The organism is Pseudomonas sp. ATCC 43928, from assembly GCF_005938665.2.
Classification (GTDB): domain Bacteria; phylum Pseudomonadota; class Gammaproteobacteria; order Pseudomonadales; family Pseudomonadaceae; genus Aquipseudomonas.
The window spans coordinates 1-230,686 of the sequence record NZ_CP041753.1 but is presented as its reverse complement, the minus strand read 5'-3'; the positions used below and the strand labels follow the sequence as shown (position 1 = coordinate 230,686).

202 protein-coding genes and 2 pseudogenes (1 of these 204 cut by a window edge) are annotated in these 230,686 nt (G+C 59.9%); 123 read left to right on the top strand and 81 right to left on the bottom strand.

Features of this window, described 5'->3' with window-relative positions; all coding sequences use genetic code 11:
* The 23 genes from yidC to FFH90_RS00925 all read left to right on the top strand — a co-directional run.
* On the top strand, positions 1-1,180 hold the 3' portion of the coding sequence (yidC, locus tag FFH90_RS01040; protein ID WP_019580342.1) for a membrane protein insertase YidC. Its footprint begins 506 nt before the window's first position; only the last 1,180 of its 1,686 coding nucleotides appear in the window; its start codon lies beyond the left edge, outside the window; the stop codon is at positions 1,178-1,180.
* A 79-nt stretch (positions 1,181-1,259) separates the two neighbouring features.
* Positions 1,260-2,630, top strand: coding sequence for a tRNA uridine-5-carboxymethylaminomethyl(34) synthesis GTPase MnmE (gene mnmE, locus FFH90_RS01035; protein ID WP_018927324.1), 1,371 nt, complete (start codon positions 1,260-1,262; stop codon positions 2,628-2,630).
* Between the two features lie 550 nt (positions 2,631-3,180).
* Positions 3,181-5,079, top strand: coding sequence for a tRNA uridine-5-carboxymethylaminomethyl(34) synthesis enzyme MnmG (gene mnmG, locus FFH90_RS01025; protein WP_111453114.1), 1,899 nt, complete (start codon positions 3,181-3,183; stop codon positions 5,077-5,079).
* Complete coding sequence (gene rsmG, locus FFH90_RS01020; RefSeq protein WP_007934329.1) at positions 5,076-5,720, top strand: 16S rRNA (guanine(527)-N(7))-methyltransferase RsmG; 645 nt, start codon at positions 5,076-5,078, stop codon at positions 5,718-5,720. The genes mnmG and rsmG overlap by 4 nt, the downstream gene beginning before the upstream one ends.
* An 18-nt stretch (positions 5,721-5,738) precedes the next feature.
* Positions 5,739-6,536 (top strand): ParA family protein, encoded by a 798-nt coding sequence (locus FFH90_RS01015; protein WP_007934331.1) that lies wholly within the window; start codon positions 5,739-5,741, stop codon positions 6,534-6,536.
* A 9-nt stretch (positions 6,537-6,545) separates the two neighbouring features.
* On the top strand, positions 6,546-7,418 hold the full coding sequence (locus FFH90_RS01010; protein ID WP_138866564.1) for a ParB/RepB/Spo0J family partition protein: 873 nt from the start codon (positions 6,546-6,548) through the stop codon (positions 7,416-7,418).
* A 148-nt stretch (positions 7,419-7,566) separates the two neighbouring features.
* Positions 7,567-7,974, top strand: coding sequence for a F0F1 ATP synthase subunit I (locus FFH90_RS01005; protein ID WP_007934335.1), 408 nt, complete (start codon positions 7,567-7,569; stop codon positions 7,972-7,974).
* A 16-nt stretch (positions 7,975-7,990) separates the two neighbouring features.
* Positions 7,991-8,860 carry a F0F1 ATP synthase subunit A gene (gene atpB, locus FFH90_RS01000; RefSeq protein ID WP_007934337.1) on the top strand — a complete coding sequence of 290 codons (870 nt, stop codon included), beginning with the start codon at positions 7,991-7,993 and terminating at the stop codon, positions 8,858-8,860.
* A 133-nt stretch (positions 8,861-8,993) separates the two neighbouring features.
* Positions 8,994-9,251 carry a F0F1 ATP synthase subunit C gene (gene atpE / locus FFH90_RS00995; RefSeq protein WP_003097235.1) on the top strand — a complete coding sequence of 86 codons (258 nt, stop codon included), beginning with the start codon at positions 8,994-8,996 and terminating at the stop codon, positions 9,249-9,251.
* Between the two features lie 58 nt (positions 9,252-9,309).
* A complete protein-coding gene (locus tag FFH90_RS00990) occupies positions 9,310-9,780 on the top strand; it encodes a F0F1 ATP synthase subunit B (protein WP_007969903.1) in 471 nt (156 codons plus the stop codon).
* 12 nt (positions 9,781-9,792) lie between these two features.
* Positions 9,793-10,329, top strand: coding sequence for a F0F1 ATP synthase subunit delta (locus FFH90_RS00985; protein WP_007969904.1), 537 nt, complete (start codon positions 9,793-9,795; stop codon positions 10,327-10,329).
* 21 nt (positions 10,330-10,350) lie between these two features.
* Positions 10,351-11,895, top strand: a complete 1,545-nt coding sequence (gene atpA, locus FFH90_RS00980) for a F0F1 ATP synthase subunit alpha (RefSeq protein WP_007969905.1) — start codon at positions 10,351-10,353, stop codon at positions 11,893-11,895.
* 50 nt (positions 11,896-11,945) lie between these two features.
* Positions 11,946-12,806, top strand: coding sequence for a F0F1 ATP synthase subunit gamma (gene atpG, locus FFH90_RS00975; RefSeq protein ID WP_007934344.1), 861 nt, complete (start codon positions 11,946-11,948; stop codon positions 12,804-12,806).
* Positions 12,807-12,833: 27 nt separating this feature from the next.
* The gene (atpD, locus tag FFH90_RS00970; RefSeq protein ID WP_007969907.1) at positions 12,834-14,210 is read left to right on the top strand and encodes a F0F1 ATP synthase subunit beta; all 1,377 of its coding nucleotides are present in this window, start codon (positions 12,834-12,836) and stop codon (positions 14,208-14,210) included.
* A gap of 45 nt (positions 14,211-14,255) precedes the next feature.
* Entirely contained in the window at positions 14,256-14,681 is a 426-nt protein-coding gene (locus tag FFH90_RS00965) for a F0F1 ATP synthase subunit epsilon (RefSeq protein WP_007934346.1), read from the top strand.
* A 117-nt stretch (positions 14,682-14,798) separates the two neighbouring features.
* Entirely contained in the window at positions 14,799-16,166 is a 1,368-nt protein-coding gene (glmU, locus tag FFH90_RS00960; protein WP_019580347.1) for a bifunctional UDP-N-acetylglucosamine diphosphorylase/glucosamine-1-phosphate N-acetyltransferase GlmU, read from the top strand.
* 195 nt (positions 16,167-16,361) lie between these two features.
* Complete coding sequence (locus tag FFH90_RS00955) at positions 16,362-17,138, top strand: DeoR/GlpR family DNA-binding transcription regulator (RefSeq protein WP_007934349.1); 777 nt, start codon at positions 16,362-16,364, stop codon at positions 17,136-17,138.
* Between the two features lies 1 nt (position 17,139).
* On the top strand, positions 17,140-18,972 hold the full coding sequence (glmS, locus tag FFH90_RS00950; RefSeq protein WP_018927330.1) for a glutamine--fructose-6-phosphate transaminase (isomerizing): 1,833 nt from the start codon (positions 17,140-17,142) through the stop codon (positions 18,970-18,972).
* A 79-nt stretch (positions 18,973-19,051) separates the two neighbouring features.
* Complete coding sequence (locus FFH90_RS00945; RefSeq protein WP_138866563.1) at positions 19,052-19,954, top strand: LysR family transcriptional regulator; 903 nt, start codon at positions 19,052-19,054, stop codon at positions 19,952-19,954.
* 131 nt (positions 19,955-20,085) lie between these two features.
* Complete coding sequence (locus FFH90_RS00940) at positions 20,086-20,712, top strand: glutathione S-transferase family protein (RefSeq protein ID WP_018927332.1); 627 nt, start codon at positions 20,086-20,088, stop codon at positions 20,710-20,712.
* Between the two features lie 63 nt (positions 20,713-20,775).
* On the top strand, positions 20,776-22,806 hold the full coding sequence (locus FFH90_RS00935; RefSeq protein WP_138866562.1) for a pyridoxamine 5'-phosphate oxidase family protein: 2,031 nt from the start codon (positions 20,776-20,778) through the stop codon (positions 22,804-22,806).
* Positions 22,807-22,982: 176 nt separating this feature from the next.
* Positions 22,983-24,176: a DUF3142 domain-containing protein gene (locus tag FFH90_RS00930; RefSeq protein ID WP_111453109.1), complete on the top strand. Its 1,194-nt coding sequence runs from the start codon at positions 22,983-22,985 to the stop codon at positions 24,174-24,176.
* A complete protein-coding gene (locus FFH90_RS00925) occupies positions 24,163-26,295 on the top strand; it encodes a hypothetical protein (protein WP_138866561.1) in 2,133 nt (710 codons plus the stop codon). Before FFH90_RS00930 ends, FFH90_RS00925 begins: the two co-directional genes overlap by 14 nt.
* Before the next feature lie 3 nt (positions 26,296-26,298).
* On the opposite strand, the gene FFH90_RS00920 is transcribed toward FFH90_RS00925, so the two are convergent.
* Positions 26,299-26,928 (bottom strand): LysE family translocator, encoded by a 630-nt coding sequence (locus FFH90_RS00920; RefSeq protein ID WP_138866560.1) that lies wholly within the window; start codon positions 26,926-26,928, stop codon positions 26,299-26,301.
* 145 nt (positions 26,929-27,073) lie between these two features.
* Between FFH90_RS00920 and FFH90_RS00915 the strand changes: the two genes are divergently transcribed.
* The gene (locus tag FFH90_RS00915; RefSeq protein WP_138866559.1) at positions 27,074-27,547 is read left to right on the top strand and encodes an Lrp/AsnC family transcriptional regulator; all 474 of its coding nucleotides are present in this window, start codon (positions 27,074-27,076) and stop codon (positions 27,545-27,547) included.
* Between the two features lie 45 nt (positions 27,548-27,592).
* On the opposite strand, the gene lpdA is transcribed toward FFH90_RS00915, so the two are convergent.
* Positions 27,593-28,993: a dihydrolipoyl dehydrogenase gene (gene lpdA / locus FFH90_RS00910; RefSeq protein WP_018927339.1), complete on the bottom strand. Its 1,401-nt coding sequence runs from the start codon at positions 28,991-28,993 to the stop codon at positions 27,593-27,595.
* A 210-nt stretch (positions 28,994-29,203) separates the two neighbouring features.
* Here lpdA and hflK (FFH90_RS00905) point away from each other — a divergent pair, with 210 nt between their 5' ends.
* The 8 genes from hflK (FFH90_RS00905) (at position 29,204) to cfaB (ending at position 38,517) form a co-directional block, all read left to right on the top strand.
* On the top strand, positions 29,204-31,168 hold the full coding sequence (gene hflK, locus FFH90_RS00905; RefSeq protein ID WP_138866558.1) for a protease modulator HflK: 1,965 nt from the start codon (positions 29,204-29,206) through the stop codon (positions 31,166-31,168).
* Positions 31,165-32,223: a protease modulator HflC gene (gene hflC, locus FFH90_RS00900; protein ID WP_138866557.1), complete on the top strand. Its 1,059-nt coding sequence runs from the start codon at positions 31,165-31,167 to the stop codon at positions 32,221-32,223. Before hflK (FFH90_RS00905) ends, hflC begins: the two co-directional genes overlap by 4 nt.
* The gene (gene hflK, locus FFH90_RS00895) at positions 32,220-33,278 is read left to right on the top strand and encodes a protease modulator HflK (protein ID WP_138866556.1); all 1,059 of its coding nucleotides are present in this window, start codon (positions 32,220-32,222) and stop codon (positions 33,276-33,278) included. The genes hflC and hflK (FFH90_RS00895) overlap by 4 nt, the downstream gene beginning before the upstream one ends.
* Positions 33,275-35,185 (top strand): heavy metal translocating P-type ATPase, encoded by a 1,911-nt coding sequence (locus tag FFH90_RS00890; RefSeq protein ID WP_138866555.1) that lies wholly within the window; start codon positions 33,275-33,277, stop codon positions 35,183-35,185. The genes hflK (FFH90_RS00895) and FFH90_RS00890 overlap by 4 nt, the downstream gene beginning before the upstream one ends.
* A 119-nt stretch (positions 35,186-35,304) precedes the next feature.
* Positions 35,305-35,559 carry a membrane protein gene (locus FFH90_RS00885; protein WP_018927345.1) on the top strand — a complete coding sequence of 85 codons (255 nt, stop codon included), beginning with the start codon at positions 35,305-35,307 and terminating at the stop codon, positions 35,557-35,559.
* A 65-nt stretch (positions 35,560-35,624) separates the two neighbouring features.
* The gene (locus tag FFH90_RS00880) at positions 35,625-36,470 is read left to right on the top strand and encodes a DUF692 domain-containing protein (RefSeq protein WP_138866554.1); all 846 of its coding nucleotides are present in this window, start codon (positions 35,625-35,627) and stop codon (positions 36,468-36,470) included.
* On the top strand, positions 36,461-37,261 hold the full coding sequence (locus tag FFH90_RS00875; RefSeq protein WP_138866553.1) for a DNA-binding domain-containing protein: 801 nt from the start codon (positions 36,461-36,463) through the stop codon (positions 37,259-37,261). The genes FFH90_RS00880 and FFH90_RS00875 overlap by 10 nt, the downstream gene beginning before the upstream one ends.
* Positions 37,262-37,332: 71 nt before the next feature.
* Positions 37,333-38,517, top strand: coding sequence for a C17 cyclopropane fatty acid synthase CfaB (gene cfaB / locus FFH90_RS00870; RefSeq protein ID WP_111453104.1), 1,185 nt, complete (start codon positions 37,333-37,335; stop codon positions 38,515-38,517).
* Here the strand turns inward: cfaB and cls are convergent.
* Positions 38,514-39,953, bottom strand: a complete 1,440-nt coding sequence (gene cls / locus FFH90_RS00865; RefSeq protein ID WP_138866552.1) for a cardiolipin synthase — start codon at positions 39,951-39,953, stop codon at positions 38,514-38,516. The genes cfaB and cls overlap by 4 nt on opposite strands.
* Before the next feature lie 132 nt (positions 39,954-40,085).
* Between cls and FFH90_RS00855 the strand changes: the two genes are divergently transcribed.
* A complete protein-coding gene (locus tag FFH90_RS00855) occupies positions 40,086-40,607 on the top strand; it encodes a DUF3617 domain-containing protein (protein WP_019580360.1) in 522 nt (173 codons plus the stop codon).
* Positions 40,608-40,685: 78 nt separating this feature from the next.
* Here the strand turns inward: FFH90_RS00855 and FFH90_RS00850 are convergent, their stop codons facing one another.
* Genes FFH90_RS00850 through folE2 form a run of 7 tightly spaced genes read right to left on the bottom strand, consistent with a single transcriptional unit; the run spans position 40,686 to position 46,825 of the window.
* On the bottom strand, positions 40,686-41,579 hold the full coding sequence (locus tag FFH90_RS00850) for a His/Gly/Thr/Pro-type tRNA ligase C-terminal domain-containing protein (protein ID WP_138866551.1): 894 nt from the start codon (positions 41,577-41,579) through the stop codon (positions 40,686-40,688).
* A 34-nt stretch (positions 41,580-41,613) separates the two neighbouring features.
* Complete coding sequence (locus FFH90_RS00845; protein ID WP_138866550.1) at positions 41,614-42,951, bottom strand: dihydroorotase; 1,338 nt, start codon at positions 42,949-42,951, stop codon at positions 41,614-41,616.
* 2 nt (positions 42,952-42,953) lie between these two features.
* Complete coding sequence (locus tag FFH90_RS00840) at positions 42,954-43,514, bottom strand: DapH/DapD/GlmU-related protein (protein ID WP_018927353.1); 561 nt, start codon at positions 43,512-43,514, stop codon at positions 42,954-42,956.
* Positions 43,511-44,386 (bottom strand): metal ABC transporter substrate-binding protein, encoded by an 876-nt coding sequence (locus tag FFH90_RS00835; protein WP_096479338.1) that lies wholly within the window; start codon positions 44,384-44,386, stop codon positions 43,511-43,513. Before FFH90_RS00835 ends, FFH90_RS00840 begins: the two co-directional genes overlap by 4 nt.
* Positions 44,387-44,397: 11 nt before the next feature.
* The gene (locus tag FFH90_RS00830; RefSeq protein ID WP_138866549.1) at positions 44,398-45,264 is read right to left on the bottom strand and encodes a metal ABC transporter permease; all 867 of its coding nucleotides are present in this window, start codon (positions 45,262-45,264) and stop codon (positions 44,398-44,400) included.
* A complete protein-coding gene (locus FFH90_RS00825) occupies positions 45,264-45,932 on the bottom strand; it encodes a metal ABC transporter ATP-binding protein (RefSeq protein WP_111453097.1) in 669 nt (222 codons plus the stop codon). Before FFH90_RS00825 ends, FFH90_RS00830 begins: the two co-directional genes overlap by 1 nt.
* Complete coding sequence (folE2, locus tag FFH90_RS00820; protein ID WP_111453096.1) at positions 45,929-46,825, bottom strand: GTP cyclohydrolase FolE2; 897 nt, start codon at positions 46,823-46,825, stop codon at positions 45,929-45,931. The genes FFH90_RS00825 and folE2 overlap by 4 nt, the downstream gene beginning before the upstream one ends.
* Positions 46,826-46,911: 86 nt before the next feature.
* On the opposite strand from folE2, the gene FFH90_RS00815 reads away from it, so the two are divergent.
* Positions 46,912-48,120 (top strand): N-acetylmuramoyl-L-alanine amidase, encoded by a 1,209-nt coding sequence (locus FFH90_RS00815; RefSeq protein ID WP_138866548.1) that lies wholly within the window; start codon positions 46,912-46,914, stop codon positions 48,118-48,120.
* On the opposite strand, the gene FFH90_RS00810 is transcribed toward FFH90_RS00815, so the two are convergent.
* Positions 48,117-48,494, bottom strand: coding sequence for a hypothetical protein (locus FFH90_RS00810; protein WP_064621165.1), 378 nt, complete (start codon positions 48,492-48,494; stop codon positions 48,117-48,119). The two genes, FFH90_RS00815 and FFH90_RS00810, sit on opposite strands and share 4 nt — an antisense overlap.
* A gap of 143 nt (positions 48,495-48,637) precedes the next feature.
* Between FFH90_RS00810 and zigA the strand changes: the two genes are divergently transcribed.
* Both zigA and FFH90_RS00800 read left to right on the top strand, forming a co-directional pair.
* Positions 48,638-49,846: a zinc metallochaperone GTPase ZigA gene (gene zigA, locus FFH90_RS00805; protein ID WP_086945227.1), complete on the top strand. Its 1,209-nt coding sequence runs from the start codon at positions 48,638-48,640 to the stop codon at positions 49,844-49,846.
* Entirely contained in the window at positions 49,846-50,496 is a 651-nt protein-coding gene (locus tag FFH90_RS00800; protein WP_138866547.1) for a DUF1826 domain-containing protein, read from the top strand. The genes zigA and FFH90_RS00800 overlap by 1 nt, the downstream gene beginning before the upstream one ends.
* 4 nt (positions 50,497-50,500) lie before the next feature.
* Here the strand turns inward: FFH90_RS00800 and FFH90_RS00795 are convergent, their stop codons facing one another.
* Positions 50,501-50,857, bottom strand: coding sequence for an NADH:ubiquinone oxidoreductase (locus FFH90_RS00795; protein WP_138866546.1), 357 nt, complete (start codon positions 50,855-50,857; stop codon positions 50,501-50,503).
* A gap of 27 nt (positions 50,858-50,884) precedes the next feature.
* On the opposite strand from FFH90_RS00795, the gene FFH90_RS00790 reads away from it, so the two are divergent.
* Positions 50,885-51,850, top strand: a complete 966-nt coding sequence (locus tag FFH90_RS00790; protein ID WP_064621162.1) for a GTP-binding protein — start codon at positions 50,885-50,887, stop codon at positions 51,848-51,850.
* A gap of 35 nt (positions 51,851-51,885) precedes the next feature.
* Here the strand turns inward: FFH90_RS00790 and FFH90_RS00785 are convergent, their stop codons facing one another.
* Complete coding sequence (locus FFH90_RS00785) at positions 51,886-52,299, bottom strand: DUF3301 domain-containing protein (protein WP_138866545.1); 414 nt, start codon at positions 52,297-52,299, stop codon at positions 51,886-51,888.
* Positions 52,300-52,419: 120 nt separating this feature from the next.
* On the opposite strand from FFH90_RS00785, the gene pdxY reads away from it, so the two are divergent.
* Positions 52,420-53,292 (top strand): pyridoxal kinase PdxY, encoded by an 873-nt coding sequence (pdxY, locus tag FFH90_RS00780; protein WP_138866544.1) that lies wholly within the window; start codon positions 52,420-52,422, stop codon positions 53,290-53,292.
* A gap of 80 nt (positions 53,293-53,372) precedes the next feature.
* Here the strand turns inward: pdxY and FFH90_RS00775 are convergent, their stop codons facing one another.
* Positions 53,373-53,855, bottom strand: coding sequence for an acyl-CoA thioesterase (locus tag FFH90_RS00775; protein ID WP_007934430.1), 483 nt, complete (start codon positions 53,853-53,855; stop codon positions 53,373-53,375).
* Positions 53,856-54,060: 205 nt separating this feature from the next.
* Between FFH90_RS00775 and FFH90_RS00770 the strand changes: the two genes are divergently transcribed.
* Positions 54,061-55,824, top strand: coding sequence for a cation:proton antiporter (locus FFH90_RS00770; RefSeq protein WP_018927366.1), 1,764 nt, complete (start codon positions 54,061-54,063; stop codon positions 55,822-55,824).
* 165 nt (positions 55,825-55,989) lie between these two features.
* On the opposite strand, the gene FFH90_RS00765 is transcribed toward FFH90_RS00770, so the two are convergent.
* The 4 genes from FFH90_RS00765 to uvrD all read right to left on the bottom strand — a co-directional run bounded on the left by FFH90_RS00765 (position 55,990) and on the right by uvrD (position 60,302).
* Positions 55,990-56,397, bottom strand: coding sequence for an SMI1/KNR4 family protein (locus FFH90_RS00765; protein WP_007934432.1), 408 nt, complete (start codon positions 56,395-56,397; stop codon positions 55,990-55,992).
* Positions 56,398-56,531: 134 nt separating this feature from the next.
* A complete protein-coding gene (locus FFH90_RS00760; protein ID WP_138866543.1) occupies positions 56,532-57,410 on the bottom strand; it encodes a Tim44 domain-containing protein in 879 nt (292 codons plus the stop codon).
* Between the two features lie 179 nt (positions 57,411-57,589).
* A complete protein-coding gene (locus FFH90_RS00755) occupies positions 57,590-58,030 on the bottom strand; it encodes an EamA family transporter (protein WP_007934436.1) in 441 nt (146 codons plus the stop codon).
* 88 nt (positions 58,031-58,118) lie between these two features.
* On the bottom strand, positions 58,119-60,302 hold the full coding sequence (uvrD, locus tag FFH90_RS00750; protein ID WP_007934438.1) for a DNA helicase II: 2,184 nt from the start codon (positions 60,300-60,302) through the stop codon (positions 58,119-58,121).
* A gap of 259 nt (positions 60,303-60,561) precedes the next feature.
* On the opposite strand from uvrD, the gene FFH90_RS00745 reads away from it, so the two are divergent.
* From FFH90_RS00745 to FFH90_RS00735, 3 genes are all read left to right on the top strand, one after another.
* Positions 60,562-63,435 (top strand): EAL domain-containing protein, encoded by a 2,874-nt coding sequence (locus FFH90_RS00745; RefSeq protein WP_111453087.1) that lies wholly within the window; start codon positions 60,562-60,564, stop codon positions 63,433-63,435.
* 135 nt (positions 63,436-63,570) lie between these two features.
* Entirely contained in the window at positions 63,571-64,437 is an 867-nt protein-coding gene (gene hexR / locus FFH90_RS00740; protein ID WP_017850032.1) for a transcriptional regulator HexR, read from the top strand.
* 215 nt (positions 64,438-64,652) lie between these two features.
* The gene (locus FFH90_RS00735) at positions 64,653-64,865 is read left to right on the top strand and encodes a PA3496 family putative envelope integrity protein (RefSeq protein ID WP_019020903.1); all 213 of its coding nucleotides are present in this window, start codon (positions 64,653-64,655) and stop codon (positions 64,863-64,865) included.
* On the opposite strand, the gene FFH90_RS00730 is transcribed toward FFH90_RS00735, so the two are convergent.
* Positions 64,807-65,769 carry a LysR family transcriptional regulator gene (locus tag FFH90_RS00730; RefSeq protein WP_018927370.1) on the bottom strand — a complete coding sequence of 321 codons (963 nt, stop codon included), beginning with the start codon at positions 65,767-65,769 and terminating at the stop codon, positions 64,807-64,809. The genes FFH90_RS00735 and FFH90_RS00730 overlap by 59 nt on opposite strands.
* 190 nt (positions 65,770-65,959) lie before the next feature.
* Here FFH90_RS00730 and FFH90_RS00725 point away from each other — a divergent pair, with 190 nt between their 5' ends.
* On the top strand, positions 65,960-67,375 hold the full coding sequence (locus tag FFH90_RS00725; RefSeq protein WP_018927371.1) for an acetyl-CoA carboxylase biotin carboxylase subunit: 1,416 nt from the start codon (positions 65,960-65,962) through the stop codon (positions 67,373-67,375).
* A gap of 11 nt (positions 67,376-67,386) precedes the next feature.
* A complete protein-coding gene (oadA, locus tag FFH90_RS00720; RefSeq protein ID WP_138866542.1) occupies positions 67,387-69,195 on the top strand; it encodes a sodium-extruding oxaloacetate decarboxylase subunit alpha in 1,809 nt (602 codons plus the stop codon).
* A gap of 78 nt (positions 69,196-69,273) precedes the next feature.
* Here oadA and FFH90_RS00715 read toward each other — a convergent pair whose 3' ends face one another.
* From FFH90_RS00715 to FFH90_RS00705, 3 genes are all read right to left on the bottom strand, one after another.
* Positions 69,274-71,361: an autotransporter domain-containing protein gene (locus tag FFH90_RS00715; protein WP_138866541.1), complete on the bottom strand. Its 2,088-nt coding sequence runs from the start codon at positions 71,359-71,361 to the stop codon at positions 69,274-69,276.
* A 251-nt stretch (positions 71,362-71,612) separates the two neighbouring features.
* Positions 71,613-72,446, bottom strand: a complete 834-nt coding sequence (locus FFH90_RS00710; protein ID WP_086945218.1) for an amino acid ABC transporter permease — start codon at positions 72,444-72,446, stop codon at positions 71,613-71,615.
* Positions 72,443-73,264, bottom strand: coding sequence for an ABC transporter substrate-binding protein (locus tag FFH90_RS00705; RefSeq protein ID WP_064621156.1), 822 nt, complete (start codon positions 73,262-73,264; stop codon positions 72,443-72,445). The genes FFH90_RS00710 and FFH90_RS00705 overlap by 4 nt, the downstream gene beginning before the upstream one ends.
* 112 nt (positions 73,265-73,376) lie before the next feature.
* On the opposite strand from FFH90_RS00705, the gene FFH90_RS00700 reads away from it, so the two are divergent.
* Entirely contained in the window at positions 73,377-74,273 is an 897-nt protein-coding gene (locus FFH90_RS00700) for a homocysteine S-methyltransferase family protein (protein ID WP_138866824.1), read from the top strand.
* Between the two features lie 75 nt (positions 74,274-74,348).
* On the opposite strand, the gene FFH90_RS00695 is transcribed toward FFH90_RS00700, so the two are convergent.
* Both FFH90_RS00695 and FFH90_RS00690 read right to left on the bottom strand, forming a co-directional pair.
* Positions 74,349-75,020, bottom strand: coding sequence for a GNAT family N-acetyltransferase (locus FFH90_RS00695; protein ID WP_018927377.1), 672 nt, complete (start codon positions 75,018-75,020; stop codon positions 74,349-74,351).
* A 17-nt stretch (positions 75,021-75,037) separates the two neighbouring features.
* Positions 75,038-75,484, bottom strand: coding sequence for a GNAT family N-acetyltransferase (locus FFH90_RS00690; RefSeq protein ID WP_018927378.1), 447 nt, complete (start codon positions 75,482-75,484; stop codon positions 75,038-75,040).
* Between the two features lie 124 nt (positions 75,485-75,608).
* Here FFH90_RS00690 and FFH90_RS00685 point away from each other — a divergent pair, with 124 nt between their 5' ends.
* Positions 75,609-77,153 (top strand): PLP-dependent aminotransferase family protein, encoded by a 1,545-nt coding sequence (locus tag FFH90_RS00685; RefSeq protein ID WP_138866540.1) that lies wholly within the window; start codon positions 75,609-75,611, stop codon positions 77,151-77,153.
* Between the two features lie 44 nt (positions 77,154-77,197).
* Here FFH90_RS00685 and FFH90_RS00680 read toward each other — a convergent pair whose 3' ends face one another.
* The 6 genes from FFH90_RS00680 to FFH90_RS00655 all read right to left on the bottom strand — a co-directional run bounded on the left by FFH90_RS00680 (position 77,198) and on the right by FFH90_RS00655 (position 87,982).
* Complete coding sequence (locus FFH90_RS00680; protein ID WP_138866539.1) at positions 77,198-81,823, bottom strand: dermonecrotic toxin domain-containing protein; 4,626 nt, start codon at positions 81,821-81,823, stop codon at positions 77,198-77,200.
* 160 nt (positions 81,824-81,983) lie between these two features.
* The gene (locus FFH90_RS00675) at positions 81,984-83,084 is read right to left on the bottom strand and encodes a polyamine ABC transporter substrate-binding protein (protein WP_086945216.1); all 1,101 of its coding nucleotides are present in this window, start codon (positions 83,082-83,084) and stop codon (positions 81,984-81,986) included.
* Positions 83,085-83,096: 12 nt separating this feature from the next.
* On the bottom strand, positions 83,097-84,128 hold the full coding sequence (locus FFH90_RS00670; RefSeq protein ID WP_018927381.1) for a histone deacetylase family protein: 1,032 nt from the start codon (positions 84,126-84,128) through the stop codon (positions 83,097-83,099).
* Between the two features lie 166 nt (positions 84,129-84,294).
* Positions 84,295-85,287 carry an AraC family transcriptional regulator gene (locus tag FFH90_RS00665; RefSeq protein ID WP_111453077.1) on the bottom strand — a complete coding sequence of 331 codons (993 nt, stop codon included), beginning with the start codon at positions 85,285-85,287 and terminating at the stop codon, positions 84,295-84,297.
* A gap of 108 nt (positions 85,288-85,395) precedes the next feature.
* Positions 85,396-86,400: an asparaginase gene (locus tag FFH90_RS00660; RefSeq protein WP_138866538.1), complete on the bottom strand. Its 1,005-nt coding sequence runs from the start codon at positions 86,398-86,400 to the stop codon at positions 85,396-85,398.
* Between the two features lie 133 nt (positions 86,401-86,533).
* Entirely contained in the window at positions 86,534-87,982 is a 1,449-nt protein-coding gene (locus FFH90_RS00655) for a sodium:alanine symporter family protein (RefSeq protein ID WP_018927384.1), read from the bottom strand.
* Positions 87,983-88,232: 250 nt separating this feature from the next.
* Here FFH90_RS00655 and FFH90_RS00650 point away from each other — a divergent pair, with 250 nt between their 5' ends.
* Positions 88,233-88,415, top strand: coding sequence for a hypothetical protein (locus tag FFH90_RS00650; RefSeq protein ID WP_138866537.1), 183 nt, complete (start codon positions 88,233-88,235; stop codon positions 88,413-88,415).
* A gap of 56 nt (positions 88,416-88,471) precedes the next feature.
* Here the strand turns inward: FFH90_RS00650 and aspA are convergent, their stop codons facing one another.
* Positions 88,472-89,896 (bottom strand): aspartate ammonia-lyase, encoded by a 1,425-nt coding sequence (gene aspA, locus FFH90_RS00645; protein WP_007934488.1) that lies wholly within the window; start codon positions 89,894-89,896, stop codon positions 88,472-88,474.
* 180 nt (positions 89,897-90,076) lie between these two features.
* Here aspA and FFH90_RS00640 point away from each other — a divergent pair, with 180 nt between their 5' ends.
* The 5 genes from FFH90_RS00640 to FFH90_RS00620 all read left to right on the top strand — a co-directional run bounded on the left by FFH90_RS00640 (position 90,077) and on the right by FFH90_RS00620 (position 93,773).
* Complete coding sequence (locus FFH90_RS00640) at positions 90,077-90,991, top strand: LysR substrate-binding domain-containing protein (protein WP_018927385.1); 915 nt, start codon at positions 90,077-90,079, stop codon at positions 90,989-90,991.
* A gap of 224 nt (positions 90,992-91,215) precedes the next feature.
* Positions 91,216-91,707, top strand: a complete 492-nt coding sequence (gene purE / locus FFH90_RS00635; protein ID WP_003196369.1) for a 5-(carboxyamino)imidazole ribonucleotide mutase — start codon at positions 91,216-91,218, stop codon at positions 91,705-91,707.
* Positions 91,708-91,718: 11 nt separating this feature from the next.
* The gene (locus tag FFH90_RS00630) at positions 91,719-92,801 is read left to right on the top strand and encodes a 5-(carboxyamino)imidazole ribonucleotide synthase (RefSeq protein ID WP_007934491.1); all 1,083 of its coding nucleotides are present in this window, start codon (positions 91,719-91,721) and stop codon (positions 92,799-92,801) included.
* 101 nt (positions 92,802-92,902) lie between these two features.
* A complete protein-coding gene (locus FFH90_RS00625) occupies positions 92,903-93,148 on the top strand; it encodes a GlsB/YeaQ/YmgE family stress response membrane protein (protein ID WP_018927386.1) in 246 nt (81 codons plus the stop codon).
* Positions 93,149-93,236: 88 nt separating this feature from the next.
* Positions 93,237-93,773, top strand: coding sequence for a DUF3299 domain-containing protein (locus FFH90_RS00620; RefSeq protein ID WP_026286519.1), 537 nt, complete (start codon positions 93,237-93,239; stop codon positions 93,771-93,773).
* A 47-nt stretch (positions 93,774-93,820) separates the two neighbouring features.
* Here the strand turns inward: FFH90_RS00620 and FFH90_RS00615 are convergent, their stop codons facing one another.
* Positions 93,821-94,720: a D-hexose-6-phosphate mutarotase gene (locus FFH90_RS00615; RefSeq protein WP_138866536.1), complete on the bottom strand. Its 900-nt coding sequence runs from the start codon at positions 94,718-94,720 to the stop codon at positions 93,821-93,823.
* Positions 94,721-94,793: 73 nt separating this feature from the next.
* Positions 94,794-95,198: an acyl-CoA thioesterase gene (locus tag FFH90_RS00610; protein WP_007896491.1), complete on the bottom strand. Its 405-nt coding sequence runs from the start codon at positions 95,196-95,198 to the stop codon at positions 94,794-94,796.
* Between the two features lie 365 nt (positions 95,199-95,563).
* On the opposite strand from FFH90_RS00610, the gene FFH90_RS00605 reads away from it, so the two are divergent.
* From FFH90_RS00605 to FFH90_RS00570, 8 genes are all read left to right on the top strand, one after another.
* Positions 95,564-96,862 (top strand): MFS transporter, encoded by a 1,299-nt coding sequence (locus FFH90_RS00605; RefSeq protein WP_111453073.1) that lies wholly within the window; start codon positions 95,564-95,566, stop codon positions 96,860-96,862.
* A 154-nt stretch (positions 96,863-97,016) separates the two neighbouring features.
* The gene (locus FFH90_RS00600) at positions 97,017-98,018 is read left to right on the top strand and encodes a phosphate ABC transporter substrate-binding protein PstS (RefSeq protein ID WP_018927390.1); all 1,002 of its coding nucleotides are present in this window, start codon (positions 97,017-97,019) and stop codon (positions 98,016-98,018) included.
* Positions 98,019-98,507: 489 nt separating this feature from the next.
* A complete protein-coding gene (locus tag FFH90_RS00595; protein ID WP_177325193.1) occupies positions 98,508-100,541 on the top strand; it encodes an ABC transporter permease subunit in 2,034 nt (677 codons plus the stop codon).
* Between the two features lie 15 nt (positions 100,542-100,556).
* Complete coding sequence (gene pstA, locus FFH90_RS00590) at positions 100,557-102,227, top strand: phosphate ABC transporter permease PstA (protein ID WP_018927392.1); 1,671 nt, start codon at positions 100,557-100,559, stop codon at positions 102,225-102,227.
* A gap of 166 nt (positions 102,228-102,393) precedes the next feature.
* Entirely contained in the window at positions 102,394-103,227 is an 834-nt protein-coding gene (gene pstB / locus FFH90_RS00585; protein WP_008150054.1) for a phosphate ABC transporter ATP-binding protein PstB, read from the top strand.
* A gap of 71 nt (positions 103,228-103,298) precedes the next feature.
* Entirely contained in the window at positions 103,299-104,060 is a 762-nt protein-coding gene (gene phoU / locus FFH90_RS00580) for a phosphate signaling complex protein PhoU (RefSeq protein WP_007934507.1), read from the top strand.
* Between the two features lie 181 nt (positions 104,061-104,241).
* The gene (locus FFH90_RS00575; RefSeq protein WP_138866535.1) at positions 104,242-105,183 is read left to right on the top strand and encodes a response regulator; all 942 of its coding nucleotides are present in this window, start codon (positions 104,242-104,244) and stop codon (positions 105,181-105,183) included.
* Between the two features lie 200 nt (positions 105,184-105,383).
* The gene (locus FFH90_RS00570; RefSeq protein WP_018927394.1) at positions 105,384-106,304 is read left to right on the top strand and encodes a peptidoglycan DD-metalloendopeptidase family protein; all 921 of its coding nucleotides are present in this window, start codon (positions 105,384-105,386) and stop codon (positions 106,302-106,304) included.
* 66 nt (positions 106,305-106,370) lie between these two features.
* On the opposite strand, the gene FFH90_RS00565 is transcribed toward FFH90_RS00570, so the two are convergent.
* From FFH90_RS00565 to phoB, 3 genes are all read right to left on the bottom strand, one after another.
* Entirely contained in the window at positions 106,371-107,711 is a 1,341-nt protein-coding gene (locus FFH90_RS00565; protein WP_018927395.1) for a hemolysin family protein, read from the bottom strand.
* Between the two features lie 123 nt (positions 107,712-107,834).
* Positions 107,835-109,157 (bottom strand): phosphate regulon sensor histidine kinase PhoR, encoded by a 1,323-nt coding sequence (gene phoR, locus FFH90_RS00560; RefSeq protein WP_018927396.1) that lies wholly within the window; start codon positions 109,155-109,157, stop codon positions 107,835-107,837.
* Between the two features lie 39 nt (positions 109,158-109,196).
* Positions 109,197-109,886 (bottom strand): phosphate regulon transcriptional regulator PhoB, encoded by a 690-nt coding sequence (phoB, locus tag FFH90_RS00555; protein ID WP_007896474.1) that lies wholly within the window; start codon positions 109,884-109,886, stop codon positions 109,197-109,199.
* Between the two features lie 152 nt (positions 109,887-110,038).
* Between phoB and FFH90_RS00550 the strand changes: the two genes are divergently transcribed.
* On the top strand, positions 110,039-110,422 hold the full coding sequence (locus tag FFH90_RS00550; RefSeq protein WP_018927397.1) for a hypothetical protein: 384 nt from the start codon (positions 110,039-110,041) through the stop codon (positions 110,420-110,422).
* 77 nt (positions 110,423-110,499) lie between these two features.
* Here FFH90_RS00550 and ubiA read toward each other — a convergent pair whose 3' ends face one another.
* Together ubiA and FFH90_RS00540 are read right to left on the bottom strand one after the other, a co-directional pair.
* Complete coding sequence (ubiA, locus tag FFH90_RS00545; protein ID WP_018927398.1) at positions 110,500-111,390, bottom strand: 4-hydroxybenzoate octaprenyltransferase; 891 nt, start codon at positions 111,388-111,390, stop codon at positions 110,500-110,502.
* Positions 111,390-111,953 carry a chorismate lyase gene (locus tag FFH90_RS00540; RefSeq protein WP_138866534.1) on the bottom strand — a complete coding sequence of 188 codons (564 nt, stop codon included), beginning with the start codon at positions 111,951-111,953 and terminating at the stop codon, positions 111,390-111,392. The genes ubiA and FFH90_RS00540 overlap by 1 nt, the downstream gene beginning before the upstream one ends.
* A 200-nt stretch (positions 111,954-112,153) precedes the next feature.
* Here FFH90_RS00540 and FFH90_RS00535 point away from each other — a divergent pair, with 200 nt between their 5' ends.
* The 3 genes from FFH90_RS00535 to FFH90_RS00525 all read left to right on the top strand — a co-directional run bounded on the left by FFH90_RS00535 (position 112,154) and on the right by FFH90_RS00525 (position 113,956).
* Positions 112,154-112,321, top strand: a complete 168-nt coding sequence (locus tag FFH90_RS00535; protein WP_007896465.1) for a rubredoxin — start codon at positions 112,154-112,156, stop codon at positions 112,319-112,321.
* An 18-nt stretch (positions 112,322-112,339) separates the two neighbouring features.
* Positions 112,340-113,488 (top strand): NAD(P)/FAD-dependent oxidoreductase, encoded by a 1,149-nt coding sequence (locus FFH90_RS00530; protein WP_138866533.1) that lies wholly within the window; start codon positions 112,340-112,342, stop codon positions 113,486-113,488.
* Between the two features lie 192 nt (positions 113,489-113,680).
* A complete protein-coding gene (locus FFH90_RS00525; protein ID WP_003213368.1) occupies positions 113,681-113,956 on the top strand; it encodes an HU family DNA-binding protein in 276 nt (91 codons plus the stop codon).
* A gap of 203 nt (positions 113,957-114,159) precedes the next feature.
* Here the strand turns inward: FFH90_RS00525 and FFH90_RS00520 are convergent, their stop codons facing one another.
* The 16 genes and pseudogenes from FFH90_RS00520 to tssA (FFH90_RS00445) all read right to left on the bottom strand — a co-directional run bounded on the left by FFH90_RS00520 (position 114,160) and on the right by tssA (FFH90_RS00445) (position 135,219).
* Entirely contained in the window at positions 114,160-114,633 is a 474-nt protein-coding gene (locus FFH90_RS00520) for an SMI1/KNR4 family protein (RefSeq protein WP_138866532.1), read from the bottom strand.
* A 12-nt stretch (positions 114,634-114,645) separates the two neighbouring features.
* Positions 114,646-116,517 (bottom strand): annotated as a pseudogene (locus FFH90_RS00515) (RHS repeat-associated core domain-containing protein); the annotation flags it as partial.
* 20 nt (positions 116,518-116,537) lie between these two features.
* Entirely contained in the window at positions 116,538-117,686 is a 1,149-nt protein-coding gene (locus FFH90_RS00510) for an ankyrin repeat domain-containing protein (RefSeq protein ID WP_105342408.1), read from the bottom strand.
* Positions 117,679-122,052, bottom strand: coding sequence for an RHS repeat-associated core domain-containing protein (locus FFH90_RS00505; RefSeq protein WP_138866531.1), 4,374 nt, complete (start codon positions 122,050-122,052; stop codon positions 117,679-117,681). Before FFH90_RS00505 ends, FFH90_RS00510 begins: the two co-directional genes overlap by 8 nt.
* Before the next feature lie 12 nt (positions 122,053-122,064).
* On the bottom strand, positions 122,065-122,499 hold the full coding sequence (locus FFH90_RS00500; RefSeq protein WP_019650052.1) for a DcrB-related protein: 435 nt from the start codon (positions 122,497-122,499) through the stop codon (positions 122,065-122,067).
* Between the two features lie 18 nt (positions 122,500-122,517).
* Entirely contained in the window at positions 122,518-124,455 is a 1,938-nt protein-coding gene (gene tssI, locus FFH90_RS00495; RefSeq protein ID WP_138866530.1) for a type VI secretion system tip protein TssI/VgrG, read from the bottom strand.
* Positions 124,456-124,503: 48 nt separating this feature from the next.
* Positions 124,504-127,182: a type VI secretion system ATPase TssH gene (gene tssH, locus FFH90_RS00490; RefSeq protein WP_018927410.1), complete on the bottom strand. Its 2,679-nt coding sequence runs from the start codon at positions 127,180-127,182 to the stop codon at positions 124,504-124,506.
* Positions 127,175-128,227 carry a type VI secretion system baseplate subunit TssG gene (gene tssG, locus FFH90_RS00485; protein ID WP_138866529.1) on the bottom strand — a complete coding sequence of 351 codons (1,053 nt, stop codon included), beginning with the start codon at positions 128,225-128,227 and terminating at the stop codon, positions 127,175-127,177. Before tssG (FFH90_RS00485) ends, tssH (FFH90_RS00490) begins: the two co-directional genes overlap by 8 nt.
* Positions 128,191-130,050: a type VI secretion system baseplate subunit TssF gene (tssF, locus tag FFH90_RS00480; RefSeq protein ID WP_138866528.1), complete on the bottom strand. Its 1,860-nt coding sequence runs from the start codon at positions 130,048-130,050 to the stop codon at positions 128,191-128,193. Before tssF (FFH90_RS00480) ends, tssG (FFH90_RS00485) begins: the two co-directional genes overlap by 37 nt.
* A complete protein-coding gene (tssE, locus tag FFH90_RS00475) occupies positions 130,047-130,559 on the bottom strand; it encodes a type VI secretion system baseplate subunit TssE (RefSeq protein WP_138866527.1) in 513 nt (170 codons plus the stop codon). Before tssE (FFH90_RS00475) ends, tssF (FFH90_RS00480) begins: the two co-directional genes overlap by 4 nt.
* Positions 130,553-130,978 carry a hypothetical protein gene (locus FFH90_RS00470; RefSeq protein ID WP_019650056.1) on the bottom strand — a complete coding sequence of 142 codons (426 nt, stop codon included), beginning with the start codon at positions 130,976-130,978 and terminating at the stop codon, positions 130,553-130,555. The genes tssE (FFH90_RS00475) and FFH90_RS00470 overlap by 7 nt, the downstream gene beginning before the upstream one ends.
* On the bottom strand, positions 130,978-131,430 hold the full coding sequence (locus FFH90_RS00465) for a type VI secretion system amidase effector protein Tae4 (protein ID WP_018927415.1): 453 nt from the start codon (positions 131,428-131,430) through the stop codon (positions 130,978-130,980). Before FFH90_RS00465 ends, FFH90_RS00470 begins: the two co-directional genes overlap by 1 nt.
* An 82-nt stretch (positions 131,431-131,512) precedes the next feature.
* The gene (locus FFH90_RS00460; protein ID WP_018927416.1) at positions 131,513-132,001 is read right to left on the bottom strand and encodes a type VI secretion system tube protein Hcp; all 489 of its coding nucleotides are present in this window, start codon (positions 131,999-132,001) and stop codon (positions 131,513-131,515) included.
* Between the two features lie 86 nt (positions 132,002-132,087).
* Positions 132,088-133,581, bottom strand: a complete 1,494-nt coding sequence (tssC, locus tag FFH90_RS00455) for a type VI secretion system contractile sheath large subunit (RefSeq protein ID WP_018927417.1) — start codon at positions 133,579-133,581, stop codon at positions 132,088-132,090.
* A gap of 15 nt (positions 133,582-133,596) precedes the next feature.
* On the bottom strand, positions 133,597-134,106 hold the full coding sequence (gene tssB / locus FFH90_RS00450) for a type VI secretion system contractile sheath small subunit (RefSeq protein WP_007894500.1): 510 nt from the start codon (positions 134,104-134,106) through the stop codon (positions 133,597-133,599).
* An 81-nt stretch (positions 134,107-134,187) separates the two neighbouring features.
* Complete coding sequence (tssA, locus tag FFH90_RS00445; protein ID WP_064621133.1) at positions 134,188-135,219, bottom strand: type VI secretion system protein TssA; 1,032 nt, start codon at positions 135,217-135,219, stop codon at positions 134,188-134,190.
* A 404-nt stretch (positions 135,220-135,623) separates the two neighbouring features.
* Here tssA (FFH90_RS00445) and tagH (FFH90_RS00440) point away from each other — a divergent pair, with 404 nt between their 5' ends.
* The 41 genes from tagH (FFH90_RS00440) (at position 135,624) to FFH90_RS00240 (ending at position 186,182) form a co-directional block, all read left to right on the top strand.
* Positions 135,624-137,063: a type VI secretion system-associated FHA domain protein TagH gene (tagH, locus tag FFH90_RS00440; protein WP_138866526.1), complete on the top strand. Its 1,440-nt coding sequence runs from the start codon at positions 135,624-135,626 to the stop codon at positions 137,061-137,063.
* Between the two features lie 75 nt (positions 137,064-137,138).
* Positions 137,139-137,645 (top strand): type VI secretion system lipoprotein TssJ, encoded by a 507-nt coding sequence (gene tssJ / locus FFH90_RS00435; RefSeq protein ID WP_018927420.1) that lies wholly within the window; start codon positions 137,139-137,141, stop codon positions 137,643-137,645.
* A gap of 16 nt (positions 137,646-137,661) precedes the next feature.
* Positions 137,662-138,996 carry a type VI secretion system baseplate subunit TssK gene (tssK, locus tag FFH90_RS00430; RefSeq protein ID WP_138866525.1) on the top strand — a complete coding sequence of 445 codons (1,335 nt, stop codon included), beginning with the start codon at positions 137,662-137,664 and terminating at the stop codon, positions 138,994-138,996.
* Positions 138,997-139,002: 6 nt separating this feature from the next.
* Positions 139,003-140,301, top strand: coding sequence for a DotU family type VI secretion system protein (locus tag FFH90_RS00425; protein ID WP_018927422.1), 1,299 nt, complete (start codon positions 139,003-139,005; stop codon positions 140,299-140,301).
* Complete coding sequence (gene tssM / locus FFH90_RS00420; RefSeq protein ID WP_138866524.1) at positions 140,298-143,798, top strand: type VI secretion system membrane subunit TssM; 3,501 nt, start codon at positions 140,298-140,300, stop codon at positions 143,796-143,798. Before FFH90_RS00425 ends, tssM (FFH90_RS00420) begins: the two co-directional genes overlap by 4 nt.
* Positions 143,795-144,445 carry a type VI secretion system-associated protein TagF gene (tagF, locus tag FFH90_RS00415; protein WP_064621130.1) on the top strand — a complete coding sequence of 217 codons (651 nt, stop codon included), beginning with the start codon at positions 143,795-143,797 and terminating at the stop codon, positions 144,443-144,445. Before tssM (FFH90_RS00420) ends, tagF begins: the two co-directional genes overlap by 4 nt.
* A 12-nt stretch (positions 144,446-144,457) precedes the next feature.
* On the top strand, positions 144,458-145,177 hold the full coding sequence (locus tag FFH90_RS00410; RefSeq protein ID WP_168206193.1) for a PP2C family serine/threonine-protein phosphatase: 720 nt from the start codon (positions 144,458-144,460) through the stop codon (positions 145,175-145,177).
* The gene (locus tag FFH90_RS00405) at positions 145,174-148,206 is read left to right on the top strand and encodes a serine/threonine-protein kinase (RefSeq protein WP_138866523.1); all 3,033 of its coding nucleotides are present in this window, start codon (positions 145,174-145,176) and stop codon (positions 148,204-148,206) included. The genes FFH90_RS00410 and FFH90_RS00405 overlap by 4 nt, the downstream gene beginning before the upstream one ends.
* Positions 148,206-148,925 (top strand): ABC transporter ATP-binding protein, encoded by a 720-nt coding sequence (locus FFH90_RS00400; RefSeq protein ID WP_138866522.1) that lies wholly within the window; start codon positions 148,206-148,208, stop codon positions 148,923-148,925. The genes FFH90_RS00405 and FFH90_RS00400 overlap by 1 nt, the downstream gene beginning before the upstream one ends.
* Positions 148,925-150,121 carry an ABC transporter permease gene (locus FFH90_RS00395; RefSeq protein ID WP_138866521.1) on the top strand — a complete coding sequence of 399 codons (1,197 nt, stop codon included), beginning with the start codon at positions 148,925-148,927 and terminating at the stop codon, positions 150,119-150,121. Before FFH90_RS00400 ends, FFH90_RS00395 begins: the two co-directional genes overlap by 1 nt.
* A complete protein-coding gene (locus FFH90_RS00390; RefSeq protein ID WP_019650066.1) occupies positions 150,114-151,841 on the top strand; it encodes an SUMF1/EgtB/PvdO family nonheme iron enzyme in 1,728 nt (575 codons plus the stop codon). Before FFH90_RS00395 ends, FFH90_RS00390 begins: the two co-directional genes overlap by 8 nt.
* An 84-nt stretch (positions 151,842-151,925) precedes the next feature.
* Positions 151,926-152,855 carry a type VI secretion system-associated lipoprotein TagQ gene (gene tagQ / locus FFH90_RS00385; protein ID WP_019650067.1) on the top strand — a complete coding sequence of 310 codons (930 nt, stop codon included), beginning with the start codon at positions 151,926-151,928 and terminating at the stop codon, positions 152,853-152,855.
* 846 nt (positions 152,856-153,701) lie between these two features.
* Positions 153,702-155,258, top strand: a complete 1,557-nt coding sequence (gene tssA / locus FFH90_RS00380) for a type VI secretion system protein TssA (protein ID WP_019650068.1) — start codon at positions 153,702-153,704, stop codon at positions 155,256-155,258.
* Positions 155,259-155,290: 32 nt separating this feature from the next.
* Entirely contained in the window at positions 155,291-155,794 is a 504-nt protein-coding gene (tssB, locus tag FFH90_RS00375) for a type VI secretion system contractile sheath small subunit (RefSeq protein ID WP_007934526.1), read from the top strand.
* Between the two features lie 28 nt (positions 155,795-155,822).
* Complete coding sequence (gene tssC / locus FFH90_RS00370; protein ID WP_019580436.1) at positions 155,823-157,298, top strand: type VI secretion system contractile sheath large subunit; 1,476 nt, start codon at positions 155,823-155,825, stop codon at positions 157,296-157,298.
* Positions 157,299-157,310: 12 nt separating this feature from the next.
* Positions 157,311-157,718 (top strand): type VI secretion system baseplate subunit TssE, encoded by a 408-nt coding sequence (tssE, locus tag FFH90_RS00365; RefSeq protein WP_018927433.1) that lies wholly within the window; start codon positions 157,311-157,313, stop codon positions 157,716-157,718.
* 10 nt (positions 157,719-157,728) lie between these two features.
* Positions 157,729-158,241, top strand: coding sequence for a PAAR domain-containing protein (locus FFH90_RS00360; protein WP_138866520.1), 513 nt, complete (start codon positions 157,729-157,731; stop codon positions 158,239-158,241).
* Positions 158,238-159,044: a hypothetical protein gene (locus tag FFH90_RS00355; RefSeq protein ID WP_168206148.1), complete on the top strand. Its 807-nt coding sequence runs from the start codon at positions 158,238-158,240 to the stop codon at positions 159,042-159,044. The genes FFH90_RS00360 and FFH90_RS00355 overlap by 4 nt, the downstream gene beginning before the upstream one ends.
* 285 nt (positions 159,045-159,329) lie before the next feature.
* Positions 159,330-159,530 (top strand): hypothetical protein, encoded by a 201-nt coding sequence (locus FFH90_RS00345; RefSeq protein WP_019650072.1) that lies wholly within the window; start codon positions 159,330-159,332, stop codon positions 159,528-159,530.
* Between the two features lie 63 nt (positions 159,531-159,593).
* The gene (gene tssF / locus FFH90_RS00340) at positions 159,594-161,381 is read left to right on the top strand and encodes a type VI secretion system baseplate subunit TssF (protein ID WP_019650073.1); all 1,788 of its coding nucleotides are present in this window, start codon (positions 159,594-159,596) and stop codon (positions 161,379-161,381) included.
* Positions 161,345-162,352: a type VI secretion system baseplate subunit TssG gene (tssG, locus tag FFH90_RS00335; RefSeq protein ID WP_018927440.1), complete on the top strand. Its 1,008-nt coding sequence runs from the start codon at positions 161,345-161,347 to the stop codon at positions 162,350-162,352. Before tssF (FFH90_RS00340) ends, tssG (FFH90_RS00335) begins: the two co-directional genes overlap by 37 nt.
* A gap of 13 nt (positions 162,353-162,365) precedes the next feature.
* A complete protein-coding gene (tssH, locus tag FFH90_RS00330) occupies positions 162,366-165,014 on the top strand; it encodes a type VI secretion system ATPase TssH (RefSeq protein ID WP_138866519.1) in 2,649 nt (882 codons plus the stop codon).
* A gap of 10 nt (positions 165,015-165,024) precedes the next feature.
* Positions 165,025-166,542 (top strand): sigma-54-dependent Fis family transcriptional regulator, encoded by a 1,518-nt coding sequence (locus FFH90_RS00325; RefSeq protein ID WP_138866518.1) that lies wholly within the window; start codon positions 165,025-165,027, stop codon positions 166,540-166,542.
* A 93-nt stretch (positions 166,543-166,635) separates the two neighbouring features.
* Positions 166,636-166,776 (top strand): hypothetical protein, encoded by a 141-nt coding sequence (locus tag FFH90_RS00320; RefSeq protein ID WP_018927443.1) that lies wholly within the window; start codon positions 166,636-166,638, stop codon positions 166,774-166,776.
* Between the two features lie 17 nt (positions 166,777-166,793).
* On the top strand, positions 166,794-167,990 hold the full coding sequence (tagH, locus tag FFH90_RS00315; RefSeq protein ID WP_138866517.1) for a type VI secretion system-associated FHA domain protein TagH: 1,197 nt from the start codon (positions 166,794-166,796) through the stop codon (positions 167,988-167,990).
* Between the two features lie 5 nt (positions 167,991-167,995).
* Positions 167,996-168,496: a type VI secretion system lipoprotein TssJ gene (tssJ, locus tag FFH90_RS00310; protein WP_018927445.1), complete on the top strand. Its 501-nt coding sequence runs from the start codon at positions 167,996-167,998 to the stop codon at positions 168,494-168,496.
* Between the two features lie 2 nt (positions 168,497-168,498).
* Positions 168,499-169,830: a type VI secretion system baseplate subunit TssK gene (gene tssK, locus FFH90_RS00305; RefSeq protein WP_138866516.1), complete on the top strand. Its 1,332-nt coding sequence runs from the start codon at positions 168,499-168,501 to the stop codon at positions 169,828-169,830.
* A 5-nt stretch (positions 169,831-169,835) separates the two neighbouring features.
* The gene (gene icmH / locus FFH90_RS00300) at positions 169,836-170,711 is read left to right on the top strand and encodes a type IVB secretion system protein IcmH/DotU (protein WP_018927447.1); all 876 of its coding nucleotides are present in this window, start codon (positions 169,836-169,838) and stop codon (positions 170,709-170,711) included.
* 13 nt (positions 170,712-170,724) lie between these two features.
* On the top strand, positions 170,725-174,264 hold the full coding sequence (tssM, locus tag FFH90_RS00295) for a type VI secretion system membrane subunit TssM (protein WP_168206147.1): 3,540 nt from the start codon (positions 170,725-170,727) through the stop codon (positions 174,262-174,264).
* Positions 174,264-174,992 (top strand): PP2C family serine/threonine-protein phosphatase, encoded by a 729-nt coding sequence (locus FFH90_RS00290; protein ID WP_138866515.1) that lies wholly within the window; start codon positions 174,264-174,266, stop codon positions 174,990-174,992. Before tssM (FFH90_RS00295) ends, FFH90_RS00290 begins: the two co-directional genes overlap by 1 nt.
* On the top strand, positions 174,989-176,005 hold the full coding sequence (locus tag FFH90_RS00285) for a serine/threonine-protein kinase (protein ID WP_168206146.1): 1,017 nt from the start codon (positions 174,989-174,991) through the stop codon (positions 176,003-176,005). The genes FFH90_RS00290 and FFH90_RS00285 overlap by 4 nt, the downstream gene beginning before the upstream one ends.
* Before the next feature lie 28 nt (positions 176,006-176,033).
* Complete coding sequence (locus FFH90_RS00280; protein ID WP_138866514.1) at positions 176,034-178,067, top strand: type VI secretion system tip protein VgrG; 2,034 nt, start codon at positions 176,034-176,036, stop codon at positions 178,065-178,067.
* A gap of 50 nt (positions 178,068-178,117) precedes the next feature.
* Positions 178,118-180,427 (top strand): M23 family metallopeptidase, encoded by a 2,310-nt coding sequence (locus tag FFH90_RS00275; RefSeq protein WP_138866513.1) that lies wholly within the window; start codon positions 178,118-178,120, stop codon positions 180,425-180,427.
* 90 nt (positions 180,428-180,517) lie between these two features.
* Entirely contained in the window at positions 180,518-181,027 is a 510-nt protein-coding gene (locus FFH90_RS00270) for a lysozyme inhibitor LprI family protein (RefSeq protein ID WP_111453053.1), read from the top strand.
* Positions 181,028-181,106: 79 nt separating this feature from the next.
* On the top strand, positions 181,107-181,568 hold the full coding sequence (locus FFH90_RS00265) for a hypothetical protein (protein WP_111453052.1): 462 nt from the start codon (positions 181,107-181,109) through the stop codon (positions 181,566-181,568).
* Positions 181,569-181,576: 8 nt separating this feature from the next.
* Positions 181,577-182,974: a lysozyme inhibitor LprI family protein gene (locus tag FFH90_RS00260; protein ID WP_177431083.1), complete on the top strand. Its 1,398-nt coding sequence runs from the start codon at positions 181,577-181,579 to the stop codon at positions 182,972-182,974.
* Positions 182,975-183,056: 82 nt separating this feature from the next.
* Positions 183,057-183,923, top strand: a complete 867-nt coding sequence (locus FFH90_RS00255; protein ID WP_230138909.1) for a type IV pilus biogenesis/stability protein PilW — start codon at positions 183,057-183,059, stop codon at positions 183,921-183,923.
* 2 nt (positions 183,924-183,925) lie between these two features.
* Complete coding sequence (locus tag FFH90_RS00250; RefSeq protein WP_111453050.1) at positions 183,926-184,681, top strand: lysozyme inhibitor LprI family protein; 756 nt, start codon at positions 183,926-183,928, stop codon at positions 184,679-184,681.
* Positions 184,682-184,712: 31 nt separating this feature from the next.
* On the top strand, positions 184,713-185,201 hold the full coding sequence (locus tag FFH90_RS30195) for a hypothetical protein (RefSeq protein WP_225602959.1): 489 nt from the start codon (positions 184,713-184,715) through the stop codon (positions 185,199-185,201).
* A complete protein-coding gene (locus tag FFH90_RS30190) occupies positions 185,177-185,704 on the top strand; it encodes a hypothetical protein (protein WP_225602960.1) in 528 nt (175 codons plus the stop codon). Before FFH90_RS30195 ends, FFH90_RS30190 begins: the two co-directional genes overlap by 25 nt.
* 73 nt (positions 185,705-185,777) lie before the next feature.
* Positions 185,778-186,182, top strand: a complete 405-nt coding sequence (locus FFH90_RS00240) for a hypothetical protein (RefSeq protein WP_082920908.1) — start codon at positions 185,778-185,780, stop codon at positions 186,180-186,182.
* A 55-nt stretch (positions 186,183-186,237) separates the two neighbouring features.
* Here the strand turns inward: FFH90_RS00240 and FFH90_RS00235 are convergent, their stop codons facing one another.
* Positions 186,238-186,618, bottom strand: coding sequence for a DUF6124 family protein (locus FFH90_RS00235; RefSeq protein WP_138866512.1), 381 nt, complete (start codon positions 186,616-186,618; stop codon positions 186,238-186,240).
* Positions 186,619-187,207: 589 nt separating this feature from the next.
* Here FFH90_RS00235 and FFH90_RS00230 point away from each other — a divergent pair.
* Positions 187,208-187,591: a hypothetical protein gene (locus FFH90_RS00230; RefSeq protein WP_008073421.1), complete on the top strand. Its 384-nt coding sequence runs from the start codon at positions 187,208-187,210 to the stop codon at positions 187,589-187,591.
* Positions 187,592-187,877: 286 nt separating this feature from the next.
* Here FFH90_RS00230 and FFH90_RS00225 read toward each other — a convergent pair whose 3' ends face one another.
* The 6 genes from FFH90_RS00225 to exbB form a co-directional block, all read right to left on the bottom strand.
* The gene (locus tag FFH90_RS00225) at positions 187,878-189,278 is read right to left on the bottom strand and encodes an aminoacyl-tRNA deacylase and HDOD domain-containing protein (protein WP_018927474.1); all 1,401 of its coding nucleotides are present in this window, start codon (positions 189,276-189,278) and stop codon (positions 187,878-187,880) included.
* Positions 189,279-189,356: 78 nt separating this feature from the next.
* Entirely contained in the window at positions 189,357-191,432 is a 2,076-nt protein-coding gene (gene recG, locus FFH90_RS00220) for an ATP-dependent DNA helicase RecG (RefSeq protein WP_019650087.1), read from the bottom strand.
* A gap of 9 nt (positions 191,433-191,441) precedes the next feature.
* Positions 191,442-192,371 (bottom strand): hydrogen peroxide-inducible genes activator, encoded by a 930-nt coding sequence (locus FFH90_RS00215; RefSeq protein WP_008007618.1) that lies wholly within the window; start codon positions 192,369-192,371, stop codon positions 191,442-191,444.
* A gap of 188 nt (positions 192,372-192,559) precedes the next feature.
* The gene (locus tag FFH90_RS00210) at positions 192,560-193,306 is read right to left on the bottom strand and encodes an energy transducer TonB (RefSeq protein WP_018927476.1); all 747 of its coding nucleotides are present in this window, start codon (positions 193,304-193,306) and stop codon (positions 192,560-192,562) included.
* Positions 193,303-193,731, bottom strand: a complete 429-nt coding sequence (exbD, locus tag FFH90_RS00205) for a TonB system transport protein ExbD (RefSeq protein ID WP_007934588.1) — start codon at positions 193,729-193,731, stop codon at positions 193,303-193,305. The genes FFH90_RS00210 and exbD overlap by 4 nt, the downstream gene beginning before the upstream one ends.
* Positions 193,732-193,737: 6 nt before the next feature.
* The gene (gene exbB, locus FFH90_RS00200; RefSeq protein WP_064621107.1) at positions 193,738-194,688 is read right to left on the bottom strand and encodes a tonB-system energizer ExbB; all 951 of its coding nucleotides are present in this window, start codon (positions 194,686-194,688) and stop codon (positions 193,738-193,740) included.
* A 189-nt stretch (positions 194,689-194,877) separates the two neighbouring features.
* Here exbB and FFH90_RS00195 point away from each other — a divergent pair, with 189 nt between their 5' ends.
* Positions 194,878-195,735: an SDR family oxidoreductase gene (locus FFH90_RS00195; RefSeq protein ID WP_138866511.1), complete on the top strand. Its 858-nt coding sequence runs from the start codon at positions 194,878-194,880 to the stop codon at positions 195,733-195,735.
* 140 nt (positions 195,736-195,875) lie between these two features.
* Here the strand turns inward: FFH90_RS00195 and FFH90_RS00185 are convergent, their stop codons facing one another.
* The 6 genes from FFH90_RS00185 to FFH90_RS00160 all read right to left on the bottom strand — a co-directional run bounded on the left by FFH90_RS00185 (position 195,876) and on the right by FFH90_RS00160 (position 201,180).
* Complete coding sequence (locus FFH90_RS00185; RefSeq protein ID WP_138866510.1) at positions 195,876-196,616, bottom strand: hypothetical protein; 741 nt, start codon at positions 196,614-196,616, stop codon at positions 195,876-195,878.
* Between the two features lie 69 nt (positions 196,617-196,685).
* Positions 196,686-197,066 (bottom strand): RidA family protein, encoded by a 381-nt coding sequence (locus FFH90_RS00180; protein WP_003177257.1) that lies wholly within the window; start codon positions 197,064-197,066, stop codon positions 196,686-196,688.
* 24 nt (positions 197,067-197,090) lie between these two features.
* Complete coding sequence (spoT, locus tag FFH90_RS00175) at positions 197,091-199,196, bottom strand: bifunctional GTP diphosphokinase/guanosine-3',5'-bis pyrophosphate 3'-pyrophosphohydrolase (RefSeq protein WP_007934594.1); 2,106 nt, start codon at positions 199,194-199,196, stop codon at positions 197,091-197,093.
* 56 nt (positions 199,197-199,252) lie between these two features.
* A complete protein-coding gene (rpoZ, locus tag FFH90_RS00170) occupies positions 199,253-199,516 on the bottom strand; it encodes a DNA-directed RNA polymerase subunit omega (RefSeq protein WP_003177259.1) in 264 nt (87 codons plus the stop codon).
* Positions 199,517-199,683: 167 nt separating this feature from the next.
* Positions 199,684-200,304 (bottom strand): guanylate kinase, encoded by a 621-nt coding sequence (gmk, locus tag FFH90_RS00165; RefSeq protein WP_018927481.1) that lies wholly within the window; start codon positions 200,302-200,304, stop codon positions 199,684-199,686.
* A 12-nt stretch (positions 200,305-200,316) separates the two neighbouring features.
* Positions 200,317-201,180, bottom strand: coding sequence for a YicC/YloC family endoribonuclease (locus FFH90_RS00160; RefSeq protein ID WP_018927482.1), 864 nt, complete (start codon positions 201,178-201,180; stop codon positions 200,317-200,319).
* A gap of 268 nt (positions 201,181-201,448) precedes the next feature.
* Here FFH90_RS00160 and rph point away from each other — a divergent pair, with 268 nt between their 5' ends.
* Positions 201,449-202,171: a ribonuclease PH gene (gene rph / locus FFH90_RS00155; protein ID WP_007934600.1), complete on the top strand. Its 723-nt coding sequence runs from the start codon at positions 201,449-201,451 to the stop codon at positions 202,169-202,171.
* Positions 202,172-202,201: 30 nt separating this feature from the next.
* Positions 202,202-202,570 carry a DUF4870 domain-containing protein gene (locus FFH90_RS00150; protein ID WP_018927483.1) on the top strand — a complete coding sequence of 123 codons (369 nt, stop codon included), beginning with the start codon at positions 202,202-202,204 and terminating at the stop codon, positions 202,568-202,570.
* A 91-nt stretch (positions 202,571-202,661) separates the two neighbouring features.
* On the opposite strand, the gene FFH90_RS00145 is transcribed toward FFH90_RS00150, so the two are convergent.
* On the bottom strand, positions 202,662-203,441 hold the full coding sequence (locus tag FFH90_RS00145) for an exodeoxyribonuclease III (RefSeq protein ID WP_007934608.1): 780 nt from the start codon (positions 203,439-203,441) through the stop codon (positions 202,662-202,664).
* Positions 203,442-203,523: 82 nt separating this feature from the next.
* On the opposite strand from FFH90_RS00145, the gene pyrE reads away from it, so the two are divergent.
* Positions 203,524-204,168, top strand: coding sequence for an orotate phosphoribosyltransferase (gene pyrE, locus FFH90_RS00140; protein ID WP_018927484.1), 645 nt, complete (start codon positions 203,524-203,526; stop codon positions 204,166-204,168).
* A 91-nt stretch (positions 204,169-204,259) separates the two neighbouring features.
* Here pyrE and FFH90_RS00135 read toward each other — a convergent pair whose 3' ends face one another.
* The 5 genes and pseudogenes from FFH90_RS00135 to coaBC form a co-directional block, all read right to left on the bottom strand.
* Entirely contained in the window at positions 204,260-204,520 is a 261-nt protein-coding gene (locus tag FFH90_RS00135) for a hypothetical protein (protein WP_138866509.1), read from the bottom strand.
* Positions 204,521-204,716: 196 nt separating this feature from the next.
* Positions 204,717-205,622 carry an acetylglutamate kinase gene (gene argB, locus FFH90_RS00130; RefSeq protein WP_018927486.1) on the bottom strand — a complete coding sequence of 302 codons (906 nt, stop codon included), beginning with the start codon at positions 205,620-205,622 and terminating at the stop codon, positions 204,717-204,719.
* Between the two features lie 25 nt (positions 205,623-205,647).
* Positions 205,648-207,024: pseudogene (locus tag FFH90_RS00125) on the bottom strand (phosphomannomutase/phosphoglucomutase); the annotation flags it as partial.
* A gap of 342 nt (positions 207,025-207,366) precedes the next feature.
* Positions 207,367-207,822, bottom strand: a complete 456-nt coding sequence (gene dut, locus FFH90_RS00115; protein WP_018927488.1) for a dUTP diphosphatase — start codon at positions 207,820-207,822, stop codon at positions 207,367-207,369.
* A 5-nt stretch (positions 207,823-207,827) separates the two neighbouring features.
* Positions 207,828-209,036 (bottom strand): bifunctional phosphopantothenoylcysteine decarboxylase/phosphopantothenate--cysteine ligase CoaBC, encoded by a 1,209-nt coding sequence (gene coaBC, locus FFH90_RS00110; protein ID WP_019650096.1) that lies wholly within the window; start codon positions 209,034-209,036, stop codon positions 207,828-207,830.
* A 135-nt stretch (positions 209,037-209,171) separates the two neighbouring features.
* On the opposite strand from coaBC, the gene radC reads away from it, so the two are divergent.
* Positions 209,172-209,846: a DNA repair protein RadC gene (gene radC, locus FFH90_RS00105; RefSeq protein ID WP_086944350.1), complete on the top strand. Its 675-nt coding sequence runs from the start codon at positions 209,172-209,174 to the stop codon at positions 209,844-209,846.
* Positions 209,847-209,910: 64 nt separating this feature from the next.
* Here radC and FFH90_RS00100 read toward each other — a convergent pair whose 3' ends face one another.
* Positions 209,911-211,497 (bottom strand): ABC transporter substrate-binding protein, encoded by a 1,587-nt coding sequence (locus tag FFH90_RS00100; protein ID WP_018927491.1) that lies wholly within the window; start codon positions 211,495-211,497, stop codon positions 209,911-209,913.
* 446 nt (positions 211,498-211,943) lie between these two features.
* Here FFH90_RS00100 and rpmB point away from each other — a divergent pair, with 446 nt between their 5' ends.
* Complete coding sequence (rpmB, locus tag FFH90_RS00095; protein ID WP_018927492.1) at positions 211,944-212,177, top strand: 50S ribosomal protein L28; 234 nt, start codon at positions 211,944-211,946, stop codon at positions 212,175-212,177.
* 11 nt (positions 212,178-212,188) lie between these two features.
* Positions 212,189-212,344 carry a 50S ribosomal protein L33 gene (gene rpmG / locus FFH90_RS00090; protein ID WP_003177274.1) on the top strand — a complete coding sequence of 52 codons (156 nt, stop codon included), beginning with the start codon at positions 212,189-212,191 and terminating at the stop codon, positions 212,342-212,344.
* Positions 212,345-212,428: 84 nt separating this feature from the next.
* Here the strand turns inward: rpmG and FFH90_RS00085 are convergent, their stop codons facing one another.
* Positions 212,429-212,791, bottom strand: a complete 363-nt coding sequence (locus tag FFH90_RS00085) for a cupin domain-containing protein (protein ID WP_018927493.1) — start codon at positions 212,789-212,791, stop codon at positions 212,429-212,431.
* Between the two features lie 236 nt (positions 212,792-213,027).
* Here FFH90_RS00085 and FFH90_RS00080 point away from each other — a divergent pair, with 236 nt between their 5' ends.
* Positions 213,028-214,521: an aldehyde dehydrogenase gene (locus FFH90_RS00080; protein ID WP_086944351.1), complete on the top strand. Its 1,494-nt coding sequence runs from the start codon at positions 213,028-213,030 to the stop codon at positions 214,519-214,521.
* 156 nt (positions 214,522-214,677) lie between these two features.
* Entirely contained in the window at positions 214,678-215,820 is a 1,143-nt protein-coding gene (locus FFH90_RS00075) for an MFS transporter (RefSeq protein ID WP_111453045.1), read from the top strand.
* 16 nt (positions 215,821-215,836) lie between these two features.
* Here the strand turns inward: FFH90_RS00075 and FFH90_RS00070 are convergent, their stop codons facing one another.
* Together FFH90_RS00070 and FFH90_RS00065 are read right to left on the bottom strand one after the other, a co-directional pair.
* Positions 215,837-217,417: a phospholipase D family protein gene (locus FFH90_RS00070; RefSeq protein WP_111453044.1), complete on the bottom strand. Its 1,581-nt coding sequence runs from the start codon at positions 217,415-217,417 to the stop codon at positions 215,837-215,839.
* A gap of 56 nt (positions 217,418-217,473) precedes the next feature.
* The gene (locus FFH90_RS00065; RefSeq protein ID WP_018927497.1) at positions 217,474-218,895 is read right to left on the bottom strand and encodes a PLP-dependent aminotransferase family protein; all 1,422 of its coding nucleotides are present in this window, start codon (positions 218,893-218,895) and stop codon (positions 217,474-217,476) included.
* A gap of 179 nt (positions 218,896-219,074) precedes the next feature.
* Between FFH90_RS00065 and FFH90_RS00060 the strand changes: the two genes are divergently transcribed.
* Complete coding sequence (locus FFH90_RS00060) at positions 219,075-219,320, top strand: DUF1127 domain-containing protein (RefSeq protein WP_018927498.1); 246 nt, start codon at positions 219,075-219,077, stop codon at positions 219,318-219,320.
* A gap of 51 nt (positions 219,321-219,371) precedes the next feature.
* On the opposite strand, the gene FFH90_RS00055 is transcribed toward FFH90_RS00060, so the two are convergent.
* A complete protein-coding gene (locus FFH90_RS00055) occupies positions 219,372-220,685 on the bottom strand; it encodes an FAD-binding oxidoreductase (RefSeq protein WP_138866508.1) in 1,314 nt (437 codons plus the stop codon).
* 148 nt (positions 220,686-220,833) lie between these two features.
* Between FFH90_RS00055 and FFH90_RS00050 the strand changes: the two genes are divergently transcribed.
* Positions 220,834-221,187 (top strand): YkgJ family cysteine cluster protein, encoded by a 354-nt coding sequence (locus FFH90_RS00050; protein WP_007934627.1) that lies wholly within the window; start codon positions 220,834-220,836, stop codon positions 221,185-221,187.
* A gap of 3 nt (positions 221,188-221,190) precedes the next feature.
* Here the strand turns inward: FFH90_RS00050 and FFH90_RS00045 are convergent, their stop codons facing one another.
* On the bottom strand, positions 221,191-221,679 hold the full coding sequence (locus FFH90_RS00045; protein ID WP_003206849.1) for an Lrp/AsnC ligand binding domain-containing protein: 489 nt from the start codon (positions 221,677-221,679) through the stop codon (positions 221,191-221,193).
* Between the two features lie 156 nt (positions 221,680-221,835).
* Between FFH90_RS00045 and dadA the strand changes: the two genes are divergently transcribed.
* The 6 genes from dadA to FFH90_RS00015 all read left to right on the top strand — a co-directional run bounded on the left by dadA (position 221,836) and on the right by FFH90_RS00015 (position 227,978).
* Positions 221,836-223,140: a D-amino acid dehydrogenase gene (dadA, locus tag FFH90_RS00040; protein ID WP_064621369.1), complete on the top strand. Its 1,305-nt coding sequence runs from the start codon at positions 221,836-221,838 to the stop codon at positions 223,138-223,140.
* The gene (locus tag FFH90_RS00035; RefSeq protein WP_018927502.1) at positions 223,112-223,465 is read left to right on the top strand and encodes a RidA family protein; all 354 of its coding nucleotides are present in this window, start codon (positions 223,112-223,114) and stop codon (positions 223,463-223,465) included. Before dadA ends, FFH90_RS00035 begins: the two co-directional genes overlap by 29 nt.
* A 111-nt stretch (positions 223,466-223,576) precedes the next feature.
* On the top strand, positions 223,577-224,650 hold the full coding sequence (gene alr / locus FFH90_RS00030; protein ID WP_111453042.1) for an alanine racemase: 1,074 nt from the start codon (positions 223,577-223,579) through the stop codon (positions 224,648-224,650).
* Positions 224,651-224,778: 128 nt separating this feature from the next.
* Positions 224,779-225,327 (top strand): cupin domain-containing protein, encoded by a 549-nt coding sequence (locus FFH90_RS00025; RefSeq protein WP_018927504.1) that lies wholly within the window; start codon positions 224,779-224,781, stop codon positions 225,325-225,327.
* Positions 225,328-225,497: 170 nt separating this feature from the next.
* Entirely contained in the window at positions 225,498-225,926 is a 429-nt protein-coding gene (locus tag FFH90_RS00020) for a cytochrome c5 family protein (protein ID WP_081625748.1), read from the top strand.
* A gap of 129 nt (positions 225,927-226,055) precedes the next feature.
* Positions 226,056-227,978, top strand: coding sequence for an acetyl-CoA hydrolase/transferase C-terminal domain-containing protein (locus FFH90_RS00015; RefSeq protein ID WP_138866507.1), 1,923 nt, complete (start codon positions 226,056-226,058; stop codon positions 227,976-227,978).
* A gap of 68 nt (positions 227,979-228,046) precedes the next feature.
* Here FFH90_RS00015 and FFH90_RS00010 read toward each other — a convergent pair whose 3' ends face one another.
* Together FFH90_RS00010 and rep are read right to left on the bottom strand one after the other, a co-directional pair.
* Positions 228,047-228,619 carry a xanthine phosphoribosyltransferase gene (locus FFH90_RS00010; RefSeq protein ID WP_018927509.1) on the bottom strand — a complete coding sequence of 191 codons (573 nt, stop codon included), beginning with the start codon at positions 228,617-228,619 and terminating at the stop codon, positions 228,047-228,049.
* A 57-nt stretch (positions 228,620-228,676) separates the two neighbouring features.
* Positions 228,677-230,686, bottom strand: coding sequence for a DNA helicase Rep (gene rep, locus FFH90_RS00005; RefSeq protein WP_018927510.1), 2,010 nt, complete (start codon positions 230,684-230,686; stop codon positions 228,677-228,679).

Here is a 230,686-nt window from a genome sequence, read left to right as displayed (position 1 = left end):
CCAATTGGTCGTAGACCTGAAGTTCAGCAAGGACGGCGTCAACTACATCAAGCGTTTCACCCTGAAACGTGGCCTGTATGACGTAACCGTTTCCTACCTGATCGACAACCAGAGCGCTCAGCCCTGGTCCGGTGCAATGTTCGCGCAACTGAAGCGTGACGCCAGTTCCGATCCTTCTTCCAGCACTGCCACCGGCACCGCGACTTACCTGGGCGCCGCCCTGTGGACAAGTAACGAGCCGTACAAGAAAGTGTCGATGAAGGACATGGACAAGGCTCAGCTGAAAGAAACCGTCAGCGGTGGCTGGGTTGCCTGGTTGCAGCACTATTTCGTGACCGCATGGATTCCGGCCAAGGGCGAAAACAACGTCGTCCAGACCCGTAAAGACAGCAAAGGCAACTACATCATCGGCTACACCGGTCCTTCTCTGACCGCAGCGCCAGGTGCCAAAGTTGAAACCAGCGCCGTTCTGTACGCAGGTCCAAAAAGCCAGGCTGTGCTGAAACAGTTATCCCCAGGTCTGGAACTGACCGTCGACTACGGCATTCTGTGGTTCATTGCCCAGCCAATCTTCTGGTTGCTGCAACATATCCACGCACTGGTTGGTAACTGGGGCTTCTCGATCATCTTCCTGACCATGCTGATCAAGGGGATTTTCTTCCCGCTGTCGGCCGCCAGCTACAAATCCATGGCGCGCATGCGTGCAGTGGCACCGAAACTGGCCGCGCTGAAAGAGCAACATGGCGAAGACCGGCAGAAAATGTCGCAAGCCATGATGGAGCTGTACAAGAAAGAGAAGATCAATCCACTGGGTGGCTGCTTGCCAATCCTGGTGCAGATGCCGGTTTTCCTTTCGCTGTACTGGGTTCTGCTGGAAAGCGTGGAAATGCGCCAGGCGCCATTCATGCTGTGGATTACTGACCTGTCGATCAAGGATCCGTTCTTCATTCTGCCGATCATCATGGGTGCAACCATGTTCATCCAGCAGCAGTTGAACCCGACGCCTCCGGATCCGATGCAGGCCAAGGTGATGAAGCTGATGCCAATCATCTTCACCTTCTTCTTCCTGTGGTTCCCGGCCGGTCTGGTACTGTACTGGGTAGTGAACAACTGCCTGTCGATCGCCCAACAGTGGTACATCACGCGTAAGATCGAAGCAGCTACCAAAGCAACTGCCTGATTTACACTGTGGATAACCACTCAAAACGCCCCCTAGTGGGGCGTTTTGCTATCTGTCACTTTTGTCTGGATACCGGTTTATGAGCGTTCCTCGTGAAACCATCGCTGCCGTTGCCACCGCTCAAGGTCGCGGCGGTGTGGGCATCGTCCGTATTTCCGGGCCGCTGGCGAGTGTGGCGGCCAAAGCCATCAGCGGCCGCGAGCTGAAACCGCGGTTCGCCCATTACGGCCCGTTCCTCAGTGAAAACGAAGAGGTGCTGGACGAAGGCATCGCACTGTATTTCCCGGGACCGAATTCGTTCACCGGCGAAGATGTGCTGGAGCTGCAGGGCCACGGCGGACCAATCGTCCTGGATATGTTGCTCAAACGCTGCCTTGAACTGGGCTGCCGTCTGGCCCGACCGGGTGAATTCAGCGAGCGCGCCTTCCTCAATGACAAGCTTGATCTGGCTCAGGCCGAAGCCATTGCCGACCTGATCGAGGCGAGTTCTGCACAGGCAGCACGAAATGCCCTGCGTTCGTTGCAAGGGGCGTTTTCCCAACGTGTGCATAACCTTACTGAGCAATTGATAGGCCTGCGCATTTACGTCGAAGCGGCTATCGACTTCCCCGAAGAAGAAATCGACTTCCTCGCCGATGGCCACGTTCTGAGCATGCTGGACAAAGTGCGCGACGAATTATCCACAGTGCTTCGGGAAGCCGGGCAGGGGGCCTTGCTGCGTGACGGCATGACGGTAGTCATCGCCGGTCGGCCGAATGCCGGCAAGTCCAGCCTTCTGAATGCCCTGGCCGGACGTGAAGCCGCGATCGTGACCGAGATTGCCGGCACGACCCGGGACATTCTTCGCGAACATATCCACATCGATGGCATGCCGTTGCATGTGGTCGACACTGCCGGGCTGCGGGATACCGACGATCAGGTCGAGAAAATCGGCGTCGAACGAGCATTGAAAGCCATCGGCGAGGCGGATCGGGTATTGCTGGTGGTCGATGCCACGGCTCCCGAGGCCCTTGATCCATTTGCCTTGTGGCCTGAATTCCTCGAAACCCGCCCGGATCCGGCAAAAGTGACGCTGATTCGTAACAAGGCAGACCTGACGGGCGAAGCAATTGCCCTGGAAGTCAGTAACGATGGCCACGTCACGATCAGCCTCAGTGCCAGGTCCGCCGGCGAAGGCCTGGAGTTGTTGCGCGAGCATCTCAAGGCCTGCATGGGTTACGAGCAGACCTCTGAAAGCAGCTTCAGTGCTCGCAGGCGTCACCTGGAGGCACTGCGTCACGCGAGTGCGTCCCTCGAACATGGCCGCGCGCAGCTGACGTTAGCGGGTGCCGGTGAACTGCTGGCCGAAGATTTGCGGCAAGCCCAGCAGTCTTTGGGCGAAATCACCGGGGCATTCAGCTCCGATGATCTGCTGGGCAGGATCTTCTCCAGCTTCTGCATCGGTAAATAGTCCTTCTGCGTTACCCACAGACAGGCCGTTCTGGCCTGTCTGCCCCTCTTCTTCTGAAATAGTCCTCCGCTCCCGAGCAGATTTTTCTGTTCGGGCAGATTTTCCGTGGCCGGGATTTGCTCGGTCAGCCCTTTTCTGTGGATTAAGCCCTGTGAATAACTGCCGCTAAGGGCAGTTGATAACAAGGCCTCAAAACTGAAGATAACCGCCTCTGTGGATAACAGCCCCTTTCATCCACAGGCTTACACCGGTTATCCAAGGGCCTCCTCGGCACATGACCACAGGGTTTTGAATCTCTGTACACATTGAAAATAAAGGCCTGTATGAATCTATCCACAGAAAGGTGGGTCAGTAGAAATAAACATAAAAACAAAGATTTAATAAATTTCTCTCTTTTTAATTTCTATAACCCCGACTTCTCCACAGCTGGTTAAATTTTGTGCAAAGGGTTCTTTAGGAAGGGCGAAGTCCCTATACTTGCCGACCAGGTCCAAGAACCTGAGCTCAAACTATTCCGGATTACCTGACTAAAGCAGGCACGAGGTGCGTGGTGGATTTCCCTTCCCGTTTTGAAGTGATCGTCATCGGCGGCGGTCATGCCGGTACCGAGGCAGCACTTGCATCAGCACGTATGGGGGCAAAAACCCTGTTGCTGACGCATAACGTGGAAACCCTCGGTGCCATGAGCTGCAATCCCGCCATTGGTGGGATCGGTAAAAGCCATCTGGTCAAGGAAATCGATGCCCTGGGCGGCGCGATGGCCATGGCTACCGATAAAGGCGGTATTCAATTTCGCGTATTGAACAGCCGCAAAGGCCCGGCCGTGCGTGCAACTCGCGCCCAGGCAGATCGGGTGCTGTACAAGGCCGCTGTCCGCGAAGCTTTGGAAAACCAGCCGAACCTGTGGATATTTCAACAGGCCGCGGACGACCTGATCGTCGAACAGGAACAAGTGCGCGGCGTTGTCACGCAAATGGGCCTGCGTTTCTTCGCCGACTCCGTGGTGCTGACGACGGGCACCTTCCTCGGTGGACTTATCCACATCGGCATGCAGAATTATTCCGGTGGTCGCGCCGGTGATCCGCCTTCGATTGCTTTGGCACATCGTCTGCGTGAACTGCCATTGCGTGTCGGTCGCCTGAAAACCGGTACTCCGCCGCGTATCGACGGTCGGTCTGTGGATTTCTCGGTCATGACCGAGCAAGCCGGTGATACGCCGATCCCGGTCATGTCGTTCATGGGCTCCAAAGAACAGCACCCGAAACAGGTCAGCTGCTGGATCACCCACACCAACGCCCGGACCCACGAAATCATTGCCGCCAACCTCGACCGTTCGCCGATGTATTCCGATGCCGGGTTGATCGAAGGTATCGGCCCACGTTATTGCCCATCGATCGAAGACAAGATCCACCGCTTTGCCGACAAGGAAAGCCACCAGGTCTTCATCGAACCGGAAGGGTTGACCACTCACGAGCTGTACCCGAACGGGATATCCACATCCTTGCCGTTCGACGTGCAATTGCAGATCGTGCAATCGATCCGCGGCATGGAAAACGCGCACATCGTGCGTCCGGGCTACGCCATCGAGTACGACTACTTCGACCCGCGTGACCTGAAGTACAGCCTGGAAACCAAAGTCATCGCCGGTTTGTTCTTCGCCGGGCAAATCAACGGCACCACCGGCTACGAAGAAGCCGGCGCCCAGGGTTTGCTGGCTGGAGCCAACGCCGCACTGCGAGCCCAGGGCAAAGATGCCTGGTGCCCGCGTCGTGATGAAGCGTACATCGGCGTTTTGGTTGACGACCTGATTACCCTCGGTACCCAGGAACCGTATCGGATGTTCACATCCCGCGCCGAATACCGCTTGATTCTGCGCGAAGACAACGCCGACCTGCGCCTGACCGAAAAAGGTCGCGAACTGGGTCTGGTGGATGACGCGCGTTGGGCGGCTTTCTGCAAAAAACGCGAAAGCATCGATCTGGAAGAACAACGCCTGAAAAGTACCTGGGTTCGCCCGGGCACCGAGCAGGGCGATGCGATTGCCGAGAAGTTCGGCACGCCGCTGACCCACGAATACAATTTGCTCAACCTGCTGAGCCGTCCGGAAATCGACTACGCTGGTCTGATCGCCGTGACTGGCGGGGGCGCAGAAGATCCACAGGTCGCCGAACAGGTCGAAATCAAGACCAAATACGCCGGTTACATCGACCGTCAACAGGATGAAATCGCACGCCTGCGGGCCAGCGAAGACACCAAACTGCCTGTGGATATCGATTACACGAACATCTCCGGTCTCTCCAAGGAGATCCAGAGCAAGCTCGGTGCGACCCGTCCAGAGACTTTGGGCCAGGCGTCGCGTATTCCGGGCGTGACCCCAGCGGCGATTTCGCTGTTGATGATTCATTTGAAAAAACGCGGCGCGGGCCGTCAGTTGGAGCAAAGCGCTTGAGTTCGTTGGTTACCTCGCAACATGCAGAAGAGTTATCCACAGGTGCTCGCCAGCTCGGTGTCACACTGACGGAAGCCCAGCACGCTCAGCTGCTGGGTTATCTGGCCTTGTTGATCAAATGGAACAAGGCTTACAACCTGACCGCCGTGCGTGATCCGGACGAAATGGTCTCCCGTCACCTGCTCGATAGCTTGAGCGTGATGTCGTTCGTCGAAAATGGTCGCTGGCTGGACGTTGGCAGCGGCGGAGGCATGCCGGGTATTCCGTTGGCGATCCTGTTTCCTGAGTCCCAGGTGACCTGTCTGGACAGCAACGGCAAGAAAACCCGCTTCCTGACCCAGGTCAAACTCGAACTCAAACTGGATAACCTGCAAGTTATCCACAGTCGCGTCGAAGCCTTCCAGCCTGAACTGCCATTCAACGGGATCATTTCCCGGGCGTTCAGCAGCATGGAGAACTTCAGCAACTGGACTCGCCATTTGGGCGACGCCGATACACGCTGGCTGGCAATGAAGGGCGTTCATCCCGCCGATGAGCTGGTAGCATTGCCGGCAGACTTCCACCTCGATAGCGAACACGCCCTGGCCGTACCCGGTTGCCAAGGCCAACGCCATCTGCTGATACTGCGCCGCACGGCATGATTGGGAACACAAGCAAGAATGGCTAAGGTATTCGCGATAGCGAACCAAAAGGGTGGTGTGGGCAAGACCACCACCTGCATCAACCTCGCAGCTTCCCTGGTCGCTACCAAGCGTCGGGTGCTGTTGATCGATCTTGATCCACAGGGCAACGCCACCATGGGTAGCGGTGTGGATAAACACGGTCTGGAAAACTCGGTCTACGATCTGTTGATCGGTGAATGTGATCTGGCCCAGGCCATGCACTATTCCGAACACGGTGGTTACCAGTTGTTGCCGGCAAACCGCGATCTGACCGCGGCCGAAGTCGTTCTGCTGGAAATGCAGATGAAGGAAAGCCGCCTGCGCAGCGCGTTGGCGCCGATCCGTGAAAACTACGATTACATTTTGATCGACTGCCCGCCATCGCTGTCGATGCTCACGCTCAATGCGCTGGTTGCCGCCGACGGGGTCATTATCCCCATGCAGTGCGAGTACTTCGCGCTCGAAGGGTTGAGCGACCTTGTGGATAACATCAAGCGCATTGCCGAACTGCTGAACCCGAACCTGAAAGTCGAAGGCCTGTTGCGGACCATGTACGACCCGCGCCTGAGCCTGATGAACGACGTCTCGGCGCAGCTCAAGGAACACTTTGGCGATCAGCTCTACGACACCGTGATTCCGCGCAACATCCGTCTGGCCGAAGCGCCAAGCTATGGCATGCCGGCGCTGGCGTACGATAAATCATCGCGCGGCGCGATTGCCTATCTGGCATTGGCCGGTGAGATGGTTCGCCGTCAACGCAAAAATTCACGCACCGCCGCTGCCCAGGCAACTTAAGGAATCCCCATGGCCGTCAAGAAACGAGGTCTCGGACGTGGACTGGATGCACTGCTGAGTGGTCCGACTGTCAGCTCGCTGGAAGAACAAGCGGTGCAAGCCGACCAGCGTGAGCTGCAGCACCTGCCCCTGGACCTGATCCAGCGTGGCAAGTACCAGCCGCGTCGCGACATGGATACTCAGGCGCTGGAAGAGCTGGCGCAGTCGATCAAGGCTCAGGGCGTGATGCAGCCGATCGTGGTTCGCCCGATTGGCAGCGGTCGCTTCGAAATCATCGCCGGCGAACGCCGCTGGCGCGCCAGCCAGCAGGCTGGCCAGGAAACCATCCCGGCGATGGTCCGCGATGTGCCGGATGAAACCGCCATCGCCATGGCGTTGATCGAGAATATCCAGCGCGAAGACCTCAATCCGATCGAAGAAGCGGTGGCCTTGCAGCGTTTGCAGCAGGAATTCCAGCTGACTCAGCAACAAGTGGCCGAGGCTGTGGGTAAGTCCCGCGTCACCGTAGCCAACCTGTTGCGCCTGATTTCGTTGCCGGAAGTCATCAAGACCATGCTGTCTCACGGCGACCTGGAAATGGGTCATGCCCGTGCCTTGCTGGGTTTACCGGAAAACCAACAGGTTGAAGGGGCGCGACATGTTGTCGCACGGGGGCTCACTGTGCGCCAGACTGAAGCACTGGTTCGCCAGTGGTTGAGTGGCAAACCGGAGCCTGTGGAACCGGCAAAACCGGACCCGGATATCGTCCGGCTCGAGCAGCGCCTGGCCGAGCGCCTAGGCTCTGCGGTGCAGATCCGCCACGGAAAGAAGGGTAAGGGGCAGTTGGTGATCGGCTACAACTCTCTTGATGAACTTCAAGGTGTGCTCGCACACATCCGCTGAAACAATTCCTCTTGTAGCGTGAAGTCGGAAATCACTACCTGACAGTTGAATAGGGGCAGAACCGCCCCTATACTCTGCGCGCATTTTGTCGGCACAAATTATGCCAAGTTATTGAATTTCGGCAGCCGACCATTGGGGAGCAAAAGTGATGGAAAACCGCACGCCAGACCGCTTGCCTTTCCATCGATTGGCTGTTTTTCCGGTGTTAATGGCTCAACTTGTCGTTTTGCTGATTGCCGCTTTGGCGCTCTGGCGATGGTATGGAGTCGTTGCCGGGTACTCAGGACTTTGCGGAGGCCTGATAGCCTTGCTTCCCAATATTTATTTCGCTCACAGGGCATTTCGGTTTTCCGGCGCCCGAGCAGCTCAAGCCATCGTCCGGTCTTTTTATGCCGGCGAGGCGGGCAAACTGATTTTGACGGCAGTGCTGTTTGCATTGACGTTTGCAGGTGTGAAGCCATTGGCGCCGTTAGCAGTATTCGGCGTCTTCGTGCTGACCCAACTGGTCAGCTGGTTCGCTCCCCTGCTTATGAGAACAAGACTTTCGAGACCTTAGGGCGTTTGAGGCAACCATGGCAGAAACAACCGCTTCGGGCTATATCCAGCACCACTTGCAGAACCTGACCTTCGGTCAGCTACCCAACGGCGGCTGGGGCTTTGCCCACTCCGCAGCAGAAGCCAAGGAAATGGGCTTCTGGGCTTTCCACGTCGATACCCTCGGCTGGTCGGTCGCGTTGGGTCTGATCTTCGTTCTTCTTTTCCGCATGGCGGCAAAGAAGGCGACTACAGGTGTACCTGGTGCTTTGCAGAACTTCGTTGAAGTATTGGTCGAATTCGTCGATGGCAGCGTGAAAGACAGCTTCCATGGCCGTAGTCCAGTGGTTGCACCGCTGGCACTGACCATCTTCGTCTGGGTCTTCCTGATGAACGCCATCGACCTGGTACCGGTTGACTGGATTCCTCAGCTGGCCATCCTGATCTCCGGCGACCACCACATCCCGTTCCGCGCCGTGTCGACCACCGACCCGAACGCTACCTTGGCCATGGCCTTCACGGTGTTTGCGCTGATCATTTTCTACAGCATCAAGATCAAGGGCCTCGGCGGCTTCATCGGCGAGCTGACCCTGCACCCGTTCGGTAGCAAGAACATCTTTGTTCAGGCGCTGCTGATTCCGGTGAACTTCCTGCTGGAATTCGTGACCCTGATCGCCAAGCCGATCTCCCTGGCTCTGCGTCTGTTCGGCAACATGTATGCCGGTGAGCTGGTGTTCATTCTGATCGCTGTGATGTTCGGCAGCGGTCTGCTCTGGCTGAGCGGCCTGGGCGTAGTTCTGCAGTGGGCGTGGGCTGTGTTCCACATCCTGATCATCACCCTGCAGGCATTTATCTTCATGATGCTGACCATCGTCTACCTGTCGATGGCGCACGAAGAAAACCATTAAGACCAGTCTCGACTGGTCTGATGTCCCACCCGGTCAAACGGGTGGGTGCCCTAACAGGGCTATGAAACGATTTGTTTTACCGCTTTAAAATCTAAAAAACCTAAACCATACGACGTAAAAGTCGGGAGGAAAGATGGAAACTGTAGTTGGTCTAACCGCTATCGCTGTTGCACTGTTGATCGGCCTGGGCGCACTGGGTACCGCAATTGGTTTCGGCCTGCTGGGCGGCAAGTTCCTGGAAGGCGCAGCGCGTCAGCCAGAAATGGTTCCAATGCTGCAAGTTAAAATGTTCATCGTTGCCGGTCTGCTCGACGCCGTAACCATGATCGGTGTTGGTATCGCTCTGTTCTTCACCTTTGCGAACCCGTTCGTTGGTCAAATCGCTGGCTAATTACTCGGATCTTCCGGGTAATTTGGTGTGATGGACAACGTAACTGCGAGGTGTTGGCGTGAACATTAATGCGACCCTGATTGGCCAGTCCGTTGCGTTCCTGATTTTTGTACTGTTCTGCATGAAGTTCGTATGGCCTCCGGTCATCACGGCTCTGCACGAACGTCAAAAGAAGATCGCTGATGGTCTGGACGCTGCCAGCCGAGCAGCTCGCGACCTGGAGTTGGCCCAAGAGAAAGCGGGTCAGCAACTGCGCGAAGCGAAAGCTCAGGCAGCTGAAATCATCGAGCAAGCCAAGAAACGCGGTACCCAGATTGTCGACGAAGCCCGTGAACAGGCTCGCGTCGAAGCTGACCGTGTGAAGGCTCAGGCTCAGGCCGAGATCGAACAGGAACTGAACAGCGTCAAAGACGCGCTGCGCGCCCAAGTGGGTAGCCTGGCCGTTGGCGGTGCTTCGAAGATCCTGGGCAAAGCAATCGATCAAAACGCGCACGCAGAGCTGGTTAACCAACTGGCTGCTGAAATCTAAGCGAGGGCGATCATGGCAGAACTGACCACGTTGGCCCGACCTTACGCTAAGGCGGCCTTCGAGCACGCTCAGGCCCACCAGCAACTGGCCAATTGGTCAGCCATGCTCGGCCTGGCAGCAGCGGTGTCGCAAGACGACACCATGCAGCGCGTGCTCAAGGCCCCGCGACTGACGAGCGCAGAAAAGGCCGCCACGTTCATTGACGTGTGCGGCGACAAGTTTGATGTCAAGGCACAGAACTTCATTCACGTCGTTGCCGAAAACGACCGTCTCCCGCTTCTGCCGGAGATCGCCGCTCTGTTTGACCTGTACAAGGCCGAACAAGAGAAATCGGTAGACGTTGAAGTGACCAGTGCTTTTGCATTGAACCAAGAACAGCAAGACAAACTCGCCAAGGTTCTCAGTGCACGACTCAACCGGGAAGTGCGCCTGCAAGTCGAGGAAGACTCATCCCTTATTGGTGGTGTTGTCATCCGCGCCGGCGACCTGGTTATCGATGGCTCGATTCGCGGCAAAATCGCGAAACTTGCCGAAGCATTGAAATCTTGAGTTTGAAGGGGCAGCAGAGCAATGCAGCAACTCAATCCTTCCGAAATAAGTGAAATTATCAAGGGCCGCATCGACAAGCTCGATGTGACCTCCCAAGCCCGTAACGAAGGCACTGTCGTCAGCGTATCTGACGGTATCGTGCGGATTCACGGTCTGGCCGACGTTATGTACGGCGAGATGATCGAGTTTCCGGGCGGCGTCTTCGGTATGGCTCTCAACCTGGAGCAAGACTCTGTAGGTGCCGTTGTATTGGGCGCATACCAGACTCTGGCTGAAGGCATGAGCGCCAAGTGCACCGGCCGCATCCTCGAAGTTCCGGTTGGTAAGGAACTGCTGGGTCGCGTTGTCGACGCACTGGGTAACCCAGTTGACGGCAAAGGTCCGCTGAACAACACCGAGACCGACGCGGTCGAGAAAGTTGCTCCAGGCGTGATCTGGCGTAAGTCGGTAGACCAGCCTGTACAGACTGGCTACAAGGCTGTCGATGCCATGATCCCTGTCGGCCGTGGCCAGCGTGAGCTGATCATCGGTGACCGTCAGATCGGTAAAACCGCTCTGGCGATCGACGCGATCATCAACCAGAAAGACAGCGGCATTTTCTGCGTCTACGTAGCCATCGGTCAGAAGCAATCGACCATCGCCAACGTAGTTCGCAAGCTGGAAGAAAACGGTGCGCTGGCTAACACCATCATCGTTGCAGCGAGCGCTTCGGAATCTGCAGCACTGCAGTTCCTGGCACCGTACTCCGGTTGCACCATGGGCGAATACTTCCGCGACCGCGGTGAAGACGCGCTGATCGTTTATGACGATCTGTCCAAGCAAGCAGTGGCTTACCGCCAGATTTCCCTGCTGCTGCGCCGTCCACCAGGCCGTGAAGCTTACCCAGGCGACGTGTTCTATCTCCACTCCCGTCTGCTGGAGCGCGCATCCCGCGTTTCGGAAGAATACGTAGAGAAGTTCACCAACGGCGCAGTGACCGGCAAAACCGGTTCCCTGACCGCACTGCCGATCATCGAAACCCAGGCTGGCGACGTTTCCGCGTTCGTTCCGACCAACGTGATTTCCATCACCGACGGTCAGATCTTCCTGGAATCGGCCATGTTCAACTCGGGCATCCGTCCTGCAGTGAACGCCGGTGTTTCGGTATCCCGTGTGGGTGGTGCCGCTCAGACCAAGATCATCAAGAAGCTGTCCGGTGGTATCCGTACCGCTCTGGCTCAGTACCGTGAACTGGCGGCATTCGCCCAGTTCGCTTCTGACCTGGACGAAGCGACCCGTAAGCAACTTGAGCATGGTCAGCGCGTTACCGAGCTGATGAAGCAGAAGCAATACGCGCCAATGTCGATCGCCGACATGTCGCTGTCGCTGTATGCCGCTGAGCGTGGGTTCCTGACCGACGTTGAAATCGCCAAGATCGGCAGCTTCGAGCAAGCGCTGATTGCTTACTTCAACCGCGATCACGCCGACTTGATGGCGAAGATCAACGTGAAGGGTGACTTCAATGACGAAATCGATGGCGGCCTGAAAGCCGGTATCGAGAAGTTCAAGGCCACCCAAACCTGGTAAGCCGCAGCGGGAGCCTAGCGGCTCCCGCTTGCTAACCTGATAGGTGTTACATGGCAGGCGCAAAAGAGATTCGCAGTAAGATTGCGAGCATCAAAAGCACGCAAAAGATTACCAGCGCCATGGAAAAAGTGGCGGTCAGCAAAATGCGCAAGGCACAAATGCGCATGGCTGCTAGCCGTCCTTATGCGGAGCGCATCCGCCAGGTTATTGGCCATCTGGCCAACGCTAACCCGGAATATCGCCACCCGTTCATGATCGACCGTGAAGTAAAGCGCGTTGGTTATGTCGTAGTGAGCAGTGACCGTGGTCTGTGTGGTGGCTTGAACACCAACCTGTTCAAGGCTTTGGTCAAGGACATGGCGGTAAACCGCGAAAACGGCGTCGAGATCGATCTGTGTGTCGTTGGTAGCAAGGGTGCGGCTTTCTTCCGCAACTTCGGCGGTAACGTCGTTGCAGCTATCAGCCACTTGGGTGAAGAGCCGTCGATCAATGATCTGATCGGCAGCGTCAAGGTGATGCTGGATGCCTACCTGGATGGCCGTATTGACCGCCTGTCCGTGGTGTCCAACAAGTTCATCAACACCATGACACAACAGCCTACCGTGGAGCAGTTGATTCCACTGGTGGCAACCCCGGATCAAGAACTCAAGCACCACTGGGATTATCTGTACGAACCGGACGCCAAAGAGCTGCTTGACGGCTTGATGGTCCGTTACGTGGAGTCGCAGGTCTACCAGGCGGTGGTCGAGAACAACGCGGCTGAACAAGCTGCGCGGATGATCGCGATGAAGAACGCTACCGACAACGCCGGTGATTTGATCAGCGATTTGCAGCTGGTCTACAACAAGGCGCGTCAGGCTGCGATCACCCAAGAGATCTCGGAAATCGTCGGCGGCGCTGCCGCGGTTTAACGGTTCAAATATTCAGAGGATCCAGCTATGAGTAGCGGACGTATCGTTCAAATCATCGGCGCCGTTATCGACGTGGAATTCCCACGCGACAGCGTACCGAGCATCTACGACGCCTTGAAAGTTCAAGGCGCCGAAACCACTCTGGAAGTTCAGCAGCAGCTGGGCGACGGCGTGGTTCGTACCATTGCGATGGGCTCCACCGAAGGCTTGAAGCGCGGTCTGGACGTCAACAACACTGGCGCAGCCATCTCCGTACCGGTCGGTAAAGCGACCCTGGGCCGGATCATGGACGTACTGGGCAACCCGATCGACGAAGCTGGTCCGATCGGCGAAGAAGAGCGTTGGGGCATTCACCGTCCTGCGCCAACCTTCGCTGAACAAGCGGGCGGCAACGAGCTGCTGGAAACAGGCATCAAGGTTATCGACCTGGTTTGCCCGTTCGCCAAGGGCGGTAAAGTCGGTCTGTTCGGTGGTGCCGGTGTAGGCAAGACCGTAAACATGATGGAACTGATCCGTAACATCGCCATCGAGCACAGCGGTTATTCTGTGTTCGCCGGTGTGGGTGAGCGTACTCGTGAGGGTAACGACTTCTACCACGAGATGAAGGACTCCAACGTTCTGGACAAAGTGGCACTGGTTTACGGTCAGATGAACGAGCCGCCGGGAAACCGTCTGCGCGTAGCACTGACCGGCCTGACCATGGCCGAGAAGTTCCGTGACGAAGGTAACGACGTTCTGCTGTTCGTCGACAACATCTATCGTTACACCCTGGCCGGTACTGAAGTATCCGCACTGCTGGGCCGTATGCCTTCGGCAGTAGGTTACCAGCCGACCCTGGCTGAAGAGATGGGCGTGCTGCAAGAGCGCATCACTTCGACCAAGCAAGGTTCGATTACTTCGATCCAGGCGGTATACGTACCAGCGGACGACTTGACCGACCCGTCGCCAGCGACCACCTTCGCCCACTTGGACGCCACTGTCGTTCTGTCCCGTGACATCGCTTCCCTGGGTATCTACCCAGCGGTAGACCCACTGGACTCGACTTCGCGTCAGCTGGACCCGAACGTGATCGGCAACGACCACTACGAAACCGCTCGCGGTGTTCAGTACGTGCTGCAGCGTTACAAAGAACTGAAGGACATCATTGCGATCCTGGGTATGGACGAGCTGTCGGAAGCCGACAAGCAGTTGGTAAACCGTGCTCGTAAGATCCAGCGTTTCTTGTCGCAGCCGTTCTTCGTGGCTGAAGTCTTCACCGGTGCTTCGGGTAAATACGTTTCCCTGAAAGACACCATTGCTGGCTTCAAAGGCATCCTCAACGGTGACTACGACCACCTGCCAGAACAAGCGTTCTACATGGTCGGCGGCATCGAAGAAGCGATCGAGAAAGCCAAGAAACTGTAATCCCGGCGCCCGGCAACGGGCGCTAATTTAGGTTGAGGCAATCAGATGGCTATGACAGTCCATTGCGATATCGTCAGCGCGGAAGGGGAAATCTTTTCCGGCCTGGTCGAGATGGTGGTTGCGCACGGTGCACTGGGTGATCTTGGTATCGCCCTGGGTCACGCGCCGCTGATCACCAATCTCAAGCCGGGCCCGATCCGCCTGATCAAGCAGGGCGGGGAAGAGGAGGTGTATTACATCTCCGGTGGTTTCCTCGAGGTTCAGCCGAACATGGTCAAGGTTCTCGCCGACACCGTGCAACGCGCTGCCGACCTGGACGAAGCCGCAGCTTTGGAAGCCGTTAAGGCTGCCGAGAAAGCCTTGCATGAGCGAGGCGCGGAATTCGATTACGGTTCTGCTGCCGCACGTCTGGCCGAGGCTGCAGCTCAGCTGCGCACCGTCCAGCAGATCCGCAAGAAGTTCGGCCACTAATCGGCCATCGACTTGTTGCGCGATTGATTAAAAAGGGTAGCCTCGGCTACCCTTTTTTCTTTTTCGATATTCATCACCTGGTCGCAGTTGCTGACCACCCAGGATTGGTAGCCAGTCATGTCCCTTGAAATCGTTATCCTCGCTGCCGGCCAAGGCACTCGCATGCGTTCGGCCTTGCCGAAAGTCCTGCATCCGATTGCCGGTAATTCAATGCTCGGCCATGTTATCCACAGCGCCCGGCAACTTGATCCACAGCGCATCCACGTGGTGATCGGCCATGGTGCCGAAGCGGTGCGCGAGCGTCTGGCCGCCGATGACCTGAATTTCGTCCTGCAGGACCAACAGCTGGGTACCGGTCATGCGGTGGCCCAGGCTGTGCCGTTCATCGAGTCCGATACCGTGCTGATTCTCTACGGTGACGTGCCGTTGATCGAAGTCGAAACCCTGCAACGTCTGCTCAAGCAGGCTGCACCGCAGCAATTGGGTCTGCTGACTGTCGAGTTGGATGACCCGACTGGCTACGGCCGTATTGTCCGTGATGCCGCCGGCAAAGTGACTGCCATCGTCGAGCAGAAAGATGCCAACGCGGTTGAGCGTGCGATCACCGAAGGCAATACCGGCATTTTGGCGGTGCCTTCCCAGCGTTTGGGCGATTGGCTGGGCCGCCTCTCCAACAACAATGCCCAGGGCGAGTACTACCTGACCGACGTGATTGCCATGGCGGTCAGTGATGGTCTGGTGGTGGCCACCGAACAACCCCATGACGCCATGGAAGTGCAGGGCGCCAACGATCGCAAACAACTGGCCGAGCTGGAGCGTCATTATCAGCTGCGCGCCGCTCGTCGTTTGATGGCTCAAGGCGTAACCCTGCGCGACCCGACACGTTTCGATGTGCGCGGTGAGGTTACCGTTGGTCGCGATATCCTGATCGACATCAACGTGATTCTCGAGGGCAAAGTGGTCATCGAGGACGACGTGGTGATCGGCCCGAACTGCGTGATCAAGGACAGCACCCTGCGCAAAGGCGTGGTGATCAAGGCCAACAGTCATATCGAAGGCGCGATTCTCGGCGAAGGCAGCGATGCCGGCCCGTTCGCTCGTTTGCGTCCCGGCACAGTGCTGGAGGCCCGCGCACATGTGGGTAACTTTGTTGAACTGAAGAACGCTCACATGGGCGAAGGTGCCAAGGCCGGTCACTTGACGTATCTGGGCGATGCCGAGATCGGTGCGCGCACCAACATTGGCGCCGGCACCATCACCTGCAACTACGACGGTGCCAACAAGTGGAAAACCGTGCTGGGTGAAGATGTGTTCATTGGCTCCAACAACTCGTTGGTGGCGCCTGTGGATATCTCCTCCGGTGCGACCACGGCGGCCGGTTCGACCATTACCCAGAATGTGGATAACGCTCAATTGGCCGTTGGCCGGGCTCGACAGAAGAACATCGACGGCTGGAAGCGGCCTGAGAAGATCAAGAAGAGTTAAGTTATCCACAGATCAAAAGATCGCAGCCTTCGGCAGCGCCTACAGGGAATTCGTGTTCACTCTGTAGGAGCTGCCGGAGGCTGCGATCTTTTTTTGAGTTATCCACACATCTTTTTTTCTGAAGCTGGCTTGACGAAGTTTCGCCGATAGGTTTTGATTGCTTACGTTATCTTTCGAATCGAAACTTACCAAGTCATGTCAAAGCGCAACACGCCCCAACGCCGCCACAATATCCTCGCCTTGCTCAATGAGCAGGGCGAAGTCAGTGTGGACGAGTTGGCCAAACGCTTCGAAACCTCGGAAGTTACGATTCGCAAGGATCTGGCCGCGCTTGAAAGCAACGGTCTGTTGCTGCGTCGTTATGGCGGCGCGGTCACCATGCCGCAGGAGCTGGTCGCCGATATCGGCCAACCGGTTTCGAAATACAAGCAGGCCATTGCCCGCGCGGCCGTCACGCGGATTCGCGAGCATGCGCGCATTATCATCGACAGCGGTAGTACCACCGCCGCGATGATCCCGGAACTCGGCCAGCAACCGGGCCTGGTGGTGATGACCAACTCCCTGCATGTCGCCAACGCGTTGACTGAACTCGAGCACGAACCGGTGCTGTTGATGACCGGTGGTACCTGGGATCCGCATTCCGAATCCTTCCAGGGGCAGGTGGCAGAGCAGGTACTACGCTCATATGACTTCGATCAGTTATTTATTGGCGCCGATGGCATCGATCTGGTGCGCGGGACCACCACCTTCAATGAATTGCTGGGACTGAGCCGTGTCATGGCCGAGGTCGCCCGCGAAGTGATCGTGATGGTCGAAGCCGACAAGATCGGCCGCAAGATTCCCAATCTGGAGCTGCCTTGGAGCAGTGTCCATACCCTTATTACCGATGATCGCCTGCCGCTTGAGGCCCGCGATCAGATTCAGGCCCGCGGCATCAATGTGATTTGCGCCGCTGTCAGTCAGGAGAAATAGCATGTGTGGAATTGTTGGTGCAGTCGCAGAACGGAACATTACCGCCATCCTGCTCGAAGGCCTCAAGCGTCTGGAATACCGTGGTTATGACAGCGCCGGTGTGGCGGTGTACACCAACGATGAAAAACTCTTGCGCCTGCGTCGGCCGGGCAAGGTCAGCGAACTGGAACAGGCGCTGATCGAAGAGCCTCTGGTCGGCCGTCTGGGCATTGCCCACACCCGCTGGGCGACTCACGGTGCACCGTGCGAACGCAACGCTCACCCGCATTTTTCGGGCGATTTGGCGGTGGTGCACAACGGCATCATCGAGAACCACGAAGCCCTGCGCGAGCAACTCAAGGCCCTGGGCCACGTGTTCACCTCGGACACGGACACTGAAGTCATCGCTCATCTGCTCAACGAAAAACTCAAAGAGCAACCCGACCTGACCGCAGCCCTGAAAGCGACCGTCAAAGAACTGCACGGGGCTTACGGTCTGGCGGTGATCAGCGCCCGGCAACCGGATCGTCTGGTGGCGGCCCGCAGTGGCAGCCCATTGGTGATCGGTCTGGGCCTGGGTGAAAACTTTCTCGCCTCCGACCAATTGGCCCTGCGCCAGGTCACTGACCGCTTCATGTACCTGGAAGAAGGCGATATCGCCGAAATTCGCCGCGACAGCGTGCAGATCTGGGACATCAACGGCGTGCTCGTCGAGCGTGAAAGCATTCAGTACCGTGACGGTGCCGAAGCCGCTGACAAAGGCGAGTTCCGGCATTACATGCTCAAGGAAATTCACGAGCAACCGGCCGTGGTGCAACGCACGCTTGAAGGTCGCCTGAGTCAGAATCAGGTGCTGGTCCAGGCGTTTGGTTCACAAGCGGCCGAGTTGTTCGCCAAGGTGCGTAATGTACAGATCGTCGCCTGCGGCACCAGTTATCACGCCGGTATGGTTGCCCGTTACTGGCTCGAAGAACTGGCCGGCATCCCGTGCCAGGTCGAAGTCGCCAGCGAATTCCGCTATCGCAAAGTAGTGGTGCAGCCCGATACCCTGTTCGTGAGCATCTCCCAGTCAGGCGAAACCGCCGATACGTTAGCCGCGCTGCGCAATGCCAAGGAACTGGGCTTCCTTTCCAGCCTGGCAATCTGCAACGTCGGCATCAGCTCCCTGGTGCGTGAATCGGACCTGACGCTGCTGACCCAGGCCGGTCGCGAAATTGGCGTGGCCTCGACCAAAGCCTTCACCACTCAATTGGTGGGCCTGCTGTTGCTGACCCTGGCCCTGGGTCAGGTGCGCGGCACATTGGCCGCAGGCGTCGAAGCCACACTGGTGGAAGAACTGCGTCGCCTGCCGACCCGTCTGGGCGAAGCCCTGGCCATGGACAGCACTGTGGAAAAAATCGCCGAGCTGTTCGCCGAGAAGAACCACACCCTGTTCCTCGGTCGCGGTGCGCAATTCCCGGTGGCGATGGAAGGGGCGCTCAAGCTCAAGGAAATCTCCTACATCCACGCCGAAGCCTACCCGGCGGGCGAGCTGAAACATGGCCCGCTGGCGCTTGTGGATAACGACATGCCAGTGGTCACCGTGGCACCGAACAACGAGTTGCTGGAGAAGTTGAAGTCCAACCTCCAGGAAGTCCGCGCCCGCGGCGGTGAACTGATCGTCTTCGCCGACGAGCAGGCCGGCATGACCAACGGTGAAGGCACTCATGTTGTGCACATGCCGCATATCCACGACATCCTGTCGCCGATCCTCTACACGATTCCGTTGCAGTTGTTGTCGTACTACGTGGCAGTGTTGAAAGGCACTGACGTTGACCAGCCACGAAATCTGGCGAAGTCGGTGACGGTGGAATAAGTTATCCACAGGTGATCGAACCAATAAAAATCGCAGCCTACGGTTGCGATTTTTTTTACCTGAACGAAGGACATACCCGATGGACCGATTCCAGGAAATGCAGGTCTTCGCCGCTGTCGCCCAGGACCAGGGTTTCTCGGCGGCGGCGCGGCGCTTGGGGATGTCGGCGGCCAGCGTTACCCGGGCAGTGGCGGCGCTTGAGCAGCGCATTGGCACTCAGTTGCTGACGCGCACCACCCGTAGCGTGCATTTGAGCGAGGCGGGCCAGCGTTATCTGGAGGACTGTCGGAGAATTCTCGCCGAGGTGCAGGAAGCCGAGGATTCGGCCGCCGGGAGCCATGCCCAGCCCCGTGGGCAACTGACGATCACGGCACCGGTATTGTTCGGCGATTTGTTCGTCACGCCGCTCATGGTCGGTTACCTGACTCAATTTCCTGAAGTCAGCATCAACGCTGTACTGGTCGACCGGGTGGTGAGCATGGTCGAGGAGGGCATCGATGTGGCCGTGCGTATCGGTGAATTGCCTGACAGCAATCAGCACGCAATTCGAGTGGGCGAAGTGCGGCGAGTGATCTGCGCTTCCCCTGGATTCCTGACTGACCATGGTCGGCCTCGGCATCCGGCAGACTTGAGCCGCGCCCCGATCATCGCCACCTCGTCCATCGGGCAGCCCAGAAGCTGGCCGTTCCTTGAGGCGGGAGAGCCGATCAGTGTTCGTCCGGAGCCACGTCTTGTGGTCTCTGCCAATCAAGCGGCGATCACTGCCGCCGCCATGGGCCTGGGATTGACCCGAGTCCTGTCGTATCAAGTGGCGAGCAAGATCGCCACCGGTGAGCTGGAAATCGTCCTGGCTGACTTCGAACTGCCGCCATTGCCCATTCATGTGGTCTACCAGGGTGGGCGCAAGGCCCCGACGCGGGTTCGCAGTTTTGTGGACTTTGCGGTGAAGGTGCTGCGCGAACATCCTGCGCTGCACGGCTGAAGGGTTATTGCACTGGCTGAAATAATGGATTGCGTTTACTGGTTATTCTGTTGCTTTGGTTGTGGATGGAAGATAGCGCTCCATCGGCGCTGATCTTTCCTGAGCGGCGCCACCACCCAGCGGAGTCGACCATGCAAGCCATCAAACTCTACAACTTCCCCCGTTCCGGCCATGCTCACCGTGTAGAGCTGATGCTGTCGTTGTTGCAACTGCCGACCGAGCTGATCTTCGTCGATCTGGCCAAGGGCGCACATAAACAAGCGGATTTTCTTGCGCTCAACCCGTTTGGTCAGGTTCCGGTGATTGAGGATCAAGGCATGGTGCTGGCCGACTCCAACGCGATCCTGGTCTACCTTGCGCAAAAATATGGCAACGGTCGCTGGCTGCCAACCGATCCGGTCGGTGCAGCCAAGGTTCAGCGCTGGTTGTCGGTCGCCGCCGGGCCGATTGCCTTTGGCCCCGGCAGGGCAAGGCTGATCACTGTATTTGGTGCGCCTTACAACGCTGAAGAGGTGATTGCCTATTCTCACACTTGGCTCAAAGTGATCGATCAGGAACTGGGCGCAACGGCCTATCTGGCCGGTAGCGAGCCGACCATCGCCGACATCGCCGCGTACAGCTACATCGCCCATGCTCCGGAAGGCAATGTGTCGCTGGACGACTACGCCAACATCCGGGCCTGGCTGGCGCGCGTTGAAGCCTTGCCAGGGTTTGTCGGCATGCCGCGCACCATCGCCGGTTTGCAAAAAACAGCCTGATGTTCACGGCCCTATTCAGTCGGGCCGTTCTTATTGCGCAATGAGCGCAGGGGAGAAGCCGTTATGGAACGTTCACCTTGGCATGCAGGCGAGAAACAGTTGCAAGCCCACGTGGGTGTCGCGGAGCGAATGGACGCATTGGGTCGTAGGGTGATTCGCGGCGAGATGCCGGACCAGCACCGCACGTTCTATCAGCAACTGCCGTTCATGCTGTACGGCGCGGTGGATGCCGACGGCAACCCTTGGGCGAGCATTCTTGAAGGGGCGCCGGGCTTTGCGAAGTCCCCCGAGCCCGGGCTGTTGCAGATCGGCAGCCTGCCCGGTCGCGACGATCCTGCACAACTGCAAGACGGGGCGGCGATCGGTCTGCTCGGTATCGAGCTGCACACCCGACGTCGCAACCGTCTCAATGGTCGAGTCGGCGCTGTAACGGCGAGCGGCTTCGAGGTGACGGTGGAGCAATCCTTCGGCAATTGCCCGCAATACATTCAATTGCGCCAGTTTCGCTCGGTGCCATTGGCGGATCCGGAGACCCGTATCGCGCAGCATCTCAATGGTCTGGATGACGCGGCCAAAGCCATGATTGCCAGCGCCGATACCTTCTTTGTCGCCAGCTATGTGGACGTCGATGGCCAACGCTCGGTGGACGTTTCTCATCGGGGCGGCCAGGCCGGTTTCGTCCAGATAGAAGGCAATCGCCTGACCATCCCGGACTTCGCCGGCAACCTGTTCTTCAATACCTTGGGCAACCTGCTGATCAACCCTCGGGCCGGTTTGCTGTTCATCGATTTCGATTCGGGCGATTTGCTGCACCTCAGCGGTCGCACGCAAGTCATCCTTGAAGGCCCGCAGATCGAAGCCTTTCAAGGGGCTGAGCGGCTGTGGACATTCGAGGTGGAGCACGCGGTGCGTCGGCCCGCGGCACTGGCCTTGCGCTGGCGCTTTGACGGCGTGTCGCCCACCAGTCTGCTGACCGGCACCTGGACGCAGGCGAATGCACGCCTGCAAGCCCAGGCGCTGGGGAATCGCTGGCGGCCGCTGCGAGTGACGCGCATCGAGCGGGAGAGCCACAACATCCGTTCAATCTATCTGGAGCCTGCCGATGGCGCCGGGTTGCCGGTGTTTCAAGCCGGGCAACATTTGCCCTTGCGGTTCAACATCGCAGGCGATGTGCACATCCGCACGTACAGCTTGTCGAGCGCGCCATCCGATGACTTTTTCCGCATCAGCGTGAAGCGTGAAGGCCTGGTGTCCTCGCACCTGCATGAGCAGATTCGTGTCGGCGATGTGCTTGAAGCCCGCTCGCCTCAAGGGCATTTCACCGTGGCACCGAATGAGCGTCGGCCGCTGGTGCTATTGGCTGCCGGCGTGGGGATCACGCCGCTGCTGTCGATGCTGCGGGAGATGGTTTATCAAGGCCTGCGCACGCGGCGCATCCGTCCTGTGTGGTTCTTCCAGAGCTCGCGGACCTTGGCCGATCAACCGTTTCGCCCTGAGCTGGATCGCCTGCTCGACGGCCTCGGTGATGAGGTGCGGGTGCTGCGTTTGCTTAGTCAGCCGGAGGCCGATGCCCGTGAGGGTGAAGATTACGACCTGACAGGGCGCATCGACGCCGACTTGCTCAAGACCACTCTTGAGGTGGAGGACTACGACCAAGTGGATTTTGTCCTGTGCGGTCCGGGAAGTTTTACCCAGGGGCTGTACGACAGCCTGCGGGATCTGGATGTCCCTGATTCAAGGATTCATGCCGAAACCTTTGGCCCGTCGACGCTGCGTCGCAAGCCGGACCCGGACGCGGTGGTCATCGAGCAATTGCCGGCCGCTACCGTTTCGGTGCCCGTCGTGTTCCAGCGCTCTGCCAAAGAAGCGCGTTGGCAGCCGGACGGCGGCAGTTTGCTGGAGTTGGCGGAGAGCCGTGGCTTGCGCCCGGAATTCAGTTGCCGCGGCGGCTCCTGCGGGACCTGCAAAACCCGGTTGATCAGCGGAGAGGTGAATTATCCACAGCCTCCGGCGGAGGCTCCCGATGCGGGTGAGGTGCTGATTTGTTGTGCGGTGCCGGCGCAGGGTTCGCAGCCGTTGGTGTTGGATCTGTAACTGAACCAGACAACACAGAAAATCCCTCTGTGGGAGCGGGCAGTCAGGTGCTGGGTACGGTGGTTGCGAAAAGTCAGGTGATCGTTGCCCGCAAGCCAACGGCTGAGTAGGGTAGCGAGCAGAGCGACAAAGGGCCTTTGAGAGGCCCTTTTTGTATTTCTGGGATAAGGTTTCTCATGGTTTTTTTCACACGCTTGATCGTTTTGCTGGCAGCGGTGTTGCTCAACGGTTGCGAGCAACCGGACGCGCCGCCGCTCGATCAGCAACTCTATGTCTGGCAACGGCAATGGACGCCGGCCCATGACGCCGCGTTGCGCGACAGCCGCACCGATTTCTCGACCTTGCGCGTGCTGGCCTTGCAGGCATTTCCACAGTCTGGCTGGAGCCGGGCGCGGATCGATCCGGCGCTGCTCAAGCGTGATGGCCGACCGCTGATTGCGGTGGTTCGTCTGGATGGCCAACTCAACGGGCTGGACCGGGACGAGGTCACGGCACAGATCCAGCAGGTGCTCAACGATTGGCAAGGGCAGGGGCTGACCCTGTCCGGCGTGGAAATCGACCACGATGCGGGCAACGCCCGGTTACCGGCCTACCGCGAATTCCTCACCCATTTGCGTGGCGTTCTGCCGGCGTCCTTGCCACTGAGCATCACCGCATTACCGGCCTGGCTCGACAGTTCTGAATTGCCGGCGTTGCTGGCAACGGTCGACAGCAGCGTGTTGCAGGTGCACGCGGTGAGCGATCCACGGCGTGGGCTGTTCGACCCGGATCAGACACGGCAGTGGGCCAGGGCCTGGAGTCGCAACACATCGAAACCGTTTTATCTGGCGCTGCCGGCTTATGGCGTGGCGCTGTTGCCGGGGGCCGGGGGCGCGCCGGTCGTGGAAAGCGAAGTGCCCATCGAGCGAGGTGGCGAACGTCGGGAGTTGCTGGCGGACCCGCAGCAACTGAGTAAGCTCGGCACCGAGTTGCGCGCCGATCCACCGGCCCATCTGGCCGGGCTGATCTGGTTTCGCCTGCCCCTGGCCAATGATCGCAGGGCCTGGAGCCTGACGACGCTGGGCGCTGTGGCGCGCGGCGATACGCTCGACAGTCATGTGGGGCTGAAACTCTCGGCGCAGGACGGCCTCTACGACATCAGCCTCAGCAACCAAGGCAACCTCGACAGTGCCTGGCCCGAACGTCTGACGCTGGCGGTGCAGGGCTGCGAGGGCGCCGATGCGCTGGCCGGTTATGCGTTGCAACAGCGCCCGGATCTGCTTACCTTCATCCGCCTGCGTGACGGTCGAATCCCGGCCGGCGGGCAGCGCGCCATCGGTTGGGCTCGCTGCGCACACATTGATCAAGGAGGTTCGAATGTTTACCCGTAACTGGCCCCGCCATGTACTTTGCCTGAGCCTCAGCCTGCCATTGGGTTCGGCGCTGGCCTGCGGGCCGGACTTCCCCATGCGCCTGCTCGACAACCGTGGCCAGTCGCTGGCGGAACTGCCGGAAGGCAACTTCAACCTTGAGATCAGCCGCCTCGGGCATGCCATCGCGGGACTGAAAAATGTCACCGCCGCCACCAACATTCCGGGGGACGGTTACGGCGATGCGCCTGATTACACCCATCAGCGCGATACCGCTGAACAGGCCGGTCTGACGCCTGAGCAGCAAGCGCTGGTGAAACAACTGCGCAACCTGACCGATGCCCGTCAGGTTGAAGAGCAAGGCGCGAATCTGCCGGCCGAGCACAGACTCTATCTGGCTGGCGCCGTGGCGTTCAACGCCGGTGACCATGGCCTGGCCGCCGACTACTTCCAGAAAGTGCTGGCGCTGCCGGCGGAACAACGCCCGTTGCGTAGCACCTGGGCGGCGTACTCGTTGGGCCGGGCGCTGTTTGCCATGAGTTCAGAAGCAGGCGCGACCCCTGACCTGTTGGCTCAGTCCCGCAAGGCCTTCGAGCAGACCCGTCAACTGAGCATCGACGGCTTCAGCGACCCATTGGAACTGGGTGTCGCCAGCCTCGGTGAAGAGGCGCGAGTGGCCCGCACCGCGGGTGACTGGGACAACGCCATCCAACTCTACGCCACGCAGAATCTTCACGGTTCGGCGGTGGGCTACACCTCGCTGAAGCTGTTGATGGCCGATCTGGCGGCGATGCCCGACGAGCAACTGGCCGGGTTGCTCAAGGGCAAAGCGGTGCAGCAACTGGTGACGGCGTCGTTGATCAGTCGGCTGGGCTGGTCATTCGGTGATCAACCGCCGAACGAACAGAAACTGATCAAACTGCTGCAAAGCAGCACCCGTGGCAGTCTGGATAATGCCGATCGCCTGGCGGCGATGAATTATCAACAGGGCGATTACGCCAGCGCCAAAGCCTTCCTCGAACAGGCTGGTGACGGTGGCCTTGCATGGTGGTTGCGGGCGAAGCTGGCGGTGCGTGATGGCGACAAAAACGCCGCCGCAGCGGCCTATGCCAAAGCCGCCCAGGCCTTCCCGCAGAACGAATCCTGGGGCGAGCGGCGGACGCCCGACTGGGATTACGAAACGCTCCAGCCCAAGTGCCGGGTCGAGGGTGAAAGCGCGATCCTGGCCCTGCAACGCGGGGATTACCTGCAGGCCTTCGATCAGCTCTATCGCAGCCAGGGCATCTACTGGTTCGACGCGGCCACCGTGGCTGAGCGGGTGCTGACCCTCGATGAACTCAAGCAGTACGTCGACACCCAGGTGCCGGCACCGCCACCGCTCAGCCAGCAGGATCGCGACAATTATGTGCCGTTGCCGGTGGCCGCGAGCCTGCGCAATCTGCTCGGGCGGCGTTTATTGCGTGAAGAGCGTTACGATGAGGCTCCGGCTTACTTCGACAACGTCGATTTGCAGAACAAGGCCAAGGCGTACGGGCAATTGCGTCAGGAGGCGGACGCTGCCTGGTGGCCGACCAAGCGTGCTGCTGCTCTATTTAACGCAGGTTGGCTGATGCGCGAGTGGGGGATGGAAATTCTCGGCTACGAAATGGCGCCGGATTACGCCACGTTCGGCGGTAATTACAGCCTTGAGAGCAGCGAGCTCAAGGTGGGTCCATTAGTGGCTGAAGATGAAGTCCGGCGTCAGCAGGCCAGCGCTGCACAGCCCGATCAGCGTTACCACTATCGTTATGTCGCCACGGCGTTGGCCAGCCGCGCTGCTGATAATTTGCCCCATACCAGTCAGGCTTTTGCGGCCGTTCTGTGTGCGGCGGCGGGGTGGAACACCAGCCTTGAAGAAGAAAGCGCCTTCTATCAACGCTATGTGAAGGAAGGGCCGTACGTGGATTGGGCGGTGAACTTCGGTCGCCGATGTCCTTATCCGGATTTTCAGAATGCAGATAAGCGTTACGTTACCCAAGTATTGAGCCCGGTCCGCTCGGCATTGCGACCGTATAAAAAGTGGCTGCAGATGGGCAGCGTGGTGGTGTTTACCGCGATTGCGCTGGTGTTGATCAACCGACGCCAGCGCAATGCGCGATAGTCATCAAGCTTGTTGAACAAAGGTCAGCCGCACAGCAAAACCAATCAACAGGCTGCCAAACAACCACTGCTGTACCCGCTGGGCCGATGGACTGCGTTGCAGCCAACGGCCCAACGCAGCGCCGACCAGCGCGTAGGCGCTGTCGAACAGCAAGCCGACGCCGACCAGCATCATGCCCAGGGTCGCAAATTGCGCGAGCACCGGTCCGGCTTGAGGGTTGATGAACTGCGGCAGCAGCACCGAGCAAAACAGCAGCGCCTTGGGGTTGAGCAGGTTAGTCAGCAAACCGCGCTGGATCGCCTCCGACCACCGTGGTTTATCGGTCGTTGCGTCTGCACCGTTCAAGCTCGGCAGCATCGTGGTGCGCAGGCACTGAATGCCGATCCAGAGCAGGTACGCGGCGCCGGCCAGGCGCACCACGTCGAAGGTCCAGGGCGCAGTCCTGAACAGCGTCGCCAAACCCAATGCCGCCAATGCCACATGACAACCGCGCGCCACGCCCAGCCCCAATGCCGTGGCCAGCGCCGCGCCTTTGCCCTGACGAGCGCCGGTCTGCAACAGCAGAATCATGTCCGGGCCCGGCAACAGGTACACCACCGTCAATGCCATGAAAAACAGCCAGAGTTCTGTCATGTTGCCCCCCATTCGTTGTCGATTTGGTGGGGTCAGTCTACGGCCGAGGGGCAGGGCAGGTGGTTGCGTAGTCAGCTTCTAAAGCTTCGATATTTGGCATAACCTGCCAGTTTATGATGATCGAACCATCAGGATCTGCCAAAGCATGAAACTGGACGCCTACGACCGCAAAATCCTCACGGCGCTGCAACGGGACGGACGCCTGAGCAACGTACAACTGGCCGATGAGATCGGCTTGTCGGCCTCGCCCTGTTTGCGCCGGGTCCGGATGCTGGAAGAGGCCGGTGTGATTCGTGGCTATCAGGCCAACCTCGATCGAGATGAAGTGGGCCTTGGGCTGACGGTGTTTGTCGGGGTCAAGGTCGAACGGCATAACGATGAACAAGCCGAAGCGTTTCGGCTGGCCGTGACGGCATTGCCTGAGGTGATTTCGGCGTTTCTGGTGTCCGGGGAATCGGATTTTCTGCTGCAAGTGGTGGTACCGGACTTGCGCGGCTATGACCGTTTCCTCACCGGGCGATTGCTGAAATTGCCTGGCGTGAGCGACATCCGCAGCAACTTTGCAATTCACACGGTGAAGACCCCGGGAGCGTTGCCGTTGGGGCATTTGCCTGACTGAAAAAGCGAAAAGATCGCAGTCTTTGGCCGCGATCTTTTGATCGTTCTAAATCTGCGTCGCCATCCCTTCCACATTCATCGCCGCCTGGCGCAAGGCCTCGGAGCGGGTAGGGTGCGGATGGCAGGTCAGGGCGATGTCTTCGGCCGAGGCGCTGAACTCCATGGCCACGCAATATTCGCCAATCATTTCGCTGACGCTCGGGCCCACAAGGTGCACGCCGAGGACTTCGTCGGTGCGCTCATCGGCCAGTACCTTGGCGAAGCCTTCGGTTTCGTGGTTGATCTTCGCCCGGCTGTTGGCGGTGAAGGGGAATTTGCCGACCTTGTAGGCGCGACCTTCGGCCTTCAGCTGTTCTTCGGTCTTGCCGACGCTGGCCAGCTCCGGTTTGGTGTAGATCACGCTGGGGATCAGGTCGTAATTGACCTCGCCAGCCTTGCCGACGATTTGCTCGATGCAGGCCATGGCTTCGTCTTCGGCCTTGTGGGCGAGCATCGGCCCTGAGGTGACGTCACCGATCACCCAGACCCCCGCAGCCTCGGTGCGGTGGCCCTTGTTGGCGAGCATGCCGCGTTTGTCGGTGGCGAGGCCGACGTTCTCCAGCCCGAGGCCCTGGGTATAAGGACGACGACCGATAGCCACCAGCACGTAGTCGGCTTCCAGCAGTTCGGCGGTGCCACCTGCGGCCGGTTCGACACTGAGTTGAACACCGCTCGCCGAGGAGGTGGCGCTGGTGACTTTCGAACTCAACTTGAAGCGGATGCCTTGCTTGCTCAATGAGCGCTGCAGGGTTTTACCGGCTTCAGCATCCACACCCGGGCAGATCCGGTCGAGAAATTCGACGACCGTCACCTGAGCACCCAGGCGCCGCCATACCGAACCCAGTTCCAGGCCGATCACTCCAGCGCCGATCACCACCAGGTGCTTCGGTACTTCAGCCAGCGACAGTGCGCCCGTGGAGTCGAGGATGCGTTGGTTGTCGATGTCCACGCCTGGCAGGGGAGTGGGTTCGGAACCGGTGGCGATGATGATGTCTTTGGCGCTCAGCCGGGTCTTGCCACCCTGATTGTCGGTCACTGTGACGCTGCCCGGCCCGTCGATGTGGCCCCACCCCTTGATCCAGTCGACCTTGTTTTTGCGAAACAGAAACTCGATGCCCTTGGTCAACCCTGTGACGCTTTCATCCTTCTGTTTCATCATTTGAGCCAGGTTGAGCACAGGTTTGACCTCGATCCCGAGGTTGGCGAATTCCGCCCCCATGGCCGCGTCGTAGAGCTCGGAGGCATGCAGCAATGCCTTGGACGGCATGCAACCGACGTTCAGGCAGGTCCCGCCGAGGGTGGCGCGACCTTCCACGCATGCCGCTTTCAAGCCCAACTGCCCGGCGCGGATCGCTGCGTTGTAACCGCCGGGGCCGGCGCCCAGAATCACGACGTCATAGGTGCTCATGGTGCAACTCCTGGATTGAGAGGGGCGGGATCGATAAAAAGTAGTCTTCAATAAAAATTACGAACGTAATATGTGCGTTTCTCACCATTTCGGTCAAGGCTTCAGCTTGGCGACAGGTTCAGCGTTTTTAGATAGAACGATTCAGGACGAAAATTTCACCATTTTCGTTATATCGTAACGAATTGTGATGTGAGTAATGGCTGGGGTGGTATGCAAGTCGATCTCGATGGCGATGGGGCACAGATAGCAGGGCTGCCGCGCTTTCAGCAGGCGGTCGTTCAAGGACGTCGATTACGCCAATGGGCAATCGGTTTGGGGGCCTTGTCGGCCGCAGGGCTGGTGCTGGCGTTTTTTGTCGGGCTGTTTGCACCGCAGTCGCTCTGGCCCGCGTTGCTGGTCAATCAGGGCGCCGGTTTGCTGGTGCTGGTCGCCGGCCTGCAGTCGGCCTGGTGGATAACGCAGTGGCGCGCACGAGCGATGAATCCATCAGTGTTGGTGCCGGTGGCTATCACCGAAGAAGTCGTTGTCGCCGAAGGTTGGTACGAGCGGTTGCTGGACGGCATCAGTCAGCGTTGGCTGCGGTTGCTTGGGCAGATCGGTGCACCGACGCTCTGGCTTGGCGGCTGGGCGTTGTTGAGTTTGTACAGCATCGAGCAGGTCTGGAACCTCGCTTTGCCACCCGCTGCGTTGGGATTATCGGCCAGTGTCGGCGCGGCGTTGTCGTTGCTGCTGGCGTTCGGTTTGCTGGTGCTGGAGCGGCAACTGGCGCAGGAAAATGTCGCCCAATGGCCTGAAGCCGGGTCGTTGGCGCAGCTGGCGCGGGTCGCGATTATTGGCCTGGTGCTCAGCGCCTTGTGTCTGTTGTTCGGTAGCGAAACAGCCGTCTGGCCGGTGCGTCTGGCGGTGCTGATCGGCTTGTTGCCGGGGCTGGTCGCCATCGAGTTGTTGCTGCGCGCCGTGTTGTCACTGTTCAGCCCCCGTCGTGAACAGCTTGAACCGACCTTGCTGGCGCGAAGCTTCGTCGCCGATATGTTGCGCTGGCCGCCACAGCCCCTGCTCGCATTGCAGCACGAGTTGCACAATCGCTTCGGTATCGACCTGCGACAAATCTGGGCCTTCACCTACATGCGCCGGGCGTTTTTGCCGGTGCTGGCGGTGGTGGCAATCGTCGGTTGGTCGCTCACCGGCATTCATGAAATACCGCTACAGGGGCGGGGCATCTACGAACGTTTCGGCAAACCGGTGGAAGTGTTTGGGCCCGGTTTGCACGCCGGTTTGCCGTGGCCGCTGGGTCGCGTGCTGAGCGTCGAGAACGGCGTAGTCCATGAGTTGGCCACCAGCGTGGGCGAAGCATCGGCCCCGGTCGCGGCCGAACCTGCCGAAGGCCCGGCACCGGCCATTGCCAATCGCTTGTGGGACGCCAGCCATGTGAATGACAAATCCCAGGTCATCGCCAGCAGCCGTGCCGACAAGCAGAGCTTTCAGATCGTCAACATGGATGTGCGCTTCGTCTATCGCATCGGCCTGAGCGATCAGGCAGCTCTGGCCGCGACGTACAACAGCGCCGACGTGCCGACGCTGATTCGCAGCACCGCCAGCCGGATTCTGGTTCATGACTTCGCCTCAAGAACCCTCGACGGTTTGCTCGGCGAAGACAGGGTAGGGCTCTCTGAAGAAATCGGCCGCGCCGTGCAGGCGGATCTGCAAAAACTCGACAGCGGCGTGGAAATTCTCGCCACGGTGGTCGAGGCCATTCATCCGCCAGCGGGGGCTGCCAATGCTTATCACGGCGTTCAAGCAGCGCAGATTGGCGCCCAGGCATTGATCTCCCGCGAGCGCGGTGCGGCAGCGGAGGCGACCAACCAGGCGCAATTGCAGGCCAGCATCGCTCGCGATCAAGCCACGGCCAGTGCGCATGAGATCAACTCGAGCGCTCGGGCCGCCGACCTGAAATTTGCCGCCGAGCGAAAGGCGTACTCCAGCGCCGGCCAGGCTTTTGTACTGGAGCAATACCTCAGCCAACTGACCCAGGGTCTGGCTAACGCCAAGCTGCTGGTTCTCGATCACCGTCTGGGTGGCAGCAGCAATGCGCCGACCATCGACCTACGTACATTCACGCTGCCGGCTGACCCTGCGCCGTCGCGTAATACCGCTCAGCCAGGAGCCGCCCATTGAGCCAGTCGACGCCTACTCACGATCATCACGACCACGATGACCACGCCGGCCACGATCACGGCCATGGCGGGCATCACCACGGTCATCATCATCACCATCACCACCATGGTGATCCGCACGAAGCTGGCCCTTTTCCGTGGCGGCGAATGGGCTGGGCGGCGCTGCTGGTGGCCTTTGCCGTTGCGGCGGCAAGCCTTGTGCAAGTGCGCTCGGGGGAGGCCACGGTGATTACGCGCTTTGGCAATCCATCGCGGGTGTTGCTGGAGCCGGGTCTTGGCTGGCGTTGGCCGGCGCCGTTCGAGGCGGCGATTCCGGTTGATCTGCGGCTGCGTACCACCTCCAGCGGTTTGCAGGACGTGGGCACGCGCGATGGTCTGCGCATCATCGTGCAAGCCTACGTGGCCTGGCAGGTACAGGGCGACCCGGACAACGTGCAACGCTTTATGCGCGCTGTGCAGAATCAACCCGATGAAGCCGCGCGGCAGATTCGTACCTTTGTCGGCTCGGCGCTGGAAACCACTGCCAGCAGTTTCGACCTGGCCAACCTGGTGAACACCGACGCCAACCAGGTGCACATCGCCGATTTCGAAGCGCAGCTGCGTCAGCAGATCGATCAGCAGTTGCTCACCACCTATGGCGTGCGAGTGCTGCAAGTCGGTATCGAGCGTTTGACCCTGCCGTCGGTGACACTCACCGCGACGGTCGATCGCATGCGCGCCGAGCGTGAAACAATCGCCACTGAACGCACGGCCATTGGCAAACGTGAAGCGGCACAAATTCGTTCTGCGGCCGAGCGTGATGCGCGAATTGTGCAAGCCGATGCAACGGTGAAAGCTGCAGACATCGAAGCCCAATCCCGCGTCGAAGCCGCGCAGATTTACGGCCGCGCCTACGCAGGCTCACCGCAGCTCTACAATTTGCTGCGTTCGCTCGACACCCTGGGCACCATCGTCGCTCCGGGCACCAAACTGATTTTGCGCACCGATGCGGCGCCGTTCCGGGTGTTGGTTGACGGCCCACCGACCCTCGATAACAAGTCCGGGTCGCAGCCATGAGTTTGGTTCCACGTGGAACAAATGAATTGAGCAGCCCCTGGATTCAGGCGGGGCGCTTGGCTTTTCTCGCGCTTTACGCCGTGACCGTGCTGGCTGCTTTGGCGTGGGCATTTTCCAATGTGCGGCAGATCGACCCGCAGAATCGCGCCGTGGTGCTGCACTTCGGCGCGCTGGATCGCATTCAAAATGCCGGCTTACTGTTGGCGTGGCCACGACCGTTTGAGCAGGTGATCTTGTTGCCGGCAGCGGATCGGGTGATCGAGCGTCGGGTGGAAAATCTGCTGCGCACCGATGCCGCGTTGCAGGCCGACCGGGTGGCGAGCTTCGCCACACCCCTCAGCGATGCGCTCGCCGGCTCCGGTTATCTGCTGACCGGTGACGCGGGCGTGGTGCAGCTGGATGTGCGGGTGTTCTACAAAGTCACTGAGCCCTATGCCTTCGTTCTTCAGGGTGAGCATGTGTTGCCAGCTCTGGATCGACTGGTGACGCGCAGTGCCGTGGCACTCACCGCGGCGCGAGACCTGGACACCATTCTGGTGGCTCGACCGGAACTGATCGGTGCCGACAATCAGGCTGCCGAACGTCGCGAACGTCTGCGCGGCGATCTGGTGCGAGGCATCAATCAACGCTTGGCCGAACTGACGGCGACCGGGCAGGGCTTGGGTATCGAAGTGGCGCGGGTCGATGTGCAATCGAGTCTGCCCGGCCCGGCAGTGAGCGCGTTCAACGCCGTGTTAACTGCCAGCCAGCAAGCTGACAAGGCCGTGGCCAATGCGCGCACGGAAGCCGAGAAGCTGACTCAGTCCGCCAATGAACAAGCCGACCGCACGCTGCAAGTGGCTCACGCCCAGGCCAGCGAACGCCTGGCCAAAGCCTCCACCGACACCGCCACAGTATTAAGCCTGGCCAAGGCGCAACAGCAGGGCACCGACCCGCAAATGCTGCTGCGTATTTACCGTGAGCGGATGCCAAAGATTCTCGGGCAGGCCGGTTCGGTGACGACGGTCGATCCGAAAGACGATTCCCGCCTGATCATTCAGGGAGCTGCACAATGACTGCCCAAACCGCCGCCGCGCCGAGCATGTTGTCCTCGGCTGAACAACGTAGCGCCGTGCGCCAGTTGACCCTGGCCATGCTTGCGCTGGGCTTGCTTGCGCTCGGCCTGATCTGGCGCTGGTTGTTGCCGGAGCAGACCGGGGTCAGCCAATTGCTGCTGGGTTTTGCTTCGTTGCTGGTGGCCGTGCCGGTCATGCGTTCGGCGTGGTACAGCCTGCGTTATCCGAGCCTGCACGGGATCACCGATCAGTTGATTGCCCTCGCCATGCTCGGCGCTTGGGCCACTGGCGATCTGCTGACTGCGGCACTGCTGCCGATCATCATGATCTTCGGCCATGTGCTGGAAGAGCGCAGCGTGATCGGCTCACAGGAAGCGATTCATGCCCTCGGCAAACTGACCCGCAGCCATGCGCGCAAGATTCAGGCTGACGGCGCTATCGTTGAAGTCGATAACGGCACACTCAAGGCCGGCGACCTGGTGGAGGTGCGTGCGGGTGATCGCGTGCCGGCCGATGGTCGGGTGTTGTCCGGTCAGGCGAGCCTCGACACTGCATCGATCACCGGTGAGTCGGTGCCCATAGAGGCCGTTGTGGGCATGCCGGTGTTCGGCGGAGCGATCAACCTTGATGGCCTCTTGCGCATTGAAGTGACCCGCACCGGTCACGAGTCGACACTGGGTAAAGTCATCGCGTTGATGCAAAACGCCGAACGCTCCAAGCCGCCGATCACCCGTTTGCTCGAACGCTACGCCGGCAGTTACATGGTGCTGGTGTTGCTGCTGGCTGCCGTAACCTGGTTCGTCACCAACGATGCCCAGGCGATGCTTGCGGTGTTGGTGGCGGCCTGTCCTTGCGCACTGGTGTTGTCGGCACCGGCCACGGCGATTGCCGGGGTGGCGGTCGCAGCTCGGCACGGGATTCTGATTCGCAGCTCGGCGTTCCTCGAAGAATTGGCTGACCTGACGTCGTTGGTGGTCGACAAGACCGGAACCCTCACGTTCGGCACCTTGCGCCTGCAATCGATCGACAGTCCGCTGAAAGATCGCAGTCACGTACTGAAACTCGCCGCCAGCCTTGGCTCTGCCAGCAGCCACCCGGTCAGCCGCGCGTTGGCCGGGTTGGTCACTCAGGAACATTTTCTGCTGCTCTCCGACATCCGCGAGCGTCAGGGGCTGGGTGTCGTGGCGATGACGGAGCAGGGCGAAGCGGCCCTCGGTCGTCCGGAGCTGTTCGCGCAATTGGGCATCGTCACCTCAGCTGTTCCCGGCCACGATGGCCCGATTGCGGGGCTGGCACTCAACGGTGAATTTCTCGCTTGGCTGTTGCTCGCCGACAGCGTCAAACCCGAGGCGCGGTTTGCCCTGAGCGAGTTGCGTGAACTGGGCCTGGGTCGTCAGTTGTTGCTGACCGGGGATCGACAAAGCGTGGCTCATACGCTGGCCCGGGATGTGGGCATCAGCGATGTCGAAGCCCAGGCCTTGCCCGAGGACAAACTCAATCGTGTGTTGAAAGAAATCGACAGCGGTTTCCGGCCGATGGTGGTGGGAGACGGCATCAACGATTCCCTGGCGCTGAAGGCCGGTGTGGTCGGCGTGGCCATGGGCGCGGGCGGTGCGGACATCGCGCTGGCCTCGGCCGATATCGTACTGATCGGCAGCGACCTGCGCCGGCTCGGAACCTGTGTGCGCTTGAGTCGCCAATGCCGGCAGACTTTACAGGTGAACGTAATCATCGGTCTGGGCTGGACCCTGGCGATTGTCGCCTTTGCCGCATTCGGCTGGCTGGGCGCGGCCGGGGCGATGATTGCCGCGCTGTTGCACAACTTGAGTACGTTATTGGTGCTCGGTAATGCTGGGCGTTTGCTGCGTTTTCAGGAGCCTTTGCTCAAGCTCAAAGATGAGGTTTGAGCGAGGCGAAAAGTTTTTTCATCGCCTCTGTAACGCCGTCAGGGCAGCGCTCTCTAGTGCTGTGTCGGGACTGAACAACCTTCCAGCCGACACCCCTGACGATTACTGAGGATATACAAATGAACTTCAAAACCGCCACCGCCGGTGCCGCTCTCGCCTTTGCCGCTGCAACAATGTTCGCAGGTGTTGCCACTCAGGCTCAGGCCGCCGACGCTGCACAGGTTCACTGCTACGGCGTGACATCGTGCAAAGGCATGAATGACTGCAAGACAGCCGAAAACGCCTGCAAAGGTCAGGCTGTCTGCAAAGGGCATGGCTTCAAGGCAATGACTCAGGCCGAATGCATGAAGGCAGATGGAAAAGTCGGCGAATAACTGACTGCCGAATGCCGTCGCGGTGGCTCTCTTGCCACTGCGGCACTTTGCGAGGAGTCCGCAAAATGTCTGCTTCCCTTTCTTGTCTGGGCTACGGCCTGGGTTTGCGCAGTGCCTACTACCAACAGATTCTTGAACAGTCGCCAGCCGTGGACTGGTTTGAAGTGGTCTCGGAAAATTTCATGGTCCAGGGCGGCAAGGCCCTGTACTACCTGGACGCCATTGCCGAACGGTATCCCGTAGTGATGCATGGCGTATCGCTGTCTATTGGCGGTCCTCATGCCCTCGATCCGCAGTATCTGCAACAGCTGAAACTTCTGGCGGAGCGAGTTGAACCGGCATGGATCTCCGATCACTTGTGCTGGAGCCGTGGCAACGCCCATCAACTCCATGATTTGTTGCCGCTGCCCTACACCGAAGAAAGTCTTTATTACGTGGCCGGCCGAGTACGGCAGGTTCAGGACGTATTGCAGCGTCCGCTGGTGCTGGAAAACGTCTCCAGTTACGTGCGCAGCACTGGCGACGAATTCAGCGAATGGGAGTTTCTTGATGCGCTCAGCCGGTTGAGCGACTGCGAGCTGTTGCTGGACATCAACAACGTCTATGTCAGCTCCCGCAATCATGGCTTCGATCCGTGGACATTCATTCAAGGGCTGCCGGCCAAAAAGGTTCGACAGTTGCACCTGGCTGGCCACAGCGACCACGGCGATTACGTGATCGACACCCATGACCAGCCGGTGAGTGATCCGGTCTGGGCGCTCTATCAACAAACCCTGGAACACCTCGGGCCAGTCGCGACACTGCTGGAACGCGATGATCATTTCCCGCCTTTTGAAGAGCTACTTACCGAGTTGCAAAAGGCCCGTGCATTGGGTGATAGCGTGTTGACCCGGAGACTGAGATGCGCCTGAACGACTGGCAGCTGGCCTTTGAAACGTATCTGCTGGGTGAGCAGACAGCAGCCGATACCGCGCTAGGCGCGAGTCTTATGGGGGGGCCGACACTGGATGTGAGCACCGGGCTGGCGATCTATCACAACGCCTATCAGGCAAGGCTTCAGGAAGTTCTGCGCGGCGACTATCCGGTCATTTGGCATTGGCTGGGTGACGATGAATTCGAGCAGCTCGCGGCGGCTTACATTCGCCAGTGTCCGTCTGTTCATTACAGCCTGAGGTGGCTGGGTGAAGGGTTCGAGTCGTTTATTCGACAGCATTTAGTGCCAGAGCAAAGTGCAGCGCTGGGGGAGTTGGCGGCACTTGAGTGGGCATTCACGCTGGCGTTCGACGCGCCTGAAGGCGCGCCGCTGACAATACTGGACATGGCCGCCCTGAAGCCTGAAGACTGGCCGACGTTGCGGGTCAGCCCCAGCCCCTCTGTGCAATGGCTTGAGTGTGCTTTCAACAGTGTTGCGTTGTGGCGGGCAGTGAAGGATAAAACCGGGTTCCCCGGTAGTGCAGCGTTAGGGGCGCCCCAAGTATTGGTGATCTGGAGAGCGGGGCTGGTTTGTCATTACCGCAGCCTGGAACCTGCGGAGGCGGCAGCTCTAAACGGCTTGTTTCAGGGCGACTGGGATTTCGCTGAACTGTGCTCCGAATTAGCAGTCATCTGTGGTGAGGATGCACCCCTTCAGGCTGTTACATGGCTGAAACAGTGGGTTCAGGACGGTTGGTTGCAGCCTCGAATCATAGAGAGCAGCTATTAAATCGATAGCCGGCTATTTTTCAAGGATGGACTACCCTCAAATCAGACGTCTGAAAATCAGGGGGATTATCCATGCTCGCGCAACTTCCACCGGCCTTACAGAATCTGCAGTTACCGCTTCGCTTGCGACTCTGGGACGGCCATGAGTTCAACCTGGGGCCGACGCCCAGCGTCACCATTGTGGTCAAGGACCCGCACATGGTTACCCAGTTCACCCATCCGAGCCTGGACGCGCTGGGGGCGGCGTTTGTCGAAGGCAAACTGGAGCTCGAAGGCTCCATCAGCGACGTGATTCGTGTCTGCGATGAATGGAGTCAGGCGCTGATCAGCGAAGACGACGATGCGCAACCGGTGCGCCTGGTTCACGACAAGGAAACCGACGCCAAAGCCATCTCCTACCACTACGACCTTTCCAACGAGTTCTATCAGCTGTGGCTCGACAGCGACATGGCGTATTCCTGCGCCTACTTCGAGACCGGCAGTGAAACCCTTGAGCAGGCTCAACAAGCCAAGTTTCGCCACCTGTGCCGCAAGTTGCGCTTGCAGCCAGGGGAGTATCTGCTGGATGTCGGTTGCGGCTGGGGCGGGTTGGCGCGGTATGCCGCGCGGGAGTTCGGCGCGAAGGTGTTCGGGATCACGCTCAGTCAAGCGCAATTGGATTTGGCTCGTGAGCGGGTGAAAGCCGAAGGCCTGGAAGACCAGATCGAACTGCAACTGCTCGACTACCGCGATCTGCCTCAGGACGGGCGATTCGACAAGGTGGTCAGCGTCGGCATGTTCGAACACGTCGGCCACGCCAATCTGGCCGAATACTGCAAGACCTTGTTCGGCGCGGTGAAAGAGGGCGGTCTGGTGATGAACCACGGGATTACCGCCAAACACACCGACGGTCGTCCGGTCGGGCGCGGTGCTGGTGAGTTCATCGAGAAGTATGTGTTCCCCAACGGCGAACTGCCGCACCTGGCGATGATCTCGGCCGAGATCAGCGAAGCGGGGCTGGAGATTGTCGATGTCGAGAGCCTGCGCCTGCATTACGCGCGGACCCTGGACCACTGGAGCGAACGCCTGGAAGACAATCTGGAAGCCGCCGCCAAACTGGTACCGGAGCAGGCACTACGGATCTGGCGGTTGTATCTGGCGGGATGCGCCTATGCCTTCGCCAGAGGCTGGATCAACCTGCATCAAATCCTCGCGGTGAAAGCCCATCCCGATGGCAGCCATGAACTGCCGTGGACCCGCGACGACATCTACAACTAGAGAATCGGCGAAATAAGCCGGGCGATCCGCATGCCGACCTGTTGCAGGCGGTGGGTCTCCCGGCTTTCTTCTTTGGCGATTTCGTGGGCCTGGGCGAAATCGTTGTTGAGCATCTGCTCCACTTCGGCGGCAAACCCGCTGTCGACCGTCAGCAGCATCACTTCGAAATTCAGCCGGAACGAACGGTTGTCCATGTTGGCGCTGCCGATGGCGCTGATCTCGTCGTCGATCAGCACCACTTTCTGATGCAGGAAGCCGGGTTGATAACGGAACACGCGCACCCCGGCGCGTACGGCTTCGAAAGCATAAAGGCTGGAAGCGGCGTAGACGATCCGGTGATCCGGCCGCGATGGCAACAGAATCCGTACATCCACACCGCGCAGCACCGCCAGTCGCAACGCGGCGAACACCGCTTCGTCGGGGATGAAGTAAGGGCTGGTGATCCACACGCGTTCCGTCGCCGCATGGATGGCTTCGACGAAGAATAGCGAACAGGTTTCGTAGGAGTCCGCCGGGCCGCTGGCCAGTAATTGGCAGAGCACGCCGTCATCTGGATAAACGTCTGGCAGGATCAGTGGCGGCAGCGAACGGGCCGCCCAGAACCAGTCTTCGGCGAAGGACTCCTGCATGCAGGCCACCACCGGCCCGCGAACTTGCACGTGGGTATCGCGCCAGGGCGCCAGGGGTGGTTTCTCGCCCATGTACTCGTCGCCGACATTGAGCCCGCCGACAAATCCGACAAGCCCGTCGACGACTACGATCTTGCGGTGGTTGCGGAAATTCACCTGGAAGCGGTTGAGCCAGCCGCTGCGGGTGGCGAAGGCTTTGACCTCGATACCGGCATCTCGCAATGGTTGCACATACTCGTGGGGCAGGGAGTGGCTGCCGATGCGGTCGTAGAGCAAGTAAATCGCCACGCCCTCGGCGGCTTTCTTCGTCAGCAGGGTGTGCAGGCGTTGGCCGATGCGGTCATCGTGGATAATGAAAAACTGGATAAGCACCGCTTCACGGGCGTTGCTGATGGCGTCGAAAATTGCATCGAACGTGGCTTGGCCGTCGATCAGCAAGCGCACATCGTTGTTTGCCAGGCATGGCATGCGCCCCAGCTTCGGCATGGCCCGCAAAGACGCGTAAGCGCTGGAGGCACGCGCAGCCAGTGCCTCTTCTACCCAGGGGCGCCAGTTCAGTTCGGAGATGGCCTTGCGCATTTCCTCGTTGGCTTGCCGTCGGGCCTTGATGTAACCATCGAAGGTGCTGCGACCGAAGACCAGATAGGGGATCAGCGTGAGGTAGGGAATGAACAGCAGTGACAGGGCCCAGGCGATCGAGCCCTGAGCGGTCCGAACGGTCAACACGGCATGGATGGCGGCGATCGAGCCCAGTGTGTGCAACAGTGCGATCAGATAACCGAATACATGCGGTCCGAAATAATCCATGGGGCAGCCTTGCTCCTTGAAGATTCAATGCTTAACAGACCATGTTCCGGGCAGAATGTCGCTATTTAATTGGCCCATGAACCGAAGCCCGTGGCCGACGTCTAACGGCCACTAATGATCAGGAGTTACTCGATGAACGTTCGTCTGCTGGGTTTGGCCATGGCGTTTGGTTTGGCACTTCCTGTGGCCGCTCAGGCACAGATGCTGCAACCGGGCTTGTGGGAGTTGACCTCAAGCAACATGAAGGTCGATGACCAGAACATGCCCGATCTGCAATTGATCCTCGGCCAGCTACAAAACCAGATGACCCCCCAACAGCGGGCGATGCTGGAGAAACAAGGTATCACCATGGGCGGCAAAGGGATTCGGGCGTGCCTGACACCTGAGCAGGTGAAGAGCGACAACATTCCGCTGACGGACCCGCAATCGGGCTGCAAGCAGGAAATTACCGAGCGTACCGGTAACCAGTGGAAATTCCGTTTCAGCTGTCCGAAAGCGCAGGGCAGCGGAGTGGCCACTTTTATGAGTGACCGTGAGTTCACCACCAAGGTCAACGGCACCTTCAACGCCACCGGCATTCAGCAGAAGGGTAGCCTCGATACTCGCGCTGTGTGGTTGGGTCAGGATTGCGGCACAGTGAAGCCAAGGGCCTAAAAGCTTTGCGGGTAGGCTCGTTCCCACCAGGTCATATGTGATCCCTGTGGGAGCGGGCTCGCCCGCGAAGGTGTCCGCTCAGGCACCAGCAGTCTTGGGCGGGTTCAACAAATCACACACCGCCTCAATCCCTTTCTCCCCGAAATCCTCCCCGCTGCCACTGCGCATGCTGACAAACCCACCGTCCTTTTCCTTCTCTCCGACCACCAACAGGTATGGCACTTTCTGGCTGTGCTGGCGAATCTTGCGGCTGATGTTCTCGTGACGCAGATCCGAGTTGGCGCGCAGTCCGCGCCGGCGCAGCGCTTCGGTCACCGAGTGCGCATAATCGCTCTGACGCTCATCGATATTCACAACCACGACCTGGGGTGGCGCTCGCCAGGTGTCCAGTTCCTGTTGGCTGGACCAACACGTGCCATAGATTCGTTGCTGCAACGTGCCGCTGATGTGGTCCAGTGCAAAGGCCTGCAACACTTTGGTGGTGGGAACATGCGGGCCTGCCGCGAAACCCTCGAAGTCCCCCAGACGATACAGCGATAGCCTTTCGGTTGGCGTTTGCTCCTGCCGGCGGATCGAATGGTTGGTCGCCGCCAATTCGCGCATACGCGCTTCGATCACTGGCAGAGCGGCCAGGGTTAACGATCGCTGGAAAGCAAACTCATAAAAGAAGCCGTCACCCAGCGCCGATCCGGCCCGCAACTGCGTATTCGGATGCAGCTGTTTTACGGCCATGGCCAGCATCAGCGCACAGGAACGCCGGAGGATCTCCAGACCGTCGGGTTCCTGGGACGTGACGATGCTGACCCGCGCATCGCACTTGATCAGAAATCCGCAGTCCACCAGCACGCCGTCCACCCGACCCGCGAGCGCTGCATTAGCCAGGCCGAGGCTGATACTCGCGGCAACCTCAAACACGGACAGCGGTTGGTCGTACTCACGCAATGAACCATCAGGCAGGGTGATGTGGATCATGATCGGTGTTCTCGAATGTTTTCGATAACGTGCGTCAGCGCATAAACCGTAGCGGTAAGCCCTGACAGTTATCATTAAGACGTTTGTCGTGCCACGCAATTTGTCCCGACACGACCGTGGTGCTGACGCTGTGGCGAAAGCGATGCCGGGCGAAGGGCGTCCAGCCACATTGCGAAAGGATGGGTTGCCGGGAAACGGCCACGCCATCGGGCTCGTGTTTGATCAACACCAGGTCGGCCCAATACCCTTCGCGCAGGTAGCCGCGGTCGGGGATGGCAAACAGATCGGCGACCCGGTGACTGGTTTTGGCCACAAGGGTGGTGATCGGCAGGATCTCATCAGCCACCAGTTCCAACAGTGCGGGCAGGGCGTGTTGCACCAACGGCAAACCGGACGGCGCCTGGTTGTAGGGGCGCTGTTTTTCGGCCCAGGTGTGAGGTGCGTGATCGCTGCCGATCACGTCCAGCCGATTACTCAACAGCGCTTTGCGCAAGGCATCGCGGTCGGCCTGGGTCTTGATCGCCGGGTTGCATTTGATCAGGTTGCCGAGGCTCGGGTAGTCGCGGTCGTCGAACAGCAAGTGATGCAGGCAAGCCTCGGCAGTGATGCGTTTCTGTGCCAGCGGCTTGTCTTCGAACAGTGCGAGCTCACGGGCGGTGGTCAGGTGCAAAACGTGCAGACGGGTGCCGTGACGTCTGGCTAGATCGACGGCCATTGAGGAGGATCGAAAGCACGCTTCGGCATTGCGGATAAGCGGGTGAGCGGCGGGCGGAAGGTGCTCGCCGAACAGCTCTCGCAGGTTCGTCGCGTTGGCTTCAATGCTGGGTGTGTGTTCGCAGTGGGCCAACAAAAGGGTCGGCACCTCGGCGAACAACCGCTCAAGAATTCGCGGATCGTCCACCAGCATATTGCCCGTGGAGGCGCCCATGAACACTTTGACCCCGGCCACTTCGCAAGGATTGAGCGCGGCGACGGTGTCGAGATTGTCGTTGCTCACGCCGAAATGAAAACCGTAATTGGCCACTGAGTGAGTTGCCGCTCGACGCTTCTTGTCTGCCAGCGCGGCGAGGGTCAGGGTGGCCGGCGAGGTGTTGGGCATGTCCATGAAGCTGGTGATGCCGCCGGCCACCGCCGCTCGGGACTCGGTATGGAAGCTGCCCTTGTCCGGTGCTCCTGGATCACGGAAATGCACCTGGTCATCGATCATGCCTGGCAGCAGCCATTGGCCGTTTGCGTCGATTTCCACGGCGGCTTTTTCGCCTTCGATGCTGCTGGCGATCTTGACGATGCGACCGTGGCTTACCAGCAGATCACCGTCGAAATCCCTACCTTCGTTCACCAACCGGGCGTTGCGAATCAGCACGCTGCTCATGGTCAGAACTCGTTCTGCAGGGCTTTGTAGCCGCGCACCAAATCGACGTTGGTGCGCGCTACGTCTTCGGAAAACTCCGAGGCGCTGACGCTGACGGGTGGGAACTGCGACAGGTCGGTGTTGGGGCCGATGCGTGTGGTGGAGGGCACGTAGAAGGCGTCAGGCAAGTCACGACCATCGACTACCGAGTTGTGCCGCACCACGCAGCCGTCGCCCACCGCGCAGTTGAACAGCACGCTGTTGAAACCGATGAACACTCGATTACCGACCCTGCAGGGTCCGTGGACGATGGAGCGGTGGGCGATGGAGCTGAACTCGCCGATGGTCACCGCCGCGCCGGACTTGGAGTGGATCACCACGCCGTCCTGGATGTTCGAATTGGCGCCGATGGTGATTGCTTCCATCTCGCCCGAGTCGTCCACTTCATCGGCGCGAATCACCGCGTAGGGGCCGACGAAGACGTTCTCGCCGATCACCACTTTGCCGCAGATGATTGCGGTTTTATCCACGTACGCTGACTCCGCAATCAACGGCAGATCACCTGAAGGATTCTTGCGGATCATGGCTTGCTCAATGCCTCGTACAAGGTGTTGAGGTTGTATTCGAACAGCCCGGTGAAGGTGCTGGCCGGGCCGGTTGCAGCGAGGGCATCGGAGTACAACGTGCCACCGATATGCGCGCCGCTTTCATCAGCGATTTGCTTGAGCAGACGCGTGTCCTTGATGTTTTCCATGAACACCGCTTTGACCTTGGCCTGACGGATCTGTGTGATCAGCGCAGCGACTTCGGCGGCCGAAGGTTCGCGTTCTGTGGACAGACCTTGCGGCGCCATGAAGTTGATGCCGTAAGCCTGACCGAGATAGCCGAAGGCATCATGGGAGGTGACGATTTTGCGATTACCCGGCGGCAGCGAACCGAGCTTGGCTTTAGCCTCGGCGAGCAAGGCGTAGATCTTTTTCAGATAGGCCTGGCTGTTGTGTTCGTAGTCGGCTTTGTTTGCAGGGTCGGCGGCGATCAGCGCTTTGGTGATGTTGCTGATGTACAACTCGGTGTTCGCCAGGTTGTGCCAGGCGTGCGGGTCCGGGATGGTTTCGCCGTCTTCGTCCAGAGAGCGTGGGATGACACCGTGGCTGGCGCTGATGACCGGGGCTTTGGTCTCGGTGCTGGTCACCAGGCGGTCCAGCCATGGCTCGAAACCCAGCCCGTTCTTGATGATCAGTCTGGTGTTGAGCAATGCCTTTGCATCGTCCGGCGTCGGTTCATAGGTGTGGGCATCGGCGTCCGGACCGACCATGTTGGTGATCTGAATATGGTCGCCGCCAACCTGATGGGTCATGTCGGCGAGGATGCTGAAGCTGGTGACCACCTGGAGTTTTTCCGCGGCAGACAGCGACATCGACAGCATCAGACTGAACAGCACGAGTAAAGCGCGCATCGGGTTACACCTCATTGGGATGTGAGCAAAGGCGGGCGGCGCAGTAAACCGTGTACCGGACCGAACACCACGGACAGCAGATACCAACCGCCAGCCACCAGCACGATTGCCGGGCCGCTGGGCAGCGAGTAGTAGAACGACAGCAACAATCCGAGCCAGACCGAGAGGCTGCCGAGCAACGCGGCGATGATGATCAGCACCGGCAAGCGACGACTCCAGAAGCGAGAAGCAGCGGCCGGCAGCATCATCAAACCGACCACCATCAGCGCGCCGATAGCCTGGAAACCGATCACCAGGTTCAGCACCACCAACGTCAGAAATACCCCGTGAGCCAGCGGCCCGAGACGGCTGACGGTTTGCAGAAAGAGCGGGTCGAGGGTGTCCAGCAACAGTGGTTTGTAGATCAGGGCCATGGCGAGCAGGCTGAAGCCCGAGACCCAGAGCATGCCGGTCAAGGTCGGGCCATCGACCGCCAGCGCCGAACCGAATAACAGGTGCAACAGGTCCAGCCGCTTGCCGGCGATACCGAGGATCAGCACGCCGCTGGCCAGCGATATCGGGTAAATCGCGGCCAGGCTCGCGTCCTCCCGCAAGCCGGTGCGGCGGGTAATCCAGGCGGCCAGTCCGGCCATGCTCAGGCCGGCACCGAGGCCGCCAATGGTCAGCGCGGGCAGGCTCAAGCCTGCGTACCAGAAGCCCAATGCGGCGCCGGGCAAGATGCCGTGAGCCACTGCATCGCCGATCAGACTCATTCGCCGCAGAATCAGAAACACCCCAAGCGGCGCCGTGCTGCAGGCCAGAACAAGGCCACCCAGCAGTGCCCGACGCATGAATACGAATTCGTGAAACGGTTGCCAAAGGTGAGCAGCGGCGATCATCAAGCCACCTGCGTCTGAGGTTGTTGGCGAATCAGCTCGGTACTGGGACCGAGGACGCAGCCGCTGCTTTTGATCAGTAGCGCTTGTGGAATCTGTTGGCGCACGGCGGCCAAGTCATGACACACCACGACCAGGGTTCGACCGTCTGCATGCCAGGCGTGGAGGTGTTTCCAGAGCAGCGCCTGGCCGAGTTCGTCGAGCGCGGCGTGGGGTTCGTCGAGCAGCAGCAAGGGCGCTTCGGCAAGGCTCAGTCGGGCGAGTAGGGCACGTTGCAATTCGCCTCCGGAGAGGGCCATCAACGGGCGATGCTCCAGACCGGTCAGGCACCAGTCTTCCAACGCAGCCTTGAGTCGCTGGCTGCGAATTTCCGGAGTTTGCTTGCTGCCCCAGAAACCTGCGGCCACCAACTCTTGCAGGCTGATGGGGAACTGCCGGTCCAAGTGTTGTTGCTGAGGCAGGAACGAAAGGCCGCCCTTTCGTGGAACATCAATGACGACGTTGCCGGCCAGTGGCTTTTGCAGGCCGGCGATGACTTTCAGCAGGCTGCTTTTGCCCGACCCGTTGGCGCCGATGACGGCGGTCAGACTCCCCTTGGGCAGTTCGAAATCAACCGCTGGAGTGAGCGGCTGACCGGGTGCGCCCCAGCGCAAGGCTTGGCATCGGATCATGCGGCCTCCCAGTTCCAGCGGCTTTCGGCGACGGCATCGTGGGCGTGAAGGCTTTCGGCGTGGACGACTCGCACGTGAAAGGCGTTGATGCCCGGGGAGCGTTTCAATGCCAGGTTCAAGCGTCGCGCGGCATCTTCGCAGAACATCAGGTTCTGACCGTTGGCGAGGGCGAAAGCTTGTTCGTCGGCGCGTTTCACGGCGGTTTGCACAGCAGTGCCGAGAGCGGCTTCCGCGTCGTTGATCGCGGCGATTAGCGGCAGGTCATCCAGATAGTCATCCAGACGCAGCTGCAATTGTGCATTGCTGCGTTGGCTATGCGGCGTCGCGATAATGCCTTTCGTGGAACCGAGCCAAGCCAGAACGTCTGCGTGTTGCAATGGTTGATTGGCGAAGTCATCAACGAATTGCTGCTGAATCAGCTGCCTCGAAAGGGCTGCTGAGCATGGACAGGTTGAGGAATAAGGCACGTCGATTTTTAGTTCCACGTGGAACATCGCGTTTTTCAGACTCGCTTCGATGCTCACCGGATAGGTTTTCCAGCCGGACAACGGACTGACGAGCGCGGGTCTTTTGAGCAGAAGTTCGGTGTGAATTTTTAGGTAAGCGTTGTGGGAAAGTCCTTCATGAGTCTCGAGAAAACTCAGCAAGACTCGCCGCAACAACGCGGGTGAAAGGTTTTCCTGCTCAAGCATTTCCAGCGCCAGGTACAGCCGCGACATATGGATGCCACGCGCCTCTCCATCGTCGAGGCTAACGCCAGCGTCGGCTTTTGCACTCAGTCGCTGGCCATCGAATAAAACAGGAAGAGCAATGCCGCACATGCCCACCCAATCGAGTGGCAGGGCTTGGCGTGAGGCCTGCGCGGCGATATCCGGCAGAGTCAGCGCATTCATGAGCAGGTCCATCGTGGGAGTTGATTTGGCATGTTATATTATAACAATCAAATCGACGATGCCTTTTTCGTGAACGAGCTTTCATCATGCACAGACGTCACTTGCTCAACCTGATTCTGGCCGGCGCGGCCTTTGCGTTACCTTTTGGTGTGTCGGCCACGCAAATTCGCAATGCACGACTGTGGCGTTCGGACGACAAGCTGCGACTGGTGTTCGATCTGAGCGGGCCGGTGCAGTACAAAACTTTTTCCCTGAGTGCTCCGGAGCGGCTGATCATCGATCTGAGTGGCGCCAACTTCAGTGGCGACTTCAGTCAGCTGGCGCTCGACAACTCGGTGATTCGCGCGATCCGTTCCGGGCATTTCGGTCAGGGCGATACGCGGATCGTCCTCGACCTCAGCGGTCCGGTGCAGCTCAACAGCTTCCTGTTGCCACCACAGGATGGGCAGGGGCACCGATTGGTGCTCGATCTGAAGGCCATTGCTCCGCTACAGATCGCGGCGGCGCCGTCGGAAAAACGTGAGCCCATCATCGACAAGGCTCACCCCAAGCGCGACGTCATTGTGGTGGTCGACCCTGGTCACGGCGGCAAAGACCCGGGCGCGGTCGGCGCCAAAGGTGAGCGGGAGAAAGACGTGGTGCTATCGATCGCCCAGCTGTTGGCCAAGAGGCTGAAGCGTGAAAAGGGCTTCGACGTGAAACTGGTGCGTAACGATGACTTCTTCGTCCCGCTGCGCAAGCGCGTGGAGATCGCCCGCAAGCACAAGGCCGACATGTTCATCTCGGTCCATGCGGACGCCGCGCCGCGCCTCACCGCTTCAGGTGCGTCGGTGTACTGCCTGTCCGAAGGCGGCGCGACCTCGGCCACGGCGCGCTTCATGGCGCAACGGGAGAACGGCGCGGACCTGTTGGGCGCCACCAGCCTGCTCAATCTCAAGGACAAGGATCCGATGCTCGCCGGGGTGATTCTCGACATGTCGATGAACGCCACCATCGCCGCCAGTTTGCAGTTGGGCAATACGGTGCTCGGCAGCCTGGCGGGCATTACCACGCTGCATCAGAAGCGTGTGGAGCAGGCGGGATTTGCGGTGTTGAAGTCGCCGGATGTGCCGTCGATTCTGGTGGAAACCGGCTTCATCTCGAACGCCCGCGACAGCCAGCGACTGGTGACGGCGCGGCATCAGCAGGCCGTGGCGGATGGTTTATTCGAAGGCTTGCAGCGTTACTTCCAGAAGAATCCCCCAATGAACAGCTATATCGCCTGGCAGCAGGAGCAGAAAAAGGCACAGGCCTAGCAACCGGTCATCCGGCTACAGGTGAACTTCGCGCTGCTGCCCCCGGAACTGGAGAACCGATTGATGGTTGTCCAGCCAACCCGGCGGTTGTAACCGACCCAGGCTTCGCCATCGGATGCGAGGCCGGTAAAGAACGTCAGTTGCCCGTAGCGGCTGTTGGTTTGCGCCCAATGGCGTTTGCCGGCCACTTCAAAGCCGCGCAAGTAGATCGTGCTACCGACGGTGTTAACGCTGTAGGCATTGCCGTCGGCATCCACGCAGGCCAGCAGATTGGCGCTACGGGTGCATTTGGCCAGGCTTGGGATCTGTCCCCAGGCATCGACCGCGATCAGCAGCGAAAGGCTCAACAGCGAGAATCTCAGAGCGTTTCCCATGGCATTTCTCAAGGGGCGGACGGGTTAAAGCATCGTGCCCTTTGTCGTTGTGGGCAAGAGGGGGAGTGGCTTGTTTGTGTTGTTATACTATAACATAAATTAAGCCCGACATTGCGACCGGGCATCCCTGTGAGGAATACCTGATGCCCAATCGTCTCCCCGTGACCGTCCTGTCGGGCTTTCTCGGCGCCGGAAAAAGTACACTGCTGAATTACGTACTACGTAATCGCGATAATCTGCGGGTCGCGGTGATCGTCAACGACATGAGCGAAATCAACATCGATGGCAGTGAAGTTCAACGCGATGTCAGCCTGAACCGTGCCGAAGAAAAACTCGTGGAAATGAGCAACGGTTGCATTTGCTGTACGTTGCGCGAAGACCTGCTCGAAGAAGTCAGCAAACTCGCCAGGGACGGTCGTTTCGATTATCTGCTGATCGAGTCCACCGGCATTTCCGAGCCGCTGCCCGTGGCGGAAACCTTCACCTTTCGCGATGAAGAAGGGCAGAGCCTGGCCGACATTGCGCGGCTCGACACCATGGTCACCGTGGTCGACGGCATGAACTTCCTGCTCGACTACCAAGCCGCCGAAAGCCTCGCTTCCCGTGGTGAAACCCTGGGCGAGGAGGACGAGCGCTCGATCACTGACCTGTTGATCGAGCAGATCGAATTCGCCGACGTGATCCTGATCAGCAAGATCGATTTGATCAGCAGCCGCGAACGCCAGGAGCTGATCGCGATCCTCGAACGGCTCAATGCCCAGGCCGAGATCATTCCGATGGTCATGGGCGAGGTGCCACTCAAGAAGATCCTCAACACTGGGCGTTTCGACTTCGAGAAGGCCGCTCAGGCACCAGGATGGTTACAGGAATTGCGCGGTGAACACGTGCCGGAAACCGAGGAGTACGGTATTGCCTCCACGGCTTATCGGGCGCGGCGACCGTTTCATCCGCAGCGTTTTTTCAGCTTCATCGATCGCCCGTGGGTGAACGGCAAACTGCTGCGTTCCAAGGGCTTTTTCTGGCTGGCCAGCAAACACATGGATGCCGGTAGCTGGTCCCAGGCCGGTGGCTTGATGCGACACGGGTTTGCCGGGCGCTGGTGGCGTTTCGTGCCGAAAAGCCAGTGGCCGCAGGATGAAGAAAGTACCGCCGGGATCATGGAAAACTGGACGGCCGCCACCGGCGATTGCCGGCAGGAACTGGTGTTTATCGGCCAGAACATCGACTTTGCACAACTCACCGCCGAACTTGATAACTGCCTGCTGACGGATGATGAAATGGCCCTGGGCGTCGAGGGTTGGCGGCTGTTGCCCGATCCGTTCGGTCTCTGGCACGAAGAGGCGGCTGCCTGATGCTGGCGCCCAGTCTGAAGCGGCGACCGCTCATTGCTCAGGTTCAAGGTGAAACGCCAAAGGTGCTGACCGGGATTCTGGACGACGGTGTGAACCTCGCCCTCTGGCAACGCCAACTGCCGGCGCATATAGCCGATTTCGGTCGCTTGCTGTTGTCCCTGAACCAGCCGCTGGCCGAGTCGCTTTCTCTTGAAATGGCCAGTGAAGACACTGAACCCAATCTCCACGGTTTAGCCTCAGGCTTCAGCGATCTTGAAGGTTACGAAGGCTTTATCGCCGACGTTTCCTGGCTGGTCAGCGCGTTCGCCTGCCTGTTGGGCGCCCAACGCATCGGCCTGCGCCTGCGGGTTCTGGACAAAGCCATGTGCCCGCGTTTCCACGTCGATCATGTGCCGGTGCGGTTGATCACTACCTACGCAGGGGTCGGCAGCCAGTGGCTGAAAGAAGGGGCGATGGATCGCCGCCGATTAGGCGAGCCTGACGCCGAACCCCAGGATGATTCGCTGATCCAGCGTATCTCCAGCGGCGAAGTGGCGCTGCTTAAAGGAGAGAAGTGGCACGGCAACGAAGGTTTCGGTCTGGTTCACCGTTCGCCGCAGCCGGCGCCGGGCGAGCGTCGTTTGATCCTGACCCTCGACTGGCTGGGCTGACAGCTCAAGGTTTGAGCCAGGTTCCCTGGCTCTGGGCTTCGCAAAACGGCTTCAGATACGCCGCATCGGTGGCCACGCCGTAATAGTGAATATCCTGCCGGTAAGGCATATTGGCGACTTGAGCATTGCTGCATACCCCGAACGCGCCGGCGGGGCATTGGTCGACGTACTGCACCTCGACTTTCTGCCCGGCCAGATTCGGCTGGCAGAAGCCGTCGGCGAACAGTTTTTCCGGGATGTTGCGGTTCTGCTGGCAGACCTTCACGTCCAGCCGCTCAGCCGTACTATGTACCACGCAGGCCTGGGCCAGCGCTTCACCCGACGTGAGTGCCAGAAGCAACGACCATCCCATCAACCGCATCCTTTACCTCCTCAGAAAACTTCGACCATGTTGCAGAACATTCCCACCCACGTTATCGCCGGCCCGCTGGGTGCCGGCAAGACCAGCCTGATCAAGCACCTGCTGGCGCAGCGGCCGGCCGGTGAGCGCTGGGCGGTGCTGATCAACGAGTTCGGCCAGATCGGGCTGGATGCTGCGCTGCTGACCCAGGACGTCGATGGTATCGCACTGGGGGAAGTGGCCGGGGGGTGTTTGTGTTGCGTCAATGGTGCGCCGTTTCAGGTCGGCCTCGGGCGGCTGCTGCGCAAGGCACGACCGGATCGACTGTTCATCGAGCCCTCCGGGCTGGGGCATCCGGCGCAGTTGCTCAGGCAATTGAGCGAGGCGCCGTGGCAAGGCGTCCTGGCGGTGCAGCCTTGCGTGCTGGTGCTGGACGCCCAGGCGCTCGCGGCTGGAAAACCGCTGCCAGCGGCGCAACTGCAAGCCTTGGACAGTGCCGGGTTGCTGTTGCTGAACAAGGCAGAAAGCCTCGACGACAGTGATCGCCAGCGAGTTGTCGCACAGTTGCCGTCGCGTCCTTTGTACTGGACGCAGCAAGCTGTCTTGCCGCTGAGCGAGTTACCGGGCCTCAAGGCTCAGGCTGTCGCGGGTGTGGATAACTTCATCGTGCCCAAGGGGCTGGCACAGATGCCGGCCATCTGGACTGACCCTGCGCAGCCGATTTGCTTGAGTCAGGCGCAAGAGGGTGGCTGGAGCGTCGGCTGGCGCTGGCATCCGAGTCAGACATTCGATGCCGTGCTTGTCGGAAAGTGGCTTGAGAGCCTTGAATGGCTGCGGGCGAAGCTGGTTATCCACAGCGTCGAAGGTTGGGTGTCGGCCAACGCGCTGAATAACTCGTTACTGGATTGGCAACCCAGCGAATGGCGACGGGATTCGCGCATCGAGCTGATTTTCAGTGAAGTGCAGGATGTTGAGTCACTGCAAAGAGATCTGGCCGATTGCCGGTCGGTTTGAAGATCAAAAAATCGCAGGCTGCGATCTTTTGATCTTCAGGGACGCCACTTGGTGTGTTCTTGCCGCCACTGGCTCAATTCAATCACCTCGGCGCTGGGTTTTGCGACTTCGACCACCGGCGGTGTGTCGTCGAATGGCATTGGGTAGGGCGCGAGCTCGATCTGTGCGCTATGGGCGCCGAACTGAGTGATGGTGCCGTTGTGGCGGGTTTCGCCGGTCACGGTAAATTCGAAGTTATACACACGGGCCAGGCGCCGACGGCCGTTGGCGTCTTTAATGAAAGCGATCTTCTTCAAGGCTACGTTGCCGTCCAGCAGCTCGATCCGCAGCTTGGCGCAATGCTGCTGAACCCGCTCCAGTGCGCGTTCGCGCAAGCCGTGGTTGTGCCACAGCCATGCGCCACCGGTGGCGAGCAGCATCAGCACGAAGATATTTCCTAGGGTCAGCATCAACAGGGTGCTCCAACAAGATAGTGTCAGCTTAACTGCGTCTCTGGTCTGTCGTACAGGCTGCGTTTAGTCGCATACTGCGCGGCTCGAATTTCAATCGGTTTATGGAAAACTCACCGCATGAAACGTACGCCCCATCTGCTCGCCATCCAGTCCCATGTGGTGTTCGGCCACGCTGGCAACAGCGCCGCGGTTTTCCCGATGCAGCGGGTCGGGGTGAACGTCTGGCCACTCAATACCGTGCAGTTCTCCAACCACACGCAATATGGCCAGTGGGCCGGGGAAGTGCTGGCCCCGCATCAGATTCCGGAGTTGGTGGAGGGCATCGCGGCGATTGGCGAACTGGGCAACTGCGACGCCGTGTTGTCCGGCTACCTCGGCAGCGCGGCCCAGGGGCGGGCGATTCTGGCGGGAGTGGAGCGAATCAAATCGATCAATCCCAAAGCCTTGTACCTCTGCGATCCGGTGATGGGCCATCCGGAGAAGGGCTGCAGCGTTCCAGCCGAAGTCAGCGATTTCCTGTTGGAAGAGGCGGCGGCGATAGCCGACTTCATGTGCCCGAATCAGCTGGAGCTGAACAGCTTCTCGGGGCGCAAGGCGCAGTCACTGTTCGATTGCCTGGCCATGGCGCGGGCGCTGCTGGCGCGCGGTCCGAAGGCGGTGTTGGTCAAGCATCTGGACTATCCCGGCAAACTGGCGGATGGCTTCGAGATGTTGCTGGTGACCGCTGAAGGCAGCTGGCACTTGCGTCGGCCGTTGCTGGCGTTCCCGCGTCAGCCGGTGGGCGTTGGCGATCTGACTTCCGGGCTGTTCCTGGCGCGTGTGCTGCTGGGTGACAGTCTGCTGAGCGCCTTCGAATTCACCGCGGCGGCGGTGCATGAAGTGCTGCTGGAAACCCAGGCGTGTGCCAGCTATGAACTGGAACTGGTGCGGGCGCAGGACCGGATCGCCCATCCCCGGGTGCGGTTCGAGGCGGTAGCGATCAGTTTGTAATGGTGTGGCGGTAGAAAAGATCGCAGCCTTCGGCAGCTCCTGCGCGTCTGTGGGCGCTGCCCAGGCTGCGATCTTTTGCTTTAAGCGTCGCCCTTGATTTCCTGATAGCGCTTTTCCAGTTCCTGACGAATCTGCCGACGCTGCTGGGCCTGCATGTACCGACGCTTGTCTTCGCTGTTCTGCGGTTGCAGTGGCGGGACGGAGGCCGGTTTACGCTGGTCATCCACCGCGACCATGGTGAAGAAGCAGCTGTTGGTGTGGCGCACCGAGCGCTCGCGAATGTTCTCGGTCACGACCTTGATGCCCACTTCCATCGAGGTATTACCGGTGTAGTTGACCGAGGCCAGAAAGGTCACCAGCTCACCGACATGAATCGGCTCGCGGAAGATCACCTGATCCACCGACAAGGTCACTACGTAACGGCCGGCATACCGGCTGGCGCAAGCGTAGGCCACTTCATCGAGGTATTTGAGCAGGGTGCCGCCGTGGACATTGCCAGAGAAGTTGGCCATGTCGGGGGTCATCAATACCGTCATCGACAGCTGGGCGTTTCCGGGTTCCATAACGTACTCACGGGTTCAAGGCAGGGTTTGGGGGGGGCACCTCTGTGGGTGCTTGTCGGTGTTTTTCAAACCAACAGTTATCGGGACGCCGGGCGGGGAGGCGCCGTCACGCCCGAAGCGATCTGTTTCCATATATTGCACCGTCTTTGCGCCGGAAGTCGTGGTGTTACCCTTCAAAAGCCCACCCCCGAAGGAGCCACACACCATGCATGCCATCAGTTTCATTCAGGATCTGGCAGTGATCATGTTGATCGCGGGTGTGGTGACCGTGCTCTTTCATCGTCTCAAACAACCGGTGGTGCTCGGCTACATCGTCGCCGGTTTCATTATCGGCCCGCACACGCCGCCCTTCGGCCTGATCCACGACGAAGAAACCATCAAGACCCTCGCCGAGCTCGGGGTGATTTTCCTGATGTTCTGCCTGGGGCTGGAGTTCAGCCTGCGCAAGCTGTTCAAGGTCGGCGCCACGGCGTTTATCGCGGCTTTCCTGGAAATCGTCCTGATGATCTGGATCGGCTACGAAATCGGCCGCTGGTTCGACTGGAATACCATGGATTCGCTGTTCCTCGGCGCGATCCTGGCGATTTCCTCGACCACCATCATCGTCAAGGCGCTCAACGACCTGAAGATGAAGAACGAGCGTTTTGCGCAGTTGATCTTCGGCGTACTGATCGTCGAGGACATCCTCGGTATCGGCATCATCGCCTTGCTGTCGAGCATCGCCGTCAGCGGCACGGTCAGTTCCGGCGAAGTCTTTTCCACCGTCGGCAAGCTTTCCCTGTTCATGATTGTCGCACTGGTCATCGGTATTCTGCTGGTGCCGCGACTACTGGCCTATGTGGCGAAATTCGAGAGCAACGAGATGTTGCTGATTACCGTGCTGGGCCTGTGTTTCGGCTTCTGCCTGCTGGTGGTCAAGCTTGAATACAGCATGGTTCTCGGCGCATTCCTGATCGGCGCGATCATGGCCGAATCGCGCCAGCTGCTGAAGATCGAGCAGTTGATCGAGCCGGTTCGCGACCTGTTCAGTGCCATCTTCTTCGTCGCCATCGGCCTGATGCTCGACCCGATGATCCTGCTGCAATACGCTTGGCCGATTGCGGTGATCACTGTGGCGGTAGTGCTGGGCAAGATGCTGTCCTGCGGCCTCGGCGCGTTTATCGCCGGCAATGACGGACGCACCTCACTGCGCGTGGGGATGGGGCTTTCACAGATTGGCGAATTCTCTTTCATCATCGCCGCGCTGGGCATGACGCTGCAGGTCACCAGCAGCTTTCTCTATCCGGTGGCTGTGGCCGTCTCGGTGATCACCACGTTGTTGACGCCCTATCTGATCCGCGCGGCCGATCCGCTGTCGATCAAGCTTGCTGCCGTGATGCCGCAGCGCCTGGCTCGTGTGCTGGGGATGTATGGCGAATGGCTGCGCAGCATCCAGCCTCAGGGCGAGGGCGCGCTGTTGGCGTCGATGATTCGGCGGATTCTGTTGCAGGTGGGGGTCAATCTGGCGCTGGTGGTTGCGATCTTTTTATCGGGCGCCTTCTTCGCCGAGCGCATGTCCGTTTACCTGCAAGACTGGATCAGCGACCCGAGCTGGCAGAAAGCGTTGATCTGGGGTGGGGCGTTGCTGTTGTCGCTGCCGTTCCTGATCGCCGCCTATCGCAAGCTCAAGGCGCTGTCGATGCTGCTGGCAGAAATGGGGGTGAAGTCGGAGATGGCCGGCCGCCACACGCAGCGAGTGCGTCGGGTGATCGCCGAAGTGATCCCGATCCTCTCGCTGCTGGTGATTTTCCTGCTGCTGGCGGCCTTGTCGGCCAGTATTCTGCCGACCAACAAGTTGCTGGTGCTGATTGTCGTGGTCGCGGCTGCGATAGCGGCGCTGCTCTGGCGCTGGTTCATCCGCGTGCATACGCGGATGCAGGTGGCCTTGCTGGAAACCCTGGATAACCACAAGGATTCGTCCGAGCATTGAGCGTGACGAGTCCCTGTAGCAGCTGCCGAAGGCTGCGTTCGACTGCGCAGCAGTCGCCAATCAGGCTACGAGGTGATTCAGGTTAACCGAGTGTCAGGGTTTACGACTGCTTCGCAGCCGAACGCAGGCTGCGCCAGCTGCTACAAAAAATCGTGCAGGGGTACATCAGCTTTCCAGCCAGACGTCCCGTGCCCAGTGCCAGACCGATTCCCAGGTTTCTTCGGCGAGTAACTCTTCTTCGGCCAGCCACAACACCACGGTGCCGTCTTCTTCGACGCAGTAGTAGTTGTCACCGTCCTGGCAGATCGGGATCAGGCTGCGATCAACACCAGCGTCCCAGGCGTTGGCGGCAACGTCCGGCAGGTAGGTGTGGGATTGCGGGTCGGTGACGGTCACCGGCTCCAGGCTGCCGTAGACTACATCGCTGACGGTCAGCAGGAATTCTCTGAATACGAAGGGAATGTCGATGAACAGTTGCTCTTCGATTTCTACCAGCAGATCTTCGTCGGGCAACTCCAAGGGGACCGGTACCGGTTCGTTGGCTTCACGCAGTTGTTCGATGATTTCTTCCACGTCCGGGATCCTCTTGCTTGATGGCGCGGTTTAGTTTGGGCGGTTTATACAGTAGCTCGCTATAGATGCAACCGTGAAATAGAAAACCCCGGCAGAGCCGGGGTTTTCATTACAGCATGCGAAACGCGGAGTTATCAGCCGTTCTGGCGGATACCTGCGACCAGCCAAGGCTGGTTTTCGCCCTGGGGACGCTCCATGTTCCAGCTTTCGCTGAACACTTCGCCCTGGTCGAAACGCGAGGTTTTCGACACGCCGCTGAAGGTCAGGGTGGCGATAGTCTTGTCCGCACGGTCATCAACGCCGTCCAGTTGTACCTGGAGGTTGTCGATGTAGGTCGACTGGAAGCCGTCGCCCAGGTCGGCACGTTCGCGCTTGAGGAACTCCAGCAGTTGCGGGGTCACGAACTCGGCGATCTTGTCCATTTCGTTGGCGTCCCAGTGCTGTTGCAGGGACTGGAAATGGTTGCGTGCGGCTTCAACGAAGCGCTGTTCGTTGAACCAGGCCGGAGCATTGATCACCGGACGGGCAACAGGTGCGGCCGAACCGCCGAAGATCGAACCCATGGCTGGCTTCTGCTCGAACACTTCACGTTGCATCGGCGCGCCGGCCGGAGCCAGGTGCTCCTGCTGCTTGCGACGACGAGCGGCAATGAAGCGGAAGACCAGGAAGGCGATGACCGCCATGATCAGGATGTCGAAGAACTGCATGCCCTGGAAGCCGCCGCCCATGAACATGGAAGCCAGCAGGCCACCGGCCGCGATACCGGCCAGAGGGCCGAGCCAACGCGAAGCACCGCCGGCCTTGGCGGCAGCGCCAGCGGCACCGGCCGCGCCGGCAGTGGCGGCAGTGGCGGCTGCACCGCCCACGCCAGGAGAAGAAGGAGCCATTTGGCTGGTCTGGTGAGTCGGCGCAGCGCCGACACTCTTGCCGCCACCAAAGCGCTTGGCGTTGGCGTCCAGGCTCATCGTCAGGCCGATGCACAACGCCATGGCGATGCTAAGAAAACGTTTCATAAAGGGAATTCCCATTTGTGGATGGCACGCGCGCCATGTTGCACAGCTGAAGTGTTACTGGCTAGCGGCAGAGTGTTTCGGGCTTTTGCCTGACAGGTTGTGTTCAGCTTCAGTCAGCGCAATAAGGCCTGTTAGCGTTAGTCTGTAGGACGAGTGGACAGCTTCTGTAGGAAGGATGCCTAGCGCCGCAGCGCCAGCATGACGACACCGGCCGTAATCAGGCCGATTCCGCCCCATTGGCGCAGGTCGAGTTTTTCGCCCAGCAGGATTACGCCGAGCACCGCCACCAGCACCACGCTGAGCTTGTCCACCGGAGCGACCAACGAGGCCGGCCCCAGTTTCAGCGCGCGGAAGTAGCAGATCCACGAGGCACCGGTGGCCAGTCCCGACAGCAGCAGGAACAGGTAGCTCCTGGCCGAGATCGATCCTAATGACTGATATTGGCCCGTGGCGTACAAAATCAAGGCCAGGCTGACCAAAACCACCACCGTGCGCAGCAGCGTGGCGAAGTCCGAGTTAACGTTTTCGATGCCGATTTTGGCGAAAATCGCGGTCATGGCGGCAAACGCCGCCGACATCAGGGCCCAGAATGTCCAGGAAGAAAAGAAACCCGAGCCCATGCTTTCGCGCCTTTCATAAGATCAATCTGAAACACAGAACCTTGTGGGAGCGAGCAGGCTCGCCCCCACAGTAAATCACTGGCAGGTTTTAGATCGCTTCCAGCTTGGCGTAACCGAGCATCAGCCACTTGCTGCCTTCGCTGAAGTTCACCTGCACCCGCGCCTGAGCACCGGCGCCTTCGAAATTCAGGATCACACCGTCGCCGAACACCGAATGCCGCACAGTCTGGCCGAGGCTGAACCCGGTGTCCGGGATCTCGCTGCCGCCGAACAGGCTGCTGGAACTCTGCTGCTGGCCTCCGCCGAACGGACGGCTGACGCTGTTGGACAGTCGCACTTCCTGGATCAGGCCTTTCGGCACTTCACGTACGAAACGCGACACCTTGTTGTAGGTCTCGCTGCCGTACAAGCGTCGGGTTTCAGCATACGTCAGCACCAGGTTCTGCATCGCCCGGGTGATACCGACATAGGCCAGACGACGCTCTTCTTCAAGGCGCCCGGGTTCTTCCAGGCTCATTTTGTGCGGAAACAGGCCTTCTTCCATGCCCACCAGGAACACGTAAGGGAATTCCAGGCCCTTGGCGCTGTGCAGGGTCATCAACTGAATGCTGTCTTCGTGCTCGTCGGCCTGGGTGTCCCCGGCCTCCAGCGAGGCGTGGCCGAGGAATGCCGCCAGTGGCGATTGCTCTTCGTCCTCTTCCGGGTTTTCGAAGTTGCGCGCGGCGCTGACCAGTTCCTCAAGGTTTTCTACCCGGGCCTGGCCTTTCTCGCCTTTTTCCGCCTGGTGGTAGGCGATCAGCCCCGACTGCTCGATGACGGTCTGGGTCATCAGGTGCAGTGGCATTTCCATGCACTTGGCGGCGAGGTTCTCGATCAGCTCCATAAACGCCCCAAGTGCACCGGCAGCGCGCCCGGTCAGGCCCTTGTTGGCCACCAGCTGACGCATGGCTTCCCACATCGACACGTCGCTGTGGCGCGCATGATCGCGAATCGCTTCGACGGTTTTTTCGCCGATGCCACGGGCCGGAACGTTGATCACCCGCTCAAGGGCCGCATCGTTGCCACGGCCTTCCAACAAACGCAGATACGCCATGGCGTTCTTGATTTCTGCCCGTTCGAAGAAGCGCTGACCACCATAAATGCGGTACGGGATGCGCTCGCGCAGCAAGGCTTCTTCCAAAACGCGCGATTGGGCGTTGGAGCGGTACAGAATCGCGATATCACTGCGAGCCAAGCCGGTTTTCAGCGCGCTTTCAATGGTTTCAACCACGTAGCGTGCTTCATCGTGTTCGTTGAACGCGGCGTACAGATTGATCGCTTCGCCTTCGCCACCATCGGTCCACAGCTCTTTGCCCATGCGCCCGGTGTTGTTGGCGATCAGGGCGTTGGCGGCCTTGAGGATCCCGGCGGTGGAGCGGTAGTTCTGCTCCAGACGAATGATCTCGGCATCCGGGAAGTCGTCGGAATACTGATAGATGTTCTCGATTTTCGCGCCGCGCCAGCCATAGATCGACTGATCGTCGTCGCCGACCACCATCAGGCTGTCGCCACCCTTGGCCAGCAGACGCAGCCAGGCGTACTGCACGGCGTTGGTGTCCTGGAACTCGTCCACCAGAATGTGCCGGAAGCGCTTCTGATAATGGGCGAGCAGCCCCGGGTGGTCGCGCCACAGATCGAGGGCGCGCAGCAGCAGTTCGGAGAAGTCGATGACGCCGGCACGCAGGCACGCAGCCTCGTAGGCTTCATAAATGCTGCGCATGGTCGCCAGGAACAGATCGCCGCTGGCTTGAATATGTTGTGGACGCAGACCTTCGTCTTTCTGCCCGTTGATGAACCACTGGGCCTGCCGGGCCGGCCAGCGTTGCTCGTCCAGGCCCAACTCGCGGATCACCCGCTTGACCAGCCGTTGCTGGTCGTCGCTGTCGAGAATCTGGAAGGTCTGGCTCAGGCCCGCCTCTTGCCAGTGCGCCCGCAATAAGCGGTGTGCCAGGCCGTGGAAGGTGCCGACCCACATGCCGGCCGGGTTGATACCCATCAGCTGCTCGATGCGATGACGCATCTCGGCAGCGGCCTTGTTGGTGAAGGTCACCGACAGAATGGAGTGGGGCGAGGCGTTTTCGACCTGGATCAACCAGGCGATACGGTGCACCAGCACTCGGGTTTTACCGGAGCCAGCACCGGCCAGGACCAACTGACGACCCACGGAGGCAGCTACGGCCTGGCGTTGGGCATCGTTGAGGGAGTTCAGCAGAAGGGAGAGATCATCGCGCATCGGGGCATTCTAGGGTGCGCCGTCACACCGGGCAAACCGAGCTTTACATTAGCCGATGAAAGAAGCATCGACGATGACCGGTTGGTCACTGGCTGCAAGCAGGGACGGGGCTCGCCTGGCGGCTTTTACGCCGGATGCGGGCGACTAAAACTTTTGTCTATTTTATGACCTGAGGCAGTTTGGTCCGGGCATTTGCTTGTGTATGCTCCGTCCACAATTCGGGCTCGCATGCTCAACTATAAGAACAAGAACATCGCCTATGACCCTCAGCTCCGACCTGTCGGGCCCCTCCGTGGAGCCTCGGGCTATCCGCAAACAGTACGCCATGGAGATGGCGGTCGAACGCACGCGTCTGCTGTACCAGGGCTCGCTCTTGCCGACGCTTTTCATGTTGATCAACGGTCTGGTCTGCGCCGGGTTGCTCTGGAGCCCGCAACGCTACTTCGTGGTCAGTGTCTGGCTGGTCTGGTTGTTGTCGCTGGTGGCGTTGCGGGTGATTCAGGTCGCGGCCTTCGATTCGGCGATTCCCAACCGTCAGGCCCATCCGATCTGGCGTCGCATGTTTCTGCTCGGTTCGGCGATGACCGGCCTGACCCTGGCCGGTGCCGGCATCGCGCTGGTGCCTGCTGACAATTTCATCCAGCAAGCCTGGGTATTCGGTCTGATCGGCGCCGCAGCCCTCTCGGCCAGCGTCGCTTATGCGGTCAGCCTGCCAGCATTTCTATCCTTTACCTTGCCCTGTTTGTTGCCCGCCATCGGCTATCTGTTCTGGGGCGGCGATGAACAGGAGCAGGGCTGGGGCTGGTTCGGGCTGATTCTTCTGGGCTCGTTGAGCGTGGTCGCCTGGCAGGTCAATCGGTTGATCGATCAGGGTTTGTTGCGGCGTTTTCAAAATCAGGCGCTGATCGAACACTTGCAGCAAGCGCAAAGTCGCAGCGAGCAACTCAATCACGAACTGGCCAAGGAAATCGACCAGCGTCGTCGCGCCGAAGAAGCATTGCGCGAAACCCAGGTCGACCTTGAAAACCGGGTTGCCCAGCGCAGTCTGGAGCTGGATGCGGCCAACCAGGCCTTGAGCAAGAGCGAAGCGCGGCTGGCGCTGGCGTTGAAAGCGAGTGAACTCGGTTTGTGGGACTGGAACCTGCAGACCGACGAAGTTCATCACACTCAGCTCCAGGAGTTGTTCGGGCTGGAGCCGGAATACGTGACGGCAATGCTCCGCCACCTCAAGCCGAGGCTGCATCCCGACGACTTGCCAGCGCTGAAGCGGGCGCTGGTCGAGCATTTGAAGGGCCGCACCGAGGATTATCAGATCGAGTACCGCGTTCGGCATGGCGATGGCCATTGGGTCTGGATCGAGGACCGTGGTCGAGCGGTCGAGCGTAGTGAAAACGGCCGGGTGATCCGCATGGTCGGCACCCGCCGCGACATCAGCGCCAGCAAGCACCTGGAAGAACAGCGCCAGCTGGCGGCGACGGTGTTCGAGGCGGCCAGCGAAGGCATCGTGATTTTCGACCCGAATTACGCACTGATCGCGGTCAATCAGGCTTTCAGTCGGGTAACTGGCTATGAAATCGACGACATGCTCGGGCGCAACGTGGTCGATTTGCCTTGCAGCCGCGACGCCCGTCGGCATTACGCGGCGATTCGTCAGGCGCTGGAGCAGCACGGTAGTTGGCAGGGCGAGTTGGTCGAGACCCGCAAGAATGGCGAGTTGTATCCGCAGTGGCTGCAACTGAATGCCGTACGCGATTTGCGGGGAAATGTCAGTCATATCGTCGGCTTCTTCGCTGATCTGTCCGCTCGGCGTGAATCCGAAGAGCGTATGCGCTACCTCACCCACTACGACGAGCTCACAGGGCTGGCCAACCGTTCGTTGTTCCGTGAACGACTGAGCGAGGCTCATCAGCGGGTGCGCCAGGGCGGTCGGCGCAGCCTGGCGCTGCTGCACATCAATCTGGATCGCTTCAAGCTGCTCAACGACAGCCTCGGCCACGAAATCGCCGATCAGCTGTTACAGAAAATGGCCCGGCGGTTGGTCAATGCGTTGCCGGAAGCAGACACCATCGCCCGGTTGTCCGGCGATGAATTTGCGGTGCTGTTCGACGCCTACGGCAACCTGTCGAGCCTGGCGCGCGTGGCGACGCGATTGTCGACCAAGCTGCGTTTGCCGATCACTGTCGAGGGGCATGAACTGGTGATGAGCGCGTCCATGGGCATCAGCCTGTTGCCGGACACCGCGCGGGAGATTTCCGCGCTGGTCAGCCAGTCGAACATGGCCATGCAGCATGCCAAACACCTGGGCGGCAACAACTTCCAGTTCTACACCGACAGCCTGCAGGCCAGCACGCTCGAGCGCTTGCAGCTTGAGAACCAATTGCGCAAAGCCATCGAAGAAAAGCAGCTGAAGGTGTTTTACCAACCAAAACTCTGCCTAGCCACCGGCCGGTTGAATGCCGCCGAAGCGCTGGTGCGCTGGAATCACCCGACCCTTGGCCAGGTACCGCCGGGGGATTTCATCGGTCTGGCCGAGGAAACCGGCCTGATCAACGCTATCGGCGAGTTCGTCTTGCGTCAGGCCTGCTGGCAAGCCTGCGAATGGCAACGTCAGGGGCTTGAGCCGATTCGGGTGTCGGTCAATCTGTCGGTGCATCAGCTGCGTCAGGGGAAACTGGTCAGCCTGGTGCGCCAGGTGCTGGAGGAAACCGGTCTGGCGCCGCACTATCTGGAGCTGGAACTTACCGAAAGCCAGTTGCTGGACAGCGTCGAGCACATCATCGCGACCTTCCAGCAATTGCGCGATCTGGGGGTGAAGCTGGCGATCGACGATTTTGGTACCGGGTATTCGTCTCTGAGCTACCTCAAACGTATTCCTGTGGATTACGTGAAGATCGATCAGGCATTTATCCGTGGGCTGGGAGAGAGCAGCGAGGATGCGGCGATCACCCGGGCGATTATTGCCATGGCCCACGGCCTGTCGTTGAAAGTGGTGGCTGAAGGGGTCGAACGGCCGGAGCAGCTGGAGTTTCTGAAGGTCGAGCATTGCGATGAAGTGCAGGGTTATTGGATCAGCCGTCCGGTTGAGGCTGCAGACCTGGCTGAGCTGTTGCGCGCGGACGAAAAAACCTCGTAGGTGCTACATGGAGCATATGTCGCGTGATATGGGGACATTGAGTTACGCATTGAGCAGGCAAAAAGCCGATTCATGTAGTATAACTACAAGCGTGCTACATCCCCGGCACCTGCCAATGACAAAGAGTCCAGCCCCTTGAATCTGCTGCAACACATCGCCCAGTCACGCCACCTGTTACGCAAGTCGGAGCTCAAGGTCGCCGACCACGTGCTGCTTGATCCTGCGGCGGTGATGCACAGTTCCATGGCCGACCTGGCCCACAGCGTAGGCATCAGCGAGCCGACCATCGTGCGGTTTTGCCGCGCCATCGGTTGCTCCGGGTTCCAGGATTTGAAACTGAAGCTGGCGCAGAGCCTGGCGGCCGGCGCGAGCTTCGGGCAATTCGCGATCCATGAAGACGATTCGGTTGCCGACTACAGCCTGAAAATCTTCGACACCACCCTGCACACCCTGATGGAAGTTCGCGAGAAACTTGACCCGGTAGCGTTGCAGAAAGCCGTGACCGCGATGTCCCAGGCCCAGCGTGTCGAGTTCTACGGCTTCGGTGCGTCGGGTGCGGTGGCGGCGGATGCCCAGCACAAGTTCTTCCGTTTGTTGCTGACCGCGGCGGCGTATTCCGACCCGCACATGCAGGCGATGTCGGCGGTGACCTTGAAGCCGACCGACGTGGCGATCTGCATTTCCCAGTCCGGTCGCTCAAAGGACCTGTTGATCACCGCCAACCTGGTGCGCGAAAGCGGCGCCACGCTGATCACCCTGTGCCCGAGCCAGACACCGTTGGCCGAGCTGTCGACTGTCAACCTGGCGATCGACGTGCACGAAGACACTGAAATCTACACGCCACTGACGTCGCGCATCGCCCACCTGGTAGTGATCGATGTGTTGGCGATGGGCGTGGCCATGGCCCGTGGGCCGAGCCTGGTCAATCACTTGAAAAGCGTCAAGCGCAGCCTTCGCAGCTTGCGGTTGTCGCCAAAGTCAGTAAAAGCGCTGGACGATTGATTCTGGCTGCAATTGTGGCGAGGGAGCTTGCTCCCGCTCGGCTGCGCAGCAGTCGCAAAATCTTAGGGCCGCTTTGCGACCCAGCGGGAGCAAGCTCCCTCGCCACAGATTCGCGGTCAGCCAGTGAGTTTCATCGTTCTGTAACCCTCCCGCCGCCAAACCGTCATCCCTCGCGCCTATCTTGAAACTCCCGTACTCGCCTTGGGAGACTCGAAATGGCCCAGCCCTACGAAGAACGCAACAGCGCCGTCAAAACCCGTCGTCAGCAAGAAGACCAGCGCCGCATGGAATTTCGCCGCGCCATCGAAGATCGCTGCGAGCGCCGCCAGCTTCTGGCCGAAATCGGCGAATTTCCCGACGACCTCGAACTCAACTACTGGCAGGCAGCACCGGTAACTTCCCGTCGAAACGCTCAACCAGTGCGCTGATTTGCGCTCGTTCGCTGCGGATAAACGCAAGGAATGCGTGGGCCACCGGCGATAGCCGTTTGGCCTTGGCCTGCACCAGGCACCAGCTACGCAGCAGCGGCAGCTCTTCGACCGGCAGCTCGATCAGGCCACCGGTCGCCAACTCAAGGTTCAGGGCGTGGCGCGTCAGCAGCGCCAGGCCCAGACCCGCCAGCACGCATTCACGCTGAGCTTCCGCCGAGGCGACCTCCTGGGTCTGGGTGAAGTGCACGCGCTTCTCTTTGAAATACTCCTCGCAGGCCAGTCGCGTGCCGGAACCGGGTTCGCGCAGCAGCAGCGTGTAGGGTTCCAGATCCTGCAAGCGCAATGGACCCATGTGGCACAGCGGATGATCCGGTGGCGCCACGGCTACAATCGGGTTGTTGAGGAACGGCAGGAATTCCAGCCCCATGTCCTGGGGGACCATCGACATGATCACCAGATCATCGCGGTTATCCGACAGGCGCCGGATGACCTGGCCACGGTTGACCACCGTCAGGTGCAGGTTCACTTCCGGGTGCTGGCGCTTGAACGCGGCAAACAGATGCGGCACGAAATACTTGGCGCTGGACTCCACCGCCAGTTTCAGCTGACCTTGCAATGAGCCTTGCATGTCCGACAGCTGCATATCGAGGTTTTCCAGGCGCCCGAAAATGTCCCGGCTGGCGCGCTGCAGCGCTTCGGCCGCCTCGGTCATGTAGAGTTTTTTGCCGACATAATCGAACAAGGGCTGACCGATCAGCTCTTCAAGTTGACGAATCTGTAGGCTCACGGCAGGTTGTGTGAGAGACATTTCGTCGGCAGCGCGGCTGTAGGACCTTAAATCGCACACCTCATTGAAGATCTGCAATTGACGCAATGTCATACGCATCAATGACTTACGCATTTTCTATAAATCCTGAGCGAAGGTCGATGACTCAACTATAAGTCTTTGCTTATGTCTGACCCAATTATTATTCATTTTTGTTAATCCCTTGCGACAGCTAGTGTGGAGCTGCGACTGAATTGAAACATTTGGTCACGCGTCGACCTGTCTAATCGGGTCGTGGGTGCCACCGGCTCAAGGGAACCTCCAAGTGATAAAAAAGATCCTGATTGCCAACCGTGGTGAGATTGCCGTACGAATCGTGCGCGCCTGCGCCGAAATGGGCATTCGCTCGGTCGCGATCTATTCCGACGCCGACCGTCATGCTTTGCATGTGAAGCGTGCGGACGAGGCCCACAGCATCGGTGCCGAGCCATTGGCCGGCTACCTGAACCCGCGCAAGCTGGTGAACCTGGCGGTGGAAACCGGTTGCGATGCGTTGCACCCCGGCTACGGCTTTCTTTCGGAAAATGCCGAGCTGGCGGACATCTGCGCCGAACGCGGAATCAAATTCATCGGCCCGTCGGCGGAAGTCATTCGCCGCATGGGCGACAAGACCGAAGCGCGCCGCAGCATGATCAAGGCCGGCGTGCCGGTCACACCGGGCACCGAAGGCAACGTGTCGGGCATCGAAGAGGCCCTGACCGAAGGCGACCGCATCGGTTACCCGGTGATGCTCAAGGCTACCTCCGGTGGTGGCGGACGCGGCATTCGTCGTTGCAACAGTCGCGAAGAACTCGAACAAGCCTTTCCGCGAGTGATTTCCGAAGCCACCAAGGCTTTCGGTTCGGCGGAAGTGTTCCTGGAAAAATGCATCGTAAACCCGAAACACATCGAAGCGCAGATCCTCGGCGACAGCTTCGGCAACGTGGTGCACCTGTTCGAGCGTGACTGCTCGATCCAGCGTCGCAACCAGAAGCTGATCGAGATCGCTCCGAGCCCGCAACTGACTCCGGAACAGCGCGCCTACATCGGCGACCTGTCGGTTCGTGCAGCCAAGGCCGTGGGTTACGAGAACGCCGGTACCGTGGAGTTCCTGCTCGCCGAGGGCGAGGTGTACTTCATGGAGATGAACACCCGGGTGCAGGTGGAACACACCATCACTGAAGAAATCACCGGCATTGACATCGTTCGCGAGCAGATCCGCATCGCATCCGGTTTGCCGCTCTCGGTGAAACAGGAAGACATCCTGCACCGTGGTTTCGCGCTGCAGTTCCGGATCAACGCCGAAGACCCGAAAAACAACTTCCTCCCGAGTTTCGGCAAGATCACCCGTTACTACGCGCCCGGCGGTCCCGGCGTGCGCACCGACACAGCGATCTATACCGGCTACACCATTCCGCCGTTCTACGATTCGATGTGCCTGAAACTGGTGGTCTGGGCGCTGACCTGGGAAGAGGCGATGGACCGTGGCCTGCGGGCCCTCGACGACATGCGTCTGCAAGGGGTCAAGACCACCGCCGCGTACTACCAGGAAATCCTGCGTAACCCGGAATTCCGTAGCGGCCAGTTCAACACCAGCTTCGTTGAAAGCCACCCTGAACTGACCAACTACTCGATCAAGCGCAAACCCGAAGAGCTGGCCCTGGCCATCGCCGCCGCCATCGCCGCCCACGCAGGCCTGTGAGGAATAGAACAATGAGCAAACAAATCCACGTTACCGACACAATCCTGCGCGACGCCCATCAATCGCTGCTCGCCACCCGCATGCGCACCGAAGACATGCTGCCGATCTGCGACAAACTCGACAAAGTCGGTTACTGGTCGCTGGAAGTCTGGGGCGGTGCGACCTTCGACGCCTGCGTACGCTTCCTGAAAGAAGACCCGTGGGAGCGTCTGCGCCAACTGCGCGCCGCGTTGCCTAACACGCGCCTGCAAATGCTCCTGCGTGGCCAGAACCTGCTGGGCTACCGCCATTACAGCGACGACGTGGTCAAAGCCTTCGTCGCCAAGGCCGCGGTCAACGGCATCGACGTGTTCCGTATCTTCGACGCCATGAACGACGTGCGTAACCTGCGCGTGGCCATTGAAGCGGTGAAAGCTGCCGGCAAACACGCCCAGGGCACCATCGCCTACACCACCAGCCCGGTGCACACCATCGAGGCTTTCGTGGCGCAAGCCAAGCAAATGGAAGCCATGGGTTGCGACTCGGTGGCGATCAAGGACATGGCCGGTCTGCTGACCCCGTACGCCACGGGTGAACTGGTCAAGGCACTGAAGGCCGAGCAATCGCTGCCGGTGTTCATCCACTCCCACGACACCGCCGGCCTGGCTGCGATGTGCCAACTCAAGGCCATCGAAAACGGCGCCGACCATATCGACACCGCGATCTCCAGCTTCGCCTGGGGCACCAGCCACCCGGGCACCGAATCGATGGTCGCCGCCCTTAAAGGCAGCGAGTTCGACACCGGCCTGAACCTGGAGCTGCTGCAAGAGATCGGCCTGTACTTTTACGCCGTGCGCAAGAAGTACCACCAGTTCGAAAGCGCGTTCACTGCCGTCGACACTCGCGTGCAGGTCAACCAGGTTCCGGGCGGGATGATTTCCAACCTGGCCAACCAGTTGAAAGAGCAGGGCGCCCTGAATCGTATGAGCGAAGTGCTGGCTGAAATCCCGCGCGTTCGCGAAGACCTCGGCTTCCCGCCGCTGGTGACCCCGACCTCGCAAATCGTCGGCACCCAGGCGTTCTTCAACGTGCTGGCCGGCGAGCGCTACAAGACCATCACCAACGAAGTGAAGCTTTACCTGCAAGGCGGCTACGGCAAGGCGCCGGGCACTGTGAACGAAAAGCTGCGTCGTCAGGCCATCGGCAGCGAAGAGGTGATCGACGTGCGTCCGGCCGATCTGCTCAAGCCGGAGATGACCAAGCTGCGTGCCGAAATAGGCGCCGTGGCCAAGTCTGAAGAAGACGTGCTGACCTACGCCATGTTCCCGGACATCGGCCGCAAGTTCCTCGAAGAACGCGCAGCCGGCACTCTGACGCCAGAAGTGCTGCTGCCGATTCCGGAAGCAGGCGGCGTGGCCTCGGCCGGTGGCGAAGGCGTGCCGACCGAGTTCGTCATCGACGTTCACGGCGAAACCTACCGCGTCGACATCACTGGTGTGGGCGTCAAGGCTGAAGGCAAGCGCCACTTCTACCTGTCCATCGACGGCATGCCGGAAGAAGTGGTGTTCGAACCGCTCAACGAATTCGTCAGCGGCGGTAGCAGCAAGCGCAAGCAAGCGTCGGCACCGGGCCACGTCAGCACCACCATGCCCGGCAACATCGTCGACGTGCTGGTCAAGGAAGGCGACACCGTGAAAGCCGGCCAGGCCGTGCTGATCACCGAGGCGATGAAGATGGAAACCGAAGTCCAGTCGGCCATCACCGGCAAAGTCACCGCCATCCACGTGGCCAAGGGCGACCGGGTGAACCCGGGCGAGATCCTGATCGAGATCGAAGGCTGAGTTAACAGCCTCGATATACCGCTTTAAACCTCGGGGGGGCATGTGCTCCCCTTTTTTTTCGCACTGGGTTTGTGGCTGTTAGAAACTCATTCGCCACTGACCCGTCACGCCGTGGTTACGGCTGTCGGTGCCGATCTCGCCAGTGAGTCCGATGCCCAGGGTGTGTTTTGCTGACAATCCAAGGTCCAGCCCTGTATCGACCAGCAGGCTGTCACGATCCAGCGGCGCACCGGAAACGGTGAAGTTTTTTCCGCCCGTTACCAATCGTTGGCGGGTATCGCTGTAGACGTCCCCGTAAGTATGTTTCCAGCCGGCACTGAACCGTGGCGTCAGTTGCATGCCGTTATCCAGAGTGTTGAGCTTTGCCAGCCGCAGGCCGAACGTGCTGTTCAAATTGTTCTGCGTTTGACCGTGTACCTTCAGAGCCGCAGCGCCACCTTTTTCCGTGTAAGTGTCGCGTTGATAGCGCTGGTAGCCCAGGCTGGCAAACGGTTCGATGCTGACGCTCGTCCGCCCCAGGTTGTAACCCAATTCCGCAAAGGCCTGCTGGGTGTTGGCATCGTAACGGCCTTCGGGGCGGTCGCTGAAACCTTTGAAGGCAACCCGGCGTTTAGTGCTGCCATCGTGACTGCTGTAGGTCGCACCCAGGCGCAGGGACATTGGTCCGTTTTGACGCAGGGCATAAGCTCCCAAATGCCAGCTGTCGAGATCGCCGTCGAGTCCGCGGCTGTCCAGGCGCGTTTCGGATTTTCCGCTCATCACCCCGATGCGCCATTCTTCATCGATGCCCCAATCAGCTCCCAGTACCAGACCGTGGGTTGTGTGTTTCAGAGCGTCGTAGTCGCGATCCAGCGTTCCACCGTGACCCAATGCTTGAAGCCAGACTCGGCCATTGTCTTCGCTGCCGGCGGCCAGGCGTGGCGCATTGCGCCTGGTGGAATTGCTGTAGCTACTGGTGCTGTGCAGCTGACGCATGGCCGAGAGCATGGTCGCGCTGATTGGGCTGTCACTGTTCAGGGTCGCTTTCGCAAGGTTGGCGTTGTTGCCGCCGTCCAGTTGGTCGATGGCCTGGGAGGCTGTTTCGGTGGTGGAGGCAAGCAGGGCCGTGACAGCGGCGTTCGCGGTATTGGGAGGTGTCTGCGCCGTCGGACTGGCTTTGGGTTCTTCAATACTGCGGGCGAGTTCCCGACCGTTTTTGTTGGTCGCGAGACTCTCGAAAGGCACTTCGTTGCGAGCGTAGGTCAGGCGGACGGCCTTTTCGTCGCTGTAGTCCGGGGTGGCCGTCATGAATGCGAGATTGTTTTCAATATTGCCAAAATGCCCATCGACCTTGTCGGCCTCGATAATGGTGTACTGGGTGGTTTGCGGATAGTCACCCGATACTGCGACGATTTTCAGGGTGGCATTGCCGAGGCTGGCGGTGCCGTCGACTTTGATCGTTTCGTGACGGCCGTCGGGGTTGACCTCATAGGCCAGGATGGCTGAGTTGGACAGGTTCAAATTGCCTTTGACTCTTGGGGCGCCATGCAATCCATCGACGTTGACGCGGCCGGAGACATCCAGGCCACCGACGGTGCCTGCACCTGCAAAAGTACCGCCGTGCGCGACTGTTACATGACCTTTGATGTCGCCATTGTTGAAGAGCTTTCCGACCGTAATCGCCCCACCTTCGATTTTCCCGTCATTGGTCAGGATGCCGTCATCGAGCACCACCACACCCTTGTTGAAATCTCCGGTACTGGTCAGCGTCCAGGATCCCTGCGAAACATACAGGCCGTTGAAGTTGCGGGTATTCCCCAATCGGCCACCGTCAGTTGCATCAAGCTGTATGACGTTGGTTCCTTTGCCGCCATCGACCCGACCTTCGAAGCTTCCACCATTTTTGACGATGATGAGGTCATCTCTATTTTCCGGTCTCAGGGAAGTACCTCGCCGAGCGGGCTGCGGCGCATCAATCACCGTTTGAAAGGTGGTGTCCGCCTCGATAAAGGCTAGAAGCCGGGTAAGCGGGTGCGGCTCAGTATCAAGCTGCCCGGTTACCTCAGCGATATTCGTTGCCTCAGCTTGCGCGGGTAGTTGTTGGGCGCTTGAAAATTCGGCGCAACCCAGCGCAAGCGCAATGGCCAGCGCCAGGTGTTGTGGTCGGTATTTGTGTTGAACGGGCATCGAGTACGGCCTCTTTTGATGGGAGGCCAAACTCTAAAAGTGAGGCTATAGGTGCCGATGTCAGCTGCTTCCGGCGGGCTTGCGGGGGGTGTCAGCAGGTTGTGTAGAAAATAGCCAGCCGCTTGAGGGCGGCTGTTTTTTGCCCATTTGAACTGGGCGCTTTTTCTTACAGTGAATCAGGACAAGGGGGCTGGCGCTCCAGCAAAAATGCATCTGTCGCGGATCAAAAAAAGCGCAGCTCTCGACGGCTCCTATCGACTTACGTACGCCTTCCCGTAATGCCGTTCCATCCGCGCCTGAATCAGCTCCAGTCCAATCGACATCAGCCAATAAATGATCGCCGCCGTCGTCAGCATTTCGATATAGCGATAGCTCGAGCGCCCGTACGATTGCGCCAGGAACATCACTTCCCAAACCCCCATCACCGAGATCAGCGACGAGTCCTTGAGCATGGAGATGAACTGGTTGGTGGTGGGCGGGATGATGGCGCGCATGGCCTGGGGCAGGGTGACGCGCCAGAAAATCACGGTTTCGCGCATGCCCAGGGCCAGCGATGCTTCGCGTTGGCCGTGGGGAACGCCGAGGATGCCGGCGCGGAAGATTTCGCTCAGGTAGGCGCCATAGTTCAGCGACAGGGCGATGATGCCGGCGGCGATGGCGCCCGGCACCACGCCCAATTGCGGCAAGCCTAGGTAGATCAGCAATATCTGGATCAGCAGCGGCGTGCCGCGAAAGAACGAGGCATAGAAACTTGCGATGCCGAACGCCACGGCGCTTTTCGACAGTCGAGCCAGGGCCGTGATGAAGCCCAGCAGCGACGAAGCCACAATCGAGCACAGGCACAAGAACAGCGTCAGCGCCGCGCCTTGCAGAAAGCCGTTGGGCGCCAGGTGCAGGCCGATCAGGTTCGGCAGTTTGTCGAGGATGATCGAGAACTTCAGGTCGAAGCTCAGGAAGAAACTGGCGAACAAGCCGAACATCGCCGCCCAGGTCAGGTACAGCCGGGTACGGAAGCCGAAGACCCGTTGCAGTAATGACTCAGCCACCGGTTGCGGCGGCTGAGGAGGTTTGGGGAAGGAAGTCATTTGCTGATGTCGGCGCCGATCCATTTTTGCGACAGCTTGCTCAAGGTGCCGTCCTGTTTCAACTGAGCGAACACATCACGCACTTTGGCGTCCCACTGCGCGTCACCTTTTTCGATGGCCACCGAGTTCGGCTCCGAGTACAGCGGCTGGCCGGCGAGCTTGAAGCGCTTGTCTTCGTTCAGGCGCGGTTGCGCGGTGACGAGGTTGGTGAGGATCGCGTCCAGACGCACGCCAGCGCCCAAGCCCAGATCCTGGAACGCGACGTTGTCGGTGTCATACGGGGCGATCTGCACGTTCTCGAACGGGTACTGCAATTGGGTGTCTTCGGCGCCTTCGATCACCAGGTTTTTGTTCAGGTAGCTTTCATAGCTGGAGGCGCTGGTGAGACCGACTTTCTTGCCGCTCAGGTCCTTGGCGCTGTGAATGCTATCGTCCTTGGCATTGACCACGATCACGGCAGGGGAGGCGTAGTACTCGACCGGGAAGTCGAAGACTTCGGCGCGGGCCTTGCTCGGGGTCATGGAGCAGATGCAGATGTCGTAACGCCCGCTCCAGCGGCCGGCGGCAATCACATCCCAGGACGGCGTTTCCAGACGCAGCTTGACGCCCAGTTTGTCCGCCACGGCCTTGGCCACGTCGACGTCGAAACCGTCGAGCTGGTTTTGATCGTTGAGGAACGAGAAGGGTGGATAGCTTTCCATCAACACGCCGACCAGTTCTTTCTTTTGCTCGATGCGATCCAGAGTGGCGCCGGCAAAGGCTTGGGTGGAGGCAGCCAGAATCGTCAGGCCCAGGGCCAGCAGCGGTTGAAATTTCACAGTTGATCCCTGAAAAAAAAGAGGTTGTTATTAACCGAGTGGTGCGTATTAAATAGTTATAAGAACGACTCTGATAGTGAGTTATTTTCATAAGCTTATGAGTGAAAAGCATATGGGCGCAGGGACGGTAATTCTGGATGGTGGCATGGGTCGGGAGCTGCAGCGCCGAGGGGCGCCGTTCAGGCAGCCCGAGTGGTCGGCGCTGGCCTTGAGCGAAGCGCCGCAGGCGGTGGAGGCGGTGCACGCGGCTTATATTGAAAGCGGTGCCAACGTGATCACCAGCAACAGTTACGCGGTGGTGCCGTTCCACATTGGCGAGGAGCGTTTCGCGGCTGAAGGCCAGGCCCTTGCGGCGTTGGCCGGTGAGCTGGCTCGGCGTGCAGTCGATGCCTCGGGCCAAGTGATTCGTGTGGCCGGCTCATTGCCGCCGTTATTCGGCTCCTACCGCCCGGACTTGTTCGACGCTGCTCGGGTGACTGAACTGCTGAGCCCTCTGGTCAATGGTCTGGCGCCTCATGTCGACCTGTGGCTGGCCGAAACCCAGAGTTCGATCGTCGAAGCACGGGCGATCCATGCCGGTCTGCCGAAGGACGGCAAACCGTTGTGGCTGTCGTTTACCTTGAAGGATGAAGACACCGACGAAGTGCCACGTTTACGCTCCGGTGAGCCAGTGGCTGAGGCCGCCGCGGTGGCGGCTGAGTTGGGTGTCGAGACGTTGCTGTTCAACTGCAGCCAGCCGGAAGTGATCGGTGCGGCGATTGATGCGGCGCGGGAAACCTTCGAGCGCCTGGGGGTGAAGATTCACATCGGCGCTTACGCCAATGCCTTCCCGCCTCAACCGAAAGAAGCCACGGCCAACGATGGTCTAGACCCGTTGCGTGATGATCTCGACCCGCCGGGGTATCTGCAGTGGGCGGCCGATTGGCGCAAGCGCGGGGCCAGCCATTTGGGCGGGTGCTGCGGGATCGGGCCGGAGCATATTGCGGTACTTGCCCAGACATTAGCGTGATGCCATTCGCGGGCAAGTCGGATCGCCGTGCCGCGATCCGACTTGCCCGCGAAGGTGTCGTCCGGGCGCCGAAGCTTACCCGCGGCACTCCGTCAACGTTTTCACCTGCCCCGATTCCGTCTGGTTTTCATCGCTCAACCACCGCTCGAACCCCGCCTGAATCGCCGGCCATTCCGAATCCAGAATCGAATACCACGCCGTGTCACGGTTCTGACCCTTGACCACCATGTGCTGGCGGAACACCCCCTCAAAACTGAACCCCAACCGCTCTGCTGCGTACTTGGAGCGAGCGTTGCCGTTGTTGCACTTCCATTCCAGGCGCCGGTAACCCAACGCAAAGGCTTCCCTGGCCAGCAGGTAAACCGCCTCGGTGCTTTTCGGCGAACGCTGCATTGGCGCACCAAAGGTCACATGGCCGATCTCGATACGCCCCTGGGCAGGAACGATCGACATCAGGCTGAGCAGGCCCTGCACCTCGCCGCTGACACGGTCGATCACACTGAAGAAATACGGATCGCTGTTGGCCGCATGGTTGTTCAGCCAGTCATTGAACGCACTGCGTTCCGGGAAAGGACCGTAGGGCAGATAGTCCCAGAGTTTCGGGTCTGAGCCCGGGCCTTCCAGGGCTTTCCACAAACCGTCGGCGTGACGCGCCGGGTCGAGTTTTTCCAGGCGAATGAAACGCCCTTCGATCAGTTGGACCGAGGGCGCCGGAACGCCTTTCCAGTCTGCGAGTGAAGTCGACATGGTGTTCTCCTTGAACCTTAAAGGGCTTTGCGAAACTGGATGAAACCGGGGCGTTCGGCGATGCGCTCGTAGAGCTGGATCGCGGTGGCGTTGGTTTCGTGGGTCAGCCAGTGGACCTTGCAGCAACCGTCGGCCTTGGCTGTGCTGTAGACGAATTCGATCAGTTGCCGACCGACGCCGGTGCCACGAGTTTCGGGTGTCACCAGCAAGTCTTGCAGGTAACAGGAGTTTTCGATGCTCCAGTTCGAGCGGTGATAGATGAAATGCACCATGCCCACCGCTTTACCGTCGACCCAGGCCAGCGCCCCGTGGGTCGGTTCGCTCGGGTCGAGCAGGCGCTGCCAGGTGCTTTGAGTGACCGCCTCGGGCAGCTCGGTGTTGTAGAAGCGCAAGTAGGCTTGCCACAACGGCAGCCAGGCAGCGTGATCGTCGGCGGTGACCTGGCGGATGTCGATCTGACTCATGTTCATTCCTTAACGCGTCAAAGTGGCAGGTACATGGAAAATTCCTTGGCGAATGCCTTCATCCTAGGCAGGCTAATGGTCTGTTGTAAGAGCCATTAATGACCAATTTCATAGGTCCATTGTCATGTCGAATACGCCGCTTCCCTCGTCGTTCAACCCGGCGGGTATCGAACTCGACCGCCGCCAGGGCCTGAGTCGACAGCTCTATCAAGCGCTGCGGGTACGCGTGCTCGACGGACGATTGGCCAGCGGCACACGACTGCCGGCCAGTCGCGATCTGGCTACGGCGTTATCGATTTCCCGCAACAGCGTGGTTCGTGCCTACGATCAGCTTTACGCTGAAGGCTTCATCGAGGGGCGTGTGGGTGACGGGACTTACGTGGCGCAATTGCCTCAGGCGGCGTTGCCGGCGAAAAAATTATCCACAAAAGTATCCACAGGGTTTTCAACAGGGTTACCCACAGCCTTATCCACAGACTGGCTGGATTTGCCTGTTGATTCATCCAGTAAAGTTATCCACAGCGGCGCTTTGGGGCGCGTTGAAAAGAATCATTTGGCCGTGCCGCCCAGTGGTCCGCCGCGCGCATTCAGGGTCGGCGTGCCGGCGTTCGATCTGTTCCCTTTCGAGGTTTGGGCCAAGCTGAATGCGGCTTTCTGGCGTAAGCCGGATTTGCAGCAGCTGTGTTATGGCGACCCTGCGGGCGATTCGCGATTGCGTGGGCTGATTGCTGCTTACTTGCGCAGTTCGCGCGGCATGCAGTGCACCGCTGAGCAAATTGTGATCACCAGTGGCGCGCAGCAGGGGATCAGCCTTTGTGCACAGTTGCTGGTGGAGCCTGGCGATGGGGTGGGGATTGAAAATCCGGGTTATCGCGCTGCCGGCCATGCCTTTGCGGTAGCCGGTGCGCAGCTGCACGGTGTGCCGGTGGATGAGGAGGGGATCGACTGCAGCGCCTTGGCGCAGTTGAGCGATTGCCGGCTGGCTTACGTTACGCCTTCCCATCAATACCCGACCGGTGTGGTCATGAGTCTGGCCCGGCGTCTGGAACTGCTCGCCTGGGCCGAGGGCAACCAGGGCTGGATCATCGAGGACGACTACGATGGCGAGTACCGTTACAGCGGCGCGCCACTGGCGCCGCTGGCGGCACTCGATCGCCATGGGCGGGTGCTGTATGTCGGCACCTTCGGCAAGGTCGCTTTTCCGGCGCTGCGCCTGGGTTATCTGGTGCTGCCGCCGGGCCTGGTGGACGCATTCGCGCAGCGTCGGGCGGTGGATGTGCGGCATTCCGAAGTGAGCACTCAAGCGGTGATGGCCGAGTTCATGGCCGCCGGGCATTTCCAGCGGCACATTCGCCGGATGCGGCGTGCCGCCCTCAGCCGTCGCAATTGTTTGCTGGGCGGCTGGCCGGCGGGGATGACCGGAGTGGGTAGCCTGCCCACCGTCTCCGCCGGGCTGCACCTGACGGTTTCGGTGGACAGCCTGGCCCGCGAACGGCAACTGATCGAACAAGCGGAAAGCGTAGGCGTGGAGATCAATGGCTTGAGCAACTATTGGCTACCGGACTCCAGGACTCCAGTCGATCAGCGCGCCGGTCTGGTATTGGGTTTCGCGGCGGTGCCCGAGGCGGCGATCAAGGCAGCGCTCGGGCGGTTAAAAACAGTCTGGTGACGGACTGAGTAGCGTGGGTCTCGGGTTCAAGTCGGACGTATGGCTTACGACCCTGTTGCAGAAGGAGGTGTCTGCGTGAAGAACAGTTCTTTGGCTTGTTGCGGGCTGATCTCACTGCGATAGACAGCAATCAGCTCATGATTGCTGGTGGTCGCACGCCAGTCGAAGCGCCCCTTCAATAATCGTTGGTCACGGGTTTTCAGGTGAGCCGCCGTGAACGAATCGACAGGACCGGTGGGCCCTGCGTAATGGAGGTGCGCGTACCACAGCGGTTTCCGGGTTTTTCGGTCAAGAATTTCGTATTCCTGAAGGTAATCCTTCCCAGGGCCTTTGAGTCGTTTGCGTTCGCCGTTGCGGACGATGTCGACAACGTTTTTGCTCCGCAACCACTCGATGCGTGCGGCAGTGGGAGGTTGCAGTTTGATCATTTCCACTCGGGTCATATGACCCTCTGAGTAAAGCCGCGCTACTGCTTCGGTGAGCTGTTTTTTCAGGGTTTTGGCTGAATCCGATTGAGTGTCCGGGGTGTTGCCGGTACTCAAGGCCTCTTCAATTCCATCGGCTGCGCGTTTCAGCTTTCCGGCTTGCTGTTGGAACATGTCCTCTATTTCTACCGGAATCCGGTTCGGGCGCTTTGCGTGTGCTCGGGTGCGGTGAATGAAGGTTTCCAGATCATTGAGCAGTGCCTGGCCGACCTCTACCTGGGCACCCAGATCCAGAACCAGGCCGGTTGCCGGTGAAGGCTTTCTGGTCGCTCGCTCAAGCCAGACGCCGGGCGATTTCTCATGAAAGGTAGCAATGACTTTGCCTGTCATCGGCTCGGTGACGTCGACCAGAACCTCATCGACCGGCGTGTCCTTGCGGACTTCACCGACGACTATGCCTTTGTAACGGGTCTTGATGATTTTTTTGCGCGGCGGTGCTGCGACTCGTGAGGGACCAGGCTTGGGCTCCAGGGCCTCTCGTTCGCGCAGCAACTGCACCAGGTAGTTGACCGTCGCCTGATGGAACTCATTGGTTCGCTTGCGCAGACGGTCAAACTGCTGCTGAGCCAGTTGCTCGGGGTAGTCGGTTGCGAAGTCTTCAAGGCGCTGGTCGATTGCCGTGAACTGACTCACCAGGGTATTGAGGGTCTCGATGCGTTCACCAAGGTTGAGTTCGTTATCCTCAAGGGTTACATCCAGGGATGCCTGAATGGTCAGGTCGGCATGCTCACCGATACTGTCCATGGCAATCCTGGCCTCGGCCATGAGGGGAGTATTGCCTTCTTTCAAGCACAGCTCCTTGGCCAGGGTGACCTGGAATGCTTTCAGATCCTGCACGTCAAAGGTGGGTAATTTCTGCTTGTACTCGTGGGTCAGCTCGGCGGCGTTCTTTCCGAGCGTGCTCAGTTCCTGGAAGCGCGATTGAGCGAACTCGATCTTGTTTATGAGCTCTTCGGTCAGGTCCGTCATTTTCTGCAGCGTGCCGCGATCCAGCTCTTTTCCTTCTGTCTCCGCTTGTTCAAGCAGCTCGAAAGTACGACGTAGCGTCTGGGTATAGGTGGTGTGCTGTTGATCGATCCCGGTTTGATTGAAGAACAGCTGGGTGCCCAGCAGTTCGACCATTGCGGTGCGGTAATTGGGGACCGTGTCGAGCCTGTTCAGGGTTTTCAGCCGGTCGAGTGCCACGTCATAGTCCTTCAGGCGTGTGTCCAGTTTGTCGAGGAACAGCTGGCGCCTGGCTTCAGCGGATGTGCCGGGTGCATTGTTCAGGGCGGCATGGGCGCTCGTAAGCTCGGCGCGTTTGCTGTCCATCTCCAGGTCGAATGCCGCCAGTTGTGTGCGAAGTTCGGTGATGCGCGCCTTGTTCTCGCGCTGCATCTGTTCCCTGCGACTTTTCAAGCCGCCACCACGCAGTCGTAGCCGGGTATCGACGAACCATTGACCTGTTTGGTTGTTGACCAACAGCGGGCCGGTGCGCGAGGTTGGTTGGCGGGAGTCAATAATCAGCACATCGTCGTTATCGTTCACGGTGACCTCGAACCAACGCTCGCCGATGTTGGCGTACCATTTTTGCCCAAGGGCCGAGAGGTGTTGGTGCGGACCTTGCTCGATCGCGGGTTGGCCAAGGCCTTCGGGTTTTGGAATCTTGAAGCTATCGAGCAGGTGTCCCAGGCTCAAGCGAGAACGGATCAGTGCAGTGTCTGAGTGGAGCGATGTTTCGTGTAAGGCCGGCAGAGTGTCAGTGGCGACATCGGGTTTGCGGGTCACGCTGACTTTTTCTGCAAGAGCTGTCTCTCGTGGCCTGCTGCCGTGGGGTGTGGTGGTTTTCTGTGCGGATTCGCGTGGTGCGGTTGCGTGACTGACGAGCACCATCGCGAGGGTCAGGAAAACGTCGGTCAAGGCGGCCCACTCGTGTTGGCCATCGGCATTTTCCCTGGCATCGGCTGCTTGTTGCAGGTCATCCATGATTTGCCAGATCCAGGCGGCCGTGCCCACCGTGCGTCCGAGGAAAGGCAAGGCGGCATTGAAGATCATCCAGGCACTTTGCTTGAGCGTGGCCCAACGACTTTCAGCGTTTGATACCGATTGCCGGTCCGCCAGAGTGATCAGCGCGCTGGCATTGGCGTTGAAGAGCGTTGGCATCAGCTCGTCTTCGATCACCCTTTCACCGAAGGAAATCGGGCCTGTCATCGTCAGCGGCGTCAGTGGATCGACCAGCAATTGCGACAGGCTCCAGACCGAGGGCAGTTCACCAGGGAAAACGTAGCGGGCGTAGTTGGTGCGGGCGTTGTCAGGTAACCAGGCGAGTACCGACAGGCGTAATTCTTTCGAATGTTTGATCGCGTACAGCAGATTCTCGGTAGAGGGATACTGGATTAGCGCAGGAGTGAGTAATGGCCGGTAGAGCAAGACCGGTCCGGTACCCTGGCCCCTTGGGCCGATCACGAACATGTTATCGACCTCATCGGGCGTAGCGTCAGGTTCGAGACTCGGGAAGAAGGCCAGCGGGCGCATGACGATCTCATGCCCGTCCACTCGGCGGTTCTCGCTGGAAGACGCCATGACAGCGGCCACGTATCGATAGCCTCGCTCATCGATGCCGGCCTCGCCGCGGATTTTGTTTTGCAGTGCCAGCAGTGGCAGTTGCAGGCGCAAATGACGGGCGTAGAGGTTTTTCCGGCGCTGTGAGTCCGGGGAAGCGTCGATCAATGTGCGCTTGATGAGTGCGGGGTAGGTCTGGCCGATGTTTACCTGACTCACCAGTCCTTCAAGGTAGGCGGGTGTCATCCATACCGGAACTGCGTCAGCGTTTTTGCAATGCACGACCTTGTTGCCTGGAGGGATCGCAATCAGGTTTTCCAGTGCAAGTTCGGTGAGAGGAATTCTGGTGATATCGGTCTTGCCGGGAAGCACGAAGGTGCCCCAGACGACGGGGCTGGTGACGACGATTTCGATGTCTTCGAGTTTCAGCTTTGCCGCGTCGGGATGTTCTATGAGCATCTGACGTCGAATAGCCTGGAGGGCGAAGTCCTGAATCGACGGGATGCCATCCTGAAAGGATTTGCCTGCGTTTTCAGCTTGCAGTTGTGCCAGGTCCATCAAGTATCGGCTGTAGGAGCTCAGATCCGCCGACGAGGCCTTCGCGAGCCAGGCGGGTAGCAAGTCGTGTATTCGGCTGAAGCGCAAATACTCTTTGGCGCTCAACCCATCGAAGTCGTTCGCGACACTGCTGACATGATGCCCGAGGTTGGACCCGGGGAGTGGGGTGGAGGCGTTTATCTCCCCGATTGTGTCGCTTTGAAGGGCAATCATGGTACAGGCCTGGATGTCGAAAAAATTGCCGCTCGGCTCAAACAGGCGCCATTGCAAGGCAGATACGGGCGTTTCGAGGTAGGCGAGCAATGACTCGCCCAACTGCTCCAGGGAGTCGAACGACTGGAAATCGTTGGCAATCGAATACGTGAGGATCAGTGTGCGTTGCCCGACAACGCCAATCAGCACCGCAATGTCGAGGAGGCGCAGGTGTTTCGACGTCTCGCCATCCTGAATATCCAGATCGATCAGATAGGTTCTGCTCAGGTACTTGTCGTGGGGTAACCGTACTGCCAGGTCCGGGTAATTGAAGAGGTTGCGGGCCATTGCGCACTGGTCGTCGTCCCAGCCTTTGACGTTGCGAACGTTCCAGATATTGCGTAGCGCGCGAGACAGTTCCTGCCAACGGGGCATTGCCGCGCTGCCGGTCTGGTTCCAGAAGTCCAGCTGCTGTTCTTGATACGCCACGAATAGCAATGGCGCGAGCTCGTTGATCAGGCGTCCGATCGCATCGATTTTGACCGGGAGCGGGATCGGTGAGGCGTCGTGTGGTTGCCGCGAGAGGAAATGTTCGCCATCGATATAAGTCACTGTTGTTTTGCGCAGGCCGTGCCTGACCAGCGTACCTGTGAGTGATTCAACCCGACTGATGCCGGGAATCACCTCCCCCTCGACGATTTGCCATGTCGGCGTCACAACGAAGACGAGAGCGGGATTGATGTCCAGTTGAGGGTACAGCGCTTTGAGTGCCGGCCTCAGTGCGGTTGAGGCAACCTCGCGGATTGAGGGGCCGGAGGACAGTTGCCTTAGCAAATCACTGAAGAGGGGGACCGAGGCGCCAGATACCGGCTTGGTCGTTGAACTATCGGGCATGGCCATTTCCTTATGATGTTTTTATTGGCGATGGAGTGCACCGCCGATTGGGCAAATCGCAAGGTAGAGGGCGGGTGGATGGGTCAGGTGGTATTTATTTAGAGCCAACAATAAAAAGACCCGCATCCATACGGGTCTTCAGATCAGATGAGTGAGGGTTTCAGGTCCCGGACTTGATCTTGGTCCAGGCCCGGGTCCGTGCCCGTTCAGCATCGCGAGGCAAGGGTTGCAGGGTGTAAAGCGTGCTCATCGCCGTTTCGGTCGGGTACAGGTTCGGGTTGTTGCGAATCGCCGGGTCGACCATTTCCGTGGCGTCCTTGTTCGGGTTCGGGTAGCCGACGAAGTCGCTGACCGGTGCGATGACCTGAGGTTGCAGCAGGTAGTTGATGAAGGTGTAGGCGTCTTCCGGGTTTTTCGCGCCTTTGGGGATCGCGAGCATGTCGAACCAGATCGGCGCGCCTTCCTTGGGCAGGCGCATGTCGACGATCACACCGTTCTTGGCTTCCTTGGCGCGGTTGGCGGCCTGGGAGAAGCTGCCGGAATACCCGACCGCGACGCAGATGTCACCGTTGGCGATGTCGGCCATGTACTTGGACGAATGGAAGTAGGTGATGTACGGCCGGATCTTCATCAGCAGCGCTTCAGCCTTGGCGTAGTCCGCCGGCTTCTTGCTGTTGGGGTCCAGGCCGAGGTGTTGCAGGGCCAGCGGCAGGATCTCCGAAGGTGAGTCGAGCAGGGCCACGCCGCACTGCTTGAGCTTGCTGATGTTCTCTTCCTTGAAGATCAGGTCCCAGCTGTTCACCGGTGCGTTGTCACCCAGCGCAGCCTTGACCTTGGCCGGGTTGAAACCGATCAGGATGGTGCCGTACATGTAGGGCACGGCAAATTTGTTACCCGGGTCGTTGGCTTCGATCAGCTTCATCAGCTTGGGGTCGAGGTGGTTCCAGTTCGGCAGTTTGCTGCGGTCCACTGGCTGGAATACGCCGGCTTCGATCTGCTTGGCGAGGAACACGTTGGACGGCACCACCACGTCGTAGCCGGAGTTGCCGGTCAGCAGCTTGGCTTCCAGCGCTTCGTTGGTGTCGAAGATGTCGTAGACCAGTTTGGTCTGGGTGTTCTGAGCCTTGAAATCGTCCAGGGCTTTGGGGGTGATGTAGTCGAACCAGTTGTAGACCCGCAAAGTACGTTCTTCAGCATGGACGGCGCCACTGAGCAGTGTGGCGCAGAGCGCTGGAGCGATAAGACGCTTGAGTCTGTTCATTCTTCTAATTCCTCATTGGGCGCTTTCAAAACCTTCGAGAACGTTCACGGCGTTGATGCCGATTTCTTCTACCGCGTAACCGCCTTCCATCACGAACAGCGTCGGCTTGCCGAGGCCTGCTATGCGGGTACCCATCGCCAGGTAATCCGGGCTGTCGAGTTTGAATTGGGAGATGGGGTCGTCCTTGAACGTATCGACGCCCAGGGACACGACAACGATGTCGGCGCCGTACGTTTCGATCTCTTTGCAGGCTTGTTCCAGCGCGGCGCTCCAACGGTCCCAAGCACTGCCGGCGGGCAATGGGTAGTTGAAGTTGAACCCTTCGCCTGCGCCTTCACCGCGTTCGTCTTCGTAGCCGAGGAAGAACGGAAACTCGGCTTCTGGATGACCGTGGATCGAGGTGAACAGCACGTCGCTGCGTTCGTAGAAAATCGATTGAGTGCCGTTGCCGTGGTGGTAATCGACATCGAGGATCGCGACCTTTTTATGGCCCTGATCGAGGAAGGCTTGAGCGGCGATGGCAGCATTGTTGAGGTAGCAATAGCCGCCCATCAAATCGCTGGCGGCATGGTGTCCCGGTGGACGGCACAGGGCGAAGGCACTGCGGGCGCCGCGCTGGATCGCCGCTTGGGCCGTGAGGGCAACTTGCGCTGCGCTGTACGCCGCTTGCCAGGTGCCGGCGGTAATCGGTGCGCCGCCGTCGAAGCTGTAATAGCCGAGTTGGCCGTGCAGGCTGGTGGGCATGATTCGGCGCAAGGTGCGGGCCGGCCAGGTGTAGGGCAGCAAGTCGCCGTCGGTATTGAATGCGGTCCAGCGCGCCCAGGCGCCTTTGAAGAAGTCGAGGTAGTCGCGGCTGTGGATGCGCGCGATCGGATCAAGGCCAAAGTCTTTCGGCACTTCAACCGGGCCGAGGTTCTGGTCCTTGACCCGTTGCAATACGTGATCGGCCCGTGAAGGCATTTCGAAGCAGGGCATCAATTGCCCGTCCATCAATTCACAACGGCCGTGGTGCAGGTGGTGATCGTCCGAGTAGATCGTCAGCATTGTTGTTCTCCGCAGGCTGATTCGGTTTGAACACAGTCTTGCGGCAGGCGACGTCTGGGAGAACGGCAGGAAAGGCCAAAAGGGGATCTATGTGGCCAAAACATTTGACCGAAATTCGCCCCCCCCCCTGTGGTGAGGGAGCTTGCTCCCTCGCCACAGGGGGGGCTCAAGGGCGGAACTGGCTGGGTGCCACGCCACTCCAGCGCACAAACGCATGCCGGAAGCTCGCGGTCTCGCTGAACCCCAGTGCTTCGGCGATTTGATAGATCGGCAGTTGATCCTCGCAAAGCATGCGTTTGGCTTGCTCAAATCGCAGTTCATCGAGCAGTTCCTGATAGCTGCATCCCAGGTCCTTCAGATGTCGGCGCAGGGTGCGCGACGAGCAGTTCAGCTGTTCGGCCAGCCCGTCCAGACCCGGTGCCGCGCTCAGTTGCGCGGCGAGCAATTGGCGGATGCGCCCGAGCCAGGCCTGACGCCCGGTGAACTCGGTGTTTTGCTTGCGGCAGCGTTCGGCCATGGCCTGGTGGGTAATGGCGTCGGCCAGTGGCAGGGGGTGTTCGAGCCAGCGCTTGTCGAAGGCAAATCCGTTGGACGCTGCATCAAACTGCAACGGACAGTCGAAACGCTCGCTGTAGCGCGTCTGATAGTCCGGTGCCGGGTAATCGAAGCGAGCGCCAAGCAGAGGTAGAGGGTGGCCGAGCAGGTCTTCGCAGGTGACTTTCATCGAGACCAGGCAAAACTCGACATTGAACGGTGCCAGCGCGGGGTTTTCCCGATAGTCGCCCGCGGTGAGCCAGATGCGCTCGCCATCCTCCTCCAGGCTCAACTCGAACAGTGTTCCCAATAGCGCCGGGTAGTGCAGCGCCAACTGCAAGGCGTCACCTAAAGTGGCGCTGGTGAGTAAGGCGTACCCGAGCATGCCATAGGACGAAACGTGCATCCGCCGGCCCAACTCCAGACCGATATCGTGGCGCAGCGCGACGGCGTTGGCGCATACCAGCATCTCTTGATTGGTGGTGATGCGCGTGTCCGCCCGGCTCAGATCCGCCACGCTGATGCCGCTGCCGGCCAATAACGCCTCGCTGGACAGGCCTTCGGCCTTGAAGGTGTTGAGCACCAGGGAGACGGCGTTGAGGGTGGTGAGGTGGGAGTGGAGCATGGAGTCTTCCAGCGTCGAGATGCTGGAACGGGAGCAAGTTATGTGCCCAATAACGATCTTGTGGGAGCGGGCTGTGGCGAGGGGGCTCCCACAAGGTTATGTGTTGTGTCAGCTCAGTTCGCCACACAGGTCGAGTTCGACCAGCCGCCGAACTTCAGCGGTTTCAAGCCCTGCACCGAGCAGCCCATGCAACTTGCCGAGCGCCGCCTCGCGAGTCATGCCGCCACCGGACAACAGGCCGGCATCGCGCAAGCGGCTGCCCGCCTCATACACGTCGAGCTTCACGCCACCCTCATGACATTGGGTGACCGCAACCACTACCACGCCATTGTCTCGTGCCCGTTCCAGGCTGGCGATAAACCCGGGGTTGTCGCTTGGTCCGGTACCGCTGCCATAACATTCCAGCACCAGACCCTGAATACCGCTGTTGAGCAGGCCATCCAGTTGCTCGGCGCCGATGCCGGGGAACAACGGCAGCACCGCGACCTTCGCCAGTTGCCTTGACTGGTTGTAGTTCAGTTGGGCAGGTATCGAGGAAGCTTTCACGCCGCCGCCCTGACGCTCCAGTCGCTTGAACGGATGACGACCGAAACTGCGAACCTTGGCGCAGCGGGTCGGGTCGAGCAGTTCGCCGTGGAAGTACAGATGAACACCCGGCGCCAGGCCTTGGCCAAGGGCACCCAGTGCACCACTGATGTTTTCCCAGGCATCACTGTCGGTCACGCCGGCCGGCAGCATGGAGCCGGTGAAACATACACGGGCGTTCAGGCCGAGCAACTGGAAGCTCATGGCCGCGGCACTGTAGGCCAGGGTGTCGGTGCCATGCAGGATCAGCACGCTGTCGCAGCCCTGGGCATCAACGGCGTCGACCACCGCTTCACGCAGTTGCTGCCAGTACGCAGGGGTCATGTTGGCGCTGTCGATCAGTGGCGACATCTCGCGAAAGCGCCACTGCGGCACCACCAACTCAGGCTGGCCGTGCAGGTAGTCGCGCATCCGCGCTTCGAAACCGGACGCCGGGGCCAAGCCGTGGGCACTGGCTTGCATGCCGATGGTGCCACCGGTGTATAGCACCATGACGTGCTGCGCGGCAGGGTAAGAGGCGGAATTCATTGATGGGTCTCCTGGACGAATGCACCTTGCGCCGCAGCATGCCTGCGTGCGCAAGGTGTGTCACGTCGAGTGGCAGGACGCCACTCGTTGCGGTCTGTCGCGGCGGGTGGCGGGGAGCCACCCGCCAGGGCGATCAGCGTTGCGTGGCAGGCGTGCCCTGGGCTGCGCCTTGCTCGCGTGGAGCCGATTGGCTTGGGCTGCTCGGCCAGGCCTTCAGGTCCAGGTCCAGATCGGTGAATTTGCTGGAGTCGAACACTGGCTGCTTGACGCCGGCGCGGCGCTGCTCGTCGTAGTCGCGCATCACGCGCAGGCCGACCTTGAACAACATGGCCAGGGCCATCAAGTTGACGAAGGCCAGGCAGGTCATGGTGATGTCGGCGAAGGCGAACACGGTCGACAGGTCCTGCATCGAACCCCATACCACCAGCGCCAGAACCAGGCCGCGGAAAACCATCAGCACGGCGCGGTTGCGGCTGAGGAACTGCAGGCTGTTCTCGCCCAGGTAGTAGTTGTAGAGGATGCAGGTGAAGACGAACAGCGACAGCGCGACGCTGACGAACACGCGGCCCCAGTCACCGACCACGGCGGCCAGCGAGTTCTGGGTCAGGACGATGCCGTCACCTTCGAAGCCCGGGGTGTAGAAGCCCGACAACAGGATCAGCAGCGCGGTGCAGGTGCAGATCACGAAGGTGTCGAGGAACACGCTGAAGGCCTGGACCACGCCCTGGGCGCCCGGGTGCTTCACGGCGGCCACGGCGGCGACGTTCGGCGCACTGCCCAGGCCTGCTTCGTTGGCGAACACGCCACGCTTCACGCCCATCACGATGGCGCTGCCGAGCAGGCCGCCGAAGGCTGGGTCGAGGCCGAAGGCGCTCTTGAAGATGGTTTCCAGCATGGCTGGCACGTGTTCGATCTGGGTGCCGATCACGTACAGGGTCACGCCGATATAGGCCAGGGTCTTGACCGGTACCAGCAGGTCGGACACCGCGGCGATGCGTTTGATGCCGCCGATGAAGGTAATGGCCAGCAGCACCGCCAGGACGATACCGGTGTGGCGTGGGTCGAAGGCAAAGGCGTTCTGCAGCGAGTGGGTCACGGTGTAGGACTGCAGGCCGATGAAGGCGAAGCCGTAGGTGACCAGCAGCAGGATGGAGAACACCACCGCCATGCCTTTCAGCTTCAGGCCGTGCTGGATGTAGTAGGCCGGGCCCCCACGATACAGGCCGTCGCCTTCGGCGCGCTTGTAGACCTGGGCCAGGGTGCATTCGAAGAAGCTGCTGGACATGCCTACCAGTGCGGTGACCCACATCCAGAACACGGCGCCCGGGCCGCCGAGGGTCACGGCGATGCCGACACCGGCGATGTTACCGGCGCCGACGCGGCCGGCGAGGCTCAGCATCAGGGCCTGGAACGAGCTCAGCTGGCCTGCCTGGCCGTGAAGGGACTCTTTGAAGACACTGAACATGTGGCCGAAATGGCGGAACTGGACGAAACGCGAGCGGATCGTGAAGTAGCTACCGAGCCCGACAATGAGCGCGATCAGTACTTTCCCTGAGAGGAAGTCGTTGATGACTTCGAGCATGGATTATTCCTCGCTATTTTTTGTGTGTGCGAATACTGGGTGGTCGACACATCGCGTTACACCAGGTTGTGCGTGGCACAACAGGTGAGTCGAAGGTTCGTCCCTGTTCCATTTCGCGGGTTGTTATTAGTTCGGCTTTCGCATGGGCTTGGGTCTCGTTATCGACGACCGCTCACGCGAAGAGGGCCGGCACTATACATAGGAGAGTGCCGTCCGTCTGCACAGTTGTGGTGCAATCGACGAAACGAAAGTGCTGCAAAATCAAAAAATCGCAGCCTTCGGCAGCCTCTACGGGTCTCTGTCAAACCCTGTAGAAGCTGTCGAAGGCTGCGATCTTGGCGGCACTGAAAACATTCAACATGTTCGTAAAATCCGCAAAGTGTTGGAAAAAAAAGGGCTTGAGGGAGTAAATCCCCAAGCCCTCAAAAGGTGAGAGGTGTCTAGTCCCTCGACCTGGTGAGCGTGCTCTTCAAAAGAGCCTGCGTTTGGTTAAGCCTTCAAAGGCACCAGACGCGGAGCAATCATGTTTTCCGGGCGCAGGATGTCGGCGAGCATTTCTTCGTCGAGCAAGCGTTCCTCGCGCACCAGTTCCAGCACGCCGCGGCCGCTTTCGAGGGCAACACGGGCAATGCGGGTGGCGTTTTCATAGCCGATGTACGGGTTCAGCGCGGTGACCAGGCCAATCGAGTGTTCGACCAGTTCACGGCAACGCTCTTCGTTGGCGGTGATGCCGACGATGCAGTGCTCGCGCAGCATGTCCATGGCACGTTGCAGCAGGCGGATCGAGTCGAAGATCTTGAAGGCGATCAGCGGCTCCATCACGTTCAGCTGCAGCTGGCCGCCTTCGGCCGCGATGGTCAGGGCCAGGTCGTTGCCGATGATCTGGAACGCCACCTGGTTCACGGCTTCAGGGATAACCGGGTTGACCTTGCCTGGCATGATCGAGCTGCCTGGCTGACGCGCTGGCAGGTTGATTTCGTTGATGCCGGTGCGTGGGCCGCTGGACAGCAGACGCAGGTCGTTGCAGATCTTCGACAGCTTGACCGCGGTACGCTTGAGCATGCCGGAGAACAGCACGAAGGCGCCCATGTCGGAGGTGGCTTCGATCAGGTCGGCGGCTGGCACCAGCGGTTGACCGCTGATCAGGGCCAGACGCTGAACGGCCAGGGCCTGGTAACGCGGGTCGGCGTTGATGCCGGTACCGATCGCGGTGCCGCCCAGGTTCACTTCGGTCAGCAGTTCAGGCGCCAGGGATTTGAGGCGTGCCAGGTCTTCGCTCAGGGTGGTGGCGAAGGCGCGGAATTCCTGGCCGAGGGTCATCGGCACGGCGTCTTGCAGCTGGGTACGGCCCATCTTCAGGACGTGGCTGAATTCTTCACCTTTGGCGGCGAACGACTGGATCAGGCTGTCGAGGCTGGCCAGCAGCGCGTCGTGACCCAACAGCAGACCCAGGCGGATAGCCGTCGGGTAGGCGTCGTTGGTCGACTGCGCCATGTTCACGTCGTTGTTCGGGTGCAGGTACTGGTATTCGCCCTTGCTGTGGCCCATGGCCTCCAGCGCGATGTTGGCGATGACTTCGTTGGCATTCATGTTGGTTGAAGTGCCAGCGCCGCCTTGAATCATGTCCACCACGAATTCTTCGTGGAAATCGCCGCGGATCAATCGGGCACAGGCTTCGCTGATGGCAGCGTGCTTGGCTTCGCTCAGGTGACCCAGCTCGCGGTTGGCGTCAGCGGCGGCCTGTTTGACCATCGCCAGACCAACAACCAGTTTTGGGTAATGCGAAATCGGAACGCCGGAGAGACGGAAGTTGTTCACCGCTCGCAGGGTCTGGATGCCGTAATACGCTTGAGCAGGTACTTCGAGTACGCCAAGCAGGTCTTTTTCTGTGCGGAAAGATGCAGCGGAGGACATGATAGAAATCATCTCGATATGGACCCGGTCTGTGCCGGAATAGCGCAAATGCTAGGCTTGAGAAGAATTTTGGGCCAATGCTGTTAAACACTGGGCTATGCACATTCGGCATAATGTCGGTGTGACGCCGCGTACGTGGCGAACGTGTGACCTAAATTGGTGCATGTCCGGGAGGGCGTGATGAATCTGGAAAGCAAATGGCTGGAGGACTTTAGTGCTCTGGCTGCCACCCGCAGCTTCTCCCAGGCGGCCGAAAGACGCTTCGTGACTCAGCCCGCCTTCAGTCGGCGGATCCGCAGCCTCGAAGCCGCGTTGGGGCTGACCCTGGTCAATCGCTCTCGCACCCCGGTCGAGCTGACGGCAGCGGGGCAGTTGTTTCTCGTGACCGCGCGAACCGTGGTCGAACAGCTGGGTGAAGTGTTACGTCATCTTCATCACCTGGAAGGCGGGCAGGGCGAGGTGATCCAGGTCGCCGCCGCCCACTCCCTGGCACTGGGTTTCTTTCCACGCTGGATCGCACAATTGCGCAACGAAGGGCTGAACATTGCCACGCGGCTGGTGGCCACCAACGTCGGCGATGCGGTGCATGCGCTGCGTGAAGGCGGGTGTGATCTGATGCTGGCGTTCTATGATCCGGACTCCGCGATGCAAATGGACCCGGAAATTTTCCCGTCACTGCATCTGGGAGACACTGAAATGCTCCCGGTGTGCGCCGCGGATGCTGACGGCAAACCGTTGTTCGACCTGGAAGGCGAGACCAGCGTGCCTTTGCTGGCCTACAGCGCCGGGGCATTTCTCGGGCGCTCGGTGAATATGCTGTTGCGCCAGCGTGCCCTGAGGTTCACCACTATTTACGAGACCGCCATGGCCGACAGCCTGAAAAGCATGGCGCTGGAAGGCCTGGGCATCGCCTGGGTGCCGCGCTTGAGCGCGCGCGCCGAATTGGCTCGCGGCGAGTTGGTCATCTGCGGTGGCCCGCAATGGCATGTGCCGCTGGAGATTCGGCTGTATCGCTGCGCGTTGGTGCGCAAGGCGAATGTTCGGTTGCTCTGGCGCAAGCTGGAAGGCGGCACAGCGCCAAACCCTGCGGGTTAATGATTTTTTGTAGGCGTCGGGCTGACCCTGAAGTCAATAAAACCGGTACTTTGCGCCGTATGACAGATGGTCGTATGGGGGGCTGTTTATCTGCTTCATTGAGGTATACTGCGCGGCCTTCGGCCGGTTTGACTGGCCATAATTCGTACAATCAAGCCACGCATTTTGCGTGGCTTGTTGTTTTTTGACGCGCCTGCGGGCGCCCAGAGAGAAGAGGCACGACGATGAGCGCACTGGTTGGCGTGATCATGGGCTCCAAGTCCGATTGGTCCACCCTTAGCCACACCGCCGATATGCTGGAAAAGCTCGGCATCCCTTACGAGGTGAAAGTGGTCTCTGCCCACCGCACCCCGGACCTGCTGTTCCAGTATGCCGAAGAGGCTGAGGCCCGTGGCATCGAGGTGATCATCGCCGGTGCCGGTGGCGCGGCCCACCTGCCTGGCATGTGTGCGGCCAAAACCCACCTGCCGGTGCTGGGCGTGCCGGTGCAGTCGTCGATGCTCTCGGGCGTCGATTCGCTGCTTTCTATCGTGCAGATGCCAGCCGGCATTCCGGTCGCCACCCTGGCCATCGGCAAGGCCGGTGCGATCAACGCAGCCCTGCTCTCGGCGAGCATCCTGGGCGCCAAGCATCCGCAGTTTCATACCGTGCTGAAAAAATTCCGCGCTGAGCAGACAGACAGCGTCCTGGACAATCCAGACCCACGCATCGCCTGAGGTTGTTGACGATGAAGATCGGTGTAATCGGTGGCGGCCAGTTGGGTCGCATGTTGGCGCTGGCGGGCACTCCGCTGGGCATGAACTTCGCTTTCCTGGACCCGGCGCCGGATGCTTGCGCAGCCGCATTGGGCGAACACCTGCGGGCCGATTACGGCGATCAGGATCATCTGCGTCAGTTGGCCGATGAAGTCGATCTGGTGACCTTCGAGTTCGAAAGCGTCCCGGCCGAAACCGTGGCCTTCCTGTCGCAATTCGTTCCGGTGTACCCGAGCGCCGAAGCGCTGCGCATTGCCCGCGATCGCTGGTTCGAGAAGAGCATGTTCAAGGACCTGGGGATCCCGACTCCCGCGTTCGCCGACATCCAGTCCCAGGCTGACCTGGACGCCGCCGTGGCCTCCATCGGCCTGCCGGCCGTGCTGAAAACCCGCACCCTGGGTTACGACGGCAAGGGTCAGAAAGTCCTGCGCAAGCCTGAAGATGTGGTCGGCACCTTCGCCGAACTGGGCAGCGTCGCCTGCTTGCTGGAAGGCTTCGTGCCGTTCACTGGCGAAGTCTCGCTGATCGCCGTGCGCGCTCGCGATGGCGAAACCAAGTTCTACCCGCTGGTGCACAACACCCACGACAGCGGCATCCTCAAGCTGTCCGTGGCCAGCACCGACCACCCGTTGCAAGCGTTGGCTGAAGACTACTCCAGCCGGGTACTCAAGCAGCTGGACTACGTCGGCGTGATGGCGTTCGAGTTCTTCGAAGTCGACGGTGGCCTCAAGGCCAACGAGATCGCCCCGCGTGTGCACAACTCCGGGCACTGGACCACCGAAGGTGCCGAGTGCAGTCAGTTCGAAAACCACCTGCGGGCCGTTGCCGGTCTGCCGCTGGGTTCGACGGCCAAGGTCGGCGAGAGCGCGATGCTCAACTTCATCGGCAAAGTCCCGGACACCGAGAAAGTCCTGGCCATCGCCGATTGCCATCTGCATCACTACGGCAAGGCCTTCAAGGTCGGCCGCAAGGTCGGTCACGCCAACCTGCGTTGTGCTGACCGTGCGACGCTTGCCGCGCAGATCCTCAAGGTCGAAGCGCTGATTGCCGAATAGTTTCATGTGGCGGCGGCGGAACCTTCCGAGGCCGCCGTTCTCTGATGGCAGGATGCCAAAGTCTGGCTAGGCTTTAGCCAATTCAATCAGAGGGAAATGCCATGGGAATTATCGGAACCATCTTTATCGGCTTGATCGTCGGCCTGCTGGCTCGGTTTCTGAAACCGGGCGATGACAGCATGGGCTGGATCATGACCATCCTGCTCGGTATCGGCGGTTCGCTGGCGGCCACTTACGGCGGCCAGGCCCTGGGCATCTACCATGCGGGTCAGGGCGCAGGGTTCATCGGTGCGCTGGTGGGCGCGGTGATATTGCTGGTGGTCTACGGCCTGATCAAAAAGAACTGATTCAAGCGACAAAGCCCTCTCTGCGCCAACACCGGAGAGGGCTAGAATGCTTGGCGTTATACCGTCCTTTCCTTTGCCGAGCACCTTCATGCGCCGTCTTCTGTTGACTCTTCTCTTCCTGGGCAGTGGTTTGGCCCATGCCGGCGAACTGCCGGAAACCGACTGGCTCGAACTGATGCCCAAGTCGGACCAGAAGGCCCTCGAGGCCATGCCCGAAATCGATCACAACTCACCGGAAGCCAATGGCACCTTTACCCAAAAAGGTGGCATGAAGCAGAGCAAGGGCTTGCCGGCGGTGATGTATTCGACCAAGACCGTGCCGTCGATGAACGACAAGCACATCCGCATCGGCGGTTATCCGGTACCGCTGGAATCCGATGCGAAGGGCCGCAGCACGTTGTTCTTCCTCGTGCCGTACCCGGGCGCTTGTATCCACGTGCCACCGCCGCCGCCTAACCAACTGGTGCTGGTGCGTTATCCCAAAGGCCTGAAGCTGAATGACATCTACACACCGCTGTGGGTGACCGGCACGCTGAAGATCGAGAAGGTCAGCAACGACCTGGCGGATGCGGCGTATGCGCTGGATGCGGCGCAGGTGCGGGTGGTCAAGGAGTCGGATTTGTAGGTTTTTAAATGTGGGAGCAAGCCTGCTCCCACATTTATTGTGTGGTGTTAAAGCGGTTTGCTGGCGATGCTCACGCCCAGGGTATGGCTAGCCCCCGGCGCCAGCGTCACCACGTCATCCATCACATTTGCCGTTTCAATGCACAACATGCGCTGCCAGCCATCGTCAGCCATGTCGCTGAACGCCGCCGCACGGTCGACCCACGGGTTCCAGATCACCGCCGAGCGCGAACCGCTGCTGGTCAGTTCAATGCGTCGCTCCCAATGCGGGTCAACGATGCTCAATGTCGGCGGGGTATTCAGATAGATGCGGTCGGTCTCACCGGTAAAACGCAGATCACCGGTCTGAGTGACGGTTTTCCAGTCGTCCAGCGTCTCGATGTAACTCAAGCCATCCAGCCCTTCAACGTGCACGTTGCGCACATCGCTGACTGCGAAATAGCTGTGCAGCGCCTGGCTGATCGTGACGGGTTCAGCGCCCTTGTTGTCGCTCGTCAGGCTGATATGCAACTGTTTATCCAGACGAATGCTCAGTTTCAAGTCCACCTGATGCGGCCAGCCTGGCAGTCCGCCTTCAGGGTAGGGCAGGACGAATTCCACCTTCAGGCTTTCGCCCTCGGTTTCGATGCTGCCCAGTTCCCAGTCCATCGCTCGCACCAGCCCGTGAGCGGTCGGCGGCTCCTGGCTGATGCGCATGGCCTGGACACTCTGCGGGTTGCGCGACAGATTGCCGAACCACGGCCAGCACACCGGCACACCGGCACGAATAGCTTTGCCGGTCTTGAACACCGCCTCGTCGTTGAGCCAGATCAGCGGCGGTTGGCCGGCCAATTGATAACTGAGGATGTGCGCGCCTTGCTGGGCCACCAGCAATTCGGCCTGACCGTGGCGGATGCGCCAGCAGTTCAGTTCATCCAGTTTCACGGCTTCGACGGTGGGCGTGCTCATGGGGCGACTCTCAATCAGGAACAATGACTGCTATGGACCGCAAAACGGTCACCGCGTTTAACGAGCGCCTTGTTTAACGAGCTCTGGGCGGAACCGAACGAGTGCGGCCGCTGCCGTCGATGGCGACGAACACAAACACGGCTTCGGTCACTTTACGCCACTCGCTGGACAGTGGATCGTCGCTCCAGACTTCAACCATCATCTGAATCGAGCTGCGACCGATTTCCAGGGCCTGGGTATAGAAGGAGAGCTGAGCGCCCACCGCCACCGGCACCAGAAACGCCATGCGATCGATCGCAACGGTGGCCACGCGACCACCGGCAACCTTGCTGGCCATTGCGGTGCCAGCCAAATCCATCTGCGCCACCAGCCAGCCGCCGAAAATATCGCCAAAGCCGTTGGTTTCACGCGGAAGCGCGGTAATTTGCAGGGCCAGGTCGCCTTGCGGGATTGGATCTTCTTGTTCGAGCTCTATCATGCCGGGGGTGCCTCTGACCCGTGACTCTCATTGGTACTTCAGGTGAATAGCCGTCTCAAGGAAAAACGATTCAGCCCCGAACATACTACGTTCGTCACGTTTTTCGTAAGGCGCCTAAAGGGAAACTCTGCGAAATCGGCTGACGGGTGCCAACGACGGTTTCGCACAGCAACCCCTTACAAACCGTTGCAACGTTGTGAGTATATCGGTCGATAGACTTCGAGACGACCGTCCGGTTCTCATTTCGACCGTCAAATACGCACCTCTATGTGCTTTTTCGAACAATTTGCTATCGTGCCGAACCTGCCCAAGCCTCCGCCAGCGTTGTTGAGGTTGCAGATCTGACTATAAGAGAAGCCCTTGCCATGACCACAGCGCCCTCGAGCATCGCGCAACCAGCCCAACCTGCACGTCCGCTGACCCGCAACGACTACAAGACATTGTCGCTGTCTGCCTTGGGCGGTGCGCTGGAGTTTTACGACTTCATCATCTTTGTGTTCTTCGCCACAGTGGTCGGCAAACTGTTCTTCCCCGCCGACATGCCCGAGTGGCTGCGCCTGATGCAGACGTTCGGCATTTTCGCCGCCGGTTACCTGGCCAGGCCGCTGGGCGGCATCGTCATGGCGCACTTCGGTGACCTGCTGGGACGCAAGAAGATGTTCACCCTGAGCATTTTCATGATGGCGGTGCCGACCCTGATCATGGGCTTGCTGCCGACTTATGCGCAGATAGGCATGTGGGCGCCGATCCTGTTGCTGCTGATGCGGGTGATCCAGGGCGCAGCGATTGGCGGAGAAGTGCCGGGAGCCTGGGTATTCGTTTCCGAACACGTACCGCAACGGCATATCGGTTATGCCTGCGGCACGCTGACCAGCGGTCTGACTGCCGGCATTCTTTTGGGCTCGTTGGTCGCCACGGCAATCAACAGCCTCTATACGCCGGTGGAAGTGGCCGATTACGCCTGGCGGATCCCGTTCCTGCTGGGCGGCGTGTTTGGCCTGTTCTCGGTCTACCTGCGCCGCTGGCTGCACGAAACCCCGGTGTTTGCCGAACTGCAATTGCGTAAAGCCCTGGCCGAAGAAGTGCCGCTGCGCGCTGTGCTGCGTGACCATCGCGGTGCGATTCTGATTTCCATGCTGCTGACCTGGTTGCTGTCCGCCGGGATCATCGTGGTCATCCTCATGACGCCGACTGTATTGCAGACCGTTTACCACTTCCCGCCGACTACCGCGTTGCAGGCCAACAGCCTGGCCATCGTGTTCCTGAGCCTGGGCTGTGTGGCCTCCGGTGCACTGGCTGACCGTTTTGGCGCCGGGCGGGTGTTCGTGTTCGGTAGCGCGTTGCTGCTGCTGACCTCGTGGACCTTCTATCACAGCCTGTTCAATCATCCCGACTGGCTGTTCCCGATGTATGCCCTGACCGGTTTGCTGGTCGGCACCATCGGTGCAGTGCCGTATGTGATGGTCAAAGCCTTCCCGGCGGTGGTGCGCTTCAGCGGCCTGTCGTTCTCCTACAACCTGGCCTACGCCATCTTCGGCGGCCTGACCCCGATGGTCGTCACCCTGCTGCTCAAGGAAAGCCCGATGGGGCCGGCGTATTACGTAGCGATCATTTGTGGTGTCGGGGTTCTGGTGGGCGGGTATCTCTGGAAGAAGGGGCGCTAACCTTGTAACCGATCATTCCCACGCAGAGCGTGGGAACGATCTATCGCTAGATGCTGGCCTTTCATCCAATTGTCATATTTCAGCCATAGAGTGTTCACACGGCCTGCTGATACTTGGCCCCGACTTAACACACCCTATCTGCTAGGAGTAAGGCATGAAACTGAAGCGTTTGATGGCGGCAATGACTTTTGTCGCTGCTGGCGTTGCGACTGCCAACGCGGTTGCCGCTGTTGACCCTGCTATCCCGAGCTACACCAAGACCACTGGTGTGTCGGGCAACCTGTCCAGCGTCGGCTCCGATACCCTGGCCAACCTCATGACCCTGTGGGCTGAGAACTACAAAAAAGAATACCCGAACGTAAACATCCAGATTCAGGCCGCTGGCTCTGCCACCGCGCCACCTGCGCTGACTGAAGGCACCTCCAACCTGGGCCCGATGAGCCGCAAGATGAAGGACACCGAACTGGCGGCCTTCGAGCAGAAGTACGGCTACAAGCCAACCGCTATCCCGGTGGCCGTGGACGCCCTGGCGGTCTTCGTACACAAAGACAACCCGATCCAGCACCTGACCATGGAACAAGTCGACGCGATCTTCTCCTCGACTCGTCTGTGCGGCGCCAAAGCTGATGTGAAAACCTGGGGCGACCTGGGTGTGACCGGCGACCTGGCCAACAAGCCAGTACAACTGTTCGGCCGTAACTCGGTATCCGGCACTTATGGCTACTTCAAAGAAGAAGCCCTGTGCAAAGGCGACTACAAGCCAAACGTTAACGAACAACCAGGTTCGGCTTCGGTCGTGCAGTCGATCAGCTCCTCGCTGAACGGCATCGGTTACTCGGGCATCGGCTACAAGACCGCCAGCGTGAAGACCGTGGCCCTGGCCAAGAAAGGCAGCACTGACTTCATCGAAGACAGCGAAGAAAACGCCCTGAACGGTAAATACCCGCTGTCGCGTTTCCTCTACGTATATGTCAACAAGGCCCCTAACAAGCCTCTGGCCCCGCTGGAAGCCGAGTTCGTGAAACTGGTTCTGTCCAAGCAGGGCCAGGAAGTTGTAGTGAAAGACGGCTACATCCCACTGCCAGCCAAGGTTGCTGCAAAAGCTCTGGCTGACCTGGGTCTGGCGGAAGGCGGCGCTGAAGTCGCAAAAAAGTAAAACCCTAGGTCCGGGGTAAACCCGGACCTGCGTAGGAGCGAGGCTTGCCCGCGAAAGCGGTGGGTCGGTCAACATTGATGTTGAATGTAACGACCCCTTCGCGGGCAAGCCTCGCTCCTACAATTGCCGGTAAATACCGGCCCCCAAATTTCCGATCCACTGCCAGTTTCCACTGGCGGCGGATTTGTTGCGTCACTGCATTGTCATCTTTCTGTCATACAGGATCGCTAGGGTGTGCGCATGAATGATCTGGCCAATTCCACCATGACTACAAATCCCCCCAAGCGAATTGACTTCAATACGCCTGAGCTGCACCGCAAGCGCCGTATTCGTGCGCTGAAAGATCGCCTGACCCGTTGGTATGTGCTTGTCGGCGGCCTCGCCGTCCTGGGCGCGATCACCCTGATCTTCTTCTTCCTCGGTTATGTTGTCGCGCCGCTGTTCCAGGGGGCTGATCTGACCGCCAAAGACGCCATCACGCCCGCCTGGATGCAAGACGCCGGCAAGCCGCTGATGATCTCCCTTGAAGAACAGAACCAGGTGGCCATGCGGGTTTCCGACAAGGGCCAGGCGCTATTCTTTGATATCGATAGCGGCGCCGAACTGCGCCGTGTCGACCTGCCGATCCCGGCCGGTACCAGCGTGACCTCCATCGGTGAAGATCAACCCGGCCATCCATTGGTCGCAGTGGGGTTGTCCAACGGTCAGGTGCTGGTGTTCCGTCACACCTATAAAGTCAGCTACCCGGACGGCAAGAAAACCATCTCGCCGGCCATCGAATACCCGTACGGCGAAACGCCAATCGCGCTGAACGAGGCGGGCGGCGCTCTGGAGCACGTCAGCCTCAATGCCACCGATTCGACCCTGCTGCTGGCTGGCTCCACTGGTGCGCAACTGCATGTCATGTCGCTGACCAGCGAAGAAAACATGATGACCGGCGAAGTCACCAACGAGCAGAAACGCATCGACCTGCCGCAAATGACCGAGCCAGTGAAGAACATCTTCGTCGACCCGCGTCAGCAGTGGCTGTACGTGGTCAACGGTCGTGCTCAGGCTGACGTTTTCAGCCTGCGCGACAAGAGTCTCAACGGTCGCTACAAATTGCTCGAAGACGGCGATGCCGAGATTACCGCCAGCACCCAGCTGGTGGGTGGTATCTCACTGATCCTCGGCGACTCCAAGGGCGGTCTCGCCCAGTGGTTCATGGCTCGCGATCACGATGGCGAACTGCGCCTGAAGCAAATCCGCACCTTCCAGATGGGCGCTGCGCCGATTGTTGAAATCACCGCCGAAGAACGTCGAAAAGGCTTCGTTGCCCTTGATGCGTCCGGCAAGCTCGGCGTGTTCCACAGCACCGCGCACCGCACTTTGCTGGTGGATCAGGTGGTCGACGGCCAAGGCCTGTTCGGCCTGTCGCCACGGGCCAACCGCGTGATCGTGGAGCAGGGCGGCAAGCTGCAACCGTTGCTGCTCGACAACCCGCACCCGGAAGTTTCCTGGAGCGCGTTGTGGAGCAAAGTCTGGTACGAGAACTACGACGAGCCTAAATACGTCTGGCAATCGACCGCCGCCAACACCGACTTCGAACCCAAACTGAGTCTCTCGCCGCTGACCTTCGGTACCCTGAAAGCCGCGTTCTACGCCATGCTGCTGGCCGCGCCCCTGGCCGTCGCCGCGGCGATCTACACCGCGTACTTCATGGCCCCGGGCATGCGTCGCAAGGTCAAGCCGGTGATCGAGCTGATGGAAGCGATGCCGACGGTGATCCTCGGCTTCTTCGCCGGCCTGTTCCTCGCACCGTATGTAGAAGGGCATTTGCCGGGCATCTTCAGCCTGCTGATGCTCCTGCCGATCGGCATTCTGGTGGCGGGTTTCGTCTTCAGTCGCCTGCCTGAGTCGATCCGCCTGAAAGTGCCGGACGGCTGGGAAAGCGCGATCCTGATTCCGGTGATTCTGTTCGTGGGCTGGCTGTCGCTGTACATGAGCCCGTACATGGAAGCCTGGTTCTTCGGCGGTGACATGCGTATGTGGATCTCCCACGACCTGGGCATCACCTACGACCAGCGCAACGCTCTGGTGGTCGGCCTGGCCATGGGCTTTGCAGTCATCCCGAACATCTACTCGATCGCCGAAGACGCCGTGTTCAGCGTGCCACGCGGCCTGACCCTCGGTTCCCTGGCCCTTGGCGCCACGCCGTGGCAGACCATGACTCGCGTGGTGATCCTCACCGCCAGCCCGGGCATCTTCTCGGCGCTGATGATCGGCATGGGCCGTGCGGTCGGTGAAACCATGATCGTGCTGATGGCCACCGGTAACACCCCGGTCATGGAAATGAACCTGTTCGAAGGCCTGCGCACACTGGCAGCCAACGTCGCGGTGGAAATGCCCGAATCGGAAGTCGGCGGCAGCCACTACCGCGTGCTGTTCCTCTCGGCGCTGGTGCTGCTGTTGTTCACCTTCATCATGAACACCCTCGCGGAACTGATTCGTCAGCGTCTGCGCAAGAAATACTCGTCGCTTTAACAAAGGTAGAAGTCTGTGAAACAGAACTCCCTGAATGGATGGTTCAAGAGCGGCGCCCCCGGCGTCTGGATCAGCGGCGGCGCGGTGTCCATTGCGGTCATCATGACCATTGGCCTGCTGGCGGTGATTGCCGTGCGCGGTCTGGGGCACTTCTGGCCGGCGGACCTGATCCACGCCAATTACGACGTGCCGGGCCAGGCCAACCACCTGGTCATCGGCGAAGTGGTGCAGAAGGAAGAAGTGCCACGCGAGCGCCTGAAAACCGCTGGCCTGCCAGTGCCCGATCAGGGCCCGGAGTTCATGACCCGCGAGCTGATCAAGGTCGGCAACCGCGATCTGAACGGCACTGACTTCACCTGGATTGTCGGCGAGTGGCTGACCAACCAGAAAACCCCGCCAGAGCTGATGACCATCGAGCGTCGCGAGTGGGGCAACTTCTACGGCTACCTGGTCAACGTCAAAGAGGACGGCAAGGTCGTCGCTGAAGGCGAAGCCGCATGGCCTGAGTTGCAGGCCCGTGTCGATCGCGTCAACCAGTTGGCTGGGCAGCTCAAGAGCCTGGAAAAAACCGACATCGGCGCGATCAACGCCGGTCTCGAACGTGTTCGTCTGCACGGTCGCAAGCTGGAATTGGCCGGCCGTCTCGACGCTACCGCACAGGCGGACCTGGAGTCTGAGCGCGCCGAGCTGAATGCCCGTTATCAGGAAATCGAAGCGCGTCTGAACGACCTGCACAAGCAGTTCAACCGTGACAGCCTGACGGCTCGTGACGCGAACGGTAAAGAGGTCGAGATCGGTATCGGCAAAGTGGTTCACGCCTATCAGCCGAACGCCATGAGCACCTTTACCAAGGTTGGCTTCTACTTCAGCAAGGTCTGGGAATTCCTCAGTGATGACCCGCGCGAAGCCAACACCGAAGGCGGGATCTTCCCGGCGATTTTCGGCACCGTGATGATGACCCTGATCATGGCGATGATCGTCACTCCGTTCGGTGTGCTGGCGGCGGTCTACCTGCGTGAATACGCCAAGCAGAACACCCTGACCCGAGTGATCCGTATTGCGGTGAACAACCTGGCGGGCGTACCGGCGATCGTTTACGGCGTGTTCGGCCTGGGCTTCTTCGTTTATGTGCTGGGCGGCTCGATCGACCGGTTGTTCTTCCCCGAAGCCTTGCCGGCGCCGACCTTCGGTACGCCGGGTCTGTTGTGGGCTTCGTTGACCTTGGCCCTGCTGGCTGTGCCGGTGGTGATCGTGGCCACCGAAGAAGGCCTGGCGCGGATTCCTCGCACCGTGCGCGAAGGCTCGTTGGCCCTCGGCGCGACCAAGGCCGAGACCTTGTGGAAGATCGTGCTGCCGATGGCCAGCCCGGCAATGATGACCGGCATGATCCTCGCCGTGGCCCGCGCCGCCGGTGAAGTGGCGCCGCTGATGCTGGTGGGTGTAGTGAAACTGGCGCCGTCGCTGCCGCTGGATGGCAACTACCCGTACCTGCACCTGGACCAGAAGATCATGCACCTGGGCTTCCACATTTATGACGTCGGCTTCCAGAGCCCGAACGTAGAAGCCGCGCGGCCGCTGGTGTATGCCACGGCGCTGCTGCTGGTGCTGGTGATCGCGACATTGAACCTGTCGGCCGTTTATATCCGTAACCACCTGCGCGAGAAGTACAAGGCGCTGGATAGCTAATCAACACCGAACTGTAGGAGCCGGCTTGCTGGCGAAGGCATCACCGCGGTGAGCCTGCGGGACCGAGTTGCCTGCATCGCCAGCAAGCCGGCTCCTACAAAGAATTGCGTAACCGCGGGCCTGGCCTGCGGCCCCGAACCGAATTTGTTAGCACAGGGAGCCTCCCATGCAGCACGAAGCACACACTCACGGCATCAACATGTCGGCCCTGGGCCGCGACAAACAGAGCCTGAGTCTCGAGCAGGAAACCGTGGCCATCGAAGTGCCGGGGTTGAGCCTGTTCTACGGCGACAAACAAGCGCTGTATGACGTCAGCATGAACATCCCGAAACAGCGCGTGACCGCCTTCATCGGCCCGTCCGGCTGTGGCAAGTCCACGCTGTTGCGCACTTTCAACCGCATGAACGACCTGGTGGATGGCTGCCGCGTCGAAGGCGCGATCAACCTCTACGGCAACAACATCTACCGCAAGGGCGAGGACGTGGCCGAGCTGCGTCGTCGCGTCGGCATGGTGTTCCAGAAGCCCAACCCGTTCCCGAAAACCATCTATGAAAACGTGGTTTACGGCTTGCGCATCCAGGGCATCAACAAAAAGCGCATCCTCGACGAAGCCGTCGAGTGGGCGTTGAAAGGCGCGGCGCTGTGGGATGAAGTCAAGGATCGTCTGCACGAGTCGGCACTCGGTCTGTCCGGTGGTCAGCAGCAACGTCTGGTGATTGCCCGCACCATCGCCGTGGAGCCGGAAGTGCTGCTGCTCGACGAACCGTGCTCGGCACTCGACCCGATCTCCACGCTGAAAGTCGAAGAGCTGATCTACGAACTGAAATCCAAGTTCACCATTGTTATCGTGACCCACAACATGCAACAGGCCGCGCGGGTTTCCGACTACACGGCGTTCATGTATATGGGCAAACTGGTGGAGTTCGGCGACACCGACACCCTGTTCACCAATCCGGCGAAGAAGCAGACCGAAGACTACATCACCGGTCGTTACGGCTAGGAAGCTGTTGTTGCTCACTGAACTGACGCTGCGGCCCACCGCACCTTACCGGACGCTCCAAGGACGCCAACATGATTAGTAAAGAAGGCCTTACCCATCACATCTCCCAGCAGTTCAACGCTGAGCTCGAGGAAGTGCGCAGCCACCTCCTGGCCATGGGCGGGCTGGTCGAGAAGCAGGTCAACGACGCGGTCACCGCGCTGATCGAGGCCGATTCCGGCCTGGCCCAGCAAGTGCGCGAGGTCGACGACCAGATCAACCAGATGGAACGCAACATCGACGAAGAATGCCTGCGCATTCTGGCCCGTCGTCAGCCGGCGGCGTCGGACTTGCGTCTGATCATCAGCATCTCCAAATCGGTGATCGACCTCGAGCGTATCGGCGACGAAGCCACCAAGATCGCCCGTCGCGCCATTCAGTTGTGTGAAGAAGGCGAAGCGCCGCGCGGTTATGTCGAGGTTCGCCACATCGGCGACCAGGTGCGCAACATGGTTCGCGATGCCCTGGACGCATTTGCCCGCTTCGACGCCGACCTGGCGCTGTCGGTGGCGCAGTACGACAAAATCATCGACCGCGAATACAAGACCGCGCTGCGCGAACTCGCCACCTACATGATGGAAGATCCACGCTCTATCTCGCGTGTCTTGAGCATTATCTGGGTGCTGCGTTCCCTTGAGCGAATCGGCGACCACGCGCGCAATATCTCGGAACTGGTGATTTACCTGGTGCGCGGCACCGACGTGCGTCACCTGGGCCTCAAGCGCATGAAGGAAGAAGTGGAAGGCACAAGTGCCGAAACCGCTAATGTTCCGGACAAAGCTGACGATAAGTAAGGTTGCCCAAGAAAAAGCGCCCGGCCTCTTGGCCGGGCGTTTTTGTTTGTGTGGCTTTTGAACTGAAAAGCCGAATTGAAAAGCAGCACCCGCGAACGAAAAGTCCCGGCGTGACTGAAGAGTTTTGGCAAAGTGCCATCAGCCAGCGTTATGCTTGCCGGGATTTTTAAAGGGGTGTTGGATGAGCAAGATCAGTGTGTTGGTCGTGGACGATGCGTCGTTCATTCGTGACCTGGTAAAAAAGTGCCTGCGCAACTACTTCCCGGGGATCCGGACCGAAGATGCAGTCAACGGTAAAAAGGCCCAGGCCATGCTGGCCAAGGAAGCGTTCGACCTGGTTCTGTGCGACTGGGAAATGCCGGAAATGTCCGGTCTGGAGTTGCTGACCTGGTGCCGTGAGCAGGACAACCTCAAGACCATGCCGTTCGTGATGGTGACCAGCCGTGGCGATAAAGAAAACGTGGTCCAGGCGATCCAGGCCGGGGTTTCCGGCTACGTCAGCAAGCCATTCACCAACGAGCAGCTGTTGACCAAGGTCAAGCAGGCCCTGAACAAGGTCGGCAAGCTCGATACCTTGATGAACAGCGCGCCGACCAAAATGAACTCGGCGTTCGGCAACGATTCCCTGAGCGCATTGACCGGTGGCAAAGCGGCGGTAGTCGCACCCTCGGCTGCAGCGGTCAACCCGTTTGCCAAACCTGCCGCCGCGCCAGCCCCGGCTGCGGCGCCGTCTCGCGGCCTGCTCAACAATCCACCGGTCAAGGCGCCTGCCTCCGCATCAGCTGGCGGTCGTGGCCAAGGCCAACTGCGCCTGTCGAGCGGCACACAGCAATGCGTGATCAAGGCCTTGAGCATCAAGGAAGCGCTGCTGGTGGTGAAACGCACTGACACCTTGCCGCAAGTCCTCGACAACGCCGTACTCGACCTGGAGCAGGGCGACAATGCCGAAACTGCCCGTCTTAACGGCTACTTGCACGCCATCGTCGCCCACGAGCCGAAGCCGGACAGCGAGTGGCTGCAACTGACGTTCCGCTTTGTCGACCAGGATGCACAGAAGCTCGACTACATCTCCCGCCTGATCGCCCGTGGCACCGCGCAGAAGCACTTCGTACCGGGTGCGTAACGTGTACCGCTGATCGTTCCCACGCTCTGCGTGGGAATACCTCCCCGGACGCTCCACGTCCGCTTCGGATGGGACGCAGAGCGTCCCGTGCTGCATTCCCAGGCAGAGCGTGGGAATGATCATTTGAAACATCTGTCGACTACGCAGGTCCATTTCTGCTGCTAGGCTCCTTCCCAGGCCTACTCAACAGAATTTTGCCCATGCTCGCGCGCCTGCTGTTTTTCTGTGGTCTTTTCATGGCCTCCACCTCGGCTGTGGCCATGACGATCTATAAGTCCACTGATGCCAGTGGCGTGGTCTCTTACAGCGACCGCCCCACCAAAGGCGCGAAGGTGTTCGTTTTTCGCGACCGAATGGTCGAACACCTTGAGCGGCAGGTGTACCTCGACATCAAGCGGCTGAATGGCATGGACAGCGTGTTCGTGCGCAACGACCTGTATGCGCCGGTCGAGATCGAGCTGAGTTTCGACCGGTTGCAGAACGTCAGCGGTGCGCCGAGCCGACCGATCCGGCGGGTGATGCCGGCGCGCAGTAACCTTCGTCTGGCCCTGCTCACGCCGACGAAGGCTGGAAGGCCGATCGTGTATAACCCAAGGTTCGCATATTTCCTGGGCGACCCCTCAGGGGCTGCCATGGCCTATCGATATCCGTTGCCCTGGCGTGGCGGTCCGTTTCGGCTGACCCAGGGCCCCAATGGCCAATACAGCCACTACGGACCGAAGAACCGTTACGCGATGGATATCGCCATGCCCGAAGGCACGCCGATCATCGCGGCGCGCGGCGGGGTGGTGGTGAAAACCGAGAATGGCCAGACCGGGCGCGGCAACGATCCATCGGGCAATTTCGTGCGGGTGTTGCACGATGACGGGACCATGGGCGTGTACCTGCACCTCAAGAAAGGTTCAGTCTGCGTACGGGAAGGTCAGCGGGTAGTGGTGGGCAGTGCACTGGCGCTGTCGGGCAACACCGGCAACAGCAGCGGCCCGCACCTGCACTTCGTGGTGCAGCGCAATACCGGGTTGGGTCTGGTGTCCATTCCGTACCAGTTCAATCAACCGGTGGGGGCGTTGCCCAACTTTGCGTTGGGCAGTAGGAGCCGGCTTGCTGGCGATGAACGATAACGCGGTATAACAGAGACACCGCAGCGCTCCTGATCGCCAGCAAGCCGGCTCCTACAAGGGCGTGGCTCAGTCCAGCATCAACACCTTGGCCAATATGATCTTCGGCCCTTTCATCTTTTTGATGATGATCCGCAAACCTTCGACTTCCAGCACTTCTTCCTCTTCCGGCACCCGTTTCAGGGTTTCGTAGACCAGCCCGGCGAGGGTTTCGGCTTCGATGTGGTCCAGGTCGATGCCCAGCAGGCGTTCCACCTTGAACAGCGGCGTATCGCCCCGCACCAGCAGCTTGCCCGGCTGATACGCGAGGATCCCGCGTTCAGCCTTGCGGTGTTCGTCCTGAATGTCGCCCACCAGCACTTCCAGCACGTCTTCCATGGTCAGGTAGCCGATGATGTTGCCGTCGGCTTCCTCGACCAAGGCGAAGTGCGAGCCGCCCTTGCGGAACTGCTCCAGCAGTTGCGACAGCGGCATGTGCCGCGATACGCGCTCCAGTGGCCGGGTCAGTTCGGCGAGGTTGAACGACTCGGGAATGTGATCAAGGGCGGCCAGTTCCAGCAGCAGATCCTTGATGTGCAGCAGGCCGACGAACTCCTTGCGCTCGCTGTCGTACACCGGGTAGCGGCTGAACTTGTGGCGACGGAACAACGCCAGGATTTCCTTGAGCGGAGCGTTGAACTCAAGTGTGACCAGGTCTTCCCGGGAGTTGGCCCAGTCGACCACTTCCAGCTCGCCCATTTCCACCGCCGAGGCCAGTACGCGCATGCCTTGGTCGCTTGGGTCCTGGCCACGGCTGGAGTGCAGGATCAGTTTCAGTTCTTCGCGGCTGTAATGGTGCTCGTGGTGCGGGCCGGGCTCACCTTGCCCGGCGATGCGCAGGATCTGGTTGGCGCTGGCGTTGAGCAGGTAGATGGCCGGGTACATGGCCCAGTAGAACAAGTACAGCGGCACCGCCGTCCACAGCGACAGCAACTCGGGTTTGCGGATGGCCCAGGATTTTGGTGCCAGCTCACCGACCACGATGTGCAGGTACGAAATGATGAAGAACGCCGTGAAGAACGAAACCGCCTTGACCACTTCAGCGGAATCTACACCAACGGCACTCAGCACAGGCTCCAGGAGGTGCGCGAACGCCGGTTCGCCGACCCAGCCCAGACCCAGAGAAGCGAGGGTGATACCCAGTTGGCACGCTGACAGGTAAGCATCGAGCTGACTGTGTACGGTGCGCAGGATGTGCCCGCGCCAGCCGTGCTGTTCAGCGATGGCTTCGACCCGGGTCGAGCGCAGTTTGACCATGGCAAACTCTGCCGCAACGAAAAAGCCGTTGAGCAAAACCAGGATCAGAGCAAAAAGAATCATGCCGAAGTCGGCGAATATTGTTGCGAGGGTCAAGCCAGGGGAAGGGTCCATGATGGAGTTTTGCGGGTTCCGTGTATTCAAAAAAGGGGGAAATGCAGTGCCTGAAGGGCAGGCACAAGTCAGCCAATGTAGCGGCTGACTGATCGATTGCCTAGTGGCGAGTGCTAGTCGGTATCAGTCCGCGGCGCTGATCACGCGGGATTTGGTGACCTGGGCCGGCGCGAAATGGCAGGTAAACGTGCTGCCATGCCCCGGCACACTGCTGATTTCCATGCGTGCCCGGTGGCGCAGCAACACGTGCTTGACGATGGCCAGCCCCAGCCCGGTACCGCCGGTGTTGGAATTGCGGCTGGAATCGACGCGGTAGAAGCGTTCGGTCAGGCGCGGCAGGTGTTTGCTGTCGATGCCGATTCCCGAATCCTGCACGCTCAGGTGTGCACCTTGCTCGTCGCCCCACCAGCGAATGCGGATATTGCCCTCGGCCGGGGTGTATTTCACCGCGTTGAACACCAGATTGGAAAACGCACTGCGCAGTTCGGCTTCACTGCCCTTGAGCAGAATCGTCGGGTCGGCTTCCAGGGTGATGCGCTGATTTTTCTGACCCGACAGCTGTTGGGCGTCGCTCTTGATCGATTGCAGCAGGCTATCGATGGACACTGGTTGGTTGTCCGATGGGTAATCGGTGGCTTCCAGTTTGGCCAGCAGCAGCAAATCGTTAAGCAAGGTCTGCATGCGCCCGCCTTGCTGCTGCATTTGCTGCAGGGCACGGGTCCAGCGCGGATTCACGTCCTCGACGTTATCGAGCAGGGTTTCCAGGTAGCCGCAAATCACCGTCAGGGGTGTGCGCAGCTCGTGGGACACGTTGGCGATGAAGTCTTTGCGCATCTGCTCCAGCTGATGGATACGCGTCACGTCGCGCACCAGCATCAAGTGCTCGTTGTTGCCGTAGCGGGTGATGTACAGCTGAATGCGCAGGCGATCATTGATCGGCGACGGAATCTCCAATGGTTCGGCGTAGTTGTCCTGCTCGAAGTATTCCTTGAAACGCGGATGGCGCACCAGGTTGGTCACCGGCTGGCCGCTGTCCTGAGGAGTCTTGAGGCCGAGCAGGGTTTCGGCGGCGCGGTTCCACCACTCAAGGTTGCCGTCGCTGTCGAGCATGATCACTGCGTCTTTCAGCGCGGCAGTGGATTCCTGGACCCGGTCGATCACCGCTTGCAGGCGCCCGCGTACCCGTTGGTCGCGGCGTTGCAGGTGATAGATGCTGTCGAACACTTCGCCCCACAGGCCATAGCCGTCGGGCGGTGCTTCATCGGGTTGGTGCAGGCGCAGCCATTCGTGCAGGCGCAGCAGCTGTTTGAGGGTCCAGGCCAGGTAAACCCCCAGGCCCACGGCGAGACTCCAGCCGTAGTAGCCGGAAATCAGGCCGATCACCAGGCAGGCGGTGACCAGCAACAGCATGTGGCGAATCAGGGTGCCATGCCAGTTTTGGTTCACGGAAAATATGCGTCCTTGTCAGCGAGGCTGGCGGTCTGTTCAGGCCTTGGTGGAAAACCGGTAGCCGGTGCCGCGCACGGTTTGTACCAGATTTTCGTAGGCATCGCCGAGGGCTTTGCGCAGGCGACGGATGTGCACGTCGACAGTGCGCTCTTCGACGTAGACATTGCCGCCCCAGACCTGATCCAGCAACTGGCCGCGAGTGTAGGCGCGTTCCTGATGGGTCATGAAGAATTGCAGCAAGCGGTACTCGGTGGGGCCCATCTCGGCAGGTTTGCCGTCGATGGTCACGCGGTGGCTGATCGGGTCCAGCAGCAGGCCGCCGACTTCGATCGGCGCTTCGCCATCGGTCGGGCCGGCGCGACGCAGCACGGCTTTGAGGCGGGCCACCAGTTCGCGGGGGGAAAACGGTTTGGTGATGTAGTCGTCGGCGCCGACTTCCAGGCCCTGGATCTTGTTGTCCTCTTCGCCCTTGGCGGTGAGCATGATGATCGGGATATCCCCGGTCAGTTCGTCGCGCTTGAGCCGGCGGGCCAACTCGATGCCGGAAGTGCCGGGCAGCATCCAGTCGAGCAGAATCAGGTCCGGTTTGCGGTCGACGATAATGGCATGGGCCTGCTGGGAGTTCTCCGCCTCCAGGCAGTCATAGCCGGCCATTTCCAACGCAACGGCGATCATTTCGCGAATGGGCGCTTCGTCGTCGACGATCAGAATGCTCCTGCCAACCATGCCTTAATCCTCTTGTCATTTAACTGTCTTGCGCCGCATTAGATAACGGAATTATTGCAGTCGTGTGACAGTATTTTAGCCGGCCTGCGATTGTCGCGATCCTGAACTAAGCTCTAATTCCGAATCCTGACAACCACAAAAGGAAGGTTTCCATGAATCACATTGCTAAATCCTGGAAGGTCCTGCTGGTCACGGCTGCGTTAACGCTGCCGTCCCTGGCCTTTGCGGCAGAACCCGCCATGATGAAAGGCGGCATGATGGTCGATCAGAAGGGTATGACCTTGTATACCTTTGACAAGGACAAGGACGGCAAGTCGATGTGCATGGGTGAGTGTGCGAAGAACTGGCCGCCGATGATGGCTCCGATGGATGCCAAGCCCATGGGTGAATGGAAGCCGATCAAGCGTGACGACGGCACAATGCAATGGACTTACGACGGCAAGCCAATGTACACCTACAAAATGGACAGCAAGCCGGGAGACATGAAAGGCGACGGCATGATGAAAATGTGGCACGTGATTGGCGAACACAAGTAAGCGATTTGCCTGCCCTATAAACAGTCTGTAGCAGCTGGCGAAGCCTGAGTTCGGCAGCTGCTACAGATCAATCGCAGTCAACGTAACGCGTAATCCAGCACAATCCCCACAAAAATCGCCAACCCCGCCCAGTGGTTATGCAAAAACGCCTGGAAGCAACGCATCCGGTCTTTGCTGCGGGTGTACCAGAACTCCCACGCAAAGCAGCCTGCCGCCACCAGCAACCCAAGGTGGAACCAGCCACCGAGATGGAATTTCGAGCCAGCCAGCAACAGGCAGCCCAGCGCCAGGCCTTGCAAGGTCAGAATGATCACCCGGTCGGCATCGCCAAACAGGATCGCGGTGGATTTCACCCCGATCTTCAGGTCATCGTCGCGGTCGGTCATGGCGTAATAGGTGTCGTAGCCCACGGTCCACAGCAAGTTGGCGATCCACAGCAACCAGGCTGTCGCCGGCAACTCACCGGTCTCGGCAGTGAACGCCATCGGCATGCCCCAGGAGAACGCCGCGCCCAGCACCACTTGCGGGTAATAGGTGTAACGCTTCATGAACGGATACGTGAAGGCCAGGGCCAAACCGCCCAGCGACAGCCAGACCGTCGCCGCGTTGGTGCACAGCACCAGCAGGAAGCTCACACCCATCAGCACCGCGAAGAACACCAGGGCTTCTTTGGAGCTGATCTTGCCGCTCACCAGCGGCCGTTGCTCGGTGCGTTTCACATGGCCATCGACCTTGCGGTCCGCCCAATCGTTGATCACGCAACCGCCGGCACGGGTCAGTACCACGCCGAGCACGAAAATCACGATATTGGCCAGTGACGGCGAACCTTCACCGGCAATCCACAGAGCCCACAGCGTCGGCCACAGCAGCAGGTAAATGCCGATCGGCTTGTCCATGCGGGTCAGCTGAATGAAATCCCAGGCCCGAGGATTCACGCGGTTCAGAGACTTGAGCAGGTTCTGGTACATCAGCAGTTCTCCGGATGCGCGCGGGCGGCGCTCCACAGGGTCGGCAGGAAAACCTCGGCCACCAGCACGCTCAGGGCGCCACGGTCGAAACGCGAGCGCCGGCCCCACAGTTCAGGTGCTTGAGCCTCCACCGGCAACCAGGCTTGAGGATAGTGACAAACCTCGATGGCCCGGCGCTGAAACGCCCGATCGCAAAACAGCAGTTCGCCCAGGGAGCGGCTGCCCAGCTCATCCATGTGCAATCCGTCGCCTTGTAGCGCGCTACGCGCGGCTACGCTGCGGGCAAACACCCAGGCTTCACCGTGGCCGCGCAGATACACCTCGCGCACCCAGCCTTCGCTGCCTTCGGCCAACCCCAGTGCGGCACATTCGTCGGCGCGCAGCGATTGCCAGCCTTCGAACAGCGGCGTGACGCTGAAACCGTCATTCGACAAACGGGTCAGGCGTCGGGTCAGTGACCCTTCATCGAACAACCAATCGAGCGTAGACGTGTCGGGGCGGGGCATCAGTTGGCTTTGAGAAAGCCAGAGCGGCGTCGGGGAGGGGGCTTTTGAGTGCGGCACAGTGAGTCATTATTGGCAGCAAATGAGGCGGCGAGCTTACCATGTCAGGCGGCGAGTTTGATTGATCCGGCCTGCCGTTGCGCCGAACAGGCTTGCATCTGCCGGGCCCGATCAGTACAAAACGCCCTGAGCCGGACAGCAACGCTTCATCTATCGACCGTTCGCGCCGGCAAAAGCCTGAATCCCGAGGAAATACCTGAATGAAAAAGTGGCAATGTGTGGTCTGCGGCCTGATCTATAACGAAGCCGAAGGCTGGCCGGACGACGGTATTGCGGCGGGCACACCGTGGCAGGACGTGCCGGAAGACTGGCTGTGCCCGGACTGCGGCGTGGGCAAAATGGATTTTGAAATGATTGAAATCAACTAAGCATCCAAGGAGCTAGGAATGAACGCACCTGTCGTGATCGTCGGCACTGGGCTGGCTGGCTACAACCTGGCCCGGGAGTTTCGCAAACTCGATGGCGAAACCCCGCTGCTGTTGATTACCGCAGATGACGGACGCTCCTACTCCAAGCCGATGCTTTCCACCGGCTTTGGCAAGAATAAAGACGCCGATGGCCTGAGCATGGCCGAACCGGGCGCCATGGCCGAGCAATTAAAGGCCGAAGTGCGCACCCACACGCGCATCAGCGGCATCGATCCGGGCCACAAACGCCTGTGGATTGGCGAAGAATCAGTGATCTACCGTGACCTGATCCTGGCCTGGGGCGCGGAAACCGTGCGGGTGCCGATCGAAGGCGACGCGGCCGATGCCGTTTTCCCGATCAACGACCTTGAAGACTACGCACGTTTTCGCGCAGCCGCGGCCGGCAAGTGTCGGGTGTTGCTGCTGGGCGCCGGTTTGATCGGCTGTGAATTCGCCAATGACCTGATTCTCGGTGGCTACGAAGTGCAACTGGTTGCGCCCTGCGAACAAGTCATGCCGACCTTGCTCCACCCGGCGGCGGCTGCTGCGGTCCAGGCCGGCCTGGAAAGCCTGGGCGCGCGCTTCCACCTCGGGCCGGTGCTCAATCGCTTGCAGCGAGTGGCGGACGGCCTGGAAGCGCATCTGTCTGACGGCCAGGTCATCCCTTGCGACGTAGTGGTGTCAGCCATCGGTCTGCGTCCGCGCATCGACCTGGCGGCCGCTGCCGGGGTGCAGGTCAATCGTGGCGTGGTGGTTGACCGTCACCTGAAAACCTCTCACGCCAACATCTACGCCCTGGGCGATTGCGCCGAGGTCGATGGGCTGAATCTGTTGTACGTCATGCCCCTCATGAGCTGTGCGAGAGCGCTGGCCCAGACCCTCGCCGGAAACCCTACGGCGGTGAGTTACGGCCCGATGCCGATCACCGTGAAAACCCCGGTCTGCCCATTGGTGGTTTCGCCGCCGCCACGGGGCGCGGAGGGCGTCTGGACGGTCGAAGGGCAGGGCGCGGACATCAAGGTGCTGTGCCGCGACAGCGCCGGCAAATTGCTGGGCTATGCCCTGACCGGCGCGGCGGTGATGGAAAAACTCGCCCTGAACAAAGAACTTCCGGCCCTGTTGGCGTAAATGCCGGTCGTTCTGTCGGAATCACCCCGTTTTTGCCCCCACAAAGGTCGCGGGGAGACTGGCGCCGCTCTTGCGCGCATGCCATCCTCATTCCCGTCTGCCGCAGAGTAGAGCACCTGCGGCGCCTTGGGCGCTGTTCCAACGAGAACAGCACGGACATAACAACAAAAAACCGTCAAAGGGGCTTCACTCATGCGTAAACCAGAACTCGCCGCTGCCATCGCGGAAAAAGCAGATCTCACCAAAGAACAGGCCAATCGCGTTCTCAACGCCGTTCTCGAAGAAATCACCGGCGCTCTGCATCGCAAGGATAGCGTCACGCTGGTGGGCTTCGGCACCTTCCTGCAACGCCATCGCGGTGCCCGCACCGGCAAAAACCCGCAAACCGGTGAGCCGGTAAAAATCAAGGCCAGCAACACTGTTGCGTTCAAGCCAGGCAAGTCGTTGAAAGACAGCGTTAATCCGTAACACGCACCGACTTCCCGCACAGCGGGCGAGCGGGATAAAAAATGGGCACGCCAACGAGGTTGGGTGCCCATTTTTTCTGTCTGGCGGATCAGCCGACTCGGCTTTGTTTCCTTGCGAGAATCGCTGCTATTTCCGGCTCATTCAGGTGATCCAGCGCGCGCTCTACCAACAAATGCACCCCGTCGGCCAGGCTGCTGAGCGCCTCATTCCTCGTCCAAATCTTCCTCATCGATCAGTCCTTGAACGAAACGGAGGAAGTTCGAGCAAATAGGCTTCTCGGATTCAGCCTGGTTCTCTTCCGGGCTAAGGTCACTATCAAACGTGTCAGTCGTGAAATAACTGATGGCTCCCGAATCAAGGTTCAAGCAAAAGAAATTGCCGCCCAGGTCGTCTGCGAAAGGAAGGAGATGTGCAGGAAGAACTTGTTTCTTCAGCATCAACTGATAGGTGGACAGCAGCGTGGGTTCACCATAGGTAATCGGCCTGAAAGAGGCGACTTCGATGGGGTCGAAAAAGTCTTCGCTGACCCAATAAGCTCGTTCCGGCATGCCGCCGTTGTACTTGAGGTAATGGTTTCGAAAGGGAGCCGGTAGCTTCTTGCCGATGACGGACTCCAGCTGGTCCAGATTCGCTGGGGTAATGGCCTTTTCGTAATCTGAGAATTTGTTTTCAAGCATTGAAATCTCCAATCATGAGCAGCGCCCAGGTTTGACTTTGGTGTTGGGAATCTTGTTGGCGAGCCAGCCTTTCTTAGACGCTGCTAGGACTGATTCGCTGCTGTCGTAATTAACTTTGAAATGTTTCTCATATTGCGCAACTGAGCCGCCATGGGGATAGGTGGCTTCGTGGGCAGATTTCCTGACAAGCTGCATCGTTGTGTTACCCGTTTTAGGGTCGAAGTCATCAACGTGGTGCCAGGTATAGTCCTTCTTGGCACTCCTTGGAATACCGGCTTCTTTATAGGCTTGAGTAAAGTCACGCGACCTGGAGCCTTGCATCTTGATAGTCACGATATTTTTTTGTGCGCCTTTAATCGGATACAAATCACTGCTTCCCGTGAAATCTACCCCGGCATACGCCCAGCCCCATGGATCCGCCCAACCGATAGGGTTCGGAGCGTATTGGTAAAGATTGAGCCCACCTTCCAACCCAATCGGATCCGGCGTAGTAAACCGCCCCACATCCGGATCATAAAACCTGAACGTATTGAAATGCAGCCCCGTCTCCCGGTCCAGGTACTGCCCCTGAAACCGCAGATTCTGCTCTTCAATGTAATACGGCTCGCGCACCTCTTCTAACGTGTTGCCCCACACCCGATAACTCGCCTGCCAGACGTTGTGGCCGTCCGCCTCGGTGAGCTGTTCCGGCAGGCCGTTCAGGTCGTTGTGGTAGTAGCGGATTTTTTGCAGCGGGCCGGTGCCGTCGACGCGGGCCAGGGGTTCGTAACCTTCGTCTTCGTAGAGGTAGAGGCTGGTCTGTTGATGGCGATGTTCCTGCAACAGGCGCAGGCCGTCCCAGGTGAAGCGGGTTTCTCCCAGTGGATAACCCTTGCTGTCGTGTTCGGTCTTGGCGATGCGCCGGCCCAGCGGGTCGTAGGTCATCCTGACCACGCTGCCGTTTGCGTTGCGCACTTCGATCAAGCGGCTTTCGGCGTCATAGGCAAAGCGCTGCAGACCCCGTTGAGCGCTGCGTTTTTCGATCATCCGGCCAAACGCGTCATAGCGATAACGCTTGTCCTGATAGGTCAGCAGTTTGTTGTGCACCACCAGCCCGGCGCCGGGTTGCGGGCCGTCCAGCAGGTTGGCGGCGGCGTCGTAGGCGAAGGTTTCGCGCTGGCCGTGCAGGCTGTCCTGGCTGGCGATGATGCGGCCAGTGGCGTCGTAGTGCAGCAGTTGGCGGTGTTGCGTGGTGGGTTGCTGGTCGAGTTTGCCGATCAGGTTGTCGGCGGGGTCGTACTCGAAGTGCTTTTGTACCGCTGCCGGCATCAGCGATGGCTGGCTGGTGTGTCGGCGTTGGCGTGAGCGTAAACGCCCGCTGCGGTCGTATTCGCTACGAGTGCTGATCTGGCCTTGGGTGCGCAGCACTTCGCGGTGCAGGCGGTCGCGTTCGAAGTCGCTGATGACCTGGCCGTCGAGGTTGATCTGGTGCAGGTGGCCGCTGCCGTAGTACAGGCGATTGAGCCAGCGGCCGTCGGGCAGTTGGGTCTGGATCAGGTTGCCGAGTTCGTCGTAGTGGTGGTGCAGGTTGCCGGCCGCGCTTTGTTCTTCGAGCAACTGGCCGAGGGCGTCGTAGGCGAAGCTCAGGGTTTGTGCGTTGCCCTGGTGGTCGGTGAAGGTGACGGCGGTGAGCTGGTCCAGTGGGTCGTAGGTGTAGTCGGTGCGGCCATCGTCGGTGACTTTGGCGATCAGCCGGCCGACGGCGTCGCGTTCCAGTCGATGAACGATGGGGGCCGGAGGTGTTTCGGGGACGACGGCCAGGCCGTTACCGTAAGGTGCCGGCACAGCCGTGACCGCCGCGACGTTATCCAGCAGGTCATAGGTGTAGCGCTTGGCGCTGTCTTCAGATCCTGTTGAGAGTGTCGTCAATTTTGCAGAGGTGAAGTCAGAGCGACGCTCTTCCAGCTTGCCTTACGTTTTTTCTCCAAGACCGAGGCTAGGGCATCGCCTTCAGGGGGGCCCTTTTTTGTCAGCTTTAGAGGAGTCAGAACGTAGAGTTTTACCGAATCCTCATGATCTTCAATTTCTGCATCGCCAGTAGTGTTCCAAATTTTATCCACGACAATGAGCGCCTCAATATCCGCTGGCCAGCCCAGCTGACTAAAGGCTTTATCCGTTCGTAAAATCACCTGACCCTCGGTTAAAGGCGAGTCTTTGAGGGTTTTTTCAGACAATACAGTCAGTACCGCATGAGGGAACATCCAAGGGCTATCGAAGGCAAAGCCTTTTTTGGGTAGGCGCCAGCTTCCGGGAAGACAGATAAAAAGTTCTGTGCGTGGTTTTTCAACAAAAAGACCGACTGTAAATAAGAGTTTAAAGTCGTTTTTGTTCGCGATGCAGCTTACTCTGAAATTTACTTCCAATGATCCGGATTGAGGGATTAGTTCTTTAGGTAATACCCAGCCAGCGGTCCTACACACAAAATCGATAATCCCTGCACCAGGCAGAGTTTCTTCATCTGGCGCCTTTTCAACGGCCGAGATAGCGCCTTGTGCTTTCAAGCAGTTGAAAATTTCAGGGAAGCTCCAGCTCTGAGCTAAATCGAGGGCCGTTCGATTGAGCTTGGCATGTAATCTATTGACGTCCGGATGGTACTTGAGCAGCAATTCGACTGTTTCTTTTTGCCCGAAAGTGACGGCGGTTATCAGCGGAGATGCAACCGAGAGAGGAGAGCCATTAACATCAGCTCCTGCCTCCAGAAGCCAGCGTACTGTTTCTAAATGCCCATTTTTTGCGGCCAGTGCAAGCGCCGTAGTATTGCCTGAGCCAGCAGTGGGTTGGTCGAGGTCAATGCCCAAATCAACTAGCAATGCACACACCGCAACCTGGTTTCTCTCTGCGGCATGATGCAGAAGTCCTGGATAGCTCAAAAGATCATAACGAGGGGGGGCCAGCAGCTCTGGATGAGCGTCTAGCTGGGCACGTAAAAACTCAACATTCCCCGTCTCTATATGAGCATAAAGTTCTCGGACAAGAGGGGCATTTGTTCCGTATGTTTTTTCCAGGCTAGTCATCTAAAAATTCACCATTTCTCATTTTCTCGCCCATTGCATTCAGCGCCTCAATCACTTTGTTTTTTCCGCCTTTTCGGGCCTCTGCGAGTGTTCGTGACACTTTGCGAGCGCTAGCGATTGTGTGGTTCCCACTACCATTGGGGGCCCATACGAAGTTGTGAGGGCTGTCATTCAAGCCGATACCAAATCTCTTTAGAACACCCTGAGCATGGGCCACATATCGGCGATTGCTGTCTGTCCAATTTTTGGGCGCCTTTTCGCGCACAATATGATGGCGATGCGGGGCAGTCATGACGTCAGCAGTGGGTTTTTTCCCCATTGCTTTTTTATCTGCCTTAGACAGTCTGCATGTTTCCCAGCCCAACGGATCGGTCCATCCGATGGGGTTTGGCGAGTACTGATAAAGATTTAGTCCCCCAGCCAACCCAATCGGATCCGGCGTAGTAAACCGCCCCACATCCGGATCATAAAACCTGAACGTATTGAAATGCAGCCCCGTCTCCCGGTCCAGGTACTGCCCCTGAAACCGCAGATTCTGCTCTTCAATGTAATACGGCTCGCGCACCTCTTCTAACGTGTTGCCCCACACCCGATAACTCGCCTGCCAGACGTTGTGGCCGTCCGCCTCGGTGAGCTGTTCCGGCAGGCCGTTCAGGTCGTTGTGGTAGTAGCGGATTTTTTGCAGCGGGCCGGTGCCGTCGACGCGGGCCAGGGGTTCGTAACCTTCGTCTTCGTAGAGGTAGAGGCTGGTCTGTTGATGGCGATGTTCCTGCAACAGGCGCAGGCCGTCCCAGGTGAAGCGGGTTTCTCCCAGTGGATAACCCTTGCTGTCGTGTTCGGTCTTGGCGATGCGCCGGCCCAGCGGGTCGTAGGTCATCCTGACCACGCTGCCGTTTGCGTTGCGCACTTCGATCAAGCGGCTTTCGGCGTCATAGGCAAAGCGCTGCAGACCCCGTTGAGCGCTGCGTTTTTCGATCATCCGGCCAAACGCGTCATAGCGATAACGCTTGTCCTGATAGGTCAGCAGTTTGTTGTGCACCACCAGCCCGGCGCCGGGTTGCGGGCCGTCCAGCAGGTTGGCGGCGGCGTCGTAGGCGAAGGTTTCGCGCTGGCCGTGCAGGCTGTCCTGGCTGGCGATGATGCGGCCAGTGGCGTCGTAGTGCAGCAGTTGGCGGTGTTGCGTGGTGGGTTGCTGGTCGAGTTTGCCGATCAGGTTGTCGGCGGGGTCGTACTCGAAGTGCTTTTGTACCGCTGCCGGCATCAGCGATGGCTGACTGCTGTGACGGCGTTGGCGTGAGCGTAAACGCCCGCTGCGGTCGTATTCGCTGCGGGTGCTGATCTGGCCCTGGGTGCGCAGCACTTCGCGGTGCAGGCGGTCGCGTTCGAAGTCGCTGATGACCTGGCCGTCGAGGTTGATCTGGTGCAGGTGGCCGCTGCCGTAGTACAGGCGATTGAGCCAGCGGCCGTCGGGCAGTTGGGTCTGGATCAGGTTGCCGAGTTCGTCGTAGTGGTAGTGCAGGTTGCCGGCCGCGCTGTGTTCTTCGAGCAACTGGCCGAGGGCGTCGTAGGCGAAGCTCAGGGTTTGTGCGTTGCCCTGGTGGTCGGTGAAGGTGACGGCGGTGAGCTGGTCCAGTGGGTCGTAGGAGTAGTCGGTGCGGCCATCGTCGGTGATTTTGGCGATCAGCCGGCCGACGGCGTCGCGTTCCAGTCGGTGAACGATGGGAGCGGGGGGCGACTCGGGGACGACGGCCAGACCGTTGCCGTAGGGCGCCGGAACAGCCGTGACCGCCGCGACGTTATCCAGCAGGTCATAGGTGTAGCGCTTGGCACTGCCATCCAGATCCTGTTGTTCTGTCAGCCGATCCCCTGCATCCCAGGCGAAGCGATAACTTTCGCCATTCTCATTGGTCAGCGCTTGCAGCCGCCCATAGCGGTCGTACCCAAACTGCACCTGCCGGCCATGGGCGTCGGTACGCTGACGCACCTGGCCGCGGCGGTTGTGTTGATACAGGGTGGTGTGCCCGGCGGGGTCGGTATAACCGGTCAACTGGCCACTGACGTCGCGCTGATACTGCTCGGTGCGGCCGTCCGGCAATTGGCTGCTGAGCAACCGTCCCTGGGCGTCGTAACTGAATTGGGTGCGTTCGCCGAGGGCATCGGTGATCGTTTGCAGATAGCCCCGGTTGTCATAGCTGAACCGCGTCGGGTAACCCGAACAATCGATGTGTTCGACCAGTTGGCCGAACGGGTTCCAGCGCAGCCTTTTGCTTTTGCCGGTGGCGTCGATGATCTCGACGACCTGGCCTTGGGTGTCGTAGCGGTATCGCGTTACATGGCCCAGCGGATCGGTTTCGGCGATGCAGTTGCCGCGCTGATCGTAGCGATATTGCCAACTGTTGCCCGCGGTATCGGTTTCCACCAGCGGCAAGGCCCAGTGCTCGAGCCATAGGGTCGATTCACTGCGGCCCAGCGGGTCGGTTTCGCCGATCAGGTTGCCGGCGTCGTCGTAGCTGTATTCATAGCGCCCGCCCAGCGGGTCGGTGGCACTGAGCAATTGACGTTCGTCGTTCCACTCGAACTGCCAGGTCTGGCCGAGGTTGTCGGTGTATTCGGTGATCTGGTGCTGGGTGTTCCAGCGTCGTGTGCTGATGCGCTGTGAGCCGTCGGTGATGCGCGTGACACCGGCCTTCAGGTCATAGTCGAACTGGTAAGTGTCGCCTTCGTCGGTCCAGTGCCGGACCACGCGCCATTCAAGGTCTTCGATCAAGGCCCATTCATAGAAACAACGCAGCCCCGTGGGCAACTGATGCTCGACCATCCGCCGCCCGGCGTCGTAGGCGAAGCGCCGTTGCACCTGGCCGGTGGCGTCGCGCACTTCGGCCAGGTTGCCGGCTGCGTCATAGCCGTAACTGACGAGTACTTCGCGGTGCTGGTCGGGATACACGCGTTCCACTCGAGCCACGCGGTCGCGCTCCCGAATCAATTCGACCTGCACCAGATCGAAGGTGTCCCGTAGGCGCGCCAACTGTCCGGCGTCGTCATAGTCGAGGTGGATGCGGTTGTCATTGCGGTCGCCGAGCTGGTTCAGGCGCAACAACGACGGATTACCGGGTGTACCGTCGAACAGCCGATACAACCCGTCATCGCTTTCAATCAACAATTCCCCATTGCGATGCCGCCGAACACTCAGCCCTTCACCCGCGCTGAACACCGCACCGCCCAAGGGGATCGACCCCATATCGATGCGCCGGCCCTGTTCATCGGTGTACACCAGCGTTTCCCCGCCCTCCGGGTGAGGCAGGATTTCAACCCGCACCTCGTAGGACACGCTCCAACCCGCGCCGAACAAGCTGTCGCGGCGTTCGTCGCGGCTGTTGTAGAAGCGCTGCCAATCGATCGGCAAGATGCCCGGCAGCACGAAATCCAGCTCTTCGTCCCCACCCAGCACCTTGGCCCCGGTCGCAGCATGCACCGGGTTCGACGAACCCATGGCGGCGTTGGCCATGGCGCCCATGGCGCTGCTGACAGCCATCGACGCCGCGCCGCCGATCAGCATGCACGGCAATTTGCTGAAGAACTTGCCCTTGCCGCCCTTGAGCATCAGCAACGCGGTGACCGCCAGCCCCACGCCCGGGGTCTTGCCGCTGCGGATCTCGCGCACTACCACCGAACCGCCACCAATGGTCACGTTCGATGAGATCAGCCCGGACGATACGACCTTGGCGTCGCAGGTGGTACGGTCGCCGCTGCGCACGGCCGGTTGGCCATTGATGGTGACTTTGTCCGAGCCCTCGGCCAGAAACTGCGGCGGCATCGGCGGATGCTTCATGCAGGTGACCAGGTCCAGCGGCTTGGGCACTGCGCCGGGCGCCGGGGTGGCGACGGTGGGGCGCCACATCTGGGAGAAGAAGCTCTCGGCCATGTCCAGATAGCTGGGCTCGGCTTCCGGCTCGGGTGTCTCCAGCTCGGTGCCGGCCGGCGCGACATGGGACGGAATCGCCCCGGCGGCCCGGGCGGCGGGAATGTTGTTGGTCAGGGTGTTGGTGGAGCCGGTGAGAATCGTTGCCTGCACCGTGGGCGGGAACAGCGCATTGCTGAAGCTCTCGCACAGGTTGCTCAGGCCCTTGTCGGCCCCGGTCTTGCTCATGGCAAGGCCGACGATGGTGCCCACCACCGCGCCGAGCAGGAAGCAGCCGAGGCCGCCGGTGGCGACGGTGATGCCCGTGGCCGCCACCACGGCAGCCGTCGCCAGCGCGGTGATCGCGATGTTGGCCGCCACCTCCAGCACGCCGCCGAGGATGTCGGCCATCATCGAGGTGTGGTCGAGGGCATCGCCCAGCCGGGCGGCCCAGAGTGCGTCAGACATGCAGGGTGCTCATCAGGCCGGAACGTCGAACAGCAACGAACTCTTGATGGTTGCCCAATGCGCGGCTTCGGCATCGCCGAGTTTTTCCGCCTTCACGTAGCTCAGGGCGAGCATTTTGCGGGTGCCGGGCAATACCAGCGCCAACTGATATTGGAAGACTTTGTCGTTGCCCTTGTTGAACTGGCTGCGCAACTCGATGCCTTCGACCTCCTGGCTGGCGCCCAGGCGCACGGCGACGCCCGGCTGAAAACGCAAGTCCTGCACTTGTTTTTCCAGGCGCTTGAGCTGGTCGTCGAAGTTGCTTTGCAGGGTTTCGCCCTCGGCCAGCAAGCTGCGGCTGACAATCAGCGAGGTGCCCAGTTCGGGGAACTTGAGGATGTTGATCGTCGCGTCTTGCAGCTCGCTTGCCGGCAGCTGGAACTGGAACTCATTGATGCGGTAAGTCATGGCGCTTGAATCTCGTGGTTAGCCCTTGGGCTTGGGGAATGCGGCATTGATATTGGCGTCGATGCTGGCCTTGACGCCCTGGCCGTCAGGCGTGGCGCCAGGGCCGCCGCCGTTGTTCAGGTGCAGCACGCCGCCGGTGTTGATCTCGGCGTCACCGCTGGCATAGAAGCTGATTTGCACGCCGGTCAGGTTGATCTGGCCGCTGGCATTGAGCTCCAGGATGCTTTCGCCGCACACCAGCCGCAGGTTTTCGCCCACTTCGATGACGTAGCTCTGGCTGATGCTGTCGGTCTTGCGCTGGCCCACCGACAGAATGTCTTCCTGCTTGACGATGCGCAGCCGGTTGTTGCCGATGGTCACCGTCTCGTTATGCCCGATGCTTTTGTTGCGGTCGTGACCCACCGAGTGGCTTTCATCCACCTCGACCACGATGTCCTGATTGCGCTCGGCATGGATGTACAACTGCTCGGCGCCTTTTTTGTCTTCCATGCGGATTTCGTTGAAATTGGCCGGCGAGCCGCCCTTGCTCGAACGGCTTTTCATGCCGCTCTGGGTAGCGTTTTCCGGCAAGTCGTAGGGCACGGTCTGTTCGGCGTTGTAGACGCGGCCGGTGATGATCGGCCGATCCGGGTCGCCTTCGAGGAAGCTGACGATGACTTCCTGGCCGATTCGTGGGATCTGCATCGAGCCCCAGTTTTTTCCGGCCCAGGATTGCGACACGCGAATCCAGCATGAACTGTTTTCGTTGGATTGGTCGTGACGGTCCCAGTAGAAGTGCACCTTCACCCGGCCGAACTGGTCGGTCCAGATTTCCTCGCCCTTGGGGCCCACCACCAGTGCGGTCTGCGGGCCTTTGACGATGGGGCGGTGGGTGTTGGGCAGCGGGCGATAGCTTTGTTGTGCGTCGATGCAGGTCAGGCTGCTTTCGAACTGTGCCGAAGCCACGCCACCGCTGGTTTCCAGGCTTTCCTGGTCAATGTGGTAGCGGGCGCCGACGATCAGGTATTCGCGGTTCTGGTCCTGGCGGCTGAAGCCGGTGAGGCTGAACAAATGACCCGACCCCAGGCCTCGGGCGTTGCCGGCCAGCTCGACCTGTTCGTGCAGGGTCTGCAAGGCTTCGATGCGGGTACGTGCGTAGTGTTCGCCGTCTTCGCTTTGCACATAGGTGCCGGGGTAGTCGTACAGCGGATAATCGCCGGCGGTGTGCGGACGGGGCATGGCCGAGCGAACGTCAATCCGCGCGCCAGGGCGCTGGAAGTCATAGTCGTTGAGTTCCAGCGAGCCCGGCTGGATTTGCTGGGCCAGGTGCCAATCGTAGATGTGATCGCGTTCGCGTTGCTGTTCATTCTTGGGGTAGTAGGGCACCGAGGCATAGCCGGGCACGTTGGCATGGGCGCCGTAGGCATCGGCCAGCACCAGCACATGACGACCCTGTTCATGGCGGAAGAAGTAGTAGATTCCTTCCTGTTCCATCAGGCGGCTGACGAAGTCGAAGCTGGTTTCGCGATACTGCACGCAGTATTCCCACTCGCGATAGGGCCGGCTCAGGGCATCTTCGAAATCCGAGAAACCCAGGTCACGAAACACCTGCTTGATGATCTGCGGGATGGTCAGGTTCTGGAAAATCCGGCAATCGGAGGTGCGGGTCAACAGCCATAGCCAGGGCCGCAGCGTGACCTGGTAACTGGCGAACTGGCCCTGGTCGACGTTCTGGCTGCAACGGGCAACGATGCCATGGAAATGACGCTCGCCACCGCCGTCCAGTTGCAGGCTCAGGCACATGGGTTTGCCGAGCAACTGGTTGAGGTCGATGGCGTTGTCCAGCGAGTGCAGCTGCAACTCATAGTTGAACAGCCGCCCCAATTCTTCGTCTCCGCCCATGTCCTTGAGCAACAGCACATCCGGCCCCAGGGGGCTGGTGATCTTTGCCAGGCGTGAGAGTTGCTTGAATAGCATCAGTTATCCCTTGTCACTGCTCGGTTCCTTCCTACGGAGGAGGGCCGCTTAGGCGGCGTCGCTGAAGTCGTAGTGCAATTCGTTGTCCCGGGCGCTGATCCGCACCCCTGCCAGCGCTTTTCCTTCGAGCATGCGGGTGAGGAACTCGCGGCTCATGTCCGGTAGCAGGCTGTTGGTCAGAATGGTGTCGATCATCCGCCCACCACTTTCGGTTTCGGTGCAACGGGAGACGATCAGGTCGATCACCGCGTCGTCGTAATCGAAGGCCACCTTGTGGGTGTTCTCCACGCGCTTTTTGATGCGGTTGAGTTGCAGGCGGGTAATGGCCTTGAGCATCTCGTCGCTGAGCGGGTAGTACGGAATGGTCACCAGGCGGCCCAGCAAGGCCGGCGGGAAAATCTCCAGCAGTGGTTGGCGCAGGGCCTTGGCGATTTCTTCGGGCTCCGGCACGTTTTGCGGGTCTTTGCAGACCTGGGCAATCAGCTCGGTGCCAGCGTTGGTGGTCAGCAGAATCAAGGTGTTCTTGAAGTCGATCACCCGGCCTTCGCCGTCCTCCATCACACCTTTGTCGAAGACCTGGAAGAAGATCTCGTGCACATCCGGGTGAGCCTTTTCCACTTCGTCCAGCAGTACCACGCTGTAGGGTTTGCGCCGCACGGCTTCGGTCAGCACGCCGCCTTCGCCATAGCCGATGTAGCCCGGTGGCGCGCCCTTGAGGGTGGACACCGTGTGAGCTTCCTGGAATTCACTCATGTTGATGGTGATGACGTTTTGCTCGCCGCCGTACATGGCTTCGGCCAGGGCCAGGGCGGTTTCGGTCTTGCCCACGCCGGAGGTGCCGGCGAGCATGAATACCCCGATCGGCTTGCTCGGGTTGTCGAGGCCGGCGCGGGAGGTCTGGATGCGTTTGGCGATCATCTGCAAGGCGTGGTCCTGGCCGATGATGCGTTTTTTCAGGTGCAGGTCGAGGTTGAGCACGGTTTCCAGTTCGTTACGGGCCATGCGGCCCACCGGAATCCCGGTCCAGTCGGCGACCACCGAGGCCACGGCCTGGTAATCGACCGTCGGCAGAATCAACGGCGTTTCCCCTTGCAGGGCGCTGAGACGCTGTTGCAGGTCCACCAGCTTTTCGCGCAAGGCGTGGCTGGTCTCGCTGCCGTCCTCGCTGTCCACCACGCCGACGCGCTCACGCAGGGTGGCGCGGGTGGCGAGCAATTCGTCTACCAGGGTTTTCTCTTCGGCCCAGCGACTTTCCAGCTCGGCGAGGCGTTCGCGTTCGGCACTCAGTAGGTTTTCACTTTGGGTTTGGCGGGCGCCGATGACGATGCCGATGGCGTGCTCGCGGGCGATGATCTGCAGCTCGGTTTCCAACGCCTCGATGCGCCGACGGCTGTCGTCCACTTCGGCCGGCACGGCGTGCAGGCTGATGGCAACGCGGGCGCAGGCGGTGTCCAGCAGGCTCACGGATTTGTCCGGCAGCTGGCGCGCGGGGATGTAGCGATGGGACAGTTTGACCGAGGCTTCCAGGGCTTCGTCGAGGATCTGCACCTGATGGTGTTTTTCCATGGTCGAGGCCACGCCGCGCATCATCAACAGCGCCTTGTCTTCCGACGGCTCGGCCACTTGCACCACCTGGAAGCGGCGGGTCAGGGCCGGGTCTTTTTCGATATGCTTTTTGTACTCGGCCCAGGTCGTGGCGGCCACGGTGCGCAGGGTGCCCCGGGCCAGGGCCGGCTTGAGCAGGTTGGCCGCGTCCCCGGTGCCGGCGGCGCCACCGGCACCTACCAGGGTGTGGGCTTCGTCGATAAACAGGATGATCGGTTTTGGTGAGGCCTGGACGTCTTCGATGACTTGGCGCAGGCGCTGTTCGAATTCACCTTTCATGCTCGCGCCGGCCTGCAACAGGCCGACGTCCAGGCTGCGCAGTTCCACATCCTTGAGCGCCGGCGGCACGTCACCGGCGACGATGCGCAGGGCAAAACCTTCGACCACGGCGGTTTTACCGACGCCGGCTTCACCGGTCAGAATCGGGTTGTTCTGCCGACGACGCATGAGGATGTCTACCAATTGGCGGATCTCTTCGTCACGGCCGACGATCGGGTCAAGCTTGCCACTGCGCGCTTGTTCGGTGAGGTCGACGGTAAAACGCTTGAGCGCTTCCTGCTTGCCCATGGCACTTGGGGCCATGGCGCCACTGGCTTCACCGGGCACGCTGCCGGCGTTGAAACCATCGCTGGCGCTGAGTGCATTTTCCGGCGAGTCGCCGACGTACTCGTCAAAACGCTCGCTCAGGGCCTCGACCTTGATCTTGTCGAACTCTGCCGACAGTCCCAGTAATCCATGGCGCAGGCTTGGGGTCTTGAGGATGCCCAGCACCAGATAACCGGTACGCACCTGGCTTTCGCCGAACATCAGGCTGCCGTAGACCCAGCCACGCTCCACGGCTTCTTCCACATGGGAAGACAAGTCAGTGATTGACGTCGAGCCTCGTGGCAAACGGTCCAGGGCGTCGGTCAGGTCCCGGGCCAGGCGCGCCGGCTCGATATTGAACTGGCGGATGAGGCGGTGCAGGTCCGAATCCTGCAATTGCAGCAACTGATGAAACCAGTGGGCCAGTTCCACATAAGGGTTACCGCGCAACTTGCAGAACACGGTGGCGGCTTCGATGGCTTTGTAGGCCACGCTGTTGAGTTTGCCGAACAACGCGGCGCGACTGATTTCACCCATGCTCTTGGCTCCTTGAGATCTGTGAGGTGTTGGCTTGCTCGGCGTAATGCCGGGCCAGTATTAAGTCCTTGGCATCTTTTGCGGGCTTGCCCACCCAGGTATTGAACCCCAGGCGGAAGCGGCCATTGAGTTGCAGCGTCGGCACTTCGGGCTGTTTCAGAACCAGGTTCAGATCCCAGTCCAGTTCATGGCCCAGGTATTCGGCCACCCAGGCCACCAGCTCATTGAAGGATGGGCTGCCGGGCAACATGCTCATGTAGTCATCCAGCTTGAGCGGCCCCAGGCGAATGCGGAATTTGTGCTGGCGATCCCAGACGCAGCGGCCCAGGCAAAAATCCACGCCCAACTGATGGGCGCTGACGCCCACGCGGCTGCGCTCCGGCAGCACCAGCCATTGGCCGACGTACTCTTCGATCTCCACCGGCAGGCCGAAGTACTCGCCGATGATTGCCTTCAAACCGTCGGGATAGCGGGTTTGTGCCGACAGATGACCGCTGTAATGCAGCTTCGCCGTGTCGGGTATCAGGCCTTGTTTGAGCAGGCTCGGCATGCCTCGACCGCTCAGCGCTGCCAGACGTGCCGACCAGTAGTCATCGTCCGGGCGATCATGGCTGACTGTCGGTCGCGCTTCGGCCCATGCCCGGTAAAACAGGCTCAGCAGGCGATGGTGGAATACATCCAGAAAGCGTTTGCTGGTGCTGTCGGCGTTGTTGCGCTGGCGTTCACGCACATATTCGGTGAGGTGCAACGGCAACGGGCCGTTGGGGCCGCCGAGGCCAAAAAAGAATTGTTCCAGACGTGCCGGCGAACCGTCGATGCCCGGCTGTACCGAGGCCAGGGTCGCCGGAGCGAAGGTGCAATCGGCTTGTTGCCCAAGGCGCAAGGGGTCATCGGCCAGGCGCAACGAATGACCCAGGCGCGGAAGCTCAGGCGATTCGCACTCGATGCGCCGTAATGCCTGGAAGAAGTCGTATTCCCAGGGCTCCTGGTGCATCGCGTCCAGGGTATTCACAGGGTCGGACGACGTCCGGGTTTGGCTTTCCATCGCATGATCTCGCCGCGCTCGGTGGTACGGATCACCGTCTCGGTAAAACTGTTGATCGACACGTAACGTGCCAGGAAGCGCTCGAACACTGCACCGAGCAAAAAGACGCCCGTGCCACGAAACGCGTTCTCATCGAATTCCAGGGTGATCTCCAGGCCGCGGCCAAACACGATCGGGCCCGGCATTGGCAAACGTCGGGTGCAGGCCTTGCTGCTGACTTCGCGCAGGCCTTCGATCTGCAATTGCAAGGCTGCATCGTTGTCGTCGCCATACAGGCGCAGCAGCTCGCGCAGGGCGGCGGCGCCCTGGCCTTGCTCGCTGAGGGACAAGTAATTGAGCGAAAGCTGGCTGATCAACCGCCAGGCCTTGGCGTCGTGGGCATGGCTGGCGCGTGGGCGGCTCGGGCCGGCCACGCAGCGTACCGCCGCTACCGGTGCGCTGTCGGCCAGGGTGAAGTCGGTCTTGTTGTTGCCCACGCTCATGAACAGGGGCAGGTCGCGGTTGGTGCATAACGCCGTTACGCCCAATTGGCGCAGGTCGTGACGATAGGGCGCCTGCTGGCTGTCCACCAGACTGACGAAGGTTTCGCTGCCGATGTAAGTCGAACGTGGGCCGTTGCGCCGCTGGCCGCTGGAGAGCATGCGGGGTTCGCGCCGCACCGTGTAATACGCCTGATCGCGGCCGTAGCGAGACGGATCGCGGACGGCGTAGAACGGCAAAAAAGGCTGTTCCGACCCGGTGCCATGGCCGGTGAGGGCGGTCAGGGAATGAATCTCGAAATCCATCGGCCGGGTACGGTCGGCGATCACATGGTGTTCATTCACCCGTTCCGACAAGTGGATGCGATCCAGGCGCTTGGGAAACAAGTTGATTGCCGGGGTGCAGAACGGCAGGAACTGTGCGGCACCGACACTGCCTTCCAGGCTCGGATCGTGACGGTCGAACAGCACGATCAATTCCAGCTCCTGGCCCTGGCAGCGTTTGACCGCCCGGCTCAACCCGGTGAAGTCGACAAACAGAAAGCGGCGGGGCAGGGCGAAGTATTCCTGCAACAGGCGATAGCCCTGGAAGGCTCGCGACACCACGGGCAGCGCGGCGTCGGTATCGTCGAACCCCACGGAGCGCAGTGCATCCTGGGGCAGGCGTTCTACCCAATCGCCGCCGGGCTGACGGGCGAAGACGGCGCAGGCGTTACCCAGCAACTGTTCGTAGAGGCGAAAGGGTTGTTCGTCGGCGCCGTTGAGGTACAGCGGCAGGTTGTCCAGGGCCAGACTGTTGAACGGCAGTTCGGCACCGGTGCGCAGGGTCAGGCGCAGGCCAGCCTTGGCCTTGGAGGCACTGGCGGCCAGGCGCCCGAGCACGGCGGACGGGTTGCCGAAGTACTCGGCCTGGCTGACCTGCAATGGCCACAACGTCACCGCATGGGCGGTGCGGTACTCACAGCAGGTTTGGCTTTCGCGACCCAGGGCTGCGCGCAGAACCGTATCCCGGGGCAACGGGAAGCCGCTGCTCAGTGAGCCTTCATCGGGGTCTGCCTGAAATTGCACCACGGTCATCGACGGTGTTGGCGCCAAGTAATGGGGGTACGCGATTTCCAGCAGGTTGTGGGTGAAGGTCGGGTATTCGGCATCGAGCTTGAGCTGTACCCGCGCCGTCAGGTAGGCGAACCCTTCCAGCAAGCGCTCGACGTACGGATCGGCGCAGTCCATGCCGGACAACGTCAGCCGACTGGCGATTTTCGGGTATTCCTGGGCGAACTCCGCCGCGCTTTCGCGTACGTGGTGCAATTCCTGGTTGTACAGTTCCAGCAGGCGCGGGTTCATGAGTGTCTCCGCTGGTCGGCGTTGACCACTCGCACATGGCCGGATTCCAGGTCCAAGTCGGTTTGCAGCATCAGGCGCAGCGGCACTGGCTGGGCCCAGAGGTCGCCTTCGATCTCGAAACTCAGGGCGTTGTGATTCATCTCGGCGGATGCCCGGGCCCGCACGCGCAGGGTATGGCGCAGAATCCGCGGCTCGAACGTGGCGATGGCCTGGTGGATCAGTGCTTCAAGCGCCACGATATCGACGTTCGATGCACTGTTGCCGGCCAGGGCTGGCAGCCCGAAGTTGACCACCGAAGTGCCGGCCGGTGTGTGCAGCGTCGCATCGGCGCTGAGCAATGAAGTGGTGTTGAGCAGCCACGCCAGGTCCCGCAACACCGAGGCTTTGAGTTGGGTCAGGGACAGCACGCGCTTGTCGGCGCTTTCCTTGAGGTTGCCTGGGTCGTCGTCGGTCAACCGATCCAGCAGGGACGGTTGCAGGCGATCGCGGGTGGCGATGTCGGTTACCACGTAAATGGCGCTACATACATTTTTTGGTCCCCTCCCGTGCCGCAGGACGCAAACGTGTTGACCGCTCCCGCCTCCAGCCCTCCCGGGATCTGGCGGATAGCCTGCATTTTGCTGAGGCAGTCGCGGCTGGGCGCAGGCATGTGCTCGCTGCGCCAGACCGAAAATATCGGGATGTTGTTGAACGTTTCTACGCGCAGTTGCTGTTGTTTATTCAGGCTGAAGCTGCAAGGCCATTCCATGTCCAGCTTCATGCGACTCTGGTCGGGTTTGACCAGCGTGCATTGACCCTGGTCGTCAATCAGGCTGAGTTGCTGCCCAACAAAGACGGCCTGGGTTGTTGGCATCTGGGCATGTTCGGCGCATGCGCTCAGGCTGGTCAGGCTTATCGCCAGGCACATGGCGAGCCGGTGATTTTTCATTATGCGAGCTCCCAGAACCAGACAGCTCTGGACCTGTAAAAGAGGTCGCCGGTTTGGGTCAGGCCCCGATTCCATAGATCAATATGATCGCCAGTACGATTGTCCGCCGACTCCCCTGACTGCTGGAAACAGTCCTTGAAGAAGATAAGCCCGGTCTTGCCCATCAACGTGCGACGCTCCTCGGCGCTGTTACCCAGAATGGTTGGCCGCCCCAGATGATGCTTCCACAACCAGTTCGCCAGCGACTCGGCACCCCGGGCGTGCTCATGTGCACACTTGGGTTCGGTATAGGTGGATTTGTTGACCTTGATGGTCAGCTCTGCATTGAGTGTCGCGCTCATGCGGATAGCACACTGGTTTTCCCAAGGGCCCTCACAGGGCTTGGCGTCAGGATACGTAACCAGAAGGTCGGAATAGGCTTTCCACAAATTGACAAACGAAGGCTTGGCCATGACTCAGACACCGGATGGGAAAGGATTGGATTCGAGCAAGCACCAAAATGCCCCCGGCGCATAACGACGGGGGCACGTTCGATTACACCTTGACGTTCTGGCGGATGTTCCAGCCGAACTTGATCGGCCCGCCTTCCTTGGTGCCGTCGGCTTTTTGCGGCTGGTAGTCCACCAGCACCTTGGCGAAGTTCAGGGTGACGTTTTCAGTCAGACGATCATCGCTGCCCGAGCCGCCGGTGCTCAGGGAACTGATCAGCACTTCTTCCAGGTTGATGATCATGTACTCGACCTGGCTTTCGCCGCCGGCCTTGCGCACGGTCAGCTTGACCTTGTCGATGTGCTTGCCGCTGGCGCAGTGCATCATCAGGTTGGGTGTAGCCTTGTCGACGTACTTGGTCAGCGACAGGTCCTGGACGTTCACCTTGCCGGCTCCGCCGCCGCCGCCCACGTGCATATTGCCGGACTGAGACATGCCCCAGCTCCAGTTCAAGACGTCGATTTCGTCCTTGTGGGCCTTGTCCATGGACTCGCCCTTGATGTCGCCGATCTTGATGAAAATATCAACAGCCATGTTCTCTCCCTGTGTGGTGTCTACCACGTTGTGTTTTTCTGATCGTTCCCACGCTGAGCGTGGGGACGATCACATCAAGGGCGGTGTTACGCGCCTTTGGCCGAAGGCAGCTTGGATACCAGGCGCAGTGACACAGTCAGACCTTCGAGCTGATAGTGCGGGCGCAGGTAGAACCGGGAGTTGTAATACCCCGGGTTGCCTTCCACCTCTTCGACAATCACTTCGGCCGCCGCCAATGGGTGCTGGGCCTTGGTGGTTTCGGTGGAGTGCGCTGGGTCACCGTCGACGTAGTTGAGGATCCAGTCCTGCAACCAGCGCTGCATTTCGTCCTTCTCTTTGAAGGAGCCGATCTTGTCGCGCACGATGCACTTCAAGTAATGGGCGAAACGGCAGGTGGCGAACAGGTAGGGCAGGCGCGCAGCCAGGTTGGCGTTGGCGGTAGCATCCGGGTCGTCGTACTCGGCCGGCTTTTGCAGCGACTGGGCGCCGATGAACGCGGCGAAGTCGGTGTTTTTCTTGTGCAGCAGCGGCATGAAACCGTTCTTCGCCAGTTCCGCTTCACGGCGGTCCGAAATGGCGATTTCGGTCGGGCACTTCATGTCCACGCCACCGTCGTCGGTCGGGAAGGTGTGCGCCGGCAGGTTCTCCACTTCACCACCAGACTCCACGCCACGAATGCGCGAGCACCAGCCAAAGTGTTTGAACGAGCGGTTGATGTTCACCGCCATCGCGTAAGCGGCGTTGGCCCAGGTGTACTTGGAGCTGTCGGCGCCGTCGGTGTTTTCTTCGAAGGCGAAGGCTTCCACCGGGTCGGTCTTGGCACCGTACGGCAGGCGTGCCAGGAAGCGCGGCATGGTCAGGCCGATGTAACGCGAGTCTTCCGATTCACGCAGCGAGCGCCAGCCGGCATATTCCGGGGTGGTGAAGATTTTGGTCAGATCGCGCGGGTTCGACAGTTCCTGCCACGAGCCCATGCCCATCACGGTCGGCGATGCGGCGGCAATGAATGGCGCGTGCATGGCGGCGCAGACTTTCGACAGTTCGCCCAGCAATTCGACATCCGGCGGCGACTGGTCGAAGTAGTAATCGCCCACCAGGCAGCCGTAAGGTTCGCCGCCGAACTGGCCGTATTCTTCTTCGTACATCTTTTTGAAGATCGGGCTCTGGTCCCATGCGGTGCCCTTGAATTTCTTCAGGGTCTTGTGCAGGTCGGTCTTGGAGATGTTGAGCACGCGGATCTTGAGCTGCTCGTCGCTCTCGGTGTTGTTGACCAGGTAGTGCAAGCCACGCCAGGCGCTTTCCAGTTGCTGGAACTCCGGGTGATGGATGACCTGGTTGACCTGGGCGGTGAGCTTGGCGTCGATGGCGGCGATGATCGACTCAATCGACTTGATGGCGTCGTTGGACACCAGGTCGGTCTGCGCCAGGGCCTGTTCGGCCAGGGTGCGCACGGCGGTCTCGACGGCTTCACGGGCGCGTTCGGTCTTGGGTTTGAATTCTTGCAGCAGCAGGGAGGCGAACTCGCTGGCTTCTTCGGTGGTGCCCAGTGTCTGGGCGCTTGCGCGTACTGGATCGGTCATGATCATTCGTCCTGATTAAGCCTGAGGCTCGGCGGGCTTGGGCGCACTGGCAAGTGCCTGGAGCAGCGCCGGATCCTTGATGGCCTTCATGATGATTTCTTCGGCACCGGTCTTGCCGTCCATGTAGGTCAGCAGGTTGGCCAATTGAGTGCGCGCTTCGAGCAGCTTGTTTAGCGAGTCGACTTTGCGCGCCACGGCGGCCGGGCTGAAGTCGTCCATGCTTTCAAAGGTGATGTCCAGGCTCAGGTTGCCTTCGCCGGTCAGCTCGTTGGGCACGTGGAACGCAACGCGTGGCTGCATGGCCTTGAGGCGGGAGTCGAAGTTGTCCACATCCACTTCAAGGAACTTGCGATCGGCCACAGGTGCCAGAGGCTCGGCGGGCTTGCCGGCGAGGTCAGCCATAACGCCCATTACGAAGGGCAACTGGACCTTTTTCTCGGCGCCGTAAAGCTCGACGTCGTACTCGATCTGCACTCGAGGCGCACGGTTGCGCGCGATGAATTTCTGAGAACTTTGCTTCGCCACGTTGCTGCTCCTGGTCGCTCAAGCGACGGTGTTGGCGTCATCGGCGGTGCCGGTGACGTGACTGCGTGATCCGTACGCTTTTTATTCGCTGTCTGGTCCGCGCAGGTTTTCAAATTGGCTGATGCCGTCGGGAATCAGGTTGCGCACGATCGCCGCGAAGTCGGCGTGCACCAGATTCTTTGCCCGATTCAACAGCACCGGCAGGGGGCTGGAGGGCTCGTGACGGGTGTAATACGCAAGAATCCGGTCCAGGCTGCGCAGCACGTCGTCACGGTTGTTGATTTCGCCGCTGCTGGCGTTGGCGTTGCGCGGCGCGCTTGGCGCGGTGGGGTATTCAACCGGCGCGGCACTGTCGTCGCTGATGGCATCGGGCTGGGGGCTGTCGCCGCTCTGCGGGGCGAACTGGCCGAGAATCTGCAAGGCCATTTTGAGCGGTTGCTTCAATGGGCCAAGGTCAACGCCCTGGGCGGAGCCGACTTGTTCGCTGACGTGTTGCTCGATGGTCTCGGCGGCGCTACGGGCCTCGTGCAAGGCTTTGCGGATGATGTCCAACTGTTCGGGATCGCTGTCGAGGAACGCTCCGGCGAGTTGTTCGGCGCCGAGGTTTTCGTCAGGGAAGCTTTGCAGACCGCTGGCGTTGGCGGCGGCGCGCAGGCTGACAGCGCCAAAGGTTCGCGAACGGGCCAGGATACTTTCGCGCAGCAGGCGAATGGTGGCATCGGACGCCAGGCCGGCGAGGGCATTGATGCGCACGGTGGGATCGTTGTCGTCTTCGGCATCCAGGCGTGGATGCAGGTCGGCCCAGTATTGCTTGAGCAATTCGCTGATCAGCGTCAGGACGCGGGCCAGGCCGGGGACACCTTCCAGGGCAAGGGAGCTTTGCAAAAGGAAATGGGTGATACGCAGGTCTTTGCTGCGTTGCAACAAATCCAGGCTTTGCTGCTGGATGCTGCGCCATTCAGGCGGTTCGGCAGGCAATATCGAATCGCCCATGCTGCGCTCGGGCTGGCCTTGGGAATCGCGTTCCAGGCGCAAAAAGTCAGCGTCGTATTCCAGATCTTCGCCACAAGGCGAAGTCGCGGAAACGGCGGCGAGCAGCAAAGGCACTTCCACTGAAATTGATCTCCCTATCGCCCGCGACAGAAACGGGCAGTTCACACGTTAGTTCCAAGTGGAACTTCGCATGTTTCCTTGTGTGTAATGGCCCTTTGGATCCTCTGTGATCTTAAAGTGCCATCACTGTATTCAAGAAAGTTGTTCATTTTTGGTGTAGTACTTATGGCTTGTCAAGGTAAGCTATTTCTCCTGTGTGACAGATGTGAGGTGCTTAACAACCCTCGCGACCGGTAGGTCCAAGAAGGTACTGACGCAGATTTTTTGTCACGTAAACCGGTTAAGATCAGCAAATGTGCTGGTAAAAAGCTGTTTTTTAGGTTGTTTGCAAGGTTTGTCGGCGAGCTTCGCGGGGATTGATCCCTTCATTCGCCGGCGCGCAAAGTGTGCAGCAAGGAGGCAAGATGCCGCTGTGTTTGACTATCACTAGTTATCACAAGATTACCCCTGGTCAATGCTCTGAAAAATCCATGGATCAGGGAGTAATGGCAATTGGCCGTAATTCTGATAATGACTGGGTATTGCCCGATCCAGAGCGCTTGGTTTCCGGAAAGCATTGCGTTATTCAATATAAAGATGGCCGGTATTATTTAACCGATAACAGCACTAATGGTGTGGAATTGGTTAAGGCCGGCATTCGTCTGCGCAAAGGAAACAGCGAGCCATTGCAAGATGGGGAAGTTATCCGCATAGGTGATTATGAAATCCAGGCGCGCATCGATTTCAATCTGCCGGTGACTGACAACAACCCTTTTGCCGATTCGTCCAACAGCTTCGAGGCTCTGATGGGGCGTCAGGGCGCCGGCGTGGCTACGCCGACATCGTCGCCCATGACACCACCTGCACATTTCCAGGGTGTGTCGGCCATGGACACGCTGCCGGACTTGTTCGACTTTCTGGCACCGAGCAGCATCCCGCCAGCCACTCAGTCCGACCATGTTCCGGCTGAGCAGCACGATTTCCGCCCACCGACCCCGATCCCCAACCCGACGCCCATGGCCGAGCCTGTGCCGCTGGCGTCGGCCCCAGCCCCAGCCCCAGCGCCGGTGATTCCGGAAGATTGGGACCTGTTCAGCGACAAGCCCGCGCCGGTGGCGGTTGCCCCCCTGCCTGTCGCCCCCTTGCCTGTTGCAGAAGTTGCGCCACCACCCGTACCTCAAATCAGCGTGCCGATCGAGCCGGCACCCCTGCGCGAACCGCCCGTGGCTATCGTTGAGCCCCCGGTCAATCCGGTCAGCCCGGTCGACCATTCGCAACCCGACCTGTTACGAGCCTTTCTGCGCGGCGCCGGGCTGGATCAAGTGCGCCTGGAAAAGGCCCAGGCCGAAGCGCAGATGGAAAACATCGGCCGCAGTTATCGATTGATGGTCGAAGGCCTGATCGATGTCTTGCGCGCCCGCAGCAGCCTCAAGGGCGAGTTTCGCATTCAGCAGACGATGATTCAGCCGGTGGAAAACAACCCGCTGAAATTCGCTCCCAACGTCGATGAGGCCTTGCTGCTGCTGTTGCGCCACACCAATCAGGCGTTCATGGCGCCGGACCTGGCGGTGCGCGACAGCTTCGATGACTTGCGTGCCCACCAGTTGGCGGTGATGGCCGGTGTGGAAGCGGCGATCAAGCATCTGCTGTCGCGTTTCGAGCCGGCACAACTGGAAGAGCGCATGGGCAAGCCCGCTGGCCTGTCGAGCATTTTCAATGGTTCACGACAGGCCCAGTACTGGCAGCAGTTCACCGAGCTCTACAGCAATATTTCCCGTGAGGCCCAGGAGGATTTCCAGGACCTGTTCGGTCGGGAATTCAGCCGTGCCTACGAAGAACACAGTACCAGGCAACGCCGCCGCTGAGCGTGGCCGTTGCATAACGGCATTCAGAGCAAAGAACGGAACAACGGATAGCTGAAACGTCATTGAGGACGCAGGATGATTCACAGGTTTTTACTCGCAGTCGCCACCGCGCTTCTGCTGACCGCGTGTGCCAAGGAGGCCACCAAACCCCAGCCCGAAGAGGCTGAGGCCGACACGGCCGCCGTCGAGTTGCACTTTCACGCCATCGCCGGGCTCAACCCCGGAGCCACTGGGCAGCCGGCCCCGGTCCGGGTGCGCATTTTCGAATTGAAGAATGCTGCCACCTTCGGTCGTTCCGATTATTTCGCACTGGCCGAACGAGCCCAGGCGACGCTCGGTGCGGATCTGATCGACCAGGACGAAGTGCTGATCCAGCCTGGCCAGCAGTTGAGTCTGCAGCGTGACCTCGATCCGGCCACCCGCCATATCGGCGTGCTGGTGGGGTATCGCGAGCTGGATCAGTCGCTGTGGCGCACGGTGATGAACGTCCCGCCGCGCCAATACACCGAATACCAGATCAGCCTCGACGTGCGAGCCGTGCGCAGCGCCGTCGCGGTTCCCCCATCCAGCCCTGCCCAATAAACAATCGGAGCCCCCCATGTCCTGGAACAATCGCGTGGTCTGGTCGGAAGGCATGTTCATTGGAACGCAGCACTTCCAGCAGCATGACCGTTACCTGGAGAATCTCATCGACGCCCGGAGTCGCCCATTGTCGGCCGGTGCCTGGGGGTTTTCTGAGTTGCTGATCGACCAGGGCCTGCTGGCCCAGGGCAAACTGGCGATCATCTCGGCGCGGGGCCTGTTGCCAGACGGCACGCCATTCAACATTCCCCAGGATGATCTGGCGCCGAGCCCGCTGAATATCGATGACAACCTGCGCGATGGTTTGGTGTACCTGGCCTTGCCGCTCAAGCGCGCCGGCGCGCGTGACACCGTTGACGAAGGCGAGGCCCTGGGCGCTGCGCGCTATGTGAGTCAGGTGCGCGAAGTGCGGGACGACAACGCGCCGTTCGAAAACCAGGCCCCGGTGGCCGTGGGGGCGAGGGCACTGCGATTATTGGTCGCCCGGGATGGCATCAGCGACTACGCGGCCATCGGCCTGGTGCGAATCAAGGAGAAACGCGCCGACCGCGCCTTGGTGCTCGATGACACTTACATCCCGCCGCTGCTGGATGTGGTCGCCTCCACGCCCTTGGCTGCGTTTCGCAACGAGCTACTGGGCCTGCTTCATCAACGCGGCGAAGCGCTCGCTGGGCGGGTGGTGGCGTCCGGTGCCGGCGGTGCTTCGGAGATTGCCGACTTCATGCTGCTGCAACTGGTCAACCGTGCTCAGCCGTTGATCCAGCACTTGAGCCACTTGAGCCCTTTGCATCCCGAGCGCTTCTACAGCGAGTTGGTGAGCCTGGCCGGGGAATTCTCGACTTTTACCGCTTCCGGGCGGCGACCGCAGGAATTCCCGCAGTACCAGCATGATGACCTCGCGCTGAGCTTTGCGCCGGTGATGCAAGCCCTGCGTGAAGCGCTGTCGATGCTGATCGACAGCAAGGCCACGCCGATTCCGATCGTCGAAAAAGCCTATGGCATTCATGTGGCCATGCTGGCTGACAAGACCCTGCTCGACAACGCCAGTTTTATTCTGGTGGTGCGCGCCGATGTACCTGCCGAGACCCTGCGCAGCCGCTTCGGCCTGCAGAGCAAAATCGGCTCGGTGGAACACATTCGCGACATGGTCAACCTGCAATTGCCGGGCATCGGTCTGCTGCCGCTGCCGGTGGCGCCACGGCAGATTCCCTATCACGCCGGCTCCACCTATTACGAACTCGACCGGGGCAGCGAGCATTGGCAACAACTGGCCAACTCCGGCGGTTTTGCGTTCCACATCGCGGGTCAGTTCCCGGGGTTGAACCTGGCTTTCTGGGCGATCCGAGGATAAACCGCGATGAATAACGACGATCGTACCCAGTTCATGCCGACACCCGGTGGCCGTGGCGCCGAGCCGGCCCGCCCGGACCCTGGCCGCGCCCAGCCCGCGCCACTGTCGATGCCGGCCGCGCCGCTGTTGACCGGCAAAGCCGAAGGTCTCAACCCCCTGGAGAGCGCCGCGGGCCCGCTGCTGGCTTTGCTGACCCGCTTGCGCAACACCATTGCCCACCCGGCACCGGCGAGTCTGCGGGCGCAACTACTGGCCTACCTGCGCCAGTTCGAGGAGCGCGCCGAGGCCGCCGGCGTGGTGCGCAACGATGTGTTGCTGGCCCGTTACGCCTTGTGCACCGCCCTGGATGAAGCGGTGTTGAGTACGCCGTGGGGTGGCACCGGCGACTGGGGCAAGCAGAGCCTGCTGATCACCGTGCACAACGAGGCCTGGGGCGGCGAGAAGGTGTTCCAGCTATTGGAACATTGCCTGCAAAGCCCCCGCGAACGTTTGTATCTGTTGGAGCTGTTGTACCTGTGCATGTGCCTGGGTTTCGAAGGGCGTTATCGGGTCATGAATGATGGTCGCAGCCAACTGGAGGCGTTGCGTGAGCGCACCAGTGCGGTTATCCGCAGCGCCCGTGGCGAATATGAGCGTGAACTGTCGCCCCATTGGCGCGGCGTGACCGTGGCGCGCGATCGACTGGCGCAATTCATGCCGCCATGGATCGCGGTGGCCATCGGTGTGGCGTTGCTGCTGGCCCTGGTGTTCGGCCTGCGCTTGAAACTGGCCGCCGATGCCGAGCCGGTGTTTAAAAACATTCATGCGCTGGGCGAGATCCCGGTGCAGGCCATCGACCGTCCGGTGGTGCAGCCGAAACTGGTCGAGCGGCCACGCTTGGCCGGTTTTCTCGCTGATGAAATCAAGGCCGGCCGGGTGGCCGTGGAAGATGCCGTTGACCGTTCAGTGGTGACTATCCGTGGCGATGAGCTGTTCGCCTCGGGCAGCGCCAGTATCGTCGACAATTTCCAGCCGCTGATGCTGCGCATCGCCGATGCCATTCGCAAGGTCAAGGGCCAGGTCCGGGTGACCGGTCACAGTGACAATCGCCCGATTGCCACCTTGAGGTTTCCATCGAACTGGGCGTTGTCCGAGGCGCGGGCCACTTCGGTGCTGCAAATCCTTTCGGCCAAGACCGGCCAGCCCGAGCGCTTCAGCGCCGAAGGCCGCAGCGACACCGAACCGTTGGCCTCGAACGCTACGACCGAGGGCCGCGCACGCAATCGTCGGGTCGAAATCACAGTGTTGGCGGAGGGGGTCGAGTGAAGGCGTTTTTCAGTTTTATGACCCGCTGGGTCATTCCGTTGCTGGGGCTGATCGCCCTGAGCCTGATCATCTGGTTTGTCGGGCCGCTGCTTGAACTCCTGGTGCCCGAAGGCCGGCGCTGGACGCTGATCATTCTGGTATTCGCGGTGTGGATCGCCTATCGAGTGTTTCGCATCATCCAGGCCCGCCGTCAGGCCGCCGAAGTCATGCGCAGCCTGGCGGCGCAAACCCCGCCGGACCCGACCAGCATCGCTACGGCCGAAGAGCTCGAAACCCTGCGCCAGCGCATGGACGAAGCCCTGACGCTGTTGAAGAAAGCCAAGCTGGGCGGCGACGAACGACGCAATCTCTACGAATTGCCGTGGTACGTGATCATCGGCCCGCCGGGTTCGGGCAAGACCACGGCGCTGGTCAACTCCGGTCTGCATTTTCCGTTGGCCGCGCAGTTGGGCGCCGGTGCGGTGCGCGGCGTCGGCGGTACGCGCAATTGTGATTGGTGGTTTACCGACCAGGCTGTGCTGCTCGACACCGCAGGCCGCTACACCACTCAGGACAGCGACGCGACGGTCGACAAGGCCGCATGGCTGGGCTTTCTGGGTCTGTTGAAAAAACAGCGGGCCCGTCGCCCGATCGACGGTGCATTTATCGCCATCAGCCTCTCCGACCTGTTGCTGGGCAGCGACTCCGAACGCGCCGCCCATGCCGCTGCGATACGCCTGCGCATTCAGGAGCTGTACGCCCAACTGGGCGTGCGCTTCCCGATCTACCTGATGCTGACCAAGCTCGATCTGGTGCCTGGGTTCATGGAGTATTTCGACACCCTGAGCAAGGAAGAGCGAGCCCAGGTCTGGGGCATGACCTTCGCTCTGGATGACGGCAAAAGCAATGACAGCCCGCTGGCCCATCTGCAAAGCGAATTCGCCGGTCTGGAGCAACGCCTGAACGATCGGCTGGTGGAGCGCTTGCAGCAGGAACGCGACCCGGCGCGACGCGATCTGATCTACGGTTTTCCACAGCAGTTCGGCGCGTTGAAGGATTGCCTGCAAAGCTTCCTTGAGGGCGTGTTCAAACCCAACGCCTTTGAAGAGCGGGCGCTGTTGCGCGGGGTGTATTTCACCAGCGGCACCCAGGAAGGCAGCCCGATTGACCGGCTGATCGGCTCCATGGCCCAGAGCATGAACCTGGACCGCCAGCACCTGGTGCGCCAGAACGGCACCGGGCGCAGTTACTTCATCGAAAAGCTCTTCAGCGCCGTGGCCTTTGCCGAGCGTGGACTGGTGGGGGTCAACCCGAAAGTCGAACGTCGACGCAAGTGGATCGCCCAGGGCGTGCTGGCCTCGACCGTAGCCTTGGTGCTGGTGGTCGGGACCTTGTGGTGGGTCAGCTACCGCGCCAATCAGGCGTATATCGCGCAAGTCGATCAGAAAGTCGTGCCCCTGGGCCAGACCGTGCAGAACCTCAGCCCGGCGCAGCGGGACGTGCTCGCCGTGTTGCCCTTGCTCAACGCAGTGAAGCACTTGGCCGATGATGCGCCGAACTGGGCCGAAGGCTTGGGTCTGTATCAGGGCGACATGCTTGAAGCCGAGTCCGGCAGCGTTTATCGCAAGCTGTTGATCGCGGTCTTCGCGCCGCGCTTGCTCACGCGTATCGAGGAGCAACTGCACGGCGGCGGCAATTCGGACTTCCTTTACGAAGGCTTGAAGGCCTACCTGATGCTCGCCGACAGCGAGCATTACGATGCTGATTTCATCAAGGCATGGATCGCCCTGGACTGGGACCGCAGCCTGCCGCGCGACTTACCGGCCGAGCAGCGCGTAGCCCTCGGTGAGCACTTGCAGGCGCTGTTCGAACGCCATCCGCCCACTGCGCGTCTCGACCCACGCCTGATCGACGATTTACGCCGGCAGTTGCAACAGCTGCCGGTGGCCCAGCGTGTCTACGACCGGATCAAACGGCAGAAACTGCCGGACGGCATTGCGGACTTTCGTCTTAACGAAGCGGCCGGGCGCGATGCTGCGCTGGTGTTCAGCCGCAAGAGCGGCAAGCCGCTGGGCGACCCCTTGAGTGGCTTCTTCACGGCCAAGGGTTACCGCCAAGGGTTTTTGCTCACCAGCCTGAACCAGGCCGGCACCCTGGCCGAGGAGCAGTGGGTGCTCGGTCGCGATCAGGCAGAACAACAGAACGTCGCCAGCCTGGCTGCCGATGTACGCCGTTTGTATTTCCAGGATTACCAGCGCCAGTGGGACGCCTTGTTGGCTGATATCGACTTCGTGCCGATCACCAGCGTGGCCCAGGCCGCCGATGTGCTGCGGGTGATTTCCGGGCCGACTTCGCCGTTGAAAAAACTGCTGGTGGCGGTGGCGAAGGAAACCGACCTGCAACAGGAAGAACGCGTGCTGGCCGCCAAGGGCGCGCCGGTGGAGGGCGGGGTCGACAAGCTCAAAGAGCGCTTGGGCACTTTGCTCGGCCAGGAGCAGGCGATGCAAAACACGCCTGAGGCCAGTGACGATCCAGTCACCGCGCATTTTGCCGAACTCAACCGCATCGTCAGCAAGAACGAAGGCGAGCCGGCAGCCATCGACGGCCTGCTGGCCGACATGAACGCCCTGTATGTGCAGGTCAGCGCCATGGTCGGTGCCAGCGGCGACGCCTTGCTTGGCGAAGCCAAGAACCAGGCCGCAGCGGCGGCGACGCGGGTCAGCCTCAACGCCGAGCGTCAACCGGCGTTGGTGCAGGGCCTGGTCAAGTCGGTGGTCAACTCCACCACCAACAGCATGATGGGTGGAGTACGCAATCAACTGAACGCGGCCTGGACCAGCGAAGTGGTGAACATCTATCGCCAGTCCCTGGCCGGGCGTTATCCGATGTCGCCAGGCAGTGCACGGGACGCGACTCTCGACGACTTCGGTCAGTTCTTCGGCGTGGGCGGGGTGATGGACAACTACTTCCGCAAATACCTGCAGCCCTACGTGGATACCTCGACCCAGGCCTGGCGCTGGCAACCGGGCGCCGCGCAGAAGCTCGGCATCGCCCCGGGCGTGCTGCAAACCTTCCAGCGGGCAGCGACCATCCGGGATGCGTTTTTCCGTTCCGGCGGTACCCAACCGATGGTGCGCTTCGAACTCAAGCCCGTGGCCATGGATTCCACCATCACCCAGTTTTTGCTCGACCTCGACGGCCAGCAATTGAGCTACGACCACGGACCTAGCCGTCCGACCGCCATGCAATGGCCCAACCCCGGCAGCATCGGTGTGGTGCGGATCTCGATCATGCCGCCCACGGCCAGCGGTCGGTCCGGCATCACCCTGGACGGGCCCTGGGCCTGGTTCCGCCTGCTCGAGCAATCGGACCTCACCGCCGGCAACTCGCCGGACCGCTTCAACCTGCGGCTGCGGGTCGACGGCGCCAGTGCCTCTTATGAGCTACGGGCCAACAGCGCCTTCAACCCGTTCAAGAGCCGTGTGCTCAGCGGTTTCAGCCTGCCGGAGCGCTTATGAGCACGCCGGGCTTCTATGGAAAGTTGGCCAGTCGCGGGGACTTTGTCAGCCGTGGCTTGCCGCAGAGTTTTATCGGCCCTTGGGATTCGTGGCTGGCAGCGGGGTTGCTCGCCAGCCAGAGCCTTGGCGACCGTTGGCTGAATGCCTATCTGGTCAGTCCGCTGTGGCGCTTTATGGTTGCGCCCGGTGTGTGTGGGCCGCAGGCCGCCGTGGGGGTGGTGATGCCGAGCATTGATCGGGTTGGCCGGTATTTTCCGCTGACCGTCGCGGTGCTGCTGGATCACGACGCTGATCCTGCGTCGGTGATAGGCGGCTCGGATATCTGGTTTGAACAGGTCGAGCAATTGCTGTTGAGCACCTTGAACGTGGAGGCAAGCTTCGAGGCCTTCGGTGCAGGACTGGAGGCGCTGGGCAGCCCGGCTTATCTGCGACGCACCCCGAGCGGCCGTTTTGCCGGGTTGCACCGCTTTGATGTCACTGATCCGCAGGCGCGAATGATCGCCCTCGCCGAACAGGCCTGCGAAGGGGCCAGTGTGTGGTGGGGCCAGGGTTCGGAGCGCATCGCCCCCGGTTTATTGCGGTGCCAGGGCCTGCCGGCCGCCGCTGATTTTGCGCAATTTTTGCTCGGCCAAGAAGGTGTTGTGTAGATGTGTTCAAACGTGGGAAGGACCCTCAAGTCTGCAAGCAAAAGCCATGTCGGCATGGTCCGCCAGGTTAACGAAGACGCTTGCCTGGACCTGCCGCAAAAAGGCCTGTGGGTGGTCGCCGATGGCATGGGCGGGCACGCGGCGGGCGACTACGTCAGCAGTCTGATTGTCGACAGTTTGCGTAGCATTGCTGTGGGCCGTTCGCTGGATGAATACGTCGCGGCGTTGAAAACCGACCTGCTGCGGGTCAACGCCGCCGTGCGTGAAGAAACCGCCAACCGCGGCGTGACCATGATGGGCAGCACGGTGGTGGTGCTGGCGGCGCGTGACTTGCGTGGGGTGTGTCTGTGGGCGGGTGACAGCCGCTTGTATCGCCTGCGTGACGGCCGACTCAAACGCATCTCGCGGGATCACAGTTACGTCCAGGATCTGCAGGACAGCGGCCTGCTTAGTGAAGCCGAAGCCCGGGTGCACCCGCGGTCCAATATTGTCACCCGCGCCATCGGGGTCCAGGCACAGCTGGAACTGGCGATGGTCGAGTTGCTGTTGAAGCCCGGCGACAGTTACCTGTTGTGCAGCGACGGGCTGAACAAAACCGTTGAAGATCATGAGATCCGCGAGGTGCTGGGCCACGACGAGCCAGGGGAAATCGCCAGCAGCCTGGTGTCCCTGGGCCTGATGCGCGGCGCTCCGGACAACATCACCGTCATCGTCGTGAAGGTGCCTTCATGAACCTCACCGCGAACATTCTGATCCCGGGCTACGACATCGACGGTGAGATCGGTGAGGGCGCCATGGCCAGCGTTTACCTGGCGACCCAACGCTCGCTGGAGCGCAAGGTGGCGTTGAAGGTCATGGCCGCCGCGCTGGCAGCCGATCCGAGTTTCTGCGAGCGCTTCCTGCGCGAAGGCAAAACCCTGGCGCGCCTGTCTCACCCGCATACGGTCACCATCCATGACATCGGCAATGTCGGTGAGCTGTATTACATGGCTATGGAGTACCTGCCCAATGGCACGCTCAAGGAGCGCATTGCCGCCGGCCTGACGCCGGAGCAGGGCCTGATCTACATCCGCCAGATCGCCTCGGCGCTGGGCTATGCCCATGGGCTGGGGCTGGTTCATCGCGACGTCAAACCGGCGAACATTCTGTTCCGCGCCGATGGCACAGCGGTGCTCTCGGACTTCGGCATCGCCAAGTCGCTGGACGACCGCACCCAGTTCACCCAAGCGGGTTTCGCCGTCGGCACGCCCAGCTACATGAGCCCGGAACAGGCGCGCGGCCAGGACATTGACGGCCGGGCCGATCTTTATGCCCTGGGCGTGGTGCTCTACGAAATCCTCGTCGGCAAACTGCCGTACACCGGCAACGACGCGCTCTCTACGGCCCTGGCGCATTTGACCGAACCGCTGCCGGAGCTGCCGGTGCACCACGGCCGTTATCAAGAGGTGCTGCGCAAGCTGTTGGCCAAGGATCCGGCCGAGCGTTTCCCGGATGCAAAGGCGTTGTTGCAGGCGCTGGATAATCTGCCCGGGGAATCGGTTGAAGCGACCACGATCCGGCCGTTGCCCCTTCCGGTGGGCAATGACCTGGCGGGACTGACGCCGGTGTCTATCGACATTCCGACGAGCCCTGCACAGCCACAACCCCAAGCCAAGCCTGTTGCGCCGACGGCGAAGTCGACGCCGCAATCCCCGGCCTCGGAGCAGCGCAAGGGACCGGTGTTCGCGCTTGCCGCTGTTGCGGTAGCCGTGGTGCTGGCCTTGGGCGGCGCGGGTTATTGGTGGCTGTCCGGTGACGTCGAGGTGGACGCCAAGGTGCCAGTGGCTTCAGTGCCTCCAGTCAAAACACCACCACCAGCCGTGGCGCCACCGGTGACCCCCCCTGTGGCGACAGAAGTCGATAATGGTCAGCGCCCGCTGCTGATGGCCGGCAAAAAAACCTTGTTCCAGCGGGTGCTCAGCAAGCCGGGAGCGAAACTCGCCAGTGAACCGGGGGCAGTACCTGACAAGGCCTTGCCGGCGTTTTCCGTGCTTTACGTCTATCAGCGCCAAGAGGTGGCCGGCAGCCCGTGGCTACGCGTCGGCGCCGCCACCGACGGGCGCAGTGACGGCTGGTTGCCAGCCGAACAAGTCAGCGACTGGAAGCAAAGCCTGGTGCTCAAGTTCACCGAACGCTCCGGTCGTGCGCCGGTGATGTTCCTGCGTCAGCCCGGCGAAGTGGAGCGGCTGCTGGCCGATCCGTCGGCTGCAAAAAACCTGTTGCTCAAGGCCCAGCAGAACCGTGAAGACAATCAGCAGGTACTGGCCCTGGAACCGGCCGCCAGCGCGGTGCCGCAGAACCAGTTTTATCTGTTGCCGATCTTTGATTCGCGCGAGAGCTTCGATGAAAACGGCCAGCCGGTGCAGTTGCTGAACGTGGCGTCCATCGACCCCGGCAATGCACCGAAGGCCACTGTCGGCAACACTCCGATCAGCGCCGCCAATGTCGATGCATTTCGCACCGCTGTGGTGTTGGTCGTCGACACCACGGTGTCTATGCAGCCCTACATCGATCAGGTCCGCGACGTGGTGCACCAACTGCAAACCCGCATCGCCGAGCGGGGCGAGCTGGACAGTGTCAGCTTTGGCCTGGTGGGGTTTCGAAACAGCATCCAGAAAACCCCGGGCCTGGAATACGTCGCCAAAACCTTGATCACCCTGGACCAGGGCCGCGACCCACAGCGCTTCATGGACCTGGCGCGGCAGGTCAAGGCGTCCACGGTCTCGAGCCATTCGTTCAACGAAGATGCGTTTGCCGGCGTGATGGAAGCGGTCGAGGGCATGGACTGGTCCGGTTATGGCGGACGCTTGATTCTGTTGGTCACCGATGCCGGTGCGTTGCGCAAGAACGACCCGTATGCCACCACGCAAATGAACGAGGCCGAAGTACGTCAGGCCGCATTGGGCAAACAGATCAAAATATACGCCTTGCACCTGCTCAGCGATGCCGGCAAGAAAACCCATGGCGGTGCGCAAAGTCAGTATCGAACCCTGACCGCCGACGCCAACCCGCAGATCGGCGATCTGTACATCCCGGTGCCGGGCGCCGATGTGCGCAAGTTCGGTGAGCGGGTGGACGAGATCGGTTCGGTGTTTGCCGACCTGGTGCATCAGGTGCGCAGCAACAAGTCGCAAACCGTGCCGCTGCTGAGCGCTGCGCCGAGCCTGGCCGACAAATCGGCGGCCATCGGCTACGCGATGCACATGGACTTCCTGGGGCGAAAAGCCGCCAGCCAGGCGCCGCAACTGGTCAGCGCCTGGACCGCCGACCGAGACCTGACCAACCCGGCACTGCCGGCGTTCCAGGTGTGCGTGATGCTGACCAAACTGCAGCTCAACGACTTGCAGCAATCGCTGAAACTGATCGTCGACGCCGCCCGCAAGACCCAGACCTCACCGAAGAATTTCTTCCAGGAAATCGCCAGTGCCAGTGCCTATATGAGCCGAGATCCCTCGGCCTTGCGCAAGGGCGGCAATCTGGCCGATGGCGGGGTTTTGGGGGAGTACCTGGAAGGACTGCCTTATCGCAGCAAGTCGCTGAACATGACCCAGGATTTGTGGCTTTCCCTGAGCGTGGCCGAGCAGGAGGACTTTATCGACGAGCTGGACTCGAAAATCCGCCTCTACGAAACCTTCCACAATGACCTGGCCAACTGGGTGCGTTTCGGCGATGCCGAACCGGGTGATGCCTTGTACCGCGTTCCATTGTCGACGCTGCCGTGATGCTGAACATGAGTGCAGTGCACAAAAGCCGGGGCGCCGGCAGCCAGCGCTACAGCCTGGTGATTCCACGGCTGCAACTGCGTGCCGGTGAACAACTGGCGGTGGTCGGTCCCAGTGGCTGCGGCAAAAGCACGTTGCTCGATTTGCTGGCGCTGGTGCTGGCGCCGGATCAGGCCGGGCAGTTTGATTTTGCGTCCGGCCAAACCACGACGGACATTGCCGGGCTGTGGCGCGCAGATGCGCAAAGTGCCTTGGCGAACCTGCGCAGCCGGCACTTGGGCTACGTGCTGCAAACCGGTGGCCTGCTGGATTTTCTGGACGTGCGCGGCAACATCGACCTGTCGCGCCAACTGCTCGGCTTGAAAGACGACGGCAGCGTGGATCGCCTGGCCGGGGCGTTGGATATCACCGATCAACTGGGCAAAAGACCGTGCGACTTGTCCGTCGGCCAACGGCAACGGGTGAGTTGTGCCCGCGCCCTGGCCCATGGGCCGCGCCTGCTGTTGGCCGATGAACCGACCGCTGCCCTCGATCCGCTGAATGCGGAACGCGTGATGCAGTTACTGGTGACCCAGGCTCGTGAACACAGGGTGTGCTGCGTCGTTGCCACCCACGACGAGTCACTGGCCCGCGCCAGCGGTTTGCAGGTGCGACGCATCAGTTGTCATCGCGACGACGTCGATGGCGGTGTCACCGCCACCCTTGGGGAGGCCTGCTGATGCGCGGCGCGCTGGTGGCTTCCCTGGCCTGGCAGGATTACCGCAACGATGCCTGGCTGTCGGCCTGCTCGGTATTGGCGCTGGTGGCGGTGATCGCACCGCTGCTGGTGCTGTTCGGTTTGAAATTCGGCCTGGTCAGCAGTTTGACCGAGCGCCTGGAAAACGACCCGGCCACCCGGGAGATCATCCCCCTGGGTGGCGGCCGGTTCAGTGCCGCGTTTATCGAGCAGTTGAGCCAGCGCGGCGACGTGTCGTTCGCCTTGCCGCGCACCAGGCAGATTGCCGCGACAGCGGATCTGACCGCTGGCGCTTCGACGGTGACTGTGGAAATGATCCCCACCGCCACCAACGATCCGTTGCTCGGCAGTCTGCCGGTACCCCAAGGGCTGGATCAGGTGCTGCTCAGCCAGACCGCCGCCGAAAAGCTCGGGGCCAAGGCCGGTGATTGGTTACAGGCCGGTTTTGGCCGGCAGGTGGCCGGTCGTGGCGAGGCGCAGCGCACTCGCGTTCAGGTGCTGCAGGTTCTGCCGCTGGAAGCTTTCGCCCGGGACGGATTGTTCGCGCCGTTGACGTTACTGGAAGCGGCTGAAGATTACCGGGACGGCCGCGCCGTGCCTGCGTTCGATTGGCCAGGTGATGCGGTGGGTGCGACGGAGCAGCGGGTATATCCGGCGTTTCGCCTGTACGCCCGCAGCCTCAAGGATGTCGAACCGCTGCGCCAGTACTTCGTTGCGCAGAACCTGCTGGTCTCGACCCAGGCCCAGGCCATCGCCCAAGTGCAATCGCTGAGCCGCAACCTGTCGATCGTGTTCTGGATCATCGCCGGATTGGCCGTGGCGGGAGCGTTCGCGGCGATTTTTGCCGGGGCGCTGGCAGCGGTCGAGCGCAAGCGTCGAGTGTTATCGGTGCTGCGCTTGCTGGGGTTTTCCACGGCAGCGTTGCTGTTGTTTGTGGTGGTGCAGGCGCTGTACAGCGCCGGCCTTGCCGCCCTGTTGAGTGCCGGGCTGTATGGCCTGGCGCAATCGGGCTTGAACCATTTATTTGCGCAGATGCCGGGCGAGTACGCCAGCCATCTGCTGGCGCGTCACTACGCGTTGGCCCTGGCGGCAGTGCTCGGCGTCAGTGCCGTGGCGGCGCTCTGTGGTGGCTGGCGAGTGGCGCGTATCCAGGCGTGTGAAGGAATCCGAGATGTATAAGTTACTGGGCGCCGCCGTGGCGCTGAGCCTGGCCGGCATGGTCTGGGCTGATGAAGGCACCGACAAGCTGGACAACCCCAAGCCGTTGCCCGATGACGTCAGCCTGCCGCTGCCGTGCGAAGGGCAGATGGTGTTCCGTTACGTCTACATCCTGGCCCAGGGCAGTCTGGACGACCGCGAGATCAGCCTCGGTTACCCGTTCAGCGAAGGCGAGGCCGGCTATCAGCAGTCGTTCATTTCCGGTTATCGCCGTGACTTCATCAATGGCCAGTTCACCCTCAAGGATCTGCCCAAGGACTGGAGTAAAAGCATCACCCCGTTGATGCCCAAGACCGACGCCAACACCCCGCTCAAACCGATGCTCTATTTCATCGGCAAATACGAAGTCACCGCCCGCCAATACGCGCAGGTCATGGCCCAGGCGCAATCGTTGGCCAGCGGCGAGCCGGCGCCGGCTTGCGAGGCGTTGCAGGCTGAAATTCCGCAAGGCATGGCCGGGCGTTTGCCCAAGGTGAAGCTGTCGCGATTCGAGGCGGAACGCTTCTCGGCGGTGTACAGCGCCTGGCTGATGAAATACCACAAGGACCTGCTGCCGGTGAGCGGTCGCGGCACCTCGGCAGAGGAGGGCGGGCTGGGTTTTGTGCGCTTGCCGACCGAAGTCGAATGGGAATTTGCTGCCCGTGGCGGGCAGGCCGTCAGCCGTCAGGACCTGGAAGGGCGCCTGTTTCCCCGGCGCCTGGACGGCAGCGAAAGCGACGGACCGCTGGCCGATTGGGCGGTCTTCAATCAGGTCGCCGGCGGCACCGGTCAGGCCGCGCGGTTGATGCCGATCGGTACCAAACTGCCAAACCCCATTGGCTTGTTCGACGTGATCGGCAACGCCGCCGAAATGGTCCAGGAGTCCTTCCAGCTGGTGCACGCCGGACGCCGCCAGGGCACCTACGGTGGCTTCGTGGTCAAGGGCGGCAATTACCTGGAAGGCGAGGGCACCTTGTTCACCGGGATGCGCCGCGAGTACCCGCTGTTCGCCGCCGACGGCACCGAGCAAAACAACGAAACCACCGGGTTCCGGGTCGCGGTTGGCGCGTTGTCGGCACCCCGTTCGCGCTACAAGGAACTGTTTGCCCAATGGCAGAAAGAAGGTCGGCTGGCTTCGCTGACCGATGCCATCGATGACGCCCAGGACCCGACCAAACGCCTGGACAGCATCATTGCCGCCAGCGTCGATCCGCGTTTGCAAGCCGAGTTGGGGCTGGTCAACGAAGAGCTCAAGCGCAACGTCTCGCTCATCGCCCAACAGCGCGAGGAAGCGGCCGGCAACCTGATCCAGTCGGCGGCCCTGGTGGCCGAGACCGTCAACAACTACAACATTCGCCTGACCAATTTGCAGAAGAGTCGCCAGCAGGCCGTGGACGCCAAGGACGAGGCCAGCGCCAAGCTGTTCGCCATGGCCATCGACAACGGCCGCAGCGCGCTGGACGGCGCGGTGGCGATCTACATCGACAACCTGGCGACTGGCACGCGCTACACCGATGCCGTGATCCAGGCGCAGTTTCAACGCATCAAGGAAGAGTTGGAGCGCAAGCCGGTACTGGGCAAGAGCCTGGTGACGCGCGCGACGTTATTCGTTCGCCATGTCGGTGATTATCGTCAGCAACGACGAGCCGACCCGGCGGCGATATTGAAGGAATTGCTCGCATCGAACGCTCAGCGGTCTTGATCGTTCGTTGTACAGCGAGCTTGGAAGGGACTCAGGCGGCGATGGGCCGTGCTGAGCTGGTCAAACTTAAACGAGAACACAACTATGCTTTCCTCCCGTAAAGCTTTTGCTTCGGTTTCCAAGCGTCACTTGCTGCTGATCGCTGTTGGCTTCAGCACCGTACTGACCGGTTGCGCTACGTCGCCGACGTCCAAGGTCGCCTCGAGCACCAAGGTCGAGTACTACCCGAACTGCTACGAGCCGGTGCAGCACCTGCGCGCCACCGATTCGAACATGACCAAGTCGGTGGTTACCGGTGCGGCTGTCGGCGCTGTCGGCGGTGCACTGTTGGGCGCCCTGACCGATTCCGAGAACCGTGGCCGCAACGCCGCCATCGGTGCAGCAGGCGGTGCCCTGGCGGGCGGCGCGGTCGGTTACTACAACGAGCGTCAGAAGCAGATCGCCGATGACAACCAGCGCATCGCGTCCTACGCCTCCGACGTCAACAAAAGCGCCGCCGACATCGACCGCAGCACCGCGTACGCCAAGGCTTCGCAACAGTGCTACCAGAGCGCGTTCACCAAACTGGTCGCCGACCGCAAGGCCAAGACCGTCAGCGACACCGAGGGCCGCAAGCGCCTGGCAGAAATCGTCGCCGGCCTCAAAGAGTCCAACGACCTGATCGTCGCGGTGAACGGTAAAGCCAGCGAAGACCTGAACAACTACACCCAGGCCTACGAAAAAGACCTGCAGCAAGTAGGCGTGCAGCGCACTGACGTGGTCACCGTGGCGACCGCCGACACCACACCGGTCGTGACCCCGACCAAGAGCAAAAAAGCGGTGAAACCGGCGAAAAAACCGGTGCTGCCAACCGTGCCGAAAGAAGCGGTCACCACCGAGAAAACCCTGCAAACCGCACAAGCCAAACAGGCGGAGAGCAAGCAAGTCGCCAGCGCAGGCACCACTCAGGTCAACAGCATGTGCAAGAACCCGGACCTGGGCGACTGGGCACCGGTACCTTGCCCGAATGTTTGATTGAGCTTTCTGTAGGGCTTTGATCATTCCCGCGCGCTGCGTGGGAATGATCTGTACTGGCTACGCCTGGGCGCCATGCGCCGCCATCTCCTGCGCTGGCAAATGATCCAGCGCTCGCTTCACCAGCAACTGCGGATTGTCCGCCATTCTGCTCAACGCCAATTTACATCCCTGCCAGCCTCCGTAGGGGATGCCGAGTTGGAGCAAGCGCAAACTACCCGACACGCTTACAAGCGAACAAAAGAATGATGTCGGACGCCTCCAGAAAGTACGTCAGAGTTTTCCGCGTTTCAGAATGTTGCGTCAGCAACGCGCGAAGGGCTTCCGATACTTTTGTAAGAAATTTGAGGCGAACAGAATATGTATTTGGAGAGAAGTGGATCAAATACAAGGCGCCATCATTTTGACGGAGTCTTGTATTGCTTATTGTCTGTCACTGCTATGTCCATAGATGACTGTAACTTTTCGGAAACCTCCTACATTTTTCATTTTTTATTTTTGTCATGCTGGGTTCCGCTTCAGGGCGTGAATGTTCAGTGATTATCCACTGGTTTGATAAACCGCTCTGGCCCAATGGTTTCGGGGGCAATTCGTCGAGATGGGAGGGTTAAAGCCAGCGTCAGGGAATCCCCTGTCACATATAGGGCTTTCTCCTACATGCAATAGAGAAACCGCCGTTTTATTGTTTATTTGGGTGCTTGCTAATGGCCATCATTGTGATTAGGATGCGCGCACTTGAAAGAGCACGAACTCAATTGGATGAGACTCATCGCAGCTCTTTGATACTGTCCGGCGCCATTGCAACTGCAATGGCCGCATGACCGTTTTCCTAATTAAAGGCCATGGATGTCCTACTCAAGCAAACTTTCTGCCCATTACCTTGAACTCGCAAAAGCCTCTGTTTCCCAAGAGAGTTTCGCGGGCGAGGATGTTCGCTTTTCGAGCGAATACGAGGCATTGGAAAGCGAACTGGCCAAAGCCCAGTCCATGCACGAAAGTGGTCAGATCGACTGGCTGAAAATCCGTGAAAACAGCGAAAACCTGCTGCGCACTCAATCCAAGGATTTGCGTGTCGGCGCGTGGCTGACCTGGGCGCTATACCAACGTGAATCCTTCCAGGGGCTGCTGGCCGGCCTCGGTTTGTTGCACCATCTTTGCGAAAACCACTGGGCTGAAGTTCACCCGAACAAGGCCCGCACCCGCTCCGCCGCCATCAGCTGGTTGGTGCCGCGTCTTGAGCAGGTGCTGAACGAAAACGTTGCGATCAAAGAGCAGCTGCCGCTGTTCCGCCGGCTGGTCGAGCATCTGGAAGGCCTCGACGCCGCGTGCACCGAGCACTTGGGCGATGACGCGCCGTTGCTGCTGCCGATCTCCCGCCGCTTGAAAAACATGGTTCAGCGCGCCGCCGACAACCAGCCGGAGCCCGGTGTGGTGGGCGCCGCAGTGGCCCAGGTCAAGCAGGCTGCGACCCAGCTGTTCACCCCCGGCGCACCGATCGACAACGAGAAAGAAGCCCATAAGGCCCTGCGCGCTCAGCAGGAAAGCGCCCGTCCGTTGTGCGCCTGGTGGCTCAAGCAGAAAGCCACCGACCTGCGCGCCCTGCGCCTCAATCGTACGCTGCTGTGGCTGCCCATCGACGCGGTGCCCGAGCGCAATGCCGAGCAGATCACCGTCCTGCGTGGCGTGCCGGCAGACAAACTCAAGGCCTATCAGGACCGCTTCGACCAAGGGAAATACGCTGATCTGCTGGTAGAGCTGGAGGCGAGCCTGGCGAAGGCGCCGTTCTGGTTCGATGGCCAGCGGATGGTCTGGGAATGCCTTCAGGGGCTGAACGCCGAGATGGCCATGCGCGAAGTGGAAATCCACTTCGCGCTTTTGGTTCAGCGCCTGCCCGGCATTATCGAATTGCGTTTCCACGACGGCGCGCCGTTCGCCGACCCGGCCACCCGCGCCTGGATCAGCGCCCACGTCATGCCGCACCTGCAAAGCGCCAGTGCGCCGCGCAAGGTCGAAGTCGCCGATACCCAGCCGGCCTGGGAACTGGCCCTGGAAGAAGTCATGCCGATTCTGCGCAAGGACGGCCTCAAGGCCGCCGTGCAGATCCTCAAGCAGGGCCTGCAAAGCGCCCACGGCGGGCGGGTTCGGTTCTTCTGGCAGTTCGCCCTCGCGCGGCTGTGCTTCATGGCCAAGAAATACGAACTGGCCAAGACCCAACTCGAAACCCTCGACCAAACATTACAGGACTCAGGCCTGCACGCCTGGGAGCCCGATCTTGCGCTGGAAGTGCTGCATTTGCTGCATAGCTGCTGCGAGTTGTTACCGCAGAACCATGCAGTGCGTGAACGCAAGGAAGAGATTTATCGCAGGCTGTGCCACCTCGATCTCGAAGTGGTACTCGAATAGGCCCCAGGGCCACAACCGCAAGGAGAAAAGCCATGGCCAAAGAAGGCTCGGTAGCCCCCAAGGAACGCATCAACGTCACCTTCAAACCCGCCACCGGCGGTGCTCAGGAAGAGATTGAACTGCCGCTGAAACTACTGGCAATCGGTGACTACACCCACCGCAAGGACGAACGCAAAGTCGAAGATCGCAAGCCGATCAGCATCGACAAGATGACCTTCGACGAAGTGCTGGCCAAGCAAGAGCTGAGCCTGACGCTGAGCGTACCGAACCGTCTTCAGGAAGAAAGCGACACTGAAGAACTGGCCGTGCAACTGCGCGTCAACTCGATGAAGGACTTCAACCCGGCATCCTTGGTCGAGCAAGTGCCTGAGCTGAAAAAACTGATGGAACTGCGCGACGCGCTGGTGGCCCTCAAAGGCCCGCTGGGTAACGCGCCTGCGTTCCGCAAAGCCATCGAAGGCGTGCTCGCCGACGACGAATCCCGCGGTCGCGTACTCGGTGAGCTGGGCCTGAACGCCGCAGCCCAGGACGCCTGAGCCCCCATCAGCCAAGGAAGCCAACACAATGAGCACTAGCGCAGCACAGCAAAAGAGCAACGAGAACGGCGAATACAGCATTCTCGACAGCATCATCGCCGAAACCCGCCTGACCCCGGATGACGAAGCCTACGACATCGCCAAGCGCGGTGTGTCGGCGTTCATCGAAGAGCTGCTCAAGCCGCAGAACAACGGTGAGCCGGTCAAGAAGGCCATGGTCGACCGCATGATCGCCGAGATCGATGCCAAGCTCAGCCGCCAGATGGACGAAATCCTGCACCACCCGGACTTCCAGTCCCTGGAATCGTCGTGGCGTGGCCTGCAGTTGCTGGTCGACCGCACCAACTTCCGCGAAAACATCAAGATCGAAATCCTCAACGTCTCCAAGGACGACCTGCTGGATGACTTCGAAGATTCGCCGGAAGTGATGCAGTCGGGCCTGTACAAGCACATCTACACCGCTGAATACGGCCAGTTCGGTGGTCAGCCGGTTGGCGCGATCATCGCCAACTACTACATGTCCCCAAGCTCGCCGGACGTGAAACTGATGCAGTACGTGTCCAGCGTAGCCTGCATGTCCCACGCGCCGTTTATTGCTGCCGCCGGCCCGAAATTCTTCGGCCTGGAAAGCTTTACCGGCCTGCCGGACCTGAAAGATCTGAAGGATCACTTCGAAGGCCCACAGTTCGCCAAATGGCAGAGCTTCCGTCAGTCGGAAGACTCCCGTTACGTTGGCCTGACCGTGCCGCGCTTCCTGCTGCGTAACCCGTACGACCCGGAAGAAAACCCGGTCAAATCGTTCGTGTACAAAGAAACCGTCGCCAACAGCCACGAGCACTACCTGTGGGGCAACACGGCCTACGCGTTCGGCACCAAGCTGACCGACAGCTTCGCCAAATTCCGCTGGTGCCCGAACATCATCGGCCCACAAAGCGGTGGCGCGGTTGAAGACCTGCCGTTGCACCACTTCGAAAGCATGGGCGAAATCGAAACCAAGATTCCTACTGAGGTTCTGGTTAGCGACCGTCGTGAATACGAACTGGCCGAGGAAGGTTTCATCTCCCTGACCATGCGCAAAGGCTCCGACAACGCGGCGTTCTTCTCCGCAAGCTCGGTGCAGAAGCCGAAGTTCTTCGGCATCAGCGCTGAAGGCAAGGCTGCAGAGCTCAACTACAAGCTCGGCACCCAACTGCCGTACATGATGATCGTCAACCGCCTGGCTCACTACTTGAAAGTGCTGCAGCGCGAGCAACTCGGTTCGTGGAAAGAACGTACCGACCTCGAGCTGGAACTCAACAAGTGGATCCGCCAGTACGTGGCCGACCAGGAAAACCCGAGCGCCGAAGTCCGTGGCCGTCGTCCACTGCGCGCAGCCCAGATCATCGTCAGCGATGTTGAAGGCGAGCCGGGCTGGTACCGCGTCAGCCTGAACGTGCGCCCGCACTTCAAGTACATGGGTGCCGATTTCACCCTGTCGCTGGTTGGCAAGCTGGACAAAGAGTAAACGGAGCGACTCATGACTGGATACGGCAGCCTTTTCGAACGCCTGGGTGGCGACGCGGACAAACGCGTCGGCTGGAGCCGCGAGGTTTCCGCCATGGCGTCGGTGGCTGCCCATCTGGCCAAGATGCTCAGCACCCGTGCGGGCAGCGTGCAAACGCTGTCCGATTACGGGCTACCCGATCTCAATGACATGCGCCTGAGCCTGCACGACTCCCTGAGTCAGGCCCGCCGGGCCATCGAAAGCTTCATCGAAGCCTACGAACCGCGCCTGAGCAACGTGCGTGTCATCTCCCTGCCGCGTGACAACGATCAGCTTCGCCTGTCCTTCAGCATCGAAGGCCTGCTGGAAGTTGATGGTTTCAAGCGCCAGGTCAGTTTCGCCGCGCGCCTGGATGGCAGCGGTCAAGTAAAGGTCAATTAAGGAGACTCCGATGTCCGGCAAACCCGCAGCACGCGTATCCGACCCCACCGCTTGCCCGCTCCCCGGCCACGGCACCAACCCGATCGCCGCCGGTTCCGGCGACGTGTTCTTCGACGGCCTCGCGGCCGCCCGCCAAGGCGATGCCTCGGCGTGTGGTGGTGCGATGGTTGGCGACCTTGCAACGACTGTTTTGATTAACGGTAAACCGGCGGCGACCGTGGGTTCCGTTGGTGCTCATGGCAATAAAGTTACGGCCGGGTCTTCGACGGTGATTATCGGGAGCTCTCACACACCGGTTCCGTTTATTCCGCCGGTTCCATTGATGCTGTTTTCCCATTGTCAGCATGTTGTGATGGAAGATCAGGATGGAAATCCACTTCAGGATATTCCTTATCAGATTACAACCGCCAAAGGCGAAGTTATCTCCGGGCAAAGTGATGCAATGGGCAGAACCCAGTTGGTAGGGGGGGAAGAAGGTGAAACTTTTGACTTTCACGCCGCAATTGATGGAGCGTCGGTATGAGTGCCGAAATTTTGTCTACCTTGATGGCGCGGTCAATTGCGTTAACTCCAAAGTCAGATCCCGTCGGGAAAAAAGTTACCTATAAAGTATTCTGGAAAACGACTGCTTTCTGGACGGATGCAGATATTGCTGCTTATCACGACGAAGCACCATTGATTGCGGAAAAACTGATCAATGAAAAATATTGGGATAAAAACGGCGCTGTAAAAAATAATAAGTTTACGTGTGAAGACTTTGCTCTGAGGGTTTTATGCGAATTTGCGTCTAAGCGTGGATTGCCGGTAAAGCTGAAAACGGGTGTTAGAACTTACCGGAATATGGAGAATTACACCGCAGCGCAGCATGATCGTTACGCTTCCAATATGTACGGCTTTAGCGAAATGGTCATGTTGACCTATGGTGCTCCGGATATGCAGGAAGTGGGTGAAAATACTCTGGCTGTGGATGCAGTAGAAAGCCTGATGCCCGGGGACATCCTTGCGCAGGCTCTTGATCGTCCTGGAGATGTTGCGCACCATATCCAAGTCGTAGTCGGAATTAATGCCTCCAGAATTGACATCAGGCAGGGTAATACTAGTGGTTGGAGTACCCGCCCTAATACAACATTTCAGAGATTGATTGGCTCTAACATGGCTGATCCGCAGAATGATGGATATGCGGGTATGTCGATTGAAAAAGGATTTTATGAGAAGGCGGTTGTTGGGTGGGATTATAAAAATATGGCTAAAGGCTCTACGGATGAAGACTTTTTGAAAAACTTCCAATTGTATCGTTGGAATTTCATGGGGTTTAATAAAAAATGAGTTTTGACGTCTATTTGGCAGTGTTGGCTGATAGTGATTTGTTTGGCACTTTGGCGATTTTTTGTTTTTTTGCGGCGATTGGTAATTTGTTTGTTAGGGTTAGAAACTCAAAGTGGCACCGAGTTTTGACTTTTTTGTGTCTGGTGTCCATTACATTGCTCGAAGTGGTTGGCAGTTATTATGCCAACTTACCGCCTGCGTGAATGCAGACTTTTTTCTGTGGTGTTTTGGCACTGAAACTGCTGCTGCTCTACAACGGAAGTTTTACTCAAGAGGATGTAAGGGATGAGCGGTTATCTGGCCGTATTAGCTGACAGTGACCTATTCGGTACGTTGGCCATTTTATCGCTGATTCTAGCCCTGACTGGGCTACGCAATAAAAGCCGTAACTCGAAGCTTCATAGGTTGCTGACGTTCATTGTCTTGATGGCGATACCGGTGATGCACGGCATTGGCACCTATTTCCTGAATTTGCCTCCCGCATAAATATGACCACTGAGCAAAAACACGTATCTAGCTCACCCAAATTCAAAACCAGGCAGCCCATCCATGTCCTTTAACCACTACTACCAAAGCGAACTCACCGCACTTCGCCAGTTAGGTCGTCGTTTCGCCGAGCGTAGCCCGGCGTTGGCGCCTTTCCTTGGTCAGGCCGGGCGGGATCCGGATGTGGAGCGGTTGCTGGAGGGCTTTGCCTTTCTGACCGGTCGTCTGCGCCAAAAGCTCGACGACGAGTTGCCGGAGCTCAGCCACTCGCTGATGCAGTTGCTGTGGCCGAACTACATGCGGCCGCTGCCGGCGTTCAGCATTTTGCAGTTCGATCCGTTGAAGCGTTCCGGGCCGGCGTTGAGGGTTGAGCGTGATACGCCGGTCGAGAGTGTGCCGGTCGATGATGTGCGCTGCCGTTTCCGCACGTGCTACCCGACCGAGGTGTTGCCGCTGGATCTGGCCGCGCTGAATTACTCGGTGAAGGGTGACGGTTCGCTGTTGAGCCTGCGGCTGGAGATGAGCGCGGATGGTCACCTCGGCGAGTTGGAGCTGAGTCGTCTGCGCCTGCACTTTGCCGGTGAGCGTTACATCAGCCAGATGCTTTACCTGAGCCTGTTGCGCAACCTCGAAGGCATTGAGCTGATCCCGCTGGACGGCGCCGGCAAGCCCATCAACGGCGTAAGCGGTCAACCGATGGCGTTCAAGATGCCCGGCGACCGTGTGCAGCCGGTGGGTTTTGCCGAAGAGGAAGCGTTGATCCCGTATCCGCTGAACACCTTCCGCGGCTATCGCTACCTGCAGGAGTATTTCGCTTTCCAGGACAAATTCCTGTTCGTTGATATCAACGGTCTGGACCTGCTCAAGGCATTGCCGGAAGACACCCTCAAGCAAATGCGCGGCCTTGAATTGCGCTTCGATATTCGCAAGAGCGGCATCATGCGGATGCGTCCGACCCTGGACAACGTGAAGCTCTATTGCACGCCGATCGTCAACCTGTTCGAGCACGATGCACTGCCGATTCGCCTCGACGGCAAACAGGACGAATACCTGCTGTTGCCGGCCGAATACGACCTGGAAAACTGCGGTGTGTTTTCGGTGGAAACCGTGACTGGCTGGAAGCCCGGCGGCCTCGGTTATCAAGAGTACGTGCCATTCGAATCCTTCGAGCACGACCCGAGTTTCGACGTGCCCAACAGCCGTCCGCATTACAGCATCCGCCAGCGTTCGTCGTTGCTGCACGACGGCCTCGACACCTACCTGAGCTTCGGCATCCGCCACACCGAAGCCCACGAAACCCTGTCGATCGAGCTGATGTGCACCAACCAGAACCTGCCGCGCAAGCTCAAGCTCGGCGACATCCGCATGGCCTGCGAAGAGACGCCGGAGTTTTTGAGTTTCCGCAATATCACCCCGGCTACCTCGAGTTTCGCGCCGCCGCTGAACCGCGACTTCCTCTGGAAGCTGATCAGCAACATGTCGCTCAACTATCTGTCGCTGGCCGACGTCAACGCGTTGAAGGTGATTCTCGAAACCTACGACCTGCCGCGCTACTACGACCAACACGCGGAAAAAGTCAGCAAACGCCTGCTGGGCGGGCTCAAGTCGATCAAGCACCAGCATGTCGACAGATTGCACCGAGGGTTACCGGTTCGCGGGTTGCGCACCGAGCTGACCATCGACCCGGAAGGGTATATCGGCGAGGGCGACCTGTTCGTGTTCGCTTCGGTTCTTAACGAGTTTTTCGCGCTTTACGCCAGTCTCAATTCGTACCACGAGCTGCGGGTAAAAAGCACACAGGGAGAGGTGTACCAATGGACACCACGTATGGGCCTGCAGCCCCTGCTTTAAGCGGGCTGACCCGGGTAATACGCGAGTACTCGCTGTTTCAGGCCGTGCTGCTGGTGATTGACCGGCTGCGCGATGCACACCCGCACCTGAGCGAAGACGACCTGTACGACCAGCTGGAATTCCAGGCCAACCCGAGCCTGGGTTTCCCTGGCAGCGACGTCGATCGCGTGGAGTTTTTCGAAGAACACGGGATGAGGCGCGCGCGTCTGCGTTTCAACCTGATCGGCCTGGTCGGCTCCGGTTCGCCGTTGCCTGCGTTTTACGGCGAACAGGCGCTGGGTGACAGCGAAGACGGCAACCCGACCCGTAACTTTCTCGACCTGTTTCACCATCGCCTGCAACGGCTGATGCTGCCGATCTGGCGAAAGTATCGCTACCGCGCGAGTTTCCAGAGTGGCGCGCTCGACCCGTTTTCGGCGCAGCTGTTTGCCCTGATCGGCCTCGGCGGCGAAGAGATCCGCAAGGCCCAGGAACTGAACTGGAAACGCCTGCTGCCGTACCTCGGCCTGCTCAGCTTGCGGGCGCACTCGGCGGCGTTGATCGAAGCGGTGCTGCGCTACTACTTCAAGCACGCCGAGCTGACCATCGAACAGTGCATCGAGCGCCGCGTCGAAATCCTCGACGAGCAGCGCAATCGCCTCGGTCGCGGCAACAGCATGCTCGGCGAAGACCTGGTGCTGGGCGAACACGTGCGCGACCGCAGCGGCAAATTCCGCATTCACATCCGCGAGCTCGACTGGCAACGCTTCCACGAATTCCTGCCGATCGGTTTCGGCTACCAGCCGCTGTGCGCGCTGGTGCGGTTCACCCTGCGTGACCCGCTCGATTACGACATTCGCCTGGTGCTGCGCCAGGAAGAAATCCGCGAACTTCGCATCGGTGAGCAGAACGCCTGTCGCCTGGGGTGGACCAGTTGGCTCGGCCGCGAAAAAGCGGACGGCGTGGTGACCCTGGGCAGCAAAATTCATTAAGGACAGATGACACATGATCAACGTAGACCTGCAACAACTTATCCAGGCGCTGGACGCCGAAACCCGTCGTGACCTGGAAAGTTCTGCCGAACGCTGCGTCGCCCGTGGCGGCAGCAAGATCCTCGTCGAAGACTTGCTACTGGGCCTGCTGGAGCGTCCGCAAGGCCTGCTCGCCCGGGCGTTGCAGGATGCCGAAGTGGACGCTGGCGAGCTGAGCGCCGCGCTGCAATCGCGGGTCGAGCACAGCGCCTCGCGCAACCCGGTGTTCGCCCCGGAACTGGTGCAGTGGCTGCAGGACGCCTTGCTGGTGGCCAACCTCGAACTGGGCCAGAGCCAGGTCGAGCAGGCCGCGTTGATCCTCGCATTGCTGCGCAACCCGATGCGCTATGCCGGCAGCCGTTATCAGTCGTTGCTGGCCAAGCTGAACATCGAGCGTCTGAAAGAATTCGCCCTGTCGCAGAAAGAACAACCGGCCACCGGCAAACCGGCGGTGCCCGGCGAATCACTGCTGGAGCGCTTCACCCACAACCTGACCCAGCAGGCTCGCGACGGCAAACTCGACCCGGTGCTGTGCCGCGATGGCGCGATCCGTCAGATGGTCGACATCCTCGCTCGTCGCCGCAAGAACAACCCGATTGTGGTGGGTGAAGCGGGCGTCGGTAAAACCGCTATCGTCGAAGGACTGGCCTCGCGCATCGCCGCCGGTGAAGTGCCGCAAGTCTTGAAAGGCGTTGAGCTGCTGTCGCTGGACATGGGCCTGTTGCAGGCCGGCGCCAGCGTCAAAGGCGAGTTCGAACGTCGCCTCAAAGGCGTGATTGACGAAGTCAAAGCCTCGCCGAAGCCAATCATCCTGTTCATCGACGAAGCCCATACCCTGATCGGCGCTGGCGGCAACGCTGGCGGTTCCGACGCGGCCAACCTGTTGAAACCGGCCCTGGCCCGTGGCGAGTTGCGCACCATCGCCGCCACCACCTGGGCGGAGTACAAAAAATACTTCGAGAAAGACCCGGCCCTGGCCCGTCGTTTCCAACCGGTGCAACTGCACGAACCGACCGTCAGCGAAGCGGTGACCATTCTGCGTGGCCTGGCTCAGGTCTACGAGAAGAGCCACGGCATCTACCTGCGCGATGACGCGGTGGTTGCCGCGGCTGAGTTGTCCGCCCGTTACCTGGCGGGTCGTCAGCTGCCGGACAAGGCTGTCGATGTGCTCGACACCGCCTGCGCCCGCGTACGCATCAGCCTCGCCGCAGCCCCGGAAAGCCTGGAACGCCTGCGTGGCGAGCTGGCCGAAGGTGGCCGCCAGCGTCAGGCCCTGCGTCGTGACGCCGAAGCCGGTCTGCTGATCGATCACGAAGCGTTGGACGCTCTGGAAGATCGCCTGGCTGATGCCGAAGACGAAAAGGTCGCCCTCGAAACGCTGTGGACCGAGCAGAAAGAACTGGCCGAGCGCCTGCTGGAGCTGCGTCAGCAACTGGCCAAGGCTCGCGAAGCCGCTGCTGTCGAACCGAGCATCACGGTTGAAGAAGACGCCGAAGGCAACGTGATCGAAACGTTGCCGGTGGACGAAGCGCAAAGCGTTGAAACCCTGGAAACCGCGCTCAACGAAACTCACAAAGCTCTGACCGAGCTTCAGGTCAAAGAACGCCTGGTGAGCTTCGAAGTCTGCCCGCGTCTGGTGGCCGAAGTGATCAGTGCCTGGACCGGTGTGCCATTGGCGCAACTGGCCCGCGAACACAACGCCAAGGTCGCAAGCTTCGCCACCGACCTGCGCACGCGCATTCGTGGTCAGGAACAAGCCGTTCACGCCCTTGATCGCTCGATGCGCGCCACCGCTGCAGGCCTGAACAAACCTGATGCGCCGGTCGGCGTGTTCCTGCTGGTCGGCCCGAGCGGCGTCGGCAAGACCGAAACCGCGCTGGCCCTCGCTGATTTGTTGTACGGCGGTGATCGTTTCATCACCACCATCAACATGTCCGAGTTCCAGGAGAAGCACACCGTGTCGCGTCTGATCGGTGCGCCACCGGGCTACGTCGGTTACGGCGAGGGCGGCATGCTCACCGAAGCCGTGCGGCAGAAACCGTACTCGGTGGTGTTGCTTGATGAAGTCGAAAAAGCCGACCCGGACGTGCTCAACCTGTTCTACCAAATCTTCGACAAAGGCGTGGCCAACGACGGGGAAGGGCGCGAGATCGATTTCCGCAACACGCTGATCCTGATGACCTCGAACCTGGGCAGCGACCGCATCAGTGAACTCTGCGAAGACGGCGCGCGGCCGACCGCCGAAGTCCTCGAAGAAACCATTCGCCCGGTGCTCAGCAAACACTTCAAGCCGGCATTGCTGGCGCGCATGCGCGTGGTGCCTTACTACCCGGTGGGCGGCCCGGTGCTGCGCGAGCTGATCGAAATCAAACTCGGTCGTCTGGGCGAGCGCCTGAACCGTCGTCAGCTGGATTTCACTTACTCCCAGGACCTCGTCGATCACCTGGCCGAACGCTGCACTCAAAGCGACAGCGGCGCACGCCTGATCGACCACTTGCTCGACCTGCATGTGCTGCCGCTGGTGGCCGACCGTTTGCTCGATGCAATGGCCACCGGTGAAAGCCTCAAGCGCGTGCATGCGACGCTCGACGGCAATGCCAGCGTGACGTGCGAGTTCGCCTGAGGTGGGTGTGATGTTCACTCAAGTGCCGCAACCGCTGGTCTATGCCGAAGCCTTGCTGGCGCAGTTTGCCAGCCTGTCGCGGGCGGCGGACGGTGCTGCGCTGCTGGGTGACTTCGTGCGCGGCCTGGCCGAACTCAGCGGTTGCGAGCTGACGCAGTTGTACCTGCTGGACGCGACCCACACCTGCCTGGGGATGAACGCCGAGTGCCTGAACGGCGTTCTGCAACCCCGGGAAGGGGCCAGCCTGCCGGCGGATTACAACGGTGAACAACTGCTGCAATTCGCCCTGTGCCAGAACCGCGTGGTGTGCCTCAGCGAGCTGAGCGGCAGCCTGCACGAAACCAGTTTCCTGCCGCCCCAGGCCACGCCCTGGCAGTCGCTGCTGTGCGTGCCGCTGGTCAATCAGCAGAAGGCTGTCGAAGGTTTGCTGCTGTGCGCCAGTCGCCGGGTAATCGACCTGCAAGGCTTTGCCGATTCCCTCGGTCAACTGGGCTCGTTCGTGCTCGGCCAACTGCACTTGCTGCAGCGTTTGCGTCAGCCGAACGGTGATACACGCCCGGCGCCTCTCAACGTCCCGAGCGCCAGCGGTTATGGCCTGATCGGCAAGAGCGCGGCGATGCGCCAGACCTATTCGCTGATCAGCAAAGTCCTGCACAGCCCGTACACCGTACTGCTGCGCGGTGAGACCGGCACCGGCAAGGAAGTGGTCGCGCGGGCGATTCACGATTGCGGCCCGCGCCGGTCCCAGGCGTTCATCGTGCAGAACTGCGCGGCGTTCCCCGAGAACCTGCTGGAAAGCGAGCTGTTCGGCTACCGCAAGGGCGCCTTCACCGGTGCTGATCGCGACCGTGCCGGGCTCTTCGATGCGGCCAACGGCGGCACCTTGCTGCTCGATGAAATCGGCGACATGCCGTTATCGCTGCAAGCCAAATTGCTGCGGGTATTGCAGGAGGGCGAGATCCGTCCGCTGGGTTCCAACGACACCCACAAAATCGACGTGCGCATCATCGCCGCGACGCACCGGGATTTGTCGGTGCTGGTCAGCGAAGGCAAGTTCCGCGAGGACTTGTACTACCGCCTCGCGCAATTCCCGATCGAACTGCCGGCGTTGCGTCAACGCGAAGGCGACATCCTCGACCTGGCGCGGCACTTCGCCGACAAGGCCTGCTCGTTCTTGCAGCGCGACGCGGTGCGCTGGTCCGACGCGGCGCTGGATCACCTGTCCGGTTACGCCTTTCCCGGCAACGTTCGCGAACTCAAGGGTTTGGTCGAGCGCGCAGTGCTGCTGTGCGAGGGCGGCGAGTTGCTGGCCGAGCATTTCTCCCTGCGCATGGAAGCCATGCCGGAAGACAGCAGCCTGAACCTGCGTGAACGCCTGGAGCAGGTCGAACGCAGTCTGCTGCTCGACTGCCTGCGCAAAAACGACGGCAACCAGACCCTCGCCGCCCGCGAACTCGGGCTGCCACGGCGCACGCTGCTGTACCGCCTCGGGCGGCTGAATATCAATTTGGGTGACTTCGATGGGTAGGCAAAAGACCGTCGGATCCGCCTCATTCGCTTCTAACAGCGCCACCCGAAAGGGTCGGCGCTTTGTGCTTTGTCTACCTCTGGAGACCCTCTGATGCCTGTTCGTCACTGGCAAGCCGTCCTGCTGACCTTCGTCGTTCTATGCGGCCTCGGCGGCTGTAGCGGCAATTACAAATACAACGACAACACCTATCGCCCATTGGGTGATCCGCAGGCGGTCAATCGCGGCAAGTGACCGCAAGGAGCATCATCATGGAACTGGTTTTCGAAATGCTGAACACCAAGCAGTTCGTGCCCACGGATTTGTGCCAGAAGACCTTCAAACAGGCCGGTGGCGTGATCGGCCGGGGCGAGGACTGCGACTGGATCATCCCCGACCGCAAGCGTCACCTGTCTAACCACCACGCGGTGATCAGCTACCGCGAGGGCACGTTTTTCCTGACCGATACCAGCAGCAACGGGATTCAGGACAGCGAAAGCGGCGCGCGCCTGCGCAAGGGCGAGCCGATGCGCATCGAACACGGCAGCGTGTATGTGCTGGGTGACTTCGAGATTCGCGCGCGACTGGTGCGTGACCCGGCGACGTTCGACGTCGAAGTCGGCCGTCCGCAGGCCGCGGGCAGCATCATCCCGGACGATGCGTTCCTCGACCTTGACCCGCTCAATGCCCTCGACCACCAAGAACGCGTGTACTCGGAGATCGAGGAGCTGATTTCCCCGAGCACGGTGATCGAGGACACCCGTCAGCGTGCCGACTACGCGCGCATCGACATGGAAAGCCTGATGGTGCCGGAGCTGATCGCCGCCCCGGCAGAACCAGCGCCAGCCCCGCTGCCAAAAGCGGTTGAGCGTCAGAGCGAAGGTTTCTGGGAGCACTTCGGTGCGGCGTTGGGCGTGGACCTCAAAGGCCTCGACCACGACGCCCGCGAAGCCCTGGCCCTGAACGCCGCACGCCTGCTCAAGCAGAGCGTCAGCGGTTTGCAGCAGAGCCTGCGCACCCGCAGCGAGCTGAAAAACGAACTGCGCCTGGCCCAGACCACCGTACAAGGCAGCCAAAAGAACCCGTTGAAATTCGCCGTCGATGCCGGTGAAGCGCTGGGCATTCTGTTGCAGGGCAACAAGCCGGGCCAATTGCCGGCCGAGCAAGCGATCTCCCGTGCGTTCCGCGATTTGCAGGCGCATCAGGTGGCCTTGCTGACCGCCAGCCGCGCCGCTGTTCGCGGCACCCTGGAGCACTTCTCGCCGCAACAGCTGACCCTGCGTTTCGAGCGAGACAACAAGCCGTTGCTCGCCACCTCCGGCAGTCGCTGGAGAGCTTATGGGCGTTATCACCAGGCCCTGCGTCAGGACGATGACTGGAGCGAGCGCCTGCTGGCCCGCGACTTCGCCCAGGCCTACGAAGAACAGATCCGCCTGATTTCCACCCTTCACACCGACCACCAAGGATGATGCGCATGTCTCGCTGTTCCACCGCTTTTTTCAAGATGCTGACTGCGTTCGCTGCTTTGGTGCTGCTGGCCGGTTGCTCGTCGCTGTCGCCGTATTCCACCGTGACCAAACTCAACCTGAAGCTGACCGCCAGCGATCAATTGAACCCGGACCTCAACGGTCGTCCATCGCCGATTGTCGTGCGCCTGTTCGAGCTCAAGCACCCGGTGGCCTTCGAGAACGCTGATTTCTTCAGCCTCTACGAACGCGCCAAGGAATCCCTGGCCCCGGACTTGGTGGCCAGCGAAGAACTGGAACTGCGCCCAGGCGAAACCGTCGAGCTCAAGCTCAGCGTGGAAGAGGGCAGCCGTTACGTTGGCGTGCTCGCCGCCTACCGCGACCTGCCGGAAACCAAGTGGCGCTACACCGTGCAAATCACTCCGGTGCAAGTCACCGCGGCTGACCTGACCCTCGATCAGGCCGGCATCCGCAACACCCATGAAACGCTCGCCAAGGCGGATGACTGAACATGAATGCCCATAAAGTCATTTGGCAGGAAGGCATGCTGCTGCGTCCGCAGCACTTCCAGCACAACGATCGTTACTACGACCACCAGATGAAGACCCGCACCCAGTTGCTGGGCAGCTACACCTGGGGCTTCCTCAACCTGGAAATCGACTTGCAGTTCCTCAACATGGGCAAACTGGTGATCAGCCAGGCCTCGGGGATTCTGCCCGACGGCAGCCTGTTCGAACTGGGCGGCAACACCGAGCCGTTGGCCCTGGACGTGCCGCCGAACACCGGCAATACGCCGATCTACCTGGCACTGCCGTTGGTGACGGGTAACCACATTGAGGCCCGCCGCCCGGAGCAATCCGACGTGCTGGCGCGCTACACCGCGTATGAAGCGGAAGTGGCCGACTCCAACGCCGGTGATGACTCCGCCAGCCAGGTCAGTTGCGCCCGTCCGGACTTCAAGCTATTGCTCGGCGAGCAGGAGAGCGATCAGGCCTACGTGAAGCTGAAGATCTGCGAAGTGCTCGACACCACGCCTGACGGCGTGATCAGCCTCGACCCGGATTTCGTGCCGACCTACATTCAGGCGCACTCGTCCAGCTACCTGCTGTCATGCCTCAAAGAAGTGATCAGCATGCTCGGCCACCGGGGCGACACCATCGCCGACCGGATCCGCTCCAACGGCAAGGTCGGCGGCGCGGAAGTCGGCGACTTCATGATGCTGCAACTGATCAACCGCACTGAACTGTTGCTGCGCCATTACCTCGGCCTGGAACAGGTTCACCCGGAAGAGTTGTACCGCACGCTGCTGACCATGCTCGGCGATCTGGCGACGTTTTCCAGCGACAGCAAACGCCCGCGTCTGGACAGCCGTTACCAGCACAGCGACCAGGGCGCGAGCTTCCGCAAACTGATGGAAGCGATTCGTCAGGTGCTGTCGATGGTGCTCGAACAGCACGCCATCGAACTGGTTCTGCAAGCGCGTCAGTACGGGATCATCGTGTCGCCGTTGCACGACCACAAACTGCTGGGCTCGGCTTCGTTCGTGCTCGCGGCCAGTGCCAACTGCGACTCCGAAGAACTGCGCCATCGCCTGCCGGCGCACCTCAAGGTCGGCCCGGTGGAGCGCATCCGCCAACTGGTCAACCTGCACCTGCCGGGCATCAAGGTCAAACCGTTGCCGGTGGCCCCACGGCAGATCGCGTTCCACTCCAACAAAACCTATTTCATCCTCGAACTCAGTTCCGAAGACCTGGCGCAACTCGAACGCTCCGGCGGCTTCGCGTTCCACGTGTCCGGCGAATTCGCCGAGCTTGAACTGAAATTCTGGGCCATCAGGAACTGACCGACATGATCAAGGACATGGAACACACCCAGGACGACAAAACCGTCCTGCTCGACCGCCAGGGCCACGGCCCGGCCTCGAGTCCGCTGACTGACTTCGCGGCACCGCCGCGTTTTGAACAGTTGGAAGAACGGATGATCTATGCCGCGCGCCTGCGCCCGGCCGAAGCGTTCAACATCAGCCTCAATTCGCTGGTGGCGGCGGCGTCCGAGCTGCTGTCGGAAGTGGTGCGGCTCAAACACAGCGACACCCGCGAAGACCTGTACGCGCTCAACGAGCGGCTGACCGCCGGGTTGAAACTGTTTGAAGTGCGGGCGCTGCACAATGGCGCCGAAAGCAGCCAGGTGATGGCCGCCCGTTATGTGCTCTGCACCGTGGTCGACGAAGCTGTCGTGACCACGCCGTGGGGCAACGAAAGCGAGTGGTCGCAGATGAGCCTGCTCAGCAGCTTCCACAACGAAACCTTCGGTGGCGAGAAGTTCTTCCAACTGCTGGATCGCCTGTCGAAAAACCCGGTCAAGCACCTGCCGATGCTGGAGCTGATGTACCTGTGCCTGTCCCTCGGCTTCGAAGGCAAGTACCGCGTGCAAGCCCGCGGCATGCTCGAACTCGAAGGCATCCGCGACGCTTTGTATCGGCAGATTCGCCAACTGCGCGGCGACGTGCCTCGCGAATTGTCGCCGCATTGGGAAGGCTTGAACGATCAGCGTCGCAGCCTGGTGCGCATCGTGCCGGCGTGGATGGTGGTGCTGTTCACCGTGGTGTGCCTGGTGGTGATGTATTCGGGCTTTGCCTGGGTGCTGGGCGAACAACGCGAAACCGTTCTGCAACCTTATCAGCAGCTTGATCCGGCCACGGCTCAGCCGCAGTCGAAGCCGTAAACAGGGACGTGTGATGAAAAAGTTTTTCAAGAAAGTCGGCGCATTCCTGCGCCAGACCTGGGTATGGACCCTGTTGCTGGTGCTGTTCGTTGCGCTGCTGGTGTGGTTCGTCGGGCCGCTGCTGGCGGTCAATGACTACAAATTCTGGGAAGGTTCGACCTCCCGTTTGCTGACCATCAGTGTGCTGTTCCTGATCTGGGGCCTGACCATGGTCTTCGTCAGCTGGCGCGCCGGTGTGCGCAAAAAAGCTGTGGAAGCCACCGAAGACGGCCAGGACCGTATCCGCCGTGAAGAGCTGATCGACGAAGAAGAGAAAGAGTTGAAGGTGCGTTTCAAGGACGCCCTGAAAACCCTGAAAACCTCGAGCCTGTATCGCGGCCGCAGCGAACGCTGGCGCAGTGATTTGCCGTGGTACTTGCTGATCGGCCCGCAGGGCAGCGGCAAGACCAGCCTGCTGGACTTCTCGGGCCTTGAGTTTCCGATCAACAAGATCGACCGCAAACTCACCCGCGACACCCTCGGCACGCGGCACTGCGACTGGTACTTCGCCGACCACGGCGTGCTGATCGACACCGCCGGGCGTTACCTGACCCAGCCGGATGCCGAAGTCGATGGCAGTGCCTGGAGCACCTTGCTCGACCTGCTGCGCAAGCGTCGCCGCAACCGCCCGTTGAACGGCGTGCTGGTGACCATTCCGGTGGAAACCCTGCTGGGCGGCAGCGAGCAGGACCTCGAAACCCTGGCCCGCCAGGTGCGTGCGCGCCTGCAAGACGTGCATCAGAAACTGCACGTCGATGTGCCGATTTATCTGGTGTTGAGCAAGGCCGATCGCCTGCTCGGTTTCGACGAGTTCTTCGATCAACTGACCCGCGAAGAAAGCGATCAGGTCCTCGGCACCAGCTTCCGCAAAGAGCAGAGCGGCACCGATGTGGCCGTGCTGCGCGCCGAGTTCGAAGAGCTGCTGCGTCGCCTCAACAGCCAGGTGATCATGCGCATGCACCAGGAGCGCGACACCCAGCGCCGTGGCCGCATCCTCGACTTCCCGCATCAACTGGGGCAGATCGGCGAGCGCCTGTGCCTGTTCGTCGACCTGGCGTTCACCGGCAACCGCTACCAGCGTGTCAGCCAGTTGCGCGGTTTCTACCTGACCAGCGCACCGCACCTGACTCAACAGATGGACCAGACCACCGCCAGTATCGGCGCCAACCTGGGCATGAGCGCCGGCATGCTGCCAACCCTGCGCAGCGGCCGTTCGCGGTTCATTCACCATTTGCTCAGCCGGGTGATCTTCCCCGAGGCCGACCTGGCCGGTCTGGACAAGCGCGAGCGCAGCCGCATCCACTGGGGTCAACGTGCCCTGTACGTGGGCGCACTGGCGGCATTGGCGCTGTTCGGCATGCTCTGGGCGGGCGGCTTCTCGGCCAACTATGAGCGTCTGGAAAACCTGCGTTCCCTGGCACAAACCTGGAACCAGCAACGCTCGGCCCTGACTGCGCGCGATGATTCCATGGCGGTGCTCAAGACCCTCGACACCAGCTACGCGGCGACACAAGTGTTCCCGAACAAAGGTGACGTGTCGTACCACGAACGTGGTGGCCTGTACCAAGGCGAAGACGCCAACCCGGTGGTCAAGAGCGCCTATGAGCGTGAACTCGAAGCGCAACTGCTGCCACGGGTTGCGACGCTGCTGGAAGGGCAGATCCGCGCCAACATGAAGGACCGCGAACGCCTGCTCAACAGCCTGCGCGCATACCTGATGCTGAACATGAAAGATCGCCGCGATGCGGCATGGCTCAAGGATTGGGTCGCTACCGAATGGTCCCAGCGTTACGCCGGCAACACCGCGGTGCAGAACGGTTTGAACACCCACTTCGAGCGTTTGCTCAAGCAGCCGTTTATCTACCCGCTCAACGAACAGCTGGTGGCGCAGGCGCGTCAGGTGCTGCGCAGCGAGTCGCTGGCCAACGTGGTTTACCGGATGCTGCGCGAGCAGGCTCGCAACCTGCCGGAATACCGCCTGAGCCAACACATCGGCCCGCAGGGTTCGTTGTTTGTCGGCACCGATTACGTGATTCCGGGGTTCTACACCCAACAGGGTTATCAGCAGTATTTCTCGGTCCAGGGTTCGGCGCTGGTCACCGATATCCTGCGTGATAACTGGGTGCTGGGCGAAGGCTCGGGCATCAGCGGCATGGACTTGCGTCGCCTGATGGTCGAGCTGGAGCAGCTGTACTTCCGCGACTACGCCAACTTCTGGAGCGAAGCGGTCGGCCAGGTGGCTCTGCCCGCGATCAGCGATTTCAGTGAGGGTGCCGAGCAACTGGCGGGCCTGACGTCGGCCAATTCCCCGGTGCTGCAACTGCTGGTGGAAGTGCGCGAGAACACTCGGTTCCCGGCGGAAGCCGAACCGGTTGATGAGGCGGCCGATGCCGCTGCAAAACTGGGCGAGCAGAAGGGCAAGCTCGGCAAGTTGGGCAAACTGGCGTCGGCCGCAGCGGACGCGGCGTCTGACATGGCCGCGACCAAAAACCTGCCGGACACCGCGAAGAAATCCCTGCAACGTCGCTTCGAACCGCTGCACCGCTTGCTGGATGACAACAACGGCCCGGCCGCTGATTTGACTCCGGCCCTGCAAGCCCTCAACGACCTGCAAATGCAAATGGCGAGCCTGGCCCGCGCCAGTTCACCGGAGCAGGCCGCGTTCGAAATGGCCAAGACCCGCATGAGCGGCCAGCGTGATGCGCTGAGCACCCTGCGCAATGCGTCGAACCGTCTGCCGCGCCCTGTCAGCGTGTGGTTCAACGTGCTGGCCGAGGACACCTGGCGTCTGGTGCTCAACGATTCCTACCAGTACCTGAACCAGCGTTATCAGAGCGAGCTGTACAGCTTCTACGGCAAGGCGATCAACAAGCGTTACCCGTTCAGCGCCCACAGCACCAGCGACGTCGCGATCAGCGACTTCCGCGAGTTCTTCAAGGCCCAAGGCATCGCCGATCGGTTCTTTGATACCTACATGCGTCCATTCGTCAGTGGCGACCCAGGCAACTACCGCCTGCGCAGCATTGACGGTCACAGCATGCCGATCTCCAAGGTCTACCTCGACCAGATGGCCGCGGCACAAGTGATCCGCCAGAGCTTCTTCGCCATCAACCCGGCCGAGCCGCAAGTGCAGTTCAAACTGGAGCCGTACACCCTCGACCCGGCGGTCAGCCGTTCCGAGTTCAAGTTTGGCGACAAGACCATCGAATACCGCCACGGCCCGATCGTGCCGGTGTCGTTCAAATGGCCGACCGATGCCGAAGACGGTCGCACCAGCCTGGTCCTCGACAAAATGGCTGGCCGCCCGATCGGCATCGAGAAGAACACCGGCCCATGGTCGCTGTTCCGTCTGTTCGACCTGATGCAGACCGAGTACCTGACCGGTCGCGACGTGCTGGTGCTCAAGGCAGACGTGGGTGGCCTGCGCGCCAACTACTTGCTGTCGAGCCAGCGCACGCCGAACCCGTTCGACATGGGCGTGCTGCGCACCTTCCGTATGCCGGTGCAGCTCTGATGCTGGTTGCCAGCCCCTGGCGCAGCGCTGCGCGTACCGATCCGGGCAAGGTTCGGGCGCGCAACGAAGATGCCTTTCTCGACTGTCCACAGCAGGGGCTGTGGGTGGTCGCGGACGGCATGGGCGGTCATCAGGGTGGCGACATCGCCAGCCAATTGATCGTCGCCAGCCTGGCGGAATTGCCGGTGCAGGACGACTTCGACGAACGACTCAAAGGCATTCGCCAGTGCTTGCACTGGCTCAACCGCCGCTTGGGTCAGGAGTTGACCGTCACCGCCGGCCGTCACGACAGCATCATGGGCAGCACCGTGGTGGCGCTGCTGGTGGAAGGCAATCGCGCGGCCTGCATCTGGGCCGGTGACAGCCGTTGCTACCTGTGGCGCGGCCAGCGTTTGTATCAGCTGTCCAAGGACCATTCGCTGCAACAGCAACTGATCGACGAGCAACAAATGAGCATAGAAGACGCTCGTGCGCATCCTGCTGCTCATGCGCTGACCCGTGCGGTCGGCGCTGCCGAGCAACTGACGCTGGATGTGTTGGAACTCGAGGTCTATCCCGGCGATGCGTTTCTGTTGTGCAGCGACGGTTTGTATCAAGGGCTGACTAGCGATGCCCTGGGCACCGCCCTGAGCCTGACCGCACCGCACGTTGCGCTGGAGCGTCTGTTCGACGGCGCTCTGCGTGGCTCGGCCCGGGATAACCTGACTGCCGTGGTGATCCGCCAATGACTGAATTCATGCCACCGATCGACGACCTGCTGGTGACCGAGGAAGAAGCCAATAACCTGACTTACTTCGCGTTCGCCAAGCCTCTAAACGGAAAGCCGCATCAGGCCGAGCTTGCGCTGGCGCCGACCCGGGCCAGCATTGGTGAACTGCCCGACGTGCTCGCGGGACGTTACCGCATCGAGCGTCTGCTGGGGGCTGGTGGCATGGGCGCGGTTTACCGTGCACGGGATCTGCTGCGCGAACAGTTCGGCGATCCCGACCCTTACATTGCGCTGAAAATCCTCAGCGAAGAATTTGCCGAATCGCCGGACGCCAGTGCCTTGCTCTACAGCGAGTTCACCCTGACCCGACGACTGCGCCACAACAACGTGCTGCGTTTGCACACCTTCGAAGTGGACACCGACTGCCAGCGTGCCTTCATCACCATGGAACTCATGCGTGGGCTGACCCTGGACAAATTACTCTGCGAGCGGCCCCTGGGCCTGCCGTGGTTCGAGCTGCGCGAGATCGCGATGCCGCTGCTCGACGCGCTGGCCTACACCCACGCTCGCGGCGTGCTGCACGGCGACCTGAAGCCGAGCAACGTGATGCTCAGCGAAGAAGGCGTGCGCCTGTTCGACTTCGGCCTCGGCCAGGCCGAAGAGGGCATCTTGCCCGGCCTGCCGCACCTGAGCCGCGACCGCTTCAACGCCTGGACCCCCGGCTACGCCGCCCCCGAACTGCTTGAAGGCCAACCACTCTCGGCCAGCGCGGACGTGTACGGCGTGGCCTGCGTGCTCTATGAATTGGCGGGCGGCAAACACCCGTTCCGCCGCTTGCCGTCGACCGAGGCTCGCGACGGCCACCTCGACCGTGAGCTGCACGCACCTCGAAATCTACCCAAACACTGCTGGCCAGCCCTGCGAACGGCGCTGGCTTTCGATGCGGCCAAGCGCACCATCACCGCCGCCCAATTGCGTGACGCCCTGGGCGCCACTTCGTCTTTGCTGCAACGCCTTCGACTGCGGGCGTAACGGATGACTACCGAACAGGGAGCAAGCAATGTTCAACTCAGCTAACGAAACGCACTTCAGCCTCACCGTCGAAGACTATGCCGGCAACCTGCAAGTGTTGTCGTTCACCGGCACCGAAGGCATCAGCCAGCCGTATCGTTTCGACCTGGAACTGGTCAGCGAAAACCCGGACCTGGACCTGGAAAAACTCCTGCACAAGCAAGCCTTTCTGGCGTTTGATCCGAAGGGTTCTGGCATCCACGGCCAGATCTACCGCGTCGCCCAAGGCGATGCCGGCAAGCGCCTGACCCGCTACAAAGTCTCCCTGGTGCCGCATCTGCAATACCTGCATCACCGCACCAACCAGCGCATCTACCAGCAGATGTCGGCGCCGAAAATCATCGCCCTGATCCTCGAAGAACACGGCATCAAAGGCAACGCCTACAAATTCCAGTTGAGCCAGCCGTGCCCGGACCGCGACTACTGCGTGCAATACGACGAAACCGACCTGCACTTCGTCCAGCGCCTGTGCGAAGAAGAAGGCATTCACTACCACTTCCAGCACAGCGAAAAAGCCCACCTGCTGGTGTTCGGCGACGACCAGACCGTGTTCCCCAAACTCGGCCAGCCCACCGCCTACGTCCAAGGCAGCGGCATGGTCGCCGACGAACCGGTGATCAAAGGCTTCAAACTGCGCCTGGAAACCCGCACCGGCCGCGTCACCCGTCGCGACTACGACTTCGAAAAGCCCAACCTGCGACTCGAAGCGGCGTACAAACCCGACGGCGAAAGCACCGAACCGGACCTCGAAGTCTACGACTACCCCGGCCGCTTCCTCGACCGTGCCCGCGGCAAATTCCTCAGCCAACGTGCCCTTGAACGCCACCGCGCCGACTATCAACAAGCCGAAGGCCGTGGCGACCAGACCACCCTCGTCAGCGGCCACTTCCTCGAAATCTCCGACCACCCACGCACCGAGTGGAACGACCTCTGGTTACTCACCGAAGTCGTCCACGAAGGCAAACAGCCGCAAGTGCTCGAAGAGGCGGTGACCAGCGACACCACCGACAACAAAGACGACTTCCACCAGGGCTACCGCAACCGCTTCCTCGCCACCCCGTGGAACGTGTTCTACCGCCCGGCCCTGGAACACCCAAAACCCCGCGTCCTCGGCAGCCAGACCGCCATGGTCACCGGCCCCAAAGGAGAAGAAATCCACTGCGACCCATACGGCCGCATCAAAGTGCAATTCCACTGGGACCGCGAAGGCCTGGCCGACGACAAAACCAGCTGCTGGATGCGCGTCTCTTCGAGCTGGGCCGGCGACCGTTATGGCGCCATCGCCATCCCGCGCATCGGCATGGAAGTGCTCGTCACCTTCCTCGAAGGCGACCCCGACCAACCGCTGGTAACCGGTTGCCTGTACCACAAGGAAAACCAGGTTCCCTACGACCTGCCAGCGAACAAAACCCGCACCGTCTTCAAAACCCTCAGCTCACCGGGGGGCGGCGGGTACAACGAACTGCGGATCGAAGACAAGAAAGGGGCGGAGCAGATCTTTATTCATGCCCAACGGGATTGGGATGAAAACATCGAGCACGACCAGAAGATTCGGGTGGGGAATGAACGCCACGATACGGTGGTGAAGAACACCTACACCGAGCTGAAGGCCGAAGAACATCGCACCACGATTGCTGATCGCAAGACTGAGGCGCGGATGGATGATCACCTGACGATTGGGCAGAACCAGCATGTGAAGTTGGGGACTGCTCAGCTGACCAGTGCCGGGAAGGAGATTCACCTGAAGGCTGGGGACAAGATTGTCATCGAAGCAGGGATGGAACTGACGGTAAAAGCGGGCGGAAGCTTCATCAAGCTCGATGCCGGTGGGGTTACCGTGGTTGGGCCGGTGGTGAAGATTAATGCCGGTGGATCGGCGGGGAGTGGGACCGGGATTGGGATTAAGCCACCGGTGCTGCCGGGGGCTGCGGATAAGGATAAGGCGGGGAGTTTGATGGATCAGGCGTTGGGGAATGTGCCTGAGGAACCTAAACCTAAGACAAAGTACCTGTTATCGCTGTGAAGTCAGCGCTCAATGGATTTGAAAAAATTGATTAAAGATGGATCACACCTATGTTGATTAGCCCTCCATTTCTTCCTGCACCGACTGCTGGAGAGAGTGACGAAGCGTATTTGAATCGAGCGATGCTTTGCGGTGAACCGGGTGATGGCTTTTTCCCGATTAGCTTTGATTTGAACTGGCATGGCGGTACTCACCTGAAGGCCCCTAAAGAGGCTGGGCGTGCACTGCCGGTACGCGCGATTGCGGATGGAACCCTGGCCTACTTCCGCGAGCCAGCACCCGTGGACACGAGTGAAGATGCTCCTCTGAATTACAGCGGCTGGACGGACAATGGCTGCATTGTTCTTCGGCACGAAACCGAGATTGGTGAGGGTGCAAATTCGAAGGTGGTTTTCTACTCGATCTACATGCATCTTTCAAAAATAACGGTGAAAGATCCGAAGAAGGGCATGCAGATTTATCGCAAAGAAGTGCTCGGAGAGGCTGGGAAAATTTATGGAGCAGAAAATAAGATTCATTTTGAAATTATTGCTGATGATAGCCAAGTAAAAAATTTAATAGGTCGTACAGAAAGAGAACTGTCATATCAGACAATCTCCGGGAGGAGGGAGAGCTGCTGGGGGGACATGTATTTTTATTTGCCTCCTGAAGTCCTCGGGTATGCGGAGCGGCCAGGCCAATGGACAGATACAAATAATATGTCTAGTTGTGTGCGTCTTCCTGCGGACGGTCTATTTGTCCGTATGAGCTATAGCCGCGGACAGTGTCTGTTAAGTACCTTTACGCTTGACGGTGAGTGTTTGGGAGAGCAGAAAGAAGAGAAGAACTTCGAATATAATCTTTATGAAACGTCTGTAGACCGCTTTCCAGATTGTCCAAGTGCAGGTTATGAACTTCTCCGATTTGGCCGTGTACTTGGCTCGGATGCGCTCGCGCCGACGAATGCGGCACATTGGCGCAAGATCGCATTCTCTGATGGAAATGCTTGGGTTAATTTGAACAGCAGCACTGTAACTTGTTTCAGTGACGCTGATTTCCCTCAATGGTCGGGTTGGAAGTTGGTTGATGATGATGCTGATGAAGATAGTCACTGTCAGTCACCATATTTGCGGGAGTTGTTGAAGTTGGATGAGGATCCATTGTATCCGCCTTCTAGGAACATAGTGGAAATATCCAAGGCTCCTGACTTTAAGCATGTTCCGGCCAAGCCAGAAGAAGACCACGTATATAGCAAGAGCTATCGTATTAAGAAGCATAATCAAGAAATTATTGAAAAGGAGAGCTCTAAGGAAAAACTTAAGCGATGCATATTTAAGTTTCCAAGTGAGTGGGGGGGTAATGACTTTGATATCCGTTACGGTTGGTTGAAACAAGAGTCGGAGTTGGGGCCGGCTATGCCAAAGGGTGATTACGATAAACTAAAATCCCACCAGCAAGCGATGGCTTTTTGGGAAGATGCAGGCTTGGCGGGTATCGGATCGAAGCATTGGCATTTCCCACCAAAAGAATTTGTAGGTGCTTTTAGAAAGTGTGGTTGGTTGAGCGAGAGGGAATTAACGCAGTTGCTCCCTTCAAATATATTGCGCAAAGGTAATAGTGGGTGGCTTTTTGAAGCTGTCGCGATAGGTACAGCCACAAAGTCAAAAATTTCTACAGTGAAAGATGACTTAAATAAAGCGCTGCGAAAGTTTTTAATTAGTGGTAGTCCGTTCAGAATGGCTGCTTTTTTTGGAAACTCAACTCAAGAAACGCAGTGGTTTGGCAAGCTACATGAAAATGATTCTAGCGCAAGATATTCTCCGTGGGATGGACGAGGATTCTTCCAGCTAACTTGGCCAGATAACTATGTAAAATACTGGAGATTCCGAGGGCGCAAGATCTCCGAATCGACGGCGAAATCGCTTTCAGCAGCGGCAAAATCTGCGGACAAAACTAGGGATAAGAGTTACTTGGCTGATGCCGCTCTGACATCCAAAGGATTAACATCCGAAATGATTCGGTGGAGGAGTGATGTAGGTGATAAAGGTCACGATGCGGCAATGAGTGCAGGTGCTTATTGGGCTTGGACAGGCGCAGCTCAATTTGCCGACAAGAGTCCTGTTTTGGTGCGCGATACCGAGCAGGTAGGTACAAAAAATTACGTTTATTATACTTGTGAGTCGTTTGGGCAAGTTGCATCAACTGTAAACTATGGCCGGCCGATGCCAGATCCTAGCAAGATAAAAAGTGTTTACGGAATTGTGACGCGCTACCAAGCTTACACGAACGCGTTGACTGTGTTGACTGAGCTGATGAGTTATCCTGATGCCGTAGGCAAACTAAACGAAAAGCCTGAGGATTTTAAACCGCGGCGAGAGTGATTTACTAGAAATAGTCATAGTTGATATTTGAGATGTTGTGGTTAGGTGCTTAGGTGAAATAATTTTGGGTATTGGTATGGAGAGCTTGTTGTGAAATTTTTAAGACTTGTTGTAGATTGTTTTATGGTGTTTTTTTTAAGTGGCTATAGTTTTGTTAAATATTGCAGGAGTTGGATGAATTGCAACAATGTTACTCGAGTAGTTATTTTTGTTTTAGCTGGCGCGTCACTTCCATTAATGAGCTTCGCCCAAGATGTTTGCGCTGAAAATATGGCTGAAGAGCAGAGCGCGCAGTGTGCGCAAGCGGAAATGGAAATAGCGGACGCCAAACTGAATGAAAGCTACAAGGCAGTAATTGATAGAGCGGAGTCCAGATATATTTTTCAGTATCAATCGCAGCCTGAGTTGAATAAAGCTTTTTTGGGGAAGTTGAAAGACTCTCAGAGAGCGTGGATAAAGCTACGCGATACGAACTGTTCTTTGGAAGGATTCGAAAATGAGTGGGATAAGGTTTTATATGCAGCGAATTTGAATAAATGTATCGCAAGAATGAGCTTGGATCGAGCTAAATATTTGGATGCAATAATTCCCTCGCGGTAAGAGATAAGGGTCAGATTTATGTGCGCCAGGCAAAGCTTGGTCGCCTGGGATGGGCTGCAAGTGGGAGTAGGGCGAGCACATGCGATTCAAGCTTTTAAGCGGGTTGCTGCTTGGCCTGTTGTGGATGGTGTCGGCCCATGCCGAGGTAACTACCTTCAGCCCAACCCAAGGCGCAGAGGTAACACTCACATTGGAAGGCTCTTCGCTTGCGTTATCGGTTACAAACGATGGCCACAGCGAATCCCGAACAATCACCTTTGAAGCCGAAAGCGAGCTACGTGTGCAGATTGATGATTTCAATTTCGACGGCGTGAAAGATTTCGCGATCTGGCAGGTTGATGACGGCATGAGCACTTACAACATCCACAGGATTTTTGTTTACCAGCCCAAAACCGGCACCTTCCAGGAATTACAGCCCGATTGCGGTGATGGATTCGTCAATCTGCGCGTTGATGGCAAGCGCAAAGCGTTGATCAGTACCTACTGGGAGATGAACGTCCCCAAGCAATGCACAACTCGCTTTGCAAAGCGCAAGGCCTGATGACCTGAATGAATCAAGGATTGAACACAGTGAAGCGTTTTGTTTTTGCGTTTGTCGGCGCGCTGTTGCTACCGACTTCGGCAGTGTATGCGCAGGATGACTGCACTCAGGTTCCCTCTAGTCTGGAAATGGTACCGTGTTCCGAGTCGGCCAAAAAATCTGCTGATACGCAATTGAATGTCAGTTATCAACAGTTGATGGCACGGCTTGAAGCACAGTATCGGGCAGATCCTGTGCTGGGCTCGGCGTATGCCGCAAAGGTCAAAGAGTCGCAGCGAGCTTGGCTCAAGCTGCGGGACACTGGTTGTTCTTTGGAAGCGTTCGAGATCGAGACGGGTCAACCGGCTTATGTGACGACCGTTAATTTGTGCATCGCCAGGATGAGCCGTGAGCGATCGGCGTCCCTGGAAAAAATCGCGCCTGAGCTGGTAACTCCCCCAGCCAACAAAAATGCTGCAGTGGCACCGGTCAACGATGTTTGCCCGTCCGAGGAGTTCACTCCGTTTCTGACAGCGTTTTCTGCCGATAGCGAGTCTCAGCGGCGTCTCACGGCGCTGACGGTCAAGCAACTGTTACTGAAGCCGATAGCGGGCAAGGGCCCGACGGACTTCGAGCCAGTAACAACGGGAGTGCAGGGTGCTTCGCTGACCTACCCATTGCTGGCGCCTGTCAGTCCAAGTGGGACGGTCGGGGTTGAGATTGAGAACGTCGACGACAGTCACGTCAATGTGGTGGATAAGCGGGCGGGCAACAGCAATGTAAAAATCTTCAACTTCTCTCGCCAGGCATGTTGGGTACTTGAGGGAATTGAAGACTGGTCGATCAGTGAGAAGGATCTTGTCGCAACAGGTAACCCCGGAATGAGCCGCGCGGAGAATTTCTGTTATCAACGTGCTGAGGCTTTAGGAGGGTTAGGGTTTCTTGAGCAATATCCTCTGACTGTGGAGTTGATTGAAGCGTCCTTGGAAAATTATGTATGTGCTGCAGAGTCGGGTGATGCTCAGGCGAGCCTGTCGGCGGCAAGCTTGAGTCTTTCGCAGATGGCGTCCCAGTTGGAAACCAACAAGGTTGAGGCTTTGTTCAAAGCGGCATCCAAAATACCGAGTGGAGCGTTGGCTTATGCCACGTTTTTTTGCGTAGGAAATTCCACCGACTATAGCGGCCCATGCCTGCATCCCGAGCAGGCAGAAAAGCAGGTTATTCGTGCTATTTCCATGGGCTCCGCTGACGCGATGAATTATCTGGCTTCTACCTTTGAGGGTGGCGAGTTGGGAACGAAGGATGTGTCCCGGGCGTTAGCCTGTTATCAAATGGCTGCTGACAAAGGTAATCAGTTGGGCATCGAAAACCTGGAGCGTTTGAGATCGCAAAGCGCGGAAGCGCTCAAGGCAAGTCACTGTATTTGAACCGGATGCATTGTCTTTCGATGAGTAGTTTTCCGACGGTTACGCCAAGTGCCTGGCGAGCCAAAGATAAAAAGGATTTTTCGTGAAACAGCTTTTTTTCGTCAGCAGCCTTAGGTTGGCAATGATTCTAATGAGCCTGTTGGCTTCAGCCAGTACCTTGGCCGAGGACACCCAAATCATCGGGGTTGGCGGGCACATATTGACGCTGAAGGATAAGACATGGAGTAGGCCTGTTCCGGAGTCGGCGATCGCCTCGTTTACCGCGAACGGCAAGACTTTTCCCCTCTATGTTTCCGACGTTGGTACCGAAACGCATAACGGCTGGCTAAGTCCTGACAAGAAAACATTGCTGATTAACCAGACTCTTTATGGCGTTGTAATTGGTCAGGAAGGCGAAGAGATCCCGACAGAAGAGACTAGTTGCGATTTAATTTCGATGGAAACTGGCTGCGTGCTCCATCAACACGTAGCTCGGTTTTGCTACGGCGAATGGGAGGGCAATCGATGGACTTCCGGTGAAGGGGAGGTTCTTGACCTTGTCATGAAGACGCCTTCTCCAAAGGATTTGCTGAAGCAGGTCTCAAGTATTGAGACTGTCGAATCCCGCGGGGAAGCCCTCGAATTGAGTCTGGGCACTATAAGTCTGGACGCGTATATGGCTTGCCATCCACCGGCGCGCAATGTTCAAGGTTTCAACGACCTTGGGTTTTACCTGGCTGAAGGTGGAAACGATGAGCTTGCGCTGGCGTTTTATCGCGGCGTTGAGGCGCTCGGTAAACGCACAGTGTTGATGTTGAACATCGCCGATTCACTGTGGCGCCTTGGTCGCGAAGACGAAGCGCAGCGCTATTACAGCCAATACCGCGACGCAATGAGCGCCGATGGCAAGGCGCAGAAAATTCCGCAACGTGTAGTTGAGCGATCTGTAATTCAGGGAATGAAAAATTGAATATGTTTGTGCGCTGTATCGCATTGTCCTTTGGATGCCTGTTTGCCTCCATCGCGATGGCCAAGGACGAATGCAAAGAGACCACCGTGAGCTGGCAGATCGATCTGTGCGTGGAAGCGGCACGCAAAGAAGCCGACGTACAGCTCAATGCTAGTTACAAGAAACTGCTAGCGCGGTTCGAGTCTCAGCAGCGGCGCGACCCTGAACAGGGCAAGGCGTTGATGGCGATGGCCAGAGAGGCCCAGCGCGCGTGGATCAAGCTGCGCGACACCACGTGCCCGCTCGAAGCCACGGAAAGCGAGCCCGGTGTGGCGCTGCATATTACGACTATCAACAACTGCGTGGCCAGAATGAGCCTGGAGCGTGCGGCTTATCTGGACACTATCGTCGCTGATGAGCCGGGTAATGTGGTTGATCTCAACAAGGTGTTCCTGTCCGGCTCCCAGCGCTTCGGCGATGTCGTGGCGCGTTATGTCAGCACCTTTGGCAGCCCTTGTTTGACGGTTCAGATTCTGGCGCCTAACGGCGGTTGGAGAGTGCTTTCCTCCAAGCGGTTTTGCAGTTTTGACGGCAAATCGTTTTGGGATGGCTATGCCAGTGCGTTGTTTGAGGATCATGCATTTGCTGCCGATGGTTTACACCTGACGCTCAGCTTGTTCGAGCTTCGTGGGGACGGAGAGAAGCGCCTCGCCTGCGTGATTCCGATTCAGAATGAGCAAATCAAAGAACTGAAGTGCAGCGCACCTGAGGCAGCGTGAAACCATCAGCGTAAACATTTGAAGATTGGCATTGGCCAGGCTCTTAAGTTTTATTGCTGCGCTCGGATGCATGGTCGGTTTGTCGGCTCAACCGGCATCGGCAAGTGACCTACAAACCATAGGCGAGCTGCATCCGCCGGTGGTTGCTTCGTTGGGTGATCAAAAGATCACGGTGTTCTTTTTGAAGAACAACCTTAAAGGTCAGGTTGGGGGCGTGCATGTGCCTGATGCTGAAATTTTCTACGCCCCCATGAATGCGGTGAAGCCTTCGCTGAATTATGTGTGGAAGGTCGAAGGCGAACAAATTGCTTCGGTGTTCTTCTTCGAGCGCAAATTCCCTGAGCGAGCGGGGAAGTCCATGTTTGTTCTGACAAAACACAAAGTCTCGCACAGCCATTTCGAAGGTGATTCCTATTCGGTGCTGGAACTGCCGCTCTTCAAGGACGGCGATCACTTGTCCTTGCAGTTTTTTCGCGGTGACCCGCCAGACCCTGAGTGCAGAACTGCCGCGACGGTCTAAATCTGGAAGATGACGTAGAAGTCGAGTGTGCTTACAAGGATGCGGCGAGCATTAAGAAGCGCTTGGAAGACTTGGATGCAAAGATGATTGCGGATTCAAAACTGGGTCAGGGCAACCGTCAGAAGACACTACAAGCCGATGGTGGCGCGGCCAGTGATTCTTGCCCCTCGACCGACTTTTTAACGTTCCTCTCAGCTTTCTCCGAACGCGCAGACGTGCAGAAAGCCTTCGTCCAACAACCGCTGAAAATGCTCACGACTGTGGCGGGAGATCCCGAGCCTGAGATGGAAAAGCGCAGCGTCAGCGGCGATCAGATCAAGTTTCCAATCATCCCGGATCGCGTGAAACGAGAGGCCGATGGTCTTACGTTGACCGTCAAGGAAGAACGGGGCAACAACGCCACGGCGATCCTGCAGAAGCCGGATACCGATTATGTCTTCGAGTATCAGTTTGTTCGTGGGCAATGTTGGCGGCTTGCAGAAGTCTCGGATTTTTCACTTTAGGCATGCGGTAAGCTCGCACGTCATCGTTTTCAAAAAAATGAGATCAGAGGGATCTGTGAAGAAGTTATTTTTAATGCTGTTGTTGGTATTGCCGCTGACGGCCCGTAGTGAGATCACAACACAGGTCTCGTGTTTCCGTTCGCTGGAAGGTAAAAACATCAATTTCGAATTCAGAACCTATTACGACTCGGTCACCCAATGGAGCGGCGCGGGGGTTAGGTATAGCAAGTCGAAGAAGGCCATTCCTCTCGTCTATCGGAACACTGTGGAAGAAGTCATGACGGAGGACGGGCCTTATCAGTTCACGACGACTTGGGTGGAGGTTTCTGACGGTGTGGTGACGGGGGAGTATGAAAGGGCGACTCAGGGGGCTCGGGTAAACTCGATGTACTACACGAATTACAAATCCGGTAAGAAATATTCGTTCGATCAGGATATCAGCATGGAGGCGTCACCAGAGACAGGCTGTCAGTGGTGAGTCGAGATCATCGAGAAAGGGGACTCAACGTCCCCTTTCTCTTTCCGCGATTTCGCTACGCCTTCGCCCGATGCTCCGCCGGATTCGGCGAATCAATGTGATCCAGCGCTCGCTCCACCAACAACCGAACCCCATCTGCCAATCTGCTTAGCGCCAAGGCTAAGGAGCGCCGTTCTCCATCAACATCGTCGGCCAGGCTGGCGGCGATGGCGCTGATGGACTTCAGGTCTTCGGAGGCGTTGGCCAGGAGGGCTTCGGTGTCGATGTCGGGGGAGACGGTGAAGAGTTTGCCTTTGCGCTTGGGTTTTTCTTTGGGAGGTGGGGCGAAATGGTGGTCGAGGGCGCGTTCGGCGGCTTCGTGGAGTTTTCTGGAATCTAAGGATTCGTAGGGGGATGTGGCTGGGTTTTCTGGGGGATTCGGTGTTGGCTTGAACATAAAGTGTTACTCCAAAATTTAAGGAGCTGACACCGTTTCGCGTGCACTTCGAAAGAGGTGGCAGCTGTGCATAGGTGTGCAAGACCGGTGGAGTCACCCGGCAGACCCGAAGGTCTCCCATACACAGCAGCCATAACGATTCGCGAGCATAGGAAAACGCTCGATGAATTGCCATAACCGAATGTGTACTCCATCGGACTTGCACGTCCGAATCACCGATTTTTTCGGTGACGGATAGAGGTTATCGGTGAACGCCAAAGTCGCCTAGTTCACGGACAGCCCGGCGTTTTGAAGGAAATGTCCGAGAGGTTTGAGGGCATCAAGATCAAAAGATCGCAGCCTTCGGCAGCTCCTACAGAAATGTGTTTCTTCAGGTGTAGGGCGGGTGTTGGAGGTGACACGCAGCGTCACGGAATGCATTCCCACGCGGGAGCGTGGGAAGGATCAGGGTTGAGGCGGTAAAGCGTGACTTGGCGGTCATCATGCGGGAAAAGCGGTTCATCTTCTTCTAACGCAACACGATGGTGGCGTTCTGGCTTGGAGCCGCTACACTGCGCCGGCCGTTCATTTTTCTTTTGAGGCTGTGCGCATGAAATTTCGTTTTCTTCTGTGGATGCTGGGTTTGTTGATGGGTAAGGCCAGTCGGACTAATCCTGCGTTTCAGCAGCAGTTGGGTGACAAGGCGTTGGTGTTTCAGCTACAGACCCTGGACGGGAAGGTGGCTCGGCATTTCTTTGTGAAGGACCAGCGCATTACCAGCAAGTCCGGCGTGTATGCCGAGCCTGCGTTTGCGATTGCCTTTAAAGACGCGGCGTATGGCTTTGCCACGATGCAGGCGAAGAACAAGCAGCTGGCGTTTATGACGGGGATTCAGGACAAGTCGATTCAGATCAAGGGCAACCCGGCGCTGGTGATCTGGTTTCAGGGGTTGACCAAGTATTTGAAGCCTAGGAAGGCGAAGGCTAAGGCCTGAGAACCTTGATCCAGTCAGGAGTGGAGGAGGCTTTTGTGGCGAGGGAGCTTGCTCCCGCTGGGCTGCGAAGCGGCCCTAAAGCCTGAGACTTCGGTTGTATCTGACACACTGCGGCGGCTGGGTTGCGACTGCTGCGCAGTCGAGCGGGAGCAAGCTCCCTCGCCACAGGGGTTGGTGTATTTCAGTCAGACCGAGGTGGATTCATCGCGGGCAAGCCCGCTCCCACAGGGATTACCTGAGTCCTGTGGGAGCGTGGCTTGGTCCGGGTGGCGATTCGACGATGCTTTTAGGCCTGGCTGAACTGCGAAGCCAATTCGCGCAGCAGCACTTCAGCTTCAAGCACTTTGCTGACCACGTCGTTGGCCTTGTCGCGAGTCAGCCCCACACGCTCCAGCAAGGCATCCGGAATGTCTTCATCCGGCCCCGAGCCAATCCCGCGACTACGCAGCAAACGCACGGCCAAACATACGAGGTTCGGGTACTCGGCGTAGTCGCCGTCGTAGCTCGGGTCGTGCTGGAAGCGCAGGGCGGTGGCCAGTTCTTCTGGCATGTCCCAGTAGCGCATCAGCCATGAGCCGATCTGTTCGCGGCTGATGCCCAGCAGGTGTTGCTCGACGTAGCTGTGGCACAGGTGCGGGTTGACCTCCAGGTGGCGGCAGATCAGCGAGAAGTGCGGCGGGAACACGTGGGCCAGCAGCAGGTAGCCGAAGTTGTGCAGCAGGCCGGCGAGGTAGGTCAGGCCGGCTTCCGGGCGCTGGGCGCGGGGCATGGCGCGGGTCAGGCCTTCGATGACGGCGGCGGTGTAGATCGATTGCTGCCAGTACGGCGTGGTGTGTTGCGGGTGGTCTTTGGGCAGGCTCAGGGTTTTACCCAGGGCCAGGCCCAGCGCCAGGTTGATCACCAGGTCGAAACCCAGCACGCGGACGATGGCGTCTTCCACTGAACGAATCTTGCCCGGCGAGGCGTAGTACGGCGACGCCGCCCAGCTGACGACTTGCGCGGCCAGGGCCGGGTCGGTTTCGACCACGCCAGTGATGTCGTCGATGGTGGCGTTGGGGTCGACCCGCAGTTTGATTATTTTTTGCGCGGTTTCGGCCAGTGGCGGAATTTCGATGGTCGCTTCCAGGCGTTGCTGAATGCGCCGCGCGGTGAACGCTTGCACGGCCTGGGTGATTTCCTCGCGGTCATCGTCGGGGCGGTCGAGGTTCGGGCGGATGCTGTGCACGGCTTCGCCGAAGTTGCCGGCGCTGGCCTTGGTCAGCATGGTTTTGAAATCTTCGCTGGTGATTTCCAGCAGCACGCCCGGCTCGCCCGAGTTGATCAGCAACTTCGGTTCGCGCAGCAGGCTTTCTTCATACAGGCACGGTGAGCTGGTGAGCGCCGGCAGGCCGGGCAGCAGGCTCAGGCTGTGTTTGCCGAGCATTTTTACCAGGCGTTCGGTGGATACGGCGGTCAACCGTCGGCCGGTGAGTTCGGCGAGGCGGTTGAGGTCGAGCAATTGACTTTGCGGAAACAGCACCATGAGCGCGCCGACGGCATCGTCCAGCAAAACCGCCTGCACTTTGCGCGCGGCGTTCAGGCCGTGATGGTCGAGGACTTCCTGGTAGGCGATGCCCAGTTTGCCGAGCAGCAGCCGAATAACAGACGGAGCGTGCGGGGTTTCAGGGGCGAGGGCAGCTTCTGTCATGGTCTGTATCCGTTTTCAAACAATTGCAGGAGTATAACCAGCTTGTTTAAGGCCAGGGTCCAGAAACTGCGACAGTGCTCACACTTGGCCGTATTGCTGCCCATGGCGTAGCCAGCGGTCGAGCAGCGGGCTGACGTGATCCGGCCAGCGTTCGAGCAAGGCCTGGGCGGCGTCGCGCACGGCTGGCAGTAAATCGGCGTCGCGCATCAGGTCTGCGACCTTGAATTGCAGCAGGCCGGTCTGGCGTGTGCCGAGCATTTCGCCGGGGCCGCGCAGTTCGAGGTCTTTTTCGGCGATGACAAAACCGTCGTTGGTTTCGCGCATGATGCCCAGCCGCTGACGGCCGATCTGCGACAGCGGTGGATGGTAGAGCAGCACGCAATGGCTGACGGCGCTGCCCCGGCCGACGCGGCCACGCAACTGGTGCAATTGTGCGAGGCCAAGGCGTTCGGGGTTTTCGATGATCATCAGGCTGGCGTTGGGCACGTCCACGCCAACTTCGATCACGGTGGTGGCGACCAGCAGTTGCAGGTTGCCGGCCTTGAATTCGGCCATGACGGCAGCTTTTTCGGCGGGCTTCATGCGGCCGTGGATCAGGCCGACCTTCAACTCGCCGAGGGCGGCGGTGAGGTCTTCGTGTGTGGTTTCGGCGGCCTGGCAGGTCAGCTCTTCCGACTCTTCGATCAGCGTGCACACCCAATAGGCCTGACGGCCCTCGGCACAAGCGCCGCGCACCCGTTCGATCACTTCGACGCGCCGGGTGTCGGTGACCAGCACCGTATTCACCGGGGTGCGGCCGGGGGGCAATTCGTCGAGGATCGAGGTGTCGAGGTCGGCGTAGGCGCTCATGGCCAGCGTCCGCGGGATCGGCGTGGCGGTCATGATCAGCTGGTGCGGACACATCCGCCCGCCGACGCCTTTCTGCCGCAATGCCAGGCGCTGCTGCACGCCGAAGCGGTGCTGTTCGTCGATGATCGCCAGCGCCAGGTTCTTGAATTGCACTTCGTCCTGGAACAGCGCGTGGGTGCCGACCACCATCGGTGCGCCGCCCGCGATCTGCTCCAGCGCGGCCACGCGGTTTTTGCCCTTGAGCTTGCCCGCCAGCCACGCAACTTCGATGCCCAGCGGTTCGAGCCAGCGCTTGAAGGTGATGAAGTGCTGCTCGGCGAGGATTTCGGTGGGCGCCATCAGTGCGACCTGATAACCCGCTTCCAGCGCCTGAAGCGCGGCGAGGGCGGCAACCACGGTTTTGCCCGCGCCAACGTCGCCCTGAATCAGCCGCAGCATCGGTTCGTGCTGGCTGAGGTCGTAAGCGATTTCGTTGCCGACCCGTTGCTGGGCGCCGGTCGGGGTGAAGCCGAGGTTGGCCAGATACTGTGCTGGCAGCTTGGTGGCTTTGGGCATGGCCGGCGCGCGCAGGGCACGCATGCTTTCGCGCAGGCGTTGCTGGGACAGTTGATGGGTCAGCAGCTCTTCAAAGGCCAAGCGGTGCTGGGCCCAGTGATGACCGAGGGCGAGCTCATCGACGTCAGCATCGGCGGGCGGGTGATGCAGGTAGCGGATCGCATCGGCCAGCGGCGCCAGTTGATAATCCCGGGCCAGTTCGGTCGGCAGCCAGTCGGGCAGGCTGCTGGGGCCGAGCAGGGTCAGGGTTTGCATGCATAACTGGCGCAAACGCTGCTGGGTCAGGCCTTCGGTGAGCGGGTAGACCGGGGTCAGGGTTTCATCCACTGGCGGCGGTTCGTCACCGGTGATGGCGCGGTATTCCGGGTGGTAGATTTCCAGCCCCGAGGCGCCGGGCCGGGCTTCGCCGTAGCAGCGAATCCGCGTGCCGCGTTTGAGGCCTTCTTTCTGGGCGTTGCTGAAATGATAGAAGCGCAGGCTGAGCCCGCCGGTGCCGTCCTGCAGACGGACAACCAGGCTACGGCGCCGGCCCATGACCACGTCGGCGCCGCTGACGGTGCCTTCGATCACTGCATCTTGCCCGGGTCGCAAATGGCCGATCGGGACCACGCGAGTGCGGTCCTGATAGCGCAACGGCAGGTGGAACAGCACGTCCTGGAGATTCTCCAGACCGACCTTGGCCAGTTTCTCGGCCATGGCTTCGCCGACACCCTTGAGTGCCGTCACCGACACTTGCGACAACTCGGTCATGACAGCGACTTAACCGGCCACCACCGGCGCAGGCGGCTTGGCCACCGAGCACAGGCGAATGGAGTCGGCGAGGATTTCAATCGCCTTGGGTCGCGGGAAGCTCGCGCGCCAGGCGATGGCTACGGTGCGGAACGGCACCGGCGCACTCAATGGACGCACTTCGATCACGCCGGGGGCGTAGTGGTGGCTGTCCACCGCCGACAGCGGCAGGATCGAAATGCCCAGGCCAGAGGCGACCATGTGGCGGATGGTTTCCAGCGAGCTGGATTCCACCGTGGTGTGCTTGGCGCCGTCGTTGCCTTTGGCCAGGGTCGGGCAGGCTTCCAGCACTTGATCGCGGAAGCAGTGGCCTTCGCCGAGCAGCAGCAGGCTCTTGTCGTTGAGCAGGGCGGCGTCGATGGATTCTTTTTGCGTCCACGGATGCTGGGCCGGCATCAGGACGTAGAACGGCTCGTCGTAGAGCTGCAACGTCAGTACATCGGCTTCGTTGAACGGCAGGGCGATGATGATCGCGTCGAGCTCGCCGTTGCGCAGTTTGTCGCGCAGCACGTGGGTGAAGTTTTCTTCGATGTACAACGGCATCTGCGGGGCGACCCGGTGCAGTTGTGGAATCAGGTGCGGGAACAGGTACGGGCCGACGGTGTAGATCGCGCCAACTTTCAGCGGTGCAGTCAGCTGGTTCTTGCCGGCCTGGGCCAGTTCGCGGATGCCTTGGGCCTGCTCCAGGACTTTTTGTGCCTGGGCGACAATGCCTTCACCGACCGGGGTCAGGCGCACGGCGCTCTTGCTGCGCTCGAAAATCAGCACACCGAGTTCGTCTTCAAGCTTTTTCACGCCCACCGACAGGGTCGGCTGGCTGACGTGGCAACGCTCGGCCGCGTGACCGAAGTGCTGCTCTTGGGCGAGGGTAACGATGTAGCGTAATTCTGTGAGAGTCATAGCAAGCGTCCATGAAGTTGCGGGCCAAGCATACCGGCTGCAATCGATAGACGCACGTTATCAGACTGAGTGTGCTAAGTGACACTGGGCAATGCAGGTTTGCCGTTTCCAGATATGCAAAAAGGCACCTTTCGGTGCCTTTTATAGGTTTTGTAACCGCCGAAGAACCTGTGGGAGCGGCGGTGTTTTTAGCGTCGGCGTTCCAGCGAGTAAACAAACGGTGCAACGATTTCGATGGTGCCGTTGTTCAGCATGTCGGCCGGTGGCTTGGGCAGCGGTTGGGCGCGGCGGATCATTTCCAGGGTAGCCCGGTCCAGATCGGCGTTGCCGGAGCGGCCCACCAGTTCGAACGACAGCACGTTACCTTCGGCATCCACCACAAAGCGCAGACGGTTCAAACCTTCCTTGCCGCGTTGCTGTGCGCTGGCCGGGTACTTTTTGTACTTGGCCAGGTGCGCGAGCAGGGTGCCTTGCCAACTGGCCTTGGCGGCTTGTTGCGCGGGCGATGGACCGGGAGCCGGCTGAGCGGACTTCTCCGTCGGCGCCTGGGTTGGCTGCGTGTCGCTAGGCTTCTCCTCGGAAGGTTTTTCCTTCGGTGGCTCCGGCTTTTTCTCCACAGGCTTGGGCGGTTGCGGCTTCGGCTTGGGTTTGACCGGCTTGGGCACGGCAATCTCGGCCTTCGGCGCTTCAGCGAGTTTTGGAATCGGCAGTTCTTCCACCGGTGCCGGTGGCTGTGGCGGCGTGATCACCTTCGGCGGTGCGGGCGGTGGCGGGGCCGGCATCGGCGCTAGCTCGACCATCATCGCTTGCGGCGGCAGCTCGATCGGCGGGCGCGAGGTCCAGTTCAGCGCGAGCGCAATGGCCAGCGCATGGACGCCCAGCACCACGGCCAGGCTACCGCTGTAACGCGTCAGCTTTTGGCGCGTGTTGATCATTTTTTGGCTGCCGTCTCGAGTCCGACCAGGCCGACCTTCAGGTAACCGGCGGCGCGTAGGGCGTCCATCACGCTCATCAGGTCGCCGTAGTCCACGCCTTTGTCGGCCTGGAAGAAGATCGTCGTGTCTTTCTTGCCCTGGGTCTTGGCGTCGAGTGTGGCGCCGAGGGCTTCGGTCTTCACTTCGTCTTCGCCGAGGAACAGGCGCTGGTCAGCTTTGACGCTGAGGAACACCGGTTTCTCTGGCCGCGGCGCCGGTTTGGCGGTGGAGGCGGGCAGGTCGACCTTGATGTCCACGGTGGCCAGCGGCGCCGCCACCATGAAGATGATCAACAGCACCAGCATTACGTCGATGAACGGCGTGACGTTGATTTCGTGGTTCTCGGCCAGATCGTCGTCTGCGCCTTCTTTCAAATGCAGGCCCATGGCCGATTACCCCACTTTCACCATGTGCGGTTGCGAGCTGCGCTCGGGCGGCTGGTGGTCGAGGTCGCGGCTGACCAGCAGCAGGACTTCCGCCGAGGCGTCGGACACTTGTGCCTTGTAACCGGCAATGGAGCGGGCGAAGACGTTGTAGATGACCACCGCAGGAATCGCTGCAACCAGACCCAGCGCGGTCGCCAGCAGGGCTTCGGCGATGCCGGGGGCCACGACGGCGAGGTTGGTGGTCTGGGTTTTGGCGATGCCGATGAAGCTGTTCATGATGCCCCATACGGTACCGAACAGGCCGACGAACGGCGCGGTGGAACCGATGGTGGCCAGCACGCCGGTGCCGCTGCTCATGTTGCGACCGCAGGCGGCAACCAGGCGCTCGAGGCGAAAGCTCACGCGTTCCTTGATGCCTTCCTTCTCGCGGCTGTTGGCCGACAGGCGCATTTCTTCCAGCGCGTCATGGACCAGCAGATTGGCGAGGGTGCCTTCCTTGGCCGCCGTGGTGCTGGCTTCCTTAAGGGTGGCGGCTTTTTTCAGATGAGCGATTTCAGCGCGCAGACGACGCTTGGCGCCCATCAGCTCGAAGCCCTTGGCGATCCAGATGGTCCAGGTGATGATCGAGGCGATGGCCAGGCCGATCATCACGATTTTCACGATAATATCGGCGTTCTTGTACATGCCCCATGGCGACAGGTCGTGGGCCATGCCCAGGGAGTTGTCGGCTTCGAGAGCTTGCGGCATGTCCGCGGCGTCTACGGCCTGGACCGGATCGGTCGCGACAGGTGCGGTTTGAACGGCTGGTGTTTGAGTGGCCGCAGGCTGTGTGGCCGGCGCTTGCGCATCGGCGAATGCGGCGGTCGGCGCCAGCATCAGGCTGAGCAGCAGGGCGGCTACCGCGCTCCAGGCGCGAGGTCGTTTGGTTGGCGAAGCGGAGAGTTGATTGCGTGTCATGCTGGCCGGACCTGAGAGGAAAAGACGGTAAGTGTTCTTCCAGGCCTCGTAAGGCCGAGAACAAAAGTGGCTGGCATTATTGCAATTAATTCTTGTTAACAAAAGTAATAGCGTCTCTTTTTTTCTTCCATTGCTAGCTGCTTATCCATTTCGGGCGCTAGTCTGTACCTTTCTTGAGGGAGTCTTCTGATGTCCGCGCCTTCTGTTTTGATCGCCGGCTGCGGTGATGTCGGCAGCCGTCTGGCTACGCAATTGCTGGCAGGGCACTGGCAGGTTTATGGCCTGCGCCGCAATGTGTCGCGCTTGCCGGCCGGAGTGGTTGGTGTTGCGGGTGACCTGTTCAGCGCGCAATGCCCGGCTGACTGGCCGACCACGCCACTGGACTATCTGGTGTACAGCGCCGCTGCCACCGACCACGACGAGGCGGGCTATCGCGCCGCCTATGTCGAAGGCTTGCAGCATGTGCTGGGGTGGTTGAAACAACATGGCCAGCAGCCAAAGCGCATTCTGTTTGTCTCCAGCAGCAGTGTTTACGGTCAGCAGGACGGTGAGTGGGTCGATGAAACCTCGCCGACGGTGGCGGGCGGTTATTCGGGGCGTTTGATGCTGGAAGCCGAGCAAGTGGCGCGTGATAGCGGCATCCCGGCCAGCATCGTGCGTCTGACCGGTATTTATGGTCCGGGTCGAGAGTGGCTACTGACTCAGGTTCGTCGCGGTTATCGCGTGGCGATCGATCCCCCGCTGTACGCCAATCGCATTCACGTCGACGACGCGGCGGGGTTGCTGGCGTTCCTGCTTGAGGCGGATCGGCGTGAAGTGGCGCTGGATGATGCTTATATAGGTGTCGATGATGCGCCTGCGCCAATGGCAGAGGTGGTGGGCTGGTTGCGTGAGTATCTGGGCGTGACCGAATGGGCCGATGATGCCAGTGTGCGTCGTGCCGGCAGCAAGCGCTGCAGCAATGCTCGGGCGAAGGCGTTGGGCTGGGCGCCGAAGTATTCGAGTTTCCGCGAGGGCTATGCCGCGATTCTTGAAGGCCGCTGCTGACTTCCAGTCACCTCAAACCCAATGTGGGAGCAGGCTTGCTCGCGAAGGGGACATAACATTCAACATCATCGTTGATTGTTACACCGCTTTCGCGAGCAAGCCCGCTCCCACATGGGTTCTGCGTTGGCCTCAGGGCCGGCTTACTGCTTTTCGAGCAACCACTTGCGATCACCCGGTGTGAACGAAGGCATCTCGTCCGCCAGTGCAGTGTTCACCGTCTGGAAAATCTCCAGTTCTTTGCCCTTGCGCGCAAAGATCCAGGTATTGCCCTGGCCATTCAACTGCAGCCAGATGTTGTCGTTGCCGCCGCTCATCGACGCGCAATCGCCCGCCAGGCACAGGGCATAGCGATCTGCACCGGGCAGACCGGCGACCTGACCGTCTGCCTGGAACTGGACGGTGCTGCCTTCGCCCGGGCCGCTGAGGATTTTCCAGCTGCCGCCCATGTAAGCCGAATACAGCGCGCGCTCGAAACTGGCGCCAATAGGCGCTCCTTCCGGAACCTGGACCGATGCACGGTCGAAGACTTGCTCGGGCTCGTTGTCGTTGGCAGCCTGGTTCAGTCGCTTGCCATCACGCTTCAGCTCGCTGGCGGAGCTGCCATAAAAGTCGACATTCCAGGCGCCGGACTTTTCGCCCAGCAGCTTGCCTTCGACGTTTTCAAAACCATTGGTGTAGCGGGCCTGACCGGCTCTGGTGTTGACGTTCCATTCCAGATTCGGGCCATAGGCCTGGAGCGCTTCGCGCAGGGGGCCGCCTTTGGATGCGGCATCGATCGCCACCTGGTTGATCCAGGTGCCGCTGATATCACGGTCGGCAGGGGTGCTGGCACATCCGCCCAAGAGTAGGGCGACCAGCGAGAGAGCTAGCGCGTGGCGCATGGTGGAATCCTTTCAGAACCCTTTGTACAAGATCAGTCGGCGCAGCCTCGCAAGGCTGCGCCAGACACATTACTCGATGACCAGAATGGCATCCATTTCAACCTGCGAACCCTTTGGCAGGGCTGCAACGCCGATGGCGGCGCGGGCTGGGTAAGGCTGGTCGAAGTACTTGCCCATGATCTCGTTGACCTTGGCGAAGTGGCTCAGGTCGGTGAGGAAAATGTTCAGTTTGACGATGTCTTTAAACGAACCACCGGCGGCTTCAGCCACGGCTTTGAGGTTCTCGAATACCTGGACGGTCTGGGCTTCGAAGCCTTCGACCAGTTCCATGGTTTTTGGGTCCAGAGGAATCTGACCCGACATGTACACGGTGTTGCCAGCCTTGATCGCCTGGGAGTAAGTACCGATGGCGGCCGGGGCCTTGTCGCTGTTGATAACGGTCTTGGTCATGTATGACTCCTTGTGAAGGGTGGGCTACGCGCGCATGCGGGTGATGCGGATGACCCCGGTCAGGGCGCGCAGTTTCTTGATCACGCGGGCCAGGTGCACGCGGTCGTGCACGCTGACCACCAGTTGGACCACGCTGATACGACCGTCGCGTTCGTCCATGCTGATTTTTTCGATATTGCCGTCGGCCGCGTTGACGCTGCTGGCCAGCAGGGCGATCAGGCCGCGCTGGTGTTCCAGTTCGACGCGCAGCTCGACGTTGAATTCGCCGGTGACATCCTTGGCCCACGAGAGCTGGATGCATTTTTCCGGGTTGTGGCGGATTTCGCTGATGTTGCGGCAGTTGTCCAGGTGCACCACCATCCCTTTGCCGGCGGACAGATGGCCAACGATCGGGTCGCCAGGGATCGGCGTGCAGCACTTGGCGTAACTGAGCACCAGGCCTTCGGTGCCGCGAATGGCCAGCGGACCTTCCGGGCTTGGCAGCTGTTCGCCTTCGCCGAGCAGGCGGCGGGCGACCACGTAAGCCATGCGATTGCCCAGGCCGATGTCTTCGAGCAGGTCTTCGATCAGTTCGAGGCGATATTCGTGGAGCATCAACTGCACACGCTCGGCCGGGACTTTTTCCAGCGAGCTGTCGAAACCGTTGAGCACCTTGTTCAGCAGGCGTTCGCCGAGGCTGATGGATTCGGAGCGGCGTTGCAGCTTAAGCGCATGGCGGATGTGGGTCCGCGCCTTGCCGGTGACCACGAAGTTGAGCCATGCCGGGTTCGGCCGTGCGCCGGGGGCGCTGACGATCTCGACCGTGGAGCCGCTTTGCAGCGGTTCGGACAGCGGCGCGAGACGACGGTTGATCCGGCAGGCAATGCAGCTGTTGCCCACGTCGGTGTGTACCGCGTAAGCGAAGTCGACCGCCGTGGAGCCTTTTGGAAGCTCCATGATCCGGCCCTTGGGCGTGAACACGTAGACCTCGTCCGGGAACAGGTCGATCTTCACGCTCTCGATGAATTCCAGCGAGTTGCCGGCCCGTTGCTGCATCTCCAGCACGCCTTTGACCCACTGGCGGGCGCGGGCATGAGTGCCTTTGGGCTGTTCGTCGCCGCTGGATTTGTACAGCCAATGGGCGGCGATGCCATTGTTGGCCATCTCTTCCATTTCACGGGTGCGGATCTGGATCTCGATCGGTACACCGTGCATGCCGAACAGCGTGGTGTGCAGCGACTGGTAGCCGTTGGCCTTGGGGATCGCGATGTAATCCTTGAAGCGCCCCGGCAACGGTTTGTACAAATTATGCACAGCACCCAGCACGCGGTAGCAGGTATCGACCTTGTCGACGATGATCCGGAACGCGTAGACGTCCATGATCTCGTTGAAGGCCCGACGCTTGCCGCGCATTTTTTTGTAGATGCCATAGAGGTGTTTCTGACGACCGCTGACCTCACCCTGGATGCCGTCGATGGCCAGGCAGTGGCTGAGGGACTCTTCGATCTTGTTGACGATTTCCTTGCGGTTGCCCCGGGCGCGTTTGACCGCCTGGTTGATCCGCGCGGAACGCATCGGGTGCATGGCCTTGAAGCCGAGGTCTTCGAATTCTATGCGGATGGCGTGCATGCCCAGCCGGTTGGCGATGGGCGCATAGATTTCCAGGGTTTCCTTGGCGATCCGCCGGCGTTTTTCGCCGGACAGCACTTCCAGGGTACGCATGTTGTGCAGGCGGTCGGCCAGCTTTACCAGGATCACGCGAATGTCGCGCGCCATGGCCATGGCCATTTTCTGGAAGTTTTCGGCCTGGGCTTCGGCTTTGGTCTCGAAGTTCATCTGGGTCAGTTTGCTGACCCCGTCGACCAGTTCGGCCACGGTTTCGCCGAACTGCGCTTGCAGTGCTTCCTTGGCAATACCGGTGTCTTCGATCACGTCATGCAGCATTGCAGCCATCAAGCTTTGATGGTCCATGTGCATGTCGGCTAGAATATTCGCCACCGCAAGAGGATGCGTGACGTACGCCTCACCGCTGCGGCGGCGTTGACCGTCGTGGGCTTGTTCGGCGTAGAAGTACGCTCGGCGGACCAGGTTGACCTGGTCCTTGCCGAGGTAGGTCGATAAGCGATCGGCGAGGGCGTCTATGCTCGGCATGATAATTCCTGCCGTTTGCTATGACCCCGCGCCGTGCTACGTCGACCAGGCATGGCTTATACTGCCTCGTTGGACTCGTCCTCGAACGCTGCGAACAGCGGTTCGTCTTCGACGATTTCAGCGTTGGCGATGAACTCGTAGCTCATCAGGCCTTCAGCGATTTCACGCAGCGCTACAACTGTAGGCTTGTCGTTTTCCCACTGAACCAGGGGCTCTTTGCCACCAGTGGCCAGTTGACGGGCACGCTTGGTAGAGAGCATGACCAGCTCAAAGCGGTTTTCCACGTGTTCTAGGCAGTCTTCAACGGTTACGCGGGCCATGGTATTCCTCGGAGCGAATGCAATATGCGCGCTGCCCGGTTGGGCGAGCGGACTCAACAGTTTAAAAAATCACCAGCGATTAGGGAAGCGCTGATTTTTTGACCAGGCTCTTCAACGCGCTATAAGCACCAATGTAAAGCCCTTGCAGCGGTTTTGGGAAGAGCTGATTAGCCGAGCAATTCAGCTAATAATTTGCCATGACGCTGCTGCTGACGCTTCTGATGCAGCTGATTGGCGCGGAAAATCGCCTTCAGATCGTCCAGTGCGTGGGCGAAATTGTCGTTGATGATCAGGTAATCGTAGTCGACGTAATGGCTCATCTCGCTGACGGCTTCGCGCATCCGGCCTTCGATGATCTCGTCACTGTCCTGGCCGCGATTGGTCAGGCGTTGGTGCAGGGCCTCCAGGGACGGCGGCAGAATGAAGATCGAACGGGCCTGGGGCATCAACTTGCGCACTTGCTCTGCACCCTGCCAGTCAATTTCCAGAATCAGGTCGTGACCTTCATCCAGGGTCTGCTGCAGGTGGCTTTGCGAAGTGCCATAGAGATTGCCGAACACTTCGGCGCGCTCGAGGAAATCTCCGTGCTCGATCATCTTCACGAACTCGCTGCGTTCGACGAAGTGATAGTTCACGCCGTTCACTTCACCAGGGCGCATGGCGCGGGTGGTGTGGGAGACCGAGACGCGGATCTCCTGATCAGCGTCGGTCAGGGCTTTGACCAGGCTGCTCTTGCCCGCACCCGAAGGTGCGGAAATGATGTACAGGGTGCCGGTACTGTGGGTCATGTCAGGTTTGCCTTACTCAATATTCTGTACTTGTTCGCGCATCTGCTCGATCAACACCTTGAGGTTGACCGCCGCTTGGGTGCTGCGCGGGTCGAAGGCTTTGGAGCCCAGTGTGTTGGCTTCGCGGTTGAGCTCCTGCATCAGGAAATCCAGGCGTCGACCGGCAGCGCCGCCGGATTTGAGCACCCGGCGAACTTCGATGATGTGAGTGCTCAGGCGATCCAGTTCTTCGGCGACGTCGCTCTTTTGCGCGAGCATGACCATTTCCTGCTCCAGGCGCTGCGGGTCGAGGTCGGCCTTCATGTCAGTGAAGCGGTCGAGGACTTTCTGACGCTGCGTGGCGAGCATCTGCGGGACCAGCTCACGCAGGATCACCACATCTTCTTCAATGGACGTCAGGCGTTCGTTGATCAACCGCGCCAGCTCCGCGCCTTCGCGCTCGCGGCCGGCCTTGAGTTCTTTCAGGCCTTGGTTGAACAGCGCCATGGCTTCGGCATTCAGCGCTTGCGGGTCGGCGGCGTCGGCCACCAGCACGCCGGGCCAGGCCAGGACTTCCAGCGGGTTCAGCGCGGCAGGGTTCTTGATCAGGCTGGCGACGGTCTCGGCGGCAGCGACCAATTGCGCGGCGCGCTCGCGGTCCACTTGCAGCGGTTTGCCAGTGCTTTCTTCGGTGAAACGCAGGGTGCATTCGAGCTTGCCCCGGGAAATTCCCTGGCGCAGGGCTTCGCGGACGGCGCCCTCGAGGTCGCGGAAAGATTCCGGCAGGCGCAGATGGGGTTCCAGGTAGCGGCTGTTGACCGAGCGCAGCTCCCAGCTCAGGGTGCCCTGGACGCCGGCTTTCTCGACGCGGGCGAAGGCGGTCATGCTGTGCACCATGGAGGTACCTCGCAATGCAGGTCGGCGCGTAACCCATGGTTCGCGGACCCGCTATCTGTGAATTAAAGCCGACAGGCAGCAAAGGCGCAGGATTGTAGCGCAGTGGGGCGGATGCGCCCAATCACACGCTGTGACAATGGGCTGCAGGCCGTCGGCTACGCTCTATTCAGAGCCTTCAATCGTCGGGTGATTTTTTTAGAAGTGCCCACTCGCGGCCCACGGCTCTATAATGCTCGGCAGTTTTCCGTCCCCCGTACAGGTAATCCCTATGAAACGTCCAAGTGGTCGCGCTGCCGATCAGCTCCGCTCGATCCGCATTACCCGCAACTACACCAAACACGCCGAGGGATCTGTACTGGTCGAGTTCGGTGATACTAAGGTCATCTGCACCGTCAGCGTCGAGAACGGCGTGCCGCGTTTCCTCAAGGGGCAGGGCCAGGGCTGGTTGACCGCTGAATACGGCATGCTGCCGCGCGCCACTGGCGAGCGTAACCAGCGTGAGGCGAGCCGCGGCAAGCAAGGCGGCCGCACTCTGGAAATCCAGCGTCTGATCGGTCGTTCCCTGCGCGCTGCGCTGGACATGTCCAAGCTGGGCGACGTCACCTTGTACGTCGACTGCGACGTGATCCAGGCTGACGGCGGCACCCGCACCGCGTCCATCACCGGCGCCATGGTTGCACTGGTCGATGCCTTGAAAGTGATCAAGAAGCGCGGCGGCCTCAAAGGTGGCGACCCGCTCAAGCAAATGATCGCTGCCGTTTCGGTAGGCATGTATCAGGGCGAACCTGTGCTTGACCTCGACTACCTGGAAGACTCGGCTGCCGAGACTGACCTCAACGTGGTGATGACCAGCACTGGTGGTTTCATCGAAGTCCAGGGCACTGCCGAAGGCGCACCGTTCCAGCCGGAAGAGCTGAACGCGATGCTGGCACTGGCGAAGAAAGGCATGATCGAGATTTTCGAACTGCAGAAGGCTGCACTGGCTGACTGATTGTTTTGATGTCCGGCAAAGGAGAGCGCCATGAGTGATGAACAGCAGTTGCTTCCCACCCCGAGCTCCGAGGCTCGCCAGTGGGCGATGTTTTGTCACCTCTCGGCGTTTCTCGGTGTCTGGTTTCCGTTCGGTCACCTGATCGGGCCGCTGATACTCTGGCAGTGGAAGCGTGAAGCCGACCCGTTCATCGATGCCCAAGGCAAAGAAGCGCTGAACTTTCAGATTACCGTGGCCCTGGTCTCGGGCATCTGTTACGTGCTGATGCTGGTGTTGATCGGTTTTGCGCTGCTGCCGCTGGTCCTGATCGGGGCGATGGTGCTGTGCATCATTGCCGGGCTCAAGGCCAATGACGGGGTGCCTTACCGCTATCCCTTCACCTGGCGGTTGATCAAATAACAGGCAGCAAAAATCCCCACAAAAAGCAAAAGTCAGCACGCACAAAAAAGCCGACAGCAATGTCGGCTTTTTTGCATCTGCGAAAAGACGCTTAGATCGTCAGCGTCCAGTCGTAGTCCACGATCAACGGTGCGTGCTGCGAGAACCGTGGCTGGCGTGGCAGGCGTGCGCTGCGTACGAAGCGGCGCAGGCCAGGGGTCAGCAACTGGTAGTCGAAACGCCAGCCCAGGTTGAGCATCTCGGCCTGTTCGTTGTCCGGCCACCAGCTGTACTGGTCGCCTTCGCGGCTGACTTCCCGCAGGGCGTCGACATAACCCATGTTGCCGACAATCTCGTCCATCCAGGCACGCTCAGGCGCCAGGAAGCCCGGGGATTGCTGGCTGTCGCGCCAGTTCTTGATATCCAGCTTCTGTTGCGCCACGTACAGCGAGCCACAATAAATGTACTCGCGACGTTTGCGTCGCTGTTTATCCAGATAACGGGCGAAGTCGTCCATTAGCTTGAACTTCTGGTTCAAGTCTTCATCGCCATTCTGCCCCGAAGGGAGCAGCAAGGTCGCGATGCTGACCTTGTCGAAATCGGCTTGCAGGTAGCGCCCGTAGCGGTCGGCCGTCTCGAAGCCGAGACCGCTGATGACAGCCTTCGGTTGCAACCGCGAGTACAAAGCCACGCCACCTTGGGCGGGAACTTCGGCTTCGCAGGCATAAAGGAAGTAGCCATCCAGTTGGAAGGCTGGATCGTCCAGTTCAAAGGCGGAGGCGCGGGTGTCCTGCAGGCAGATGACGTCGGCATTCTGTGCTTGCAGCCAACTGAGCAAACCACGCTCGACTGCAGCCTGAATACCATTGACGTTCACACTGATGATCCGCATAAGTGGCCCCAAAAATCGCGTGCGGGTATGATACACGGCGTCTACCTAATTAGCTAAATCCGTGGTATTTGGGGTTTTTTTCATGCAAGCGTATCAACGCGATTTCATTCGTTTTGCCATCGATCGCGGCGTTTTGCGCTTCGGTGAGTTCACCCTGAAGTCCGGGCGCACCAGTCCATACTTCTTCAATGCCGGCCTGTTCAACTCAGGGAAGGCCCTGGCACAGCTGGGCCGTTTCTATGCGGCAGCCATCGTCGAGAGCGGTATTTCCTTCGACGTACTGTTCGGCCCGGCCTACAAAGGCATCCCGTTGGCGGCGGCCACCGCCGTGGCGCTGGCCGAACATCACGACCGTGACCTGCCATGGTGCTTCAATCGCAAGGAAGCCAAGGCCCACGGCGAAGGTGGCAGCCTGGTTGGCGCGCCATTGACTGGCGACGTGCTGATCATCGACGACGTGATCACCGCGGGCACCGCCATCCGTGAAGTGATGCAGATCATCGCTTCCCAGGATGGCGCCAAAGCTGCCGGTGTGCTGATCGCCCTGAACCGTCAGGAGCGTGGCAACGGTGAGTTGTCGGCCATCCAGGAAGTGGAGCGTGACTTCGGCATTCCGGTGATCAGCATCGTTTCGCTGAACCAGGTGCTGGAGTTCCTGGCTGACGATCCGCAGCTCAAGCAACATTTGCCTGCGGTTGAAGCCTACCGCGCCCAGTTCGGCGTGTAATCACGCTCCCACAGGGATTGCAGACAGCAAAAGACCCCGCTCAGCAAGTTGAGCGGGGTCTTTTGTTTATGTATGGCCCAGTCCCCCAGCTTTATTTTTTGCTGGTGCTGCTGAATGTCTCGGCTTTTTTGATCCCGCTGGGTTCATTGGTTTTCTCCGGGTACGGATCAGCCACAGCATCGCCCTGGCCAGTCAGAACTCTCCAGCCATGACGGGTGTGTGCGGTCTTGCGGAGTTGCGGGCAGGGCGGCATCGATGTTTTGCCCTGATTCGAGTATTCGTGACCGCAATCGACACAGGCATAGGTGCCAGGTGAAACATCGCTGCCGTAAGGGACGTAGTCTTTTTGCATGGGTAGACCTCCTGTGGATTCAGAGAAGATCCTATGCAGATTGCTTCCTTCGTGAAGTCGGACGTTTCGCCCAATCAGGTCAGGCATTTCCGGCGCGCATAAAAAAGATCGCAGACTTCGGCAGCACCTACAGGTTTTTCGTACATCCGAAATCCGTAGGTGCTGCCGAAGGCTGCGATCTTTTTAAGGTTTTGAATCAGGGACGCTTGCGATTGCTGATCAGCGTACCCACACCGGTGTCGGTGAAGATTTCCAGCAGAATTGCATTTGGCACCCGACCATCAATGATCAGCGAGCTGCCCACGCCGCCCTGTACCGCTTCCAGTGCGCAACGGATCTTCGGCAGCATGCCGCCGTAGATGGTGCCGTCGGCGATCAGGTCGTCGACTTGCTGGGTGCTCAGGCCGGTCAGGACCTTGCCGCTCTTGTCCATCAGGCCGGCAATGTTGGTCAGCAGCATCAGCTTCTCAGCTTTCAGAGCCTCGGCCACTTTACCGGCCACCAGATCGGCGTTGATGTTGTACGACTCGCCGTTGGCACCGACGCCGATCGGCGCGATCACCGGAATGAAATCGCCTTTGACCAGCAGGTTCAGCAGGTCGGTGTTGATCCCGACCACTTCGCCGACGTGGCCGATGTCGATGATTTCCGGCTGGGTCATCTCAGGGGTCTGGCGGGTGACGGTGAGCTTCTTCGCGCGAATCAGCTCGGCGTCTTTACCGGTCAGGCCGATGGCGCTGCCGCCGTGACGGTTGATCAGGTTGACGATGTCCTTGTTGACCTGGCCGCCGAGGACCATTTCCACCACGTCCATGGTCGCGGCGTCGGTGACGCGCATGCCATCGACAAAGTGGCTCTCGATCGACAGTCGCTTGAGCAGGTCGCCGATTTGCGGGCCGCCGCCGTGAACCACCACCGGGTTGATGCCGACGGCTTTCATCAGCACGATGTCGCGGGCGAAGCCGGTTTTCAGCTCCTCGCTTTCCATCGCGTTGCCGCCGTATTTGATCACCAGCGTCTTGCCGACATAGCGGCGAATGTAAGGCAGCGCTTCGGACAGGACCTTGGCGGTGTTGGCGGCGGCTTCGCGTTCGAGGGTCATTCAGGGCTCCGGGTGCTTCAATAGATCAAAACGGTAGTTGGAGATCAGGTGCAACGCGCTTCAGCTGGACGTGGAATACATCCTTGATGCGCTGCAATTCAGCCTCGTCATCGGCCTCGAAGCGCAGCACCAGCACCGGTGTGGTGTTGGAGGCGCGAACCAGGCCCCAGCCTTTGGCATAGTCGACTCGCACGCCGTCAATGGTGGTCAGGTCGGCGCCTTCACCCCACTGTGCGTCGTGCAGTGCATCAATGATGCTGAATTTGCTCTCTTCGGTCACATGGATATTGATTTCCGGCGTAGAAATATCGTTCGGGAAGGTCGCGAACAACTCTTCCGCGGTGGATTTCTCTTTGCTGAGGATCTCCAGCAGCCGCGCGGCGCTGTAAATGCCGTCGTCGAAACCGAACCAGCGCTCCTTGAAGAAGATGTGCCCGCTCATTTCGCCGGCCAACAGGGCGCCGGATTGTTTCATTTTCTTTTTGATCAGCGAGTGACCTGTTTTCCACATCAGTGGGCGACCGCCATATTCTTTGATCAGCGGGATCAGGCGACGGGTGCATTTGACGTCGAAGATGATTTCCGCGTCGGGGTTGCGTGCTACCACATCCTTGGCGAACAGCATCAGCAGGCGGTCCGGGAACACGACGCTGCCGGTGTTGGTGACCACGCCCACGCGGTCGCCATCGCCGTCGAAGGCCAGGCCCAGGTCGGCGTTGGTTTCCTTGACCTTGGCGATCAGGTCTACCAGGTTTTCCAGCTTGCCCGGGTCCGGGTGATGGTTCGGGAAGTTGCCATCGACATCGCAGAACAGCGGGATGACTTCGCAGTTCAGGGCTTCGATCAGTTGCGGGGCAATCACGCCGGCCGCGCCGTTGCCGCAATCGACCACTACTTTCAGGCGGCGGGCGAGTTTGATGTCCTGGACGATTTCGGTGTTATAGCGGTCGAGGATCTCGACCTTGGTGATGCTGCCCTTGCCGCTGCTCAGGTTGTTGGTCTTGAGTCGGTCGTGCAGGGCCTGGATCTGTTCGTTGGCCAGGGTATCGCCAGCAATGACGATCTTGAAGCCGTTGTAGTTCGACGGGTTGTGGCTGCCGGTGAGCATCACCCCGGATTTGCCGGCCAGTACGTTGGCGGCGTAGTACAGCGCTGGCGTTGGCACCAGGCCGACGTCGCTGACGTGGCAACCGCTGTCGGCCAGGCCCTGAATCAGTTGTTCCACCAGTTCCGGGCCGGACAGGCGACCGTCGCGGCCGACGGACACATTGGGTTCGCCCTGGGCCAGGCTCTGGGAGCCGATGGCGCGACCGAGCCAATAAGCGGTTTCAGCGTTCAAGAATTCCGGGACGGTGCCGCGAATGTCGTAGGCGCGGAAGATGCTGTCGGGGAACTTGGGTGCGACTTGGGCTGGGGTGCTCATCTGTAGGAATGCTCCATCTCGAAAGTGGCTGGACCTGCCGGCGAAGAACTCGTCGGCTGGCTCGGACTGAAGGGTATGACGGCGTTTTCCGCAGAGAGTTCGTGGTGCGAAAAGGCCATGCCACCAATGTCGACGAGTATTGGGTCGATCAATGCCTTGATTTTCAGTGGTAAACCTTCCAGATGACGTCTGTGTGATTTGTGGCGAGGGAACTTGCTCCCGCTTGAGTGCGCGGCACTCACAAAGTCGGCAATTGTTGCCAGAATCATGGGGCCGCTACGCTTTCCAGCGCGAGCAAGCTCACTCGCCACAGGGGGCATATCAGTGGCTGCCGGAATGTCCGAAGCCGCCGGTGCCGCGCTGGGTTTCGACAAACTCTTCGACCATTTCGAAGTGCGCTTGAACCACTGGTACCAGAACAAGTTGTGCGAGGCGTTCGCCAACGACCATGTTGAAATCGGTCTGGCCACGGTTCCAGCACGAGACCATCAGCGGGCCCTGGTAATCGGAGTCGATCAGGCCGACCAGGTTGCCCAGCACGATGCCGTGCTTATGGCCCAGGCCGGAGCGCGGCAGAATCAAGGCCGCCAGGCCCGGATCGCCGATATACACCGACAGGCCGGTAGGGATCAGCAGGGTCTCGCCCGGCTTGATGACAGTGTCTTTTTCCAGCATGGCGCGCAGGTCGAGGCCGGCGGAGCCGGGCGTGGCGTACTGCGGCAGCGGAAATTCGCTGCCGATGCGTGGGTCGAGGATCTTGGCTTGCAAAGCGTGCATGTAAATTAAACCTGGTTCAGACGTTCGGCGATAAAAGTGATCAGCTGGCGGGCAATCTTGCCTTTGCTGGTCTGGGCAAAAATAGTGGCGTGCAGCTCCCGGTCGATCACGCTGCAGGCGTTTTCTTCGCTGTTGAAGCCAATACTCGGGTTGGCGACGTCGTTGGCGACAATCAGATCGAGGTTCTTGTCTTTCAACTTGCGGGCAGCGTAGTCGAGCAGGTGTTCGGTTTCGGCGGCAAAGCCGACACTGAACGGACGGTCGGGACGGGTGGCGATGGTGGCCAGAATGTCTGGGTTGCGCACCATCTGTAGCAACAAGCCGTCGCCGCTTGTAGGGTCTTTCTTGAGTTTCTGTGGGGCCACGACTTCCGGGCGGTAGTCCGCGACCGCCGCCGAGGCGATAAACAGGTCGCAAGGAATCGCGGCTTCACAAGCGGCGAGCATGTCCCGGGCGCTGACCACGTCGATGCGGGTGACGCGATCCGGGGTCGGCAGGTGCACGGGACCTGTGATCAGGGTCACGCGGGCGCCGGCTTCTACCGCGGCTTCGGCCAGGGCAAAGCCCATTTTGCCGGAGCTGTGGTTGGTGATGTAGCGCACCGGGTCGATGTTTTCCTGGGTCGGGCCGGCGGTGATCAGCACGTGTTTGCCGGTCAGCGCCTGGCGCTGGAAGCAGTCTGCCGCGCACTGGGCGAGGTCGGTGGCTTCGAGCATGCGGCCCATGCCGACGTCGCCGCAGGCCTGGCTGCCGGAGGCCGGGCCGAAGACTTTGAAGTCGCGGCTTTCGAGGGTTTGCAGGTTGGCCTGGGTCGCCGGGTCGCGCCACATGGCCTGATTCATCGCCGGCGCCACGGCGACTACCGCGTCGGTGGCCAGCACCAGCGTGGTCAGCAGGTCGTCGGCAATGCCTTGGGCCAGGCGAGCGATCAGGTCCGCAGTGGCAGGGGCGATCAATACCAGGTCGGCCCATTTGGCCAGTTCGATGTGGCCCATGGCGGCTTCGGCCGCCGGGTCCAGCAGGTCCAGGTGGACCGGGTGCCCGGACAGGGCCTGCATGGTCAGCGGGGTAATGAATTCGCTGCCGCCACGGGTCATGACCACGCGCACTTCGGCGCCCTGGTCGATCAGGCGGCGAACCAGCTCGGCGCTCTTGTAGGCAGCAATGCCGCCGCCGACGCCCAGAACGATGCGTTTCCGATACAGCCGCTGCATAGGTCTGCCTTTCATTTCGTTGATGACTGCATGGCGATACCCCCTCCCCAGGGGTGAAATCGCCCGCAAAAAAGATGGGCTACGATATCACAGCGACCGCTACGGAACAGCGGCGCCCACTTACATGGAGGTGTTATGAGCATTCGCGATTGGCCAGCGGCGGAGCGACCGCGGGAGAGGTTACTTGAGTTGGGTTCGGCGAGTCTTTCGGACGCCGAGTTGCTAGCGATTTTTTTACGTACCGGTGTATCGGGTAAAAGTGCAGTAGATCTGGCACGACATCTGCTGAGTCAGTTTGGCAGCCTGCGTTCACTGCTCGAAGCCGATCAAACTGCGTTCAGCAGGCAATTGGGGCTCGGGCCGGCGAAATTCGCTCAGTTGCAAGCGGCACAGGAAATGGGCAGGCGGCATTTAGCCGAACGTGCGCGCCAGAAATCGGCACTGGAAAATCCGCAGGCGGTTCGTGATTACCTGAAGTCGATGCTGCGCCATGAGCCTCACGAGGTATTCGGCTGTCTGTTTCTGGATTCAAAACATCAAGTGCTGACCTTTGAAGTGCTGTTTCGCGGCTCCATCGACAGTACCAGTGTCTATCCAAGACAAGTGGTTAAACGCGCTTTGGCCCACAACGCCGCAGCGTTGATCCTCTGCCACAACCATCCGTCGGGTAACTCCAATCCCAGTCAAGCCGACCGGATGCTGACCAAGCGCCTGCAAGAAGCGCTGGACCTGATCGATGTGCGGGTGCTCGACCATTTCATCGTCGGTGATGGCGATCCGTTGTCCATGGCCGAGTACGGGTGGATGTGAAGAGGAAAGGCTAGATGAGTCACTGTGAGCGAGCCTGCTCCCACGGCTTTTGTGGTGACGCTGATTACTTGAAGTTGACCTTGGAGTAATCCTGCCGGCCAAACGGGCTGACCCGATAACCCTCGACGTCTTTGCGCGTCAGGGCGAAGGCCGTGGGGTGGGCCAGTGGCAGCCACAATGCCTGTTGCTGTATTTGCGCCTGGGCCTGTTCGTAGAGCTTGGTGCGTACACCTTGCTCGCCAGTGGTCTTGCCGGCGCTGATCAGCTTGTCCAGATCCTGGTTGCAGTAACGGGCGAAGTTGGTGCCGGCTTTGATCGCCGCACAGGAAAACTGCGGCGTGAGGAAGTTGTCCGGGTCACCGTTGTCGCCGGCCCAGCCCATGAACAGCAGGTCATGCTCGCCGGCCTTGGCGCGGCGAATCAGTTCGCCCCATTCGATCACGCGGATCTCTGCTTGAATGCCGATTTCCGCCAGGTCGGACTGAAGCAATTGCGCACCGAGGCTCGGGTTGGGGTTCAGCAGGCTGCCGGAAGGACGGGTCCAGATGGTGGTCTGGAAACCGTTCTTGAGTCCGGCCTTGGCCATCAATGCCCGGGCTTTCTCGACATCATGCGGGTAGCCCGGCAAGTTTTTGGCATAGCTCCAGGTGTTGGGCGGATAGGGCCCATTGGCAGGTTCGGCGGTGTCTTCGAATACGGCCTTGAGGTAGTTGGCCTTGTCGAACGCCAGGTTGATTGCCTGGCGCACTTCCGGCTTGTCCAGCGGCGGATGTTGGCTATTGATGCCGACGAATGCGGTCATGAAGGCGTCAGTCTTTTCCACCTTCAGGGTCGGCTCCTGCTTCGCAGCCTGCACGTCCAGCGGTTTCGGCGACAGGGCGATCTGACACTCGTTGCGGCGCAATTTCTGCAAGCGCACGTTGGCGTCCGGGGTGATCGCGAAGATCAACGGGTCCACCGATGGCTTGCCCTGGAAGTAGTCGCGGTTGGCCTTATAGCGAATCGAGGCATCTTTCTGGAAACGCGTGAAGATGAACGGGCCGCTACCGATCGGCTGGCTGTTGAGCTTCTCCGGAGTGCCGGCCTTCATCAGTTGCTCGGCGTACTCGGCCGAATAGATCGAGGCGAAGCCCATGGTCAGGGTCGGCAGGAACGTCGAGTCCGGGTGATCGAGGGTGAAGCGGATGGTGAGCGGGTCCAGGGCGTCGATCTTTTTGATCAGTGTCGGTAACTGCATCGACTGAGCGTGCGGGAAGCCGCTCTGGGCGATTTTGTGCCATGGGTTTGCCGGATCGAGCATGCGGTCGAAACTGAATTTCACGTCTTCGGCGGTCAGGTCGCGCGTCGGGCTGAAATACTCGGTGCGGTGAAATTTCACCTGCGGATGCAACTTGAAGACGTAGGTCAGGCCGTCGGGCGTGACGTCCCAGCTGTCCGCGAGGCTGGCGACCACTTTGCCGCTGGCCGTGTCGAAGTCCACCAGGCGGTTCATCAGCACGTCGGCCGAGGCGTTGGTGGTAGTCAACGAGTTGTATTGCACCACATCGAACCCTTCCGGGCTGGCCTCGGTGCAGACGCTCAGGGCGGCGGCATGGGCCAGGGGGCTCAGTAGAAGCGGTGCGAGCAGCAGCGGTAGGGCAGCGAGGCGCATGGTTGGATTCCTTTACAGATGAAGGCCCATCTGCAAGTGCAGTCTGGAAAAGGCTTACCCTAGTGGGCTCTTTTGCAAATGACTATCCCCTTTTTCATTTTCAGGGGAGTATGGGCGATTGTTTTCGGTGAGTGACGGTTGAGAAAAACCCTGAATTGTCCCGTTGGCCGATTCTCTGCGACGAGCGGTCGCTATCGGGCTTAGCCTTTGCCCAAGGCGCTCGGCGCCCGAAAAAACGGGTTTTTATCAACTCAATTCACACCGGTTGTTGTTGCTCTCTGGTCTTTCTGGTATAAAGCAGCGCTCTTTTCTAGGGGCCCGGTTCCTTCGTTTGTAGGTGTAGCCGGTAAGACCCTTAAAGAAACGCGGCGCCTGGCGCCAAATGACTGAGAGATTAAGCGGCCAACCCATGCCGGGTTGGGCATGTGGTTTTAGAGGGCTGAGGCATGTCGAGAGTCTGTCAAGTTACCGGTAAGGGTCCGGTGACTGGGAATAACATTTCCCACGCAAACAACAAAACCCGTCGTCGTTTCCTGCCGAACCTGCAGCATCACCGCTTCTGGGTTGAGTCCGAGAAACGTTTTGTGCGTCTGCGCGTATCTGCCAAAGGCATGCGTATCATCGACAAGCGTGGCATTGATGTCGTGCTGGCCGAAATCCGTCGCGATGGCAAGATCTAAGGGAGCTAATCATGCGTGAATTGATTCGTTTGATTTCGAGCGCCGGTACTGGTCACTTCTACACTACCGACAAGAACAAGCGCACTACTCCGGACAAAATCGAGATCAAGAAATATGATCCGGTTGTTCGTAAGCACGTGATCTACAAAGAAGGCAAAATCAAGTAATTGATTTTTCCTCCTTACGAAAAAGGCCCGTATCGCGAGATACGGGCCTTTTTTGTTGTCTGTCGGTTCAAGCGGCACAAACCCTCAAGCCTTCTGTTCGAACACCACATAAATCTTGCGGCACGGCTCCAGCACTTCCCAGGTGCCTTTGAAACCGGCCGGAATCACGAAGCGATCGCCCACGCGCAGGGTCTTGGCGCCGCCGTTGTCATCGCGCAGCACTGACACCCCCTGAACGATTTCGCAGTATTCGTGTTCGGTGTAGTTCACCCGCCACTGACCGACTTCGCCTTCCCAGACACCTGCACTCATCTGGCCGCACGGGCTGTTGTAGTGGTTGTACACCGTTTGTTCGGGGTCGCCCTTGAGGACTTTGGCCGGGTCTGGCCGATAGCGATCGGGCTGGGTGGTGGCCTGACTGAAATCGACGATATCCTGAATGCTCATGTTGGTATTCCCACGTGATTGCGGCGCGACTGACTGGAAAGTTGAAAGTCTATGTTTATTAAAATGAACATCGCAAGGCCATTTAACGGTCCTTTGTCAAATATATTGAAACTTCACCCGCCGCTGGTTTAGGGTAACGGTTGCCTTGAGCCGAAAAGCAGGCTGGCCGGGCAGAATTCCTGACAGCACCCGCGAAGAGCGCGGGCGCTCGTATTCAATAAGAGGAGGACACTCGTATGACCACCCTGACTCGTGCCGACTGGGAACAACGGGCTCGCGATCTGAAGATCGAAGGCCGTGCCTACATCAATGGCGAATACACCGATGCAGTCTCCGGTGAAACGTTCGAGTGCATCAGCCCTGTCGATGGCCGTCTGCTGGGCAAGATTGCCAGCTGTGACGCCGCCGACGCCCAGCGCGCCGTGGAAAATGCTCGCGCCACGTTCAATTCCGGCGCCTGGTCGCGCCTGGCGCCGACCAAGCGCAAAGCCACCATGATTCGTTTTGCCGGCTTGCTGAAACAGCACGCCGAAGAGCTGGCCCTGCTCGAAACCCTGGACATGGGCAAGCCGATCAGCGATTCCCTGTACATCGACGTTCCTGGCGCGGCGCAAGCCCTGAGCTGGAGTGGTGAGGCCATCGACAAGCTCTACGACGAAGTCGCCGCCACCCCGCACGATCAGTTGGGGCTGGTGACTCGCGAGCCGGTCGGTGTGGTCGGTGCGATCGTGCCGTGGAACTTCCCGTTGATGATGGCCTGCTGGAAACTCGGCCCGGCGCTGTCCACCGGTAACTCAGTGATCCTCAAGCCTTCGGAAAAATCGCCGCTGACGGCTATTCGTATTGCAGCGCTGGCAGTTGAAGCCGGCATCCCGAAAGGTGTGCTGAACGTGCTGCCGGGTTACGGTCATACCGTCGGCAAGGCCCTGGCCTTGCACAATGATGTCGACACCTTGGTGTTCACCGGTTCGACCAAGATCGCCAAGCAACTGCTGATCTACTCCGGCGAATCGAACATGAAGCGTGTCTGGCTCGAAGCCGGTGGCAAGAGCCCGAACATCGTGTTCGCCGATGCGCCGGACCTGCAAGCCGCCGCCGAATCGGCTGCCAGCGCTATTGCCTTCAACCAGGGCGAAGTCTGCACCGCCGGTTCGCGCCTGCTGGTCGAACGTTCGATCAAAGACAAATTCCTGCCATTGGTGATCGAAGCCCTCAAGGCCTGGAAGCCGGGCAATCCGCTGGATCCGGCGACCAACGTCGGTGCGCTGGTGGATACCCAGCAGATGAACACCGTGCTGTCCTACATCGAATCCGGTCACACCGATGGCGCCAAACTGGTGGCTGGCGGCAAGCGTATTCTTCAGGAAACCGGGGGCACCTACGTCGAGCCGACGATTTTCGACGGTGTCAGCAACGCGATGAAAATTGCCCAGGAAGAAATCTTTGGCCCGGTGTTGTCGGTGATCACTTTCGATACCGCTGAAGAAGCCGTTGCGATTGCCAACGACACGCCGTACGGCCTCGCGGCTGCGGTATGGACCACGGATATCTCGAAGGCTCACCTCACCGCCAAGGCTTTGCGCGCCGGCAGTGTGTGGGTCAACCAGTACGACGGCGGCGATATGACTGCGCCGTTCGGTGGCTTCAAACAGTCCGGCAACGGTCGCGACAAGTCGCTGCACGCGTTCGACAAGTACACCGAGCTGAAGGCGACCTGGATCAAGTTGTAAACAAGTGAGGGCGCCCGGCGGTAAATCGGGCTCCTGAACGACGCAGATCCCTTGTGGGAGCGAGCTTTTGTGGCGAAGGGGCTTGCTCCTTCGCCACAAAAGCTCGCTCCCACACTGTTTTGTGCTGTACATAAAATATCCACAGGAGCGTGGAACATGCGTTGGGCGACTTATTTCGCCGTCTTGGCGTCTGTCTTGAGTGTCGGCCTGGCCCTGGGTGTCAGCATGCCGTTAGTGTCGCTGCGCCTGGAAGGCTGGGGTTACGGCTCCTTCGCGATTGGCGTGATGGCGGCGATGCCGGCCATTGGCGTGCTGCTGGGGGCGAAGATCTCCAGCCATCTCGCGGCCCGTCTTGGCACGGCCAATCTGATGCGCCTGTGCCTGTGGGCCGGGGCGGTGTCCATCGGCTTGCTGGCGCTGTGGCCAAGCTACCCGATCTGGCTGGTGCTGCGGTTGATGATCGGGGTGATCCTGACGCTCGTCTTCATCCTTGGTGAAAGCTGGATCAACCAACTGGTGGTCGAGCAATGGCGCGGCCGATTGGTAGCGCTGTATGGCAGCAGTTATGCGCTGAGCCAGCTGGCCGGGCCGTTACTGTTGGGGGCGTTGGGCACCGAGCACGACTACGGTTTTTGGGTTGGTGTCGGTTTGCTGATGACGTCACCGTTCCTGCTGCTGGGCCGTAGCGGAGCACCCACCAGTGAAGCCTGCAGCGTGACCCTCAACGACTTGCTGAACTTCTGCCGTGGCCTGCCGGCAATTGCCTGGGCGGTGTCGCTGTTTGCTGCGTTCGAAGCGATGATCCTGACCTTGTTGCCGGTCTACTGCCTGCGTCAGGGCTTCACCACGGAAATCGCCCTGGCGATGGTCAGCACGGTGGTGGTGGGGGATGCCTTGTTGCAGTTGCCGATTGGCGCGCTGGCTGATCGCTTGTCGCGGCGTACATTGTTTACCGGCTGCGCAATGCTCTTGCTGCTGTCGAGCCTGGCGATTCCATTGCTGATCGATACGTTGCTGATCTGGCCGCTGTGGGTGTTGTTTGGCGCCAGCGCCGGCGGTCTGTTCACCTTGTCGCTGATCCTGATCGGTGAGCGTTACCGCGACGATGCGCTGGTGCGGGCCAATGCCCATATCGCGCAGCTGTGGGGGATCGGTTGCCTGATCGGGCCGTTGGCGGCCGGTGCCGGGAGCCAGTGGGTCAGCGGGCACGCCTTGCCGTTGCTGATGGCGGCGGGCGCGTTGGGGTTGGTGATTCTGGTATCGCGGCAGGGGGCGTTTGGGGCGGTGCAGCCGGCATAGCTCCAGGTAATTCAAGCTACAGCATCCGCTCCAGGCCGACCATGCTACTGAGCCATGAATTGAAATGCTTCCACCAACTTCCCGGTTCTTTGGTCAGTGTGTGCGGCTTGTCGTCATCTTCAGTGGCCCAGACCATCTGGCCCTTTTCCAGTCGGACCTGATAGCTGAGAGGGGGCGCCATACCCTCCAGCGCCAATTCACGCACCCGTCCGGCGAGCTGTGGGTTGTCCACCAGTACTCCGACTTCGGTGTTCCACAGTACCGAGCGCGGGTCGAAATTGAATGAGCCGATGAAGGCTTTTTGTCGGTCGAAGATCATGGCCTTGCTGTGCAGGCTGGAGTCGGAGCTACGGGAGGAACTGCTCCCGCTGTGAAACAGGCTCGGTCCACTGCCGCTGCCTCCGTTGTCGCCGGGCTGGCGGCGTAATTCGAACAGCTGCACGCCATGCTCCAGCAAGGCTTTGCGATAAGGTGCGTAACCACCGTGCGTGGCCGGCACATCGGTGGCTTCCAGTGAATTGGTCAGCAAACTTATCGACACGCCGGCATCGGCGCGACCGGTCAGGTACACCAGGCCCGGTTGGGCGGGTACGATGTAGGGCGAGACCATGATCAACTCCTTGCTGACTCCATTGAGCTCGGGTGCCAACTGGGTGGACAGCTGCAAGTACGGAGCCGGCTCGCCGTCGGCCAGCACCTTGGTTGGTGCGTCCCACAGCGCCTGGTTCCAGGCCCAGATCAGCTCCTGGCGCCAGGTCTCCAGGCGAGGATGAGTGGTATAGGTCATCAACTGTTGGTAGAGCGCGTGATTCTGTTTGCGCGTTTCCTCCAGGGATTCGTCCAGTCGCGTCCGGGTATTTTCCAGGTCCTTGGGTGTCGGCCTGATCGAGAGAAACTGCTCGATCGGCTTGCTCAGAGCACTGTTCCAATACTCGTCGAAGCTATGCCCCAGCTGCTCGGCAACCGGGCCGACACTGAGCATGTCGATGTCGGTGAAATTACGGTTGGGCTCGGCATCGAAGTACTCGTCCCCCAGGTTGCGCCCGCCAACGATTGCCACGCTATTGTCCGCCACCCACAGTTTGTTGTGCATGCGGCGATGTTGCTGCGACAGGTTGAACAGCCGGCCCATGGTACGCGTCACGACGGTGCTGCGGCCCAGGTGCAGCGGGTTGAAGACGCGGATCTGAATCTTCGGATGGACAGCGAGGGTTGCGATGATCTGGTCCAGGCCATCGCTGGTGGTGTCGTCGAGCAGAATCCGCACCCGTACGCCGCGGTCGGCGGCCTTGAGCAGCTCGCTTATCAGTATCCGTGTGCTGATGCCGTCATGGACGATGTAGTACTGCAAGTCGAGGCTGCTTTGGGCATTTCGAATCAGCTCGGCGCGGGCGGTGAAGGCCTCGGTGCTATCGGATAGCAAGCGGAAGCCCGACTGGCCCTGGTGGGGAGCGGCCTGGGCCTGGATCGAACGGCCAAAAGCAGAGTCGGCGGCCGGCAGGGCCTGGCTCGGTTCGCGAGGGATATTGAGTGTCGTACAGCCACCCAGAAGTGAGGCGAGTAACAGAAGAGCAAGCAGGGGCTGTCTGATTCTCACGGCGCGTATTCCGGATGGTGGCGGATAGCATATGGACGCCGTATCCCGAAGAAAGGTCAGTCGGTTTCCGCCAGCAGTTTGATTGCTGTCGCACCGACCTTGCGCACGGCTTCTTCAATCTGCGGGGTCGTTTTGGCAGCGTAGTTCATCCGCAGGCAATTACGGTATTTGCCCGAGGCGGAAAAGATACTGCCCACGGCAATCTGTACGCCCTGATCATGCAGTGCACGATTGAGTTTCAGGGTGTCAAAGCCCTCCGGCAGTTCGACCCACAGCATGAAGCTGCCTTGCGGACGGCTGGCGCGGGTGCCGGCCGGGAAATAACGGGTGACCCAATCGATCATTGCGTCGCGATTGCGCTGGTATTGCATGCGCATCCGCCGCAAATGTGGTTCGAAGTGCCCGGCCTTGAGAAATTCGGCAATCGCAATCTGTGGTTGCGTCGCGGTGGAGCCGGTGCTGATGTACTTCATGTGCAGCACGCGCTCCAGATACCGGCCCGGCGCGACCCAGCCAATGCGCAGGCCCGGTGCCAGGGTCTTGGAAAAGGAACTGCAGAGCAGGACGCGGCCGTCTTCGTCGAAGGATTTGATCGTGCGCGGGCGGGGGTAGGTGTAGGCCAGTTCGCCATACACATCGTCCTCGATAATCGCCACGTCGAAACGCTGTGCGAGGTTCAACAGCGCACGTTTGCGTGACTCCGGCATGATGTAGCCCAGCGGGTTGTTACAGTTGGGGGTCAACTGTATGGCTTTGATCGGCCATTGCTCCAACGCCAGTTCCAACGCTTCGAGGCTGATGCCGGTGAGCGGGTCGGTGGGGATTTCCAGCGCTTTCATGCCCAGGCCCTTGAGGGTCTGCATGGCGCCGTGAAAGCTTGGCGAATCCACTGCGACGATGTCACCCGGTCCGCAGATGGCGCGGATGCTGGTCGACAGCGCTTCGTGGCAACCGGTAGTGATCACCAGATCGTTGGCGCTCAATTGGCAGCCGGAATCGAGCATCAGGCGGGCGATTTGTTCGCGCAGTTCGAGGGTGCCGCAGATGTTGTCGTAATACAGGCCTCGCATGTCCTGCTGGCGGCTGATACGTGCCAGGTTGCGCAGCAGCGGTTTCATGGTCGGCGAGGTGATGTCCGGCATACCGCGGCCCAACTGCACGACATCCTTGCGCGGCACGGCGCGGATCAGTTCCAGCACCTGATCCCACTGTGAAATATCCACCGGTCGTTGGGCTGGGCGGCCGACCACGGGTAGCTCCGGCAGTTCGCGGCTCACCGGTACGAAATACCCGGATTTGGGTTTGGGCATCGCCAGGCCTACGTCTTCCAGCACTCGATAGGCCTGTTGCACCGTGCTCAGGCTGACCCCGTGCTCGACACTCAGCGCCCGCACCGAGGGTAGCCGGTCACCGGGGCGATAGAAGCCCTGTTCGATACGTGTGCCGAGCAACTCGGCGAGGTTGACGTAAAGGGTCATGGTGCAGTCTCGATGTGGGTGATTCGGTTAACCAATACAGATGGGGCAAAAATAAGCGATTCAGAGGCCGAAACAGAAAAACTGTATGGAATTAATACTGCTCTGTTGAATCTGTAATGCTTTTTGCCGTCCGCGCATCATGAAAGCTCTGGCTACCCAAGTAAACAGGAGCGACGAAAATGAACGGCTTGAGCGATGTGCGGCTGACGTTACACAGTCAGGAACTGGCGGCAGGGCAACAGAACGGCGCGCGCGAGGCAATTATGCGCAACGCACCGTCCTGCCTGGGTCGCTGGGGTCTGTTCTGGCATCGTCTGCACACGCGTAAGGCGTTGTTGGAGCTGACGCCGGAGCAACTCAAGGATGTCGGGTTGAGTCGGGAGCAGGCGCGGGAGGAGGGGCTTAAACCTTTCTGGCATCTGTGAGATGAACCGCGATCCCTTGCAGGTGCAGCCTTCGGCAGCTCCTGCAAGGGTTCAGGCCAGTTCTTTAAGACGATGCCAAAGCATTCCCAACGCCAACAACGGCGAGCGCAAATGTTTGCCGCCTGGAAAGGTAATGTGCGGCACCTTGGCAAACAGATCGAAACCACCACTGTGCTGGCCGCTGATGGCCTCAGCCAACAACTTGCCTGCCAGGTGCGTGGCGTTTACGCCATGACCAGAATAGGCCTGGGCGTAATACACATTCGGTTGCTCCTTGAGCCGGCCGATCTGCGGCAGGCGATTAGCCCCGATGCCGATCATCCCGCCCCACTGATAGTCGATTTTCACCCCGGCCAGTTGCGGGAACACCGCCAGCATCTTCGGACGCATGTATGCGGCGATGTCTTTCGGATCGCGTCCTGAATAATGGCAGGCGCCGCCGAACAGCAGGCGGCGGTCCGCCGAGAGTCGGTAATAATCCAGCGCTACCCGTTGATCGCAGACCGCCATGTTCTGCGGCAGCAGCGCGTGAGCCTGCTCTTCACTCAAGGGTTCGGTGGCGATGATGTAACTGCCGGCGGGCAGCACCTTGCCGCCAAGTTGCGGGTTGAGATCGTTGAGGTAGGCGTTGCAGCCCAGCACCAGGGTCTTGGCGCGGACCGAGCCCCGGGCGGTGTGGACCTTGACCTCGCGGCCATAATCGATGCGGGTTACAGCCGATTGCTCAAACAGTTTGGCGCCCAATTGCCGGGCTGCGGCCGCTTCGCCCAGTGCCAGGTTCAGTGGGTGCAGATGCCCGGAGCCCATGTCGATCAAACCACCGACATAGCGATCGGAACCCACCACGCTGTGCATTTCGTTGGCTTGCAGCAGACGGGTTTCGTAACGGTAACCGAGGCTGCGCAGCTCGCTGGCGTCTTCAGCGAAGCCTTCCAGGTCATGGGCCTTGTTGGCGAGGTCGCAGTAGCCCCAGGTCAGGTCGCAAGCGATCTGAAAGCGCTCGATTCGCTGGCGGACGATTTCCACCGCTTCCAGGCCCATCAGTTTCATCTGACGCACGCCGTCTGCACCGATCACATTGGCGAACTGATCGAGGCCATGGCCGACGCCGCGAATCAATTGCCCGCCATTACGTCCGCTGGCGCCCCAACCGATCTTGTGCGCTTCAAGGAGCACCACGCGCAAGCCTCGTTCAGCCAGTTCCAGCGCGGTGTTCAGCCCCGAGAACCCGCCGCCCACCACGCACACGTCCGCGACCAGCTCACCTGTGAGTGTTGGAAGGTCGGGTTGCGGCAGGCTGCTGGCGGCGTAATAAGAGGCGACGTGCCGGTGGTTAGGGGCAGGTTGCTGAACGGGGGCGTTCATGGACGTCATCCTGATGCGTGTGTTTGAAAAAGTTGACGGAGCATAAGCCGCCCCTTCGGATACGGGCAACATTGGTCGGTTGGCGCTGTCTGGATTGGGGCTTTTGCGTCAGAATCCCGGTCTATTCCGCATTCGGGTCACCGCTTCGATGAGCTGCAACAGTCAGAAAATTCGCACGCTGCGCCAGCAAATTCCCACCTTCGAGTGCGTGCCCGGCTGCCATGACTGCTGTGGGCCGGTCACCACCTCGCCCGAAGAAATGTCCCGCCTGCCGCGCAAGACCCGGGCCGAGCAGGACGCGGCGATGGACGAACTCAATTGCGTCCATCTGGGGCCCAACGGCTGCACGGTGTATGACGAGCGCCCATTGATCTGCCGTCTGTTCGGTACCACCAAGACATTGCCATGCCCTAATGGGCGGCGGCCGGTGGAGCTGATTCACCCGCGGGTCGAGAAGCAGATCCACGAATACATGGCCAGTACCCGGCAGGTGTTGGTGTAGGGCTCAATCCGGAATTGGCAGATTCAAACTCTCTTTCACTTCTTCCATCACGATATAGCTCTTGGATTCGCGCACATGCGGCAACTTGAGCAGGATGTCGCCCAGCAATTTGCGGTACGAGGCCATTTCGGAAATCCGCGCTTTCACCAGGTAATCGAAGTCCCCTGACACCAAATGGCATTCAAGTACGTGGGGCAGTTTCAGCACCGCGCGTCGGAACTCTTCGAAAGTATCGCCGGATTTGTAGTCGAGACTGATCTCGACGAACACCAACAGACTACCCTTCAAGTGCTGCGGATTCAGCCGGGCGTTGTAGCCCATGATGATCCCTTCGCGCTCCAGGCGCCGTACCCGTTCAGTGCAGGGGGTGGTGGAGAGGCCGACCTTTTCCCCCAGTTCGGTGAAGGAGATACGCCCGTCCGCTTGCAGGATCCGCAGGATGTTGCGGTCGATCTTGTCCAGCTCACGTTTGGTCTGAGTGTTGGTCCGCATAGGGGATGCGCCTCCGTGAAAAGGGTTTTTGCCGAGAATTGTCGCCAAATATAAGCACTTATATAGTGAAAAGCACTGGCTAATCTTTTTTAAACTGCCCACATCTTCGGTCTGCACAATAAACGTCAGCGGTAAGCCGCGATGAGGGATATGAAAATGCGCGTTCTGGTCTTGGGTAGCGGCGTCATCGGTACCGCCAGTGCCTATTATCTGGCACGAGCCGGCTTTGAAGTGACGGTTGTGGACCGTCAGCCAGCGCCGGCCATGGAAACCAGTTTCGCCAACGCCGGGCAGGTTTCGCCGGGTTATGCCTCACCGTGGGCCGCACCGGGCGTGCCGCTCAAAGCCATCAAGTGGCTGTTGCAGCGTCACGCGCCATTGGCGATCAAGGCCACTGCCAATATCGACCAATACCTGTGGATGGCGCAGATGCTGCGCAACTGCACCGCCAGCCGTTACGCGGTGAACAAGGAGCGCATGGTGCGTCTGTCCGAGTACAGCCGCGACTGCCTCGACGAATTGCGCGCCGAAACCGGCATTGCCTACGAAGGCCGTAGCCTGGGGACTACCCAGCTGTTCCGCACCCAGGCGCAGCTCGATGGCGCCGCCAAAGACATCGCCGTGCTGAAAGAGTCCGGTGTGCCGTTCGAACTGCTCGACCGTGCCGGCATTGCCCGGGTCGAACCGGCCCTGGCCAGCGTCACCGACATCCTCGCCGGTGCCTTGCGCCTGCCGAACGACCAGACCGGCGACTGCCAGATATTCACCACCCGCCTGGCCGAAATGGCCGTGAAACTGGGTGTGGAGTTCCGTTTCGGCCAGGACATCCAGCGCCTCGACTTCGCCGGTGATCGCATCAACGGTGTGTGGATCGATGGCAAGCTGGAAACCGCCGACCGTTACGTGCTGGCTCTCGGCAGTTACTCGCCGCAGTTGCTCAAGCCGCTGGGCATCAAGGCCCCGGTGTACCCACTCAAGGGTTACTCGCTGACCGTGCCGATCACTAACCCGGCGATGGCCCCGACGTCGACCATTCTCGACGAGACCTACAAGGTCGCGATCACCCGCTTCGACAACCGCATCCGCGTCGGCGGCATGGCTGAAATCGCCGGTTTTGACCTGTCGTTGAACCCGCGCCGGCGCGAAACCCTGGAGATGATCGTCAACGACCTTTATCCTCAGGGCGGCAATCTGCCCGAAGCGAGTTTCTGGACCGGCCTGCGTCCGACCACTCCGGACGGCACGCCGATTGTCGGTGCCACACCGTTCAAAAACCTGTTCTTGAATACGGGCCACGGTACGCTCGGCTGGACCATGGCTTGTGGGTCCGGTCGTTTGCTGGCTGACCTGATGGCCAAGAGAACGCCGCAGATCAGCGCCGAAGGCCTCGATATTTCCCGTTATGGCAACACACTTAAGGAGCCTGCAAAACATGTCAATCCAGCGCCAGCTCACCAATGAGCGCATGAGCCAGATCGTTGTCCATAACGGTACTGTGTATCTGGCAGGACAGGTCGGCGACGACATGAGCGCCGGGATTGAACAGCAGACCCGTGAAGCCCTCGCCAACATCGAGCGTTTGCTGGATCTGGCCGGGACGGACAAGAACCGTCTGCTGTCGGTGACCATTTACCTGAAAGACATCGACGCGCACTTCGCAGGCATGAATTCGGTGTGGGACCAGTGGCTGCCAAAAGGCGTCGCGCCGGCCCGTGCCACGGTCGAATCGAAGCTGTGCGAACCGCAAATCCTGGTCGAGCTGTCGGTCGTTGCCGCGCTGCCATAAACGCTCTGCCATAAATCAAGTCACAAAGATCCCTCTCCCGGCGCTGTTGGTGGTTCACGCTGTCAGCCAGCGCCGGTTTTTTTCCCAATGACCGACTAGAAGTCTGCCGCCATGCGTCCTGCCCGTGCCCTGATCGACCTTCAAGCCCTGCGTCACAACTACCGGATTGCCCGTGAAGTCACGGGTGCCCGTGCCCTCGCGGTGATCAAGGCCGATGCCTATGGCCATGGCGCGGTGCGTTGCGCCCAGGCACTGGAAGCCGAGGCGGACGGCTTTGCCGTGGCGTGTATCGAAGAGGCCCTGGAGCTGCGCGCCGCCGGTATTCGTGCGCCGGTGTTGCTGCTGGAAGGTTTTTTCGAAGCCGATGAGTTGGCGCTGATCGTCGAGCATGACTTCTGGTGTGTGGTGCATTCGTTGTGGCAACTCGAAGCCATCGAAAAAGCCACGCTGAGCAAACCGATTACGGTGTGGCTCAAGCTCGACTCCGGCATGCATCGGGTTGGCCTGCATCCAGCGGATTACCAGGCAGCCTATCAACGGCTGCTGGCCAGCGGCAAAGTGGCGAAGATCGTGTTGATGAGTCACTTCGCCCGTGCCGATGAACTGCACTGCCACGCCAGCGTCGATCAGGTCGCGGTATTCGAAGCGGCGCGTAAGGGTTTGGCGGCCGAAATCAGCCTGCGTAACTCGCCGGCGGTGCTTGGTTGGCCGCAGATTCCGAGCGATTGGGTGCGCCCGGGCATCATGCTCTACGGCGCGACGCCGTTCGAAGAGGCCAATGCCGTGGCGTCTCGCCTGCAACCGGTGATGACCCTGGAATCGAAGGTGATTTGCGTGCGTGAACTGCCGGCCGGCGAGCCGATTGGTTACGGCGCGAAATTCGTCACCCCCAAGCCGATGCGTGTGGGTGTGGTGGCGATGGGGTATGCCGATGGTTATCCGCGCCAGGCACCGAGCGGCACACCGGTGCTGGTGGCCGGGCAACGCAGTCAGTTACTGGGTCGGGTATCGATGGACATGCTCTGCGTCGACCTGACCGACGTGCCGCAAGCCGGCCTCGGTTCGCCCGTCGAGCTATGGGGTAAAAATATCCTCGCCAGTGATGTCGCGACAGCCGCCGACACGATTCCTTATCAGATCTTCTGCAACCTGCGTCGGGTTCCGCTGCTCTATTCCGGGGCCTGACAAACAGCGCTCCCGACCGAAAGTCGCTTCGCCAGGCTGGATTCAGGCGCAAGTGTTGTAAATACTGAACGCTGTCGCCATGATAACGCTCAATATTCTTGCAACCTGAATCCCTGGAGGCTCCAGCATTGGACGTCGGTGAACGACTGCAATCGATCCGTAAGCTCAAAGGTCTTTCCCAGCGTGAGCTCGCCAAACGCGCGGGTGTTACCAACAGCACCATTTCGATGATCGAGAAGAACAGCGTCAGCCCCTCGATCAGTTCGCTGAGGAAGGTACTGGGCGGGATTCCCATGTCCATGGTCGAGTTCTTTTCCGAAGAAATCCTGCAGGAAAAGCCGACTCAGATCGTCTACAAGGCCCACGAGCTGATCGATATTTCCGATGGCGCAGTGACCATGAAGCTCGTCGGTCGGGCTCACCCGAGCCGGGCTATCGCGTTCCTCAACGAAATCTACCCGCCAGGCGCCGACACCGGCGAGGAGATGCTCACCCACGAGGGCGAGGAAACCGGGATTCTGGTGGAAGGTCGGCTGGAACTGGTGGTAGGGCTCGAAACATTTGTGCTCGAGGCCGGCGACAGCTACTACTTTGAAAGTACCAAGCCGCACCGTTTCCGGAATCCGTTCGATGCCCCGGCGCGACTAATCAGCGCAGCCACTCCAGCGAATTTCTAAGAGACACGGCGTCGTGCCCGGATTGCACAGACGCCCATGCTGTATTCCCGCCTTGTGATAAGACCCCTTCGACTTTGGGGTTGTTTCAGTGTGGCGGGCTTACCGCTATACTTGCGCCCGCCTGCGAACCGTGGCCGCAGGCGTGACTAGCCACCATTGAGGGTGTACGCGTGAACCTAATTATGAAAATGCTGGCCGCACCAGCAACCGTATTGGCCCTTTGGGCAGTCAGCGCACAAGCTGCGACCAACGACGATATCGCTAAACGTCTTGAGCCAGTCGGCCAAGTCTGTGTGCAGGGTAAAGAATGCAAGGGGATGGAAGTCGCTGCTTCGGTTGGCGGCGGTGCGTCGAAAACTCCTGACGAAATTATTGCCAAACACTGCAATGCTTGCCATGGCACCGGCCTGTTGGGCGCACCCAAGATCGGTGATGCCGCAGACTGGAAAAAACGTGCCGATAAAGAAGGCGGCACCGCTGCTGGCTTGGCGAAGGTCGCGTTGAGCGGGCTCAATGCGATGCCACCAAAAGGCACATGCAGTGACTGCGAACTGAAAGACCTTGAAGGCGCCATCCAGAAGATGTCTGGCCTGAAATAAGCCTGTTTTCAACGAAAAGCCGCTTGCGAGCGGCTTTTTTGTGCCTGCGATTTGTCTGAGGCTATTCTTTGCAGCAAAGACCCGGCAAGCTCGGTTCAACCCAATTCATGGGTTGGGCGGGAGGATCAGATGGTGCAGTTGTGTTCTATCGAGCAGGCGGTCGATGACGTTCTGGCACGGTTGCCGGCGCATATCCATATGGGCCTGCCGCTGGGGCTGGGCAAACCCAACCACTTCGTCAACGCGCTGTATCAACGCATTGCGCAACTGCCCGAGCGGCAGCTGACGGTCTACACCGCCCTGTGTCTCGGCCGTCCGCCCTTGGGTGATGGTTTGCAAAAGCGCTTCCTCGAACCCTTCATCGAGCGGGTGTTCGGCGATTACCCGGAACTGGATTTCCTCGCCGACCTGCATCGCGACAGCCTGCCGAACAACATCCACATTCATCAGTTCTTCATGCAACCGGGCAGCCTGCTGAACAGCGCCCCGGCCCAGCAGGATTACGTCAGCAGCAATTACAGCCACGCCGCACGGGACATCAATGCCGCTGGATTGAACCTGCTGGCGCAACTGGTCGCCAGCCACAGCGAACATCCCGATCGCCTCAGTATGAGCTGCAACCCGGACATCACCCTCGACCTGTTGCCGATGATCGCCAAGCGCCGGGCGGCGGGGGAGACGATCCTGATGGTGGGCCAGGTGCACAACGATTTGCCGTACATGCCCGGTGACGCGGAAGTCGGCATCGACACCTTCGACCTGCTGATCGACGCCAAGGACAACACCACGTTGTTCTCCACACCGAACATGCCGGTAGGTTGCCAGGATCATTTCATCGGGCTACACGCCAGCACGCTGGTGCGCGATGGGGGCACCTTGCAGGTCGGCATCGGCGCCATGGGCGATGCCCTGACGGCGGCGTTACTGGCGCGGCAGGCGGACAGTGACGGTTACAAGGCGTTGCTGGCGGATCTGAATCTCAGCCAGTGGGCGCAGTTGATCGAGCGCGAAGGGGGCGTCGAACCGTTTGCCAAGGGCCTTTACGGTTGCAGCGAAATGTTCGTCAACGGCTTGCTGGTGCTGGCGGACGCCGGGATCGTGCGACGCAAGGTCTACCCGGATGTGCAGACCCAGCAGCAGGCGAACGCCGGGACGCTGAATGAGTCGGCGCAAACCGATGGCATCTCGGTACATGGCGGGTTTTTCCTCGGGCCGCGCAGTTTCTACGAGCGCTTGCGCGAGTTGCCGCAGAGCAAGCGGCTCGAATTCAACATGACCCGCATCAGTTACATCAACGAGCTCTACGGTCAGGAAGAACTCAAACGCTTGCAGCGCCTTGATGCGCGCTTTATCAACACTGTGTTCACCATGACGTTGCTCGGTGCGGGCGTGGCGGATCAGCTCGAAGACGGGCGGGTACTCAGCGGCGTTGGCGGGCAATACAACTTCGTGGCCCAGGGTCATGCACTGGAAGGCGCGCGCTCAATCCTGCTCCTGCGCAGTTGGCGTGAGTCGGGCGGTGAGGTCAGTTCGAACATCGTCTGGGAATACGGCCATTGCACGATCCCACGGCATCTGCGGGACATCGTCATCACCGAGTACGGCATCGCCGATTTGCGGGGCAAGACCGACGCGGCGGTGATCGAGGCGTTGCTGAACATCAGCGACTCACGCTTCCAGCCGGGGCTGATCGAACAGGCGCAGAACGCTGGCAAATTATCGAAGCATTTTCGCCTCGATCCGCGTTTCGCCGACAACAGCCCGCAGCGTTTACAGGCCATTCAGGCCCGGCATTCGAATCTGTTTCCGGAATATCCGTTGGGCTGTGATTTCACGACGCAGGAGCGGGATTTATTGCGGGCGCTGAACTGGTTGAAGAGCAAGTTCAAGCTCACGGAGATTCTGGAATTGGGCAAGGCGGCGCTGGATGCGCCGGAGCCGGCGGAGTTTCCCGAGCATCTGGAGCGCATGCAGCTGACGAAACCCGAAGGATTGAAAGAGGATTTGTTTCAGCGGTTGTTGCTCACTGGCCTCAAAGCCACCGCGCAATAACTGGCAGTCGAAATCAAATGTGGGGGCGAGCCTGCTCGCTCCCACATTGGTTTTTCGGTGTAGTGGCTTTATTCGATGAAGGTTACAACGCCATCCTTCAGCGACTGCACCCGAGCCAACGATTCCACGCGATAACCCTGGGCATCCAGTTCCGCACGGCCACCCTGGAACGACTTCTCGATCACGATGCCCAGACCGGCCACGGTCGCGCCGGCCTGTTTGATGATCGAGATCAGCGCTTGCGAAGCCTTACCGTTGGCCAGGAAGTCGTCGATGATCAGCACGCGGTCGCTGCTGGTCAGGTGACGCGGGGAGATCGCCACAGTGCTTTCGGTCTGCTTGGTGAACGAGTAGACCGTCGCCGACAGCAGGTTTTCAGTCAGGGTCAGGGACTGATGCTTGCGCGCGAAAATCACCGGTACGCCGAGGTTCAGGCCGGTCATGATCGCCGGGGCGATACCCGAGGCTTCGATGGTGACGATCTTGGTGATGCCCGAATCCTTGAACAGCGAGGCGAATTCGTCGCCGATCAGCTTCATCAGGGCCGGGTCGATCTGGTGGTTCAGAAAGGCGTCGACTTTCAGGACCTGGTCGGAAAGCACGATGCCTTCTTCGCGAATTTTCTTGTGCAGTGCTTCCATGAAGCTGTCCTCTGTTGGCGTCTTTTGTGCCGAAGGTCTAAATAAATGTGGCTAATTCTAGCGCTTTAGCATTGCGCGTATATCTGCCAATGCGCTGTTGCCACGAACGGCTTTGACTTCGGTCGGGGTGTCGTCGTTGCCTTCCCAGGCCAGGTCGTCCGGCGGCAGTTCATCGAGGAAGCGGCTGGGCGCGCAGTCGATGATCTCGCCGTATTGCTTACGCTTGGCGGCGAAGGTGAAAGCCAGCGTCTGACGCGCTCGGGTAATCCCGACGTAGGCCAGGCGGCGTTCCTCTTCGATGGTGTCGGCTTCGATGCTGGAGCGGTGCGGGAGGATTTCCTCTTCCATGCCCATGATGAACACGTAAGGGAATTCCAGGCCCTTGGAGGCGTGCAAGGTCATCATCTGCACCCCTTCGGCGCCATCTTCCTCTTCCTGCTGACGCTCCAGCATGTCGCGCAGCACGAGTTTGCCGATGGCGTCTTCGACGGTCATCTCACCGTCTTCGTCTTTCTCCAGCGTGTTCTTCAGTGCCTCGATCAGGAACCAGACGTTACCCATGCGGTAATCGGCGGCCTTGTCACTGGAGCTGTTGGTGCGCAGCCAGTTCTCGTAGTCGATGTCCATGACCATGCTGCGCAGGGCGGAGATCGGGTCTTCGCCGGCGCACTGCTCGCGGACCTTGTCCATGAAGCGCTTGAAGCGCGACAGGCGATCGGTGAAGCGGCTGTCCAGGTGTTCGCCCAGGCCGATTTCGTCGGTGGCGGCGTACATCGAGATTTTTCGCTCGGTGGCGTAGTTGCCCAGCTTCTCCAGTGTGGTCGAACCGATCTCCCGGCGTGGGACGTTGATCACCCGCAGGAAGGCGTTGTCGTCGTCCGGGTTCACGATCAGGCGGAAGTAGGCCATCAGGTCCTTCACTTCCTGGCGTCCGAAAAAGCTGTTGCCGCCGGACAGTCGGTAAGGCACCTGGTGATGCTGCAGCTTCAGCTCGATCAGCTTGGCCTGGTAGTTGCCGCGATACAGAATCGCGAAATCGCTGTAGGGCCGGTCGGTGCGCAAGTGCAGGCTGAGGATTTCCACGGCCACGCGCTCGGCTTCGGCGTCTTCGTTGCGGCAGCGGATCACGCGGATCTCGTCGCCGTGACCCATTTCACTCCACAGCTGCTTTTCGAATTCGTGCGGGTTGTTCGAAATCAGCACGTTGGCGCAGCGCAGGATGCGGCTGGTGGAGCGGTAGTTCTGCTCCAGCATCACCACTTTCAGGGACGGGTAATCGTCCTTGAGCAGCATCAGGTTTTCCGGGCGGGCGCCGCGCCAGGCGTAGATCGACTGGTCGTCGTCGCCTACCACGGTGAACTGGTTGCGTTTGCCGATCAGCAGTTTCACCAGCAAATACTGGCTGGCGTTGGTGTCCTGGTATTCGTCCACCAGCAGGTAGCGGACCTTGTTCTGCCATTTTTCCAGGATGTCGTCGTGTTCCTGGAACAGTTTTACCGGCAGCAGGATCAGGTCGTCGAAGTCCACCGCGTTGAACGCCTTGAGCGTGCGCTGGTAGTGGGTATAGACGATGGCGGCGGTCTGCTCCTTGGGGTTGCGTGCGTTTTCCAGGGCTTCGGGCGGCAGGATCAGGTCGTTTTTCCAGGCGCCGATCATGTTCTTGATCTCGTCGACGCCGTCGTCGCCCGAGTATTCCTTCTGCATGATGTCGGTCATCAGGGCTTTGACGTCGGTCTCGTCGAAGATCGAGAAGCCCGGTTTATAGCCCAGCCGCACATGTTCCTTGCGGATGATGTTCAGGCCCAGGTTGTGAAAGGTGCACACCGTCAGGCCGCGGCCTTCACCGCCCTTGAGCAGCGTGCCGACCCGTTCCTTCATCTCCCGCGCGGCCTTGTTGGTAAAGGTCATGGCGACGATGTACTGGGCACGGATGCCGCAGCTCTGGATCAGATGCGCAATTTTGCGGGTGATCACGCTGGTCTTGCCGGAGCCTGCGCCGGCGAGCACCAAAAGAGGGCCGCCGACGTAGCTCACGGCTTCTTGCTGCCGGGGATTGAGTCGGGACAT

Bases quoted from the DNA above. Each gene is read 5' to 3' on its own strand.
- mnmE (WP_018927324.1), top strand. From the start codon at position 1,260: ATGAGCGTTCCTCGTGAAACCATCGCTGCCGTTGCCACCGCTCAAGGT.
- FFH90_RS01015 (WP_007934331.1), top strand. From the start codon at position 5,739: ATGGCTAAGGTATTCGCGATAGCGAACCAAAAGGGTGGTGTGGGCAAG.
- FFH90_RS01010 (WP_138866564.1), top strand. From the start codon at position 6,546: ATGGCCGTCAAGAAACGAGGTCTCGGACGTGGACTGGATGCACTGCTG.
- FFH90_RS01005 (WP_007934335.1), top strand. From the start codon at position 7,567: ATGGAAAACCGCACGCCAGACCGCTTGCCTTTCCATCGATTGGCTGTT.
- atpB (WP_007934337.1), top strand. From the start codon at position 7,991: ATGGCAGAAACAACCGCTTCGGGCTATATCCAGCACCACTTGCAGAAC.
- atpE (WP_003097235.1), top strand. From the start codon at position 8,994: ATGGAAACTGTAGTTGGTCTAACCGCTATCGCTGTTGCACTGTTGATC.
- FFH90_RS00985 (WP_007969904.1), top strand. From the start codon at position 9,793: ATGGCAGAACTGACCACGTTGGCCCGACCTTACGCTAAGGCGGCCTTC.
- atpA (WP_007969905.1), top strand. From the start codon at position 10,351: ATGCAGCAACTCAATCCTTCCGAAATAAGTGAAATTATCAAGGGCCGC.
- atpG (WP_007934344.1), top strand. From the start codon at position 11,946: ATGGCAGGCGCAAAAGAGATTCGCAGTAAGATTGCGAGCATCAAAAGC.
- atpD (WP_007969907.1), top strand. From the start codon at position 12,834: ATGAGTAGCGGACGTATCGTTCAAATCATCGGCGCCGTTATCGACGTG.
- FFH90_RS00965 (WP_007934346.1), top strand. From the start codon at position 14,256: ATGGCTATGACAGTCCATTGCGATATCGTCAGCGCGGAAGGGGAAATC.
- glmU (WP_019580347.1), top strand. From the start codon at position 14,799: ATGTCCCTTGAAATCGTTATCCTCGCTGCCGGCCAAGGCACTCGCATG.
- FFH90_RS00955 (WP_007934349.1), top strand. From the start codon at position 16,362: ATGTCAAAGCGCAACACGCCCCAACGCCGCCACAATATCCTCGCCTTG.
- glmS (WP_018927330.1), top strand. From the start codon at position 17,140: ATGTGTGGAATTGTTGGTGCAGTCGCAGAACGGAACATTACCGCCATC.
- FFH90_RS00945 (WP_138866563.1), top strand. From the start codon at position 19,052: ATGGACCGATTCCAGGAAATGCAGGTCTTCGCCGCTGTCGCCCAGGAC.
- FFH90_RS00940 (WP_018927332.1), top strand. From the start codon at position 20,086: ATGCAAGCCATCAAACTCTACAACTTCCCCCGTTCCGGCCATGCTCAC.
- FFH90_RS00935 (WP_138866562.1), top strand. From the start codon at position 20,776: ATGGAACGTTCACCTTGGCATGCAGGCGAGAAACAGTTGCAAGCCCAC.
- FFH90_RS00930 (WP_111453109.1), top strand. From the start codon at position 22,983: ATGGTTTTTTTCACACGCTTGATCGTTTTGCTGGCAGCGGTGTTGCTC.
- FFH90_RS00925 (WP_138866561.1), top strand. From the start codon at position 24,163: ATGTTTACCCGTAACTGGCCCCGCCATGTACTTTGCCTGAGCCTCAGC.
- FFH90_RS00920 (WP_138866560.1), bottom strand. From the start codon at position 26,928: ATGACAGAACTCTGGCTGTTTTTCATGGCATTGACGGTGGTGTACCTG.
- FFH90_RS00915 (WP_138866559.1), top strand. From the start codon at position 27,074: ATGAAACTGGACGCCTACGACCGCAAAATCCTCACGGCGCTGCAACGG.
- lpdA (WP_018927339.1), bottom strand. From the start codon at position 28,993: ATGAGCACCTATGACGTCGTGATTCTGGGCGCCGGCCCCGGCGGTTAC.
- hflK (WP_138866558.1), top strand. From the start codon at position 29,204: ATGCAAGTCGATCTCGATGGCGATGGGGCACAGATAGCAGGGCTGCCG.
- hflK (WP_138866556.1), top strand. From the start codon at position 32,220: ATGAGTTTGGTTCCACGTGGAACAAATGAATTGAGCAGCCCCTGGATT.
- FFH90_RS00890 (WP_138866555.1), top strand. From the start codon at position 33,275: ATGACTGCCCAAACCGCCGCCGCGCCGAGCATGTTGTCCTCGGCTGAA.
- FFH90_RS00885 (WP_018927345.1), top strand. From the start codon at position 35,305: ATGAACTTCAAAACCGCCACCGCCGGTGCCGCTCTCGCCTTTGCCGCT.
- FFH90_RS00880 (WP_138866554.1), top strand. From the start codon at position 35,625: ATGTCTGCTTCCCTTTCTTGTCTGGGCTACGGCCTGGGTTTGCGCAGT.
- FFH90_RS00875 (WP_138866553.1), top strand. From the start codon at position 36,461: ATGCGCCTGAACGACTGGCAGCTGGCCTTTGAAACGTATCTGCTGGGT.
- cfaB (WP_111453104.1), top strand. From the start codon at position 37,333: ATGCTCGCGCAACTTCCACCGGCCTTACAGAATCTGCAGTTACCGCTT.
- cls (WP_138866552.1), bottom strand. From the start codon at position 39,953: ATGGATTATTTCGGACCGCATGTATTCGGTTATCTGATCGCACTGTTG.
- FFH90_RS00855 (WP_019580360.1), top strand. From the start codon at position 40,086: ATGAACGTTCGTCTGCTGGGTTTGGCCATGGCGTTTGGTTTGGCACTT.
- FFH90_RS00850 (WP_138866551.1), bottom strand. From the start codon at position 41,579: ATGATCCACATCACCCTGCCTGATGGTTCATTGCGTGAGTACGACCAA.
- FFH90_RS00845 (WP_138866550.1), bottom strand. From the start codon at position 42,951: ATGAGCAGCGTGCTGATTCGCAACGCCCGGTTGGTGAACGAAGGTAGG.
- FFH90_RS00840 (WP_018927353.1), bottom strand. From the start codon at position 43,514: ATGATCCGCAAGAATCCTTCAGGTGATCTGCCGTTGATTGCGGAGTCA.
- FFH90_RS00835 (WP_096479338.1), bottom strand. From the start codon at position 44,386: ATGCGCGCTTTACTCGTGCTGTTCAGTCTGATGCTGTCGATGTCGCTG.
- FFH90_RS00830 (WP_138866549.1), bottom strand. From the start codon at position 45,264: ATGATCGCCGCTGCTCACCTTTGGCAACCGTTTCACGAATTCGTATTC.
- FFH90_RS00825 (WP_111453097.1), bottom strand. From the start codon at position 45,932: ATGATCCGATGCCAAGCCTTGCGCTGGGGCGCACCCGGTCAGCCGCTC.
- folE2 (WP_111453096.1), bottom strand. From the start codon at position 46,825: ATGAATGCGCTGACTCTGCCGGATATCGCCGCGCAGGCCTCACGCCAA.
- FFH90_RS00815 (WP_138866548.1), top strand. From the start codon at position 46,912: ATGCACAGACGTCACTTGCTCAACCTGATTCTGGCCGGCGCGGCCTTT.
- FFH90_RS00810 (WP_064621165.1), bottom strand. From the start codon at position 48,494: ATGGGAAACGCTCTGAGATTCTCGCTGTTGAGCCTTTCGCTGCTGATC.
- zigA (WP_086945227.1), top strand. From the start codon at position 48,638: ATGCCCAATCGTCTCCCCGTGACCGTCCTGTCGGGCTTTCTCGGCGCC.
- FFH90_RS00800 (WP_138866547.1), top strand. From the start codon at position 49,846: ATGCTGGCGCCCAGTCTGAAGCGGCGACCGCTCATTGCTCAGGTTCAA.
- FFH90_RS00795 (WP_138866546.1), bottom strand. From the start codon at position 50,857: ATGCGGTTGATGGGATGGTCGTTGCTTCTGGCACTCACGTCGGGTGAA.
- FFH90_RS00790 (WP_064621162.1), top strand. From the start codon at position 50,885: ATGTTGCAGAACATTCCCACCCACGTTATCGCCGGCCCGCTGGGTGCC.
- FFH90_RS00785 (WP_138866545.1), bottom strand. From the start codon at position 52,299: ATGCTGACCCTAGGAAATATCTTCGTGCTGATGCTGCTCGCCACCGGT.
- pdxY (WP_138866544.1), top strand. From the start codon at position 52,420: ATGAAACGTACGCCCCATCTGCTCGCCATCCAGTCCCATGTGGTGTTC.
- FFH90_RS00775 (WP_007934430.1), bottom strand. From the start codon at position 53,855: ATGGAACCCGGAAACGCCCAGCTGTCGATGACGGTATTGATGACCCCC.
- FFH90_RS00770 (WP_018927366.1), top strand. From the start codon at position 54,061: ATGCATGCCATCAGTTTCATTCAGGATCTGGCAGTGATCATGTTGATC.
- FFH90_RS00760 (WP_138866543.1), bottom strand. From the start codon at position 57,410: ATGAAACGTTTTCTTAGCATCGCCATGGCGTTGTGCATCGGCCTGACG.
- FFH90_RS00755 (WP_007934436.1), bottom strand. From the start codon at position 58,030: ATGGGCTCGGGTTTCTTTTCTTCCTGGACATTCTGGGCCCTGATGTCG.
- uvrD (WP_007934438.1), bottom strand. From the start codon at position 60,302: ATGCGCGATGATCTCTCCCTTCTGCTGAACTCCCTCAACGATGCCCAA.
- FFH90_RS00745 (WP_111453087.1), top strand. From the start codon at position 60,562: ATGACCCTCAGCTCCGACCTGTCGGGCCCCTCCGTGGAGCCTCGGGCT.
- FFH90_RS00735 (WP_019020903.1), top strand. From the start codon at position 64,653: ATGGCCCAGCCCTACGAAGAACGCAACAGCGCCGTCAAAACCCGTCGT.
- FFH90_RS00730 (WP_018927370.1), bottom strand. From the start codon at position 65,769: ATGCGTAAGTCATTGATGCGTATGACATTGCGTCAATTGCAGATCTTC.
- oadA (WP_138866542.1), top strand. From the start codon at position 67,387: ATGAGCAAACAAATCCACGTTACCGACACAATCCTGCGCGACGCCCAT.
- FFH90_RS00715 (WP_138866541.1), bottom strand. From the start codon at position 71,361: ATGCCCGTTCAACACAAATACCGACCACAACACCTGGCGCTGGCCATT.
- FFH90_RS00710 (WP_086945218.1), bottom strand. From the start codon at position 72,446: ATGACTTCCTTCCCCAAACCTCCTCAGCCGCCGCAACCGGTGGCTGAG.
- FFH90_RS00700 (WP_138866824.1), top strand. From the start codon at position 73,377: ATGGGCGCAGGGACGGTAATTCTGGATGGTGGCATGGGTCGGGAGCTG.
- FFH90_RS00695 (WP_018927377.1), bottom strand. From the start codon at position 75,020: ATGTCGACTTCACTCGCAGACTGGAAAGGCGTTCCGGCGCCCTCGGTC.
- FFH90_RS00690 (WP_018927378.1), bottom strand. From the start codon at position 75,484: ATGAGTCAGATCGACATCCGCCAGGTCACCGCCGACGATCACGCTGCC.
- FFH90_RS00685 (WP_138866540.1), top strand. From the start codon at position 75,609: ATGTCGAATACGCCGCTTCCCTCGTCGTTCAACCCGGCGGGTATCGAA.
- FFH90_RS00680 (WP_138866539.1), bottom strand. From the start codon at position 81,823: ATGCCCGATAGTTCAACGACCAAGCCGGTATCTGGCGCCTCGGTCCCC.
- FFH90_RS00675 (WP_086945216.1), bottom strand. From the start codon at position 83,084: ATGAACAGACTCAAGCGTCTTATCGCTCCAGCGCTCTGCGCCACACTG.
- FFH90_RS00670 (WP_018927381.1), bottom strand. From the start codon at position 84,128: ATGCTGACGATCTACTCGGACGATCACCACCTGCACCACGGCCGTTGT.
- FFH90_RS00665 (WP_111453077.1), bottom strand. From the start codon at position 85,287: ATGCTCCACTCCCACCTCACCACCCTCAACGCCGTCTCCCTGGTGCTC.
- FFH90_RS00660 (WP_138866538.1), bottom strand. From the start codon at position 86,400: ATGAATTCCGCCTCTTACCCTGCCGCGCAGCACGTCATGGTGCTATAC.
- FFH90_RS00655 (WP_018927384.1), bottom strand. From the start codon at position 87,982: ATGCTCGAAGTCATCAACGACTTCCTCTCAGGGAAAGTACTGATCGCG.
- aspA (WP_007934488.1), bottom strand. From the start codon at position 89,896: ATGTCCTCCGCTGCATCTTTCCGCACAGAAAAAGACCTGCTTGGCGTA.
- FFH90_RS00640 (WP_018927385.1), top strand. From the start codon at position 90,077: ATGAATCTGGAAAGCAAATGGCTGGAGGACTTTAGTGCTCTGGCTGCC.
- purE (WP_003196369.1), top strand. From the start codon at position 91,216: ATGAGCGCACTGGTTGGCGTGATCATGGGCTCCAAGTCCGATTGGTCC.
- FFH90_RS00630 (WP_007934491.1), top strand. From the start codon at position 91,719: ATGAAGATCGGTGTAATCGGTGGCGGCCAGTTGGGTCGCATGTTGGCG.
- FFH90_RS00625 (WP_018927386.1), top strand. From the start codon at position 92,903: ATGGGAATTATCGGAACCATCTTTATCGGCTTGATCGTCGGCCTGCTG.
- FFH90_RS00620 (WP_026286519.1), top strand. From the start codon at position 93,237: ATGCGCCGTCTTCTGTTGACTCTTCTCTTCCTGGGCAGTGGTTTGGCC.
- FFH90_RS00615 (WP_138866536.1), bottom strand. From the start codon at position 94,720: ATGAGCACGCCCACCGTCGAAGCCGTGAAACTGGATGAACTGAACTGC.
- FFH90_RS00610 (WP_007896491.1), bottom strand. From the start codon at position 95,198: ATGATAGAGCTCGAACAAGAAGATCCAATCCCGCAAGGCGACCTGGCC.
- FFH90_RS00605 (WP_111453073.1), top strand. From the start codon at position 95,564: ATGACCACAGCGCCCTCGAGCATCGCGCAACCAGCCCAACCTGCACGT.
- FFH90_RS00600 (WP_018927390.1), top strand. From the start codon at position 97,017: ATGAAACTGAAGCGTTTGATGGCGGCAATGACTTTTGTCGCTGCTGGC.
- FFH90_RS00595 (WP_177325193.1), top strand. From the start codon at position 98,508: ATGCAAGACGCCGGCAAGCCGCTGATGATCTCCCTTGAAGAACAGAAC.
- pstB (WP_008150054.1), top strand. From the start codon at position 102,394: ATGCAGCACGAAGCACACACTCACGGCATCAACATGTCGGCCCTGGGC.
- phoU (WP_007934507.1), top strand. From the start codon at position 103,299: ATGATTAGTAAAGAAGGCCTTACCCATCACATCTCCCAGCAGTTCAAC.
- FFH90_RS00575 (WP_138866535.1), top strand. From the start codon at position 104,242: ATGAGCAAGATCAGTGTGTTGGTCGTGGACGATGCGTCGTTCATTCGT.
- FFH90_RS00570 (WP_018927394.1), top strand. From the start codon at position 105,384: ATGCTCGCGCGCCTGCTGTTTTTCTGTGGTCTTTTCATGGCCTCCACC.
- FFH90_RS00565 (WP_018927395.1), bottom strand. From the start codon at position 107,711: ATGGACCCTTCCCCTGGCTTGACCCTCGCAACAATATTCGCCGACTTC.
- phoB (WP_007896474.1), bottom strand. From the start codon at position 109,886: ATGGTTGGCAGGAGCATTCTGATCGTCGACGACGAAGCGCCCATTCGC.
- FFH90_RS00550 (WP_018927397.1), top strand. From the start codon at position 110,039: ATGAATCACATTGCTAAATCCTGGAAGGTCCTGCTGGTCACGGCTGCG.
- ubiA (WP_018927398.1), bottom strand. From the start codon at position 111,390: ATGTACCAGAACCTGCTCAAGTCTCTGAACCGCGTGAATCCTCGGGCC.
- FFH90_RS00535 (WP_007896465.1), top strand. From the start codon at position 112,154: ATGAAAAAGTGGCAATGTGTGGTCTGCGGCCTGATCTATAACGAAGCC.
- FFH90_RS00530 (WP_138866533.1), top strand. From the start codon at position 112,340: ATGAACGCACCTGTCGTGATCGTCGGCACTGGGCTGGCTGGCTACAAC.
- FFH90_RS00525 (WP_003213368.1), top strand. From the start codon at position 113,681: ATGCGTAAACCAGAACTCGCCGCTGCCATCGCGGAAAAAGCAGATCTC.
- FFH90_RS00520 (WP_138866532.1), bottom strand. From the start codon at position 114,633: ATGCTTGAAAACAAATTCTCAGATTACGAAAAGGCCATTACCCCAGCG.
- FFH90_RS00510 (WP_105342408.1), bottom strand. From the start codon at position 117,686: ATGACTAGCCTGGAAAAAACATACGGAACAAATGCCCCTCTTGTCCGA.
- FFH90_RS00505 (WP_138866531.1), bottom strand. From the start codon at position 122,052: ATGTCTGACGCACTCTGGGCCGCCCGGCTGGGCGATGCCCTCGACCAC.
- FFH90_RS00500 (WP_019650052.1), bottom strand. From the start codon at position 122,499: ATGACTTACCGCATCAATGAGTTCCAGTTCCAGCTGCCGGCAAGCGAG.
- tssI (WP_138866530.1), bottom strand. From the start codon at position 124,455: ATGCTATTCAAGCAACTCTCACGCCTGGCAAAGATCACCAGCCCCCTG.
- tssH (WP_018927410.1), bottom strand. From the start codon at position 127,182: ATGGGTGAAATCAGTCGCGCCGCGTTGTTCGGCAAACTCAACAGCGTG.
- tssG (WP_138866529.1), bottom strand. From the start codon at position 128,227: ATGGAAAGCCAAACCCGGACGTCGTCCGACCCTGTGAATACCCTGGAC.
- tssF (WP_138866528.1), bottom strand. From the start codon at position 130,050: ATGAACCCGCGCCTGCTGGAACTGTACAACCAGGAATTGCACCACGTA.
- FFH90_RS00470 (WP_019650056.1), bottom strand. From the start codon at position 130,978: ATGAAAAATCACCGGCTCGCCATGTGCCTGGCGATAAGCCTGACCAGC.
- FFH90_RS00465 (WP_018927415.1), bottom strand. From the start codon at position 131,430: ATGGCCAAGCCTTCGTTTGTCAATTTGTGGAAAGCCTATTCCGACCTT.
- FFH90_RS00460 (WP_018927416.1), bottom strand. From the start codon at position 132,001: ATGGCTGTTGATATTTTCATCAAGATCGGCGACATCAAGGGCGAGTCC.
- tssC (WP_018927417.1), bottom strand. From the start codon at position 133,581: ATGACCGATCCAGTACGCGCAAGCGCCCAGACACTGGGCACCACCGAA.
- tagH (WP_138866526.1), top strand. From the start codon at position 135,624: ATGCCGCTGTGTTTGACTATCACTAGTTATCACAAGATTACCCCTGGT.
- tssJ (WP_018927420.1), top strand. From the start codon at position 137,139: ATGATTCACAGGTTTTTACTCGCAGTCGCCACCGCGCTTCTGCTGACC.
- tssK (WP_138866525.1), top strand. From the start codon at position 137,662: ATGTCCTGGAACAATCGCGTGGTCTGGTCGGAAGGCATGTTCATTGGA.
- FFH90_RS00425 (WP_018927422.1), top strand. From the start codon at position 139,003: ATGAATAACGACGATCGTACCCAGTTCATGCCGACACCCGGTGGCCGT.
- tagF (WP_064621130.1), top strand. From the start codon at position 143,795: ATGAGCACGCCGGGCTTCTATGGAAAGTTGGCCAGTCGCGGGGACTTT.
- FFH90_RS00405 (WP_138866523.1), top strand. From the start codon at position 145,174: ATGAACCTCACCGCGAACATTCTGATCCCGGGCTACGACATCGACGGT.
- FFH90_RS00400 (WP_138866522.1), top strand. From the start codon at position 148,206: ATGCTGAACATGAGTGCAGTGCACAAAAGCCGGGGCGCCGGCAGCCAG.
- FFH90_RS00395 (WP_138866521.1), top strand. From the start codon at position 148,925: ATGCGCGGCGCGCTGGTGGCTTCCCTGGCCTGGCAGGATTACCGCAAC.
- FFH90_RS00390 (WP_019650066.1), top strand. From the start codon at position 150,114: ATGTATAAGTTACTGGGCGCCGCCGTGGCGCTGAGCCTGGCCGGCATG.
- tagQ (WP_019650067.1), top strand. From the start codon at position 151,926: ATGCTTTCCTCCCGTAAAGCTTTTGCTTCGGTTTCCAAGCGTCACTTG.
- tssA (WP_019650068.1), top strand. From the start codon at position 153,702: ATGTCCTACTCAAGCAAACTTTCTGCCCATTACCTTGAACTCGCAAAA.
- tssB (WP_007934526.1), top strand. From the start codon at position 155,291: ATGGCCAAAGAAGGCTCGGTAGCCCCCAAGGAACGCATCAACGTCACC.
- tssC (WP_019580436.1), top strand. From the start codon at position 155,823: ATGAGCACTAGCGCAGCACAGCAAAAGAGCAACGAGAACGGCGAATAC.
- tssE (WP_018927433.1), top strand. From the start codon at position 157,311: ATGACTGGATACGGCAGCCTTTTCGAACGCCTGGGTGGCGACGCGGAC.
- FFH90_RS00360 (WP_138866520.1), top strand. From the start codon at position 157,729: ATGTCCGGCAAACCCGCAGCACGCGTATCCGACCCCACCGCTTGCCCG.
- FFH90_RS00355 (WP_168206148.1), top strand. From the start codon at position 158,238: ATGAGTGCCGAAATTTTGTCTACCTTGATGGCGCGGTCAATTGCGTTA.
- FFH90_RS00345 (WP_019650072.1), top strand. From the start codon at position 159,330: ATGAGCGGTTATCTGGCCGTATTAGCTGACAGTGACCTATTCGGTACG.
- tssF (WP_019650073.1), top strand. From the start codon at position 159,594: ATGTCCTTTAACCACTACTACCAAAGCGAACTCACCGCACTTCGCCAG.
- tssG (WP_018927440.1), top strand. From the start codon at position 161,345: ATGGACACCACGTATGGGCCTGCAGCCCCTGCTTTAAGCGGGCTGACC.
- tssH (WP_138866519.1), top strand. From the start codon at position 162,366: ATGATCAACGTAGACCTGCAACAACTTATCCAGGCGCTGGACGCCGAA.
- FFH90_RS00325 (WP_138866518.1), top strand. From the start codon at position 165,025: ATGTTCACTCAAGTGCCGCAACCGCTGGTCTATGCCGAAGCCTTGCTG.
- FFH90_RS00320 (WP_018927443.1), top strand. From the start codon at position 166,636: ATGCCTGTTCGTCACTGGCAAGCCGTCCTGCTGACCTTCGTCGTTCTA.
- tagH (WP_138866517.1), top strand. From the start codon at position 166,794: ATGGAACTGGTTTTCGAAATGCTGAACACCAAGCAGTTCGTGCCCACG.
- tssJ (WP_018927445.1), top strand. From the start codon at position 167,996: ATGTCTCGCTGTTCCACCGCTTTTTTCAAGATGCTGACTGCGTTCGCT.
- tssK (WP_138866516.1), top strand. From the start codon at position 168,499: ATGAATGCCCATAAAGTCATTTGGCAGGAAGGCATGCTGCTGCGTCCG.
- icmH (WP_018927447.1), top strand. From the start codon at position 169,836: ATGATCAAGGACATGGAACACACCCAGGACGACAAAACCGTCCTGCTC.
- tssM (WP_168206147.1), top strand. From the start codon at position 170,725: ATGAAAAAGTTTTTCAAGAAAGTCGGCGCATTCCTGCGCCAGACCTGG.
- FFH90_RS00290 (WP_138866515.1), top strand. From the start codon at position 174,264: ATGCTGGTTGCCAGCCCCTGGCGCAGCGCTGCGCGTACCGATCCGGGC.
- FFH90_RS00285 (WP_168206146.1), top strand. From the start codon at position 174,989: ATGACTGAATTCATGCCACCGATCGACGACCTGCTGGTGACCGAGGAA.
- FFH90_RS00280 (WP_138866514.1), top strand. From the start codon at position 176,034: ATGTTCAACTCAGCTAACGAAACGCACTTCAGCCTCACCGTCGAAGAC.
- FFH90_RS00275 (WP_138866513.1), top strand. From the start codon at position 178,118: ATGTTGATTAGCCCTCCATTTCTTCCTGCACCGACTGCTGGAGAGAGT.
- FFH90_RS00265 (WP_111453052.1), top strand. From the start codon at position 181,107: ATGCGATTCAAGCTTTTAAGCGGGTTGCTGCTTGGCCTGTTGTGGATG.
- FFH90_RS00260 (WP_177431083.1), top strand. From the start codon at position 181,577: ATGAATCAAGGATTGAACACAGTGAAGCGTTTTGTTTTTGCGTTTGTC.
- FFH90_RS00250 (WP_111453050.1), top strand. From the start codon at position 183,926: ATGTTTGTGCGCTGTATCGCATTGTCCTTTGGATGCCTGTTTGCCTCC.
- FFH90_RS00240 (WP_082920908.1), top strand. From the start codon at position 185,778: ATGCTGTTGTTGGTATTGCCGCTGACGGCCCGTAGTGAGATCACAACA.
- FFH90_RS00235 (WP_138866512.1), bottom strand. From the start codon at position 186,618: ATGTTCAAGCCAACACCGAATCCCCCAGAAAACCCAGCCACATCCCCC.
- FFH90_RS00230 (WP_008073421.1), top strand. From the start codon at position 187,208: ATGAAATTTCGTTTTCTTCTGTGGATGCTGGGTTTGTTGATGGGTAAG.
- FFH90_RS00225 (WP_018927474.1), bottom strand. From the start codon at position 189,278: ATGACAGAAGCTGCCCTCGCCCCTGAAACCCCGCACGCTCCGTCTGTT.
- recG (WP_019650087.1), bottom strand. From the start codon at position 191,432: ATGACCGAGTTGTCGCAAGTGTCGGTGACGGCACTCAAGGGTGTCGGC.
- FFH90_RS00215 (WP_008007618.1), bottom strand. From the start codon at position 192,371: ATGACTCTCACAGAATTACGCTACATCGTTACCCTCGCCCAAGAGCAG.
- FFH90_RS00210 (WP_018927476.1), bottom strand. From the start codon at position 193,306: ATGATCAACACGCGCCAAAAGCTGACGCGTTACAGCGGTAGCCTGGCC.
- exbD (WP_007934588.1), bottom strand. From the start codon at position 193,731: ATGGGCCTGCATTTGAAAGAAGGCGCAGACGACGATCTGGCCGAGAAC.
- exbB (WP_064621107.1), bottom strand. From the start codon at position 194,688: ATGACACGCAATCAACTCTCCGCTTCGCCAACCAAACGACCTCGCGCC.
- FFH90_RS00195 (WP_138866511.1), top strand. From the start codon at position 194,878: ATGTCCGCGCCTTCTGTTTTGATCGCCGGCTGCGGTGATGTCGGCAGC.
- FFH90_RS00185 (WP_138866510.1), bottom strand. From the start codon at position 196,616: ATGCGCCACGCGCTAGCTCTCTCGCTGGTCGCCCTACTCTTGGGCGGA.
- FFH90_RS00180 (WP_003177257.1), bottom strand. From the start codon at position 197,066: ATGACCAAGACCGTTATCAACAGCGACAAGGCCCCGGCCGCCATCGGT.
- spoT (WP_007934594.1), bottom strand. From the start codon at position 199,196: ATGCCGAGCATAGACGCCCTCGCCGATCGCTTATCGACCTACCTCGGC.
- rpoZ (WP_003177259.1), bottom strand. From the start codon at position 199,516: ATGGCCCGCGTAACCGTTGAAGACTGCCTAGAACACGTGGAAAACCGC.
- gmk (WP_018927481.1), bottom strand. From the start codon at position 200,304: ATGACCCACAGTACCGGCACCCTGTACATCATTTCCGCACCTTCGGGT.
- FFH90_RS00160 (WP_018927482.1), bottom strand. From the start codon at position 201,180: ATGGTGCACAGCATGACCGCCTTCGCCCGCGTCGAGAAAGCCGGCGTC.
- rph (WP_007934600.1), top strand. From the start codon at position 201,449: ATGAAACGTCCAAGTGGTCGCGCTGCCGATCAGCTCCGCTCGATCCGC.
- FFH90_RS00150 (WP_018927483.1), top strand. From the start codon at position 202,202: ATGAGTGATGAACAGCAGTTGCTTCCCACCCCGAGCTCCGAGGCTCGC.
- FFH90_RS00145 (WP_007934608.1), bottom strand. From the start codon at position 203,441: ATGCGGATCATCAGTGTGAACGTCAATGGTATTCAGGCTGCAGTCGAG.
- pyrE (WP_018927484.1), top strand. From the start codon at position 203,524: ATGCAAGCGTATCAACGCGATTTCATTCGTTTTGCCATCGATCGCGGC.
- FFH90_RS00135 (WP_138866509.1), bottom strand. From the start codon at position 204,520: ATGCAAAAAGACTACGTCCCTTACGGCAGCGATGTTTCACCTGGCACC.
- argB (WP_018927486.1), bottom strand. From the start codon at position 205,622: ATGACCCTCGAACGCGAAGCCGCCGCCAACACCGCCAAGGTCCTGTCC.
- dut (WP_018927488.1), bottom strand. From the start codon at position 207,822: ATGCACGCTTTGCAAGCCAAGATCCTCGACCCACGCATCGGCAGCGAA.
- coaBC (WP_019650096.1), bottom strand. From the start codon at position 209,036: ATGCAGCGGCTGTATCGGAAACGCATCGTTCTGGGCGTCGGCGGCGGC.
- radC (WP_086944350.1), top strand. From the start codon at position 209,172: ATGAGCATTCGCGATTGGCCAGCGGCGGAGCGACCGCGGGAGAGGTTA.
- FFH90_RS00100 (WP_018927491.1), bottom strand. From the start codon at position 211,497: ATGCGCCTCGCTGCCCTACCGCTGCTGCTCGCACCGCTTCTACTGAGC.
- rpmB (WP_018927492.1), top strand. From the start codon at position 211,944: ATGTCGAGAGTCTGTCAAGTTACCGGTAAGGGTCCGGTGACTGGGAAT.
- rpmG (WP_003177274.1), top strand. From the start codon at position 212,189: ATGCGTGAATTGATTCGTTTGATTTCGAGCGCCGGTACTGGTCACTTC.
- FFH90_RS00085 (WP_018927493.1), bottom strand. From the start codon at position 212,791: ATGAGCATTCAGGATATCGTCGATTTCAGTCAGGCCACCACCCAGCCC.
- FFH90_RS00080 (WP_086944351.1), top strand. From the start codon at position 213,028: ATGACCACCCTGACTCGTGCCGACTGGGAACAACGGGCTCGCGATCTG.
- FFH90_RS00075 (WP_111453045.1), top strand. From the start codon at position 214,678: ATGCGTTGGGCGACTTATTTCGCCGTCTTGGCGTCTGTCTTGAGTGTC.
- FFH90_RS00065 (WP_018927497.1), bottom strand. From the start codon at position 218,895: ATGACCCTTTACGTCAACCTCGCCGAGTTGCTCGGCACACGTATCGAA.
- FFH90_RS00060 (WP_018927498.1), top strand. From the start codon at position 219,075: ATGAACGGCTTGAGCGATGTGCGGCTGACGTTACACAGTCAGGAACTG.
- FFH90_RS00055 (WP_138866508.1), bottom strand. From the start codon at position 220,685: ATGAACGCCCCCGTTCAGCAACCTGCCCCTAACCACCGGCACGTCGCC.
- FFH90_RS00050 (WP_007934627.1), top strand. From the start codon at position 220,834: ATGAGCTGCAACAGTCAGAAAATTCGCACGCTGCGCCAGCAAATTCCC.
- FFH90_RS00045 (WP_003206849.1), bottom strand. From the start codon at position 221,679: ATGCGGACCAACACTCAGACCAAACGTGAGCTGGACAAGATCGACCGC.
- dadA (WP_064621369.1), top strand. From the start codon at position 221,836: ATGCGCGTTCTGGTCTTGGGTAGCGGCGTCATCGGTACCGCCAGTGCC.
- FFH90_RS00035 (WP_018927502.1), top strand. From the start codon at position 223,112: ATGTCAATCCAGCGCCAGCTCACCAATGAGCGCATGAGCCAGATCGTT.
- alr (WP_111453042.1), top strand. From the start codon at position 223,577: ATGCGTCCTGCCCGTGCCCTGATCGACCTTCAAGCCCTGCGTCACAAC.
- FFH90_RS00015 (WP_138866507.1), top strand. From the start codon at position 226,056: ATGGTGCAGTTGTGTTCTATCGAGCAGGCGGTCGATGACGTTCTGGCA.
- FFH90_RS00010 (WP_018927509.1), bottom strand. From the start codon at position 228,619: ATGGAAGCACTGCACAAGAAAATTCGCGAAGAAGGCATCGTGCTTTCC.
- rep (WP_018927510.1), bottom strand. From the start codon at position 230,686: ATGTCCCGACTCAATCCCCGGCAGCAAGAAGCCGTGAGCTACGTCGGC.